This window comes from Terriglobales bacterium (assembly GCA_035573675.1).
Lineage (GTDB): Bacteria > Acidobacteriota > Terriglobia > Terriglobales > Acidobacteriaceae > DATMAB01.
In genome coordinates this window covers 1-230,686 of the sequence record DATMAB010000015.1, presented here as the reverse complement: position 1 = coordinate 230,686, position 230,686 = coordinate 1, and the positions used below count along the sequence as shown (strand labels likewise).

Below are 230,686 nucleotides of genomic sequence, written 5' to 3'. Positions count from 1 at the left end.
GACGCCCAGCTCGATCTGGCGAGGGCGCTGTTCAAGGCTCGAAAGTATGCCGATGCCCGAAAGGTATTGGTCGAAATCGAGGGCCTCACCGCGGAGGCCAACGCCGAGCGGCTGTTCTACCTGACCGAAATCCGCTCCGATCCCGAGGCGTACCTGCAGTACCTGGGAGAATTGCGCCGCACGGCTTCCGACAGTCCGTGGCTGCAACAGGCGCTGCTCTCCGCGGGGAACCGCCATCTATTGCAAAACAACATGGACGCCGCCGCACGCTTCTACTATGAAGGTTACCAGAGGCTTCCGGACGGGCCCAAGAGCTCTTACATGCTGTGGAAGTCGGCGTGGCTGAGCTACCGCCTGGACCGGCTGGAAGAGGCCGGCGCGCGATTGGAAGAACTGATCGGACGTTATCCGGAAGCGATGGAGGTTTCCGCAGCTCTGTACTGGCGCGGGCGGGTCCTGGAGAAGCAGAACAACCTTCCCAGGGCGCGAGCCTTTTATCAGAGGGTGTCCGATCGATACCGCTATTTCTACTATGCGGGGCTGGCGCGCGAGCGGTTGGTGGAGATCGGCATCGACGGCGCCGCGCCGCCCGACGCTCTGCTCAAGAAGATCGCCCGTCCCGAGCCGCCGGTGCGCATGGGGCGCTCCGCCATGCCGGCGGAGGAGGTCCGTGCGCACAAGGCCCGCCTGCTGCAGAACGGCGCGCTCGATGACTTTGCCATTCGCGAGCTGCAGGTGATGGCGGACGGCGGATCGGATTGGGCGGCCGGCGAAATCGTGCGGCTGTACCAGCTCATGGGGCGTCACTATCGAGCGCTGCAGGTGGCCAAGAAGTCGCTCCCGGGATATTTTTCGCGGGAGATCAGCGACCTGCCGCGCAATGTGTGGGAGGCGTTGTTCCCGCGGCTGTACTGGGAGGAGATCCAGCGTTTCGCGGAGGCGAACGGGCTCGATCCCTATCTGGTGGCTTCCATCATCCGGCAGGAGTCGGAGTTCCGCCCGGATGCGGTCTCGCGGGCCCGCGCCATCGGGCTGATGCAATTGCTGCCTTCCACGGGGAGGAAGGTGGCAAGGGAGCTCAAGCTCAGGCCCTACTCGACGGCAAAGTTGAGAGATCCCAAGGTCAACCTGCAACTGGGTACCAAGTACTTCCGCGACCGGCTGGAGGAGTTCGGGCGGGTCGAATACGCCCTGGCCAGTTACAACGCCGGCCCCGACCGGGTGACGCAATGGCTGGCCAACGGCCCCTATCGCGACGCAGCGGAGTTCGTAGAGTCCATCCCCTTCACCGAAACGCGTGAGTATGTGCAGGCCATCCAGCGCAACGTGAGCGTGTACCGGCGACTCTACGGCGATTCGGTCGCGGTGAATTCGGGAAAATAGAAGGGCTTCCGGAGAGCCGGAAGCCCCGCAAGGAAAACGCTGTACTGCAGAGTTACTTGCCGGTCGATGCTGGTGCGGCCAGCTCCCTGAGTTTCCGAGACTCCCTAGGGCCAGATGCCGCGCGTTCGAGTCGCCTCAGCGACGCGGTCAATGGCCAGGATGTAGGCGCCGGTGCGCATGTCCACGCTGAACTTGCGGGCCGTCTCGTACACATCGTGGAAGGCCCGGACCATGACTTTCTCGAGCCGGCGGTTGACCTTGATCTCGTCCCAGAAGAACTCCTGCAAGTCCTGGACCCATTCAAAGTAGCTGACGGTGACGCCGCCGGCGTTGGCCAGGATGTCCGGCAACACGTTGATCCCCTTTTTGAACAAGACAGCATCGGCTGCTGGAGTGGTTGGGCCGTTCGCGGCCTCGGCGATGATCCTGGCTTTCACACGATCGGCATTGGCCAGGGTGATCTGGTTCTCGAGGGCGGCGGGCACCAGGATGTCGCAGTCGATCTCGAGAATGGCCTCGTTGCTGATGGACTCGGTGCCGGGGTATCCGGCCACCGATCCGGTGCGGAGCTTGTGCTCCAGGACAGCGTTGACGTCGAGTCCGAGACGGCTGAGGATGCCGCCGCCGGAATCGCTGACGGCGATCACGGTGCAACCCGTGTCCGCAAGTAGGCGAGCTCCGATGCCGCCGGCGTTGCCGAAACCCTGAATGGCAGCGGTTGAGCGCTTGATGTCGATTCCGAGAGCTGCGCACGCGGCCTGAATGACGAACACGCAACCGCGGGCGGTGGCCTCATGACGCCCCTGGGAGCCCCCCAGGAACGTGGGCTTACCGGTGACTACGGCCGGCGAAGACTGGCGCTGGGTCATGCTGTAGGTATCCATGATCCAGGCCATGACCTGGGCGTCGGTGTAGACATCGGGCGCGGGGATGTCGCGATCAGGGCCGATGAGAGGTGAAATCTCGTAGGCGTAGCGGCGAGTCAGGCGCTCCAGCTCGTTGCGGGACATCTTTTTCGGGTCGCAGGCGATGCCGCCTTTTGCGCCGCCGAAAGGAATGTTGACGGTGGCGCACTTCCAGGTCATCCAGGAAGCCAACGCCGCCACTTCGTCGAAGGTGACGTTGGGGTGATAGCGGATGCCGCCCTTACAGGGACCACGGGCGGAGCTGTGCTGGACGCGGAACCCGTCGAAGACGCGGATGCTGCCGTCATCCATTTTGACAGGCAAGGAAAGGGAAAGGGCCCGGGCCGGGCGCCGCAAGACCTGGCGCAGGCCGGGATCGAGATTGAGCTTCTCGGCGGCAGTGTCGAACTGCCGCATGGCGATGTGCAGCGGATTCAGGTCTTCCTGCACGACCAGACGAGCGGGAGCAGCGGCCATGAGCGTTTCTCTCCGAATCGAGATGGTTAGGCTTCCTCCACGTCCATATCGAGGACGCGCACTTCCAACCCGCTTTTGGGCTCCGTGTGGGGATGGCCGCAAGCGGGACACGGACAATCGTCGGCGGTGGCTCGAAAGTCCTCGCCGCAGTTCTGGCAATGGCGGAGGACAGGAAGCAGTTCCAGGATGAGGCGCGCGCCGTCGGCCACCGTGCCGCGGGAGACTTCGTCGAAGGTCAGTTGCAGGCGCTCGAAGTCCAGGGCGCGGCGGCCTCCGATAGCCAGCCGCACCGACAGCACGCGGCGTACGGCGTGGCGGTAGGCCGCCTGGTCTACCAGGTCCACGACATGGTTGGCAACCTCACGCTCATCCATGACAACGAACATCCCGGGCAATGACAGCCCCCGAGGCCGTCGGCCCGCGTAGAGGGAAGCAAGGATACACCCGGCGCGGTCGCGACCGTCAAATTATCGGCATCGGTTGCGGGAAAAGAGAGAACCCTTAGGAGCGGCCGGCGACGGGCTTTCCCTCGATGTGGCCTTTGGAGAACAGGATGTGACCGACGAGAATCACCGCGCCGATGACGATGGCGGAATCGGCGACGTTGAAGGCCGGCCAGTGATAGGTGCCGACGTAAACGTCGAGGTAGTCCACTACGTGGCCGTCCACAAGCCGGTCCCAGAGGTTGCCCAGAGCGCCGCCCAACACTAGCGCCAGAGCGATGCCGGTGGCCGTGAGCGCGTGGCTGTTCTTCCACAACAGGCGCCAGACCACTGCCAGGGCGATGAGCGAGAAGAGAATCAGGGTGGAGGTAGCCCATTGCGAAGGGGAGTCAGAAAACAGGCCGAAGGCCGCGCCACGATTCTGGACATGGGTGAGTTGGAACAGTCCCGGAATGACCGGGACGCTTTCGTGCAACGGAATGTTGCGCAAAATCAACCACTTGGTGGCCTGGTCCAACAAGAACACACCCAAGGCTGCAAGCAGAAGGTAGCGGCGCATGACGTGGGCTGACTGCATGGGCAGATCACCTGCTTCTTCCAGCGGAGCGCAGGATCTCCTCCACCGCCGGGATGCAACGCTCGCACAGGGTGGGGAAGTCCGAATTGCCGCCGACCTCGGTAGAGTAGTTCCAGCAACGCTCGCACTTGTGTCCGTCAGCGCGGCGGACTTCGACGGTGAGTGGGGCGGCGCCGTTCTCGGCGACCGCGGGAACCAGCGTAACCCCGGAAGTGATGAACAGAGAGCGGAGGTCGCCGCGATAGCGCTCCAAGACAGGATAGACACTCTCCGGAGCGGACAGTTGTACGTGCGCCTCCAGGCTGCTGCCGATGGTCTTGGCATTGCGCGCGCTCTCCAGAGCCTTGAGCACCTCCTGGCGCACGTTCAGCAGCGTCTCCCAATCGGCGCGGAAGCCGTCGAATCCGGTGGCGGACTCCATGCCGGTGACGTCCCTGGTGGCAGGGAAGAGCGCGAGGTGCACGCTTTCGGGCCGGCCCTCCACCGGGGGCAGATATTGCCAGACCTCGTCCGCGGTGAAGCTCATCAGAGGCGCAAGCAGGCGGACCAGGGCTTCTCCGATGCGCCATACGGCGGTCTGCGCGGAACGCCGGGCTTTGGAGTCCGGGGCGAAGGTGTAGAGGCGGTCTTTCAGCACGTCGAAGTAGAAGGCGCTGAGGTCCACGATGCAGAAATCATGCATCTGGTGATAGGCGCGGTGGAAGACCATTTCGTCGTACCAGCGGCGCACACTCTCGGCGAGATCGGCGGTGCGCAGCAGCAAGTAGCGGTCGATGGCCTCCATTTCGGGGAAAGGAACGGCGTGGCGAGCAGGGTCGAAGCCATTCAGATTCCCCAGGACGAAGCGAAACGTGTTACGGATTTTGCGGTAGCTCTCGGCCACGCGCTGCATGAGCTCTTCGGAGCCGCGCACGTCCTCGCGGAAGTCCACCGAGGCCACCCACAGGCGCACGATCTCGCCGCCCAGACGGTCGGCGATGTCCACAGGGTCGACGACGTTGCCCAGGGACTTGGACATGGCGCGGCCCTGCGGGTCGAGCGTCCACCCGTGCGTGGCGACGCCCCGATACGGAGCACGCAATCGTGTGCCGACGGCGCACAGCAACGAGGAATGGAACCATCCGCGGTGCTGGTCGCCGGCTTCGACGTAGAGGTCGGCCGGCCAGGGCAGGCCCTCCTCGCGGCCGAGGACGGCCGCGTGGCTGCACCCGGATTCAAACCATACGTCGATGATGTCGGTCTCCTTGCGGAAGCTTGTCCCCTGGCAGCCCGGACACACAGTACCCTTGGGCAGGATGTCGGCGGCGGGATAGCGACACCAGGCGTCCACGCCTTCGCGCGCCACGAGATCCACGACCGCCCGGTCTACATCCGCTGAACGCAGCAGTTGCTGACAGTCTTCGCAGAAGAACACAGCGATGGGCACACCCCAGACCCGTTGCCGGGAGATGCACCAGTCGGGCCGCATGGCCACCATGTTGGAGATGCGCTCTTCGCCCCAGGCCGGGTCCCACTTGACCTTCTTGATCTCATCGAGCGCGCGCTGGCGCAGCGTGCGGCCCTCGAGGTCGGCTTCCATGGAAATGAACCACTGCTCGGTGGCCCGGAAAATGACCGGGTTGTGACAGCGCCAGCAGTGCGGATAGGAGTGCTCCAGCTTTTCGGAGGCCATCAGCGCGCCCTTGCTGCGCAGGAGTTCGACGATGTGTGGGTTGGCCTCGAAGACGGTCTTGCCGTCGTACTCGGGCAGACCGTTGCGCAGAATGCCGGCGGCATCCACGTTGCAGGTCTGGTCCAGTTTGTACTTCTGCCCGGTGTAGAAATCGTCTGCGCCGTGAGAGGGCGCAGTGTGCACGGCGCCCGTGCCTTGATCGGTCGTCACGTATTCGGCCAGCACTCCCAGCACGATGCGATCCAGGAAGGGATGCGCGAAGGTCGCGTGTTCCAGCTTCACTCCATCGAAGCGCGCGAGAACTTTGGCGTCCTTGAGAGCGCACGTCTCGATGGTGGCTGCCGCAAGGACGTCGGCAACGATGTAGACCTCGCCCGCGGACTGGATGGCGGCGTACTTCAGATACGGGTGAAAGGCCACGGCCATGGAGGCGGGGATCGTCCAGGGCGTAGTGGTCCAGATGATGGTGGAGACCTTCTTGCCGGCCAGGGCCGGATCCAGCCGCGCCGGATCACTGGTGAGTGCGTACTTCACCCAGATGCTTGGGTCGGTGCGGTTTTCGTACTCGACCTCGGCCTCCGCCAGCGCCGTCTTGTCGTGCAGGCACCAGTAGACGGGGCGCAATCCGCGGTAGACGGCGCCGCGCTCGAGAAAATCGAAAAACGTGCGCAGGACCACCGACTCATATTCCGGCGACATGGTGGAGTAGGGCCGGTCAAAGCGGCCAACCACTCCGATGCGCTGAAACTGGGTACGCTGAAGGTCCAGGTACTTTTGTGCATACTCGCGACAGGCGGCGCGGACCTCGAGAGGAGACATCTGCAGCTTGCGGCCGCCGAGGTCGTTATCCACCTTGATCTCAATGGGTAGACCGTGGCAATCCCAGCCGGGTACGTAGGGAGCATCGAGACCCGCCATATTGCGCGTCTTGACCACAAAATCCTTCAAGGTCTTGTTCAGGGCGGTGCCCAGGTGAATGGGCCCGTTGGCATAGGGAGGGCCGTCGTGCAGCACGTAGATGGGCGCACCCTTGCGGGCCTGGCGGATGCGGTCGTAGAGCCGCATCTCCTGCCACCGCCGGAGCATTTGCGGCTCCTTCTGAGGCAGGTTGGCCTTCATGGAGAAGTCCGTTTTCATCAGATTGAGCGTGGACTTCAGGTCGAAAGGCGCGGCCATCGGGGCTCCGGGCGTTCCCGGATTTCATTATAGGGAGAGGTTCGAGGGGCGTCTATTGATGGAAGTGTGTCTCAATCTGAGCAGTCACTTGCATCGTATTGAGGACATGCACCTTCGTGCACAAAGACAAATGCAACTTGCAGGCGGATTTGTACATCTCTTAGAGGAAGGAATTGAGGGGCAGAGTGCGTGAATGAGGCAGCGGGATCTCGAGGAAGCAACCTGGGCGCCAGCAGACATCTGAACACGCTCCTGGCCGAGCTGCGCGAGCCCTGGTGGCAGAGCCTGGGTCGCAACCTCGACGATCTGTTGTTCCCCCGCAAGCTTCCTCCGCTCGAGCTGACGTCACGGCCGGTACAGGTTGCATGGCTGGAGATCGACCAGCCCTGGTGGCGTTCCCTGGCAGGGGGGCTGCGGGACCTGTTCATTGCCGAAAAACAGGCGCCGCTGGAGCTCACGTCGCGGCCGGTGGCGGTTAAGTCGCTGGCCGACATCGAGCGTCCCTGGTGGCAATCGCTGGGCGGGAACCTGCGCGACCTGCTGTTTCCCGAAAGGCTTCCCCCGCTGGAGCTGACGGCCAAGCCGGTCCCAGTCAAGGAAATCTGGGGCGACTACAACTATCGGAGCCGGGGCGTGGCCGGCACGGTCGTGGTGCATGTGGCGATGCTGGCGTTACTCGGAGCCATTTCCTTCGTTGGAGCAAGGGCGGTGAAGCAAGCACAGCCGCACGCAACCGTGTCGCTGGTGTCGCCGGACGTTTCCGTTTACTTGCCGCTCTCAGCCAAAGCTCATGACACCATCGGGGGTGGCGGAGGGGGCGGGGACCGCGACAAGCTGCAGGCGCCCAAGGGCAAGCTGCCCAGGTCCGCCATGGAGCAGTTCGCGCCGCCGGCGGTGGTCGTCCGGAATGAAAATCCGAAGCTGCCCATGGAGCCAACGGTGGTGGTTCCACCGGAAGTTCCGCTGCCCAACGTGAACCTGCCGAACTATGGCGATCCGCTGAGCAAAGTCGCGGGGACGCTCTCGAACGGAACCGGGTCGGGCGGCGGCATCGGCGCCGGGTCGGGCGGTGGCATCGGCTCGGGTGACGGGCCGGGGTTCGGCCCCGGCAGCGGCGGCGGAACCGGTGGCGGCGTGTTTACGGTGGGTGGAGGGGTTTCCGCTCCGCGTCCGCTCTATACGCCCGACCCCGAGTACTCCGAGGAAGCACGGAAGGCCAAGCATCAGGGCACGGTGGTGCTGTGGCTGGTGGTCGGGCCGGATGGACGCGCGCACGACGTGCGCATCAAGCGCAGCCTGGGACTGGGCCTCGACGAACGCGCGATTGCGGCTGTGAGCCAGTGGAAGTTCGAACCCGCGCGGAAGAACGGCGTGCCCGTCGCGGTACGCATCAATGTGGAAGTAGATTTCAAGCTCTACTAGAGCCTTTTCCTAAAGCCCTCACTTCTCAAGGGAGATGTCGAGCCTAGCGGGGGCAGCATGCCCCGTAAGGAATCGGGCTGCCGTGCGGGCAGGTGCGCGGGTGCCCCAGGAATCCGCAAATCTTCTCCGTGGCCTGGGGCGAGAGGATGTGCTCGAACTTGCACGCCTGCTGCTCGATCTGGGTTTCGTCTTCCAGATGCAGGGTTTCTGTGAACAGGCGCTCGGCGAGACGATGCCGGCGGATGATGTCCTGGGCGCGCTGCCGGCCACGTTCGGTGAACTGAATGACGGCGCTGCCGTGTTGGGGAACGGAATCGGCGGGATGGATGGCGACGTGGCAGCGGTCAAGGGCGGCCCGGTGCTCATGAGGCTCCGAGGGATGCGCGTGCGCGGCCAGCAGCCCGGCTTGCGCCATGCGCTCGACGGCGAGGCCGATGGGCAGGGGACCCGAGAGTTGGATGCGGCCCAACTCTGCAAGCTCGTCGTTCTCCTCCAGCACCCACATCTCCTCCAGGATCTCGTCGAACAGTTCCTCGTCGGCCATGGTGTAGAGCTCCTGGGTAGCGATGCGGCCGTGATGGAGTTCGAGACGCCGGTCCGCCATTCGGGCGACGACGGGATCGTGCGTGACCATGACCAGGGTACGGCCCTGGCGGTGCAAGTCGCGCAGCAGGCCCATGACGATCTCCTCGTTAACGGCGTCGAGATTACCCGTGGGTTCGTCGGCCAGGATGATCTTGGGGTCATTGATAAGGGCGCGCGCGATGCACACCCGCTGCTGCTCGCCGCCGGAAAGTTGAGCGGGCAGATGCCGGGCGCGGTCGGCCAGCCCCACCCGTTCCAGCGCCTCCAGAGCTTCCTGCTCGTCGGTCATGCTGTGAAAGTACTGGGCAAGCATGACGTTCTCCAGCGCGGTCAAGTAGGGAATCAGGTGGTACTGCTGGAAGACGAAGCCGATGGTCTCCGCCCGGAAGCGGTCCAGCGCGGACCCGGAGAGTTCCACGATGTTCTGGCCCTCCACTTCGACGGTGCCGCTATCGGGCCGGTCGAGGCAGCCGATCAGATTCACCAGAGTGGACTTGCCCGAACCGGAGGGACCCATGACCGCCAGCCACTCGCCGGAGCTCACGGAGAGAGTGACGTCATCGAGGGCACGAATCTTGCCGGCGCTGGAATCGCTGCGCGCGACGTACGTGCGGCTGACGTGTTTGAGCTCGATCCCCATCACTCACCTTTCAGCATGACGGCCGGCTGTACGCTGCGCAGAACGGACAGGGGCAGTAGGGCAGCGAGCAAAGCCATAGCCAGGGATCCAGCCACAATGACGGGCAAGACGCCCAGCCGCGGCTCCACCGCAGCGTGGAAGCTGGCACGACCGATCCACGCCGCCAGGCCCACGCCGACCAGGTAACCGACGAGGGCCCCGAGCAACCCCAGCAACAGCGACTCCGCGGCGAAGATCGCGTTCACAGTCGATTGCGATGCGCCCAGGGCCTTCATCAGGGCGAAGTCCTTGCGCCGGTCGAAGACGGAGGCGGTGAGCGTTGCCAGGACGCCCAGAGCCGAAATCAGAATGATCAGGCACACGCAGGCCAGCAAGGCTGACTGCGTCTTGCCCAGGACTTGAGCTTCGGCTTCCACGATGCGCCTCAGGGGCCGGACGTCGGCTTCCGGAAGCGCCACCGCCAGCCTCGCCACAGCGTCGGAGACCTGCTGCGCGGTTCCGTTCGCCGCCACCTCGAGGACAGAGGGCCCTACTTCCGTCCAAGCGGAGAACCGATCCAGGGAAATGTAGATGCGGCTGTCTTCCGAGGACCCGGTGCGCACCGTACCCGCCGGATGCAGGCGCAGGTGCCGTCCCTGGAACGAAAGATCGAACGGGTGGCTCGTACCCAGGGCGTCGGCTGCCCGCACGCCAAGCAAGGCATCGTCCGCAGTTAAGGGCCAGGCGGTCACTTGCCACCAGGTGTTCATCCGGCGCGCGCGTTCGAGGTCAGTCCCGGCCACCACTACGGGTGCGCCGTCGGACGTCTTGGCCACCGCGTAGGCAAACGGCACCACCAGACCCTGATCGCCGAGCACGCCTTCGGCTCGCTGGAGGGCGTCAGGCGGGAGGCCTGAGCCAGAGCGCGGCACAATGACGATGTTCGCTCCGTAGCTGCGGAATTCACGTCGCAGCTTGGCGTCGGCGTCGGAGTAAAGATTCAGCATAGTGGTTGAGGCGGCGGCGGCTACGGCAAAGGCAGCCAACGCCGTCAGCGCCCGCTCGCGGCGCACCCAGGCGGCGCGCAGCAGCAGGCGGAGCAACATGCGGCGGCGAGTCACAGATCGCCTCGCAAGACCACGGCAGGGTCGAAACGCAGCGCCCGGCGGATGGCAGCAGCGCTGCCCGCCAAGGTAATCAAGACGGCCAGGAGGAGGACGGCAGGGAAGAGCAGCGGTTGCATCGAGATCTGCGAAGCGAACACCGCCACACCGATCTGCCTGGCCAGCGCCATGCCCAGCAGGAAACCCGCTGTCCCGCCGATCAGGGCAAGCAGGCAAGCTTCCGCAATGAAGAGAGCAGCCACAGAGGCGCTGCGTGCGCCCAGGGCGCGCATCAATCCGACTTCGCGCCGCCGCTCCAGCAGTGCGGTGGCCATAGCCGCGAAGACGGCCAGTGCGGAAGCCACGAGCGCCGCCAGCGCGACCAGCAGCATGAGGCTTCTGATCCGCTCGAGGACCTTGCCTTCGTTCTGCGCCACCTGTCGGATGGGCTCGGCATCGGACTGGCCGATCACTTCGCGCAGTTGATACGCGATGGAGAGGGCATAGGGCGTGCAATACCACCGGTCGCGGTCGGCGGGCGTCATGCTGGCAGGGTCGCGGCGGGCAAACGCGTCCTCCGGGCTGGTAAGGGCGCTCACAAACACGCGCCGCACGGCGCCGGGACGCCGGGCTATCTGCTGCGCCAGAGCCAACGGCGCCACCACCGTGTCTTCCTGGGCGTCGCCGGTGGAGAGAAGTCCGGCTACGCGCACGTCGCGGCCGTCGAGGCGAACCGTCGAGCCCGCATTCACCCGGAGAGCAGCGGCCAGCCGCTCGCCGACAAGGACGTCCTGAGAGTCATCTGCCGGCCAAAAGCCGCGCACACTCCACCAGGGGTGCGTGGTTCGCACTCCGGTCGTGAACTGGTCCTTGCCGTAGGTAAGGGTCTTGGAAAAATAGGTGCCGAGCAGCTCCACCTCGCGCGCTCCTGCAGCCGTCTCCAGGCGCGCCGTGACTGGCAGGAAGGGCGCAAATCCGAGGACGTTGTGTCGCCAGAAGATGCCTTTGATCTTGGGCAGGTCGGCTTCACTAAGATAAGCGCCTTCGCTCGCAGGCTTGAGGTTGACGCCGCCGACATCGACATCCAGCGTGTCCTCGTGCGGATACACGACCAGGTTTGCGCCGTACTGGCGAAGCTCGCGATTGATCTTGTCACCTACCGCGGTGGCCACGGCAATCATGGCGGTCATCACGGCCACGCCCAGCGTCACGGAGAGGCCGGCCAGCAGCTTGCGCCTGCGCTGACGGCGGAACGACTCGTACAGGAGGCGGGCGAACATGGCTATTTCTGGAAATGGCTCACACCCGTGGAAAGATCGGCACGGGCGATCACCACCTCCGTTTCCGTGACCCGGGCCTGCAAGGGGATGGGGTTGCATCCGCCGGGCATGCCCATCGATTGTGGATCAATGGGAGCGGCACAGTTCTTGCATTCGATGCCATGGGGGCCGCGCGTGAATCCCACCGGTCCGCAGATCTCACAAGCGTCCAACACAGTTGCGATTGTTCCATCCGGCTTCTGATACAGGAGAAAGCGAACGGTCGCGCCGTCGATCTCCGCCGCATAACGGTGCAGGTCGCCATCGTAGACCTCGGAAAGCGGAACCTTAATCTCGCCATTCACGAACTCCACAGGCTTTGCTGGAGAAAGGGACGTCGTGCTGCGGGCATAAATGAACTGCGCCGTCACCAGCACGATGAAAATGAACGCACTGGCATAGACGGAGCCCATCCAGAGTCGTTCGCGGCGGGCATTCCAGGCTGCCTTGCGCTGGGCTGCGCGGGATTCGGCGGGTACGGCTTCAGGGACGCGACGCCGGGCTTCAAACAGCACCATCATGGCCGCCAGCGCCAGAATGGTGATGAAGAAAAACAGGTCGTTGCGCACGATGGGGCCGATCACGGCCATGGATTCCTTCGACGCCGGAATCACACCGCTTTCGGAGAGCTCATGCAGGCCGGAGACGAGCAACTGCGCGGCGACGAAGCCCAGGATGACGCTGGTTACGCGGAAAAACTTGGGCAGATTGATGCGCACGCTGCCCTTGACGAACATCACGCCAAACATGACGGCGAGCGCAAGCCCCGCGATTGTACCCAACAAGCCTGCCAGTTCGTCGGTGTTGAGGTACATGGCGCCGAGGATCAGTACGGTCTCCACGCCTTCGCGCAACACCATGAGGAACACGAAAAAGAAAAGGCCAATCTGGGAACCGCGGCTGGCGAATGCGCCGACGCGGGTCTCGATCTGCTGGCGCAGGCCGTGGGCCGCCCGAGCCATGAAGACCACTACCGTGATGACAAAGAAGGCGGCGGCCAGCATCACCCAGCCTTCAAAGGACTCTTGGTTGATGCGCAGGCGGGTAATGACGAAAGCTGCGGCAACGCTACCCAGCACGGCCGCACCCAGGGCGGCGTACACGATGCGTCGCAGGTCCAGGCGGCCGACCTTGGCCAGATAGGCGAGGATGATGCCGACAATAAGCGCGGCTTCCACCCCCTCGCGCAGGGTCACAATGAACGATTGCAGCATGCGGTCAGCCCGCCATGTTGAAAATGAATTTCAATTTCAATTGACATGATACGCGGCCCGGGCGAAGACCGTCAATCGAAGCCGTCACACGGGAGTGTGTCAAAGCGATCGCAGAAAGCGCTTGGCCCGCGCCAGATGCGGGAATTGCCGCTCCTCGGCCTGGAATGCGGGGGGATGAACACAGCGCCGGCTGCCGCGCAGCCGCACCGGATGCCGCAGGTGCAGCATCTCGTGGAACAGCAGATACTCCACCGCGTAGCGGGGAACGCGCGGCGAATCGAAAATGCGGCTGATGACGATGGTGTTGTGCGCCGGGTCGTAGTGGCCCAGGCTGTTGCGGGCGCGACCCTGGCTCCAGGTGAGCCGCGGCTGCGCCAGCAAGCCGTGGAAGAAGCGGCCGTTCAGGTCGGCAAAGAGCGATTCGAGATCGTAATGATGTCCGCGTGCGCCGGCGATCCGCTTGGTGCCGCGCACCTGCCGCGTGCGGTGCGCCTGCTCGCTCACATCCCGCCGGCCCACGTACCGGCGGTATCGAGCGGAGCGCGCCGGATCCACCGGGCAGCGGTAGAGCTTGGCCAGCAGCAGGTGAGCGATGGCCTCTAGGACCGGGCGCGGCGCCGATCCCAGCAGGTCCGAGATGCGCACGCGTACGGATTCTCCGCGCAGCCGGATGGTATTGTTCAAGCCGGAAAAGGGGAAGAATTCGACGTGAAAATCCGGCATAGGAAATCGCGGGCAAAGCTCGTCGAACGCCTGCTCGAAGATTTCCTCCAGGTCCCTCTTCACGCCACCTCAGATTAACATCTCTCGCTGCCGTGGTTCGCCGGAGTCGGAACGTCACTCCCGCTTTCTTTTCTTGGCTTCGCGAATCGCCTCTTCCTGCTGCTCCAGGGTCAACAGGGAAGTCTCCAGGTTGGAATTCACCGTGTCGAGGACGTCCTCCAGGGCGTATTCATAGTGCTTCGCTTCCTTGGAGAGCACAGGGTCGCTGCGGGCGGCCTCTTGCATGGCCTCCAATCCCGCCTTGAATTGATTGGTAGCCTGGATGATCTCGCGCAAAGGCTTGCGAACATCCCCTTTGCGGGAATAGGCCTCGACGTTGGCCTCCAGCTCGGCCATCAGGGCGCCGAAGTCTCGCAGGCGCTCGCCGACCTCGAGGGCGCGATTCGGCGAATCCGACCCAGCTCTCGCCGCCTGCAGGCTCTGCCAGCGCTCACGGGCGAACTGCAACATCAGGCGCAGCCGTTTGGGAGGATCCTGCGCCAGCTCGCGCAACTGGTCGACCTCCGGATCGGTGAGCGGATCGCGCCGTCGCTGGGCCTCCAGATTGGCCAGAAGACAAACGACTACCAGCGGAATCGTCCTTTTCCAAAGCGTCATGATTTGTCTTTTTTCTTGGGGGCGAACATGGCCTCCAGCAGGTCGGTGCGGATCTTTTCCAGTTTGATCACGGCTTCTTCGGTGCGTTTGCGATCGTCAAAGGCCAGAGTGCGGCTGATGTCGGCGAGCCGGCGCGAAGCGCGGCGCAGTGCGATCTCCGTCTGCTTCATGCGGGAACGGGATTCGACGGCGGCGTTGCTGGCCTTCTCCGCCGCAGCCACGGCGTCCTCGACCGCCTCCTGTCCCTCCTCGATCTTACCCTCGGTGAAACGCGAATCCGCGGTCTCGATCTGGCGTTGGGCCACTTCGACATAGAGATCGGCACGCCGGCCGCCCTCAGCGGCCTCCGCCCGGCGCTTCAGTTCCTCGAGCGTGACGTCCTCGGCCGCGCAGACGGCGGCGATGAAACATATCATCCCTGCGAGTTGGTACAGCCGCCGCATGGCTCCTACTACTGCGGTTCGATCGCTTTCAGGCGATGACGCGCCTTCCACTCTTCCTCCGGATACTTCCCGGCTGCCATGGCCAGGAAGCGCCGGTAATTCTCCGCTGCCTGCTTATAGTCGCGCAAGCTGTCGAATGCCGTGGCCCGCAGAAACACGGTAGCGGCGGTGTCCGGGAGGTAGCGGACGCGCGCATCCAACACCTTCAGGACCAACGCATAGTTCTTGTTCAGGTTGGCCGTGACAGCGAGGTCTCCGTAGGCCTCAGCAAGGTCCGGCTTGAGACTCAGGGCCCGGACCAGTTCGGTCTCCGCTTCGGCATATTTTTGCTCGTGCCGCAGGATGACTCCCAGCGCATGGCGAAGCGCAGCATCGTTGGGCTGCTTCTGGACAAGCGCACGGTACAGACCCTCAGCGTCCGAGTACCTGCCGGCCTTGAGGTACAGATCCGCCAGTTCTCGTTGCACAGCGGGATCATCGGGCACCGCCTGCAGCATCTGTTGCAGCTCGGCCGCGGCATCATCCGTGCGCCCCTGCGCGACCAGGACGCGACTCAATTGCAGGCGAGCGGTTGCGTTGCCGGAATCCACGTTCAGATAGTGCCGAAGTGTCTGCTCCGCTTCCGGCAACCGTTGGCCGCGGATGTACACATTGATCAGGCCACCGAGGGCGTCACTCGATTTGGGATCCAGTTCCAAGGCTTTGCGGAACTCGAGTTCCGCAGCTGGCAGGTCTCCCTGCCGCTCCAAAGCCGCCGCAGCAGAGATCACCGGCTCCGGGTCCCGGGGGCGCAAGAGGGACGCCTCCCGATAGGCGGCCACAGCTTCGGCAGGTCGATCCTTCTCCAGAGCGCGGCCTAGGGACATCCAGGCGTGAGCCAGCGCTTCTGCTGATTGCGGAGCTTGCTTGAGTCGGGCAGCGGAGTGGAGGAAGATAGCGGCCTCCGGATTTCCTTCCGCAGCCAGCAACACGCCCAGGTTGAGATTGGATTCGGCAACCTCGGGTTGTGCGTCGACCGCCTTGCGGTAGGCGTCGATGGCCTCCTTGCGGCGATCGGTGGCCGTGTACACCAAACCGAGATCGAACCACACCCGGTAGTCCTTCGGACTGCTAGCGGCTTCCTCCAGCAGCAGGCGCTCGGCGGCAGGGAAGTCCTGCTTGTCGATGGCCGCTTCCGCTCGAAGTATCCGCTCGGAGACGTCGGCCACCTGCACGCGCTTTCGCGCCGTCTTCTGGCTGCTGGATTTCTTCGGCGTTTGGGCGGGGGCGAAAGTCGCGCCGCAAACGAGAAGCAGCACCAGCAACGCAGCGACGGCTCTACCGACGGCCATGGTCACGCCCATTCCCACCGATTCCTAAGATGCGCGCCAGCCAGCGTCCGGTGTGCGACTGCGGGTTTCTTGCCAGGCTTTCCGGAGGACCAACGGCCACGATTTCGCCACCCCGTTCACCACCCTCGGGCCCCAGGTCGATTATCCAGTCGGCCGTCTTGATGACGTCGAGATTGTGCTCGATCACCAGTACCGTCCCGCCCGCCTTGATGAGCCGCTGGAACGCCGCCAGCAGCTTGCTGATGTCGTCGAAGTGCAGACCGGTCGTCGGCTCGTCAAACATGTAGAGAACGTGGGGAGGCGCTTTCCCTTCCCGTTCACTGGAGGCCCGGCCGCGTTCCAGCTCTCCGGCGCGCGCTGAGGAACCCAGGCGGGCGGCCAGCTTCAGGCGCTGGGCTTCGCCGCCGGAAAGCGTAGTGGCCGACTGACCCAGGCGAAGATAGCTCAAGCCTACCTCGTCCAGCACACGCAGGCGCTCCACGATTCTGGGAACGCCGGCAAAAAACTGCATGGCCTCGCGCACGGTCAGTTCGAGCACGTCATGGATGTTCTTGCCGCGATAGCGGATGGCCAGGACCTCAGTCTTGTAACGGGTTCCCTTGCATTCCTCGCATACGAGCTCGACATCCGCCAGAAACTGCATCTCGACGGTGACCGTGCCATCCCCCTGGCAGGCCTCGCAGCGTCCGCCCGGGATGTTGAAGGAGAAATGTCCCGGTCCCAGGCCCCGCTTCTTGGAGTCCGGCAGGGAAGCGAACAACTCGCGGATGGGATCAAACGCTTTGAGGTAGGTGACAGGATTCGATCGCGGAGTGCGACCGATGGGCGACTGATCGACCAGAACCACCTCCTGGACATGATGTGCGCCCTCCAGGCGGTCGAACAGGCCCTGCGCGCCTGTCGCGCCGTTTGTCTGCCCCTTGGCCGCGGCCAGGGCCTGATAGAGGACGTCATAGACCAGCGTGGACTTGCCGGAGCCTGAAACTCCCGTAACCGCCACCATCAACCCCAGCGGGACGGCCACATCCAGATTCTTCAGATTGTGCGCTCGCGCCCCGAACAACTTGATCTGTCGCGTCCCCGGCTTGCGTCGCTGCGCCGGCGTAGGAATGTGTAACTCCCCCGCCAGGTACTTTCCGGTGAGCGAATTGCCGCAGCGAACGATCTGGTCGAAGGAGCCGGCCGCCACGACGCGGCCACCGTTCTCGCCGGGCCCGGGACCTAGGTCGAGAATCCGGTCAGCACTGCGCATGACCTCGGCGTCGTGCTCGACCACGAGGATGGTATTGCCCTGATCCCGAAGGTCCTGCAGGATGCCGACCAGCCGCGAGGTGTCCCGGCTGTGCAGCCCGATAGACGGTTCATCCAGCACATAGAGTGAACCGACCAGCCGCGAACCCAGCGACGTAGCCAGTTGAATGCGCTGCGCCTCGCCGCCAGACAGGGTGGAGGCCAGGCGGTCGAGCGTCAGGTACTCCAGGCCCACGTCATTCAGGAATTTCAGCCGCTCCCGCACTTCCTGCAGCACGCGTTCAGCGACTGCAGCTTCGGCAATGCCAAGCTCGAGTTCCCGGAAGAACCGCGCTGCTTCTTCCACCGTCATGCGGCAGATGTCACAGATGCTCTTGCCGGCAATGCGCACCTGGCGCGCCTCCACTCGCAACCGGGTTCCGTGGCACGCCGGGCAAACCGCGTAGCCGCGATAGCGGCTCAGGAACACGCGGACGTGCAACTTGTATTTCTTTCGTTCCAGGTAGGCGAAGAAGCCGCGCACGCCCGGGAACCTGCCTTCGCCGTCAAGCACCAACTGCTGGTCGTCGCGATGCAATTCGGACCAGGGCACGTCGAGGGGTAGATTGCGTGCCCGAGCGAAGCGCTTCAACTCGTTAAAGAACACTCGATACTTGGGCTTGGTCCATGGATCAATGGCGCCCTCGCCCAGACTCCTGGACTTGTCCGGAATCACCAGGTCAAGGTCAAAATCGATGGTGTTTCCGAAACCCTGGCAGCGCGGGCAGGCGCCGTACGGACTGTTGAAGGAAAACAGCCGCGGCTCGGGCTCCTCGTATCGCAGGTGGCAGCGCTTGCATTCGAAGCGCTGCGCAAAGCGCAAACGTTCCGGCGGTCGGCCGTCGGGAGCAGTCTCGAAAACGACCTCACCGGACTCACGGTAGCCGGTCTCAACCGCATCCACAACGCGTGCCCGGGCGTCAGCAGAGACCGAAAGCCGGTCGACCAGGACAAAAACAGGGGCGGAGAAGTCCACATCCAGCAGCGACTCGGGCGTCGAGAACTCGAACACCTGGCCATTCTGATACAGACGGTTGAATCCACGCTTGCGCAGCTCGAACAACCGACCCTTCAGGAGATCGCTGTCGGGCGCAACCGACGTGGCTTTCTTCCTTTTCCCACGCGTCTTCGGCTTCCCTGCAGCCTCTGCCGGAGGTGGGGATGCCATCCGCGGATGCAGCGGGAAAAGCGCCTGCAGCCGTGCTCCATCGCCCAGAGCGAGAACCGCATCGGCGACTTCATCGACCGTGTCACGCCGGACCTCCGAGCCGCATTCCATGCAATAGGTGCGGCCGATGCGCGCGAAGAGCAGGCGCAGGTAGTCGTAGATCTCCGTGGCCGTGGCGACGGTGGAGCGCGGGTTACGGGTAGTGTTCTTCTGGCGGATGGCGATCGCGGGAGCGATGCCGTCAATCAGGTCGGCGTCCGGCTTCTCGATGCGCTCCAGGAACTGGCGGGCATAGGCGGAAAGCGACTCTACGTAGCGCCGCTGTCCCTCGGCATAGATGGTGTCGAAGGCGAGCGACGACTTGCCCGACCCGCTCACCCCGGTCACTACGGTCAGGGTATTGTGGGGAATCTCGAAGTCGATGTTCTTGAGGTTGTGGACGCGGGCCCCGCGTACCACGATGCTTTCCGCTGCCATGGGTCGATTGCCGCAGCCACTGGCGCTCACCGCGAGAGGTGCGGAACCCCCGATTATAGTCCCGGCGTGCGGAACGCGCCCTGCGCTGAAAAATCCCGAATTTGACCGCAAGAACCGGATAGCAACGGAAACTTGACTGCGGCTAAAGTTGCAGCATGACAAACAGTACAATGCCCGTTCAGGAGACTTCAGGTTTGGCCGCTGGCAGCCCGGAACTCGACCGGTGGGAAGCTGTGCTGGCGCGCGATCCCAGCCGCGACGGAGAGTTTTACTTCGCAGTAAAGACCACGGGCGTCTATTGCCGGCCGTCGTGCGCCTCGCGCCGCCCGCGCCGCGAGAACGTGCTCTTCTTCCGCAAGCCGGAAGAAGCGGAGAGCGCCGGATTCCGGGCCTGCCTGCGTTGCCGGCCGCGCTCGGCTGGAAACCGCAGGCAAACCCTGGTGCAGCAGATCTGCCGCTACATCGAGAACCACCTGGACGAGCCCGTCACGCTGCGTACCCTGGGCGCGGTCTTCCGGCAGAGCCCGTTCCACTTGCAGCGCACGTTCAAGAATGCGCTGGGCATCTCGCCACGCGAATACGCGGACTCCTGCCGCATGGAGCGGTTCAAGCGGCAACTCCAGGCGGGGCGGTCGGTGACCCACGCCATGTATGAGGCGGGTTACGGTTCCACCAGCCGGCTCTACGAGCGCACGTCCTCGCAGCTCGGCATGACTCCGGACGCCTACCGGCGCGGCGCCATCGGCACGCCCATTCATTACACGTGTTCGGAATCGCCGTTGGGACGGATGCTGGTCGCCGCTACGCCCAAGGGTGTCTGTGCAGTCCGGTTCGGACACTCCGACGAAGAGCTGGAACAGGGGCTGCGTCGCGAGTACCCGTTCGCCGTGCGTAAGCGAGACGATGGCGCCCTCGCCGGCTACTGCAAGACCCTGGTGGACTATCTGCGCGGAGAAAAGCTCGACGCTACGCTGCCGCTGGATATCCAGGCCACGGCGTTCCAGCGCCGGGTGTGGCGTTACCTGCAGGCCATTCCACGCGGGGCCACCCGGTCGTACGGCCAGGTGGCTCGAGCCCTCGGGCAACCCTCTGCCGCACGGGCGGTGGCACGTGCTTGCGCCGCCAACCCGGTGGCCGTCGCTATCCCCTGTCACCGCGTTACTCGCGGCGACGGCGACCTGGGCGGGTACCGCTGGGGTGTGCGCAGGAAGCAGGCTTTGCTGGGTATGGAGAGCGGGGAGTCGGCGAAAACGCGCCGCGAGGTCGCGGCCCGCAACTAGTCGGGATCGTTCCGCTCGCTGCGGTAGCGAAACGCCACACCTACCAGCGCCAGCAGAATGCCTACCGGGGGGATGGCCAGCACTACGATTCCACGGCGCAGGGCCGCCTGACCGCGTCGGTCGGCGGCCTGCGCTCCGGTGGCGCACATCGAGCACTGGCCCCAAACCGAAGAGGCAGCCAGCAGGAACAGTGCCAGAAGGATGGGGCGAAACTTCATCTGGCTCCCAATTGCAGAATGCGGAAGGCATCCGCAAAGAAGACGAACATCAGCGTCAAGCACACCACCAGAGCTGCCATCAGCGTCACCTTCATGCGTACGATCTCGAACTTCAGGTGCATGAAGTAGGCAATGATGAGCGCCGCCTTGATCACGGAAAGCACCAGCAGCACGATCAGCATGTGCAGCGGGTCGAACACTTGCTTGTAGGCCAGGACGATCTCAATCCCGGTGATGGCCAGGAGCGCGCCCCACACCCAGAAGTACTGGGCCTTCCCGTGGTCGTGAGTCGCCGTTGCGTCGTGTGCCATGATTCCGCCTTCTCCGCTCACACCCTGGTAGACATTAGGTACACCAGGGGGAAGATGAACATCCAGACCAGGTCCACAAAGTGCCAGTACAGGCCGCTGACTTCGACATCGCGGGCATCATAGTTCTTGGGTTTGAACAACACCACCATGCCGGCGATGACCGCACAGGCCAGCAGGACGTGCGAACCATAGTGGAACACGCTGCTGGAAGGCGTCGCCAGCCAGGCGACCAGCCACAGTCCCACCAGCAGGGGAATGAACTTGCGTCCCATGGCGATCACGCCCAGATAGATGACGCCGATAGTGACGTGCAGCATGTGCATGCCGGTGAGCGCGAAAAACGTCCCGCCGAACTGGGGGACGTCCGCCGCCCAGGGGTTGCTGAAGGGCCGCATCCCTTCCTTGATCAGCCCTTCCCATTCAAAGGCATGCAGCACCACGAATGCAGCGCCGAAAAACATGGTGGCCAGGAGCCAGTTGAAGCGCCACGTGCGGTCGCCGCGCTGACTCGCCAGGACAGCCAGAACCATGGTCAGCGAACTGGAGAGCAGGCAAGCGGTCATGATGCTGGCGTTGGCGATGCTGTGGGCGCCGAACGGCGTGGGCCAGTTCGGGGTCGCGATGCGCCCGTAGCTGTAAGCGAACAGCAGCGCCCCGAACGTGAGCGAGTCGGAGAGCAGGAACAGCCACATGCCTACTTTCTTCGAGTAGGCTCCGAACAGCGGCGGTTCATACGCGTCGCTCATCGGGTGATGCACAGCAGCTTCAGCCATCGTGTGGTTCCTCGTGTCGTTTCTATTGCGCCAAATACACCAGGCCCAGGATGTACAGCCACAACAGATCCATGAAGTGCCAATACCAGGTGGCGATGTCCACGACAATACGCCGGGTTTCCGGCGGCCGGTGAAAGCGCGTCGCCAGCGCCGCGTAGCCCAGCGCCAGCACCCCTCCTACGAGGTGTGCGCCGTGGCTTCCGGTCAGCAGGTAAAAGAACGAACTGCTGGGATTCGAGGCGATGAAGATGCCCTGCGCCGCCAGTTGCTTCCACGCGATCCATTGGCCGGCGAGGAAGCCCAGACCCAAGATCAGCGTGATGCCCAGCCACAATCCGCCTGACTCCTGGGCAATGCCGGCCATCCGGCGCGCCTTCTCCGCCGTCACGCTGCTGGCCAGAAGGATGATCGTGTTCATCCAGAGGATGGGCGGCAGGGCAATGGCGCTCCAGTCATCTCCCAGGCCCTGTCGGACGATATAGGCGCTGGTAAAGGAGACGAACAGCATGAGCACCGGAGTCAATCCAACGGCCAGGCCGATGCGGTAGCGACGCAAGCGGTCGGCAGGCGTAAAGCCCGGACCAGGGCCTTCGCTCTTGCCGTCTCGTGGCGGGGCCGGCGGCGGCATTATGCCGCCCGTGCGCGGCTCGCGCTCTTCGACCGTGACGGGATGAGTCAGCGTGGCCATCAGGAATGCGCGGGTACCGTACTCTCCTCGTTTTGCATGACGTAATCCCTGGCAGCGCCGGGCACGGCGTATTCGTAGGGCCCGTGGCGCACCACCGGCACGCGGCCGCCAAAATTGTCATGCGGCGGCGGCGAAGGCACCGTCCACTCGAGCGTCGTAGCCTCCCACGGATTGGCCGTGGCCTTGGCGCCCTTGAACATGCTCCAAAAGAGATTGATGACAAAAATGATCTGCGCGCCGATGGTGATCAGCGCCGCGATGGTGATGAACTCCTGCAGGCTCATCAGCGGCTCCAGGAATTTCACCTCCGTGAGCTGCGAGTAGCGCCGCGGATGTCCGGCGATGCCCAGGTAGTGCATGGGCATGAAAATGGCATAGGTCCCGATGAAGGTCAGCCAGAAGTGTGCCTGTCCCAGGCGCTCGTTCATCATGCGCCCGAACATTTTCGGAAACCAATAGTAGGTGCCTGCGAAGATGCCGAAGATCGCAGCTACGCCCATGATGAGATGGAAGTGTGCCACCACGAAGTACGTGTCGTGCAAGTTGATGTCGAGCTGCGGCTGCGCCAGGAAGGGCCCGCTCAGCCCGCCGCTCACGAACAGGGAAACGAAGCCGATGGCGAACAGCATGGGCGTATAGAAGCGCACGCGTCCGCGCCAGATAGTGCCCAGCCAATTGAAGGTCTTGATGGCCGAAGGTACGCCGATGGCCATGGTCATCACCGAGAAGGCAAAGGCCGAATAGGGGCTCATGCCGCTCATGAACATGTGGTGCCCCCAAACCACAAAACCCAGAATGCCAATGGAAAGCATGGCGTAGACCATCGCCCGATATCCGAAGATCGGCTTGCGCGAGAAGGTTGACAGCACCTGCGAAGCCACGCCCATGCCGGGCAGGATGGCGATGTACACCTCCGGGTGTCCGAAGAACCAGAACAAGTGCTGCCAGAGCAGGGGAGAGCCGCCCTGATGCTTCACGGGCACGCCCGTCATGACCAGCCCGCCGGGCACAAAGAAGCTGGTGCCCACGTTGCGGTCGAGCAACAGCAGAATGCCGGCAGCGGCCAGTACGCCAAAGGCCAGCAGCCCGAGGATGGCGGTGATAAACCAGCTCCAGCAGGTGAGCGGCAGGCGCATCAGCGACATACCACGTGCCCGCAGGTCGAGCGTCGTCGTAATGAAATTCAGCGCGCCCATCAGCGAGGCCGCGCAAAATACTGCAATGCTGATGATCCAGAGGTCGGCGCCCAGGGTCTGGCCGGGCCCGGCGGAAGGTATGGCGCTCAGGGGAGCGTATCCTGTCCATCCGTGCAGCGGCGCTCCGCCCTCGACGAAGAAAGCGGCCAGCATGATCACAAACGAGAGGAACGTGGTCCAGAACGAGAGCATGTTCAGCACCGGGAAGGCCATATCCGGTGCGCCGATCTGGATGGGCAGCACGTAGTTGCCGAAGCCGCTCTGCGGAGCCGTGGTGAGCACGAAAAACACCATGATGGTGCCGTGCATGGTGAGCAGCGTGAGATAGGTTTCCGGTTTGATCTCACCCAGCAGGGGCAGGTGCGCCATGGGCCAGACCAGGTGGATGCGCATCAGCAGCGAAAGGAACATCCCCACGAAGACCGCCACCAGCGCCAGGAAGTAGTACTGGATCCCGATGACCTTGTGATCGAGACTGAAGATGTACTTGCGGATGAAGCCCGTGGGCGCGGCATGCGCGTGGACTGCCGCCTCGGCGTGCACTTCGCTCATCGACGTGGTTCTCCTGTGAAGTCCTTGCAGCGCTTTCTGGTCACTGTTGTTGCTTCTCTGCCTGGCGTTCCGCCATCCACTGGTTGAACTCCTGCTCGCTGACCACGCGCACCGTGCCCCGCATCTTGTAATGTCCCAACCCGCACAACTCAGCGCACGCAACTTCGAAGTCGCCGGTCTGGGTAGGGGTGAAATGCGTGTGGACCATGAGACCGGGGACGGCGTCCTGCTTCACGCGCATGGCCGGCACATTGAAGTTGTGGATGACGTCCTGCGCCCGCAAGGTAGCGTCCACTTCCTTGTTGACGGGAAGCATCAGCACGCCGGCGACGATGTCGTCCTTGCTGGCGGGGTCGGTGTCATCCAGGCCCAGGGCTCCCTCATTGCCCAGTGAGGCGTCGCTCTTCTGGTAATCCACGCGGCCGAACTTGCCGTCCGGCCCCGGATAGCGGAAGTACCAGGTGAATTGCACCGCCGTCACTTCCACCTGCATGGCGTTGGGCCCGGCGCCGTGAATGCGGTTGGCCGCCCACACGTTGTAACCCATCAGGTTCAGCCCGACGAACAGAACCGCCGTCAGCGCGGTCCAGGTCCACTCCAGGCCGATGTGTCCGTGCGAGTACGTGGCGGCCGGGGCGCCGCTGCGGTCGCGATATTTCCAGACGAACAGTCCCAACCCCAGTTGCGCGGCCAGAAACACCACGCCCATCAGCACCATGGTCAGCGCCATCTGCTTGTCGATGGCAGCGCCGTGCGCCGAGGCCAGCGGCAGCGGCGACCACTGCCCGGTGTAGAAAAAGTAGGTACTGACTAGGGTGATCAGCCAGATAACGACCAACAACGCCACGCCCATTCGGCAAGACCTCGGGTCAGGTTTGTTTGGCGGTTTGCAGAACCGTTCGCAGGCATTTTCTCCAATGAGAATGCCGCAAGCGAACGCGAAAGAATAGCATACGACGGAAAAGAAGCAATCGAAAACTCCGAGCCGTCAGCGCGAACCGTTGTGCGCCAGCTCCAGGAAGGCCTTGTGCACGCGCGGATCAGCAGAAAGCTCGGGATGGAAGGTCGCCGCCATCACCTTGCCCTGACGCACCAGGACAGGATCGCCGCTCTCGGTGGCCAGCACTTCGACTCCCGGACCCGCCGCTTCGATCCTGGGAGCGCGGATGAACACCATCTCCAGCGGCCCGCCGGCCAGTCGCGTCTCGCCGCAGCGGATGGAGCTCTCCAGTTGCCGACCATAGGCATTGCGGCGCACGCGGACGTCGAGTGCCCCCAAACTCGCTTGCGGCGGATTGAGCACTTCGCGCGCCAGCAGGATGGCGCCCGCACAGGTGCCGAACACGGGCTTCGTCCGGGCGAACGCGCGCAGTCGCTCGAAGAACCCGCCACGCTCGAGGAATTTGAGGAAGGTCGTGGACTCGCCACCGGGGATTACGAGCGCGTCCACCGCATCCAGGTGCTCGGCCTTTTTCACCAGGACGACTTCCGCGCCCAGTTCTTCGAGACGCTTGCGATGAGCGTCAAAATCGCCCTGAATGGCGAGAACTCCGGTCTTCATAGTGCTTCCGACTACCAGCCGCGCTTCTGCAACATGTCCGCTTCGGCGAGGCCGGCGACCGCCAGGCCGCGCATCGCGCCGATCAGGTCTTCGCTGACTTCGAGCAGTACGGCCGGATCCTGGTAATGCGTGGTCGCCCGCACGATGGCGCGCGCCCGGCGCATGGCATCTTCCGGATCGGCGAACTCGGTGGAATTCTTCATGAAGATGCCCGAGCCGACGAACACCGCCTCCGCGCCCAGCTGCATGACCAGGGCGGCGTCGGCCGGCGTAGCGATGCCGCCGGCGGAAAAGTTGGGCACCGGCAGCTTGCCCTCCTTAGCTACTAGGCGAACCAGCTCGACCGGCGCCTGCAGTTCTTTGGCGCGAGTGTACAGTTCGTCCTCGCGCAGGGTGGTGAGCGCGCGCATGTCTTTCATGATGGCGCGCATGTGCTTCACGGCGTGCACCACGTCGCCGGTGCCGGCTTCGCCCTTGGTGCGGATCATGGCCGCGCCTTCGCTGATGCGCCGCAACGCCTCGCCCAGGTTGCGCGCGCCGCAGACAAAGGGGACGCGGAAGGCATGCTTGTCCACATGATGCTCTTCGTCGGCCGGCGTCAACACTTCCGACTCGTCGATATAGTCCACGCCCAGCGCTTCCAGGATCTGTGCCTCGGCGAAATGCCCGATGCGGCACTTGGCCATTACCGGAATGGTGACCGCTTCCATGATCTCGCGGATCTTCCGCGGCGAGGCCATGCGCGCCACGCCGCCTTCGGCACGGATCTGCGCCGGCACTCGCTCCAGAGCCATCACCGCGACCGCTCCCGCGTCCTCAGCGATCTTGGCCTGCTCGGCGTTGGTCACGTCCATAATGACGCCGCCCTTGAGCATCTCCGCCAGGCCCGTCTTCAGGCGGAGGCCGCCCGTTCCATTGGCCTCTGACATATTCCCTCGCATTCCTGGCGCTCTGCTGCGCCGATTCCGGATGACTCCAACCTACATTTTACGCCGGAGCACGAACTGCTCCGGACCGAAGCCTTACACCATCGGCATGGTTTGCCGCTCGGCAGCCGGTCGGCGCAACTCCGCCGAACCAAGGCTGCGCGCCAGCCGACGCACCCCCTCTTCGATCTTCTCCACCGGCAGAGCGGAGTAGCACAACCGCAATTCCCGCCCCCCGCAGGGGTCGGGATAGAACAGCTCGCCGTTGGCGAACACCACGCCGCCGGCCATGGCCGCCCGCAGCAGCGACTTGCTCTCCAAGTGCTGCGCCAGACGGCACCACAGATACATCCCGCCGCCCGGCACGGAAAACTCCAGCGTTCGCGGCGGCAGTTCGCGACGCAGCGAGCCCACCAGAGCATCGCGGCGCTTCTTGTGTTCGCCGCGCACTTTTTTCACGTGATGGTCGAACAACCCGGTGCGGAGCATCTCCGCCACCACCAACTGTCCCAGGCCCTCGGTGAAATGGTCGAGGGTCAGCTTGATCTCGGCTAATTGGTCCACGATGCTCTCGCTGGCCACAATCCAACCCAGTCGCAGTCCCGGCGCCAGGACTTTCGAGAACGTGCTCAGGTAGATGATGATGTTGTGCTCGTCGAGTTCGCGAAGGCTCGGGGGCGGCGGTCCTTCGTAGCACAGCTCGCGATACGCGTCGTCCTCAATCACCGGCAAGCGATACCGTGCCGCCAGCTTCAGCAGATCGCGACGCTCGCGCAGCGCCAGCGTGCGGCCCGTCGGGTTCTGGAAGGTCGGGTTGATGTAGAACAGTTTCGGCCGATAGCGCAGGATCAGGTCTTCGAGTTCGTCGAAATCGTTCCGACTCACGTCCCAGCCCACCAGATTGGCTCCGGCTGAACGGAAGCTCCGGATGGCGCCCACGTAGCTGGGACGCTCCATCAACACCGTGTCGCCCGGGTCAAGCAGGCAGCGAGCCAGCAGATCCAGCGCCTGCTGGGAACCGGAAACCACCAGCACCTTGTCCGGCTTTACATCCATACGCGCGGCCAGGGCCCGGCGCAGCGCCGGCTGGCCCTCGGTGGCGGCCAGTCCCAGGATTCGTGGCCCCTCGCGTTTCATCACCTGCTGGGCGATGCGCTGATACTCGTCAAACGGGAAGCAGTCCACTGCGGGACACCCGGCGGCGAAGGAGATCAGTGCCGGATTCACCGAGTCGTGCAGCAGCTCGTGGAAGTCGCGATCGCTGGTGCGCTGTACGCGTGTGGAGACCTTGCCGCGCCAGGCGAAGGGCGCGTCATCGGCTTGCGGCGGAGCGCAAACGAACGTGCCGCGGCCCACGTGTCCGCGCACCAGGCCGCGTGACTCCAGTTCCCGGTACGCTGTGGTGACGGTGGTGCGGCTCATGCCCAGCTCTTCCGCCAGATCGCGCTCCGAGGGCAGCCGCGATCCCGGCGACAGCGTGCCTTCCTGGATGGCTGCTTCCAGGGCGGCCAGCAACCGCCCGTAGAGCGGACCCTCACCGTTCACGGGCTTGATCATCTTGCAGAGACTCACCGCTGTAGCCATAGCCAACTCGCAATTGGATATTCTGATTCTTTCTCTAAGCCAAGAAAATACGCCCGAACACTGTGAATGGTAGCACGCCACTACTCTATTGGAGCAGTCCAATCAGCGATTGGACCTTTCGAGGAGGACGATGGAATGAAACTGCCGGAGAAACCCGAGATCACCCTTGATCCGCAGGATTGGTCCCGTCTGCGCGACCTCGGGCACCGCATGATCGATGATGTGTTCCGCTACCTGGAGACCGTGCGCGATCGCGAGGTATGGAAGCCGATTCCCAGCCAGGTGCGTGACGAACTCGATAGCGGCCGGCCCCTGGAGCCGCGCGATCCGGAACAGGTGTACGCCGACTTCCAGCGGCTGATCCTTCCGTATCCCACCGGTAACATTCATCCCCGCTTCTGGGGTTGGGTCATCGGCAGCGGCACTCCCTTCGGCATGCTGGCCCAGTTGCTGGAAGGTGTGATGAACTGCAACGTGTTTGGCGCGGACCAGGTGGCGGTCGAGGTCGAACGCCAAGTGATCGGGTGGTTCAAGGAAGCGATGGGGTATTTGCCGGAAGCCAGTGGCATTCTCACCACCGGCGGCTCCGCCTCCAACCTCGTGGGGCTCACCGTGGCCCGCAACGCCAAGGCAGAAGCGGATATCGCTGCTGAAGGTATCCAGTCCCTCCCGCGGCGCATGGTCCTCTACGCCTCCGCGGAAACGCACAGTTCGGTACGCAAGTCCGTGGAGCTGCTTGGGCTTGGCTCACACGCCCTGCGCATGATTCCGGTGGACGCCGATTTCCGCATTCGCATCGAACTGCTGCGAGAGGCTATCCGCCAGGACAGGGAAGCGGGCCTCTTGCCATTTTGCGTCGTGGGCAACGCCGGCACGGTGAACACCGGCGCGTTCGATCCGCTGGAGGAGCTGGCGGACCTCTGTCGCGACGAAGACTTGTGGCTCCATGTCGACGGCGCATTGGGTGGGTTCGCGGTGCTCTCTGACCGCCTGAAGCCGCTGGTGCGGGGAATTGAGCGGGCCGATTCGCTCGCCCTCGACCTGCACAAGTGGCTACACGTGCAGTACGACGCCGGCTGCGTGCTCATCCGGCGTCCCCACGATCACCACGCCGCCTATACGCGGCCCGCCTCCTACCTGAACCGGGCCCAGCGGGGCTTGAGCGGCGGCCCGCTCTGGTTCAATGAGTATGGTTTCGAGCTGTCACGGGGATTCCGCGCGCTGCGCATCTGGATGGCGCTGCAGGAACACGGATTCCGCCGGTACGGCGAGTTGGTTGAGCAGAACGTGCGTCAGGCCGCGTATCTGGCCGGACTGGTCGCGGATTCGGAGAATCTGGAGCTGCTCGCTCCGGTTCCCCTCAACGTCGTGTGCTTCCGGCACACCGTCCCGGGGTGGGACGAGCCTGCTCTGGCGGCGTTTAACCAGGCCCTCCTCGCCGACCTGCAGGAAAACGGCGTGGCCGCGCCCTCTTCCACTGTGCTCAACGGGCGGTTCGCGCTGCGCGTGGCCATTTGCAACCATCGCAGCCGTTTCGAGGATTTCGTTCTGCTGGTGAAGGAGGTCCTCCGGCTGGGCCGGGAACGGATTCTGGAGGCCCAACCTGCCGGGGCCGCGCACTGAGGCGATTTTAGCTGGTCCGCAGTCCCCGCATGTGTTTGGCGAACATCTTGTGCGGGTCGATGGCGATGAAAGTTCCGCGGCTGCGCGCCAGTACCTCGCCTTTCTCGTTGCGGATCTCCGCCGCATTCAGGTGTCGCCGGCCGCGTACGCGAACTTCGTGCGCTTCCACCAGCAGCGGCTTTCGTAACGGCACGGGTTTCAAGTACTCCACTTTCATCTGCGAAGTCAGGGCGATGACCGACCGCAGCTTGTTTACCTTGCCCATGGCTTCATCGAGCACCGTGGCGATGATGCCGCCATGGGCGTGTCCCGGCGGTCCCTGGAAGCGCCGCGGCAGCCGGAACCTGGAAACGAAGCAGCGGCGATCCTCGTCATAGTAAAAGCGCAGATGCATGCCGTCAGGATTATCCCTTCCGCAGGCAAAGCAGTGGTTGCGCCGCAGCGGCAGTTGCGCGGTGGCGTGGCCGTGTACGTGCTTCTTCTTCGCCATGGTTCGAACTGTTCGATTCTAGAGGCGTCGAGGGGTTTCGCCAATCACGCCTGCACGGGCCGCAACCCTGCAAACTCCGCCACAGCTCGCTCGGTCAAGGTTTCGCGGTGATCCAGCACCTGCAAGCGGGGAAAAGCGCGCCCGAGTTCACCCGGTGTAAGCAGATGCTCGGGGTTGCGAGGGCCGCCCGCGAACCGCAGTTGCTCTCGCGTGTACGTCTTGTAGAGCAGAATGCCGCCCGGGCAGAGCGCATTTTCCAGGGCAGGAAAGAGGGCGCGCTCGAGGTAGAAGAAGACCAGAATCACGTGAAAGCGTGAGTTTCCAAGCTCGTATCGTCTGAGGTCCGCTGCCACCGCGTTCAGCATCAAGCCACGCTGTGCGGCTGCGGCCTGCGCCCTGGCGATTGCCACTTCGGACGAGTCCACCAGCGTGACCTGCCAGCCCTGCGATGCGACCCAAAGGGCGTGGCGGCCCAGACCGCCGGCCACATCCAGGGCCGATCCCGGGACAGGGAAGCGGGGCAGGATGTGCTCGTTCCAGGCGCGCAACAGGAAGTCGTCCGGCTGCGACGGGCCATGGGCGTCTTCGGAATACCGTTGGTCCCAGCCTCGGTCTTTGTCACTCATGTCTGTGATGGAGCCTTCCCATTCAATGGGGGACTTCGGCCTTTCAGCCCCGGTTACCGACAATACGCTGTAAGTCCCGTATTTTTAAAGCCTTTACCCTTGTAGGATAAGAAGCGTCTGTTTATCCTGATTCACTTTGTAGCATGCTGGGCCTGCCTCGGCTGGGCCTGGTTTCGAACCCTCAAGGAGGCTTAATGCCGGAGCTCAACACGCGGAGTTACCACGCCAACAACTTTGTGCGTGCGTTCCGCCGCTGGTTTGTGCCCTACGTGCAGTCGCGGGTGTATTCCGACCAGTTCCGCCCGTTGCTTTCCTATCTGTTCACCGAATGGAAATGCAACGTGGACTGCCACTACTGCTGGGCGTTCAACAACAAGGTCAAGGGCATGACGGAGGAGACCGCCATCCGTTCCATCGACTGGCTGAAGTCGGTGGGATGCCGGGTTATCGCCATCATGGGCGGCGAACCGCTGCTGCGCCGCGACATGATCCTGAAGGTGGTCGACTACGGCACCAAGAACGGGTTCTTCGTCTACCTGCCCACCAATGGCATCCTGATGAACGAGGATTTTGTGGACCGGGTGGGCGACGCCGGCGTGGCCGCCATCAATCTCGCCGTCGACGCGCTGGAGGAGAGGCCCGGGCTGCCCAAGAACTTCAAGCGTATCGAGAAGCAGTTCAAGTACCTGGTGAAGCAGCAGCGGCAGTACGGCTATATGATCGTCTTCAACACCAACATCTGCCGCAACAACATCGACGACGTGTACAAGCTAACCGAGATCGCGCACGACAACGGCATCTCCACCGACGTGCACATCAACGAGCCCCCTTATATCGAGCAGCCTCACTTCCAGCACCTGAATGACAACGTCACCTACATCCTGCGCGAGGACTGGCCTCGTGTGGACGCGCTGCTGGACTGGCTGATTGAGAAGAACGCCCAGGGCTACATCATGGTCAATTCCAAAGACCACCTGCGGAAGATGAAGGACTTCATGCGCGGCGTGACGTATCCCTGGAACTGCCGCGCGGGATGGAACTCGTGCGTCATCCGTACCGACGGGACCCTGGCTCCTTGCTTCCCCATGTATTCGGCCAAGACCGACTGGGGACAGATCTGGGACCACAAGTTCGATTTCCAGCAGTTGGAGGAGATGAAGAAAGTGTGCAACTCCCACTGTCTGTCGACCTGCCAGTACGTCCTCGGCTACTACTACAACAACAACAACGTGCTGCGCTGGATCATCAAGCAAGGGCTGCACGGCTGGTCGGGACGGCCATCCACCGACGCCTAGGAACTGCGTAGCGGAAGGGCCCCTCCGCTCGTGTGGAGGGGCCTTTTGTTTCTGTCCAGTTTTTATCCACCAGCGGCAAAAATTTGGTCTATAATCCCTCTCCCCGTTTCGCGTGGAGGGAGGAGAGATGCTGGCTTCCATCACGCCCGGCCCGGTGCGCCGGATCGCAATCGTGACCACGGACGAATCCGTGCTGCCGGACGTCGAGAAGTTTTTTGCCCCGGCCTTTGACACGCGCTTCCTCCAGTCGAAGGGGGAGATTCTGCCCCTGCTGCACCAGGTGCCCCTTGATGCGCTCATCGTAGACATCGACACGGCCGGCGAGGACACCGAGGACGGGCTGGCCGTGCTGCGCGACCTCCGCCGCATCAACCACGATTTCGTCCTCATTGCCCTTACCCGCACACGCAGCCGCCAGGTTCGCTTGAAGGCAGGGGAGGTCGGTGCGGACGAGTTCTTTGTCGCTCCGGTGGATTTCCAGGAGCTGCGGATTGTGCTGGAACGCGCCCTGGAGAGGCGCAGCATGGAGATCGAGAACCGGCGGCTGCGCGAGCAGGTCTCCCAAAAGTACTCCTTCTGTGAGCTGATCGGGGGCAGCGAGCCCATGCGCCGCGTCTATGACGCCATCCGGCGCGTCGCCCAAACCAATACCACAGTCATGATCCGAGGGGAGAGCGGCACGGGCAAGGAGCTGGTGGCTCGGGCCATCGTCCGCAGCAGCCCGCGGGCGGACAAGCCTTTCATCAGCGTGAATTGCGGGGCCATCCCGGAAACCTTGATCGAGGCGGAGTTGTTCGGACATGAAAAAGGGTCGTTCACGGGCGCGGTCGCCTCACGGCCCGGCCACATCGAAGCGGCCCACGGCGGCACGCTGTTCCTGGACGAGATTGGCACGCTTCCGCTGGCCCTGCAAAGCAAGCTACTGCGCGTACTCGAGGACAGGGCGGTGCAGCGCATCGGCGCCAAGGCGGCCAAAAAGATCGATTTCCGGCTGATTACGGCCACGAACGACGATCTGGAAGACGGCGTCCGCAAAGGACGGTTCCGCGAGGACCTTTACTACCGCGTTCACGTCATCCCCATCTTTCTGCCGCCGCTCCGCCAGAGACAGGGCGACATCGCCCTGCTTGTGGATCACTTCCTCCGGCTGTACTGCGCGGCGAACAATGTCCCTTTGAAGCGGGTGGATCCCGAAGTCCTCGAGGTCTTGGAAGAGAATCCCTGGCGCGGCAACGTGCGCGAGCTCGAAAACCTGATTCAAAGGCTTGTCCTTATGGTGGAACGGCCAGTGATTACCGTAAAAGACCTGCCCGGCCCCATCCTTTACGAAAGCACCGCCCGGCACGAGGATTTGCTCATCCCAGAGGAGGGAATCGACTTCGTGAAGGAGATGGAGCGCATCGAGGCGGCCTATCTCGAGACAGCCCTGCGCCGCGTGGGTGGCAAGAAGGTGGCTGCCGCTCAATTACTCCGTATCGACCCGCGCAAGATGGGCTATCTCTGCCGTAAATACAAGATTTAGCGACCAAATTCTTGACGGACGTAGGTCAAATTTTTGGTCCTCGCTGCCTTCTAGCTGCATGCAAGGGTTTGCATGGTTGTGCAAGTCACTGATTTTGCGGCTCTTGAGGAAATGTGACTTTGGTCACCAGCTTGCTCAATCCAGAGGCCAAGTGGGGAAGTTAGGACAAACTCAAACTAGACATTCAGGGGGATTTGAAATGAAGAAGAAATCGTTGATCAAGAGCCGCTCGGCTGCCAAGAAGGCCGTGATTGCCAAGCGAGGTACTGCCAAGAGGCTGGTCGGCAGGAAGGGCGGCTTCCAAGGCGCTGGTGGCCTTCAGGGTGGAGGCGGCCTGCAAGGAGGCGGTGGTCTCCAGGGTGGCGGCGGTCTCCAGGGCGGAGGCGGCCTGCAAGGCGGTGGTGGCCTTCAGGGCGGCGGCGGTCTCCAGGGTGGAGGCGGCTTCCAGGGAGGTGGCGGACTGCGGTAAGTCCGCTCCTGCACCGCAATTGAGTCTCAGCCAGGGCCGCGCGGCGCGTACGTCGCGCGGCCTTTTTTTATCTTACCAAACGCGAAACGAGACAAAGTTGCGCACCGGCTCCCAAATCAACCCCGCCAGGCTCCGACGTTCGCCGTAGATCTTTGCGGTTCCACTCATTCCGGGCCGCAGGCTGCGGTCGGGGTTATCCACGAGAACTTCGCACGCGTAGAGCTTCGCCGATCCGATGCCCTTGTAGATTGCTTCCGCAGACCCTCCCGGCGCGGTCTCAACTGAGACCGGCGCAATCGCTACCACCTTCCCGTGCCTGGAGACCATGGAAGATTCGAGCAGCAGGTCTGCATCCGCAAGCAGCTTGGCTTTGCGCAGTCGGAATTCCGGCACATAGGTGCGGGCACGCAGCGCCGTGATGTCCGCGATTTCGGCCAATTCGGTTCCGGCTTCCAGGTACGATCCCAGTCGATCGCGCACTCTCGGGGTAAGTATCGTGCCCGCGATGGGAGTCTTCAACTCGAGTTGCGCGTACTGGTCCTCCAGGTCGCGACTGCGCTCCTGAAGTCGCCGGCGTTCTTGATCCGCCACGCCGAAGGCCGCATACTGCAGGTAAGCCCCGGCGGCGCGGTTGGAGGCCAGCCGGTAGTCCGCCCGAGCGCGGGCGTTTTCCGTCTCCAGTTGAAGATTCTGCAGGCGGGCAAGTGTAGCCCCCGCGGCCACAGTCTGGCCTTCATCGGCTTGGACAGCGGCCACCCATCCCGGGACCACCACCCGCACAACGGCCCGCTCTCGTGGCTCGAGCACGAACCGCCCTTCGACCGATTCTCTCCAGAAGGGCGTAAACAGTACGACGGCGGAGACCAAGGCGGTCGCCCATCGCCGCCGGGGTGTAAACCAGAGGCGCACACGATCTTTCTTGTCCAGGTAGACGGCTTTCATAAGCCTCCCAAACGCGTGAATGCGTGACCGGAAGATGCGATATCCGACGGCCAGACCCACCAGGAATCCCCACTCCGGGCTGTAGCTGGTCGCGATTCGGCCTACCAGCCGGGTAACGAAAAGAAGAAGACTGTAGCTGTACACGCCGGACAACAAGCAATAAACCACGTATCCAAGCCGCCGCCGCCGGGGCACGAACGGAACTTCGACGGGCAGCCTCCAGATATTTTTCTTCACCCAGCTGGTAACGTAGGCCGTGGACTCCTCCTTGAGCATCGGCAGTTCCAGCAGCTCCGTCAGCACATAGTAGCCGTCGAGCTTGATCAGCGGGTTCCAATTGATCAGGATGACCGCCACACCGGTCACCAGCATCAGCATGTAGCAGACTTCTCGAACCGCACTGCCCGGCGGTGTGCCCCACCAGATGGGCGTCACAACGAAGAAGAGCAACAATTCCGACCAGACTCCCCAGACAATCGTATTCAGCCTCTGCCACTTGTTACCCAGGACGAAGATTTGCTGGGCCTCGGTATAAAAGGCCGGAGACAGGTAGATCAGGTTGAAGCCCATCTTGTACACGTGCCCGCCGTAGTGCACGCAGGCCAGCCCGTGGGCGCTCTCGTGGATGAACAGGACAAAGCAGGTCAGCAGCCAGAAGACCGCCCACTGCGACGGCGTATAGAGGGTGAAGGTGTAGAAGCGAAACGTGTCCGCCAGGAACCGGTCCCACTGGTCGGCCAGAATGTACACGGTGAAGCCCATGGCCAGAAAACTGGCCACGGTGAACCAGCGCGAGTAGATGAACTTGAGGTGGGGATAGATGGCGTGCAGATAGTTGTCAGGATTCCAGTAAATCAGGCGCAGGTCCGCGACATCCCCATACTTCGACTTCCGCTTGGCTTTTTTCAGCCTCTCCTCGGCCAGACGTTCCTGCAGGGCTACGTTCTGTTCGAGCGGCGTCTTGTACCAGAAGTCCTGCTCGTCCAGGACCTCCACGATCTCGCGCAGAACCTCTACGGAGTAATGCACGCCTGTCCGCTCAGCGTGCAGTTCGGAGATCTGCTCCAGCGTCCGCACTCCATCGAACAACTTGAGGAGCTCCCACTCCTCGGGCGTCCAGCGGTAAATCATGCCCGATTCCGGCAGCACACCGACCACGACCGGTGTGCCCCGCACCACATGCTCGCGGGCCAGCAGGTTGGGGCGTAGCTTGGGAAGGAACTCCCGGCTCAGCGCGGGGATGTCGGGTAGGGCGGTGTTGAAAGCCTCGGTGAGGTTCATGGCCCGGCATCGAAGAGCACGTTGACCGTCATTCCGGGCTTCAGCGCATCCACCGCGCCTTCCAGTTCTGCCAGCACTTCGATGGTGCCGCTGGAGGGATCGACGACCGGGCTCACCCGGAGCACGCGCGCCGTGTACTTCGACTCTGGCGAGTAGGCTGGTGTCACCGTCACTTCGGTGCCCGATCTCACCTTGCTGACGAACTGCTCCGGCAACGCGACCTTCACCCGCAAGGGGGCCACCGCAGTCACCCAGAACAGCCGGTCGCCGAGGGCGACCTTCTGGCCTACACGCACGTACCGGCGGGCCACCACGCCGTTGAAAGGAGCTACGATGCGTGTCTTTTCGAGTTCCAGTTCGATGGAACGCGCCTGCGCAGTCACGCTCTTCAAGGCCTCACGCTCGCGCTGCAACTCGAACTGATCGGCCACCAGCTTGAAGCGCGCATGGTCGAGGTCCTGCTTGGTGATGAGCTGCGCCTCCCACATCTTTTCGGCACGCTCGCGGTCGGCCTCCAGCACCTTGACCTCAGCCTCCCAGTTTTCCACGTTGGCCTGGATCTGGGCGATTCGCGCCCGGGCCATGTCCATGTCCGCCAGAAGTTGGCGGTCATCAAGCCGGCCCAGAACCTGGCCTGCCCGAACCGGGGTGCCCACATCGGCCAGAAGCTGCGCTACCACCCCTTCACGGCGGGCAGCAACGTCGACCTGGTTCTCCACCACCAGGGGTCCGGAGGCGACGAAGGTGGTCGCCGGTGGCGACGCTTGCGCCGGCACCGGAGCCGCGCTCGCCGGCTGGGCCGGAGAGGATCCCGCCGGTGTTGAGGGTTTCGACCCGCTGCTGCTGCAACCTGCGAGCACCAGCCCACATGCGACCAGCATCACAACTCCCGGGAGCACCCGCGATCCATTCTTGGATTCCTGCATTCCTGCTCCTACCATCCAACCCACGACCACAGTTTTGACCAGGCCCACATCGCCGGACGACGGAAGAACACGTAGCCGGCCTGCCGCCAGCCCACCCACACCTTGCCCCGGCCTTGCATACCGGGACGCAGCCTGCCGTCCGGGTTGGGCACATCGATGCGGGCATAGAACATCCGCCCTTCTTCCTTGGCCTCGCCTTGCGGGCTGACCACGGTTACGCGCCCGCTGAACGTGCTGGTGGGGAAACTGTCCAGCTTCAGCGAGGCGCGATGGCCGGCTTCGAGCAGGGCCACGTCGCGCTCGTCAATGGCGAGATCCACTGTGGCATGAGAGGCGTCCACCACTTCGGCGAATTCATCCCCTGGCTCCAGGTGCCGGCCGGTAAAGTTCTCCACGTAGGGCGTGGCCACCACGCCGTCGATGGGCGAGCGCAAATGCGTCCGCTCGAGACGCTCGCGGGCGCGAGCCACCTCGGAGGCCCAGAAATCCGCCTGGATTCGCTGGTTGCCGGCTTCCGTGCCGTCGTTGGCCGCCAGAGCGCGGTTCATCTCCGCTACGGCTGTCTGATACTTGGCTTCCGCGCCCGCCAGCGCCGAACGGTAGTTCCAGTCCTCCAGATCGGCCAGGATGGTGCCACGCGTGACTGCATCTCCTTCTCGCACGTACACCTTGCCGACCACGCCTTCGACCTCGGACTGGATCTTGGCCCGGCGCACCGGTGCGACGGTTGCGTTCCCATCCACCCGCATCGGAAGCGGCACCACAACGAGGAATGCCAGGACAGCTCCCGCCAGCATGAGTATCGCCTTGCGGCGACGCTGCTCCAGTGCCATAAACTTTCGCTTCTTCTCCAGCACCGGCTCCAGCACCCCGATGAAGGGGACTTCCTTGTACATCTGGGCGTTGCGCAGGGCGACCGTCGCCTGGCCCGCCAGCACCTTGATGATCTCCAGGTGCGCCGGCGTCAGGAAATCCGGGTCGCTGCTCTCGAACGAGAGAATGCCGACCCGGCCGGAATCGTCGGTGAGGGGAAGCGCATGGAATGCGCGCGCGCCCGTCTTGCGGAAATATTCCTGGAACTTGGCCCGGGTCTCCTCGCGCGGCTCATCGATTTCTTCCCCGTGTTGCCGCACGTAGATCTCCTCCTGCGTCGCCGACGCCCATTGCAGGATTTCGTTCAACGCGGCCACGTGGGGCAGGGAAAGATCGACGGTCTCCTCGGTCATGCCTGAGATGGCGCGCAGGCGCAGCTTCCCGTGCTCATCCAGCGCCAGAGCTGCGCGCTCGAACGGAATCACCGCTTGCGTGCCGTTGACGATGGTCTGCAGCACGCGGTCCAGGTTCAGCGTGGAGGTGATCTCCTGGCTTACCTGCACCAGCAGTTCCAGGATCTCGACCTTGCGCTCGGCCTGCAGCAGCTCGGCATTGTGCAGGGCGTTGGCCGCCGTCTCGCAGATCGTCGTGAGCAGGAACAGGTCGTCCTCGTCGAAGGGCGTCCCGTCGGTCTTGTTGACGGCTTCGGCCACGCCCACCACGGAATCCTGGTGAATGATGGGAGCCGCCACGATGGAAAACGCACCTTTGCCTTCCTCCACCCGGGCATTGCGTTTTCGCAATCGTTCATCGTCGGCGGAACTGATGCACACGCCTTCGCCGGAGTCGGCCACCTCGGCCACGATCCCTTCGCCCGTCGCCTGCCGGGCCTCCAGCTCGTAGGCGGCATCGTCACCGGCCCGGCTCATCAGGACCAGGGCTTCATCCTCGACCAGCCACAGGTTCACCGCCTGTACATTCATCACTTCCTGGAACTTGGACGTGATGACGGGAAGCAGTTCCTCCATCTCCAGCGTGGCATTGAAGACCTTTTCCAGGTCGTACATCTGGGTGATGCGGGTGATGGATTGCAACTGCGTGTTGCGCTCGTTCTCGTAAGCCACGCCGGCAGCCAGCCCGAGTGCCGCGAACTGTCCCAGTTCGACCAGCGCTCCTGCGGCCGCATCGCTGATGGGCTCCTCGAAACTCAGCACTTCCATGGCGCCCACGAGCCGTTCCTCGGCCACCAGGGGAATCGCCGCCAGGGAAACCACGGTGCGGCGCACGTTGAGGTGGGCATACGACTCGCGCGGCAGTTGGGAACCGGTGAAGAGCACTGCCTCGTTTCGTTCCGCCATCTGACCCAGGGTCCCCGCGCCGAACTCGATGGCGGCGTCCTCGTAGGCCACTTCGCCAACCGTGGCCTTCGGCGCCCACGCGCCATCCTCATCCAGGATGTAGATCACCACCGCCGCCCCGGGCACGACGTTGGCAGCCTGCTCGGCCAGCAGCCGGGCCCGCGGAGCGACCTCACTCGTGGCTAGTAAGGCAGTGGCCAGGTCGGCGTAGGGAATCGCGTAGCCGGACCGTTGCGTCGCCATAGCGCTCCAGGGTCAGGGCCGCGGACACTCCACGCCCGCGACCTGCGTGGTTGGAAACTGTTTCCTTGTAAACTGGCGGAGGTTTCCTTAACTTGAGCGCGCACTGTAGCAAACGCTCGGAAGCGTGTCAACGCGGCGCCCCGCTGCCTTTTCGCGCTCCCGGATGGTAAGCTAGGTCGCGGCTGTGCCACCGCCTTCAGATCGAGGGAGGATGAGGATTGGACATCAACGTTCGGAAGTTCGCCGATGTGTTCGTAGTGCAGCTCCGCGGTGACCTCAAGATCGGCGACGCCGTGGATGGCTTTCGCCAGACACTGGAAGACTTGCTGAACGGTGGCGACAGCCGCATCGTGGTCAACATCGCCCAGGTCCCCATGATCGACTCCAGTGGCATCGGTGTGCTGGTGCGCTCGCTCACCTCGGCCAAACAGCGCGGGGGGTCGCTCAAGCTCGTGAGCCCTTCCAAGCTCGCCATGCAGACCCTGAAGATCGTCGGCTTGCTCAACCTGTTCGAGATCTTCGATGACGAAGAAGCCGCCGTCCAATCCTACCGATAGGAAGCGTCGCGCGAAGCGCTCACCCGCCAAAACCAGGTTGCAGCGGAAGACCGGAGGCACTGGCCGGCGGCCGCTCATCAGCGTAGTCATCTTTGACCTCGACGACACGCTCTATGATTGCCTTGGGCAGCGCGTGCGCGCCGCCCATTACCAGGCCGCCCGCGCCATGGCCCGGGCGGGCGTGCCCGCTTCGGCGCGTGCCATTCATCGTGTGCGCCTGCGGGCGTTCGAGCGCGATCCCCGCCTGGAGCCCATCGACCGGGAAGTGTGCCGCCACTTCGGCATCCCTTTCAGCGCCCGGCTGCATCAGGTCGCGCGCCGGGCTTTCTTCCAGACACCGGTCCGTCGCCTGCATCTGTTTCCCGGGGTGCGAACCTTGCTGCGAACGCTCCACCGGCGCGGAGTCCGCATCTTCATTGCCAGCTACGGCCATCCACCCACGCAGCACGCCAAAGTGCGGTCTTTAGGGTTGGACCGCGAGCCCGCGGTCGAGCGCATCTTCTTCGCCGATACCAACAAGACCGTCACCAAGGAACAGTTGTTCAAACGGCTGCTGGAAACCGTGGAGCGCGATCCACGGCGTTTTCTGGTAGTGGGCGACCGGCCCTCGAGCGAGATCGGGGCAGGGAACCGCCATGGCATGCATACCGTCCGCGTGCGCCATGGAGAGTTCAGCAAGCTGGAACCGGAAGGCCCCGACGAGACGCCGGATTTCGAGCTTCGGCGCGTCACCGACATTCTGAAACTGCCCTTTCGTTTCGGGGCCTGAGGCGTCATCGGACCGCGCCAACGCTGCGCTATACTGAATCCGTAATGGCAGTGAGCGGCGAAAAGACCTTTTACCTCGAGACTTTCGGGTGTCAGATGAACGTCCACGACTCCGAAAAGGTCGTGGGCACTCTGTTGTCCCAGGGCTACCGCCAGGTAGAGAGCGTCGAGCAAGCGGGCCTGGTGCTGTACAACACCTGCTCCATCCGCGATAAGGCCGAGCAGAAGGTCTTCCATCGTCTGGCCGATTTCCGCCGCCTGGCGGCAGAGGGCAAGACCTTCGGCGTCCTGGGCTGCGTGGCGCAGCAGGAAGGCGAGAAGATCTTCGAGCGTGCTCCGCACGTGTCCCTGGTCGCCGGGTCCGCCTCCTACCCCAACCTGCCGCAAATGCTGGTGCAAATCGAGGCAGGGAAGCGGCGCGTCACCGGCCTCGACGACCGCCAAACCAGCGAAACCTTCGAGACCGAATTCACCGCGCGCTCCAATCCCCACCGCGGCTACATCACCATCATCGAGGGCTGTGACAAGTTCTGTGCCTTCTGCGTCGTGCCCTATACGCGGGGCAAGGAGCGCAGCCGGACCTCAGGATCTGTGTTGGCGGAAGCGCGCCGTATGGCGGACGCTGGATACACCGAGATCCAGTTGCTGGGGCAGAACGTCAATTCCTACCGCGATCCCTCCGGTCGGATGACCTTCGCAGAGCTGCTGGCTGCCGTGGGGGGAATTCCCGGCGTACGGCGCGTTCGCTTCACTACCTCGCACCCGCGCGATTTCACGCGCGATATCGTCGAGGCCATCGACTCCGTTCCCACGCTCTGCGATCACGTGCACCTGCCGGTGCAGAGCGGCTCCACGCGCTTGCTGCGCGCCATGCTGCGGCAGTACACCCGCGAGGAGTATCTGGAGCGCATCGCCTGGATGCGCGCCGCCCGGCGTCCGATCAGCATCACTACCGACGTCATCGTCGGCTTTCCGGGGGAGACCGAGCAGGACTTCGAGCAGACGCTCAGCCTCCTTGACCAGGTGGGCTACGACGGCGTGTTCTCCTTCAAGTACTCGCCCCGGCCCAACACCCCGGCTGTCTCCATGCCCGACTCCATCCCCGAGCCCGAGAAGGCGCGCCGGTTGGCCGTCCTGCAGGAGCATCAGAGGGCCATCCAGATACGCAATTATCAAAAGCACATCGGAGAGATCCTCGAAGTGATGGTTGAGGGTCACAACGAGAGCCGCGGGCAGATCATCGGCCGCAGCTCGCAGAATAAGACCGTGAATTTCACCACCACAGCGCCCATTCGTCCTGCCCCTGGGGCATATGTGAAGGCACGGGTGACTCAGAGTTTTCCTAACAGTCTGGCGGGAGAAATGGTAGTCTAGCGCCCCACGGAGGTCGGTTTTCAGCGGGAGGGAACATGGAAGTCGAAATGAAGATCCGGGGTTTGATGATGGATCCGGTCACCAACATGCCCATTGTGATCCTGAAGGATACCTCCGGCGACGCCGTGCTCCCCATCTGGGTCGGAATCTACGAGGCCAACGCCATCGCGCTTGAAATCGAGAAGGTCACCACGCCGCGGCCCATGACCCACGACCTGATCAAGAACGTCCTGGTGGGTTTGGACACCAGCGTCCGCAAAGTGGTAGTGAACGACCTGCGCGAAGACACCTTCTATGCCGTCATCTGGCTGGAGCATGAGGGGCGCATCATCAGCATTGACTCGCGGCCCTCGGATGCCCTGGCCCTGGCCCTGCGCCTGGACTGTCCGATTTACGTGGAAGAAGAAGTACTGCGCTCCTCCAAGCTGGCTAGCGCCGTCTCCGACAAGGTCTCCAGCGAAGAACTCCGTCGCTGGCTGGAAAACCTGAATGACGAGGACCTGGGCCGCTACAAGATGTGAGCGATCCCGCCGAACAGCTCCAGCGCATCTACCTCGCCGGCTTTGAGCTCGAGACCTTCGAGCGCTTTCCCAAGTGCGTCGGAGCGGTCCGCGATGGCTGCATCGCACTGCTTGAAGCCACGCCCGAAGGACTGCGTATGGTCGGAACCCCCGGCTGGCGCATGGGGGAGGTCCTGGGCGTCCTGGTCGAAAAGGGAGGCCGCCAGGTCTTCCAAGCCAAGGGTGAGACCCTAGAGGCCACGCCGGAGCGCCTCGAAACGCTGCGCCGCTTCCATAGCGATCTGACCGCACTACTCGAAGGCGCTTAGCCCTTTTAGCCTGCAACAGAGCGCCTGCGCGGCCCACTTTACATAATATCTGTTATCGGACGTTATCCTTGGTGCCGCTCACCGCTTTCGCCGCCCACCAATACCACCTTGGGATGAAAGAGCGTGCCCGCAACCCGGGTGGCGATGGCAATCAGCTCGCTCTGCCCCACGAAGACCTTGACCTGCCTGGCCCGGGACATCTCCGGCAGGTTCACGGCGTTCCCATGCCGGATTCGAGCCGCGCTCTCGCCGTTCGCCGTCACCGCGGGAAATTGAGGCAGAATGCGCCGTGGGTGGACCATCACCGTCTCCACTTCCCCGGTCGCAGCCGCCTCCTGGACCTGCTCCAGAGTCTGTGCGTCCTCAAGTCCGAACTCCCCCACCGAGGTCCGCCGCAACCTGGCCAGATGTCCTCCCACGCCCAGCGCGCGGCCCAGGTCATGGGCTACCGAGCGCAGATAGGTGCCGGACGTCACCCGCGCCCAGAATGAGACCCGGTCACCCTCCAGCCCCGTAATCTCGAATTCCCGGACCTCCACCGTGACCGGCTTCAGCTCCACCGGCTTCTGCTTCCGGGCTAGCTTATACGCGGGCACACCCGCCACCTTCTTCGCCGAAAACGGCGGCGGCACCTGCTCGATGAATCCCACGAACCGCCGCGCCGCCTCCTTCACCTCTTCGATGGTCCCGTACCACTCCGCCGCCGGCCCGCTCGGCGTTCCTTCGGCGTCATAGGTGTCGGTCGCGAACCCCAGCCGCACCTCGCCCTCGTACGTCTTCTCGCACCCCTGGTAGAACTGCGCCAGCCGGGTCATCCGTCCAATCAGCAACGGCAGCACGCCGGTTGCCATCGGATCGAGCGTGCCCAGGTGCCCCACAGAACGCTCTCCCAGGATGCGCCGCACCCGGGCCACCACGTCATGCGACGTCATCCCGCCCGGCTTGTCCACCACCAGCACGCCATTCATCTGTTCGGTCTGCTATGTTGAAGGAGGCATGCCGCTCGCCCCCAGCCCGCTCTCCCGCCGCGAACCGATTCCGTCATGATCCCGCTGCGCGACGACGCCCCCTGTTTCCGCACGCCGTTCATCACCTATCTGCTGCTGGCTCTGAACGTCCTGGTGTTCCTCTTCGAAATTTCTCTGGAGCCCGGTACGCGGATGAACTTCCTGTTTCAGTTCGGCGTTGTGCCTGCGCAGGTCACCGCGCCGCTGCGGGGCGCGCTGCAAGCCAGCGCCACCACGTCCCTGGTGCCCCTGGCCACCTCCATGTTCCTGCACGCCTCCTGGCTCCACCTGCTCTCCAACATGCTGGCGTTGTGGATCTTCGGCGACAACGTCGAGGACTACCTGGGCCACTTCTCTTTCCTGCTCTTCTACCTCGCCAGCGGGGTCGCCGCATCCCTGATCCACGTGTTCTTCAATCTTTCCTCAGACGTACCCAGCGTCGGCGCAAGCGGCGCCATTGCCGGCGTTATGGGCGCCTACTTTCTGCTGTTTCCTTCGTCGCGCGTGCTGACGCTGGTTCCCTTCTTCTTCGTGTTTTTCACCTGGCTGCCCGCGTGGCTGGTGCTGGGATACTGGTTCGTGGTGCAGTTCCTGAGCGGCGCGGCCACCTCCATCGCCTACTCCCATCAGACCGCCGGCGGCATCGCCTTCTGGGCTCACGTAGGCGGATTCCTCGCGGGCGTCACCCTCATCAAGCTCTTCGGACGCCGCCCGCCGCGCTATCGCCACCAGGGCTGGTAGCTAGCCGCCGGCCTCCTGCCACATGCGTTGCTTCAGCTGCTCGCGCAGTTCCTCCGGGGCGGCTGGATTGCACGCCACCAGGAACCACAGCGGGCGCGTAGGATCGGCGGCCAGCTTTTCCAGCGTCTTGGGATGGGTGTTCGGATGGCGCGCCACATTCTCCTTCACTGCGTCGTAGGAATGTTGCGCCAGCAGAGAAAGTACCGACGACGGCGTGTTGGGATGCTCGGCGATGGTCCGCAGCAGCAGGTAATCGTCGGCCGGAGTGTTCTGCGCCATCTCCGCCAGCTCGTCGGCCGTCGTGTTCGGATCCCGCGCCTTCTTCAGCTTGGCGTCCCAATCCGGATTGATGCGGTTCAGTTCCGCTGTGCGCGCTTCGATCAACTGGTCCAGCGCCAGCTTCTCCCGCGCCACGCGTTCCGAGATGCTGCCGAAGCGCAGGATGGAATCCAGTACCGAGCTCAGATGCTGGCGCTCTCCGAAGACGATTTGCGAAGTGCGCTTCTTGGGTTTGAAGTCGCTGGGCTCGTCGCTGCGTCGCATGGGGGCTCCCCGATTCTATCAGGGCGAGCTTCTACAGTGGGCCCGCCGAGGGTGCGACCACGATCTCCTCCACCGTGGTCTCGGCCGGCTGCGCCAGCGCTTCCACCAGTACGCGGGCTACGGTCGCCGCGGCGATCATGCGCTTGCGCGGAGCCGTGGGCCATAGCGTATCCCACAACGCCGTGTCCACCGGCCCCGGCATCAGCGAGATCACCCGGATGCCCCGGCCACGCACTTCTTCGCGCAGTGTGTCCGTGAACCCCAGCGCTCCGAACTTCGAGGCGGTGTACGCCGCCGACCCTGCGTACACCTTTCTCGCCGAAACCGACAGGTTGTTCACCACCGTAGCTCCGCGCTTCATCAGGGGCAGCAGCGCCTGCGTCCAGATCAGCAGCGCCGTCAAGTTGGTGTCGAGCACCTCGCGCCAGGTCTCGAGCGGCAGTTTGGCAATCGGCGTGATGCGGTGAGCGATTCCGGCGTTGTTGAACAGGATGTCCACCCGCCCATAGCGCTCCCGCACGACTCTGAACACGAACCGGGCGGATTCCGGCTTGCGCACGTCCGCACACACCGTCAATCCGCGGCCGCCATAACTGGCGACTCGATGTTCCGCCGCCTGCAGGGCCCGCGGATCGCGCCCTACCAGCACCACGATGGCGCCCTCGGCGGCCAGCGCTTCGGCCACCGCCAGCCCAATCCCGCGGCTCGCGCCGGTGACGATCGCCACCTGCTTGCGGAAGCGGCCCGCTGCCTTCCGCCGTCTCTTTTGCGCAGCTCGTTTCATGGGATTGATCTTGACCAGGGTAAGGCCCTATCCGCCGTTATTACCCCGTCCTCGTATCAGCGACAAGAACTCCTCGCGCGTCTCCTGCTCCTCGCGGAAGGCCCCCAGCATCGAAGAGGTCACCGCCGCGGAGTGCTGCTTCTCCACTCCCCGCATCATCATGCACAGGTGCCGCGCCTCGATCACCACTCCCACTCCCTGCGGCTCGATGGCCCTCTGGATGGTCTCCGCGATCTGCGTCGTGAGCCGCTCCTGCACTTGCAGCCGCCGCGCGTAGATATCCACCAGCCGCGGGATCTTGCTCAGCCCGATCACCTTCCCGTTGGGGATATACGCCACATGGACCTTGCCGAAGAAGGGCAGCAGATGATGTTCGCACAGGCTGAACATCTCGATGTCCTTGACGATCACCATTTCGTCGTAGGTCACGTTGAACAGCGCACCCTGCAGCAACTTCTCCGGGTCTTCGCTGTAACCGCGAGTCAGGAACTCCAGAGCCTTCCGCGTGCGCTCCGGCGTGCGATGCAGCCCCTCTCGTTCCGGGTCTTCGCCCAGGCGCACCAGCAGCTCGCGCACCAGCTCCTCTGGGCTCGCGCTCGTCAAGGTGACGGGTTCGGTGGTCCTCTTCATATCAGTTCCCTTCTGCGGTCGCCTACCGCATGGGTTCGGCGCCGCCGGCATACTCGAATGAGTTCAGCATAGTCTCTTCCACCCGCACTTTCTCCAGGTGCGCCATCGTGAGGCTCCGCTGCAGCCGCTGGAAGATCTCCATGCTCAGGTTCTCCGTGGTCGGCGCCTGCCGGCGGAACGGCTCCAGCAGATTCAGGTTCCGGTGGTCGAACGGCTCCAGCACTTCCCTGTGGACGGCCTCGTCCAGGTCCGCCAGATTGCAGACCATCCCGGTCTGCGCGTCCACCTCGCCGCTCACCGTGACCTCCAGCGTGTAGTTGTGCCCGTGGCCGTACGGGTTGTTGCACTTGCCGTAGACCGCGCGGTTCTCGGCCTCCGACATCGCGTCCGAATGCAGCCGGTGCGCCGCCGCGAACCGATAGCGCCGCGTCAAATGCGTCTTCATGGTTCACCGTAATAGTCGGCGAACAGGTCCGGGCTCTCGTACACCCGCACCCGGTGCAGGCGCGCGGCGCGCAGTTTCGGCTCCAGGCGCTGCCATATGTAGATGGCCAGGTTCTCCGTGGTCGGGATGCGCTGGCGGAACTCCGCCACTTCCTTGTTCAGGTTCCGGTGGTCCAATACCTCCAGCACCTCGCGGTTCATGACTTCCTTCAATTCCTTCAGATCGAGCACAAACCCGGTGCGTGGGCTCACCTCGCCCTTCACCGTGACTTCCAGCGTGTAGTTATGCCCGTGCCCGTTCGGGTTGTTGCACTTGCCGAACAATTGCTGGTTCTCCTCCGGGCTGAGTTCCGGATTGTGATAGAAGTGGGCCGCGGCAAATTCGGCCTTACGCGTCAGATAGACCATGTCGTTTATGTGCGACTCCGGGCTGCAAACCTTCTTCTCCCCCGGGAACGGAGTAATGGCGGCCCTTCCAGGTTACATTGCGGCGTAGCTTGTAATGGATGAACGAGTTGGCCAGAAGGAGCGCGAAAATCGGCAGTCCTGCCGCCGCGACCCCGTTGGCAAGCCAGGGGAAGTGCGCTCGCCGGATGCGCAGCGCAAAGTTAAGCCAGAGCGCCGCCGTCGCGGCCAGCGCCAGCCAACCCTCTGCGAACCGCGGTACGAGCCGGATGCTTGCCAGCGCGCCTCCCGCCAACGCCAGAAACTCCAAAGTCCGGGTCGCGGCCAGCCACAGCGGGTTCGGGAACAACGCTGCCAGGTTCTTGGTCCAGCCTTCCCACATCTGCCCCAATGTCCGATACATTCGCGTCCGCACCGCGTCGCCGCCATAGCGGAAGCGCAAGCGGAAACCGGCCTTCTTCACCGCTCGCGCCAGCGCCACATCTTCCAGCAGAGTGCCGGACACCGCCGTGTGCCCGCCCACCGCGTCATAGGCCTCGCGCGCGATCAGCAGGTACTGGCCGTTGGCCGCCGCGTCCTCGGATTTCGGGTCGCTGACCTCCTTCGGTCGATAAGTCGCGGCCAGTTCAGCGAACACCACCGGCATCAGCGCTCGCTCCCAGAATCCCTGCACCTCCTGTTCCGGAGAATAGGAGAGCAGGGCCGCTCCGTGCTCCTGCGCTTCGTGTAGGGCTCGCCTCAGCGAACCGGGCCGATGGACCGTGTCCGCATCCGTAAACAGCAGCCAGCGCCCCCGGGCCTGTCGCACCCCCGTGGCCAGGGCATTCGATTTCCCGCTCCAGCCGCTCGGCAACGGGTCCGCCTCCAGCAGGCGGACGTCGCCGAATCCGGCCGCAATCTCCCGTGTGCGATCGGTCGAGCCGTCGTCCACCACCAGGACCTCAAACTCCACTCCCTCCTGGCGGACCAACGACTCCAGGCACCTGCCCAGACACGCTTCTTCGTTGCGCGCCGGTACGATGACCGAGACCTCCGGCTGCGCTGGCTGGCGTTCCTCGGATTCCGCTGCTTTCATGAGCGCGAGGATTTATTATACGAACTAGGCGCTCCAGTCTCTTGCAGAGAACAAGAAGTGCCTGAAGCTGGCCAGCCGCCAGTCGGGAAGCGACGGGAAATCGATAGCCCCGCACGTCAGTGCCGGGCAGGCAGGGAAAGGACATCGAGTCCCGAAAGGGACGGCACTAGACAATGGCGCCCATCCGCACGACACCGGCCACCCTCCTTCTCACCGCCCTGGCTCTTGCGTTGCTCTTGCTCTCCCTCGGCTGCATGAAGGGCCCGCGCCCGGCCTTCATAGGAGAAAAAGCCCCGGATTTCACCGTGAACGACGGCGTGCGCTCGGTCTCCCTCAGCGCCTACCGCGGCAAGGTGGTGGTGCTGAACTTCTGGGCTACCTGGTGCCCGCCTTGCGTGGATGAGATGCCGTCGCTGGTCGCCCTGCAGCGCCGCCTGAAGGATCGCGTGGTCGTCCTCGCCGTCAGCGTGGATGTGGACGAAAACGCCTACAACAAGTTTCTCCGCGATTACAACATCGATTTATTGACCGTCCGCGACCCCGAACAGCACAGCGTGCGGCAGTACCGCACCACCGGCTTCCCTGAGACCTTCATCATCGACGAGCAGGGTGTAGTCCGCCGCAAGTTCGTCGGCCCCGTCGTCTGGACCAGCCCGGAGATTGTCAGCTACCTGGAAAAGCTCTCCGGCGCCGAGACCCGCACCGCCAGCCTTCCGAACTGAAGCGGGCGCCACGCCGCCTTGGTTCCCCATGCCTGCGCCGTGTTGTTTCGGCGCAGACGTGGGGAGGATCTGATCTCAGAGTGAAAGCCCCCGCAACCTCAGTGAATTCCCTATCACCGATACCGAGCTGAAGCTCATTGCCGCCGCCGCGAAGATGGGGCTCAGCAACCCCGCCGTCCCCAGCAGCGGATACAACACGCCCGCGGCAATGGGCACGCCCAGCGCGTTGTAGATGAAGGCGAAGAACAGGTTCTGCCGGATATTGCGCATGGTCCCACGACTCAGCCGGCGCGCCCGCACGATGCCCCGCAGATCGCCCCGCAGCAGCGTGATGCCTGCACTCTCCATGGCCACGTCCGTGCCCGTTCCCATGGCGATCCCCACCTGCGCCTGCGCCAGGGCCGGCGCATCATTGATGCCGTCGCCCGCCATGGCCACCACCCGCCCCTGCTGCTGCAGCTTCTTCACCACCTCGGATTTCATCTGCGGCAGCACTTCAGCCTCGAACTCCGTGATGCCGAGCCGCCGGGCGACAGCCTCTGCGGTAGTGTGGCTGTCTCCGGTCAGCATGACGACATGCACCCCGTCGCGCTGCAGCGCCTCGACGGCCGCTTTCGCGGATTCTTTCACCGGATCGGCCACGCTCACCAGGCCCGCCGGTCGCCGGTCCACGGCGACTAACATCACGGTCTGACCGTCTCGGCGCAGGGCTTCGGCGCGCTCCTCGAACCCACCGACTTCCACGCCCAGCTCCGCGAACAGCTTCGCGTTCCCCACCGCCACTTCCCTGCCGTCCACCTTCCCGGCAACGCCCTTGCCGGTCACCGACTTGAACTCGCGCGCTTCGGCGAGCCGAACTCTGCGCTCCTGTGCACCGGCCACCAGCGCCGCCGCCAGGGGATGTTCGCTGGCCCGCTCCAGGCTTGCCGCGAGTGCCAGGACCTCACTTTCACTGAATCCCGGCAGCGCCTCCAGCGCCATCAGCTTCGGCTTGCCTTCGGTCAGCGTGCCGGTCTTATCCACCACAAGCGTATTAACTTTCTCCAGGACTTCCAGCGCTTCCGCGTTCTTGATGAGCACGCCGGCGCGCGCGCCCCGTCCGGTTCCCACCATGATGGCCATGGGCGTGGCCAGTCCCAAGGCGCACGGACAGGCGATGATCAGCACCGCCACTGCGTTCACCAGCGCATGGGCCAGCCGCGGCTCCGGTCCGTAGAGCGACCACACCACGAAGGTCGCAATCGCCATCGCCACCACCGCCGGCACGAAGTATCCGGAAACTACGTCCGCCAGGCGCTGGATGGGCGCGCGGCTGCGCTGCGCCTCTGCCACCATGCGCACGATCTGCGCCAGCAATGTCTCCGCGCCCACCCGCTCCGCCTGTATCACCAGGCTGCCCGTGCCGTTCACCGTGGCTCCGGTCACCCGGTCTCCGGGTTTCTTCTCCACCGGCAAAGACTCGCCCGTGATCATCGACTCGTCCACACTGCTTGCTCCCTCCAGCACCACGCCATCCACGGGAATCTTTTCCCCCGGCCGGACCCGCAACCGGTCTCCGGGATGCACGCGGTCGAGCGAGACATCCTCTTCGCCGCCGTCCGCACGCAATCGCCGCGCCGTTTTCGGAGAAAGATCCAGCAGGGCGCGGATGGCGCTCGAGGTCTGGCTGCGTGCCTTCAGTTCCAGCACCTGCCCCAGCAGCACCAGCACCGTAATGGCGGCGGCGGCTTCGAAGTACACCGCGGGCTGTCCGTGATGCGAGAACGACTCCGGAATCAGTCCCGGCGCCAGCGTGGCCAGGGCGCTGTAGCCATACGCCGCCACCACGCCCAGGGCGATGAGCGTGAACATGTTGAGGTGACGGTGGACCAGCGACTGCCAGCCGCGCTCCAACAGCGGCCACCCGCACCACAGCACCACCGGCGTCGCCAGGACGAACTGCATCCACAGCAGCACGCGTCCTGAGATGGCGTGCGAGACCGGCTGCCCCGGCAGCAGCATGTCGGCCATCGCCAGCAACAGCAGCGGCGCCCCCAGCGCCACGCCCGTCCAGAAGCGGCGCGCCATGTCTTCCAGTTCGGGATTCTTCTCTTCCACCGCGGTGATGGTCCGCGGCTCCAATGCCATGCCGCAGATGGGACACGCTCCCGGCTCCGCGCGCACGATCTCCGGGTGCATCGGGCAGGTGTACTCCACCCGCGGCCCCGGCGGCGCCAGCGGCTCCAGTGCCATCCCGCACAGAGGGCAGGGCGTTCCCGCCTTCTCCCGCACTTCGGGATGCATGGGGCAGGTGTACAACTCTTCCTTGCCAGCGGTTGGTGCTGCCTTGGCCGGAGCTATCGACACCATCGCCGCGACAGGCATCGCTGACTTGGCGGTTTGCGAGAGATACCTCGCCGGATCAGCCTTGAACTTGTTGACGCAATGTGTGCTGCAGAAATAGTAAGTCTTGCCGTCGTGCTCAGCGGTCCCGGCGGGTTTGGCTGGGTCCACCGTCATCCCGCACACGGGATCGATCTCGCCACCTGCCGCCGCCTTGGGTGTCACGATCGAGAACGGCGACCCTCCATGTCCCGCAGGTCCATTGTGTTCGTGCTCCGCCATAAGCCCTCGCTTAGGGTTTGGTTTGTATCAGGGCACGGCCTCAGCCCCGGCTGCCAGGCACGAGTTCTCTCGACTCGCCGGGTCGGCCGCTCAACAGGGCTTCCCCACCCTTGATGCTCCCGCTGTTGGAGCATCAGGGCGGGAAAATCTGCGCCATGTTGCTGTAGCCTGTTCCGCCAAGCTTGCCCTATATTAGATGGCGGACGCGCAAACCAGACGCACACTCGCCGCGCCAGTCAACTCATGACCGCTGTCGACGTTGTTTTCCGCTACGGATTGCCCCCGACTGAAAGCGACCTGCGCGCGCTCGCCGCGGTGCGCGAGGTCTACGGCGTGCGGAGCATCGCACTCGACGAACATGCCCGCACCATCTGCGTCGAGTATGACGCCTCCCGCCTCAGCGCCGCCGATATCGCTTCCCTGCTCCGCCGCGCCGGCTTCGATCTTCAGGAGCAGGTCGCGCTCGTCTGAAGCTCGTGCCCAAGCACATCGGCATTGTCGCCTGTAGCGCGGAGGGCGCAGCGCTCTGCTACCGCACCCTCTGCACCGAGGCTCCGGCGCTCATGGGCACCCACCAGCATCCCGAAGTCAGCATGCACACCTTCCCGCTGGGCCGGTACATGGAATGCCTCTACCGTGACGATTGGGACTCGGTAGCCAACCTCATGGCCGAATCCGCGGGCAAGCTCGCTTCCATCGGCGCGGATTTCTGTATCTGCCCGGATAACACCATCCATCAAGTCTTCGCGCGCGCCACCGCGAACTCACCCATCCCCTGGCTGCATATCGCCGAAGTCGTCGCTGACGAGGCCGTGCGCCGCGGCTTCCGCCATCTGGGCGTGCTCGGCACCCGTTACCTGATGGAAGGACCCGTCTATCCCGAAAAGCTCGCGCCTCGCGGCCTGGCGCACACCATCCCCACGCCCGAGCAACGCTCCCGCATCAATGCCATTATTTTCGACGAACTGGTGAACGGACGCTTCCTGCCCGAATCGCGCCGCTACTTCGCGGACGTCATCGGCAGCCTTAAGCAGCAGGGCTGCGACGCTGTGGTCCTGGGCTGCACCGAGATCCCCCTCATCCTCTGCGACGCCGATTCTCCGCTGCCCACACTCGACTCCACCCGCCTGCTGGCCCGTGCCGCCCTGCGCAAGGCGCTCGAGTGAGCCTGTTATAATCGACGTTGCGCGCCCTTAGCTCAGTTGGATAGAGCGTCTGGCTACGAACCAGAAGGTCGGGAGTTCGAATCTCTCAGGGCGCGCCATTCTTATCCACGCATTTGTATCGACGCATTCTTACGCAGCTAGTTTCTTACCCACCCATTTTCAGGCAACCTATTGCTACGCGACCAGTTCGACGCAGCCATTTCTGGACACCGCCATTCAACTTGTCACGGGAGCCGTGCCTTGATGGCCTCCCAGACGTCGCGCAGGCGATTGAAGGCGCCTTCGGGATCGCGCCAGAGCAGATAGGCGCTGACGGTCAGAATGCCGACCGCAAGAATCGTACTCAGAGTACTTTGCGCGTTGCGGGCCACGGCTTCGCCGCGATTGTAGTCCGGGCAGGCGCTGGAAAAGCAAGAAACCGCAAGGTCACAGGCCCCGCGCTTGTGTCATGATCGAAAGCGACGAGAGAAGCAACACGCCAACACAACAGGAGCGCTCGATGATCGCCCGCATCTGGCACGGCTACACATCACCCGCAAACGCCGACGCCTACGAGAATCTTCTGAAGACGACGATCCTGCCCGGCATCCATCGCGTAGCTGGGTACCGCGGCGCCTACCTGCTGCGTCGGGAGGCCGGCGTGGAGGTGGAGTTCGTCACCGTAACCCTGTGGGATTCGATGGCAGCGATCCGGGCGTTCGCGGGAGCGGAGCACGACGTCGCCGTGATCCCCGAACCGGCCGCCAAGCTGCTGGCGCGCTACGACGCGCGCTCGGTGCACTACGAGGCGTCGTGGTGCCCGTGAGGGAATTGAATCAGTACCATCCTTCGGGACTCGGATCGCGACGGGTTGGGAACAGTCCTATTCTTCGATGGCCCTGCCCACGGTGCGCAGGTGCTTGCGCAGGGTGTAGGCAGGATCGGCGGCCCGCTTCGCCAAGTAGGCGTCCCATTGGAACTGACGGCGCAGGGTGACTCCGGTGGAAGCAAGGCGAGCCTGTTCGCGCTCCGTCTCGTAAATCTGGCGGGCGAGTCGCATCACGTCTTCGATGCGCGCGCCGGCGACGAACACCGCGCCGTCGGCATCGGCAAAGACCCAGTCGCCGTCTTCGACGCGGAGTGAGGTGGAGCGCGGACCGGGGCCGGCCACGAGTTCGGCTTCCGAGCGCACAGGCCCGGCGGGACAGGAGCCGTAACTGAACAGCGGCAGAGCGATGCGCACCAGGTCCGCAGTGTCGCGATGCGCCCCCCAAATGAAGATGCCGGAGAATCCCGCCGCCCTGGCCTCGAGAGCGGAGAGATCGCCGAGGCAGCCTTCGTCGAGGCGGCCGTCGTTGTCGACCACCAGCACATCGCCGGGCCGGCATCGGTCGCAAGCCTCCAGAAACACGTCTACGCTGCCGTAGTGCTTCACATACAGCGACGGGCCGGCGAGGGTGGAGCCGGGCAGGAGCGCACGCAGTCCCGCAGGCGCAACGCGAACATCGCCCAGCAGGCGAACGCAGGCATCGGCAACCAGCGGCGTGGTCAAGGAGCGGAATTCTTCTGCGGGATTCATGGCATCGTCTCTTCCACGACCTTTTGCAACTGGCTCGCAACCCGTATGGGGTCCGCGGAAAGTTCGACCGCAACCGAGAGATGGCCGCGCGGGAGCGCGCCCACGATCTGATAGAAATTGCCGTAGCCCACGATCAGGAAGCGCAGGCCGCCGCAATCGATATTGCCGCGCTGCGTGGCGAGCTTCAGCAGCGTGGGGTTGACGAGTAATTCCTCATAGCGGTCAGATTCACTGGAAGTGGCATCGGAAAGGCCCTCCCGCTCGCGCGACTGCAGAACGCCATCCCAGTAGACGGCTACATAGCGGACCTGCGGGGAAAGCGCCAGCACACGGCGGATCAGGGCCTCGATCATCGAAGCATGGGATGGTAGCAGGGGCGCGCGGGATGCGGCCAATTCGGGAATGGCCACCGAAAGGCGAATTCGTCGAGTTACCCCACGTCTGCGCGAAACAACATCGCGCAGACATGGGGCACCGTCCCACCCCTACGCGTGTGCTCGGTGTGTTCGGATCATGGCTGCCGTACGGCAATGATGAAATCGGCCAGAAGACCGTAGGCGGTAGCCTTGGGGCCGGGGTTCTCTTCGAACAGAGTCAGTGCGGGAAAGACGTCGGTGTAGAAAGTGATGGCGGAGGACGTGCCTTCGACGCGCGCGAGGGCGTCGGTCGGCGGCAGTTCCTCCGGCCGGACATAGGCGCGAAGGTGGCTCCCGGAGCGTTCTGCCGCGCATATCAGTTTGTATCTCCGTCCCGTGGCGAGCGCGGAGCGGACGGCGTCGCCGGTCAAAGCGCGGATGCCCTGGCGCTCCACCTGCTGCGGCTTGAGGGGATGCTTCATCAGCACGGTGACCAGCGCAGCGACTTTGACGGCGGCGTCCCAGCCGTCGATGTCAGCGGCGGGGTCGGTTTCGGCCACGCCAGCGGCCTGGGCGTCACGTAACGCGTCGGCAAAGCTCTTCCCTGCCTCCATGCCGCCGAGGATGACGTTGGTGGTGGAGTTGAGCACTCCGCGAAAGCCGATGACGTCGACAAGGGGGAGGGACTCGCGAAACATCGAAAAGATGGGCACACCGTCCATGACCGTGGATTCAAACAGGAAGCGGCGGCCCTGGCTGTCGGCCAGTCGCGAGAGTTCTTCGTAAGCGTGGACCACGGGTCCCTTGTTGGCGGTGATGGCATGGGCGCCGTGCTCCAGAGCAGCGCGCAGATGGGAAATGCCCGGCTCGCCGGTCTCGAAATCGAGCGAGGTGTTCTCGAACAGAACATCGGCCTGCGCGGCGCGCAACCATTCGCGAAGGCCGGCGGGGCGGGCGCACAGCGAAGGAGGCGGAACCACACCTTCAAGTAACACTTTAGGGTCAAGGCCGGCCGGCGAGGCGATCCAGCCCAGGCGGCGCGTAGCCACGCCGGTAATGCGCCACTCGATGCCGTATTCCGCGGCCAGGGCGGCGCGCTTCTCCAAGAGCAATTCGACCAGGGCACGGCCGACGTTGCCGAAACCCAACAAGCAGAGATTGAAGGTGCGTGACACGCCGTCGTCCTAGGGCGCCACGGGCCGGAAGACGAGCATCAGGACGAAGGCGACGGCGAAGAAGGGCGCGCCCTCGAGCGTGGTGGCCCCGAGGAAGCGCAGGACGAGGCCGAACAGGGCGACCGATTCGCACAAGGCGAAGGTAACAATATGCGCGGCGCGCCAGCGCACCAGCGCAGGTGTATCGTCCGGCTTCAGGCGGAGGATGTCGACAGCGGAATCGAGCATCCGCTTTCGAACAACGACGGCGACGCCAGAAAACAGCAAGGCCATGACGATGATCCCCTGGCGTATGGCGCGCACATCGCGTGCCGTCGGAGGCGCAAGCATCTCGGCCGTGACGAAATACAAAGGAATCGTAAGCAGCATGACGAGGTGGATGATGCGAATCTGACGGAGATTGATTTCCAGGCGGTCAGGCTGGCCATTCATACCGGGCCGACATTCTGCGCCGGCGGATTCCGGGCGTCAACCCGCTGCGTGTATCCTGCCGGCGACATGCGGCGCGTTCTGATCGCCACCTCGAATCCGGGCAAGCTGCGCGATTTCGCGGGCGCGGCCGCGACAGCGGGTGTTGAGGTCGTCGGGATTCCCCACTTCAGTTCCCTTTCCGCCGTCGCGGAAGATGGCGCGACGTTCGAAGCCAACGCGCGAAAAAAAGCCGAGCACTACAGCCGGTACCTTCCGGGAGAACTGGTGCTGGCCGATGATTCGGGGCTCGAAGTAGACGCGCTCGACGGCGCGCCGGGCGTGCGCTCGGCGCGCTATGCCGGCGAGACGGCGACCGACGACGAGAACAATGCGCGGCTGCTTCGCCAGCTAGAGGCCGTACCGGATGAACGTCGCACGGCCCGATTCGTGTGCGTGATTGCGGCGGCGCGCGCCGGGCAGACGCTGGCTACGTTCCGTGGCGAGGCTGCAGGTCGGATCCTGCGCGCGCCGCGCGGTAGTCAGGGATTCGGGTACGATCCGTTGTTCCTTTTCCCATCGTTGGGCAAGACGTTCGCTGAGCTTACTCCAGAGGAAAAGGCGAAGGTGAGCCACCGGGGAAGGGCGTTCCGTGAGTTCCTGCAGTGGTATGGGGGAGGGAGACGGTAAACGGGGCCAGACATGTTTCGTCCCTGCAGGACTCCGATCGTGCTTAATTTCACCCTACCCAGCACTGACGTGCTGGGCTTTCGAGTTTCCGTCGCTTCGCGACTGCGCCGTCACTTGAAGCACTTGGAGAGGGCCTGGCAGATGGTGACCAGCTTCTGCAGGTCGGCGGGGGAGAAGTCGGGGCCGGAGGCGGGGGCGGTCATGCCCTTGCGGCACACCTGGATGACGCCTACGGGACCGGCCTGGGACATCACCGGGACGGACATCAGCTTCTGGATAACATAGGCATGCTTGTCCACTTTTTCGCCCGGCGCAGGCTTGGGGCGGCTGCCGGTATCCACGGCTTCGAAGATGGAGGTGTGCTTGGCCTGGGCGAAGTTGTTGATGATCTCAGCGCGCTTGGTGTTGAAGGTGCGCGCGGCGACGGAGCCGGTGGTGTTCAGCGGGATGGTCCCGATGTTATGCAGCTTGGCGGGATAGACGAAGACCAGGCTGGATTTATCCACCCGCAGGATGCCGACTTCGTCGTCCTTGACGCCGAAGGTCTTGGCCAGCTCGGCGGCAATCTTTTCCCCGTTCTTGGGGGTCAGACCGTCCTTTTCACACTCGGTGGCCAGTTGCGCGAAGGCGATGACGGGTGTGGCCATGGAACCCTCCGTGGTCGGCTGGAATCGAGGCAGGCCATTATAGCCGTCGCGCGGGGAGGGACAAGGGGCGAGAGCGGCGGCAAGACGCCGGCGTTCCTGAGCGGCTCTCTTGCCGGGCGCAAACGCTTCCTTGACTTGGCTGCGCAGCGGCAAAGATAATCGAGAGTTGGGCGTGGCACCGCGCAACTGCAAGGAGACCCGCGACTGAATGGCGTCCACCGCCGCTCCCCCGGCTGATACCCCTCGCATCCCCGCCGGCGTGGCTCCCTTGCGCGCCGGGCAGGGCTACAGCTTCTGGCTGCGGCGCCTGCACTCGCTGAGCGGCATCTTCCCGGTGGGCTTCTACCTGGTGGAGCACATGGTGTCGAACGCCTTCGCCACCAACGGGCCGGCCGCGTATGGCAAGCAAGTGGCCTTCCTGGTGAGCGTGCCCTTCTTGGTGGTGGTGGAGGCGACGTTCATTTTCATCCCCATCCTGTTTCACGCGCTCTACGGTTTCTACATCTGGTTGCGCGGCGAACCCAACCTGAGCGATTACCCGTGGGTCGGCAACTGGATGTACACGCTGCAGCGCTGGACAGGGGGCATTGCCTTCGCCTACATCGTGTTCCACACCTGGGAAATGCGGTTCACGGGAGTGCATCTGCCGGAGAATCCGTACGCGGCCTTCGGGAAAGTGCAGGCGGCCTTCGAGAACCCCTGGGTGGTGGCGTTCTACGTGGTGGGGATCGTGGCGGCGGTGTGGCACTTCAGTTACGGCATATGGTTGTTTGCCGCCAAGTGGGGGATCACGGTCGGTGACCGCGCGCGACGACGTTTCGGCTACGTGTGCCTGATGATGGGTGTGACGTTCCTGGCTGTGTGGCTGCTGACGGTGCGCGCGTTCCTGCGACCGTGGCCGGCAGAAAAAACAGCGAGCTACCGGGTTGCCCAATCGCTGGCGGCGGAGAAGCGCTGAATGGCCCGCGCTCCCAGGATCATCGTGATCGGCGGCGGGCTGGCGGGCCTGGCGGCAGTGATCAAGATCGCCGAGCAGGGCGGCAACGTCGACCTGTTCTCCATCGTGCCTGTGAAGCGTTCGCACTCGGTGTGCGCGCAGGGCGGCATCAATGCGGCCAAGAACCTGAAGGGCGAAGGCGATTCCACCTGGAAGCACTTCGACGACACCATCTACGGCGGCGATTTTTTGGCCAACCAGCCCCCCGTGAAGGAAATGTGCGAGGCGGCGCCGGGCATCATCGACCTGCTGGATCGCATGGGGGTGCCGTTCAACCGCACGCCTGAAGGGCTGCTGGATTTCCGGCGCTTCGGGGGAACGCTGTATCACCGCACGGCGTTCGCCGGCGCCACCACCGGCCAGCAACTGCTCTACGCGCTCGACGAACAGGTGCGGCGGTTTGAGGCCGAAGGCAAAGTCCAGAAGTTCGAGCACTGGGAGTTCCTCTCCGCGGTGCTGGACGGCAACCGCGTGTGCCGGGGAATCTGCGCGATGGACCTGCGCAGCATGGAAGTGCGGACGTTTCCGGCCGACGCCATCATCGTGTGCACGGGCGGGATCGGGGCGATCTTCGGGAAGTCCACCAATTCGGTGGTCTGCACGGGCTCGGCGCAGGGCGCGCTCTACCAGCAGGGCTGCTACTACGCCAACGGCGAGTTCATCCAGGTACATCCCACGGCCATCCCCGGCGAGGACAAGCTGCGGCTGATGTCGGAATCGGCGCGCGGCGAGGGCGGACGGGTGTGGGTGCCGAAGAACCCCGGAGACAAGCGCGAGCCGCTCTCCATCCCGCAATCCGAGCGCTGGTACTTTCTGGAGGAGTGGTATCCGAAGTACGGGAACCTGGTGCCGCGCGACGTGGCGACGCGGGCCATCCACAAGGTGGTGTACGAGCATGGGCTGGGCATCGACGGCAAGCCCATGGTCTATCTCGACCTCACGCATATCGACGCCGCCATTTTGGACCGCAAGCTGGAAGGCATCCTGGAGATTTACGAGAAGTTCGTGGGGGACGATCCGCGCAAGGTGCCGATGAAGATATTTCCCGGCATGCACTACACCATGGGCGGACTCTGGGTGGACTTCAAGCAAGCCACGAACATTCCGGGGATCTACGCCGCCGGGGAATGCGAGTACCAGTATCACGGCGCCAACCGGCTGGGAGCGAATTCGCTGGTCTCCTGCATCTTCGGCGGATTCGTGGCCGGACCGGCAGCGCTGGCCTACGCCAAGTCGGTCGCCAAGTCAGCGGAGGCAGTGGATTCGGGCGTGTTCGAGAGCGAACGCAAACGGCAGGAGGAAATCAACGCCGGGCTGATGCGGTCGAGCGGGTCGGAGAATCCCTTCCGCTTGTGGCGTGAGCTGGGCGAGATGATGACGCGGAACTGCACGGTCATCCGCTACAACAAGGCGCTGGAGGAAACCGATGCCAAGCTGGTGGAACTGCTGGAGCGCTACCGGCGCATCAACCTGAGCGATCGCAACCAGTGGGCCAACACGACGGTGGCGTTCGCCCGCCAGCTCTACAACATGCTGCAGCTCTCGCGGGTGATCGCCCAGGGAGCGCGGATGAGGAACGAATCGCGCGGGGCGCATTACAAGCCGGACTTTCCCGAGCGCGACGACGCCAATTTCCTGAAGACAACCAAGGCGTACTTTGCGGCCGATGCCGACGAACCCCGGCTGGAGATGGAGCCGGTGGATACGTCGCTGCTTCCGCCGCGGCCGCGCCGGTACGATGTGGCGGCGTAGCCTGAGGACCTGACGACAAGCCGATGGCCGAGAAGACGGTCGTTCTCAAGATCAAGCGACAGGCCGATCCCGGGGCCAAGCCCTACTGGGAGGAGTTTGAGCTGGCCTGGAAGCCGGGTATGAACGTGATCTCCGCCATGATGGAAATCGCCGCCAACCCGGTGAACCGCCAGGGCAAGGCCACCGCGCCCATCACGTACGACTCGAACTGCCTGGAAGAAGTGTGCGGCTCGTGCGCCATGCGCATCAACGGCCGGGCGCAGATGGCGTGCTCGGCGCTGGTGGACAAGCTGGAACAGCCCATACGGCTGGAGCCATTGTCGAAGTTTCCCGTGGTGCGCGATCTGGCGGTGGACCGCAACGTCCTGTTCGAGAACCTGAAGCGCGTGAAGGCGTGGGTGCCGGTGGATGGCACATACGACCTGGGTTCCGGGCCGCGCGTGTATCCGCGTCAGCAGGAGGAGGCGTATCCGTACTCGCGCTGCATCTCCTGCTGCTGCTGCATGGAGGTGTGCCCGCAGTTCAACGAGCGAACCGGGTTCGTGGGCGCGGCGACCATCGGCCAGGTGGCGCTGTTCAACGAACATCCTACGGGCAAGGTGCTGGCGCCAGAGCGGCTGGCGGCGCTCATGGGCGACGGCGGCGTCGCTGACTGCGCCTACGCCCAGAACTGCGTCGAGGCCTGTCCCAAGGACATCCCGCTGACGCGCGCCATCTCCAGCGTGGCCGGTCAGGTGATGCGGCAGGCCATCCGCGACCTGTTCCGGAGCTAGCTGCTTGATGCGCGGTCCGAAGAATCCTCCCGAGCATTCGAACCGTCGAATCACGCCAGTCCCTATCGCCAGGAGTCCCTTGAGATGAGAGCGCATGTCCGTCTGTTCGTGTGGTTGCTGGTGACGTCGCCGGTGCTTGCGCAAACGGCCGCGAAACCTGCCGCCAAACCCGACCCGCGCGCCGTTCACAACTCGGCGCTGATCATCGATACGCACGCCGACACCACGCAATATTTCAACGACGACTTCGACATCACCAAGGGCGCTCTGGCCGAGGGCCGACACCTTGATCTGGAACTTGCGCGCAGAGGCAACCTGGGCGCGCAGTTCTTCTCCATCTGGGTGGACCCGGAAGCGCCGCGCTCGCAGGGACGTTTTGCGCTCCGCACGTTTGAGCAGATCGATTCCGTGTACCGCCAGGTGGCGCGGCATCCCGATCGCATGATGATGGCGTTCAGCCCGGCCGACATCCAGCGGGCCCATGCCGGACGAAAGCTGGCCGTGCTGATGGGCATCGAGGGCGGACACTCCATCGAGAACAACTTGGCGCTGCTCAGGGATTACTACCGGCTGGGAGTGCGCTACATGACCATCACCTGGTCGAACAGCACCGACTGGGCCGATTCCTCGGGCGACATCGACAAGGCCGGCGTACCGCACACCAAGAAGGGCCTGACCGAATTCGGCGAGGAAGTGATCCGTGAGATGAACCGGCTGGGTATGATGGTGGACATCTCGCACGTCTCCGACCGCACCTTCTACCGGACGCTGGTGATCAGCCGGGCGCCAGTGATCGCGTCGCATTCTTCGGCGCGGGCGCTGACCAACCACCGGCGCAACATGACCGACGACATGCTGCGCGCCGTGGCCCGCAACAACGGCGTCGTCATGGTGAACTTCTATTCCGGCTTCGTGGACGAGGACTACCGGCGCGAGGCCGCCCAGCTCAACGCCGAGGCCAACGCCGCAGAAGAAAAGCTGCGCGCCCAGCTCAAGGATGCCGACGCGGTGACTTATTACCGGGCGTTCAACAAACTGCACCGCGAGTTCGCGGCCCGCGTGCCGAGGCCGCCCCTGAAGTCACTGATCGACCACATCGACCACGTGGCCAAGATAGCGGGCATCGACCATGTGGGCCTGGGGTCGGACTTCGACGGCATCACTTCCCTGCCCCAGGGCATCGACTCGGTCGCTGACCTGCCGAAGATTACCGAGGCGCTGGCGGCCCGCGGCTACACGGCCGAGCAGCTTCACAAGATCCTGGGCGGCAACCTGATGCGCGTGTTCCGTGACGTGGAGCGCGTCAGCCACGACATGCAGGCAGAGGAGAAAGCCGACGCAGCGGCGGCCGCGACGAAGCGTTGAGGCGCGCCGCCGCACAAAGTAGAATCAGATGCTCTCTGGAGGTTGAATGTCCCGACTGATTGTTGCTGCACTTCTGTTCGTTTCCGTGATCGCCTGCGAGTCCGCACCACAAAAGCCGGCGACCGCCGCCCCGTCGACACCGGCCCCGGCCGCTGCCGAGGCCAAACCGAATATGGGTCCCGACCCCGCTACCCTGGTCGGGGCGACGGCCGTGATCGAAACCACGATGGGCAAGCTGACGTGCAAGCTGTTCGCCAAGGAAACGCCCAAGACGGTGGCCAATTTCGTCGGACTGGCCGAGGGCACGCGCGACTGGAAGCATCCGCTCACCAAGTCGCCGAAAGTCGGCGTGCCTCTGTACGACGGCACCATCTTCCATCGCGTGATCCCGGACTTCATGATCCAGGGCGGCGACCCGCTGGGCAACGGCTCGGGCGACCCGGGCTACAGCTTCGAGGATGAGATCGTACCCACGCTGAAGTTCGACCGCCCCGGACGGCTGGCCATGGCCAACTCCGGACCGGACACCAACGGCTCGCAATTCTTCATCACCGAGGTGCCGACGCCGCACCTGAACGGCAAGCACACCATTTTCGGGCAGTGTGACGCGGCCAGCGTCGCGCTGGTGCGCAAGATCGCCCGCGTGCCCCGCGACGAGCGCAACGACAAGCCCTTCAAGCCGGTGAAGATTGAGAAGATCACCATCATGCGCGCGGAAACGAAATAGCCACAGAGACACTGAGAACACTGAGAGAATGCAGAGAGTGTGGGAGATTCGGTGAGAGGCTGCCAGGTCTCGACTTTCTTATGATGAATACCTCTCTGTTGATGTGCCTCGGTAGCTGACAAAGGAGATTCATGGCCCGCACACCCGGAACCTACGCCGTGTTCGACACCACCGAGGGACGCATTGTCTGCCGCCTGTTCGAGAAAGAAGCGCCCAAGACTGTCGCCAACTTCACTGAGCTTGCCGAGGGCAAGCGCGAGTGGACACATCCCCGCACGCGGCAGAAGACGCGCGACCGGCTGTACGATGGAACCATCTTCCATCGGGTGATCCCCAAGTTCATGATCCAGGGCGGCGACCCGATGGGTACCGGCTACGGCGGCCCCGGCTATCAGTTCGAAGACGAGACTAAAGGCTCGCCCTACAAGTTCGACAAGCCGGGCAAGCTGGCCATGGCCAACGCCGGACCGAACACCAACGGTTCGCAGTTCTTTATCACGGTGGCGCCTACGGACTGGCTGACCGGAAACCACACGATTTTCGGAGAGGTGGTGGAGGGCCAAGAGGTCGTGGAGCGCATCGTGAACGTGCCGCGTGGCGCTAACGACAAGCCGAAGACGGACGTGGTGTTGAACACGGTGACGATCGAAAGAGTGTGACCCAGGTGGTGGGCAGGGATAGTCGCGCCACGCATGTCTTCCGGGTGTAGGATCCCCCGCTTCGCGCGGGATGCCAGATGAATTGAGGCTCACGGGCTGGCCCGGGCGCTACAATCGCCCTGAGCGTCACGAGAGCTTATGTTCCCGGCACTCGACAGTGATCTAAGCAAGATCGCGCTGTTGGGCGGCGTGGCGGGCGTGCTTTACCTTTTGGCGCGGCATCTTTCGCGAGCGCCCAATGCGACAGAGCTTCCCAACTCCCTCGGTCCCGAGCCGGTCGCTTTCCCGGAGGCGACGAAACCGGCTGTCCCGCTGGTGGGCTACGAACTTCCGTTTCCGCTGGACGTGCGCGAGCTGGAGGCCAAGTACGGCCCCGGTTTTGCCCGCCCCAACATCCTCAACTACTACTGCCGCGAGACGGACATGGTCGCGGGGCCGTCCGATCCGGAAGACTTCTACGACGAGTTTTTCGTCGAGATGGAGAACCCTGAGCACGAACATCGCTGGACGACGAGTTTCCACATCGCCACACCCAAGGGTCTGGAACGGGTGATGCAGGAAGATCGCAGCGAGTTCGTGTACGGCGACGGCGCCATCATCGTGCAGCGCTTCGACCTGGCGACGATTCTGCGGGCCGTGCTGGAGCGTTACGCGGAGCCCAACGATCCGCTGTTTCGGGCAGAAAAGGAAAAGGCCTGCCCTCCGGCCGACCTCGTTTGAGAACCCCCGCTAGACGCCGATCACCGTCACCAGTTCCTTCACCGCATCCGCGCTCTTCTTGAGTGCGGCGGCTTCCTCGGACGCCAGCTTGATCTCGATGACGTCCTCGATGCCGCGCGCGCCCAGTTTGCAAGGCACTCCGACGAACAGGCCGCTGATGCCGTACTCGCCTTCCAAATAGGCGGCGCAAGGCAGGATCTTCTTCTTGTCCTTGATGATAGCTTCAGCCATCTCGGTTACGGCCGCAGCGGGCGCATAGTAGGCGCTGCCCGTCTTGAGGTATTTGACAATCTCGGCGCCGCCGTCGCGAGTGCGCTGCACCAGTCGGTCGATTGTCGCCTTGTCCATCAGCTCAGGGATGGGGATCCCGGCCACAGTGGAGTAGCGTGGCAGCGGCACCATGGTGTCGCCGTGGCCCCCGAGCACAAATGCCGTCACGTTCTCCACGCTGACCTTGAGTTCTTCGGCAATGAAGGTGCGGAAGCGGGCGGAATCGAGCACGCCGGCCATGCCGATCACGCGGTTGCGGGAAAACCTGGAGAGCTTGTAAGCCGCCTGCGCCATGGCGTCCAGCGGGTTCGAGACCACGATGAGGATGCAGTCGGGCGAATTGGCCACCACTTTGCCCACTACGTCCTGCATGATCTTGTAGTTGGTGTTGAGCAAGTCGTCGCGGCTCATGCCGGGCTTCCGCGGGATGCCGGCGGTGATGACGACGATGTCCGAGTTGGCCGTATCGGCGTAGTCGTTGGTGCCCAGGACGCGCACGTCGCGCTTTTCGATGGGCATGGCCTCGAGCAGGTCGAGGCCCTTGCCCTGGGGCACGCCCTCAATGATGTCGATGAGCACCAGGTCAGCCAGTTCCTTGGCCGCCATCCAATGGGCTACGGTTGCGCCTACATTGCCGGAACCTACGATGGTTACTTTCTTGCGCATAGACCCTCTCTCTGATGTGTTACTTCATCCTGTCCGCGAACGGCCTAGTCAGCGGCCGTCGAAGCCTTCACCCGGTCCATGTTGGCGATGATGTGGCCGGCGAACTCGCTCGTCTTGACCTTGGTGGCGCCTTCCATCAGACGCTCAAAGTCATAAGTCACCAGCTTCTGCTGGATGGTGCGCTCCAGCGCATCTTCGATGAGCCGGGCGGCCTCCTTCCATCCCAGAAAGTCGAACATCATGACGCCGGAAAGGATGACCGAGCTGGGGTTGATGACGTCCTTGTCGGCGTACTTGGGTGCGGTGCCATGAGTCGCCTCGAAGAAGGCGTACTCGTCGCCGATGTTGGCCCCGGGAGCGATGCCCAGGCCGCCGATCTGCGCTGCGCAGGCGTCGGAGATGTAGTCGCCGTTCAGGTTGGGCGTGGCCAGCACCTGGTACTCGTCCGGCCGGGTGACGACCTGCTGGAAGATGGAGTCGGCGATGCGGTCGTTCACCATGATCTTCTTCTTCCACGCACCCTTGCCGTGCGTGGCATAGATGGCGTCGAGCACGCCGCGGACTTCAGCATACACCTGCTGGCGGAACGGCTCGGTCGCAAACTCCAGACCGGGCTCGACCATGCGGGCATTGTCCTCGATGGAGAGGTCCGGGTTCCTGTCCTTGTTGTCGAGGATCCAGCTTTCGCGTTCGGTGACGATGGCGTCACGGAATTCCTCCTGGGCCAGCTGGTATCCCCACTCCCGGAACGCGCCCTCGGTGAATTTTTGGATGTTACCCTTATGGACCAGCGTGACCACCTTGCGGCCGTTGGCCATGGCGTGCCGGATGGCCATGCGCACCAGGCGTTTGGTGCCGGTGACCGAGATGGGCTTGATACCGATGCCGGAATCTTCGCGGACCTTCTTCCCGGTTCCCTTCAGCATCTCGTTGTTGAGGAAGTCGATGAGCCTTTTCACCTCCGGTGTTCCCTGCTTCCACTCGATGCCGGCGTACACGTCCTCGGTGTTCTCGCGGAAGATGATGACGTTCATGCGCTCCGGATGTTTCACGGGCGACGGCACACCCTGGTAGTACTTCACGGGACGCACACAGGCGTAGAGGTCGAGGATCTGGCGCAGGGCCACGTTGAGCGAGCGGATGCCGCCGCCGATGGGCGTGGTGAGCGGGCCCTTGATGGCCACGCGGAATTCGCGCACAGCTTCCACGGTGTCGTCCGGCAGCCACGTCTGGAATTGGGTGAAGGCTTTTTCGCCGGCGAAGACCTCGTACCAGGCCACGCGGCGCTTGCCGCCGTACGCCTTTTCCACGGCAGCGTCGAAGACACGCCGAGAGGCCTTCCAGATGTCGCGGCCCGTGCCGTCACCCTCGATGAAGGGAAGGATGGGGTTGTCCGGAACGTGGAACCGCCCGTCGCGGTAGGTGATCTTCTGCCCGTCCGCCGGAACGGGGACGCCGTTATAAGCCTTCGCCATACGACCTCCGCCAAAAAGACAGGCAATTATAAAGGCAGGCCACAGCATGGCTGCTGTGCGCCACGTCACACGATGATGCGCTCGTACACCCGCCGCACGCCCTGGAAGGTGCGCTCCAGTTCGGCTTCCAGGCCGCCGACCAGCTCCCGCCCCAGCAGCCTGGCGGTGAGTCGCTCGGTGGTCTCCCGTGCCTGCTCGGAGGCGGGGAGCGATTTGCGGGCGCGCCCCTGCACCAGGCGGATGACGTGCTCCAGGGTGCGCAGCAACTCGCCGGCGAAATCCAGGGTGGCGCAGTCGTTATCGCTCAGCAGGCCGCGTGTGGCCAACTGGTGCAGCTTCAGGCGGATGTTTCCGCGCACGTCGTACGCCCGCCGTCGTACCACCAGGTAGGAAACAATGAAGTCGATATCGTAAAAACCGCCGGGAGCGGTCTTGAAGTTGCGCTCGCCCGCCTCGGTTTTTTCCAGGCGGCCACGCATGTCGCGCACCGCGGCGGGAAAATCGGGATGAGCGGCGAAGCGATCCAGTCCGCGTTCCACCGCCTGCCACGCGCTCTCCGCCAAATCCGGCGATCCGGCTACATGCCGCAACTTGGTATAGGTGAGCGCCTCCCAGGCCTGGGCGTCGAACGCGAAATACTCCCCGAGGAGCCTGGGCGTGTGGACGAGCTCGCCCTCGGCGCCCCGGGGACGCAAGCGCGGGTCAACGGCGAACACCGTGCCGTCTCGCGTGTAGGCCGAGAGCACCTCGACCATCTGCTCGGCGGCCCGGACGCCCTGGGCTTGCGGCAGGGATTCGTCGCGGACGAACAGCAGGTCGGCATCGGAGGCGATATCGAACTCGCAGCTCCCCAGGCGACCCAGCGCAAGCACGCTGAACCCCTGGGTCGCGCCGGCGATCCAAGCGGCAGCACGGATGGCGTCGTCGGCGATGGCGGTGGTCTCAGCCAGCGAGTCGTACACCGGCCGGTCTTCCACCAGGTCGCGCGCTCCGGCGGCAAAAGCGCGGTGCCGGTAGTGCTGGCGCAAGAGGGACAGCTTCTCGCTGTACGATGCCTCCGATTCGGCGATGTGCGCGAACACCGGGTCAGCGTCCGTTTCCGGCCGCTGCGCCTCCGGCGAGAATAGTTCGCTCTCCGCCCTGGCTTCAGGGCCCTCGCCAATCTCACGGATGGTGGCGATTTCCTCCGGATGGCGAATGAGGATGTCCGTCAGATAATCGCTCACGGCGAAGATGCGCAAGGCGCGCTCCACGGCCTGAGGATCGCGAGTAACCGCGGCGTAGCGCTCCGAGCTGGTGAACGACGCGCTCAGGAAGCGATGCAGGTTGCGGCGGGCGTGGGTGGCCAGCTCACGGCGCGCCGCAATCTCGTAGAGCGCCGGAGCGTCCACGGCCAGCCGGTGCAGGATCTGGTCGTAGGTGAGCTCGCGACCCAGCTCGGCCAGCGGCATGTGCAATCGGAAGCCGGCTTCCGGGCCTTCGCGCAGCTTCACTTGCTGCTGGCTATGGATGATGCGCTGGTAGATCTCCGCCACGGCTGCCATGCGCTGGCGGACGGTGGCAACAAAGTCTTCCGGCGAGACTTCGCCGTGCTCGGCGCCCATAACGGCACGCGCGATGACTCGCAGCTCGGCTTCCGACTCGGGCAGGCGGTGCGTCTGCTGCCCGCGGCGCAGTTGCAGCCGGTGCTCCACCCGGCGCAGGAATTCGTAGCCGCTGTTCAAATCGTGAAAGTCCTTGCCGGCGAGGTGTCCCTTGTCATGCAGCTTGTGCAGCGAGAACAGCGTGCCGCCGGAACGCAGCCAGGGTTCGGAGCCCCCGTAGACGCGCTGCAGGCATTGCACCAGGAACTCGATATCGCGGATGCCCCCACGCTCCAGCTTGACGTCCAAATGCAGCCGGCCGTGGCCACTGGCCGCAGTGACCCGGCGCCGGTGGGCGCTGATTTTTTCCCGTGTGTCGAGCGCGGTTTCGATGGCGGCGAAATTCAGTTCCTTGCGGTAAATGTGCGGCTGGATTCCGCGGATGAACTCGCGGGCCAGCGCCTGGTTCCCCGCCGAGTGACGCGCCTTGATCATGGCCTGCAGTTCCCAGTCATGGGCGCGCTCGCGGTAGTAACGCAGCGCGTGGGAGAGAGGGACGGCGGGTTCGCCCTCGCGTCCCTGTGGCCGCAGGCGCAAATCGATGCGGAACACGGCGCCTTCGCGCGTCACGCGTGAAAGCAGTGCGGTCGCGTCCTGGGCCAGGCGGATGAAGTACTCGCGGTTGGAGATGGGCCCGGGGTCAGCGGGTTCGCCGTCGCCATAGAGAAACAGCAGGTCGACGTCGGAACTGTAGTTCAATTCCATGCCGCCGAGCTTGCCGAGCGAGAGCACGGCGAAGGGCGGTTCTGCAATGCGGCCTTCGCGGTCGGCGGAGAGCGGCGGGCCGAAGCGCGCTCGCAGCGCGGCATCGCACTCCCGCACAGCTTCTTCGATCAGCACGTCCGCCAAAGCGGAAATCTCCGCCGTGGTCTCGGCCAGGGTCGCGATGCCCAGCACATCGCGCAGCATGATGCGGATGTACTCGCGCCGCTTGAATCGGGCCAGCAGCAGCGCGGCATCGCTCTCAAACGAACGCGAGCGGAAGCGCGCCAGGCTCTCCTCGTGGTCCTCGCGGGAGTGGGTGCGGTCCAGATGCCGCTCGCGCGCGAGCGCGTGGAACAGGTCGGGGTTCTGGAGGAGCGTCTCGCCCAGGTACAGGCTGTGGCTGAATACGGCGACAGCGTAGTGGACCAGGTAACGGTGCCGGTCCATGAGCCGAAGGACTTCCGCGTTGCCTGCGGAGCACAGGCGCTCGAACAGGTTGAGGGCGGAGTCAGGATCAGGCGAATCAGAAAGCAGTGTGGGCAGCGACTCGGCTACGCCTGCCGGTGCGTGTGCGCGAACACGCGCCAGGTTCTGCGCAGCGCGCTCCGGGTCCTGAAAGGCGATGTGGGACAGCGCGGCTGCTGGGTTCACCCTTCACCGCTCTCCACAGGAGTGATGACTGCGGCCAGCATAGCACGGTAGCCGTTAAGCTCGACCGGCCCGCAGTAGCATCACAGCGGCTCCAGATCGATGCGCACTGTCAGCAGGCTGGTGCCGAATCCGCGGACGGCCAGGCTGTTCAGCAAGGTGCTGGGACGCTGACGCGCGAGCCAGCGCTGGCGGGCACGAGGGTCATCCTCCGGAAGGAGGTGCGCCGTACCGCTCCGCCACCTCAGCCGCAGCCCGTGGCGCACCCGGACCCGTACGCGCGGGCTTGCGGCAATGTTCCGCACGTAGCCTGCCTCCATGCCATGCTCGGCGACGATCCAGAACTGGTCGCCGATGCGGCTGTCTCCCACCGGCGTGCGCCGCGGCTTGCCGCTACGGTGGCCGGTGGTTTCCAGTAGCGCATAACCAGGCGGCACCAAACCGATAGCGAACAGCAGCTTGATCGGCGGATTCAGCACGTACTTCTGCAGCGCATGCACAATGCGGCGTTTCATCCTTGTTCCCTAGAAAACGCGGCCTCGATCATACGCCGAACGCCCGGTGGCAAGGAGAAGGGCCCGGCTCATCACCGGGCCCTAAGGTTTTCTAACCACTAACCACTGGCGACTGGCCACTGGCCACTGGTTCTAGATGTCGTAGTACAGCGCGAACTCGTACGGATGCGGGCGCAGCCGGATGGCGTCCACTTCCTTGGCGCGTTTGTACTCGACGTAGGTCTGGATCAGCTCCTCGGTGAAGACGTCGCCCTTGAGCAGGAACTGATGGTCCTTTTCCAGGGCCTCGAGCGCGCCATCGAGCGAGCCGGGCATGGAGGGCACTTTGGCCAGCTCCTCCGGACCCAGGTCGTAGATGTCCTTGTCGAGGGGCTGGCCGGGATCGATCTTGTTCTCGACGCCGTCCAGGCCGGCCATCATCATGGCCGCGAAGGCCATGTAAGGATTGCAGCTCGGGTCGGGCGGCCGGAACTCCACGCGCTTGGCCTTGGGCGAGGCCGAGTACATGGGGATGCGGCAGGCCGCGGAGCGGTTGCGCCGCGAGTACGCCAGGTTCACCGGCGCCTCAAAGCCCGGCACCAGGCGTTTGTAGCTGTTGGTGGTGGGAGCGATGATGGCCGCCAGCGCCGGGCCGTGCTTGATCAGCCCGCCGATGTACCACAGCGCCGTCTGCGAAAGCCCGGCATAGCCGTCACCGGCGAACAGCGGCTTCCCGCCCTTCCACAGCGACTGGTGGGTGTGCATGCCGCTGCCGTTGTCGTTGAACAGCGGCTTGGGCATGAAGGTGACCGTCTTGCCGTACTGGTTGGCGACGTTCTTGACCACGTACTTGTAGACCATCATGTTGTCGGCCGAGCGCACCAGCGAGTTGAACTTCAGGTCGATCTCGGTCTGTCCCCCGGTTGCCACCTCATGGTGGTGGCACTCCACTTCCAGCCCGCACTTCTGCATGGTGAGCGCCATCTCGCTACGCAGGTCCTGATAGTGGTCGGTGGGCGGCACTGGGAAGTAGCCTTCCTTGAAACGCGGCCGGTAGCCCAGGTTGTTGGCCTCGCGGCCGGAGTTCCAGCGCCCTTCCTCGGCGTCGATGAAGTAGAAGCCGTGCTGTTCACGCTGGTCGAAGCGCACGTTGTCGAAGATGAAGAACTCGGCTTCCGCGCCGAAGTAAGCCGTGTCGGCCAGGCCGGTGGAGCTGAGGTACAGTTCCGCCTTCTTGGCGATGTAGCGCGGATCGCGGTCGTAGCGCTGCTTGGTCACCGGGTCGATGACGTCGCACACCATCACCAGGGTGGGCACGTCGGTGAAGGGATCCATCATGAACCAGGCGGGATCGGGAATGAGCAGCATGTCACTTTCATGAATGGCCGCCCAGCCGCGGATGCTGGAGCCGTCCATGCCGAACCCCTCTTCGAACGAGGACTCCGTCAACTGGTCGATGGGAAAGGAAACGTGGTGCCACAGGCCGGGGATGTCGGTAAATCGCAGGTCCAGCAGCTTGGCCCCGTTCTGCTTGGCAAATTCCAGGACTTCTTTGGGCGTCGCCATGTTTTCTCCTTAACGTCCGCTGACGCGGGCGGTTGGGGCGTCGGCGGCCAACACTCGGCTTCGGCCTGCTCGACGCTCGTGGGACTTGGGCATGGGAACCGGTTCCGGGCTCGGGCTGTTACACTTCTGTAGAGATGCGGCTGGCCGCGTCTCCCGGAGACATTGCGGGCAATGTCTCTACCAGAAGCGCCGCCCGATATTCTGAAGCTAGCGTTTGGTACAGGCTTTGTGAAATCGATTGTTTTTATGAGCCCGATAACTCGGGCTTATGAGCGCGTAAGTCTTCTGCATTCATAAACATGGACTGTGGAAGTTCTGATTCTGCTGAGGGCTGATGGCTGACGACTGACGGCTGCTCTTATGGACTACGACCAACTGGAAACCTTCCTCGAAGTCGCGCGGCTGAGCAGCTTCTCGCGCGCGGCGGAGAAACGCTTCCGCACCCAGCCGGCTATCTCCGCCCAGATCCGCGTGCTCGAGGAGGAAGTGGGCGCCAAGCTGCTCGACCGCTCCGGCGGCAAAGTGTCACTCACCGCCCCGGGCAAGGCTTTCCAGAAGTTTGCTGAGGAAGCGCTGGCCGCCCGCCGCCAAATCCTGACTTCGCTGGCCGAGATGGAGCGCGTCCCGCGCGGCGAGATCGTGGTGGGCGCCAACGAGGGCACCTGCCTCCACATCCTGCCGGAGGTCTTCGCCGAGTTCAAGAAGCAGTACCCCAGCGTCTCGGTGAGCATCCAGCGCTCGGAGCGGGCCCGCGTCCTGGAATCCATCATCGATAACTCGGTGGACTTCGGCGTGGTTTCCATGCCGGTGAACGACACGCGTCTTACGGTGGTGCCGATTCACCGCGATGAACTGGTGGCCATCGCAGCTCCGCAGCATCCCCTGGCCAAATTGGAGGCGGTCAGCGCAAGCGACGTCGTGCGCTACCCCCTGCTCCTCCCCAAAGTTGGGCGCACGCGGGACGCGCTGGAGGCTCTGTTCGACCAGCTCCGCCTCAAACCCAACATCTCCATGGAGCTGGATTCCAGCGAGCTGCTGAAGCGCTTCGCAGCCGCCGGCGTGGGCGTGGGATTCATCGCCCGTTCCAACGTGCTGGAAGACGTGCGTGCCGGAGCCCTGGTCGCCTTGCCCCTGGCCGACGCTCACATTCGCCGCGACCTGGCTCTGGTCTTCCGCAAAGACAAGGCCCTGAGCCGCGCCGCCCTGGCCTTTATCGATATTGCAGTGAAGCTGAAGCCGGCACAGACCCAGGCGGGCTGACCGAGCGTGGGCTCCTGATTTTCTCCGGATTCTTTTCGGGCGTGTTTGTGCTACATTCTCTCACTTTGTAATCCAGCCCGTTTCCGGAGGCAGCGCGCAGTGGGCAAGGACATGGTCCCCAAGCGGATCTTTCTTACCAAGGGAGTGGGAAAACACCGGGAACGGCTGACGTCGTTTGAGCTGGCGCTGCGCGATGCCGGCATCGCTTCGCAGAACCTGGTCCGCGTCTCCTCGATTTTTCCCCCGCATTGCAAGCTCATCTCCCGCACACAGGGGCTGAAGTACCTGAACCACGGCGAAGTGGTGTTCGCAGTCGTCGCGGAAAATTCCACCAAGGAACCGCACCGCCTGATGGCCGCCAGCATCGGCCTGGCCATCCCTGCCGACCGCTCCACCTACGGCTACCTGAGCGAGCACCACTCCTTCGGCGAGGATGACTTCACCGCCGGCGAGTACGCCGAAGAGCTGGCGGCCGAGATGCTCGCCACCACGCTCAACGTGGAGTTCGATCCCGACCGCTCCTGGGACGAGAAAAAAGAGATCTACCGCATCTCCAACAAGATCGTGCGCACCATGAACATCACGCAGTCCGCCGTGGGCGACAAGCGCGGCCTGTGGACCACGGTCATCGCCTCGGCCATCATGATCTTCGAGTGAGGTCGCGTGGCCTTCCATCGGCCGTAATCAGGACTACAATTCCACTGTGCTCCTCTATCTAGTCCAGCACGGTGCCTCCAAGCTGGAAGCGGAAGATCCGCAACGCCCGCTCAACGAGGAGGGCAGGCAGACGGTGGCGCGTTTGGCGGCCTGCCTCGCACGTCAGCGCATTCCGCTGGATGCCATCGAGCACAGCGACAAGTTGCGCGCCCGGCAGACGGCGGAGATTCTCAATGCGCAACTCCGTCCAGCGCAGGACGCGCGCCAGGTCTCCGGACTTGCGCCCAACGATAACGCGGCCCTCACCGCGGCGCGCTTGCAGAACGAAGCCTGCAACCTGATGCTGGTCGGCCACCTGCCGCACCTCAGCCGGCTTGCTTCTTCCCTGCTCGGCCTGCCCCTTGACCAACCGGCAGTCCGCTTCCAGATGGGAGGATGCGTTTGTCTGGAACGTGACGCGGACGGAAAGTGGGCCGTCCGCTGGATGCTGGTGCCGGAGATTCTGCCGTAGACGACTCGGCCAGTCTGCCTTGATACTCCGCCAGTTCGGAATCTTGAAACTCGAAACTGGAAACTACGCCTTTTTCTTTTTCCCCAGCCGCTCCAGCACAGCCGCCACGATGATGGGCAACCCGACGGTGGCGTCCACAAAGACCTCGCCGAATCGTCCGCCTTCGGCCGGCGGTACGAACTTGCCCCACGACACCGCCTCGCTGTACGGGCTGCCGGAAAGCCCGCCCCAATAGACCGGTTCCGGGCAGATGCGCACGCCGTAGTGATAGCGCTTGATGGGGACGTTCTCGCCGGCGCGGCGGTGCATCAGTTCGACGTAGGGTCCGAACTGTTGCGCCCAGTTGCGCGGCACTCCGCCGCCGATGGTAAAGATGCCCAGCTTCTTCTGCCCCAGCAGGGTTTCGGTGAAATGCTCCAGGTCGAGGAAGGAATCGAAGCGCAGCGCCGGCTTGCCGTCGCGCCGCCGGATGCGGTTGGCCAGCGCCACATCCAGCCCCAGCTCCGAATCCGTGAACGCCGGAACGAACACCGGCACCTTCTTCCGAAACGCCGACTTCAGGATGCCGCGTCCCTTGGCATGTTTGTCCAGATGCGCGCCGATCGCCTGGTTCAGCCTCCACGAGCACAGGATCTCCTTCGGGTTCCACTTCTCCAGGACTTCGAACACCAGGGCCTCGACATCGTCCAGATTCTTCTCCGGCTCCAGCGTGTCGTAGACGCGGTTGTAGCCGGCTTGGTACAGCTCCTCGTCACTCACCTCCGTGTTCCAGCGAAAGTGGGAACGCCCCGTGGCCTCGACCAGCCCATGCGCCATCAAGGCACCGGTGGAAACAATGGCATGCACGATGCCGTGGTCGATGAGGTCGCAGATCACCAGCCCCTGCTTGGCGACGGTCAGGGCACCGGCCAGCGTCATCACCACGAAGCAGTCCTTGTCGCGCGCCATGGCCTCGAGCACGTCTGCCGCCTCGCCCAACTGCCGGCCGGTGAAGGCGGTGTCCGCCATGCCGCGCAAGAGGTCGTCCACAGTGCGCGCCCTGGAAAGATCCAACGGATACACCGGAATCAGCCGGTCTTCCACCGGATCATGCAGCTTGCGTTCCACCCCGTGCCCCTGGTTGGGTTTCTTCTTCAATTCGTTCCTCTCTTGATCTCTGTAGTGCACTAACTTCCGGCAAGACGCGAAATCAGTCGCGACACCTGATACGCCACGGCCATGTCCGGCGCGGTGTAACTCACCACTCGTCCGCTCACCCGCTTCATGCCGGGGACCATCATGCAGGAATCCGCCTGGCGGGAGCTTGCCAGCTCGACTTCCAGCGTGACCGGCTGGCTGAGCCGTACGGGCGCAATCTGCGCACGGCGAGCCATGGCTGTCCTGATGCCCGCCGCGATGGCTTTTCGTGCTTCCTCGGGATGCATGGTGCGCGCCGCTGTCCTCCCGATACCCTCCTTCACGGCCAGCACCTCAACGCCCGGGATGAACTCCCGTGCCTGCTCGCTGAGTGCCTGGTCGCCGGAGACAAAAACCACCGGCACGCCGTAGTGTCCGGCCAGAGCAGCGTTCAGTCCGTATTCGCCGACCTCGCGTCCGTTCAGGCGCACATGCTTGAGCTGGTCGCTATAGGTGTGGTCGATCACCGCGTCCGCCGTCGAACCGCGCGCGTGATAACCGATGAAGATCGCGGCCGCAAATGAGTTGTCCAGGCCCTGCATCATGCCGAAGGGCTTGGGCGCCCCGGTGATCAAAGTAGCGCGACTGTCGACCTGGTCGGGCAGGAGATTGGTCTGGTCCCAATGCGAGTCGTTCACCACCACCTCAGTGGCTCCTGCTTCGAACGCTGCCGCGATGGCCGCGTTGGCTTCCGCAATCATCAGCCTCCTGCCCACAGCGTAGTCGCGCCCGGCAGGTGAAGTCTGGGTTTCATCCACTACGCCCGCAACCCCCTCCATGTCCACCGAGATGTAGACCTTGGGGCCGCGGTCTTTCTGTCCCGCCGCCACGGCGCACAACAGCAGCGCCACTCCGGGCAACGCCCAGCGCGTCTTCATGGAGTTCCGCCTCGCACAACGAACTCTGAAAGCTACAGCGTCCGGCCGCACCCGTCAACGCCCCAAGCGCCGCTCCTCGCACGTAGCCGTTCGCAGTTCGCAGATCAACTCATCCGATTGCCGATGCTATGCTATCGTCGCTTCGATGACAGAACGCTTCACTGTCGGACTTCTCCAGCTCTCCGCCGGCCCCGATCCGGAAAAGAACCTCGCTCATGCCCTGGACCGCCTCCGGGAAGCCGCCGGCCAGGGAGCCCAGGTCATTTGCCTGCCCGAGCTTTTCCGCACGCAGTATTTCTGCCAGCGCGAGGACGCCGCCTTGTTCGACCTCGCTGAGCCCGTGCCCGGCCCCACCACAGAAAAGCTTGCCGCCGCCGCCAAGCAAACAGGGACGGTGATCATAGGTTCGGTATTCGAACGACGCGCGCCCGGCGTCTATCACAACACTGCCGTTGTCTTCGACGCCGACGGCGCGCTGGTGGGCCTCTACCGCAAGATGCATATCCCCGACGACCCGCTCTACTACGAAAAGTTTTACTTCACGCCCGGCGACCTCGGCTTTCGCGCTTTCCCTACGCGCTACGGCAAGATCGGCACCCTGGTCTGCTGGGACCAGTGGTATCCGGAGGGCGCGCGGCTCACGGCGCTGCAGGGAGCGCATGTGCTCTTCTATCCCACCGCCATCGGCTGGCATCCAGTCGAAAAAGCGGAATCCGGCAAAGCGCAACACGACGCCTGGCGTACCATCCAGCGCGCTCACGCCATCGCCAACGGCGTCTACGTGGCGGCGGTAAACCGCGTAGGGCACGAGACCGGAAACGTCAACGGCAACGCAGCTCCCGGGCAGGGCCTCGAGTTTTGGGGCGGATCCTTTCTTGCCGACCCCTTCGGCCAAATCGTCGCCGAAGCTCCCGCCGACCGCGAAGCCATCCTCCTCGGCGAAGTGGACTTGAAGCAGCTCGAGGACGTGCGTCGCAACTGGCCCTTCCTGCGCGACCGTCGCATCGACACCTACGCTGGCATCTCGCAAAGGCTCATCGACTAGCAATGGCCGCCAGATTGCCCGCCGCTCTCGGCTACCGCATGCCCGCCGAGTGGGAGCCCCATGCCGCCACCTGGATCGCGTGGCCGCACCACACTCCCGACTGGCCGGGCAAGTTCGCCGCCATCCCCTGGGTCTACGCCGAAATCGTTCGCGCCCTGGCTTCCTCCGAGCGCGTCGAGATTCTGGTGAACAATGCTGCCTCGGAAACCAGCGCCCGCCGAATCCTGCGCGATGCGCATGTTCCCCTCCGCAACCTGCGCTTCCATCGCTGCCCGACAAATCGCGGCTGGACCCGTGATTGCGGCCCTATCTTTCTCACCCGTCGCAGCCCGCCCCGGCTTGCGCTCACCGACTGGCGCTTCAGCGCCTGGGCGAAGTATTCGAACTGGCAGCAGGACGACCGCGTTCCTTCGCGCATCGCCCGCCGCTTGCGCGTGCCTGCCTTCCGGCCGGTGACGCAAATCGGCGGCCGTACGCAACCCATCGTGCTCGAGGGCGGCTCCATCGACGTCAACGGCCGCGGCGCTCTGCTCACCACGGAAGAATGCCTGCTCAGCCCGGTACAGGCTCGCAACCCCGGCTTGTCGCGCGAACAAGTAGAACAGTTCCTGCGGGACTGGCTGGGTGTGCATAAGGTCCTCTGGCTTGGCCGCGGCATCGCCGGCGACGATACCCACGGCCACGTGGACGACATCGCCCGCTTCGTTGCGCCCCGCACCGTCCTCGCTGCCTGGGAACCCGATCCCGCCGATGTCAACCATCTCCCGCTGGCGGAGAACCTTCGCCGCCTCCGCCGCATGACCGACCAGCAGGGCCGTCCGCTGCAGGTCGTCAAGTTGCCCCTGCCTGCGCCCGTCGTCTTCCGCGGCCAGCGCTTGCCCGCCAGCTACGCCAACTTCTATATCGCCAATCGCGCCGTGCTCGTCCCTGTCTTTAACGATCCCAATGACCGCGTGGCGCTCGACCTTCTGGCCTCGCTCTTTCCCGGCCGCCGCATCGTCCCCATCTACTGCGGCGATTTCATCTGGGGACTTGGTGCTATTCACTGCATGACCCAGCAACAACCCTTGACCTGATGCAGTCATGTGGTCATCGGGTGATTCTGTCATCTCAACATCCAAGTTGTTCAGATGACGAGATGACCCGGTTCTGTTGACATCCTGTCTTGAAAGGGCGCGGCTTCAGCCGCGCCGTAAGCGCCCCTCCCCAAATGAATTGTCATCCCGAGGGCCCGCGAGGGAGCGACGCGGACCGAGCGGGCCCGAGGGACCTTGGTTTTCCGCCATTTCCTGCCCAAACCCCGGTTGCGGATGTGAACAGAGCCTCATGTGGTCATGTGGTCATCGGGTGATTCTGTCATCTCGACATCCAGGGTGTTCAGATGACGCGATGACCAGATGACTACATGACCAGATGCACGGAAGTCTGTTCCCTGCTATATCCTCTACCGTCATGCCCGCGCGCCGCACGGTTGCCGACGAACTCTTCATGGAGGAGGCGCTGCGCGAAGCCCTGCGTGCCCAGGCCCTGGGCGAGGTCCCAGTGGGCGCGGTGGTGGTCTGCGACGGCAAGGTGATCGGCCGGGGCTGCAACCGCAATCTCACCGATGCCGATCCCAGCGCCCATGCCGAGATCGTCGCCCTGCGCGACGCCGCCCGCCACCTCGGCAACTACCGCCTCGAGGATTGCGCGATGTTTGTTACAATCGAGCCGTGCCCGATGTGCGCGGGCGCGCTGGTGCTGGCCCGGCTGCAGCGCCTGGTCTACGGGGCCGACGATCCCAAGGCTGGCGCCGTGCGCTCGGTCACCACCGTCCTGAATCACCCCAAGCTCAACCACAAGATGGCGGTCGCTTCCGGGGTGCTCGAGGGACGCTGCGCCGCCCTCCTGAAGGCTTTTTTCGCCGGCCGCCGCCAGGAGCAGAAAACGGGCACAAAATGAAGCTCCTCCTTCGGGGATGACCACCCTGAGGGCAGGACAACAAAAATTCGACGGTCACTGGCCACGGACCCCGGCCACGGACCACTGCTTTTCACGCGGAGAGGTGCGTGAGTGGTTGAAACGATCCGCCTCGAAAGCGGACATACCCGAAAGGGTATCGAGAGTTCGAATCTCTCCCTCTCCGCCAGCTAGTTTCCTCCCTCTTCTCCGCGGTAAACGAAGTCCGCAAGCGCAACTTCCAGAAGGCTGGCAAGGGTGCTGGAGTTTCGGATTTCCACGAACGAAAAAACCCCGCCCCGACCTGACGCCGCACGGTGCGCAGAAGCTCCGCGCTTACACCACGAAGTACTTGGCCTCCGGATGGTGCACCACGATGGCTGACGTGCTTTGCTCCGGCTCGAGTTGGAAGCCGGAGGTCATCCGCACCCCGATGGTGTGCTCCGGGTCGAGCAGCTCGAAGATCTTGGTCTGGTCTTCCAGGTTCGGACACGCCGGGTAGCCGAACGAGTAGCGCGAGCCGCGATACTTCTGGTGGAACAGGTCGGTGATGCGCTCCGCGTCGTCCTTCCCGATGCCCAGCTCCGCCCGCATCTGCTTGTGCAGCAGCTCGGCCAGCGCTTCCGCCGTCTCCACGCTCAGACCGTGCAGGTAGAGATAGCGGGTGTACTCGCCGTGCTCGAACAGCCGGTGGCATTCCTCCGACGCACGCGCGCCGATCGTCACCACCGAGACACCGATGACATCTTTCCGCCCGGAATCCTGGGCTGCAAAGAAATCCGCAATCGACAACCGGCGGCCTTCTTTCTGCCTGGGGAAGGTGAAGCGCAACAGCTCCCTCCGCTCATCCTGCGGCTCATATAGAATCACGTCGTTTCCGTTGCTCTGGCACGGAAACCAGCCATACACGGCTTTGGGCTCGAACCAGCCGGCAGCCATCACTTCCTGCTGCAGCCTCTCCAGCGTGGGCCGGTATTTCGTTTCCACCAGCTTCTGATAGTCCGCAGCCGACGCCGTCTTCAGCTGCCACTGGTTCTTGAACAAAGCGGTTTCGTTGATGTAGCGGAAGACTTCACTCAGGTCAAAGTCCTTCCTCACTTTCCGGCCGAAGAACGCCGGCGCGGGGATCTCCACGTCCGCGCGCACGGCCTTCGAGCGTTCCGCCGGCGCCTCAGCCACCGCCACTGCAGCGCGCGCCGCCTCCTTGCGCGTGCGTCCCTCGGCCAGGCGTGCCTGCCGCGAGCCGTCGCTGGCCGTCAGGTCGTCCATCAGGCGCAGTCCGCCGAAGGCGTCCTCGCCGTAGAACACGCCGTTCGAATACTCCCGGCGCAGATCGTCTTCCACGTACTTGCGCGTCAGGGCCGCGCCCCCGCAGATCACCGGAAATTCCAGCTTCTGCCGCTCCAGGTCCTCCAGCACGTACTTCATCTCCACCGTGGACTTCACCAGCAGCCCGGAGAGCCCGATGGCGTCCGCCTGGTGCTCCAGTGCCGCCGCGATGATCGAGTCCGCCGGCTGCTTGATGCCCAGGTTCACCACCCGGTAGCCGTTGTTCGTCAGGATGATGTCCACCAGATTCTTGCCGATGTCATGGACGTCGCCCTTCACCGTCGCCAGCACGATGGTTCCCTTCTGCGACCCGGCGGCGCGCTCCATCTTCGGCTCCAGGTAGGCCACGGCCTGCTTCATCACCGAGGCCGAATCCAGCACCGAAGGCAGTTGCATCTTGCGCGCCCCGAACAGGTCGCCCACCGTGCGCATGGCGTCCAGCAGCACGTTGTTAATCAGGTCCAGCGGCGTGTATCTGCTCAGCGCTTCGTCCAGCACCTGTTCCAGCGTCTGGCGCGCCGCGCCCTCGCCGATCGCCTTCTCGCCATGGATGATGCAGTGCTTCAGCCGGTCTTCCACCTCGAGGTGCACCACGTCCACCGGCGCCACTTCCTGCGTCTTCTGATGCCCGGCGAAGTAAGCCAGGTAGTTGGCCAGCGGATCCCCCGCCGATGTGTCGTAGTAAATCAGCTTTCGCGCAATCTCCACTTCTGCTTCAGGGATCTTGTACAACGGGTAGATCTTGGAATAGTTAACGATCGCGATATCCAGTCCGTGGTTCACCGCCTCGTGCATGAACACGCTGTTCAACACCCGCCGCGCGTACACGTCCAGCCCGAACGAGATGTTGCTGACGCCCAGGATGGTCGTCACCTCGGGCAACTCGTGCTTGATGCGCCGCACCGCTTCCAGCGTCTCCCGCCCCGCCGTGCGGTACTCCTCCTGCCCCGTGGAAATCGGCAGCGTCAACGCGTCGAAAATCAGGTCCACCGGCCGGATGCCGTACTTCCCGGTCGCCAGCTCGAAGATGCGTCGCGCGATGGCGGTCTTCTTCTCCGCCGTCAGCGCCATGCCCTCTTCGTCGATGGTGAGCGCGATCACCGCCGCGCCGTAGCGCTTGGCCATGGGCAGCACCCGCGAAGTCCTCTTCTCTCCGTCCTCGAGGTTGATGGAATTGATGATCGCCTTCCCGGGAATGCGCTTCAGCGCCTGCTCGATGACATCGGCTTCGGTCGAGTCGACCAGCACGGGCGCGGGCACGCGGGTAGCGATCTTCTCCAGCACCCGCGTCATGTAGCCTTTTTCGTCCTCGCCCACGATGGCGCAGCAAAGGTCCAGCATGTGCGAGCCCTCGGCCACGAGCTTCTTGGCCAGCGCCAGGATGTCGTCATAGTGACCGCCGCGGACCAGGTTGCGGAATCTCTCCACCCGCGTAGTCGTGTTCATTTCCTCGGCCACGATCAGCGGTTTGGGTTCGAGGTCCAGCGGCACCGACGTGTACGCGCTCGACGCCGCCGCCGCGGGCCGCACCTCCCGCCTTGCCGGCTCCAGGTTCGCCACCGCTTCCGCCACCGCCCGGATGTGCCGCGGCGTTGTCCCGCAACAGCCTCCCACGATGCGCACGCCGTATTCCTTCACGAACAGGGTGTGGAACTCCGCCAGCTCTTCCGGCGTCAGCGAATAGACGGCTTTCCCGCCCACGTTCTGCGGCAGCCCCGCATTGGGCAGCACGGAAACCTGCCGCGTGGAGTTGTGGCAGAGGTAGCGCACCGCGTCGTTCATCTCGCGCGGCCCGGTGGCGCAGTTCATCCCGATCACGTCCACGTCAAAGGGTTCGAGCGCGGTCAGCGCTGCGCCGATCTCCGTCCCCAGCAGCATGGTGCCGGTCGCTTCGAGCGTCACCTGCACCGTCACCGGCAGGCGCTTTCCTGCCGCCCGCATGGCGTCGAACACGCCCGCCAGAGCCGCTTTGGCCTGCAACAGGTCCTGCGAGGTCTCGATCAGCAGCACGTCCACGCCGCCCTCAATCAGCCCCAGGGCCTGCTCGGTGTAGGCCGCGGCCATCTCGTCGAACCCGATGTGCCCCAGCGACGGCAGCTTGGTGGTCGGCCCTATCGACCCTGCCACGAACCGCGGCTTCCCGTTGGTGGAGAAGTCCCGTGCGACTTCTTTTGCGATCCGCGCCGCTGCCCGGTTGATCTCCCGCACCTGGTCCTCAAGCTGATACTCCGCCAGCACAATGCGCGTCGCCCCGAACGTGTCGGTTTCCACAACATCGGCTCCGGCCGTGAAGTACGCCGCATGGATGTCCTGGATGACGTCCGGGCGGCTCAGCACCAGCAGCTCGTTACAGCCCTCCTTGCCCTGGAAGTCGTCGGCCGTGAGCGCGCGCTCCTGGATCTGCGTGCCCATGGCGCCGTCATAGATCACCACGCGCTCGCGTACGGTTTGGAGAAAATCAGCCATCAGTCATCTATGAACTGCGAACTATGAACTGTGAACTTACAAACAATGCGCGCCCACAGGCACCTTACTGCCGCAGCGTTCGCCGGGAAGCGGAGAAGATTCGCACCAACTCGTTGGCCTCCTGCGTAATGTCCTCCATTCGCTTGGCTGGCACGATACCGCTCTCCGCCAGCAGCTCCAGCCAGTACACCGTCTCATCCGCCTCTTCGAGCACGACGCCCAGCTTGGCCACGAACTCTGCCCGGGAGCGCCCGCGTCCCGCCGACCGATGGTTCGCCCCGATCGAAGTGCCGGAACGCAGCAACTGTCGCCCGATCACGCGCGCTTCATCCGTCTTCGGCAGGCTGCGCACCAGCCTGATGATTCGCAACGCAAAGGCTTTGGTGCGCTGCCTCAACGCTTCATTTTTCGTTCATAGTTCACAGTTCATAGTTCACAGTTCGTAGTTCATAGTTCGCAAATAAAATGCCGCCCACACATCAGGGCGGCCACTCTCGAGACTTTTCTTTCGGAGTTCTCTCCGCACATCGAGCGCCTGCTGCGCTCAGGGCACCTTGGCAGTCTCGCGGCCAGGTTGCCGGACCCGCCTGCGCGGGTCGCTCCCTGATGCTGTCCAAGAAGTTAACACCCGGCCCCAAGCGCGGGCAAGCCGACGGGCGGCGAACGGCGCAGAATAAGGCGTGAACTGCGGTTACGAAGACTCGGCCTTCTCCGCCAGCGCCGGCATGGGCGCCAGCAGCTGCTCCTTGCGATAGACCAGAGTGGAAGCGTCGAAGCTCGCGATCTCGAACCCATGGCCGTGGGTGATGGCGTCCGTCGGGCACGCCTCCACGCAGTAGCCGCAAAAGATGCAGCGGTTGTAGTCAATGTTGTACACCGCGGCGTAGCGCTCGGCGCCGGAAATGCGGCGCTCGGCGGTGTTCTCCGCCGCCTCGATGTAGATGCAGTTCGAAGGACACGCCGCCGCGCACAGGAAACAGGCCACGCACTTCTCCAGGCCGTTCTCATCCCGCTGCAGCACGTGGACGCCACGGTAGCGTTCCTGGAACACCGCTCCCTTCAGCGGCCCGGGGCCGTCGGGGTAGTTCTCCACCACCGTGGGCTGGAACATCTCCTTGAGGGTGACCGACATGCCCTTGGCGATCCCCGCGATGTCCTTGATCACCGCCATGCCTGTCAGTATAACCGCCGGCCTCGCAATCCCCTGTCGAGGCGCCGCCCGCCACGGGGTACCCCCCACCCCCTATTTTCTGCAAAATCCTCCATGAGAAGGACTTAGCCGATTGGGGTCAGGCAAAATATTGATGTCAAAGAGCTTAGAGCCAAAATATTCAAAACAGATGACTTATCATTGTGATAAGTCTAACGTACATGCTATATCACACCTGTGAGGGTTGTCAAGAAAAAAAGCGAGCTGCTACCAACGTGGAACGAGGATCTTGTTTCATCCCACCATTCGTTGGCGCAAAGGAATCGCGCGCCCTCGCAGGGCGTAGCTGCGCGGGAAGCGCGGATCGACCCGTCGAGAAGAGCCAAACACAACTGCGTAGAGACGTTGCTTGCAACGTCTCAGAGACGCAGCAAGCTGCGTCTCTACGAACAGATTGAGGAAGTGGAGATGTCCTCGCCCTAATAGCGCTTCCGTCTTGGGCTCAGGGCAGCAGGAGCATAATCCTACGCAAGAGCTGCGACTCGGCCTCAATCCGTTCCGAAGGTGGAACGAGGCTTTGTCTCATGCCACCTTCGCTGCGCGAAGGAATCGCGCGCCCTGTCCCTCCAAACCCGGGAGGGACAAGGGTGGGGCAACCGCAGAGAGAATCACGACCGAAAGGATGAGCCAACCCGCCTGCCTCTCTGCTTCCACGCCTCACATTTCGACGCTTCGAACTTCTTACTTCTTTCTCATCCCCATGACCACGCCCATGATGAGGCCGGCCACGACGCCGACCACCAGCCCGAACTTCATGTTGCCCATGGACTGGCCCGCCGCCACGCCCACGATCAACCCCATCACCAACCCGATTCCCAGATGTTTGCCCATAATGCCTCCGTCTTTCAGTTCTCAGTTCTCAGTTGTCAGTTCTCAGTTCGCAGACCCCAGTTCTCAGTTCTCAGCTCAAAGCTTTTCAGTTCCCAGTTCATAGTTCGTAGTTCACAAATCTAACCCCAGGCTTTTCCACATCTCATCCACCCGCCGCTTGGTCTTCTCATCCATCACGATCTCGTCCGGCCAGGGCCGCGTGAAGCCTTCGGTGGGCCACTTGCGCGTGGCGTCGATGCCCATCTTGGAGCCGTAGTTGGGCAGGCGCGAAGCGTGGTCCAGCGAATCTACCGGTCCGAGGGTGAACTGGATGTCGCGCTCCGGGTCGATATGGTTCAGCGCCTTCAGCACCACCTCGCCCGGGTCCTGCACGTTCACGTCTTCGTCCACCACCACGATGACCTTGGTGAACATCGCCTGGCCCAGCGACCAGATGGCGTTCATCACCTTGCGCGCCTGCCCCGGGTACGACTTGCGGATGGACACGAGCATCAGGTTGTGGAAGATGCCTTCCACCGGCAGGTTGATGTCCACCAGCTCGGGGATGGTCAGCTTCATCAGCGGCAGGAAGATGCGCTCCACCGCCTTTCCCATCCAGGCGTCTTCCATCGGCGGTTTGCCCACGATGGTGGTGGCGTAAATCGGGTCCTTGCGGTGCGTGATGCAGGTAATGTGAAACACAGGATATTCATCTTCCAGCGAGTAAAAACCCGTGTGGTCGCCGAAGGGGCCTTCGGTGCGCAGTTCGTCGAGCTGGACGTAGCCTTCGAGCACGATCTCCGCCGTGGCCGGAACCTCCAGGTCCACGGTCTCGCACTTCACCAGCTCCACCGGCGCCTGCCGCAGGAACCCGGCGATGAGATATTCCTCGACGTCCGGCGGCGCCGGGACAATAGCAGAAAACGTGAGCGCCGGATCGGTGCCGATGGCCACCGCCACTTCCATCTTCCCCGCCGGGGCGCCGGCCAGCGGGACGGAGCCGCCGCCTGAGCGCGCCATGATGTCCACCGCAGCTGCGGCCTTGCCCGCTTCGCCGGCCGCGGCCGCCGCGCGCAGCATTTCCCGGTAGTGCTCGGCCCCGATCTTTTGCCGCTGCCAGTGCATGCCGGCGGTGCGCTCGTCGTAGACCTGCATGCGGTAGCAGCCCACGTTGCGCTTCCCTGTTTTCGGATCGCGCGTCACGACGCAGGGCAGCGTGATGAAGCGTCCGGCGTCCTTGGGCCAGCATTTGAGCACGGGAAACTCCAGCAGCGAGAAGCCGCTTTTCTTCACCACTTCCTTGCATGGTCCGCTGGAGATTGTTTTGGGGAAGAACTTGCCCATTTCCGCCAGCATGGGCAGCATCTTCACTTTGTCGAGCAGGCCTTGCGGCGACTTGACGTCGAGGAACGCGTGCAGGCGCGCCGCGATCTCGTCGAGCGACTCCACGCCCAGCGCCAGGTTCATGCGCCGCGCCGACCCGAACTGATTGATGAGCACCCGCGCGCCCGGATGTCCCTTGACGTTCTCGAACAGCAGCGCCGGCCCGCCCGCCTTCCCCGCCCGGCCGCCGTAGCCGGACTTCGACACGCGGTCGGTGATCTCGGTGATCTCCAGGATGGGATCGACTTCGGCGCGCACGCGCTTCAGATCTCCCGCGCGCTCCAACGCTGCCATCCATTCACGCAGATCGTTATAGGCCAACCCCGACCCTCTCACGGGAAAAGTGGACGGACGATTATAACGGCGCGCAGAGCACTGCGTTGTGCCTTCTCTTGCGCCGATGCTATGCTGGCTGGGCGAGCGGGAGTAGTTCAGCGGTAGAACGCCAGCAAGCTAAGGTGAAAAGCTGGGTTTCTTGCCCATTTTTGACTTAAGCCAGTTTGCGACGTCCCCAGGATCAAATCTGACCGCCGCGCCAATCTTGAAAGAGGGGATGCGGTTTGTCGCGGCAAGAGGGTAAACCGCGCTGCCGCTGAGACGGAGCAGGGCGGCTACTTCGCCCACTGTCATCGCCCGCTCGCGGGCTTCCAACTGCTCTATTAGTCCCACTGGCATATCCTAGTTTGGGATACTGTAGCACAGGTTGGTACGGTGAGTTAGCTTGAAGAACCAGAGCGAAACTCGCCGCTACAGCTTGCTGCTTCGGCGACTGAAGACCGCCCGTCAGCAAGCTGGCTTGACACAGGCGGCAGTGGCACGCGCCTTGCGAAAGCCGCAATCCTATGTTTCAAAATGCGAGTCAGGCGAGCGGCGGGTGGACGCTATCGAACTATCGGCGTTTGCGAACCTGTACGGCAGACCGGTGACGTTCTTTATTGAGTGACCATGACTGGCGAGATTAGAATTCATTCCTGGTTTTCCAGAATACTGGAAGCCCACGGCAGAGAAATTTCCCGATTGTTTCGCGGCAGCAGCAGAGTGCGAAAAGGCCCTCAATGCAATCCTCGCGGAGGCAGCGGCTGACAAGAAGCAATGGGTTCTCCGGTTGCTAACAAAGATGGTCGCTAATTCCTTTGGCGCCGTCGTAGTTCTTGTCGCCAATGGTTACGGTGGCGACGCATTGCGTGTCGCTCGTAGCATGTACGAAGGCGCGGTTATCGTCGGATATATCCAAAAACATCCAGAGGTGTTCGACACCTATTACGAGTTCCACTGGGTGTTGGCGAAGCGATCCGTTGACTGGATGACTGAACACGCCCCTGAAGAACTAAAGAAGCTGGACCCGAAGAAGGTGAAGGAGATTGAGGACAACTTCGCGCGAGTGAAGCCGAATTATCAAACGGAAAAAGGCAAGATTCGTGATTCTTGGTCAAAAACGCCGCTACGCAACATGGCGGAAGACATTGGCATGGCTGACCTGCATTCCTATTACGAGCAAGCGTCTTCCATGCACCACGCCAATGTTCAAGCCCTTTCGAGCCAACTTGAAGTCTCTGCTGACGAGACAATCGTTGACTTCGATGTTGCGCCATCAGACCACTGGGCCGGAGAAGCCCTCATGTTGGCAATGGGGAGTTTTGTGCAAGCACTAAAGGGTTACAACGCGCTATGCGGAAAGAAGTTCGACGCGCTTGTAGAAGATGTCGAGGGGAAATTCACTAACGCTTGGAAGAAACAACTAGCGCGCGAAGGGAAGGGTACTGGAGCGGGCGACGGGATTTGAACCCGCAACCCTCGGCTTGGGAAGCCGATGCGCTACCATTGCGCCACACCCGCTCGTCAGAGCAAGTATAACGCACTGTCCACACTGTCCAAAAAAGGCGCAAACGCGTCTAAACGTGTGTGCGCTGTGTTTTGTGTGTAAGCCGTAGAAGCTGGCGAAAGCCGCATTATTACTACACAAACGCGCTAATCTCTTTGAAGTGATAGCATTGCGGCAAGGGAGCGGAAGCAACGCCAGCTTCCCAAGCTGGATGTCGCGGGTTCGATCCCCGTCTCCCGCTCCAGGTGAACAGACGAGAGTGCCGCTGCAGCGCGGCAGCACGGTCCTCATTTTCCCGCTTTTGCGGGTCCTCACGGCATGACAACCGGAAATGAAGACGGAGGCGCGGGGGGGGGCCGCGCCTCCGAGGCGGCAAGGAAGCGTCCCGCGCTCAGCGCCAGAGCGGGCGGCCCTTCTTATCGCGGAAGAAGAAGACGTCGTTCTCGCGCTCGATGCCGCGGGCCAGGATGGCGGGCAAATCGCGGTACGTGGTCTTCACGCCAATGAGGATGATGCTGTCCCCCTGCTTCAGGTGGATGCCGTACTCCTCCAGCCACTTGAGAGGGGCAACGTGAACCTCGTACTTCTTGCCATCGACGTTGAACACCAGGTGCGTGCCCACAGTGCCGCTGATCGGGCACTCGTACTCCTTGATGGTTTCGACCGTGCCCTGCAGCCTGACCTCTTCCTTGAGGTTGTATTCGGGAACCGGTCCGGACGCTGGTTTCTGCGCAGCCACCGAGGCAGCCAGCAGCAGGATGGCGATGCCTGCGAGACATGTTTTGAGGACGGTTGTCATAACCTCACCTCCGAGCCCGGCCGGAAGCGGGACGCCCGGGGCGGGCTCTCATTGTTATTAAACCGCGACCAAGCAGAACTGGCGGTGATTGCCGTCACAAGAAGGGGTGATGGTGGGTACGATCTCGTACCTTTCTAGCCGCTGGCAATCGCAGATCAACTGGTCTATATTTCGCCGCAACATGTGGAGCACCGGTTCGCAGGCCCCAACCACCAGGACACCGATCCTGCCTCTGTTGGTAAGCGCAGGGGCGGTGGTGTGCATGGTTGCCGGGATCTGGCTGGGCGATTACGGCATCCGCCGCTTTGAGATCCGAGCGGGCTACTGGCTGGCCACCGCGGCTTACTACAGCGCAATTCCTACGCTAGCGGGAATCGTGGGTGCGGTGACGGGCGCGGTCCTGGGACACAGGGCCCGTCGAGGCTACCCAGGTTTCTTGTCTGCTGCAGCCGTGGTGCTGGCCTACATCGCCGCTGCGGGCTCGATCATGGTGATTGGGAAGGTCCTGGGCATGGATTGGCCGCCCCTGCGCTCGAGCAACGAAGAGCGGGCGGTTGCTGCCCTCAGAACACTGCCTTATTGGTTAGACCAATTCCAGCTCAAGGATCCGCAGCACCGCCTGCCGCGCACCCTAGCGGAATTGGAAGGAGAAGGATTGCCCGCTTTCTGGGCCACAGGCAATTTTTCGGGATACCTATTCACTTATGTACCCGGTCCGCAGGCCGAGGGCCGGGCGCGGTATGCGGTGCTCGCCCGGCCGCGAACATTCGGGAGCAGCGGGCGGGCGAACTTCTATAGCGACGAAACTGGTGTCGTGCGTTGGACCTTGGACGATCGGCCGGCCCGTGCAACAGATGAACCATACGGCGAACCATGACCGCAATGTCACTGCTCGATGCTGCAAGGCAATCCGCGCCTGAATTTGCAATTGGCACTCTGTGAAGTCCGGCTCGGTATAATTCTTCTATCTTGATCCGATTCTGCAGATTCCTTACTTCCCTTCTCATTTTCCTGCTGCCCGGGGCGGTGTGTGCACAGGCGCAGCAACAGGGCAAGACGCTGGTCATCCTGCCGTTCGAGAACGCGTCGGGCGCGCCGGGACTGGAGTGGATCGGGGAGGCGTTCCCGGAGGTGCTGGGGCAGCGGATGGGCTCGGCGACGCTCTATGTGGTGGGGCGCGATGACCGTCTGTATGCCTTCGACCGCATGGGGATCCCGGCGGCGGCGCGGCCCTCGCGGGCGACGGTCTACAAGATCGTGCAGGCCATGGATGTGGACTACGCCGTGCTCGGCCGCTACGCGTTCGACGGGCGGACGTTCACCGCCACGGCGCAACTGCTGGACGTGAAGTCCCTGCGGCTGGGCGCAGAAGCGAAGGAGTCCGGGCCACTGGTGAAGCTGCTGGACGTGCAGAGCGCGCTGGCCTGGGACCTGCTGCGGCAGATCACGCCCAACCTGTTGATGTCGCGCAACGACTTCGTGGCCCTGGCGCCACCGGTGCGGCTGGATGCGCTGGAGAATTACATCCGCGGAGTCATCGCGGCGGAGACCAAGGAGAAGATCCGCTACTTCCGGGAGGCGGTGCGGCGCAACCCGGCCTACTACGAAGCCATGCTGGCGCTGGGCAAGGTGCTCTACGAGACCGGCGACCATCAAGCTTCGGCGGGGTGGCTGGCGCGAATCCCGCGGAACGACGCGCTCGCCCGGGAAGCGCACTTCTATCTTGGGCTCGACTATTTTTACCTCGGGCACTTTGACCGCGCCCAGTATGCGCTGGAGTTTCTGGCCTCGCGGCTGCCGCTGACCGAGGTGCACAACAACCTGGGGGTGATGGCGGCGCGGCGCGGCGACGCCAAGGCGGCCGTGGAGCACTTCCGCAAGGCGGCGGAAGCCGATCCCCGGGATCCGGATTACCACTTCAACCTGGGAGTGGCGCTGGCGCGCGCGGGCGAACCGGAAGATGCCCAGCGCTCCCTGCGCCGGGCCCTGGAACTGGCGCCGGAAGACAGCGAAGTCCAGAGCGTGCTGGAAGGCCTGGCCAAACCGCAGGCGGGAGCGCGACAGCCGCTGGAGCGCATCAAGCTGAATTACGACGAGGCCTCCTACCGGCAGATGGCGCTGCAGATCCAGAACGTCAACGAGCAGCGGCTGGCTTCGATGGACGCGATGTCGCACGCGCGCTTCCACGTGGAGCGGGGGCAGTCGCTCTACGACCAGGGCTTCGTGCTGGATGCCGAAGGCGAGCTGCGGGAAGCCGTGGTGCTCGATCCGACCAACGCCGGGGCGCATGCCGGCCTGGCGGCCGTTTTGGAACGGCTGAATAACATCAGCGGGGCACGCGCCGAGGCGCGGGCGGCGCTGCGGCTGGCCGAGCGCGCCGACGCATTCCTGGTGCTGGCGCGCCTGGACCTGAGAGAGAATAGAGTGGAAGCCGCCGCAGAGAGCATCGCCAAGGCGCTCCAGATCGAACCGCAGAACGCCGAAGCGGCCGCCCTCCAGCGAACGGTGGCCGCACGACTGGCGGAGAAAGCGCCGCCGGGGCAGAAGCCATGACGTCTCGCAGGTTCGCATTCTTGGTTGGTCTCGTAGCCGCCCTGGTGATTCCGGCCATGGCGTCGGCCGACGTGCTGAAGATCGTGGTGGATGACATCATCCATCCCATCACCGAGGAATACATCGAGCGGGCGCTGGAGGAGGCCAAGGCCAGCAAGGCAGACGCGCTGCTGATCGAGCTGCGGACGCCCGGCGGCCTGGACACCTCGACGCGCAAGATCGTGGAACGGATGCTGGCCTCGCCGGTACCGGTGGTGGTTTACGTGACCCCGAGCGGGAGCCGGGCGGCGTCGGCCGGGTTCTTCATCCTGCAGGCGGCGGACGTGGCTGCCATGGCGCCGGGAACGAATACCGGCGCGGCCCATCCGGTGCTGATGGGCGGCAAGGACATCGACGAGAACCTGAAAAAGAAGATGGAAAACGACGCCGCCGCCTTCATGCGCTCCTACGTGAGCAAGCGAGGACGGAATGTGGAAGTGGCGGAGAGCGCGGTGCGGGAGTCCAAGTCGTTCACCGAACAGGAAGCGCTGAAGGAAGGCTTGATCGACTATGTGGCGGACAACGAGCAGAGCCTGCTCGAGCAACTGAGCGGGAAGCCGATCCGGCGCTTCGATGGCAGCACCATCACGCTGGAGCTGAAAGGCGATCCGGTGCGGCCGTTCGAGATGACGCTGCGGCAGAGGATCCTGGCCTACATCATGGATCCCAACGTGGCCTACCTGCTGTTCTCGCTGGGGATGCTGGCGCTGTACGCGGAGTTCAACAATCCGGGAGCCATCCTGCCGGGCGTGGTGGGTGTGATCTGCGTGCTGCTGGCGCTGTTCGCCTTCAACATCCTGCCCACACGTTACGCCGCCCTGCTGCTGATCGTGGCCGCATTCGTGCTGTTCGCGCTGGAAGCCAAGTTCACCAGCCACGGCGTGCTGGGTGCGGGCGGCGTGCTGTGCATGGTGCTGGGCGGGCTGATGCTGATCGATGCACCCATCCCGGAGATGCGGGTACGGTTATGGACCGCGCTCGCGGTGGCGGTCCCTATGGGCGTAATCTCCGTGTTTCTGATGACGCTCGCCTTCCGCGCCCAGATGGCCAAGACGGCCGTGGGACCGGAAACCCTGGTGGGAGCCGTAGGCATCGTGCGGACGCCTCTGGCGCCGAGCGGCAAAGTGTTTGTCCAAGGCGAGCTGTGGAACGCGGTTTCTTCGACGGCGGTAGCGGTGGGAGAAGCGGTGCGGGTCCGCAAGGTCGAAGGACTGGTGCTGGAAGTGGAGCCGGCACCGGGGGCGAGCGCATCGCAAGGCAGCCACGCATCCTCCGCCTGAACACCGGCAGGTTCGCGCGGTCACGGCCGGTTCCTATATCATCCGAACGCAATCCTCTTGGAGGTCTGTCATGGGTTCTCTCGGCATCCCGATCCTGATTCTGGTCGTGTACTTCATCACCTGCATCAAGATCCTGCGGGACTATGAACGGGGCGTGATCTTCCGCCTGGGCAAAGTGCTCAAACAGCCGAAAGGGCCGGGTCTGTTCTTCGTTTTCTGGCCCATCGACCAGATGGTGCGGGTGTCGCTTCGCCAGGAGGCGTTCGACGTTCCGCCGCAGGACATCATCACGCGCGACAACGTCACCCTGAAGGTGAACGCGGTGGTGTTCCTGAAGGTCGTGGACGCCAACAACGCCGTGCTCCAGGTCTCGAACTACCTCTACCAGACGTCGCAGTTCGCACAGACGACGCTGCGCTCCGTGCTCGGCGAAGTGGAACTGGACGAGCTGCTGGCCCACCGGGAAAAGCTCAACCTGCGCATCCAGTCGATCCTGGACCAGCACACCGCGCCCTGGGGCGTGAAGGTGGTCAACGTCGAGGTGAAGCAGGTGGACCTGCCGGAAACGATGCTGCGCGCCATGGCCAAGCAGGCGGAGGCGGAGCGCGAGAAACGGTCGAAGATCATCCATGCCGAAGGCGAGTATTCGGCCTCGCAGCGGCTGGCGGACGCCGCCAAAGTGCTGGCCACCGAGCCCATCACGCTGCAGCTCCGCTACCTGCAAACGCTGACCGAGATCGGCGTGGAGAAGAACACCACCATCGTCTTCCCGCTGCCGGTGGACATCGTCAGCGGGCTGACCAAGCTCATCGAAAAGGCGCAGAAAAGCTAGGCGAAGCCGGCAGGCTGTCCGGGCCAAGGGGATTACTTTCTAATAACTAACGAGGTTCCGCCCGCTCCAGACGGCGCGCGTTTGTCCTAAGATGGGGCGCATGGAACTGACCGAGAACTTGCTGACGGAAACCGAAGAAGTCCCGGAAACCACGCTCGGAACCGGACGTTTGCTGGGGATCTTTTTCGCCTTGGTGCTGGTGTGCGCGTTGTTCTTCGGCTTCGGCTACACGCTGGGACGGAGCACGGGCACAGCCCAGGCGGCGACGATTGATGCCTCGGCAGTGACGATACCGACAACGCCCGACGCCAACAGCGCCACCAAGCCTTCCGCAGCCAACGAGTGCACAGGAAGCGATTGCGGCGCGGCTCCGCAGGACCTGACCTTCTATAAGGCCGTGGAGCAGAAGGACGCGCAACCGGCGCTCGCCAAGCCTGAAGAAACGAAGCCCGCAGTGGAGACGCCCAAGTCTCCGACGGTCACGACACCCAAGATGCCCGCCGGTTTCGTGGTCCAGGTTGCCGCATTGACCAAGCGCGATGACGCCGATGCCATGGTGAAGGCGCTGCACCGCAAGAACTACCCGGTGTTCGTGATGAACGCGCCCGGCGACCGCTACTATCGCGTGCAGGTGGGTCCGTATCCCACGCGCAACGAGGCCACCATGATGCAGGACCGCCTGCGGCACGACGGGTACAAAGCAATCGTAAAGAAGTAGGCTGAGTCGAGTCGGACAACCCCTCCCAGTGCGGAGGGGTTTTTGTTTCTGGGTTCGAACGCGGGCAAGATGCCCGCGCGCCAGCCGGCGAGGACGCCGGCGCTACCATTACAGGTCGCTGTCGAAGCGCTGTTCGCGGAACGGGTCGCCGTACATGTGGTAGCCGTTCTGCTCCCAGAAGCCGGGCTGGTCGTGGTCGAGGAACTCCAGGCCGCGCACCCACTTCACCGATTTCCAGGCGTAGAGATGGGGCACGATGAGGCGCAGGGGATAGCCGTGCTCGGGCGTGAGCGGCCGACCGTCATGGTGGGTGGCAAACAGGACGCCCTCGCGGTCGAGGTCGGCGAGCGGAACATTGGCGGTATAGCCCTGCTCGGCGTGGACCAGGACGTAGGCGGCGCGAGGCTTGAGGCGCACCAGGTTGAGGACTTCTCGAAAGGCGACGCCCTCCCACACATTGTCAAAGCGGCTCCAGCGGGTCACACAGTGGAAGTCGCTGGTGGAGCGCGTGCGCGGCAGGCGGTTGAACTCCTCCCATGTCAGCCGGACTTCGCTCTCAACCAGCCCGCGCATGCAGAAGTCCCAGCGCGCCGCATCGAAGCGAGGGATGGAGCCGTAGTGCAGCACGGGCCACTTCAGGGTCAAGGCCTGGCCGGGCGGCAGGCGGCCTTCGTCGCGCATTTTCCGCTCCCGTTGCTTGCGCTCATCGCCTTCCAAAAGCATGGCTTCCCTCGCCTTCCAGTAGCGATGAGATGCGGCAGACGGGGAAGGGTTGCGACCGAGAAACGGGTAGACAAACTTTTTCGCAACCTTCGACATTGACATGCATCAATGTATGCTGTATAGATGGATGTCGATATGACGACCAAGACGACCAAGGTGGGAGAAGTGCTGGACGTGCTGGCCGACCCCACTCGGCGGAAAATCCTCAAGGCACTCAAGGAAAAGGGTTGCTGTTCGATCGGCAAGCCCTTTGGGATGTGCGCCTGCGACATCGAGCAGAAAGTAGGTCTTTCGCAGCCGACCGTGTCTCACCACATGTCGGTATTGCGCAAGGCGGGTCTGGTGGAAGCTGAAAAGTTCGGGCAGTGGATGTGGTACCGGCGCAACGAAAAAGCGCTCAAAGAATTTGCCGAGGCGCTGGCAGAAGAACTGTGAAAGGCCAGTGGCCAGCGGTCCGTGGCCAGTGGCCAGTGGTCAGTAAAAGGAGAACAACCATGGGTACGGTGAAAGACGTCAGCGGCGCGGCAACCGCCCAGGAGAGAGACCTCCTGGTAGAAGCAGTACGCGCACGCTATGGGAACATCGCGCGCGAAAAGAGCGGTTGTGGATGTTCGCCCACGGCCGAGCCGACGGCCATCGGATACTCGGCTGAGGATCTGGCAGCGGCGGGCAGCGCCAACCTGGGGCTGGGATGCGGCAACCCCTTGGCGCTGGCCGCGATCCAGCCGGGGATGACGGTGCTCGATCTGGGCAGCGGCGCCGGGTTCGATGCGTTTCTCTCGGCGAAGCAAGTGGGGCCGGGCGGGCGGGTCATCGGCGTGGACATGACCGACGACATGTTGAACCTGGCGCGGGAAAACGCCCGCCGCCTGGGCGCCGACAACGTGGAGTTTCGCAAAGGCTACATCGAGCGCTTGCCGGTGGAGGACGGCAGCGTCGATCTCGCCATCAGCAATTGCGTCATCAATCTGAGCACGGACAAGCCGGCTGTATTCCGCGAGTTGTACCGGGTCCTGAAGCCCGGAGGGCAGTTCGCTATTAGCGACATCGTGCTGCTGAGGCCGCTGCCCGAATCCATCGCCGCCGACATCAACGCCTACGTGGGCTGCATCGCCGGGGCAAGCCTGCTGGGAGATTATCTGAGCTTGGCCTTCCAAGCCGGCTTCCGCGAGCTTTCCCTGCCGCAAATCACCAGCGGGCAGGAGCTGCTCGGCGCCCTAGCACACGGAGCAGAAGCGATCGCAGTCGAGCAGCGTTTCGGACGCGCGGCTCTGCGGGAGGCTGCCTCCGCCGTGGTCTCGGCGAGAATGCACGGCCGCAAACTCAAGACAAGCTGACTTGGACCTCTCGAGGACTGGGAGTTTTGTTTGCACGCGTACATTGATGGTAGTCGATACACAAAGGAGATGAGCATGGAAAACAAGCTGCACGTTTCGCTGGACGTTGTAAACCTGGACAAGTCGGTGAGGTTCTACACGGCGCTGTTCGGCGCTCAGCCCACCAAGCTGAAGCCGGGGTACGCCAAGTTCGATCTGGCCGCACCGGCCGTCAACCTGACCATGCAGGAGAAAGAGCACTGTTGCCTGCAGGGCCTGAGCCACCTGGGCATCCGCGTGGATTCGACGGCGGAAGTACTGGAATACAAGCGCCGCCTCTCCGAGGCCGGGATCAAGACCACGGACGAGATGAACACGACGTGCTGCTACGCGGTGCAGGACAAGATCTGGGCGACGGATCCCTCCGGCTACCGCTGGGAGGTCTACGTCTTCAAGGGCGATGCGGAGGAGGCCAGCGATGCGAAGGACGTCGGCAAGGAGTTCCAGAAGGCGTGCTGCGTCTGAAGGAGCAGTGGCTAGTGGTCGGCGGTTCGTGGCTGAAAAGCAAAGGCCCGGAGCACCGGGCCTCTTACGTTAACAGCAGGCGCTAGCGGCGAACGGCGGCGGCGAACAGATCCGATTGAATCAGGGCCTGAAAGCGCTTGTCGTCGGTGTGGAAGCGCATGCGGACGTTGCCTCCGTCGGAGCTCACCTTGAGTTCGTCGAGGATCTCCTTGTCAGCGCCACTGGAGTTCATCTTGCGGTAGAGGACGCCCGCCTGGATGAGCGAGGAGAGGGTGGCGGCGGTGAAATTGTCGGAGGTGATGATGTCCAGATCGAAGTCGATGCCGCTGTCGAAGTCCATGCGGTAGCGGGAGCCTTGGAGGCGCTTTTTGACGGTCTCAAAATCGGCCAGCCGGGCCGCCTCGCCGAGCGACGACCGCAGCATGAACTGGGTGCCGGCCGGATCCAACACGCTCCACAGCGCACCGCTCTCCACCGCCGTCATCATGTCCGCGACCTGGGGATTGCTGTTCAGGCTCTCGCCTTCGCCGAAAAAGGTATCGAGCGCGGTGTGCACTGCGGATAACTCGCCAAAGACCATAGTGGAGTCATCGAGCAGCGCCATGCGCACCGCTTCGCCCATGGGATAGATGTCGGTGGCACGGTACTTCTGGGGTGTGATCTTCTGCCGGCGCATGCGCTGCTGCACCTGCTTCAAAGCGAACTGTCCCTGAGCGATGCCCAGCAGGCGTGTCCCCTTCTCCGGGACGCGGAAGCTGGCGAAGGTCAACTGGTCCAGATCGCGGTCAGGGTCGATGCCGACCTTGCGCAGGGTGGTCTCGAACTGCTTGAGTTCCTGCGGCAGGGCGCGCTCCTTGAGGGCCAGGGCTGAGGCCGAAGCGCCTACCTTGCGGTAGTCCACCGAGATGATCTGCTGCACTTGCGCGGGGATAACGCTGCGGGACGCTGTGCCCAGGGATGCCGCCCAGGCGGGCGCCGCGAGAACGATCAGAACGAGACCAGCAGCCAACTTTCGCATGATGCCCATTATAGAGGCGTTTCGGGGCACATACGGTTGCCCGCAGTGGTAATCATCGGTTCATGCTTGCCCAGTGTCCTTCGGGGTGCTGGGAAGCCATCCGCGAAGCGTCAGGAGCGCAGAGACGCCATCGCTTGCCGGGTCTCGGCAGTGAAGGCAGCGTCCTTCTCCGCCAGAGACTGCAAATTGATCTCCACGTTGGCCAGCGCGCCTTCAAGGGCGGCGCGAGCCAGCGCAGCGGCGGTGGTCAGGTCCGACGCCATGTTGGGATTGGTGATTGGGCCTAGTTCGGAGACGAGACCGGCCACTTCCCTTGCCCGGCGAGCGACTTCGAGTGGAACGTTGGTAGCGCCCTTGAGTGCCGGAACGATCAGCGCATCGCCGTTGGAAGCGGACTTGGCCGCCTGGTAAGCCTTCCTCACCTGGTTGTAGGAGTCGGCGTCGGCGTCGATGGCGGCTTTGAGTTCCTCGCGCAGGCGGCCGAGACGGGCGATGGCGTCGCTGAGGCGGGCCTCATGCTGCGCGTTGGCCTTCTTGCCGCGGGACATGGCGGCGACCATGTGGGCGAGGGCCGCGGCCATGGCTCCGGCCGCGGCGGCGGCGCTTCCCCCGCCGGGCGTAGCCGTGGGCGCGGCGAGTTGCTCGACGAAGGGCTCGACTCCGGCGCGCAGGCCTCCGACCGCCAGCTTGCCTCCCATCACTGCGTTCAAACGGTTTTCCAGGATGAGAAAGGAATCGAAGTTGCCGATCTGCAGGAACCATTCGGCGGCATTCTCCAGCGCCCGCTTGGGGATGAGGCCGACGATTTCGCTGGAGACCGGCAGGACGCCGTAACGAGCGGCTTCGCGGCGCACGAATTCGAATACGCGCGCAATGGGCGTCTGCTCGAAGTCGGTAAGGTTCATGGACACCTGGGCCAGGTTGCGTACCAGGAATCCCGCCGCCTTCACATAGCGCAGGCCGCCGCTGGAGAAGCGCACTGCCTTGGCAACTTTCTTCGCCACCTCGACGTCCGAAGTATTGAGGTAGATGTTGTAGGCAATGAGGAACTTGCGGGCTCCTACCACGGTGGCGCCGGCGGTGGGATGCAGGCGCGGCTCGCCGAAGTCGGGGCGGCGGGCGGGGTTGGTTGCAATCTCCTCGCGCACCCCTTCGAATTGCCCACGACGGATGTTCTCCAGATTGACGCGTTCAGGAGTAGTCGCGGCGGCTTCGTAGAGATACACAGGGATTTGATAACGCTTCCAGATTTCCTGGCCCACGTGGCGCGCGAGGGCAACGCAGTCCTCCAGGGACACACCCTCGATGGGGATGAACGGCACCACGTCCGCTGCGCCCAGGCGGGGATGCTCGCCGCGATGCTGGTTCAGGTCGATGAGTTCGGCCGCCTTGCCCACGCCGCGGATGGCGGCCTCCGCGATGGCATCGCGCTCGCCCACCAGGGTGATGACACAGCGGTTATGGTCGGCGTCCATCTCGCGATCGAGCAGGTAGACGCCGGGTGTTTTCATGGCTTCGACAATGGCATCCACCTTGGCCCGGTCGCGGCCTTCGGAGAAGTTGGGCACGCACTCGACCAGCGTCGACATGGACCCAAGCATAGCGGTGCAGGCAGGGCGCCGCAACCCCGGCCCTGGAGGGCTAGCGCGCGGCTTCGAGGTACAGGCGCGCGGCTACTTGAACCAAGAGTAGCCCAGGGTGAACTGGACGCTGTTGATACCCGGGTTGGGCGACTCCAGGCCGGCGTTGGAGATGTGGACGTAACGAGCGGCCACGCTCCAGGCGCGCTTTTCGCGGGTGAAGAACTGAAGGCCGAAGGCGGCCTGGGGGGTGAAGTTCACGGTGCTGGTGAACTCTGGGACCGAGGTGCGCGTGAACAGAAGGCCTCCACCGGCTTCGAAATAGGGGACGACGCGGCGCTTGCTGGTGAAGTTCCACTTGAAGAGGCCCGGCGTAAGGCCAAAGCCGTAGACAGTGGTGCGCTGGAACACCACGTAAGCGGGAATAAATTCACCCACAATTTCCAGATTGCCGCGCAGGAAGCCGGGGCCGCGTTGGCCGGTCATAACGCGGCCCACGCGGAAGCCGGCGTTGAAAAAGCCCGTATCCTCCACGCCGCCGGGGACGCTGGTGCCGCCCCCGACCCAGGGTCCGAGCTCCCAGGTGCCTTTGGTAGCCAGAGCCAAGGAAGCGTCTTGAGCGAGAGCGAGGGTACCGGCGAGCAGCAGGCAGAGGCAGATGAGTGGTTTCATGGGACGTTCCGGGATATAGTCGCAGTACTCTAGCAGCACACGGCGCAACAGGCGAGTGATTGTTGTGGTGCGGCGCGGGAAGCAGCGGCAGGAAAGTCAGCTCGCAACCTGTTCGAGCTGGGTTTCGTCCACGTCGAAGTTGGAGTAGACGTGCTGGACGTCGTCGTGCTCCTCCAGCGCTTCGACCAGACGGATCATCTGCTGGGCCGCGGCGCCCTCGAGCTTGACGTAGTTCTGCGGCAGCATGGCGATCTCCGACACGGCCACTTCGAGCCCCGCCTTTTTCACCGCTTCGAGCACGGCCTCGTAGCTTGCGGGGTCGGTAATCACTTCCCAGTTGGAGCCGTCGTCGCGCAGGTCTTCTCCGCCCGCTTCCAGGATGATGTTCATCAGCTCATCTTCCGAAGCCGCTGACTTGGGCACAACGATGTAGCCCTTCTTGTGGAACATCCAGGCCACGGAACCGGCTTCGCTCATGTTGCCGCCGTTCTTGCTGAAGACATGCCGGATCTCGCTTACCGTGCGGTTACGGTTGTCGGAAGAGATTTCCGCCAGGATGGCGACGCCGCCTGGGCCGTAGCCTTCGAGCTGGAACTCCTCATAGACGGCGCCGGGCAATTCGCCGGTGCCGCGCTGGATGGCGCGCTTGATGTTGTCCGCCGGCATGTTCTCCGCCTTGGCGGCGGCGATGGCGGTGCGCAGGCGCGGGTTCTTGTCCGGGTCGCCGCCCGACTTGGCCGCCATGGTGATCTCGCGAATCAGGCGGGTAAAGATCTTGCCGCGCCGGGCGTCCGCCGCGCTCTTCTTGTGCTTAATTGTGGCCCATTTGGAATGGCCGGACATGAGGACCTCGATCTTGAAGGACTGGACCAGCGCGGGAAGAATGGCAGACGCGCTGCTATCCGTGCAGACAAACTGCGATTATAACACGCGCGAAATGGCCGTCACCGCAGCGGTTGTCCTTGCCTGGCTCTTGACCGAAACGTATAGACCACAGCCAGCAGCGGCGGCGCCAGCAGCACTCCCCAGAAGGGAATCAGGATGCCCAGAACAATGGGCGCGAGAATCGAGGCCCAGATGGGCACCCTGGCCGTACGCTTGAGCAGGTAGGGCTGAAGCAGCAGGCCGTCTACGACGACGATACCGGCATAGAGAATCAGGACGTGGGCCGCCCCTTCCCAGCCGGAACTCCAGCCGGCCGCCAGCGCCGGGCCGATCAGTCCGAGTACCGGGCCGAGATGCGGAATGTACTGGAGTACTGCGGCCAGCACCGCCCACAGCGGCGCCCAAGGCACACCCAGAGCCAGGAGTCCGGCCAGCCACAGCAGGCCAACCAAGACCGCGTCCAGGGTCTGGGCTACGAACCAACGCCACAGGCCAGTGGCGGCAGTGCGCACGTGCTGTTCGAACTCGTTCACCGTGGTACTCCTTATTGTGCTCCGGTTGTAAACCCCTCGGAGCGTCAATCCGTCCAATAGCAGTGACGGAAGCATCGTGGCCATCTTGGAGAGGGCGCTGACAACGGCGGGGCTGGCGCGGGTGGCGCAAGGCATTGCGCCGGAGGAGTTCGACGCCATCGTCCGGCAGCATCAGCAGCGTATCTATCGCATCCTGCTCGCACTGCTGCGCGATCCGGACGAGGCCGACACCCTTACCCAGGAATGCTTCCTGCGTGCCTACCGCAAGCGAGGCAGCTTCCGCGGCGAGGCGGCAGTAGGGACATGGCTGGTGCGCATCGCCCTGAATCTGGCCCACGAGCAGCGCCGCAGTCCACGGGTGGCGTTCTGGCGGCGGTTGTTCCATCGCGACCGGGAAGAATTGCACAGGGTGGAACGAGCGGTAGCAGCCCACGAGCCATCGCCCGAGCAGCAAGCGTCGGCACGGCAGGAGGCGGCGGCCGTCTGGCAAGTGGTGGCAACGCTCTCCCCGCGGCAGCGGGCCATCTTCGTCCTTCGCTACGCGGAAGAGATGACGCTGAATGAGATCGCCCAGGCCATGGACCTCGAGGTCGGTACGGTCAAGGTGCATCTGTCGCGTGCGCTGGCCGCGGTGCGGCTGCGCCTGGGTGAAAGGAGGCAGACGTGAGGGAATCCGAACTATCCCACGATGAGCGCATGGCCACCGCGCTGGCGGCCTTTGCCGCATCGGTGCGTGAGCAGGGCGAGCGGCCGGAGGCGTATTGGTTCCGCCAGCGGGTCTGTATCGCGGACGGCATCGCACAGCACGAGCGCTCCTCTTCCCTGCGTTTGGCCTGGGCCGGAGCCCTGGCCGTGGTGACGCTGGCCGCGCTGATGGTCACCGGTTCGCAGCCGCCCATGCCGCGCGGAGTGGCATATGACCCCGACCACGACCTGCTGCTGCGCGTGGAGAATGCCACCCGACGTCCGGTGCCCAAGGCCCTGGACCCGGCACTGCTGCTGGCCCAGGAAATGGAACGATCGGCGCAGTCCCAGGATGCAAAACCGTAGTCAAACAGGAGAACAAACCATGAAACTCGCGTCAGTCCTGATCGGCCTCGCTCTAGCGGCACCCCTGATGGCCGCCCAACAAGGACCTTCCCCGGCTGCCAAACCGGCTCCGGCCGCGACTCCGGCCCCGGAGTGGCATCCGCGAGCGCGTACTCCGGCACCGCCGGAGCCGCCGGGTCAGCCGCATCCCCACGGTCTGGGCAAGTGGTGGAAGGACTCGAAGGTCGCCGCCGAGCTGCAGCTCAGCGAGGCGCAGATCAAGCAGATCGAGCAGACGTTCCTGGAGCACCGGCTGAAGCTGATCGACCTGCGGGCCAACCTGGAGCGCGAAGAGACCAAGCTCCAGCCCCTGATAGAGGCCGATCAGCCTGATGAGGCGCAGGTAGGCGCACAGGTCGATCGTCTGGTGGCCGCACGCGGCCAACTGGAAAAAGCCAATACCATGATGATGCTCGCCATCCGCAAGGTGCTGACGGTGGAGCAGTGGAAGAAGCTGCAATCCATCAAGGGCGAGCGCGACCGCGTGTTCTTCTTCCACGCCGCCCCGGCCCCAGCGGTCATGTCCCTGCCTCCGGGCGAGATGGAATTCGAGGAACCGCTCTAGACCTCACGAGGGCACGGCCCACCCGTGCCCTCATCCTCGCTCAGCCGCATTGGCCGCCGATGGTAGACTGAAACGTGGCAGCGGCCACCGAGGACAAGCGGCAATGAAGTTCGGCGTGGTGGTCTTCCCCGGCTCGAACTGCGAGCACGATGCCTGGTACGCCGTGGGGGCGGTCGCCCGGCAACCGGTCACCTACCTTTGGCACGACTCGGCCGATCTCGAGAACTGCGACGCCATCATCATCCCGGGCGGGTTCGCCTTCGGTGACTACCTGCGCACCGGGGCCATCGCAAGGTTCTCGCCGGTGATGGAGTCGGTGGCTCGCTTTGCCCGCGGCGGCGGCATCGTCCTGGGCATCTGCAACGGCTTCCAGATCCTGTGCGAAGCCGGCCTGCTACCGGGCGCACTGATGCGCAACGTAGGGTTGCGCTACATCTGCCGCCAGGTTCACCTGCGGGTGGAGAACGCGGACACGCCCTTCACCAATGCTTGCCGCAAGGGCGAGGTTTTGCAGATCCCCATCGGGCACATGGATGGGAACTACTTCTGCGATCCGCAGACGCTGGACGCCCTGCGGCGTGACGACCGCATCCTATTCCGTTACTCGACGCCGGAGGGCGAGGTCACGCCGGCCGCCAATCCCAACGGCTCGCTGGACAATATCGCCGGCATCTGCAGCGAGGGGCGCAACGTCTGCGGCATGATGCCCCACCCCGACCGCTCCAGCGAACTCCGGTTGGGTTCAGCCGACGGACTGAAGATCTTTCAGTCCATGGTCGCCGCCATGGCGACCAAGTAGCTACTTCGCGAACGCTTCCTTGTTCACCACGTACGGCATCCGGGTGACGTCGCCGCCATAGTTCCCTTCCAAGACGTCGATCAACCCTTGAATGCAGCGGCCGGCCATGCCCTTATCGGGGTCGGTGGAGAGCCGCGTGATGCGGGCGCCGGACGCGAAGTGGTGGAAGATGCGGCAGCGGTCCCAGATCTCGGGGTCGCGCAGGGGCGAATCCGGCGGCAGAGGCTCCTTCTCGAACACGTCAAGAGCCGCCCCGGCAATCCAACGCTCCTTGAGCGCGCGCGCCAGTGCCCTCTCATCTACCACCGGCCCACGCGAGGTATTCACCAGGTAGGCCGTCGGCTTCATCAGGCGCAACGTTCGCTCGTTTACCAGGTGATAGGTGGGCGTCTCGCTCTCCCCTTCCCGCAGCAGCGGCACGTGCAGGCTGATGTAATCGGCCTCGCGCAGCGCCTCCTCCAGCGTCACATACCTGATCCAGGTCTTCTCCTTCTGCAGGCCGCGCGCGTGCCGCAGATCCATCAACTCCTGGATGGATTCGACGAAGGCATGGTTCTGGTACACGGGGTCGTAGCACAGCATGTTCATGTCAAAACCGGAGGCCTTCTTGATCAGCGCCAGCCCGATGCGCCCCGTGCCGATGACGGCCAGCGTCTTGCCGGTCACTTCATCGCCGAGGAACGGCAGGAAGGGATGCCACGAGCGCCACTTGTTTTCGCGCACCAGGTGCTCGCTCACCCACAGCTTCCGCGCTACCGAGGCAAGGATGAAGAAAGCGAACTCGGCCGTGGCCTCGGTCAGTACATCCGCCGTGTGCGTAAAGGGGATCTTGTGGCGGTTGGCGGCGGCGCGGTCGATGTTGTCGAAGCCGACGGCGTCCTGCGCCACCACCTTGAGCGTGCCCGCACCCGCCGCGAACACTTCCGCATCAATCGGGTCGCGCAGCGTGGTGATGAGGCCGTCGATGCCGGAGCGCACTTTTTCCAGGATCAGCAATTTCGGCGGCGCCTCCGGGCTGGGATAGACCTCGAGCTGGTAGCCGCGCTGGCGCAGCAGGTTCTCGGCGTCCTCGCCGATGTGGCAGGTGGCAAACACACGGAAGCGGGGGTGGTCGCTCATGGTCCTCTGCAACGGGAGTTTTCTCTGCCGGGATGCAGAAGGCGGCCGGGGCTCACCGACGCGCCGGGCCGCTAGGGATGGGATTCTATCGTACCGCCGCCAGATGTTCCTCGCAGGCGTGCGCTCTCTTGATGCGCATGAGCTCGGCCGCCTTGTGGGCGATGTGCTCGGCGCTGACCTCGAACTCTTTGATCAGTTCCCAGGGAGCGCCCGATTCGCCGAAGCGGTCCTTCACCCCTATGGCTCCGGTGAGCACCGGCAGGCCATACAGGTCCGCGCGTTCCGTCAGGATGCCGCTGACCCGCCACGCCAGAGCGCCGATCTGGTGCTCTTCGGCGGTAAGGACAATCCCGGTCTCGCGCGCCGCGCGCACCAGGGCGGCTTCATCGATCGGCTTCAGCGTGTGCAGGTTGATCACCCGCGTCTCGTAGCCGAACTCCCGTTTGAGAATGTACGCGGCGCGCATGGCCTCCGGCACCATGGGTCCGCAGGCCACGATGGAAAGGTCCTCCTGCTCGTCGGGGTAGTCGCTCGCCAGAACGGTCTCGAAGGCGTCGGCAAACTGATTCGCCTCGCGCCGCAGCCGGATGACGTTGGCCTTGCCAAAGACGAAAGGAGTCTCCGGCCCGGTGACAATGGGCGTCGCCTCCCGCGCGAAGCGCAGGAACTTGGGCCCCACATGCTGCAGTAGCAGGTAGTTCGAGGCTTTCCTAGTCTCGACCGCGTCACACGGCACCACCACTACCATGTTGGGCATGCCGCACATGGCGAACAGGTCCTCCAAGGCCTGATGCGTCGCGCCGTCGGGTCCGACGGAGACGCCGCCGTGCGCTCCCGCGACGAACACATTGAAGTTGCCGTAGCAGACCGAGACGCGCAATTGATCCAGGTTTCTCGCCGCCGCGAACGTGCTGTAGGTGCCGAACACCGGCAGCTTCCCTTCCTTCGCTAGCCCCGCAGCGGCGGCGGTGGCAGATTGCTCCGCGATGCCCAGGCTGATCCAGCGCGCTTTGCGCTCCGGCTTGCCGGCGTAGAACTCGCTGATGGTGATGGACCCGGAGATGTCCAGGCCGAGGCAGACCACGCGCTCGTCGTCCCCGTTCTCTTGCAAGGACTGCCCGAAGCCCTTGCGCGTGGGCTCCATCTTCACGCGCATGGTCTGGCCCGCATTCCACCAGTAGTCGCGACTGAACTTGGGCAGCTTGGCGGCCAATTGCGCTTCGGCCTCAACCTGATATCGGCGGGCCTTCTCCAGCAGATCCTGGTGCGGGACCTTGTCCAGCAACCCCAATTCTGTCAGGCCCTGCAGCATCTCCTCATGGTTGGGAGCCTTGCCGTGCCATCCGGCGACGTTCTCCATGAAGCTGACGCCCTTCCCCTTGACGGTTTCAGCGATGATCAGAACCGGCTTGCCGCGACCTGCTTTGGCGGTCTCCAAAGCCTCAATGATCTCGCTCATATCGTGGCCGTTGATGCGCAGCACCTCCCAGCCAAAGGCGCGGTACTTGGCTTCCAGAGGCTCGATGTTCATCACCTCGGCTACCGGGCCGTCGATCTGCAGCCGGTTGCTGTCAACGATGCCAATCAGCTTTTCCAACTTGTAGTGAGCCGCTTCCATGACCGCTTCCCAGATGTTGCCTTCCTGCTGCTCGCCGTCTCCCATGATGCAGAAAGTGTTGTAATCCTTGCCCTTGAGCTTGCCCGCCAGAGCCACGCCTACGGCAACGCTCAGGCCCTGGCCGAGCGACCCGCTCGATACCTCCACGCCCGGCACCTTCAGCCAATGCGGGTGCCCCTGGTAAGGCGAGTACAGCTTGCGGAGCGTTACCACCTCCGCGGGAGGGTAAAAGCCAGCGAAGGCCAGGCCGAGATAAAGCGCCGGCGCCTTGTGCCCTGCGGACCAAATGATGCGGTCGCGGTCTTCCCATTCAGGATTCGCTGGATCGTGGTCCGCCACCTTGAGATAGAGGGCGGCCACGATGTCCAGGATGGAGAGGGTTCCACCAGCATGTCCGGAGCCGGCAGCGCACAGCACCACCAAGTCATAGCCACGCATCAGGTTGGCCAGCTCGGTCAGCTCTTCGATGGAATAGTCCCGGATGCGCTTCCCTGACTTCGAATCCACAAGTGCCATAGATCTCCCCCAGCAGGCAAACTTCACCCGCTGGCCAAGCCTAGGACGCCTGGTGCGGCAGGCGCGGTGAGCAAGGTCACAGAAGAGCGTGATGAGCCCGGGCGCGCCAATTTCGCTCTGTTCCAGGGCTGAGGAATCCGGGATCGGCGTCGGTTGGGTGGCCGCTTCAGACCTTCTTCTTTTTGGTCCAGTCTTCGATGCGGTCCAAGGCCTTTTCGAGGTTCTCGATGGAGTTGGCGATGCTCAAGCGAAGATAGCCTTCACCGAATTTGCCGAACGCGGTGCCCGAAAGAACGGCCACTCCGGCTTCTTCGAGCAACGCGTCCGCCAGTTTCTTGGAGGGCCAGCCTGTGCCGGTGATGTTGGGGAAGACGTAGAAGGCGCCGCGCGGCGTGCGACAGGTGAAGCCCGGGATGCGATTGAGGCGCTCCACAACGACATCGCGGCGGCGGCGGAACTCGTCGCACATCTTGCCCACCGAGCTTTGGTCTCCGCGCAGCGCTTCGATCCCCGCCACCTGCGTAAAGCTGGCAGTGCAGGAAGTGGCGTTGGTCTGCAGGCGAGCCACCTGGGTGGCCAGGTCGGCGCGCATCACACCATATCCCATACGCCAGCCGGTCATGGCGTAAGTCTTGGAGAAGCCGTCCAGCAGGATGACCCTGTCTTTCCACCCGTCGAGCGAAAGGATGGAATGGTGCTGACCGTCGAAGATCAAGCGGCTGTAGATTTCGTCAGAGAGCACCATGATGTCGCGGTCGCCGATGGCGCGGGCAAGGGCGCGCAGGTCGCCTTCCTCCAGCATGCCGCCGGTCGGGTTCTGCGGCGAGTTCAGGATGACCAGTCGGGTCCGGTCCGTGATGAGGGAAGCGAACTCGTCCACGTCCAGGCGGAAGTCCATCTCCTCACGCAGGCGGATGGGCACCGGCGTCGCGCCCAGGAACTCGATCATAGACTCGTAGATGGGGTAGCCCGGGTTGGGATAGATGACCTCATCTCCTTCTTCAACCAATGCCAGGATGCTGAAGAAAATAATGGGCTTGCCCCCGGGTACTACCACCACTTCGTCCGGCGAGACAGAGACGTGCCGGGTGCGGCTGACTTCTTCTGCGATGGCCTGGCGCAGTTCGGGCAGTCCGGCCGCGGGCCCGTAGTGGGTCCAGCCACTCTGCAGGGCATCCACACCCGCTTCGACGATGTTGACCGGCGTATCGAAGTCCGGCTCGCCGATCTCCAAGTGAATGACATCGCGACCCTTGGCCTCGAGCGCGCGGGCCCTCACCAGCACCTCGAAGGCCGTTTCGGTGCCCAACCGTGCCATACGACGGGCCAGGCGCAACTCGGTTTGCGTGGTGCGAGCCATGAGACTCGCCATTATAGCGCGCGGAACACCCCAAGGCCGGTGACCAATCGGGTCCGCCGGTATCGGGAATCGTGATATGCTCGCCCGCTCCGGGAACATAGCGGCGAGGAATTTGGCTTCATATCACAAAGTACTTGACAACAATCAAGGAAACCTTCATGCTCTCCAAACCGGAACCCGAGCCCATGGAGCAGGCGCCCGCCTATCGCAGTCCGCACGAGGAGCTGGCCTACATCCGGCGCACACTGGATGCCGCCGGCAGGCTCTCCAGCGTCTCCGGCCGCGGCCTGGTGATGATCGGGTTCCTGGGGCTGGGCGCCGTGGCCGTCAACGCCTTGGCGACCGGAGCACCCTGGCAGGCAGGCGCCGGCATGGAGGCGCTGGGCGTGTGGGCCGTGTGCCTGGTGGCCTCGTTCGCCGTGGGCGTCGCCAGCATGGATCACAAGGCCCGCCGCATGGGCCAGCGCCTGTGGACGCCGGTGCTGCAGAAGGCGCTCTGGAGCTACGCCTCGGCCATGGCGGTGGGAGCCATCCTGAGTTTCGCCGTAGTGCGCGCCGGAAGGCCGGCGCTGCTCCCTGCCCTGTGGATGGGCTGCTATGGCGCTGCCCTTACGTCCACGGGAGTGTTTTCCGTTTCCCCCGTACGCTGGATGGGCATCTCGTTCCTGATTCTTTCCCTGATTGCGGCGCTGGCTCCGACGTCGGCCGGACTGGCTCTGCTGGCGCTGGGTTTCGGCTGGCTGCACATCGGCTTCGGCGCCTACATCGCCCGGAGGCACGATGGCTAGGCGCAAGCACCCGCCCGTACCGGGCGCGCTCGACCAGTTGATCCACGAACGCCTGCGTTTGGGGATCGTGTGCACCCTGGCCGTGCAAGACTCGCTCTCCTTCACCGAGCTGCGCGACCTGCTGGAAACCACCGACGGCAACCTGAGCGTGCAGGCCCGCAAGCTGGAGGAGGCGGGTTACATCCGTTGCTCCAAGCGCTTCGAGGAACGCCGGCCGCGGACGACCTACCGCCTGACTCCCAGGGGCCGCGCCGCGCTCGAGGACTACCTGCAGACCTTGTCGGACATGTTGCCGCCGCTTGAGCAGGTGCGGCATTCCTCCGCCGCCCGCCGCTCCCCGCTGCGTCCCGTCCCCGCCGAAGGTTAACCGATGCCCGAGTGCACAAGCCCTTCCAGGTGCCGGCACACACTTTACGTCATAAAGTCTAGACCTCCATTTCCGGTGTCCAACTCTCCTGTTAGCCATGCAATCCGACGACAAGGAGCCGTTCTCCCATGTTCAAACGAATCGCCGCGCTGGTGTTCATCTTTGTTTGTACCTCTGTCGCCTGGGTCATCCTGGGCTCGACTATCTTCGCCCGCACATATGACACCTCCAGCCGCCTGAAGGGCGCCGTGGCCTCCACCTGGGGCGCGGCGCAGGAGCAGCGCCCGCCGACGGCCACGTATTTGCGCAGCGAGTCCCGCACTGATGTCTCGCTCGTGGATGGCAGGAAGGTAGAGCGCGAATACCAGACCCGCGTGCCCGTGCCGCTCGAACTGGTCAGCAGCCGCATCGACGTTGGCCTTGACCTCGAGCACCGGCAGAAAGGTCTGCTCTGGTACAGCACTTATCGCGTCGCCTACGCGGGAACCTATGGCTTCCGCAATCCCGGAAAAGACCCTCAGTCGGTCCGCTTCGCGCTCAAGTTCCCTGCCGCGCAGGCCATCTACGACGATCTGATCCTGGAAGTGGACGGCAAGGCGTATCCCGTGACCCAGGAAGAGGGGAGCGCGGTGGTAGAAGCTCCGGTCGAGGCCGGCAGGACCGCGCTGTTGCGCGTCGGCTACCGGTCGCAGGGGATGGACGCATGGCGTTATCGCCTGGGCGACGAAGTGGCCCAGGTGCGCGATTTCGAACTGCGCATGCGCACCAACTTCAAGGCCATCGACTTCCCCGAGAACACCCTCTCTCCCACCACCAAGCACGAGACTGCCGAGGGATGGGAACTGGCGTGGAACTACCGCAACCTGGTCTCCGGCTTCCAGATCGCCATGCCCATGCCGGAAAAGCTGCAACCCGGCCCGCTGGCCGGGCAGATCAGCATGTTCGCGCCCGTTTCCCTGTTCTTCTTTTTTTCCTGATGTTCATCATCACTACCCTGCGCTCCATCGACCTGCATCCTATGAACTACTTCTTCCTGGCGGCGGGGTTTTTCTCCTTTCACTTGCTGCTGGCTTACCTGGTGGACCACATTTCCATTCACCTGGCTTTCGTCATCTGCTCCGTGGTTTCCGTGTTCCTGGTGGTCAGCTACCTGCGGCTGGTCGTAGGACTCAGATTCGCCGCGGTCGAGGCCGGAGGCGCGCAACTCATCTACCTGGTACTGTTCTCCTACGCCTTCTTCTTCTAGGGCTTCACCGGGCTGACGGTGACCATCGGTTCCATCCTTACCCTCTTCGTGGTGATGCAGATGACCGGGCGCATCCGCTGGGAGGAACGCTTAGCGCGCCAGCCGGCGCGAGCGTAGGTCTTGTGCAACCCGATGGGCGAACAGGTATGATGGGCCGAGGGGACTTGCTGCGGCCGGGCGGTCGCGAACCGCCGCACTTTGTCTGACGTATCCTTCTGGGGCGAGGAAGGATGAGCCGCAACCTCGGACTGGCCGAACCCGCTGTGGTGGCGCTGGAGACGATGCGCTCCCACAAGCTCCGTTCCTTCTTGATGCTGCTGGGCATCATCCTCTCGGTCTCCACCCTCATCCTGGTGGTTTCGCTGATCGAGGGCACGAATCGCTACATTGCCGACCGAGTGGCCAATCTGGGCTCGAACGTCTTTCTGGTGAACCGCTTCGGCCTGATCACCAGCGCCGAAGAGTTCGTGAAAGCGCAGCGCCGCAACCGGGAGATCACCTGGGAAGATTACGAGGCGCTGCGTGACCACCTGAAGCTTCCTAAAGCCGTGGGCGTTGAAGTCCGCACCCAGGGCGTCGTGAAGGCGGGCGGCGAATCGCTCGAGGACATTGACATCCGCGGCGTCACCGCCAACATCGGCGAGATGGACGTGGAGGAACCCGCCACCGGACGCTACATCTCCGATGCCGACAACGACCACCGATCGCCCGTGACCTTCATCGGGTCGGAGGTAGCCCTGCGCCTCTTTCCCCATGTCGACCCCATCGGACGCACGCTCGATATCGACGGCCGCCCCTATGAGATCGTGGGCGTGGCCAAGCCCCTGGGCAGCGCGCTCGGCCAGTCCCAGGATGGCTTTGTCTACATTCCCATCCAGACGTGGCGCAAGGTATACGGCGCGCACCGCAGCCTTTCCATCAACGTGCAGGCCCGCGGCGCCGAGTGGATGGCGCGCACGCAGGACGAAGCGCGCGTGCTCATGCGCGCCCGCCGCCACCTGCGTCCGGACGAAGAGGACAATTTCGGCATCCTCGGCTCCGCCACGCTCATGGACCTGTGGCGGCAGCTCACCGGCGTCATCGCCACCAGCATGGTGGGTGTGGTGTCGGTCTTCCTGGTCATCGGCGGTGTGGTGATCATGAACGTGATGCTGGCCAGCGTGACCGAGCGCACGCGTGAGATCGGCATCCGCAAATCGCTGGGCGCACGGCGCAAGGACATCCTGCTGCAGTTCCTCGTGGAAGCCTCCGTCATGGCAGGCTTCGGCGGGTTGCTGGGCGTGACTGCGGCCTGGCTGCTGGCCCTGGTGGTCGGCGCGACTACGTCCATCCCCATGGCGGTACCGCTGGCGGCGGTGATCATTGCCCTCGGCGTTTCCACCGCCGTCGGTCTGTTCTTCGGCATTTATCCCGCGCATAAGGCCTCGAAGCTCGATCCCATCGAGGCCCTGCGCTTCGAGGTGTGACGTGCGCATCGCTCTGGGTGAGAACTCGCGCATGGCGCTGGACACGTTGCGCCAGCACAAGACCCGCTCCGCCCTCACCGTGCTGGGCGTCGTCATCGGCATCACCGCGCTGATCGCGGTCTCTTCCATCCTGGTGGGACTGGATCGGGACATCCGTGTTTTTCTCGATGACTTCGGCTCCGACACCCTGTTTGTCTTCAAGTTCAGCCCGGGATTCCGCGCCGGCCGACTGACCGCCGAAGAGCGCACCCGCAAGCCTTTGAGTTTGGAGGACGCCCTGGCCATCCGGGAGTCGTGCCCCGCGGTGAAGAATGTGGCGGTGCAGGTGCTGGCCCGCATCGGCGAGCGCGGCCCCGGCCGGCAGATCGCCCGCTACCGCGGCAAGGAGGTCTACGACGTCATCCACCGCGGCACGACGGTCTCCTACGAGCAGGTGTTCAACGCGCACGTGGAGAAGGGACGGTTCTTCACCGCCTCCGAGGACCTGCACAAGGCCGACGTGGTCGTCCTGGGTCACGACCTGGCGGAGGCGCTGTTCCCGACCGAGGATCCCGTCGACAAGACGCTGCTCATCTCCGGAATCTCCTATCGCGTAGTGGGCGTCATCCAGAAGCGCAAGGGACAATTCCTGCGTAACGACGCCGCCGACAAGGTGGCCCTGGTTCCCTACGGCACCTACCACAAGCACTTCCCTGCCGACGACGAGCACTTCATTGGCGTGCTGCCTTATGCCGGACAGAAGGCGGTAGCCGAAGACCAGGTGCGGGAACTGTTGCGTCGCCGCCGCCGCGTGCCTTTCGACCAGCCGGACAACTTCGGCATCTCGAGCGCGGAAGAGATTGCCACGCAGTTCCGCCAGATCACCGGGGTGGTGGCGCTGATTACCGCGGCGGTCAGCTCGATCGGCTTGCTCGTGGGTGGCGTGGGCGTGATGAACATCATGCTGATGTCGGTGACCGAGCGCACGCGCGAGATCGGCGTGCGCAAGGCCATCGGCGCCCGCCGGCGCGACATCATCTCCCAGTTCCTGACCGAAGCCATGACCCTGACCGGCGCCGGCGGCGTAATCGGCGTGCTGTTCGGACTCTCCATCAGCGGGCTCATCCACGCCTTCCTGCCCTCGCTACCTTCGGTAGTACCGCTGTGGGCGGTCGTGGCCGGCGTCGTCACTTCCATGAGCGTCGGCCTGTTCTTCGGGATCTACCCCGCCGTGCGGGCGGCGCGCCTGGACCCGGTGGTGGCGCTGCGCTACGAGTAATCCCGGCCATTACTTGGCGTGCCTCTCCAGGTAGTCCACGACCGCGGTCGCCATGGTCCGCGCGCCGATGGCCAGGCTGTCTTCGTCGATGTCGAAATCCGGGGTGTGGTGGGCAGCAGTGATGCCCTTGCTCTGGTTGCCGGCAGCCACGAAGAAAAAAAAGCCCGGGATAACTTTCTGGAATTCGGCGAAGTCTTCTGCGCCCATCTGCGGGGGCCGCGTCAGGACGTGCTCGGCGCCCGCGGCGCGCCGCAGCGCCGGCAGCATCTCTTCCACCAGCTTGGGGTCGTTATAAGTCACCGGGTTACCGAACTCGTATTCCAGTTCGAAGGTTGCGCCGTTGGCGCGGGTCACGCCCTCGAGCGTTTGGCGCATCAGGTCGGGGATGCGTTTGCGCACCTCCTCGTTCATGGTGCGCACGGTGCCTTCCAGCTCCACCTGGTTGGGGATGATGTTGTTGCGGTTGCCGCCCTGGATGCGACCCACGGAGATGACCAGCGGCTCCATGGTCGTAACGCGCCGGCTGCGGATGGTCTGCAGCGCCAGCACCGCTTCAGCGGCGGTGACGATGGGATCGATGCCGTCCTGCGGATAGGCGGCGTGCACTTGCTTGCCCCGGATGGTGATCTGAAAGCGGTCGGACGCCGCCAGCGCCGGCCCGAAGTTGTAGAACACCGAGCCCACTTCGTACTGCGACCAGAGATGCAATCCGAAGATGACCTCCGGGCGGGGATTCTCCAGCGCGCCCTCTTTGATCATGAGTGCGGCACCGCCTTCTTCCCCGGCGGGCGGGCCTTCCTCAGCGGGCTGGAAGATGAACTTGACCGTGCCGGGGATCTCGGCGCGCATCTCGGAAAGCACCGCCGCCACAGCCAGGCCGATGGCCACATGCCCGTCATGGCCGCAGGCATGCTTCACGCCCGGGTTCAGGGACTTGTAGGGAGTATCGTTGACTTCCTGCACGGGAAGCGCATCCATGTCGGCGCGCACCGCCACCACCGGCCCGGGGCGTCCGCCCTTCAGTAACGCCACAACGCCATAGCGGCCGACGCCGGTCTTCACTTCGTCCATGCCCAGCTCGCGCAGCCGCGCCGCCACTAGCTGCGACGTGCGCTCCTCCCGGTTGGAGAGTTCGGGATGCATGTGGAGGTCACGACGCGTCTCCACCGTCTTGTCGCGCAGGGCCTCTACAAGTTGGGCGATCCGCTGGTCGTGAGCGGCGGCACGGTTGACGGCTGGCTTGGAGCCTTTCGGGGCCGCTGCTTTCTGCGCCAGAGCCGGCAGCGTCATCAGCAGGAGCGGGAGAACAAGCAGGCGTTCGCGCACGGGAACTAATCTCCAGTCAAGGGGGATAAGAGAGTTGTTACCGTAACACCGGCGCTGGAGAATTTCTAGCACCGGCGCGTGATGGCGATGCCAGGGTGACGACGGTGGAACGAACCTGTAGCATGGCGTGGGCAGAAGACGCGCCAAGCGCGCTGCCCGCATCATGAGACTTTGGATATCGAGCCTGATCCTGATGACCGCCACCCACGTACCTCAGAGCCTGTCCGCGCAGCCCGCGGAGGCGCCCAAGCCGCCCGTGGCCGAGAAAGTCCCCAAAGTTGACGTCGTGCACGGCGACCAGCGAGTGGACGACTACTACTGGCTGCGCGAGAAGACCAACCCCGAGGTCCGTGCCTATGTCGAGGCCGAGAACGCCTACGCCGATGCCGTCCTCAAGCCCACCGCAGCCCTGCGGGAGAAGCTCTACAAGGAGATGGTCGGACGCATCCAGGAAACCGATGTCTCGGTTCCCTATCGCAAGGATGGCTACCTGTACTACACGCGTACCGAACAGGGAAAGCAGTACCCCATCTATTGCCGCAAGGGGGATCAGGACGCGCCCGAACAAGTGCTGCTGGATCTGAACGAGATGGCTCGGGGACATCAATATTTTGCGGTCAGCGCTTTTGAGGTCAGCGACGACGGCCGCTACCTGGCCTACTCGACGGACACTACGGGATTCCGCGTCTACACCTTGTACGTCAAGGACCTGGAGACCGACGCAATCATGCCGGAGCACCGGGACGATGTGGATACGGTCGCCTGGGCCGCAGACAATCGCACCCTTTTCTACACCACCAAAGACAGCGCCAAGCGTCCCTACCGCCTGTGGCGGCAGCGGCTGGGTGCGAACCAGGATGAGCTGCTTTACGAGGAAACCGACGAGCGCTTCAATGTGTCCGTCAACCGAACGCGTTCACGCCGCTATGTGTTCCTGACCAGCGCCAGCCTGACGGCCACCGAAGTGCGCTGGCTCCCCGCCAATCAGCCCGGCGGAGCCTGGCGTCTGGTGGCGGAGCGCCGGCCCGGCGTCGAGTACTACCTGGATCATCGGGGCGACCGGTTTTACATCCGCACGAACGACCGCGGCAGGAACTTCCGGCTGGCGGCCGCGCCCGTTGACGATCCGAGGCCGGAGAACTGGCAGGAAATCGTTCCCCATCGCCCGGACGTGATGCTTGATGGCATGCACTTCTTCCGCGACTTCTACGTGCTCGAAGAACGCGAAGGCGGGCTGCCGCAGCTCCGGGTGACTGACCTGCGCAGCGGCGAGACGCAACGGGTCGCTTTTCCGGAACCGGCCTATGAGATTTCCACCGAGAACAACGCTGAGTTCGAAGCCACCGCCTTCCGATATCTCTATGAGTCGCTGGTCACACCCAAGTCGGTCTTCGATTATGTGGTGAAGAAGCGCGAGTCGAAGCTGCTGAAGCGGACGCCGGTGCTGGGCGGCTATGACCCGGCGAACTATACTTCCGAACGCATCTATGCGACGGCTACGGACGGGACACGCATCCCCATCTCGCTGGTGTATCGGAAGGGGTCAAAGCGCGACGGCAAGCAGCCTGCGTATCTGCTCGGGTACGGCGCTTACGGCTGGGCGTACCCGGTCACGTTCAACTCCAATCGCGTCAGTCTGCTGGACCGGGGCGTGCTGGTCGCCATCGCGCACATCCGTGGCGGGGGTGAGATGGGCAAGGCGTGGCACGACCAGGGCCGCATGTTGCAGAAGCGCAACACGTTCACCGACTTCATCTCCGCCGCCGAGCACCTGGTGCGCGAGAAGTACACTTCGTCCGACCGGCTGGTGATCGAAGGCACCAGCGCCGGCGGCCTGCTGATGGGCGCCGTAACCAACATGCGCCCCGACCTGTTCAAAGCCGTGATCGCACGCGTGCCCTTTGTGGACGCCATCAATACCATGCTCGACTCCAGTCTCCCGCTCACCGTGCCGGAGTTCGAGGAGTGGGGCAACCCCGCCAAACCGGACGAGTACGCTTACATGAAGAGCTACTGCCCGTACACCAATCTGGCCGCGAAGGACTACCCGGCCATGTTCGTGCGCTCCTCCTTCAATGACAGCCAGGTGATGTATTGGGAGCCTACTAAGTGCGTGGCGAAGATGCGCTCGCTGCGCACCGACAAGAACCCGCTCCTGCTGCATACGCTGATCGAAGCCGGACACGGCGGCGCTTCCGGCCGCTACGACTACCTGCGCGAGTTGACCTATGAGTACAGTTTTCTGCTCTGGCAGGTGGGGATTCCCGAGTAGAAAGAATCTCCCAAGACAGAAGGCCATCCGCCCAGGTACGGGCGGATGGCCTGCAGGAACCGTTCCGGCCGCGGGTTGGCGCGCGGCGGAACGGCAAGCTTCAACGGTTGCCGCTGGTGGCAGCCGCCATGGGGCGTCCCATCAGCCGCTCCAGCAACCCGCGGCGCTGCGGCTCGCGGGACTGCTGTGCCGCCTTCGAGCTCAGGTCGTATCCGGTCAGGCGCGAGGCCAGGCCCAGGAACGATTTGGCAATCTCGGAGGAGTTCTGCTGGCTGACCGGAATGCCGCTCTCGATGGAGCCTGAAACCGTCTGGTACTGGTTCTGCAGCTTCCACAAGATGCGGCAGCGGGTGGCGGTTTCCACGTCCTCGTCGGTGACGCCGGGAACCTTGTGATAGCGGTTCAGCACCAGGCGCACCTTCTCCGCGCCGGCGGTCTCGCTCAGGAAGGCCTGCATCTGCGATGCGCTCCACAGAGAGGCCATGTCCAACTGGCTGACCATGAGCACGTGATCGGAGAAGTTGCAGACCGCGCGCATCGCCAGGTCCATGCGGGACGACAGGTCGATCACCGTGTAGCTGTAATGCGTCACCATCAGGTCCAGCAGGCGGGCCAGTTCCTCGGCCGAAGGTTCAGCGTATGGCTTGCTCGGAGCCGCCAGCAGGCGCACCCCGCTGTGGCACTCGGTCATAAAGCCTTCCAGCAGCGCCTGGTCGATGCGATGCAGGTTTTTCAGCGCGTCGACGATGGTGAAGCTGGGCTTCACGCTCAGGTGAAGCGCGGCGTGGCCCATTCCGGCCAGATCCACCAGGGCGACGCGGCCATGGGCCGAGCCCAGGGCCAGCGCGGTGTTCACCGCCACCGTGGTGGCGCCCGATCCGCCCTTGGCGTTCACGACCGTAACCACCTTGCCGCGTGTGCTCGAATCGCGGCCGTTGCGGCTCGCCGAGAGCCGGCTGTAGGCCTCCAGCAAGTGCGCCGTGCTGATGGGCCGCTCCAGGTACTCGATGGCGCCGGCTCGCATCGCAGTCACGATCACCTGGGGCTTGTCCATGCGGCCGATGGCGAATACCGCCGTCTCCGGCAGCTCGCGCTTCACCAGTTCGATGGCGCGCAGTGCCGGCATCGGGTCGCCGCCGGGAATGTCCATGAGAATCACATCGGGGTTCGCCAGCGCGAGCTGGCGCATCGTCGAATCACTGGAGGCCGCGGGGTAGTTCTCTCCGCGCAGCACAGTGCGGAACATGCCGGCCGCGTTCGCCTGTTCCTGCAACAGGGTGCGCTGCTCGCTGTCCGAAGCCAGGATGCCAACCGTCAAGGTCTTCATTATCCGGGTCCCTCCTCGAACCCTTCGCAACGCAGAGTAGGGCCACCCGAGAATTCACTCAAGATAACCGGGGTAATGCGGGTAACGAAACTTTGGTGACCGCTGTAAGTCGCTGGTGCGGCAAGCGTTAGAGGCTCAGGACGATAGGGCGTTGCGACTCTCTCTTGCGCCAAAGGATTTCAGCCGCCGGTAGGTACAGCCTGAGCCAGGCTGGCTGAAGTCCCGCGGCGGACCAGGAGAATGGCCGCCAGAATCAGCGTTCCCGAGAGCAAGATCCTTCCGCTCAGGGTTTCGCCGGCCAGCCACCACCCCAGCAACACCGCTACTACCGGGTTGGTATAGGTGTGGGTAGCGATTAGCGTGGGAGAGACGTGGTCGAGCAACCAGTTGTAGGCGGTGAAGGCGACCAGCGAACCCAACACAATCAGGTAAAGCAGGCTCAGCGCCGAACGCGATGGGATGGCCCCGAGGTCCAGGTTACGATGCTCGCCCGTCGCGAAGCCGGCCAGCCAGAGCAACGCGGCGCCCGAGATCATCGCCATGGCCGAGGTCAGAACGGGACTCCGCGGCAGGGCCGCCCGGCGCGAATAGACCACGCCTACTGCCCAGGAGAACGCACTTAGGAGAATGACCAGAGCGCCGGACACGTAGCCGGGCCGGGCTGCGAATCCGTTTCCTTGCACCAACAGAGCTACGCCTGCCACGCCCAGGACGAAACCGACCCAGGTGATGGCCCCTGGGCGGCGGCCGCCCAAGAGCAGCGGCGTGAGCAAAGCGATGAACACCGGCTCAATCGCTATCAGCACCGCGGCCAGCCCCGAAGGGACTACTTGTTCGGCCCAGTGCAGCCCACCATGGCTGATGAGGAAGTAGAGCGCCCCAAGAATCAGCGCGGAACGCCACTCCTGCAGGGTGGGCCGCTCCCCTCGCGCGCGCATCCCCAAATAGAGAATGATGCCCGCCACCAGATGTCGGGTGCCGGCAGTCAACAGCGGCGGAATGGTCTCCACCGCATAGCGGATGGCGAGATAGGTGGAACCCCATACGAGATGGATGGCCAGCAGCGAACCCGCGAACAGGAGCGGGGAGGGCCGCCCCGCCGTCTTGCCCAGAGAAGCCGAATGCGTGTTTTTAGCCACCGCCATGTATAACCGTCCAACTTCTGATTGCTGGTTATTAAGTCTGGGTCTTACCGTAACCTGTCAATGCCACGTTACAGGTTATAATGGATGTATGGCTCAACCGGAGGGATTCACTTTTGAGCTGACCGGTGGGGCGCTCTGCCTCGACTTCGTCAATACGCTCAACCATCGTGGCGAACCCGGGCGCGAAGAGGAGCTCCTTCCCAGCTACCGCCGCCTGCTGGCGTGGAGCCGCCAGGCGCGTGCTCTTCCCCGGCCTGAAGTGGCCCGGCTGGCACGGCTGGCGCGCGTCCACGCAGGACGGGCATCGTCGGCCCTGCGGCTAGCCACTCGTCTGCGCGAGGCGCTGTACCGCATCTTTTCGGCCGTGGCTGCGGGCCGGGCCCCCGCTGAGGCCGACCTGCGTCTGCTGAACGCCATGGCTGCCGAGGCGCTCTCACGCCAGTGGATCGTGCACCGCGAGCGCGGGTTCGTGTGGGAGTGGCGGCAGGCGGGCAGCGATCTGCGCCGCCCCCTGTGGCCGGTGGTGCGGTCGGCGGTGGAATTGCTGACGTCTGACGAGCGTCACCGTGTGCGCGAGTGCGCGTCCGCCACGTGTTCCTGGCTGTTTCTGGATCATAGCCGCAACCACAGCCGCCGCTGGTGCGACATGAAGGTGTGCGGCAACCGGGCCAAAGCTCGACGCTTCTACCGACGGGCCCGTTCGACTTACCGCAGCCGAAAGCGGGCTGCGCGCACTGCCTGAAAGGACGTTCGGGCAAAACCTCAGCTTCCCGCTCTGCCGTCCCAAGGAACTGTTTTTTCAAAGCGGCAGCGTGGGCGCACAATAGATGTCCCCGACCGAAGGAGGCAGATGCCCATGCCCGTCGCAAGCTCGTCTGATGTCGGCACCCTCGACGCCATCCTGCAGGCAATGTATGAAGTCATCTCCGGGCCGGCCGGAGAGCCGCGCGACTGGGACCGGTTCCGTTCGCTGTTCCTACCGGGGGCGCGCCTGATGCCGGTCGTCTCGCCGGCGGGGGAGCTGCCGCGCGTCCGGCTGCTGAGCCCGGACGACTACATTCGCCGGGTCGAGCCCATCTTCGCCCGCGAGGATTTCTGGGAGCGGGAGTCCAGCCGGGAGGTCGCGACCTTCGGACGGGTGGCGCACGTCCTGAGCCATTACGAGTCGCTCCGCAACCCCCAGGGCGAGCCCTTCGAGCGCGGCACCAACAGCGTGCAACTGTTCTGCGACGGGCAACGTTGGTGGATCGTGAGCGCCATTTGGAACACCGCGCGTAGCGAGTAGCTGACCTGGCGATGTGACACTTCGTATGGCCCCTGGGCCTTGGGACAATTCTCCAGGGTTGTGGTGGAGGCCCCGGGCAGATTCGAACTGCCGACACGCGGTTTAGGAAACCGCTGCTCTATCCAATCTGAGCTACGGGGCCTCAATCACTTACGAGCAAACTGACGGAGGTATCCACAAAAGCCTCCACAAAGCTCTACTGAACTCGCCTGGGTACTTCGGGTTGGGACTGCTTCCCCTCCCCACCTTCTGCGAGGCCCAGAGTTGCCAGGAGTTCGGGGTTGGCCTGCGCGATGGCCTCCACTGCTTGCAGTTTAGCCTTCTCCCGGGCGTTCGTATAGTAGGCCGTCATCTGCTCGTCCATGTGGCCGGCCAGGGCCTTGGTGACTGACAGCGGGATGTTCTGCTCCGCCGCGACCGTGATCGCCAGGTGCCGAAGCTGGTAGAACTGGAGCCCCTTCAGGGAGCTCACCACCTTCCGCATATCGGCCTCGCACTTCCGGCAGGCATCCACTGGGGGCTGGAGGAGCGCACAGGATGGACAGCGCACCGCCTCTGTGAGGCTTTTCCAGGCCGTGCGCCAGGTCTTTTGATGCTGTGTTGGGTCGAATGCGGCTCCTTTGCCAGCGCTGGCGTGCAGCGGATCGGATTGCCGCGTGTGGCGTGCGAGCTCAGTCGGCAATAGGTAGTGTTCCGGCGCATTGGCTCCGAGGTTCCGGGCTCGCTCCAGGAGGCGCTTCACCGCGTACAAGGCAACGGAGTTGAGCGGGATCTCGCGTTCGCCAGCATCCGTCTTGGTCGTGACCCGGCGAATGCTGATATAGGGCGGGTCCTCCTCCAGGTGGAGCGCACCCAGGGTCAGGCCGACGATTTCACAAGGGCGGCACGAAGAATTCGCGGCCAGCAAGGCGGTGAGCATTGCTACATCCCATCGCTTCTGCAAGCGCGCCCTCGCGACAAGCTCGTTGAACTGCTCGTTCGTGGGCGGGCGCCGGGGGCTCTTCCTGCTTACCGGCAGGGGCCGATAATAACGCTTCAGCGGCTCCCAGAGGTCCGCAGCCTTCAGGACGCAGCCGAGTACTAGAATCTCGTGGTTTATCGTCCGGCTGTGGCGACCTTCCTCGCGACGACGGCGTTGATAGGCGCGAAGGTCAAGGTACCCAAGACTCTGGAGTTTCCGGTGACCGAGATGGCGCGTCACCGCCCGCAGGTTGGTCTTGTAGCTGCGCAAGGTGTTCGCCGAGACATCGACCTTATCCAGCCAGTGGTCCACGGCCTGGGTGACGGTCATTCTGCCCATCAGGGTCGGGGTTTGATTTCCCTTCTCGAATCGCTTCTTCTCGTCCCTCGCGTCCTGCCGTTTACTCTTGCCCGTGCTCTTCTCCCGCCAGCGTCCTTCCCGATCCTTGTAGCGGAAGCAGAAGATGCCATTGCGCAGGTACAAGCCGTCCCTGCCCCTAGCCATGCCGCCCTCCCTCCTGAATCAATGTCGCCGCTTCGGCCGCGAAGTCCGCGCCACCACTTCCTTGGCCCGGCGTGCCCGTAGCTTCTTGCCGACCTCATGCCACCAGCGGCGCTTGGCCGCGCTCTTTGCGGGACCCGAGCACTTTGCCGAACAGTACCGTTGCCCCTTCTTGCGCCTGAAGAAATAGGGTGCCGGGCATTCTGGATTTGCACAGTGCATCGCTGTCGGCGCGAGTCTCGTGAAGTGGAAGAACACACGCTCCGCCTGCGCGAGCTCGGGTGCCGTTGCTGGTAGTGGAATCGAGTCAAAGCCGAACGCCTCGTGCAGGTCCTTGCGGCGTTGCCGCTCGGCTTCTACGTCGCGGAGTCGGATTCCTTCCTGCTCTCCAGCCTGCTCCTGGGCCAGCCGCCGCCAGTACTCGTAGGTGGCGCGCAGGCGGAAGATCAGCCACTCCCGCCGCCGAATATCGGGCTCATCCCATGCCTGCCGCAAGAGATTTCTGGCCTGCCCGATCTGGGCGGCGGTGAGGGGCCACAGCCTGCCCCGGCGCGGCGATGACCCCGCAAAGAGCATCGAGTGACGCTTCATGAACCGATTGCACGCGGCCACGGAGACGAGGTTAGGCCGCGATCCAGCGAGGTTGGCCCACTCGGCCAGAATGCGCGCCGCGCGCCGCGAGAATTCGTTTGCTAGAACCTGTTGCTTCATGGGTCGACTGAACTATTGCTAGACAATGAACCTCCCTTATGGCCAGCAGATGGCATGCTACCATTAAGAAGCAGAAAGGTGCAAGGGTTTTCCTGCTGCTCCCTGCTACACAGGGAACTGTATCGCTAATCGCTACTCTGCCTGTGGAAAACTTCTGTGGTAATTGTTCAGGCGAACGGAGGAGGTCTAATGACGAGTCCCACCCTGATTTCCCTGCAAGAAGGCGCTGCGACGCTCGGCGTCTCACCCTTTACCTTGCGGCGACTGGCTGCCCGTGGCGAGGTGAAGCTCATCAATATCGGCGGTCGTCGCCTGATCTCGACGGCGGAATGCGCGCGCATCGCGCGCGAGGGTGCTGGCCGTCCGAGGCCCAGAAAGCGGGGCGACTGCCAGTCGTGACGGCGGATGCCGAGAAACCGGCAGCGACCTCGCAGTGTAGCGTTCAGCGCCACACTGACAGATTCAAGTTCTCCGGGTATTGTTCCAGCACGATGGCCAACTATTCCGGTAGCGGCGACTAGGGGGGGGAATGGCACCGAACGTAGAGAAAGCGCTGGCGCGTGAGGAGCCTTTACTCGACTACCGCTCGGCGGCGCGGCTCCTGGGGGTTACGGTCGGGACGCTACAACACTGGATTTCTGGCGGCAAGTATGCGATCCCGCACATCCGGTGCGGGCGCCGTTTCATTCGATTCCGCCGTGCCGCGCTCGAAGAGTGGTTGAGGGCGCGGGAGCGCTAGGGATGGGCTTCTTCGAGACCCGCGACATCCTCATGGCCGCCTTCTTGCGCGTTCGCGGCCGGCGCCTCGTAGAACTGCGGCCGGGCGCGGATGCGCGGGCTGTGTTCGTGTTTGTCGACGAGCCGGGGATTGCCGCCGACGCCCAGGCGTTTCTTGCCGACGACCTGGTGCCGGTCCGGAGTCTCGCCCGCAACATGGCCCAGTTACGGAGCCGCTGCCGCGATCTGCGGCGCGGCCAGATGGAGGGTAATGGACAATACGCAGGATCGCGTTCCTTCTAGCGCGCAGCCCTGGCAGCGGGGGCGGTGCTGATGGCGCGCCACTGGATGCCGATGTACTGGGGCGACTACTTGGGCGACACGGCCCACCTTACCCAGGGACAACACGGTGCCTATCTTCTTCTGATCGCCCACTACTGGCGCAAGGGCAGCCTCCCTGCCTCGCCGGAGCAATGCTACAGCATTGCTAAAGCTTTGGATGAGCAAGGCAGGAGCAACGTGGATGCCGTGCTCGCCGAGTTCTTCCGTCGCGAAGGCGACTGCTACCGTCATGGCCGGATTGACCTGGAACTCGCGAAGGCAGCCGAAAGCCATGAGCGGCGGGTACTTGCCGGTCAGAAGAGATGGCAGAACGCCAAAGCGATGAATGAGCAATGCTCAAGCATTGCACCTAGCAATGCTCCTGCATTGCATGAGCAACCACAACCACATCCACAACCACATCCAGAATCAAAACCAAGAGTCAAAACCAAAGTCACCGGCAACGCTTTCGCGTTGCCCTCTTGGGTTCCTGCTGATGCTTGGCAAGCCTTCCAGGAGATGCGGTCGAGAATCCGGAAGCCGCTGACAGATCGTGGCCGGCAGTTGGTTGTTCGGGAACTTGAAAGGCTCAAGGCTCAAGGGCACGGCCCTGGTTCCGTGCTGGAGCAGTCTGTCCTTAACGGCTGGTCGGGCGTGTTCCCGATCAAGGGCCGTAATGACGAAGGCCCCGTGTATCCGCTTGCGAGCGAAGAGCGCAAGCGCGCCCTGGCGAGGCGTAGCGAGCCAACCGGCCCCACGGCGGACGAAATCCTGCGGAAGCAGCTTGGATTAAGCGAGGAGAGGCAACTGAATGGCCCAAGCTCCTGATGTTCGCGTAAGGCTGAGCGCCGAGGGCGTGCAAGAAGTTGTCAACGCTTTCAAGCGCGTGCAGGCCGAGGCAGAAAAGACAGGAAAGGCTGGCGGTGCGGCTGGGCGTGGGCTGAGCTTCCTCACCGGCCAGGTGTCGAGCCTGGCTCGTGCTCTCCCTGCGCTCACCGTGGGCGCTGTGGTTGCCGGCTTCACGGCCATGACCAAGCGCGCGCTGGAGACTGCCGACACCCTGGGCAAGCTGGAACAGAAAACCGGGATCTCCGTCGAGACCCTGAGCACGCTGGCCTTCGGCGCGCGCACGGCGGACGTCGAGCAGGAGCAGCTTCAAAAGGGCCTGATCCAGTTCGTCAAGACGCTCGACGACTACAACCAGGGTGTTAAGACCGCGCGCGATGCGACGCGGCAGTTGTTCGGCAACGCCGATGCGCTCAAGGGGCTCAGCGAAACGGACGCGTTGCAGAAGGTAATCAACGGCCTGGCCAAGCTGGAGCCAGGAGCGAAGCGCACCGGCCTGGCGCTCGAATTCTTCAAGAAGTCTGGTGCGGAACTGCTGCCCCTCATCGACGACCTCGGTACGGGCGGATTCGACGAACTGGCCAAGAAGGCCGAACGCCTGGGCGTGAAGATCGACCGCGACCTGGTGCAAGCCGCCCAGCGCGCCAACGATGCAGTTCGGGACCTCAAGACCAAGGCGGACGGACTCGCACTCCGCTTTGCGGCTGGCCTCGCTCCAGGGCTCGCCGACGCGGCCGAGTTTATCACTGAGGAGCTTGGCGCTGCGGGCAACGAAGGCTTCAAGCGGATGGGCGAGTCGGCGGGCACCTTCGTGAAGCTGGTTGTCGCCGGCTTCTCCCTCATCGGCCAGACCCTGGCCTTCGTGCTCGCTGAGGGCGAGGAACTATGGGAGCACTTCGGCGATACCGCCAAGGACCAGCTACGCGGTATCGCAGTGTTGGCGAAGGGCGCATTCAGCCGCGCGGTTACCGGCAGTGAGTTCACGCTCCTTAGCGATGATGACCTGAAGCAGTTCGAGGCAGGAGGCAACAAGTTCCTCAACCGTCTCCAGGCATTCATCGAGAAGATGGGAAAGACCATCGACAAGGTGTTTACGCTCCCGAGCGCAGGCACTGGCGGCCGGGGCAAGGGCGACGATGATCGCAGCAAAGACCTGGAGCAGTCGGACAAGGAAGCCAAGGCGCGCCTAGCGCTCGAAGAGTCCCTGCTCGACAACGCCCTCAAGCTCCAGAAGGCCCACCTTGCCCTCCAAGAGCAGCAGGAGCGCGACGCCTTTGAGAAGAACGAGCGCAGCCTGCGTGAGCACTTCGAGGAGCGCAAGCGCATCACGCGGGAGGCAGCAGAGGCGGAGGTCGCGGCGCTGCGGGAGCGCCTGGACGTGCTGGAGCGCCTGCCGCTACAGCAGGGCGAGACCAAGGACGCACGGACCCAAAAGACCCAGGACCTGCGCACGCAGATCGCAGTTCGCCAGCTCGAGTTGACCAAGGAATTGGGCAGCCTCACAGCCGAGCAGCGGAAGGCCACGGAGGACAACGCCAAGGCACTGCTCGACTTCGACCGCCAGCTGCTCGAAGCGAAAGGGCAGCGCTTCGCGGCCGAACGCGCGGCGCTCGATGAGCAGATCGCCAAGCTTGATGAGCTACTGGTCAAGGAAGGCGTGGCGGAGGAAGAGCGCAAGCGCCGGCTGGCCGAAGCGCGGTCTGTTGGCGAGCAGAAGATAAACTTCGCCGAGATTCAGGCCGAGGCCGAGAAGGCCCTGGCCGCGCTCGATGCGGAGATCCAGGCCATCCGGGACAAGGTCGCCACGGGGGTCCTGACGCAGTTTCAGGGCGAGCAGCAGATTCTCCAAGTCGAACGCGAACGCCTGCCCGTGCTGGAGGAGATCGGCGTAAGAATTCGGGGCGCGGCTATCACCGACGAGCAGATCGCGGCGGCCGAACGGTACAACCAGGCTCTCGGCCAGGTGCGCGTTTCGACGGATGCGGCCGGTCAGGCCCAGGCTAATTTCACCGCCCAACTGGAACAGGCCGTCCAGGCTGACATCGCGAGCTTCTTTAGCCAGGGCATCCAGAACGCGGAGAGCTTTGGCGACGCGATGCGGGGCCTGGCTCTCTCGGTCGTCCAGTCCATTCAGCAGATCATCTCGCAGATGATCGCTTGGATCATCACCACGAAGCTCCTGGGCGGACTGCTCAAGAGCCTGGGGGGCATCTTCGGCGGTTTCGGCCTTGCGGGCGGCGGTCAGGTTCCCGGCAAGGCCACAGGCGGCTTGATTCGCGGTCCCGGCAGCAGCACCAGCGATTCGATTCCCATTCGTGTCTCGCGCGGCGAGTTCATCGTTCGCGCGGCGGTCGTCAAGCAGCCGGGGATGCTGGAGTTCCTGCGCGACCTGAACCAGGCCGGCTTGCCGGCATTGAGGCGGCGCACCATGCGTGGTTTTGCCGAAGGCGGCTTGGTGGAGGTCACACCGGGAGCAGCGGGACCGACTGGCCGCGCGGACCTGACGGTTGATCTGGACGACGCGCTGGTACTGAAGCGCCTGGAGGCAAGCCCGATGTTCGCCCGCGTGGTAGTGCGGACGCTGGAGCGGAACCGGAAGGCTGCGAATGGCGCTCTGGGCCTCGGGGTGAAGTCACTGTGAGCGGCCGCGATTTCATTCCCGGAGCGTGCGTGGGGTGTGGCAAAGGGATTCTCTTCGATCCCGAGCTTGTACCCAGCCTCCGCATCTCGCGGCAGGGCGGGCGCTGGTGGGCAGACCCAAACGGAGTTCGCGAGCCGATCTGTCTCGAATGTGCCAGGGCGACCAACGCGGTACTGCGCCACAGGGGCAAGCCCGAGATGGTCGTCGTGCCCTGGGCGTACTACTGGCCGGACCCGAGCGAAGCGGCGGAGAAGTTGGGCCGGAAATTGGTGCGGGAGTTGATGACGCCTCCCATCCGGGCACTGCTTCAATTCGCAGCGAAGCTCGTGGGACCGTCGCGCTGGCGGGCGGCCGTGGAAGCGGTAGTGCGCCAGCATCCGGATGTTCAGGCGAAGCTGACAGCCCTTTCCGGCAACGGCCTTGATGCAGACCACGTTCTCGCCGGGATATTTGCCGAAGTGCACGACGCAGCAACCGCGCCCTGCCAGCCCGGGGGTGAGCTTACCCCACTCGACACCGGCAGCAATGGGGGCCAGCTTAGCGCACGTTTGCCCACAGGGGCGCAACGTTGCCGCAGGTTGGCCCACAGGGGCACCCAAGGCCAAGCGGCGGGAATTAGGGCCGTTGCCCAGTGCGCACAGGCCAACCCAAACCAACACTCGGAGGACTGATGGGGATCTTCAATATCTTGAACGCTCCGTGGGCTATTGTGCCGGAGAAGCTGGTGGAGGTGGGAGAAATCTACCTCGGACATCTGCGGGGCGAAGTCGAGCGTCCGCCAGAGGGTCAACCTCGCCGGGGTTCGCGCGGCCCCGAAGTGAGGGATGGCGTGGCCCGATTGCCCGTGCAGGGGATCGTCGTAAAGCGCCCCACGATTCTGGGCCTTTTCTTCGCGGAAACGGTCACCAGGCAACTGGCAGCCGACCTCAAGGCCGCGTTGTCGGACCCTCAGGTGCATAGCATCGTGCTGGACGTGGATTCGCCGGGCGGAACTGTGGACGGCGTCGAGGCGCTGGCGAGTCTCATCTACGAGGCGCGGGGCAAGAAGCCCATTGCGGCGCTGGCGGACGGCATGATGGCCAGCGCCGCCTACTGGATCGGATCGGCGGCCGACAAGGTGTACATCACCGGCGACACGACGGCCGTGGGCAGCATCGGCGTCGTTGCCACGCACGTGGATTACTCCAAGGCCGAGGAGCGGCGCGGCATCAAGGTCACGGAGATCACGGCGGGCAAGTACAAGCGCATTGCCAGCGAGCACGCGCCTCTCACCGAGGTAGGGCGCGCGTCCATCCAGGAGCAGGTGGACCACGTCTACCGCGTGTTCGTGGATGCCGTCGCGCGGAATCGCAAGACGGACAGCGAGACCGTCCTGGGAGACATGGCCGAGGGCCGGCTTTTTCTGGGCAAGCACGCCATCGCAGCGGGACTCGTGGACGGTGTCTCCACCTTGGACGCGCTGGTGGACCAACTGAACCAGCAGCACCGGGACGGGGCCAATTCGGCATCCCAAGCCGTGGCTCCCAAGAAGCCTGTGGTCACAGCAGTCCCAGTGCGTGGGGCACCGGCGAAGCGGGCGAGTAGCGCAGTTTCTCGGCCTCGGCCAGCTGCGCCCACCAAGCCAGCGGTCGCGCCGAGCGAAGGCAGCGTCTCCGCCGAAGTTTCGAGGGCGTTGCGCGCACACGCAGACTGGGCCGACTTCTCCTTCGTGGGCACGGGCGCCGGCCTGCTGGCAGAACTCCGCAAGCCCGCCACTGCGGGGCAGTACTGGCCTCATAGCGGCGAACAGATGTGCCTGATTATGCAGGTTCTCAAGCCGGAGCTTGAGGCCAAGGGCTGGCTGGTGCGTGTGAATGCCGACCGCCAGCAGCTGACGGTGATGCGCGAGGCGGCTGCCGCACAGGAGCGGCAGCGAGCGTTGGAGCGCCGGCTCTACATTCGATTTAGATACGAGCCTGCGACGCGGGCGAAGTTCAAGAATGATTTCACCAGGTTTGCGGCCTTCGAGCGGGGACAGGCCGATCCGAATCTGTCGGCGGAGGAGAAGAAGCGGTTGCGCTGGTCCGGGGACCCCGAACTCCAGCGACGTTTCAGCTTCGACTTCAATGCCTGGAATGCGTATGAAGCCGCGATGGCTGACCCGAACACGCCGCTCGAAGCAAAGGCCCGTATGCGCTGGATGAGAGACCCTGAGGTCCAGGAGAAGTACCAGACCGTCGAGCAATTCATTCAGGCTGAACGCTCGTGGGCCGCGCTGTCCCAGGATGAGAGGCTTCAAGTCCGCTGGGCCACGGAGCCCGGCCTGGCGCAGAGCTTCAACTTCGATTTCAACAATTTTGTTGCCTACGAGAAGCTTATGGGCGATCCCAAAGTGCCTGCGGAGCAAAAGTGGGAGCGGCAGTGGGCACGACTGTCCAATGAGGATCGGCGGCGCTTTGGAAGCGACTTCGGCGAGTTCACGCTCTACCAGCGGGCGCTGGCAGGGCAGGACTTGGCGGAATGACTTTGGCACGAGCCGTGGTAAACGACGACGGAATCGTGCCAGGAGCACCCGGTTGGCATCCTTCCAATCGGGCCGGCGTTACCGTCGAGCGTCGGGGAAATGGCTCGGGCCGCCACGTGCACGAGCCTGACTTGCGACACCCGCTGATGGGGATGGCTGCCCATCGGCGAGACGGAAGCTACCGAGGCGGCCGGTGTGCCGCCCACGGTTTCCCTCGCATGGCGGGGCTGGGGCCTATCTGCCGGGCTCCAGTCTCGCCGCGTGAGGCGCACCTGCAAGACCTCACGGCACGCCGAGAGGACTTCAACGAGGAGAAAAATTCAATGTCCGAAATCGAAAAGCTCAAGAAAGAGATCACGAAAGCCGACCAGCTTCTCGCTGACCTCCAAAGGCGTGAGGCGGAGGCTCATACACGATCCAGCGCTGCCCAGTCTAGGCGACAGGAGTTGGCTTCCGACGCTCTACTGGCGGGCCTGCCAGTTCCGGAAAAGGAGTGCGACAGGCTCGATGCGGAAGCGCAGAAGGCCAGCCGGGAAGCGGCCGACTATGGCGCGGCCGCGCCTCGTGTGGCAAAGAAGCTCGCCGACTTGCGGCGAGATCTTGCGATTGCCGAAGCCGGGGCACTGAAAGCTCAGGTCCAAGAACTCATCAGCCAGAGGAAGCGCCCGCTTTCACAGATCGACTCGGCAGTTCGTACGCTCACTAAGGCCGTCGAGGAGATCGACGCCGTTGATTCTTCCATCGCTGACCTAGTCACCAAGCTCGACAGTGCGAGATTCACACCGCTCATTGGATCTCTGAGGCGAGGCAGTCGCTCCACGGTTCGCCAATTCGTCGAGAACGCATTTACGGGGAAGCTGCAAGACGAACTGGCTGCGACACAAGCGCGGTTCTCGGAGGCGGTCATCACTTCCATCTCGGGCCTTCCAATTGGAGAGGTCACTGATGGCTTGAAGCGTTACAAGGCGGTCGGCTCCATCACCGGCCTGCGCTGCCAAGCCCTTAAGCCGGGCGATGAAATTCTCGCGGAGGCGAGCGAGGTCGCCGAACTCGTTGAGCGTGGAGTGTTGATTGCAGTGGCTGGCGCCTGACGCATCCGCGATGGCTGTCCGGCCCGACGCAGGGGGCAGGGTAACCGTAGGTACTTCCACGACCCCTCCCCCTGCGGGTGACGGCGGCCCCAGGCTCTCGCTAGAGTAAAGGCCCTGAATTTCAGGTTTCCTTTCCTTTTGCGAGCGCCCAAGTCGAGGCTTTTGAGGCGGTTGCAACCAGAAACGCTTCTCAGAAAAGGAAACCCGCTACCCGATGGCCCTAGTTGGTGTTGAGAAGATTGCGAAGGCGCTAAACGTCACCCGCAGGCGCGTCAACCAGTTGGTCCACGAGGGCATGCCGCGCGCCGAGCGGGGAAAATACGAGCTCGGCGCGTGCATGGCCTGGTACATCCGCTACATGCAGTCCGCCTTTGAGCGCCGGGAGATGTTCTCTGACGACGGCTCCAGCGCCGACGTGCGCCGACAGCGGGCTCGCATGCTGAAGGCCAGCGCGGACCTGGCCGAGATGGAACTGGCCGAGAAGCGCGGCGAGCTCGTGCCCGTGGAAGCATTCAAGCGGGTCATGGGAAACATGATCGCGGTCGTTCGATCTCAACTGTTGGGCCTACCAGGGCGCGTCGCTCACCAACTCGAAGGCGAGCCGCGGCACGTGATCCGCAAGCGGCTCACGGACCAAGTGCACGTGGCACTCACCGCGCTCTCGATTCCTGAAACCTACCTCCAACCCGGCCATTGCCTGCACTGCGGCCAGGCCGTGCCAGAACTAAAATTCAGCGAGGGCGTGAGCGGTGCGGTCGAGCCCTCGGACGATTCTAAGGAGGACGCATGACCGTCAGATTCGCCGACTTCTTGGCCAGAATACTCGAACGCCTGAATCACGAGCGTCCCGCCGACAACAACCACTCCTGGACGACCTGCCCACACTGCTCAGCGGTGATTGAGTTCGTGATGGCGGACCTGATCGAGACCAGCGGGTTCCGGCCGTCCGACGAAGTGGACGCCATTCTGGCGACGGGCGTGGTGCCGCAACTGAGCCCCGCCGAGATCCCCGTCTTCAGTGAGAGGGTTTCGGAAGCGATTGTGAACGACGTGGAGCGCTTCGCGGCCACGGAAGTCACGATCCCCTGCACGGCCTGCGGACAGACGTTTACGCGCGCGCTGGGCGAGCTTCGGCGGCCCACTCTGGCCTAGGTGCCTGGATGGCATTCTGGCTCGTAGCGATCCTGTTCGTCGCGACCACGGCGGTTTCCGCGCTGCTCTCCAGGCAGCGAGACGTGGAGCCTTCGGCTGCCGGCGAGTTCCAAGTCCCGGTCGCCGAGGAAGGCAAGACGCTGCCGGTGATCTTCGGCACCTGCATAGTGCGCGACCCAAACGTCGTGTGGTGGGGCGACCTGGCGAAGAATGCCGTCAAGAGCAAGGTCGCTGGCTGGCATCGCATCTTCACCCTCAGCCTCCTCTTTGAGCGCAGCCGAGTCCTGGGCTATCAGTACTTCATCGGCATGCAGATGGCGCTTTGCCACGGCGTAGTGGATCAACTAATCTCGATTCGCGCCGGCGACAATGACAAGCCCATCCCCGGAGTAGCCAACATTCTGCCCGGCCCCACGGGTGAGGCCGTGGTGGACATCAGTTCCAACGCGGCGCGAGACATGTTCGGCGGCACCATCCGCGACAACCCAACGGGAGAGGGCGGACTCAAGGGCCGCCTGCGCTTCTACAGCGGCAAGGAAGGCCAGCCTAGCAATGCCTACCTGGCCAGCCAGATCGGCCAGGCCACGGCTCCGGCGTATAGCGGCGTGTGCCAGGTGGTCCTGGAGCGTTCGTCCATCACGAAGGGTTGGCCCTTCTATGTGGGGACGAACCCAGTGATCAAGAAGTGGGCCTTCGTGCTGCGGCGCTGCCCGAACAACCTGGGGCTCACGGCGGGCCACAATATCATCGGCGGATGGGACGCCAATCCGGCCGAGATCGCCTACGAAATCATGACCAACCCCGTGTGGGGCCTGGGCATTCCGTCCGCGCGCTTCAACCTCACCAGCTGGCGCGCCGCAGGGGAGACGCTGTGGACCGAAGGCATGGGCATGAGCATCAAGGTCGACGAACCAACCAGCGGCGACCAGCTGCTCGGGGAGATCGCACGCCACGTGGATGGCGTGTTCTATACCGACCCGGCCACGGGCTTGTGGGAGTTCAAGCTGGCCCGCGCCGACTATGATCCGAACACGCTCCTGGAGATCACCCAGGACGACGTGCTCGAAGCCCCCGAGCTAACGCGCGGCTCCTGGGAAGAGACGCTGAACGAGATCAAGATCAAGTTCACCAACCGCACCACCTTCAAGGACGACATGGTGCAGGCCCAGGAGACGGCGAACCATGCCGTGCGCGGCGAGATTGCGAGTGACACTATCTCGTTTAAAGGCTTCACTAGCGCAGCCATCGCGCAGAAGGTCGCGGTCCGCGAGCTCAAGATTCATAGTTACCCGCTGGCCAAGGCGCGCATCGTGGCTAACCGCAAGGCGTGGAACCTGAGAATCGGCAGCGTGTTCAAGCTTACGTTCGCACCCTACGGCATCACCGGCATGGTGCTGCGCGTGGGCACGATCAATTACGGCGACCTGGCTAACCCGAGGATCGAGGTAGAGGCCGTGGAGGACATCTTCAACGTGGCCTTCACCGCGTACGATCCGCCCGCAGATAGCGGCTGGGTGGACCCCGTCAGCGATCCTCTGCCTCCGCTGGCGCAAGTTCTCGAAGAGATGCCCTATCACCTTACGGACGAGGCCGAGCGCAAGCTGATTGTTGCTGCCGTGCGCGCGGAGGACCAGAGCGACGGCTACCAGGTGTGGTCGGACGAGGGTCAGGGCTACTACCACAGCAACGACGAGGGCCCTTGTCCCAGCGCTACGCTGCGCGACCCTTACCCGCGCACGACACTAGCCTTGGACACCGTGGGCTTCGTGATTCAAGGAGGGCGCGACCTGCCGGGTCTAGAGAACACGGACGCTGCCGGCCGGGTGCGCGGTGAGAATCTACTGCTCATCGGCGAGGAGTGGATGAGTTGGACTACGGCCGCCGACAACGGCGACGGCACCTGGACCGTCGCGGGGATCGTGCGCGGCATCTTCGATACCATCCCAACCGATCATGCGGCTGGCGAGCGCGTGTGGTTCATCAGCGACGGCGGCAGTCTGGCGCGCCCGGACCCTTACCCCATCGACCTGGCGGTCAGCGCGAAGTGTCTACCGTACAGCCACAGGGGCGTCGTTCCTATCGAGAACGTGTCGCCCGTGACAAAGACGATGGCCAGCAGGGCGCAGAAGCCCTACCCGCCCGGCAAGGCCCAGGTCAACGGCCTGTACTGGCCCACGGACGTAGTGGGAGATGCAGCGTTTACCTGGGCGCACCGCATCCGCACGGCGCAGCCAAATGTGGTGCAGCAGGATGCCGCCAGCGTGGCGGGCACGATTGAGGGCACGTACACCGTTGAGGTCCTGCTGGACGGCGTGGTGCAGGGTAGCCGCACACAGACCGGACTCACGGGGACGTCCTTCACGTACACGCTGGCCCAGTACCTTGCCGACGCACCATCGGGCAAGGCCGTGCAGTTCAGGATCACCCCGATCAACGGATTACTACAGGGCACGGTGCGGACCACGGACGCCTTTTGGTTCGGCGGTTTCGGGTTGAACTTCGGCCGCAACTTCGGCGGCATGAACAAGGGGGCCTGAAGCGCTTGACTTTCGGCCGGCAGGAGAGGGAACGTCCCCGTCACCATGCTGGTGCTCAACATCCTGATCGTGTTCGTGGGGCTCGCGGCAATGGTTTGGCTGCTGGGCGCCATCATGTCGGAGATCTGACGGTCCTCGCATGCCCGAGCCGCCCATCCCGCCAGGCTTCACCTACCCGCCCCTGGGCATCCTAGATGCGTTCGCGTGCGTGATAGTCCTGGCCGTGGCCATCTATTTCTGGCGCGCTGCGCGCCGGGAGATCACTCGCTACAGACGCATCACTTGGCGTTAGGCACGAGCCGGACACGGGTTCTAAGGGTTCCGGGCCAGCCCAGCAGCACGCGCCGTTTATAGACCCTGTGCCCAGTGAGCACACCGTATCGTCCTGCACGATGCCGACAGCCAAAGGCGTCTTGCCCACGGCGGAGAAACCATGCAGCCCAACCGAGGTTGACACGACCGTACTCGCTACCAGACACTCACAATAAGCGAAAGGGGCCTGGGGTCGCAAAACGCGTGGTCTTGGACACCGCGCGCCCCATTTCAAACCACGGGCCCCTGCGTTTCAACCCGAGGGCGGCCCCCATTTGTGGAGGTGGAAGCCTCACTTGGGTGCCCTCATAATCCCGCATAGAAGCGACTCGCACAAGGTCACAAGAAGATTTACCCGGTCACAAAAAAATATACCCCCTCCTACCCAACGCCCCGGGACGCCCCAAAAAACAGGGTCAAAACGCGCTACAATGCGCCCCATCAGCACCCTGCTACCCGGGGATATTTGACGATGAGAGAGCTCGCGCTTGCCATTTTGCTGGCCTTTGTCTGCGGATCAGGGCCCGCTCGCGCCCAGAGCGATACGGTATCCCTACTGGCCGGGACGCGCCTGCGGGCGAAACTCGAATCGAGTGTCAGCACCAAGACTGCGCGTGTGGGAGACGGAGTCGAGGTCATCTTGCTCCAGCCTGTAGAGCGAGGCAGCAATGTGCTCGTGCCAACGGGCAGCCGCTTGACAGGCCGTGTCGAGGATGTGCGGGCTGCTGATCGTAAGCAGAGAATCTCGGCGCGGCTCCGGCTGGCGTTCTATCGCATGACCTTCCCGGACGGGCGTGCCCTTGAGGCCCCAGCTTCGCTTCAAAGCCTGGGGATGTCGCAAGACGTGGACGCCGAGGGCGTTGCGACGCAGCCTGGCATATCTAAGGGTGAAACCGCAGGCGTCGTAGTCACCGGGGCGGGCGTAGGCGCGGGCATTGGCGCTGCCGCTGGCGGGGCGAAAGGTGCTGGGATCGGCGCCGGTATCGGCGGAGCTATCGCGGTGCTGGGCGCATTGGCCGAGGCCAGCGCGCGCTGGGATGATTTCGAGCTTAAGAAGGGGCGCAAGCTTTGGTTGCGGCTCGACCAGGACGTCACGCTCAGCGAGGTTTCCGCTACCCAACCTTCCCTGCCGGCCTCACATTTCGAGCCCGCGAAGCCGTCAGCATCGGCTACCGAGGAGCCTGCGCCAACCAGCCCCCAACCCCACGAAGGCAAGGCGGACGTTGCGACCGAGGCGGGGTCGCGCATCTTTCTTACGGACCGCAAGACATGGGAAAGCCTCGGCGGTTTCGAGCGCTTTCGTAACACAGCCACGTCCGCGAGTAGCGGAACCCATCTGCCGAAGCCGGAAATCCTCAAGACCCTGCACGAACGCTGCCCTGGGTTCGTCGTTACTGTGCACGCAGAGAAAGCCGACTACATCGTGCTGCTGGACCACTCCCATTGGGGTTCGCCGCCTTATAGCGTCTCTGTGTTCACTCCGGCCGGCGACGCAATCTATAGCGGTGGGACCCAGTTGCTCAAGAACGCGATCAAGGATGCGTGCGCAGCAATCTGGGCTCATAAGTAGAGGGGATGAAATCGTTTCCCATCCCCAGCCGCCCATCTGGCTAACGTTCGGGAGAGTGCAAGATGTCCTACTCGTTGGATGAAATTCAAACCCTTATCTTCGGTGGCCAGCTACTACTTCTGGCCGCGAGCGTGCACTATGCAAAGCGGTACGTGGAAAGCACGGAAAGAATCAAGGAGGCCGCGATACAGCAATCCAAGGTTTCCGCAGACCAAGTCGAAAGTATGTCGCGCCCTGTGCTGGTGATGAAGGCCGAAGGCACTACAGTGCAACTAGTAAATGTTGGGACCGGACCCGCTTTGAACGTCGAATGGTGGCCGTGGCCGGAGCAACATCCGGAAGGCAGGGCGCTTCCAGCACGAAACGCTCCAAGCGGTAGACATCCATACATCGAGTCGCACACGGCCAGAGAGACAGGCGTGAATCAAGCGACGCTGATGGCTCAGAAGGCCAAGATCATCGTTTGGTACAAGTTGTTCTGGGAGGGAGTACCGGAGTGACTGCTACATTCGCCAGGACACGATGGTTGGCATGTGGACGAGTGCACAGGTTGTAGAGGAACTACGTCCGGCGAGCATGTTGGCGGAACCCATTATTCGCGCCAGTAGCACTAGCCCCTAATCTGTTGCAGCCGGCACAACCCAGGTGCCCGGCGCCTTCGCGGGTACATCGCGCGGCTTCTTGTCGGCCGCGGTGGGCGGCGGCTCCCCGTTCATCCCGTAGACCTTCGGCGGTCCTGCCTCCAGACACCCCAGGGCATTGCGCTTGGCTTCCATGCCGATCTGCGAGTACCACTCCCACATCTGCCGCGTGTTGTGCCCGCTGATGCTCATCCCCACCTGCACGGGCACACCGGCCTCGGCCATGCGCGTGATGGACGTATGCCGCAGATCGTGCGGGCGGAAGGACGGCAGGCCGGCCGCTTCCTTAATCTCGCGGAAGGCGCCGCGCAAACCCCAGCGGCTCATCGGTCGCGTGGGATCGTAGCGGTTGCGTGCCTCGCGGTAGGGGAACACGTAGTGCTGCGGCTCCCGAGCGCCCAGGCTTGCCGCCCTCTCCAGGAGCTTCTCGACCGCCAACGTGGCCACGCCGTTCAGCGGTATGCGACGAACGCGGAACTGATTCTTGGCGCTCTCCTCTCGCACGGAGATTGTGCGGTTGACGAGGTCCACGTCTGCAATCCGCAACCCACGGACCTCGCATCCCGATGCCGTGGTGTTAACCATCAACAGGCCAGCGTAGTAGGCCTCAGCCCACTCCGGCCGCCCACTGGCGACTGCGAACAAGCGCTGCTCCTGTTCGGCGGTTAGGGCGCGCGGCGGCTGGAACTTGGGCAGCCGCAGGGGCTCGTACCCCGGCTCGACGGCGGCCCACAGCCCGCCACGCCGGAGAATCTGCCCGAGCATGCTGAGTTCATGGTTGATGCGCGAGGCTCCGGCCTTCTGCTTGAACGGCGGCACGCCTTCCAGGCGCGCGTGTTGGTACTCGCGCAGGTGTGCCGCATGAATGGCCCGGAGCCGCATGTCGCCGAAGAAGCCATTGAGGGGGACGAGGTACTCCTTGTAGTCCGAAAGCGTCCGCGCCTTCAGGTGAGGGCGACGTGATTCCAGCCAGATCGCTGCTGCTTCGCGGAAGGTCCTGCTTGCAAACTCGGGGTCGTAGCTCATGCCGGCCCGGCTCTCCTGTGTTCGAGAATGCGCTGCTTTGGAGCAACAAACGGGGACCCGATTGCGGTAAAGAGTGAAGGGACCGCGCCCGCGCAGGGCGTTGTACCGCGCGGGCGCGGCAGGTGGGAGGAATCATGCCTAGTGGCCCGTTTCCAGGAAGTAGTCGATGCGGGCCGCAGCGACCTTGGCGTTTTTTCCCATGTCCCGAAGGCTGCCTCGCACTCGCTCATATCGCCTGTTACCCAGCCGCCACGAGCCTTCACGCCTATATTGCCGTCGAAATCGGCGCGGCCACTTGAACGGGAGGAACAGGCTGTCGGCCTTCCTGGTGGTGATTCCCAGCAATCGCTGCGCGGTCAACAGTTCGCCGCTCACCGCGAGCAGCTTGGGCTGTAGCCTTCGCCAACATGGATCTCGCCTGGCCGCGCGGACGACCAGCCCCGCGACGTCGTGGTCATCTGTATCCGCGTCGAACGCGCGGGGGTTGCGCAGGATCGTCTGCTTCACGCGAAGCAACAGGCGGGTGCGCGTGTTCATTCTCGGCATGCTAGTGGCTCCTTCTCGCCGGCCTGACCCGGCGTGCAATGGTGTGGGCTGGGATGCCGCCCCGGATGGGAGGACTCGCCAGGGCCGATTTTCAATTCTGCGGCGAGGGGTGATAGCTTGCCGTGCAGCCATCGTTGCCTCCTTGTAGGCGACGCTGGTTAGCGCCGTGCCCGGTGTTCATCCACCGGCGCGGCGCGCTGGTGCGGAATTCACTGCGTCCGAAGCTGTGTACCTCGGCGGCCTGTGGAACTCCAAGAGCTTTCTTGGCGGCCAGGCCAGGACCTATCCACAAAACTCTCCACAAATCGCGCTCATTCTCGGCGCACTTTGCACTAAATTGCGGCAGTAGTCATGTGCGAGCAGGGATAGCGGAAGAGGCGCGCCGACCCGCATGAACATTGGCTCGTCTCGCACTTCGTGACCCGTGTTGCTACTCCGTGCTAACGTCACAAAGCGCATTAGGAAACCGCTGCTCTATCCAATCTGAGCTACGGGGCCGTTCGCCTGACCTCATTCTCTCACGTCGACTGATCGAAATGAGGCACCGGAATGCGTTCGGCAGTCCAAGCTGCGGACGACTGTCCGAGCTTCGGAAGCCAGTGCGGAAGGGCATATCCCAGGCAGCCGCTAATCCCTTCGTACTCAGCGCGGTAAGCATCCCGGCCTGACGACAACCTTGGCACTTGATGTGCTCTCCATGGGTGCCGGGGAGTGGCCTGATGACCAGACCGTCTGCCGACGCGACGACCTTGCCAACCGAGCTGCCGCTACCGCAGCCCCGGGCCTCGCAGGCTGGTTCTGCGCCCGGACGAAGCAGCGACCTGCGCCACCAGCTGCGCAAGAAGTTCAAATCACTTGGCCGCCGTGAGCTGCAGCTGTGGAGCACCGCCCTGCTCATCCTGTGGCTCCTGACGGGCGGGTACCTGCTGCCGATCGTGCTGGGGATGATGCGCGACCTCCGCGACCTGCGCCTGCCCGACTGGGAGGCGCTGCAGGTGCTGGCGGGTTTCGTGATGCTGATGGTGCTGTTCACTCTGCACGTGGCGCAGCATCGGCGCACGCTGAACGCTGCGCGCGAGATGCTGCTGACGCAACTGATCCGCGCCGAGGCGGCGGAACAGGAATCCGTGCTCGACCCGCTGACGGGCGTGTACAACCGCCGGTACCTGGACCGCGCGCTGGTCAAGGAGATGCGGCGGGCGGAGCGCCTGGCTTCCTGCGTGTCGCTGCTCATGATCGATCTGGATGACTTCAAGTCTGTCAACACGCGCTTCGGGCATCAGGCCGGTGACCAGTTCCTTCGCGAGGCCTCCGCGCTGCTGGAGGCTGTATTTCGCGAGTCGGATACGCTCGTGCGTTATGGCGGGGATGAGTTCCTGGTGATCCTTCCCGACACCAGCCGCGGGGCTGCGGAACGCGCGGTCGAGCGCTTGCAGGAGCGAGCCCGCGACTGGAACGAGAACCGGCGCAGCCACGGAATCCGCCTGGGATTCAGTTGTGGGCTGGCGGAGTGCCGGCCCGGCGATTCCACCGACGATGCCCTGGCGCGGGCAGATGCGGAAATGTACCGAAACAAGGCAGCGCGCCGGAACCTGCAGTCCACCAGCCCTCACGAGGACACGCATGCGAGCCAACACGCTGTTGTTTTCCCAAGACCCTGAAGTCGTGCGCGTGCTGTCGCGCGCGCTCAGCGACCTGAGTATCGGAGTGGAAATCTGCCCGGACGTGGAAAACGTGATCCAGCGCCTGGAGAGCCAGAAGTTCGATGCCGTGATCGTGGACTCCGACGAAGGCTGCAACGCCTGGGGTCTGCTGGCGGGGATGCGCAAGTCGCGCCTGAATCGCCGCTCGGTCGGCGTCGCCCTGGCCCGCGATCAGGAGAGCTTCCGCACGGCGTTCGACATGGGCGCCAACCTGGTGATCGACAAGCCCATCCAGGGCGAGCGCGCGGCGCGCAACCTGCGGGCGGCCCAGGCCGTCATCCTGCGCGAACTCCGCCGGTGCACGCGTTACAAGGTGGAAATCTCAGCCACGGTGGAAAACGGCGCCGGCATTGTGCCCGCCACCGTCATCGATATCAGCGAAGGCGGCGTAGGATTGCGCACGCGAAAGCCGCTGGTCGCGGGGGAAAGCGTCCAGATTCGCTTCACGCTGCCGGAGACCGAGATGCCCTTTGACGCTCGCGTCGAAATCGTCTGGAGCAAAGAGGATGGCAGGGCGGGCACGCGCTTCCTGACCTTCGCACCACTCTCCAAGCTGGCTTTGCAGCGCTGGCTGCAAATGCGCGGCGAAGATGAGCTGCCGGCTGGGCAATCCATCTAGTTGACACAATAACGAGTCGAGTCGCGAGAGCCTTCCTTGCTCATCCGGGGTTGCCCGCTTCTCTTGCTCAGATCCCGGTCATTCGCTGCAGGTGTTCAGGATACCGGTCGCCCTGCACCGTGATCTTGGAGACGGCGCTGTCGATTTCACGAAGATCGTAGGGTGTCAGTTCGACGGCAGCGGCCCCGATGTTTTCCTCGAGACGATGCAGTTTGGTTGTGCCCGGGATGGGAACAATCCAGGGCTTCTGCGCCAGCAGTCAGGCAAGCGCGCCTCACCCACGAGTTCTTCGTTGATGAACGGGCCATACACCTCCGCAGTATCGAAGAGCGTAACGCCCCGATCCACGGCCGTCCGCAGAAGGGCGATCATCTCCTGCCTGTCGGGGGCGACACCGTACGAGACGCTCATCCCCATACAGCCCAGGCCCAGAGCTGAGACTTCCAAGCGGCTTGTTCCAAGTGTGCGCTTTTGCATGACTCGTCTTTCCACAATTGGCTACATACGCTGATTAGAGCCGGCCGGCGCGTGCTCGGATGTGCAAAAAAGCCGACAATTCGAGGAAACGCGTTACCGCGTGACAAGCGTTCCCTCAACAGACATGGCACGGCCTCCCAAGAAGGAGGCCGCATTCGAGCACAACGTTTCTCATGCCCGCGGTGAGAGCGGGCCGGCGTCTAGTAACCGTGCGCGGACGGGACATTGGCCGCAGCCCGAACGTTCAGGAAGTCGTCCGTCGGGGCCTCGGTCAGTAACACCTCGAGCGCGGCATACTCTCCCATGGTCTGGGCGGCGTGGGTCAGTGCGGAAGTCTTTCCCAGGAAGATCATCTTGCGGCACACGGCTTCGGCGAGCGAGCCGCGCCCGGGATTGACTGCCAACTCCAGCATCAGCTCCTCGGTGAGACCGTGACGCTGGATCTGTTCGGCCACTTCATCGCACCCGTAGGGATCCCCGCTCGCAACAAACTGCTCGTACATCTGGCGCTTACCCTCCTCGCCGATCGCCAGCAGCGATTGAGCGGCCGCCTCGCGCACCTCCCAAGAGGAGTCGGAGAGTCTCTGGGCGAGATCGGGAATCTGACGCGCGCGATGAGGGCTGCAGCAGGCGCGTACGGCCTCAAGGCGTACGGCTGCGTTCGGATCATGAAGGCGCGCGGCCAAAACCGCATCGACCGGGTGGCTGCAGAATTGTCCCACGACGCTCGCCGCCAGGCCGCGCAACTCCGGTGATGAGTCGAACGCGAACCTCTCGATGACAAGGTCACAAAGCTCTCCCAAGTCCGTTCTCAGGGCGATGGCTTCGGGGCCAGCCTGCCGACAGATCGCCGCGACGGCCTCGAGCGCGGCTACCTGCAGTCGCCGGTCAGAATCCTTCAGGTGCGGCAGGAAGTGAGAAAGGTCTTCCAGTCGGAAGCGCTGGAGGGCAGCCTTGACGGCAAGTAGCGGCAGATCGTGCTTCGCCGCTCTGCCGTTTGCCGCTGCTTCCAGGAGGATGGGGAGAGCCTTCGGGTGACGGCTCCGCCCCAGAGCGTCCAGCGCCGCGATGCGCACGTCCGGCGCAGGATCTTCCAGCGCCGCCTTGGCAAACACCAGCGCCCATTCCGGCTGAAGCATCCCCAGGTTGGCGACCGCCACGGCGCGCGGCACAGAGAAAATGCGGGCACGCCAGAAAGACTTGCGATAGGCGGAGTCGCCGGCCGGCAGGTCCGCTTGCTCCCGGCAGGCAGCGACAATCTGCCTGGCGCGCCTGCGGCCGAAGGCAACTCTGGCCCAGGATTCCACAAAGCCCAGGGCGAAGAGCAGCTCAGACGCATCCTGGCAGCCATGTCGAGCGGCCTTGAGCAGGAGTTCCTCGAGCGCCTTTACCTGGTCCTTCGAGTTCAGGCGGCTCCAGACGGCAAGCGCCTCCGCCTGCGGAACCCGACCCTCGGCCACTGCGCACAGCAAAGGGAGATGCGCTTCCGCAAGGGACTCCTTGATTTGGAAAAAGCGCCAGCGCTTCAGCCGGCGCGAAAACAGGAAGACGCCGATGAGCAGATTCAGAGCCGCGGTCGTCGCCAGGGCCCACTTGACCACCGGCAGTAGGGTTTCAACGGACAGCCACATAGCATCCTCCATCATCCTCAATAGGTCCGGTACGTAATGTCTTTACCACCCTGGCTCAACGCCGATTGCTCCGTGAACTTCACCCCGGCCTTGACCACTTCACGGCTGGACTCGTCCGCCGAACCTGCAGTCTTGCCCGCCTGGGAGAGCTCGCTCTCTACGTCGGCAATCAGCGTCTGCAGTCGCGCGGATTCGGTCTGAATGAGTTCCACCTTCTCCGTAAGACCACGCCCTTCGGCGCTGGCCAGCACCGGGACGCTTTCTTCTACAGCGCGCCGCGCCGCTCCCAGCAGGTACTGCAGCGAACGAAAGTGCGGCTGCCACAAGTAGGCGGAGTCCTTGCGGCGGCGAAACTGCTCCAATTCCATCGTCATTCGCCAGAACACGGCCGTGGAACGCACCAGGAAGGCGGCCAATTCGCCACGGAAGCTCTGCTCGCAGGCATATTCGGCGCGAAAGGCCTGGGCTTCGGCCGAAGTGAGGAACACCGTACCTTCATGCAGGGGAACGCGCAGGGCGAGATCCGAATCAACGCTTCGCACGTGAGTGCGGATGGAGAGCACGAAATCGTTGAGCAGGTCTTCCTCCGCCTTTTCAATCTTGCTGGACACGCCGAACTCCCTTGAGACGCCGACCGCGTCTGCTGCGGGGGCCGCAGGGAAAGAAATGGGGGGATGGCTGGGAGGAACTGGCGGCATCTCCGGCCGAGCACTTGACGATGCGGCTGGCTGGGTTGGCGCGGTCGTACCGAGTTCCCGTTTCTCGAGCACCGATTGGGCGAGGGCACAATCGCGCCCCAGCCTCTCGCTGGCTTTGGCCATCTCCTCCAAATCGCTCTCGCCACTGATGCGCCCCAAGGCCTCCTCGGCCTGCGTGCGCAGGCGGTCGGCCAATTCCTTCATCCTCTCCGCTGCCTCCAGCAGGAGCGCATCGAAGCGTGCGCCAAACAGAACATTGTGGACGGCGACGGTAGCCAGCACCCGCGGATGCAGGCTGGAGGCACCAAACGTCTTTTTGAAATCACGCACGCGGCTGAGCAGGCCGGATTTGGTCAGAGCGTCGAAGTCCGGCAGCATCTCCAGTTCGTGCCGAAACGTCTCGAACCGCTGCAAGCGCTTGATCTGTGCGTCGGGCAAAGGCGGCAGGGGAAGTCCAGCCAAGAGTCGGTCGAGCTGCTTTTCAAATCTGTGCATGGCCTCGCTGGACGTACGCGACTCTTGTGGCGTGAGCCGGCGAAAGAGAAAGGTCGCCAGCAGGTCCGCCTTATCGCGATCCCGCTCATGACACCCCGGGCAACCGGCAAGGTAGCGAAGCAGCGCGCCAGCCTCCTCCGGCGTGCCGTCTGCCTTCAACGCCTCGCGCATCATCGATGGAGTGACTGCCAGGTTCAGCAGGCCTATCCAGGATGATGCGACACCGGAGCCTGCCGCCGGGTCTTGTATTTCCATGCGGGGCAGTGGGCTGCCTATAGCGCGCTCCAGCACGCGGGTGAAGAAAGCGCAAGCGGCAGACTGCGCTTCCGCCTCGGAGGTGCCGGTTAGGCCTCCGCCGTTCATAACGGCCGCCTCCCTCGCTTGGATTGGCATATTCCCCACATCGGCCTCCACGACGATTCGCTACTGCTGGGGGCTGGACTGCGGCCGCCCACCCTCGGGAGAAGCAGCGTCAGACGAAGTCGCGACTTCCGAGCCCTCCGAACCGGCCAGCAGCTTCTCCGCCTCGCGCCGCGCTACGGTCATAATCTCCAGGTGATCGCGCGAGTTCTGCAGCGCTTCGGCATACATGTTGCGGCGGAACTCGTCGGTTTCGTTGTCGTAGCGCTGTTGCAGGCGCTCCATCTTGGCCCGCAACGAGGCCTCATCGCGCCTGAGTGTATCCACGCGCGCGCGGTTCTCGTCGGCCAGGGAGCACGGGTTCGATCCGCCCTCCAGCAGCTCGGGCCGCAGGCTGCCCAAAGCCGCCGGTTGCTGCGCACCGGGAGTCGCCGTTTCCGTGACTCCCCGCGGCAAATCTTCGTTGGCGAACACACGAGCCGCCTTGCGTGCCGGCTTCTGCCGTGCGATCTCGCCCAGTGAAAGGGACTCCGATTGCGCCACGCACGTGCCGGAAAGCATCGCAAACGCGGCCAAGGCCCAACATGCAATGGTGAGTTGTCGTTTCATGGGGACTCGTTCCTCCTAGTAGAGCTCTCGAAAGCTGATGACTTGCGGTGGCTGCGGCGGCAAAGGCTGTTTGAGCGAGCAGGCATCGAAGGTGATGTTGGCGCTGCCGCCCAGTACGCTGTCGACCAGCGATTCCTCTCCCGCCAGAACCTGGCCGTAGATGTTGGTCGATTGCGAGCCGCCGCCTGAGAACTTGATGACTCCTTTGACGATGACGAGCCCGTAGAACTGAAGGCCGCCGCTGATGTTCAAGTCGCCATCGACCAGCAGCACCCCGTTGCCCTGGGTATTGCCGGTGATCTGCAGGTTCCCTGGGATGTAAGTGATCTGGGGCGCCATATTGGACGGACCAGCCGGGTTCTCCGGCGGATTGGGCGGAAAATAGGGCGGCACTCCGAAGACTTGGCCGCTCTTGGTCCCGCAATTCAGCGGCGAACCGCTGCAGACGTAGTTGTAGGGCGTGTTGCGCACGTCGACCGCGGCCGCCATGCTCCTGTACATGTCGATAAGCGCGGGAATGTCATAGGGCCAGGCCTGGTTCTCTTTCACCGGCGGATTCTGGCCGGAGATCAAGTTCTGGGAGGAATTCGTCTTGTCCACCGTGCTGCTGGAAAAGATGGCGTACTTGCTGGTATCGCAGGTCTGCCCGTCGCGGCTGGTGCAGGTGGTATTACCCTGCTTGTCCGTGGTGCACGAACAACTGCAGTAATCGTAAGAGTTCACCGTCAACTGCCCGTTGAGCGTGACGTGGTCCTGGGAATCGATGGCCGCGCTGCCGATAAACGGGGGGATGGCCGCAACCTCCATCTGGGTCATCCGCCGGCTGCCCGTGGCGGTCACCGCCAGCGAGGTGAGGATGTAGACCGGCTTGAAGATCCGGCTGGTTCCGGCCGGTGGCTGATCGCAGGCAAGGTAGTCCGGCGGCGGCAGCATCTCGTTCATTCCGCTGTAGCAGGCTTGCCGGTTCAGCGTGGCCGCGCCGGAGCCGCCATTGACATAGAAAGGAGCAAGCGTCGAATTCGACTTCAGCGTGATCCGGACCCACTTGTACTCGAGCGCCGCCGGAGTTCCGGTAAACGGGGCGTCGCTGGAGAGGAAGGCGTACACGCCGGGAACCGATGAAGCCTGCGTGCAGGTGGTGTTGGAGGCGAAGCCGAGCCCGGGAAAATTCTCGCGACACAGTTCGTTGTCGAAGTAGCGGTTGTTGGGGTCGGTGGGCGCGACCACATCGCTGCCGCCGGCCGGATTCAGGACGTAGACCACCGAACCCGGACCGCCGGGCAGCGCAGTAGGACCAAGAATAAAGTGGGGCGCCGGGTTGCCCGGGGTGAGCCTTTCGCGCACCTCTTCCAGGCCGGCCACCGAGGCAAAGTGAGCCTTCACGCGGTTGCGGTGGTTATCGTTGAGCTGGGTTTCCCACGTGCCGGCTTCGAGCAGCGCGATGGCCATCGCCGACACCAGCAAGAGGGCGAAGATGGTGAGCAGCATCGCCATGCCGGACTGCCTCTCAACCGCCCGGTTTCCGGTTTTGGACCTATGTTCCATATCGGTTCGAAGTGCAAGTGCAACGCCAAAATGGGAACTGGTTCAAAAAGGGACGTAAGTGCTTGGCGGTGCGGGGATTTCATCGGACGAGCGTTTCCGTCGCGAGGACTGCGGGTTCGGCGGGCTGGACGAGAAGTCCGATTCACGGACGGCGCTCACCCCTGCATGAGCCGACGGCGGCGCAAGCGCCGGCAAAGGCCCATGCCTTCGGACGCAACGGTGGGCGGCTAGTTGGCACTGAGGTCGAAATTGAAATCCGTGCGGTGGAACGGGCCGGCGGGCACGATCAGGGTTCGAACCCAGCTCCTGCCGGCGTACACGATCGAGGCGGTGTATTCGCCGGGAGGCAGCGCTCGGAACAGGAAGGCGCCGCTGGAGTCGCTGGTGCTCTCACGGCCCAGCGGTTCCAAGCGAACGACGACGCCCCGGACCGGAACCACCCGCGCCGCGGCCGGGTCGTAGAGGGTGATTCGACCGGCGACGGTACGGATGGCGGCGAGCGTGAACTCCACCTGCGCCGGCTCCTCCGCCTGCGCGACGACGCGCACAGGTCTTACGCCCTCCAGCAGGTATCCGGGTGGCACGGATTCAGTATTGATGGCGAGTTCGTAGGGTCCCGGTTGCAGTCCCTGCAGGCGGAACTTCCCTTCGCCGTCGGTCTGTACCGACCTGCGATTCCCGTCGCCGGACACGGCCACGGCAACGCGGGCAATGGCTGTACCCGCATCATCGTGAACCAGGCCCACGATGGACACGGGGGCTGCCGCAACCCCGAAATCCACCCGGGTGTTGATGTCCGTTTCGACATGCGAGTCCGTCGTGAAAAGGGACTCCGACTCACGCTGAGGAACCACTTCCACCGTGTGGCGGCCCGGTGTCACACGGGAGAAAACATAACGCCCGTTGCGATCGGTGCGGGCCACCGTGACGCCATCGAGTACAACCTCGATGCCGGCCAGCCCGTGTTCATCCGCGCCTAGTTCGCCCCCCAGGTCGTCGTCGCGAAAGACGACGCCGGAGATGGTCCCGGTTCGGCCCGGCAGCAGGAAGCGCGGCACGCCGTTGAAATGGTGGCGCAAGGAGAACGCCACCAGCGGCTGGTAGCCCGAGCCAGCCGTGGAAAGCGGGCTGCGGAGCAAAGACATGGACACGAAGACATCGAGCGAAGCACTAAGCTTGCGAGAGTACGTCCAGGAGTGCAGGGCCGACTGGTAAGCTCCGCCAACCGATTGGGTGTTGTTGAAGAGGAAGCTGTAGTTGAGCTGTTGCCGGCTGGTGCCCCGCCCCATCCAGGCCACAGTGCCTCCCGCCTGCAGGCGTACCGGACTGAGGTGGAAGTTGACCCCCTGGACATACCCCAGTCCCGCCAGGGCTGGATTCTCCTCCAGCAGCCGTCCCAGTTCCTCGGGCGAGGTGGCAGCCAGGCCGAGTTGCGTCACCGCCTGGGCCAGCCCGGGCAACTCGCGGAAAATCACATCCACAGTCGGAGCCTGGGTCTGGCGATCCACGAAGGCGGAGACGTGCAGCCGGTCCCAACTGGCCCGCACGGTCTGGCGAAGCTGATGCCCGCCGAGGTCGCTGCCGGAATGCCGGGAGAACCGGTACTGAAAACTCGTGCCGAAGCGGTGCCCATCGAAACCGACGCCGAGGGGAAAGCTGAAGCTTTCGCTGCCGGGCCGCGGCGGCTGCTGCGGCTGATAGCGCGCATACGCAGCTCCGCCGAGTACCGACCAGTTGCGCGTCGGCTGGTAGCGCATCTCTATCTGGGAGTGCAGGTTGGTCTGCTCGTAATTGGCGATCGAATAGCGGTTTCCGGTGAAGCGCACGCTGCTCTTCAGCTTGTCGGTCACCTGCCGCGCCCAGCTCACGTCGGAGTAGAAACCGTGGAAATTGTTGGCCGCGAGCGAGGCAAACCCGCGCGGTTGGTAGCGCAACCGGGCGAAGAACTGTTCGTCGGCACGCCTCAGGCGGAACAGCAGCGATCCGCCGATGCGGCCATGACTGAGGCCGGCTTCTGCTTCCAGTTCCAGGGCATCACTCGGCTTGTATTCGTACACCAGTGACGCGACCGGCCCGGGTGTGCCGCTGCTGACTGTTCCGGCCCGTCCTCGGTGGGAAAAATGAAAGACGTTGAAGGTGAGGGCGGCGCTCTCGGCCAGCGGACGGCGGAGTCGAACGCCCAGCACGCCTTCCCGCACCGCAGGGAGGAACAGATCCTGAAACTCGGCGATGGACGTGTAGCCGGCATGCAGAGTGACCTCGCCTTGCCGCAGATGAACGCCGCGCACCGTGGAGCCGTTGAGGGTCATCATCGAGCTCTGGATGGTCTGGTCGCCGAGGGTGATCTCGCGGCGCGGAGTCTGGATCTGAAAAAACGCTGACGGCAGGCTGAGGCGCGAGCGCCCGGGCACTCCGGTAAACAGGTTGGCGGTGGCCACGTGCAGGCGCAGGGTGCGGTCGCCTTCCTGCCGGGTGAGGTTGAAGACGTTCTGCAGCTGGGCGGGGCCCGAGGCATAGCGCAGTTCGTAGCTGCCGTAGGAATCGCCCCGTGGCAACGGCATCTCGAACCCTTTAGGCCGGGAGGGCGGCGGCTCGGGGACGCGCACCGAGTACGCTCGGGTCCCTTCCTTCAGGACGACGACCACGCTGGTGGTACCCGGCACCTTGCCGCGCACGAGCAGCGTTTCGTCTTCCACCCGTGCCTCCGCACAGGCCGAATTCAGAGAATACGCCGCTACTGCTCCCGGCACCTGCACCTGGACGGTCTTCTGATAGCCCACCGTGAGTTCTTCGGCGAACGCCGGCAGGGCAAGCATCAGGACGACGATGGACGACGCGCGTTTCATCGGACGGTGAATTCGGCCACGTTGGTGATGGTTTGGCCTTCGAACTGAAACGAGGCAAAGGCGCGATAGCGTCCGGGTTTCAGCTCCGCCGGATACTCGGCCTGAAACTCAAGTTGCTGCCCAGGCAGGAGGCGATGCGAACGAAATGCCGCCTTGCCCACCAGTTGTCCGGACTGGCTGAGGATGGCCACGACGCCCTGCGGCGAAACCGGTTCGGCGCCAGCATTGGTCAGCCGTTGCGAGAACCCGGTGTTCGCCGTCGCCGACTGCGGTGTGACGGCGATCGGTGCGGCCTCGATCCGCACCTGATCCGAGAGGGTGAAGGTCAGCAGCGTTCCGAGCGATGCCGATAAACCGACCTTGCCCGGCTCCTTGAATTCGCTCTGGCTTTGAAAGAGGATCACAACGGCGCGCACGGGTGAATCCGGCGGCACCGTGAGCGTCACGCGCACGGTGGCCGTCTCACCCGGAAGCACGGTCACCGCCTTGCGGGAGAACACCGCGGTCGCGGCGATGCCGCGTGGCGTTTCCCCAGCGGCTACGAAGACCCGCTTGCCGTCGCGCACCACCACGTCGCGGGCGGCCATCTCAAACCGCAGTTCCCGGGGAGTGTCGTTGTGCAGGTTCAGAAGCTGACTTGTGCTCTGCCCCGGCTTGCCCCGAAGCTCCACAACCGCAGGCGACAGCGTGATGGAGTGCCGTACCGGCGATACGTCGTGCACCATCGGAGGTCTGCCCAGGGGCGGAGATGATCGCGGGATGTCGGGCTCAGCCGCTGCCAGGTGAAGTTCCTGGCCGGTGGCTTCCGGCGCCCATAACAGAACGGCCGCGACCAGCAGTGCGAGCGCGATCCCCCAGGCCATGGTGTCATCCGATTTCGCTTTCAGCGCCTTCATGATGTGTTCTCCTCCCGCGGCGTGCCCCTCAATCGGCAACGGCCACCCAGCCGATGGCGTTGGAGATTGTTCCAGCCGGAGCATCCTTGGGAATCTCCAACTCCAACCGATGCATGGAAACCGTGCCCAGCGGAACCTGCGCTTGGATCACTTGCGGAGTGGTGGTTAGCTCCACATCGTCGACCTTGAACCGCTGCCGCGAGTCCGCATGCAGCAGGAATGCGCTCAACGTGACGGTTCGCTGTGAGCCGCCTCCCGCCGAGTCCAGCTGAACCGCAAACCTGGTTGTGATGTGCATGGCGGAAGAAGTCCGCCGCACGCTCACGCCGCTGGTTCGCGCTCCGGTGGCATAGGACACGCGGCCGAAATCAAGATCGGCCTGTCCCGGGCCGGTGCTTCGCAACGCTGCGCCGCCTGCGGAGAGCGGGAAGCTGATACGGATTGCGCCCGGCAAAACCGCTCGGCCAGGGCTCTCGGCGGCAGGAGGTCCAGAGGCCAGTCCCTGCTTCCCGAGCGTACAGGCGAAGGCCAGCAATCCCAGGGCAATCACGGGGCCGCTTTTCATGGCTGGGCCTCCCAACATCGTTCCCCGGGGCCCGAGCGCCTATCGGCCTCGAGCCCGGGGAAGGAAGCCTCCGCCGAACCCCTAGTTCGAGGTGGCGACGAAGCTGATGGTCTTGTTCACGGCGCCCGCAGCGTCCGAGTGCTCGATGATCAGCTCGAACGTGTGCGAATCGTTGGCGTCGTAGTTACCGGTAGCGGTGATGGTCTTGGCGGAGCCGTCGGAAATATCCACGTTGTCGATTTCCCAGGCGTAGACGGCGTCGGCGGCGCTCAGAGTAGCCTCCAGCGTGTAGTCGCTGCTGCTCAGGTTGGCCTTCTCCACCCGGACCAGGAACGGGGTGCTCAGCGTCCAGTCAGTCACTCCGTTCACCGATTTGGTGACCCCGGCCGGGACGCTGCCGCCATAGGCCTTCACGTTGCCGAAGGCCATGGTGGCCGCGTTGCTGCCTGATCCGGTCAGGCTGATGCCGCTGCCCGAGGATACGAAGGTCAGGCTGATGGAACTCTCCACCGTGGCCGATACCGTCATGGTGCCGGAGCTGGTGTCGGCGGCTGCCAGTCCCGCGGTCAGGACCAGCACTGCGAACATGCTTGCGATTGAAGTCAGGCGTTTCACTTTGGGTCTCCTTGTTGACTGTCGGTCTCGTTTCGCAGGAGTCCCTGATCGCGGGTGGCAACAGAGCTCGCTGCTCGCTCCCTGTGACTGCAATCTCTGCACCAAATCGGAACTACTTTCCCGTACTTGTGCCTAATTGGTTCTGCCGTATCAGTTTGGGAATACCGGGGCCGGTGGCGAATCGGTCTCCCGGCTGACCGCCATCTCTGAGCCTCGGACAAATCCATCCCGATGCAGGACGGAACTAGGAAGGCGGGGGCGGGCCGTAGCGGCAGTAAAGCCGCGAAGCTGCCTGCCCGGCCACGTCGCCGGCTCAGCCGAGCACGCACTGTCCGCTTTTTCCAGAAGATGGACGGCCCGTCTTGCTGCTGGACGAACGCTCTACCTGCCTGAGGAGAACGCAAACCCCAAAACCTTATCCTGCAACAACTTCAACTCGCCCGCCATGTGGCATCGCAAATGCTTTTCGCCAATTCCGAGAGAGCGGGACCGCAGGACCGGTGGTTCTGATGTCCCGGAATGAAGACGTGGATTTCGGCCAGCGCGCGCCCGGGCAGTGCCCGTTACACCGCTCCACGGGAGCCGGCGGAGCGCCCGCTAGCGGGCTGGATCCATAAAACCCCGCCCAGGCCGCAGCCTTAGCGGCCTGGGTATTTTTCAGAGGTGGAAGGCACCCCGCGTCTGGATCGGCTAGACACATGTCTACGGCAAGAGAAGCAGTACGGCATCAGGCAGAGGAAGGCACGTACCGGCGGTTATTCGAGAGGAATCTGACTGCCCTGTTTCGCACCACGCTCGACGGCCGCCCCCTCGATTGCAATGACGCCTTCGCGCGCTTGTATGGCTACGAATCGCGGGAGGAAGTGCTGCAGAGTTCGTGTGAGAGCTTCTACTGCAAGCCGGAGGATCGCCAGGCGTACGTTGCGCGGCTGCAGCGGGACGGTGTGGTCCACAACTACGAGTTGTGCTGCCGGCGCAGGGACGGGACGCCGATCTGGGTGCTTTCCAATGCCATCCTGGTTTGCGGAACGAACGGCGAGCCGGATGTCATCGAAGGCACCGACGTCGACATCACCGAGCGCAAGCGCGCCGAGGGCCGGCTGCAGGAGAGCGAGCGGCTGTTCCGCACGCTGGCCGAGGCGGCACCGGTGGCCATCGGCATTCTCGACGAAGGCCGCCTGGTCTACGTGAACGCCGCGGCGGAGGAACTCTTCGGCCGCTCGCGGGAAGAACTGGTGTCCGCAGACCTTTGGCCGCTCATCCACCCGGAGAGCGTACCCCTGATGCAGCAGCGCGCCGCGGCGCGACTTCGCGGCGAGCCGGTTCCCTCACGCTACCAGGTTCGCATTCTCCGCAAGGACGGAACTGCGCGGTGGCTGGATGTGGGCGCAGCCAGGAGCGAATTCGCCGGCCGGCCCTGCATCGTGCTGGCCGGCTATGACATCACGGACCACCGGCAGGCGGAGGCAAGCCTGCGCCAGAACCACGAACTGCTGCACGCTGTGGCCGAGGGCACCAGTGATGCCGTATTCGTGAAGGACCTGGAAGGCCGCTACCTGATGATCAACTCCGCGGGCGCCGCGGCGCTGGGACACACCATCCAGGAGGTTCTAGGCTGGACCGACTTCGAGTTGCAGCCGCGTGATGTGGCCGAAATATTCCGTGCGGGCGACTTGGCGGCGCTCAACACCGAGGGGGCTGTGACCCACGAAGAGCGGGCGGTCTCGCCCACCGGGGTGCGCTATTTCCTCGCTACCAAGGCCCCGTACCGGGATGCAGAAGGCGCCCTAAAGGGCGTCATCGGAATCTCTCACGACATTACCGAACGCAAGCGCGCCGAAGAAGAACTGCGCATCCGCACCACAGCCCTGGAAGCGGCGGCCAACGCCATCATCATCACCGATCGCCAAGCCAACATCGTCTGGGCCAATCCGGCCTTCACCGAGCTCACCGGGTATTCGCTCGAGGAAGCCGTAGGCCTCAACCCGCGATTCCTGCAGTCAGGGCGCCACGGAAAGGGCTTCTATCAGGAGGTGTGGCAAACCATCCTTTCCGGCCGCACCTGGAAGGGCGAGATCTACAACCGTCGCAAGGATGGTTCCATCTACGTCGAGGAAATGACCATCACACCGGTGGCACAAGGCGGCGAAGTCACGCATTTCGTAGCCATCAAGCAGGACGTAACGGAGCGCCGGCAGGCGGAGGAGGCGCTGCGGCGGAGCGAAGAGCGCTATCGCCTGGTCACGCGGGCGACCAGGGACGCCGTCTGGGATTGGAACGTGTGGACGGGCGAGTTGGTCTGGAACGACGCCGTTGAGACCCTGTTCGGACAGCGGCCCCCCACTGCGGACGAGGATGGTTATGCCTGGTGGCTGGAGCGTGTGCACCCGGAGGATCGGGAGCGCACTTCCACAGCCCTGCAGTCAGCCCTGAAGGGAAACGATTCGGTCATCGACCTCGAATACCGCTTCCGCCGGGGCGACGGATCCTATGCAACCGTCATCGACCAGGGATACATCATCCGCACCGAGAAAGGCGAGCCCCTGCGCATGATCGGCGCCATGGCGGACATTACCGCGCGGCGGCAGGCCGAGGAGAACCTGCGCCAGTCCGAAGAGAAGTTCTCCAAGGCCTTCCATTCCAGCCCTACGCCCATGACAATCAGTTCGCTGCACGATGGCCGTTATCTCGATGTGAACCAGGCCTTTCTCCAGATGACGGGCTATTCCCGCGGCGAACTGATCGGCCACAGCGCCCTGGAATTGGGCATGTGGTGCGACCCGGCCGACCGCGGGCGCTGGATTGCGAGCCTGCAGAGCGCTGGAGGAGTCATCGACCATGACTTCGCATTCCGGCATAAGAACGGAGAGCGGCGCATCGGAGTGGTTTCAGCCCACATCATTCAGGCCGAAGGAGAGACCTGCGTGCTCTCCGTCGCCCGGGATCTCACCGAACAAAGACGCGCCCAGGAAGCCTTGCGTCGCAGTGAACTTCGTTTCCGCCAGTTGTTTGAGTCCAGCTTGATCGGGTTGCACATCGCCCATCTCGACGGGCGCGTCCTTTTGGCCAACGACGCCTGGCTGAAAATGACCGGCTACACTCGTGAGGATGTGGCCGCCGGGCGTGTGAACTGGCGGACGATGACGCCGGCCGAGCACAGGGAAAGTGACGAGAAGGCGGCGGAGCAACTCCGGGCGAAGAGGTTTGCCGCTCCCTGGGAAAAGGAATACGTGCGCAAAGATGGAACTCGGGTGCCGGTGCTTATCGGAGTTTCCATGCTCGCGGGCTCGACCGACGAAGCGATGGCCTTCATCCTGGACGTCAGCGAGCGCAAGCGTGCCGAAGAAGAGCGCGAGCGGCTGTACCTCGCTCTGCAGCGCGCGGCCACGGAATGGCGTGACACGTTTGACGCCTTGCAGTCGCCCGTGCTTCTCCTGGACGGCGCCCATCGCATTCTCCGCATCAACCGCGCCGGGCAGCAGCTTGCCGGCCGGCCCTATCTGGACCTGCCCGGACTGGACATCCGCGAGTTGTCCGGCCAGCCGTGGCAGGCGGCCGCTGAGCTGGCTGGCCGGCTCTGTGAGGCGGACGAAGTGTTGAGCCTCGATATTCATGACGAACTGGCGGATCGCTCGTGGCAGATCGAGGCTTTCCCCCTGTCCGCGCCGGAAACCGAAGGCCGCACCATCCTGGTATTGCGCGATACCACCGAGCTGGTGAAGCTGCAGGAAACGCTCCTCCGGGCCGAGAGCCTTTCCACCCTCGGATCCCTGGTAGCCGGCGTGGCCCACGAGGTGCGCAACCCGCTGTTCGGCATCTCTTCCACCCTGGATGCATTCGAGGTGCGGCTGGGAACGCAGCCCGGCCATGAGCGCTACATCCGCGCCCTGCGGCGCGAGACCGACCGGATGGCGGAACTGATGAAGCAGTTGCTTGAACTGGGCAAGCCCAGCAGCCCCGATCGCATCCTTATCGACCTGCGTGAGATCCTGCAGCAGGCGGTCCAAACCTCCGCTCCCCTGGCGCGGCACATGGGCGTGAACGTTGTGCTGCGGTCCCACACGCCGGCCGATGTGCTGGCCGAGCGCCTGCGCCTGATCCAGGTCTTTCAGAACCTGTTGGAGAACTCGATCCAGCACTCCTCCGCCGGGCAGACCGTCGAAGTGGAGTGGGAAACGACCGAGGAAGCGGGAGGGCCGTCGATCGAGTGCCGTATTCTCGACTCCGGTTCAGGTATCGCCGCCGAGGACCTGGAGCACATCTTTGAGCCCTTCTTTTCCCGGCGCTCCGGCGGGACCGGCCTCGGATTGTCCATTGTGCAGCGCATTGTCGAGGAGCACGGGGGTACAATCACTATCCTGAACCGGCCCCAGGGGGGCACGGAGGCGCGGGTCTCGTTGCCGCGCGCCGCCGCGCCGGCAGTACATCTTGCGGACGCGGAGACCATCCCCGTCCAGTAGGAGCGGCCGTGGCCAAGTACAAGATTCTGGTGGTCGACGACGACGAAGCCATTCGCTTTGCCGTCCAGGACTATCTCGAAGCCCACGGCTTCGATGTGGCCGATGCCGGTAATTGCCGCGCGGCGGAAGACCAGTTCCGCGGCCTGCGCCCCGACGCCGCCCTGCTGGACTACTCCTTGCCGGACGGAACTGCGCTCGACCTCCTGCCCCGCCTGCGCGCCATCGACTCCAACGTTCCTCTGATCGTGCTGACGGCGCACGGCTCTATCGACCTGGCCGTCCGCGCCATCAAGGAAGGCGCCGAGCAGTTCCTCACCAAGCCGGTCGAGCTTCCCGCGGTGTTGCTGGTTCTGCAGCGGGCGCTGGAGAACCAGCGCAATCGCCAGCGGCAGATTGCGGGCAAGACCCGCCAGGCCCGCGAGGCCATCGACCCCTTCCTCGGCTCCAGTGCCGCCATCCGCCAGCTTGCCGATTCCGCCAGCAGGATCGCAGCCAGCGAAAGCCCGGTGCTCATCCGCGGCGAGACCGGCACCGGCAAGGGCGTGCTGGCGCGCTGGCTGCACACCAACGGGCCACGCTCGGAAGAGCCTTTCGTGGACCTGAACTGCGCCGGCCTGAACCGCGACTTCCTGGAAACCGAACTCTTCGGCCACGAAAAGGGAGCGTTTACCGGCGCCGTGAGCGCCAAGCAGGGCCTTCTGGAAGTGGCACACCGCGGCACCATCTTCCTGGATGAGATCGGCGACGTGGACTTGCAGGTGCAGCCCAAGCTCCTGAAGGTGCTGGAGGAGAAGTCGTTCCGCCGCCTGGGCGAGGTGCGGGACCGCCGCGTGGATATCCGCCTGATTGCCGCCACGCACCAGGACTTGGCCGCCCTCGGCAAGCAGGGCCGTTTCCGCAGCGACCTTTATTTTCGCATCAGCACCGTTCCGCTCTACGTGCCGGCGCTCCGCGAGCGGAAGGAAGACATCCCCGCACTGGCTGAACACCTGTTGCAGCGTCTGGCGGCGGACCTCGGGCGATCCGGACTGGGTTTGGCCGACGATGCCATCGAAGGCCTGCAGTCCTACTCCTGGCCGGGCAACATCCGCGAGCTGCGCAACGTGCTGGAACGAGCCGCGCTGCTCAGCGGCCAGCCTGAAATTCGGCGCCGCGACCTTCATTTCGACTCCCAGGCTGCGGCCGCCGCCAGCGGAGACGAATCTGCACTGACCCTGCTGGAACTGGAGAAGCTCCACATCGCCAGGATCCTCCAGCAGGAGCAGGGACGGGTGGAGCAGGCCGCCCGCCGGCTCGGCATTCCCCGCAGCACGCTCTACGAGCGCATCAAGAAGCACGGCCTGGCCCCGTCCAAGTCCTAGAGAGCTTCCAGCCGCCAGACAACGGATCCCGTTGGCCTGAATTGCGCTGGCCCTATCCCATTGATATCGCTCCACGTAACCCGGCATCCCGGCGCCGTCGCGTTGGCCCTTGGCTTGCTCTCCTCAGGGCGGGCCGCACCCGTAGCCACGCCGGCCCGAGAACGGAGCACCTTTCGGCTTATGCCGCAGCAAATCCTTCTGGTGGAAGACGAGGAGACCATCCTCAACTCCATGGCAGACTTTCTGGAAGCCCACGGCTACGTGGTGGACCGCGCCCAGGAGCTGGCCGCGGCCCAGGCCCTGCTCGCCAACTATCGCTACGACCTCGTGATTACCGATCTGCGCCTCAGCTCCGTGAACCGCGCTGAGGGCCTGAGCCTGATCGAGGAGATTTACGAGCGCTATCCCTGGACCAAGGTCATCCTGCAGACGGCTTATCGCTCCCCGGAAGTGGACGCCGAATGCCGCCTGAACCGGGTGCACGCCGTGCTGGACAAACCGCAACCCCTGCCTGAACTGCTGAAGGTCGTACGTAAGGTCCTGGGTGGTGAGAAATGAAAACCGGATGTCTTCTCCCTGCCGTCCTCGAACCGGGTGGGCTTTCCACCCGTCTGCAGCCCATCTTCGAAGTCTCCTCCCGTGGCCAGCGGCTGCACGCCGTCGAAGCCCTGACGCGTGGGCCTAAAGGGACCATCCTCGAGCCGGCCGGAGTCCTCTTTGAGTACGTTCGCCGCAAGCGGCAGGAGGCGGCCGTCGACCGCGCCTGCGTGCGCACCATCCTCGACGCCGTCCGCGATCTGCCGCCGGATGTGGATGTCTCCCTCAACGTTCATGCCTCCACCTTGGGTAGCGAACGCGATTTCGCCGGCTTCCTGCTGGAGACCGCCGCCACGAATTCTGTGGCCCCCTCGCGCCTCATTCTTGAGGTCGTGGAACAAACCCCTTCCTGGGACCGGCCGAACCTGATCTCCTGCCTCAACCTGCTGCGTGAGAACGAAGTCCGCATCGCCCTGGACGACCTGGGCAGCGGCCACTCGCACTATCGCATGCTGCTGGACTGCAAGCCCGACTACGTGAAGGTGGACTCGTCGATCGTTGTCGGTTGTGTCTCCGATCCCTACCGACGCGCTGTTCTGGATTCCATCCTGCATCTGGGCCGCGAGTTCGGGGCCCAGCCCGTCATCGAAGGCGTGGACCGCTACGCCGATTTGGAAGTCCTGCTGGCCATGGGCTTCACCCTGATTCAGTGTTACCTGCTGGCTGCCCCCATGACCGTCGATGAACTCCAGGCTTGCGAGTGGTTCGCCGGCCGCTCCGGCTACGTCCGGCCCAGCTTGCTCCTCAGGGAGATGGCGGCCAGCCGGAAAATGCCCGCCTCGGCGAATCCCCTGGCGCCGGCCCTGCTGCAGTTGGAGTTCGGCGGCTAAGCCTGCGCTACTTCATTCCTCACGGCGTAGCGCACCAGGTCGCTCAGAGAGCGGAAGTGCCGCTTGCTCATGATGTGGGTGCGATGGCTCTCCGCCGTCCGCCCGCTGATTCCCAGCCGCTCCGCCACCCCTTTATGGCTGCTTCCCTCACGGACAAGGCTGCATCACCCGTAGTCTGCTGAACTAGCCCTGGGTGCCTGAATCCCGAATTTTATAGATTGTCCTCCAACTGCTAGTTGTGAAAGAATTTATCGGTTGAAGAACCCGATTGCCCTGTCGCACGCGCCGAATCCACCGGTTGTTCCGATACCGAAACAGAATGGGGCCCTAGTAAGAAAACCGTAGGACGCCGTGCGAATCTGGTGGTAGCGGCCGGGCGCCCTTGCCGGTGGATTCGTCATGCGCACACTGTCTTCACGCTCGCTTGCGCTGCGCTACGGCATTGCCGTATTGTCCACGGCCCTGGCCCTGGTCCTCACCTTCCTGATACCCGGTATCAGGGAAGACCCGTTCTTCAGCTTCTTCACCGTAGCGGTTGCGGTCAGCGCCTGGTTCGGTGGCTGGCCGGGTGGAATGCTTGCCACCCTGCTCAGTAGTGTCGCCACCGCTTATCTCTTCCTCCGGCCCGCTCAATCTCTATCCATCGAGAGCGAAGGCGCCATCCGCTTGCTTGCCTTCGACCTGGCCGCCCTCCTGCTTACCGCACTCGTGGTCTCGTTCCGCTCCACCAAGAAGGCTCTTTCCGGCGCCGAGGAGCGTTATCGCCTGCTCTTCGAGCAAAGCCCGCAGCCCATGTGGGTGTATGACGCGGAAACCTTGCGCTTCCTGGCCGTCAACGATGCCGCTGTGGCCCGCTACGGCTACTCACGGGATGAATTCCAGTGCATGACCATCAAGGACATTCGTCCTTTCGAGGACGTACCCAGGCTCATCGAGAGCGCCCAACTCGCGGAGCATCAGGACGCTCTCGAGGCCGGCGAGTGGCGTCATCGCAAGAAGGACGGAACGGTCTTCGATGTACTGATCAGCTCCCACAGGATTGCCTGGGAGGGCCGGCCTGCGCGCCTGGTGCTGGCCGCCGACATTACCGAGCGCAAACGGGTTGAGGACGCCCTGCGCGAGAGCGAAGCCAAGTTCCGTGCCGTGTCCGAAACCGCTCCCACCGCCATTCTCATCCACGACGGCGCCCGCATCCTTTATGCCAATCCGGCGGCCGAGCAGATCACCGGCTACCGCTGGCCGCAGGATTCCCGCATCGACTTCTGGCAAGTGGTCCATCCCGACTTCCGTGCCCAGGTGCGGGAGCGCGCGCAGGCGCGCCTGCGCGGGGAGCATCCGCCTGGGCAATACCAGTTCAAGATCGTCCGTCAGGACGGCGAGGAACGCTGGCTCGACCTGAGCGCCACCCAGATTGACTTCGAGGGGCGTCCCGCCCTGCTTTGCGTCGGCTATGACATCACCGAAGCCAGGCAGACCGCCGAAGCCCTGGCCCGCTCTGAGACCAACTACCGCTCGCTGGTCGAGAACGCTCCCTACGCCATCTATACCTCCAGCATCAGCGAGGACCGCTTCACCTCGGTCAATCAGGCGCTGGTAAAAATGCTCGGCTACGGGTCGCGGGAGGAAGTCCTGGCCCTGCGCCTTTCCACCGATGTCTACTGGGACCCGGCCGATCGTCGCCAGGTGATCGGCCGGGCGCTTCTGACAGACACCTTCACCGGCTACGAGCTGGACTTCAAGCGCAAGGACGGCTCCCGGGTCAGCGTGCGTTTGGGCGGGAGGACGTTGAAGGACGCTCAGGGGAAGGCGTACGGCTTCGAGGGCATCCTGGAGGACATCACCGAGCGTCGCCAGCTTGAGCAGCAGCTCTATCAGGCGCAGAAGATGGAGGCCATCGGAGTGTTCGCGGGCGGCCTGGCCCATGACTTCAACAATCTCCTCATGATCACGCAAAGCTACGCCACCATGCTGCGGGAGAGCCTTCCCGAGGGCGACCGCCTTCACCGGCATGCGGAAGCCATCCTGAAGGCGGCGGAACGCGGCGCCCGTCTCACGCGGCAGCTCCTCGCCTTCAGCCGCCGCCAGGTGCTCGCGCCCCGCGTGCTGAACGTCAACGAGCTGCTGGCCGAACTCGGCGAGATGCTCCCCCGCCTGATCGGCGAAGACATCAAGGTGCGCATGGTCCTGCAACCCGGGATCGGACGCGTGCGCGTCGATCCCGGCCAATTGGAGCAGGTGGTCATGAATCTGGCCACCAATGCCCGCGACGCCATGCCCAAGGGCGGTACGTTAACCATCGAGACCGCAGAAGTCGAACTGGATCAGGGTTACGTTCAGAACCACGTCGGGAGCCGCCCGGGACGCCACGTGATGGTGGCCCTGAGCGACACGGGCGTGGGCATGGACGCTGAAACCCGCTCTCACATCTTCGAGCCTTTCTTCACCACCAAGGAGGCCGGCCGCGGCACCGGCCTGGGTCTTTCCAGCGTCTACGGCATTGTGAAGCAGAGTGGAGGCTCCATTTGGGTGTACAGTGAGCCCGGACGGGGCTCGACCTTCAAGATCTATCTGCCGCTTGCGGAAGGCGTGCAGGAAGATGCCGCCGCAGTCGCGGCCCCGCCTCCGCCCGCCACCGGCCGCGAGCTGACCGTGCTGCTGGTGGAAGATGAGGAGGCCGTGCGCGAGGCCACGACGGACTACCTCCAGGTACGCGGCTTTCGCGTCCTGGCCGCTCTCAGTGGCGCCGAAGCACTCCAGCTCGCCGAGCAAACCCCGACGCCTATCCACGCTCTGGTCACCGATATCGTCATGCCCGGCATGACCGGCCCCGAGCTGGCTCACCGGTTCGCCGAACTGCGGCCCGAGGTCCGCGTGGTCTTCACTTCCGGATATACCGGCGATACCGTGCTTTCTCAGGGCATGCTGAAGCCCGGCTCCGTCCTGCTGCAGAAGCCTTTTCCCCTGGAAGAATTGGTGCGCACACTGAGGAGATTGACCGCGCTGGACGGCAACTCCTCACCGTAATCCCTTCGTTGCAGTAAAGGCTGTTCCCCTGCCTCTATTTGCCGCGACGGAACCGTGGCGTATCTCATCTAAATAAGTAGGAGGTAGAACCGGGAGGCAAGCGATGAAGTACCTGCGCAGTGCGTTGGCGCTTTTGGCGCTGTGCTCCGCGATGGCTCTGGCCCAGGGCCCCCGGGAGCAGGACTGGAAAGCTTTGGGCACCCTGAAGAATGCGCGTTTCGTTTATGTGACCAGCTACGATGGGCCGCAGTTCTCGCCTAACCTGTTCCCCGAGGACCGGGCGGCCATCGCGCGCGTCCAAGAAGAGGTCCGGAGGTGGCCCGGCTACACCCTGGTCTACCGGCCCTGGCAGGCCGACATGATCCTGGCCGTCCAGGCCCGGCCTTCGGAAGACGTTTTGGCGGTCTACGCCCGCGGCATGTGGCCGGGCGGGACTTATCTGTGGCGTGCCTCGCGAGAGAATGGATTCTCAGCGGAACACTCCGCTCTGCTCAGCGCGCTGAAAGCGGACCTGGATCGTACCAAGGCTGAAGATGTGCGTTAAGCTCAGGGTATTATGAAGAGGGCGCTGCACAGAGCGATTCTCCTCGCTGCCTTGCTGGCAGCGCTTGCCGCACCCGTCGTCGGTCAGAACGAAAGGGAGTTCGACGCCTTTTACGCCTCCTTCAAGCAAGCGGTCGCCCAAAAGGACGAAGCCGCCCTTCGGGAGATGATGGCGCCGCGTTTCGCTTTCATCCGCGGCACCAACGTAGCGCCCGACATCGTCTTCCAGGGACTGGCCGCCGACAACGGCCGCCAATGGCTGAACCTGCAGCAGGCCGTGCAAGGCCAGCCCATCGTCTATCGTGGCAAGCAGGGCCGCCTGTTCCGCGTCTTACCCTGTACCCCCACCGACGTCATCTACAACTGCGCCGTCGTCTTCTTGCAGGATGCGGAAGGCCGCTGGCGGTGGAAGGGCATGATCATGCCCACCCGGTAGGCGTGCCGCTCGGGCTCGCCCCGGAAGCCTGAAGCCGATTCGGGTTTGACTCGCCTTCCACGCGCAGATAACATTGGCGGTTCTGTCGCGGACTCCCTCACGATGCTAGGCCAGACCGTCTCTCATTACCGCATCACGGAAAAGCTCGGGGGCGGCGGCATGGGAGTGGTCTTTCGCGCTGAAGACACGCGCCTGAACCGCAGCGTGGCGCTCAAGTTCCTCCCGCAGGAGTACTCGGGCGATGAGTCAGCCGTGGAGCGCTTCCGGCGCGAAGCCCGCGCCGCCTCCGCCCTGAACCACCCCAACATCTGCACCATCTACGATGTCGATGAGTTCTCCGGCCAGCCCTTCATCGCCATGGAACTGCTGGAGGGCGAAACCCTGCGGCACCGCATCGCTTCCATGGGCGCCTTCCCGGTGGACACGCTGGTCGAGCTGGCCCATCAGATGGCCGATGCCCTCGACGCCGCCCACAGCAAGGGCATCGTGCATCGCGACATCAAGCCCGCCAACATCTTCCTCACCCGTCGCGGACAGGTAAAGATCCTCGACTTCGGTTTGGCCAAGCTTTTGCCCATGCGCCAGAAGGTCGGGGAGGCCGTCGCGGTGATGGCGGAAACTGCCGGTGGTCTGGCGGGCTCCGACACGCTCACCAGTCCCGGCTCCACCGTCGGCACCGTGGCTTACATGTCGCCGGAACAGGCTCGCGGCGAAGAGCTCGACGCCCGCACCGACCTCTTCTCCTTCGGCGCCGTGCTGTACGAAATGGCCACCGGCGAGCTTCCCTTCCCGGGCAATACCTCGGCCGTGATCTTCGACGGCATCCTCAATGTCATCCCCAAGTCGCCGCTGCGGCTGAATCCCGAACTCCCCACCGAGATGGTCCGCATCATCGGCAAGGCGCTGGAGAAGGACAAGCGCATGCGGTACCAGAGTGCGGCCGAAACGCGCGCCGACCTGGAACGCGTGAAGCGCGACCTCGATTCCGGCCGCAAGCGCGCGGTCGAGGGCCGGCCCGCGGCGGTCCCGGACGCGGAAAAGTCCGTCGCCGTCCTCTACTTCGAGAATCTGAGCGACTCCCGCGAAGACGAATATTTTCGCGACGGCATGACCGAGGACATCATCACCGAGCTGGCCAACATCAAGGGCCTGCGCGTATTCCCGCGCGCGGCCGTGCTGGCTTATCGCGATAAGGCCGGCAGCGCGCAACAGATCGGCCAGGAGCTCAACGCCGCCTACGTCCTCATGGGCAGCCTGCGCCGCGCCGGCAACCGCCTGCGCATCACGGCGCAGCTTGCCCAGACGGCGAGCGGCCACACCCTGTGGGCCAAGCGTTACGACCGCGAGATGTCCGACGTCTTCGAGGTTCAGGACGAGATTGCCCGCAACATCGCTCAGGCGCTGCGCGTCGCCCTCTCCCCGCAGGAAGAGCAGCAGATCGCGCAGAAACCCACCGAGAACGCTCAGGCCTACGACTTCTATCTGCGCGGGCGCAGCTATACCCGGCAAATGAACCTGGAATTCGCCATCGAGATGTACGAGCGCGCTATCGCCCTCGATCCCACCTTCGCCATGGCGTACGCCGGCCTGGGCCTGGTGTGCGGCATTTACTACGAGTTCCGGGAGCAGAATCCGCGCTGGATCGAGCGCGGGCTGGCGGCCTGCGACCGCGGCATGGCTCTGCAGCCCGATTTGCCCGAGGTCTTGGCGGCTCGCGGCCGCGTCGCCTTCGCGCAGAAGAAGTATGACGAGGCCATCCGCTACGCCCAGGAGGCCATCGCGCGCAAGCCCAACTGCGAAGGCGCGTACGACGTGCTGGGACGCTCGTTGTTTAACTCAGACAGGTTTGAGGAAGCGGCCGACATCGCCGAGCAAGCCGTTCAGGCCAGCGGCGATGACTACAACGTCTACGTCCCCTTTGAGCTTTCACTCGAACGGCTGGGCCGCAAGGCCGTAGCCCACCAATTCGCGCTGCGGCACATCCGCGCTCTGGAGCAGCAGCTCGAACTGGTGCCGGAAGATGTCCGCGCGCGCATGCTGCTGGCCAACCGCTACGCCGGCCAAGGCAACATCGACGACGCCATCCGCGAATTGCAGATCGCGGTTACGATGCGCCCCAAGGACTCCAACATCCTCTATAACGCCGCCTGCACCTACGGCATCCTGGGGAAGAAACCTGAAGCTCTCGCCACCCTCAGGCGCGCCAAGGAGGCCGGCTACAGCAATCTCGACTGGATCGCGCGCGACCCCGACTTCAACTGCCTGCATGGCGACCCGGAGTTCGAGCGCCTGGTGAAAGAACGATAGGAAGCACCGCATCCTAAGCGCTGGGATTTGCCGCAGGTCGCACGGGCCGGCTAGCGCTCCATCATCGCCCCCACGACCGCCAGCATCGCGTACACCACGACTCCCGCAGCTCCTGCGATCCCCGCGACCAGGCACCAGGTACGGGCGCTGCGCGAACTGGCCTGTGCGCCGGCCAAATCTCCGGCCTGCAACTTCGTGTTGACCTGCGCCGCGTAGATGATGGCCGGTATGCCCAGCGGCAGGCAGCAGCACACGGTGACCAGAATCGCCGGGACCAGATAGTTTTCCACTTTCGCCGCCGTTGTCCCCGCCGCCGCGGGTGGCGCTGCCGGCGTAGTGGGCGTCGCGGTGGCCCGCAGAGGAGTTCCGCACTGGCCGCAGACAGTGGCCAGAGTGTCGTTCTGGGTGCCGCACTGCTGGCAGTAGATGACGGCCATCTTCTTCGCCTCGAGATCCGGAGAATTGGCCCGCAAACATAAACCGCGCCCGGCGGTTTGCAAAGCACTTTTTCAAACCTCCCGCCAGCAAAAAGGCCGCCGAAGCCTCGGCGGCCCTGAAGTGGAGATTCCGCTTCCTAATTGCCGGGTGTGGCCTGGGCGGTCTGCACCGGATTGCCGTCGAGGTCGCGCACTTCCACCGTGCCCAGCCCCAGCTTCTCGATCTCCGGCTGGATCTTCGAGCGGTCGCCCACGCTCACCACGATCATGTGTTCCGGAGTCAGATACTTCTGCGCCACGCGGCGAACGTCCGCCGCAGTGACCTCATCCACCGCCTTGGGCAGCTCGCTGTAGTAGGTGAGCGGCAGGTCATACACGTACATGTCGCGCACCGTATTCACCGCCTGCAGCGTGGTTTCGAACAGGCCGGGCAGCGAACGGGAGATGAAGTCCTTCGCGATGCGCAGCTCCTCCGCCGTGAGGTCGGTGTTCCGCATGCGCTCGATCTCCTTGAAGATCTCTCCTATCGCCGGAGCCGTCACGTCGGTCCGGATGCTGCTGCCGGCAAAGAACGGACCAGGCCCGCGGCGATAGACAAAAGCCGAAAAGGCGCCGTACGTGTAACCATGCTGCTCCCTAAGGTTCAGGTTGATGCGGCTGGAGAACAGGCCTCCCAGCGTGGTGTTCATGACCTCCAGTGGCACGTAGTCCGGCGAGGAACGCGGAACACCGACCTGCCCGACGCGCACATAGGTCTGCGGCGCGCCGGGCTTGTCCACGATCACCACCCGTCGTGCGCCCGCGATGGGCGCTTCCGGAGGTGTCGCCTTCTCTCCCTGCCCGCTCCAGTCCCCGAAGTACTTTGTCGCCAGGCTGCGCAGTTCCGCCTCGCTCAAAGCTCCTGCTACCACCAGCGCGCTGTTGCCCGGCACATATCGTTGTTTCCAGAAACCGGCCAGATCCTCGCGGGTGATGGCCTTATTGGACGTCTCCGTGCCCAGGTCGATCGTGCCGTAGGGATGTCCGGAGCCGTACAGCTCGCGGTAGAACGTGCGGATGCCGAGCTGGGTCGGATTGTCCCGCTGCTGCAGCAGCGTGGTCAGACGTTCCTTGCGGACCCGCTCGATCTCCGCCGGTGTGAACGCCGGATGCAGGGCCACATCGGAAAGGATCTCGAACAACGCCTCGGCATTGCGCGTGAGACTCCGCATGGTCACTGAGGCGTAGTCGGCGGTCGAGGTGGCGGCCAGCGTGGCGCCGATCTTGTCCACGTCCTGCGCCAGCTGCAAAGTCGCGCGCTTTTCGGTGCCTTCGTCCAGCATGTCGGCGGTGAACGAGGCCGTTCCCGGACGGCCCTTCGGATTCGCCTCGCTGCCCGCCAGCACCGCCAGGTTGACCGAGATAACGGGCAGGTTGTGCCGCTCGAGCAGGTACACGTTCAGGCCGTTGGGCAACTGGAACTTCACCGGGGCCGGCAGGCTCAGTTTGGAAACCGGGCCGGGTTTCGGCGGTTGCGCGCGCCAGGTCTCGTCTGGCATGGTGCCCGCCATCTCCTGCTTCTTCTGCTCGGCTTCGGATGCCGTCTTGCGCGGTACATCGTCGATGACCTTCTCGCCCGGCACTCCGTACACCACCACGCGGGCGTTTCTCGTCAATTGCTCCCGCACGTACTTGCGCACGGACTCCGGCGTCGCCTGGTCGTAGCGGGCCAGATCTTTGGGCAGGTAGCCGGGATCGCCGAGATAGTGGTTGTACTGGTTCAGGCGGTCGGCTACGCCGCCGAAACCTCCCAGCGTCTCCAGCCCGCGGATGATGGTGGACTGAATCACGTTGCGCGCCGCTTCGATTTCGGCCGCAGTCGGTCCCTGCTCCCGCAACTTCTCGACTTCCTCGGTGATTGCCGCCTCCAGCTGCTCCGGCTTGACGCCCGGTTTCGCCGTAGCCTCGATCGCGAATACCGAGCCCAGGATCAGCGAGTTCTGTGTGACGTTCACGCTCTGCGCGATCTGGTCTTCATAGACCAGCCGCTTGTACAGGCGGCTCGACTTCCCCTGGCCCAGGATGCGGGCGGCCAGATCGAACTCGGCGTCGCCCGGCTTGTAGACGGGCGAAGTGATCCACGCCAGGTACACCTTGGGCAACTCCACCCGGTCGGTCACGACCTTGCGGCGCTCGGAGGTGATGGGCGGCGTCTTCACGTTTAGCGGCTCGACCGGTGGCCCGGCTGGGATGCTGCCGAAATATTTCTCCACCAGCGCCTTGGCCTGCGCCTTGTCGAAATCGCCTACGATGGCCAGGCTGGCATTGTTAGGCGCGTAGTACTGCTTGAAGAAGTCGCGCACGTCGTCCAGATGGGCCGCTTCCAGGTCGGCGTGCGAGCCGATCACGTACGCGTAATAAGGATGGCCCTTGGGAAACAGTTGCTGGTACACCGCCTCTTCCACCAGCCCGTACGGCGGGTTCTCCACACCCTGGCGCCGCTCGTTGCGGACCACGTCGATCTGGTTGGTCAGCTTGGCCTGGTCGAGCGTGTCCAGCAGATATCCCATGCGGTCGCTTTCCAGCCACAGCGCCAGCTCGAGCTGGTTCGAGGGCAGGGTTTCGAAGTAGTTGGTGCGGTCGAAGTCGGTGGTGCCGTTGATGTCGCTGGCGCCGGCGCCCTCCAGGAACTTGAAGTGCTGGTCGTCGCCGATGTGGCGCGAGCCCTGGAACATCATGTGCTCGAACAGGTGGGCGAAACCGGTGCGGCCCGGCTTCTCATGCGAGGGACCCACGTGATACCACAGATTCACTGCCACCATGGGCAGGCGATGATCCTCGGAAAGAATCACTTCCAGGCCATTCTTCAACTTGTACTTTTCGAAGGCTATGGTCGCGGAAGTAGGTGCGGCGCCGCCAGCCGCGTTCTTCGCGGCCTGGGCGGATGCCAGCGTGGCGGTCAGGACAAACACCATGGCGAGGGCAGGAAAGCCAATCCTGTAGAGCATGGGAAATCTCCTTCTGGAGTGAGGGGCTGGGGACAAGGATTCAGCCAGTTGGACGCGCTGGGTGGCAAAAGGCAATCATACAGGAATACGCGGGTGGGCGGCAGTCAGTTCCCCCGGCGGGCCCGGAGTTCCGCCACGATCTCCTCTGCGGCTTGTCGGGCGCGCTCCAGTTGGTTGGGCTCGAAGGAAATGGCGCCGACCCGCGCGTGGCCTCCGCCTCCGTAGCGTTCGCAAATGGCCGCCAGGTTGACCGCTACTGCCTCCGGCGCCCAGGGGTTCGAACCCACGGATATCTTGGTGCGAAAACTGCTCTTGCTCAACCCCACGCTGTACGTGCTCTCCGGGTGGAGATAGTAGGGGATAAACTTGCTGTAACCCTCCAGGTCGTGGTCGGTCACGTCGAAGAACACGGTGCCGTTCTTGCTCTCAGAACGCTGCCGGATGATCTCAATCGACCGCTGGTGGCGCTCCAGCAGCGGCGGCAGCAGCGAGGCCACGAAGGGCTGCTCCAGGATTTCGCTCAGCGGTTTTTCGGCCAGCAGGGGGATCAGTCGCGGCAAAAGCGTCGGATCCTGCGTGGCCTCGATGACCATGGTAAGCCGCGTGGCGGGCTCGCGCATCTCCACTGCGCTGCGCGCGTCGGGGTACTGCGCGCCGTCGATGATGTCGGCCCACCGGATCAGCTCCGCCACCGGCCGCGGATCGAACCCGTAGTGCTTCTGGGTGATGTCGGCGATGAACTTGGTGCACGACTTGTATTCGGGATCGAAGAAGCGCCGGCCATCCTGATGCTGGCGGAAATGCTCTGCGTCCTCCTTGGTCAGGAACGCGCTCTGATGATGATCGAACCACCAGGTGATGCGCGGCGACGTGGAGTACTTGAAATCGACGATCGCGTTTTCGTCGCCGGTAAAGAGCGTTTCATCAAACAGGGAGCCGGCGCGATGCACCAGGCCGGTGTACTGGAACTCGGCCTCCGCGTGCTGGCGCTCGCGATAGAAGCGCGAGAACAGCGCCGCTGAGGCGGCGCCGTCGAAACACTTGTCGTGGAAAAAAACGCGGACTCGCAAGCTCCTGTCTCACCCTACAGGCCCCGCGCCCCAACTCACCACGCATCCAGGCGTCGGGCAAAAAGCAGATAGGATGGCCAGCTTCCGGGACTTCTGTCAAGCGCTCCCATCCCGACCGCCGCCTTCCCTCAAAGCAAAAAGGCGGGAACCGCCGCTGTTCCCGCCTCCCATCCCGCGCAGAAAACCGCTAGCCCGCCTGCTTCTCTGCCAGGTCGCCGATGAACGGCAGTTTCCACTTCTGGCCCTGGTAGGCCTTGATCATGAGCACGATCCACAGGACGAACACCCCGAGTCCGGCCAGCGGCCACAGCAGGATCGTCACCAGGCCGACGCCCGGAATCGCCCCCAGAATGCCCAGCACGATGTTGATCCCGATCCAGGCCGCCAGGAAGAACAGACATTGAAAGGCATGGAAGCGGATGAACTTGTTCTTGTTGTACGGTTCGATGAGCAGCCACACGATGGCGATCACGCCGAACAAATAGCCCAGCAACGCCGCCACGTTGTCGGAAAGACCGCCGCCGGCCGTGGCTGCCCCGCCCCCGGCCGGCGGAGCGCCGGCCGCCTTGCCGCAGGACGGGCACGTGGTCTGCTGCTCGGTCATCATTGCACCACACGACGCGCAGTAACGAGCCATGGAATCCTCCCCCGGATTGAAACGGAAGCCTGAAACGCGTTCCTGCCGCTCCCCCCTCGAGCGCAGGAACCGATACGAGCTGCGCGCGGAAACTATCAGAATCCCGCCGACAAAGCAAAGAAAATTTGCGCGCTAAAACGGCCGGCGCTCGGACCGCTTCCGGCAGTCCTCGCAGATGCCATAGATCTGGAACGTGTGCCGCGTGGTCTCGTAGTGGTACTTGCGGCCGATCTCCTGCTCCAGCCGCTCCACCTCGGGAAAGAAGAACTCCACCGAGCTGCCGCACTCGGTGCAGATCATGTGGTGATGGCTGCGGCGATTGAACTGGTGCTCGTAGCGCGCGATGCCGTCGTGGAACGCCACTTCGCTGGCCAGCCCGCATTCCATCAGCAGCTTGAGCGTACGGTAGACGGTGGTGAACCCGATGCCCGGGTCCTTCTTCCGCACCATGCGGTGCAGCTCGTCGGTGGAGAGATGTTCCCGGCTTTCCAGGAAGGTATGCAGGATGGTGTCGCGCTGCTCGGTGTGCTTGTGCCCCACCTTCTTCAAGTGGCGATGGAAGATGTCCGTGGCCTCGCGCAGAGCGTCGCGCGAGATGCTCGGCTGGTCGTCAACGCGCTTGGGCAGTTCGCTGGTCCGGCTTCTCATGGCTCACCGAAATGAGGAGGAAGCGCTCCGCCTCTGGCCCCGCGGACCAGCGCGTCAAGGCTCCTCCCCGCGCGGCCAAGAGCATAACACTGGCCGCGGGATAGCTTTGGCACAATTGTACCGGCCCGGAGCCCTCCAGCGCGCCCAGCAGCAGGAACGGTTTGGCCAGCGCGTCCGCGACCTCGGCATTCCGCAGCAGCACGGTGGCGCTGCGCTTCCCTTCCAGCGCTCGCCCCGTCCGGGGATCGAGGATATGGGAGCGCCGCCCTTGCAGCTTCTCATACGTCCCGGAAGTCCCCAGCGCTTCGCCGTCCCTCAGCTCGATGAACGCCACCGGAGTGCGGCCGTCCCGCGGATCCCGTACCAAAACCGGCCAGCCGTCGCGGCAATCATCGTCACACTCGCCGGTCCCGCGCGCCGGGCTTCCCACCGCCACGATGGAGCTGCCGCCCAGATTCACGAGAGCGGCCCGTATGCCGTGTTGCCGCAAGACCTCAGCGGCGCGCTGCGCGGCATATCCTTTGGCAATGCCACCCAGGTCCACCTCCATGCCGGACTCGGCGAATTGCACTCTCCGCCCCTGGACATCGAGCCGCACCTTCCGCCAACCGACCCGGCGGCTCGCCTCTCGAACGTGCGTGTCGCCTCCGTTCCCCCGCGGAAGGAATCCATAAGCGCGTACCAGCGGTCCCACGGTGGGGTCGAATCTTCCGTCGGTTGCCTCCGCGATCCGCAAGGCGACCAACAGGCGCTCGAACAGCTCCTCTCCCGCCGGCGCCCACGGACGATCCCTGCCCTCTGCGGCCGCCGCCGTGTTCAGGCGCATCAGCTCCGAATCAGGCTTCCAGTTCGAAAGGGCATGGTCGAGGCGCGTCACTTCGGCGAACGCCGCTTCGATGGCCGCATCCGTGCGCCGGCCATCTCCGTCCACGGGATAGGCCGTGATCTCGCACAGCGTGCCCATGCGATAGCGGATCTGCTTGACCGGCGACGCTTTCTCCGCCGCCATCGCATGCAGCGTCAGCGCCAGCAGTCCGGCTGCGGCCATGACCCTCGAACTCACCGTTGCCTCACTCCTTTTCCCGCGGATAGAAGAGCTCGGTCAGCAGCAGCGTCCGCTTCACGCCGCGCGCGATGGCGTGGGAGGAAAGCGTCGCCCCGGTGTAATTGACGATGTCGCGATTCACCTGGATGGGGTCGCCGCTCTTCTTCCCCCGGAACTGCCGCAGGAAACGCTGCTCGCGCACCTCCCAGCCCCGCGATTCGCGGAACTCCATCACCGCGCAGTCTGTGATCTCGCCCTTGGCGCTTACGCCCACCATGAACGTGATGAACTCGTGCTTCCCGATCTCGTTCATGATCAGGGCATAGCCGTCCACTTTGCCCTTCGTCTTCCCGATGAAGAAAAGGAATTGCTTCTCCGGGAACCGCAGGCCGCTCTTCTCCTGGAGCTGGATGCGCTGCGCTTCACTGAGCATGCGTGTTTCTCTCTCGATGCTCTCAGACTTCGGCAGGACGATCTTCAGCGCCTGCGGCTCGGTCAAATACACCTCGGCGCCCGCCGGCGCGGACGCCAGCAGCAGATTAAGGAAAACCACGCATGCTACGACCCTGCGCATCCGTCTCAGCTTAGACGAAGCGGCGCCGGTACGCACCGGCCCGGCGCCCCCCGCTCTCAAAACGCGAACGACATCCCCAGAATCAGGCCGTTGGTGGAATCTTCATCCACCGCCGGAAAGATCAGCCGGTCTCCGTTGAGGCGGCGATTGTGTTCGAACGCCGCCTGCAAGGCGAACTGCAGGTTCGGCCTGTAGCTCACTCCTAACGTGAAGCGGTCCTGTTCCAGGTCCTGCTGGGACTTGGAGGTCACCACGCCCCCCACTACTTCGATGTCGCTGGTGGCCCGGTTCAGCCACACGCGCTCGTACCGAAAGATGGGAATGATCTGCGGATCCTCGAACGACCGCCCCAGGAACGTCTTCTTCAGCCACTTGGGCCGGGCGTGGTACTTGAAGTCGGTCCAGAAGCCCAGCCGCGTGCGAGACAGGTTGGCCAGCTCGAGTTCCACCTCCGTCTTGGTCAGGCCTCCGCCTCCCGAGGTGGCCAGGCTCTCGTTGGCTGAGTTGAACGCCGCCACCGCGAACCCGTCCAGCACCCGGTCCAGCCGCCCCATGCTGGTGTAGACAAACTCGGCTTCCGTCTCAAATCCCTTCCAGCGCCACTTGTGATCGTAGGCCAGCGAGGTCACCGGCTCGCGGAAGCTGAGGAAGCTGGGCGCATACTTGCCGTGATACCCAGAGAGCGCGAACTCGCCGTGCAGCGACGGACTGTAGGCGGCTCGCCACGCTACCGCGGTGGCAGACCGTGTGCCGTCGAAGAAACCGGAGGTCAGGCCGAGCTCTCCCTTCAGTGCCAGCACCGCCTCGCCGGGAATGCCGGCTTCGGTTTCAATCTCCTGTTCGAAGTTGAAATCCAGTGCGGCCCCGTTCAGAACGTAGACTTGGTAATCGAGCTTCCCGGTTGCGCCCGCATTGAAGCTTCCCACCAGCCCCGCGCCCAGGTCCCGCCAGGCCGATTTCACCGGCAGTACCGGCGCGTCGCGATCGGTCAGCGTGCGCCGCGGCACATCCCAGTAGTCGTCGTCATGCAGCAGGTTGAAGCGGCCCACCGGCGGCAGCACCACCCCGGCGCGCAGCCCGTGGTTCTCGGCAAAGTTGTACTGGCCCCACGCCTGTTCGATGGCGAGTTCGCCGCGGCCTTCCGTCTCCTGCTCGAGTTCCAGCTTCCCCGGTTCGAACGTGCCGCTCTTCTCCACCTCGATCCCGAACAGCCGCTCGAATTCGATCTCGCTGTACACCCGTAGCCGCGGCGCCACCCGGGCGTCAGTCGTGACAACAAAGCGCCGGAAGGTGAAGCCGCCGGCGGAGCCTCCCGGAATGTTGTTGCCGCCCGGCACATCATTGGTCTCGAAGCGAACTGACCCATAGCCTCCGATGCGCACACGATCGCCCAGCGCGATGCCCTGGCCGCGCCAATCCACATAACGCGACGCCTGGACTCCGGTCGCGGAGGGCGCCGCCTGCTCGCCGCCCGCTTGCGTGGCCATGGCAGGCTCCGTCGCCGGCCGCTCCACTTCCGTTGCAACTGAGGTCGCAGGCTGTGCACTCTGCGCTCGCAGGGCCTGCAGTTCTTCGAGCAGTGTTGCCTGCGCTTTCTTCAGGCTTTCGATTTGCTGCTGTTGTTCCTCCAATAGTTTCTGGAGTCCATCCAATCGGTCAGCCGTCGGTTGTTCCTGGGCTTGGGAGAAACCGCCTACTGTTATCGAAAGCAACAGCAAAAGCAGACAGGACGTACCCTTTTTCATTACGCGCTCCTTAACCTGGAATGTGCTACTGCCGAGACGAATCCCCTCGGAGGTTTTCGATGACCGAAGCGGCGGGATTTGGTAGGATGGCCGCGGGAAATGACGCGGGGTGTCCCACTCCGTGATCCCATCGGGCCCCGCCTATAGCCGTAGGCGGGGCCTCTAGTGTTCCGTCGTCATCCCTCCCCGTTTCCGTTCCTGGCTCCATTGCGCCAGCGTCCCTGGCCATAAAGCACCAGCCCGCTGACCAGCATGATCAGCCACCCGATCGAGACCGCATCCACCACCATGCGGCCCGGCCCGCCCAGGAGGCGGCCCGAATGCAGATCGGTTACGACGATGTCGGCCCGCACTTCGCTTCCGTCCTGCGGGCGATAGTCGGCGGGCAACCAGGCGCGGCTCACCATCTTGCCGTCCAGCCCGAACCCTTCCGTGTGCTGCATCAGGAAGCCGGTCACCAGCAGCAAGGTCAGGTTGAGCGTAAGCACCAGCCCGCCCACCGCATGCAACCGGCGCACCCAGCGCCGCCGCCCCGCGTGAGGTTCGCGCTCACCTCGTTCAGCGGGCCGCAGGGTCACCAGCGCCGTTCCCTTCTTTGCCTTCGCGGCTTCCCCTACCGGCGTGGGTCGCGCGCTCATGCTTCCCTCCTCTCCCGTGCCTGAGGAGAAAACCGCGACCGTACCCGACCTCTGGCCACGAAGCCGCAACTGAAAATGAAATTCATTTTCATTTAGGTCCCCACCATGCTACGGCTCGACCCCGCAAGCTGTCAATGAAAATGAAATGCAATTTCATTTTCATTTCTCCTCGCGGGCGCCCGCTCCTTCCCCATCCCCTCCGCTAGAATCGTGTTCGCATGCCCGCGCTCGCCGCCCCACCTTCTCCTCCCCGCCCCGTTCGCCGCTTTTTCCGCGCCGCCGGTTATCTGCTCTTGGCGATGGTCGTGGTTGTGGGCGGGGCGGCCGCATGGTTCTGCTACGCCGCCATCTCTTCCCTGCCCCAACTCGAAGGCGCCATCCGCGTGCCCGGCCTCGGCGCGCCGGTTACCGTGCTGCGCGACGCGCAGGGTGTCCCCCACATCCGCGCCTCGAACCTTGAAGACCTGTTTTTCGCGCAGGGCTACGTCACGGCCCAGGACCGGCTCTGGCAATTGGACCTGGCTCGGCGCTTCGCTGCCGGCGAGCTGGCGGAGATACTGGGCGAGCGGGCGCTACCCCAGGACCGCGAGCAACGTATCCTCCAGATCCGCCATGCGGCCGCTCTGGCCGCGGCCCGCCTGGGCCCGGAAGAACGTGCTCACCTCGAAGCCTATGCCCGCGGCGTGAACGCGCTCATCGCATCACAGCAGGACCGGCTGCCCATCGAGTTCCGCTTGCTCGGCTATTGGCCGCGCCCCTGGACGGTGGAAGACTCCCTGCTCGTCGGCGCCAACATGGTCAAGCTGCTCAATCACTACCAGTTCGAAACCGAGCTGGCGCGGGAGAGGGTAGTCGCCCGTGCCGGCCCCCAACTGGCCGCCGACCTCTATCCCAGCTCCTCCTGGCGCGACCGTGTTCCCGGCGTCCTGCCCCCGACCACCGGGGTCGTCCCCAAGGACGTGCAGCAATACGAAGATGAAGAAGAAGCCGATCCCGATGACATGGAAGACGGTCGCCGCGTGACTCACGCTTGGCCCCTTGCCGAACCGGCGCCGCCACCCGGCTCCAACAACTGGGCCGTCTCCGGAGCCCATACCGTATCCGGCTTGCCTTTGCTCGCCAATGACATGCACCTGCCGCACCGTATCCCGGACATCTGGTATGAAGCGCACTTGCAAGCCGGCGACTTCGACGTAGCCGGCGTCACCTTGCCGGGGCTGCCTTATGTGATCGTGGGTCATAACGCCCGCATCGCCTGGGGCTTCACCAATCTCGGCCCCGACGTGGAAGACATCTTTATTGAGACCTTCAACGACCGCGGTGAATACCTGACGCCGGAAGGATGGAAGGCTCCCGAGCGCCGCCGCGAAGTCATCCACGTCAAGGGCAAGCCGGACGTCGTGCTCGACGTGCTGCTCACGCGGCACGGCCCGGTGGTCACGGAACTCGTGCCGGGTGAGACCCGCAAGCTGGCCCTGCAATGGTCGCTTTACGATCCTGAAACCTTCCGGTTGCCATTCTTTAGCGTTAACCGCGCGCGCAACTGGGAGGAATTCCGCAAAGCTTTTTCGCGCTTCGGCGCGCCGGCGCAGAACGTGGTCTATGCCGACGTGGACGGCCACATCGGCTACCAGGCGACCGGCCGCATTCCCATCCGGCGCTCGGGCGACGGCGCCGTGCCCGTCTCCGGTGCGACCCGCGACCACGACTGGATCGGCTACGTCCCCTACGAGGAGTTGCCGCGCGTCTTCGATCCTCCCACCGGCATTCTGGCCACGGCCAACGGGCGCGTGACCCCGGACCGATACCCGCACCTTCTGGCCCTGCAGTGGGCTTCGCCCTATCGCACCGAGCGCATCTATCGCGTCCTTGAATCCGGCCGCCGCTTCGCCGGTGCCGACATGCTGGCGCTGCAGACCGATGTGCTTTCGGAGTGGGATCTGTTCTGCGCCCAGCGATTCGCCGAAGCCGTGGCTCGCTCTCCCAAGCCGTCTGCCCGCACCCAACAGGCGGCGGAACTGCTGCGCGCCTGGGACGGCCGCGTCACGCGCGACAGTGCGGCCGCCACCCTGGTGGAACGCGCCCGCCGGCAATTGACGCGGCGGCTGTACGGTCCCAAGCTCGGTCCCGTGCAGGACGACTACCGCTGGTTCATGTCTGCGGTTGCTCTGGAGAACATCCTGCGCGAGCAGCCCGCCCGCTGGCTCCCGCCGAACTACCCCAACTATGACGCGCTGCTGGTGGCCGCGCTGGAAGCCGCACTGAGCGAACCGGAAGCGCCCCGCGACCCCGCCACCTGGCGCTGGGGATCGCAATCGAAGGTCGAAGTGAGCCATCCGCTCTTCGGCTTGCTGCCGATCCTGCGCCGCTGGACCGGGACCGGAGAGCACGAGCAATCGGGTAACGGATCGACGGTCAAGCAGGTCGGCCGCTCCTTTGGCCCTTCGCAACGCTTGACCGTCGACCTGTCCGACCTCGACGCCTCCACCCTCAACATCGTCGGCGGGCAGTCAGGACAGATTTTCAGCCGCTATTACCTGGATCAGTGGGAGGCCTGGCTGGAGGGCCGCACCTACACGCTTCCCTTCACTGCTTCCGCCGTAGAGGAAGCTGCGCGTCACCGGCTCGTCCTGGGGCCGGCGCCGTAGCTGCAGCCTAGTCGATGCTCTTGACGTCGGCGATGTGGCCTACGAAGTCGACCTGCCGGCTCTGCAAGGCGCTGGTGGACGTATCGTAGATGCGCAGTTCGCCGCCTTCCGCCACGTAGACCACGTCGCGGCCGGGAATGGCCGCCAGGCCGGTCACATCACCGTCTGCCACGCTCACCACGACCGAGTTGTTCGAAGTATTGACGATGGAAAGACATCCTTCGGAAAGGTTGCGGCAGGTGCGCGAAGCGATGAACAGCTTGTTGTTGGTTCCCATTTCCATGGCGTGGTGGAAGCCGTCGACGATGTCCACGCCGCCCGCGGGCGTTGCCAGAGTGAGGGCGGGCACATTCAGCGCCGTCAGCTTGCCGCACGCGGAAAACGTCGTGCCCGCATTGCAGAGGGCGCCCGGCTCCGTTCCCGCCACCCACAACTGACTTCCGCTCAGCAGCCCGATGGTCGCCGCCGGCACCGGAACCGGCGTGCCCAGGGTCAACGTACCCATGTCCAGGGCCACGATGCTGGCTTGCGTGCCGCCGCACTCCGGCCCGCAGTTCAGGACCCAGGCGGTGGCGTTGTCGTTGGAGAACACCGCCCAGGTCGGCCGGTCGAATCCCGCCACGGTCGTAATGGCGTTGCTGTTCGTGGCATCGATGACGGAGACCGTGTCCAGCCCGTCGCTGAACACCAGCACGCGGTTGCCGTTACCGCTCACCACGAGCCGTCGGGCGGCTGGAATCGTTACGGACGTGCTGGTGGCCGTGTTGTCCGCTGCGATGGTCAGAATCACGACCGCGGCCGCGTTCCGCACTGCCGCATACAACTTATTTCCGTCCGGCGAGAAGGCCATGCTTTCGCTGAAGGCCCCCAGACTCACGGTGCCCAGCCGGAATTCCTCGGCGTTGTTGATGATGCTCAGGGTATTGTCGAAGCTGTTGAAAATGGCCGAGAACCGCTTGTCCGGAGAGACAACGATCATGGACGGGTTCGTGCCCGCCGGGACCGTGAACGTCGAAACGGTGTCGTTGTCGCCGTTCATGATGTTGACGACGCTGGAAAATTGGTTGGCCACCAACGCCCGGTTGCTGAGTTGGCTGGTGGTCGGCTCCTGCGAAGGCGGAGTCCCCGCCCCACAGGCCGCGAACAGGATGCTCAGGAGCAAAACGGGGACAAAACTGACGGCACGCTTCAAAAGTCGGGCTCCGTGCGATGAAGGCCAGATGATTTGCGCTGTCAAAGCGGCGATTATAGCAGAGCAGCGCCCGAGGGCAGCCGTTGGCTGCGCCGCCTTTGTCGCAGCCAGCCACGTTCCGGTATTCTGCCCACCATGGCCGCGGCATTCCTGGAACGCCTGCAGAAAGGTCCCATCCTCGGCGACGGCGCCATGGGCACCCTCCTCTATGCCCGCGGTGTGTTCATCAACCGCTGTTACGACGAGCTGAATCTCTCCCAACCGGACCTGATCCGCGAGGTCCATCGCGACTACCTGGCCTCCGGCGCAGAGATCATCGAAACCAACACCTTCGGGGCGAACTCCTTTCGCCTGACGCGCTACGGGCTGGGCGACCGCGTGCGCGAAATCAATCTGGCGGGCGCGCGCCTGGCCCGCGAGATCGCCGACAGCGACGCGGCCCGCAAGGCCACGCGGCCCTTCGTCGCCGGCTCCGTCGGACCGCTGGGCGTGCGCATCGAGCCCCTGGGTCCCACCTCCTTCGACGAGGCCCGCGCCGCCTTTCGCGAGCAGATCGCGGCGCTGGTGGAAGGCGGCGTAGACCTGCTCATGCTCGAGACCTTCGGCTACCTGGAAGAACTGCATCAGGCCATTCGGGCCGCGCGCGACGTGGACGCTTCGGTTCCCGTGGTCGCGCAGGTCACCATCGACGAAGAGGGCAACTGCCTGGATGGCGCCAGCCCGGAGAGCTTCGCCGCCAAGCTCACCGAGTGGGGCGTGGACGTGGCGGGTTGCAATTGCAGCGTCGGCCCGGTCGCCATGCTGGGCGCGCTGGAGCGGGTGCGCCAGGTCACCAGCCTGCCGCTGGCCGCGCAACCCAACGCCGGCATGCCGCGTGCCGTCGAAGGCCGCAACATCTACCTGTGCTCGCCCGAGTACATGGCCAGCTACACCCGCAAGTTCCTGCGTGCCGGCGTGCAACTGGTGGGCGGATGCTGCGGGACCACGCCCGACCACATCCGCGCCATGCGCTCCGTGCTGCGCGCGGGCGAAGCCAAGGCGGCTTCGTTCCCGGTGGCGCGCGCCGCCCGCACGGAAGCCACCGTCGAAGCACCGCCGCTCGCCGAGCGTTCCAGCCTGGGTCGCAAGCTGGAAACCGGTGAATTCGTCACCTTCGTCGAAATCGTCCCGCCCAAGGGCTCTAATCCGGAAAAGGAGGTTGCCGGCGCGCGGCTCCTGAAGGCCGCGGGTGTGGACGCCATCAACATCCCCGACAGCCCGCGCGCTTCGGCTCGCATGAGCGCCCAGTCGCTGGCCATCCTGATCCAGCAGCAGGTCGGAATCGAAGCCGTGCTGCACTACACCTGCCGCGACCGCAACGTGCTCAGCATCCAGTCGGACCTGCTGGGCGCCTCGGCCATCGGCATCCGCAACCTGATCTGCATCACCGGCGACCCGCCCAAGCTGGGCAATTACCCGGATGCCACCGCGGTCTTTGACGTGGACGCCATTGGCCTGGTGAACATCGTGCACAATCTGAACTGCGGGTTGGATATCGGCGCCAACCCCGTGGGCAGCGCCACTTCGTTCGTAATCGGCTGCGGCGCCAATCCCGGCGCTCCCAACCTGGAAGAAGAGGTCCGCCGCTTCCAGTACAAGGTGGAAGCCGGAGCCCAGTTCTGCGTCACCCAACCGGTGTTCGACGTCACGCTGCTGGAAGAGTTCCTGCGACGCGTCGAGCACTGCCGCATCCCCATCATCGCCGGCATCTGGCCGCTGGTGAGCGTGCGCAACGCCGAGTTCATGAAGATCGAGCTGCGCATCACCGTGCCCGACGCCATCTTCGAGCGCATGGGGCGCGCGTCCAATGCCGAATCGGCTCGCGCCGAGGGCATCGAGATCGCGCGCGAGATGCTGCAGGCCGTGCGACCCATGGTGCAAGGTGCGCAAGTCAGCGCTCCGCTGGGACGCTACCACGCCGCCGTGGACGTGCTGGAAGTCCTGGGCCGGCCGCGGCCGGCCACCGTCTGAGACGATTCCCGTCTCACCGCCTGAGATTGGCGCTACAATGGGCGCATTCGGAGAGATTCCCTTGCCGAAATTCGAAGACAGCCTCGCGCGCCTGGAAAAGATCGTGGACGAACTCGAGAAGGGCGACGTCCCGCTCGAAAAAGCGCTGGCGCTCTTCGAAGAGGGCGTGACTCTTTCCGGGGCTTGCCGCAAGGAACTGGAAGCCGCCGAAGGCAGGATCGAGATCCTGCTGAAGCAGAACGGCAGGCTGCAGGCCGAGCCTTTTCTGGACGAATCCGAAAAGCCCGCGGGCAAGGGCTCGCGCAAATAGAGGGCCAGGTGAATGGCGCCGCCATCGTCGTGGCACAATGCGACCCCCGGGCCGCCGAGCAGATCGCAATCCGCCTCTACGCCTGCTTCGACGCCGTCGCGATTGCGCGCAACGCGGACGAATTGCGGCAACTGATCCTCAAGCGGCGCGCCGTGGCCGCCATCGTCGATCTGGAGATGCTCACCCTGGGCGAATTGGTCGCGTTGCGGCAGGAGTTTCCTTCGGTCGCCTTCGTTTGCACGCATCGCGTGGCGGATGAAGAGATGTGGACAGCAGCCCTCGATGCCGGCGCCTGCGATTGCTGCCTGACCCACGATCTCGACGGCATCGTGGCCGCCCTGCGGCAGGGCCCGCCGCAGGCGGCTCACTCGGCGGCCTGAGGACCGCCATCACCCGCAGCCAGCGTTCGCCCGGCTGCGAACTCCTCTTCGGCCTCTTTCTGCCTGCCTTGCGCCAGAAGCGCCTTGCCCAGGGCTTCATGCAGATCCTTGCCGCTGGGATAACGCTCCAAGGCCTGCCGCAGGGCAGCTTCAGCAGCACGCGGGCGATTCGCCGCCAGTCGCACCAGCCCCAGGATGTAGAACTGGGCCGCGTTTTGGGGAGCGAGCTCGATGGCGCGGCCGAGCAGGACTTCCGCTTCCGCATAGCGCCCCAACTCATACGCCAGCACGCCGGCGTTGTAATGGACCTCCCACCAGTTGGGCGCGAGATGAACCACGCGGCTGTACACCGCCAGGGCATCGGCTTTGCGATTCGCCGCCAGCAGCTCGCGCGCGAACAGGTTCAGCGCGGTGGCATTATTCGGAGCGACCTCACTGGCCCAGCCATACAGGACCAGAGGATTGCGCCAGAAACGGACATGGATGCTGGTGCTGGCCATCAGCGTGAGGACCACCACGGCAATCGCGATTCGGGCGGGCGGGGAGAACGCCTCCGGCTTCTCGCGGTGCCAACCGATCCGGCGCACGGCGAGCGCAACCAGCACCGAGAACCCCAGAACCGGCAGGTAGAGATACCGGTCGTGCGCCAGTTCCTTCCACTGAAAGACGCGAAGGTCGAGCGTGGGCAGCAGCGGGAGCAGCGTGAGGGCGGAGAAGAACGCGATGGCCGGCGACTTCTCCTTTCGTGCCCACAACCACAGTGCGGTGACCAGGATGCCCAGAAAGACGAGCGGCACTACAAATTCGGCTGCGCGTGCGCTCCGCACGTAGGGCGTGTCATAGAACAGGCTGACGCGGAAAGGGGCGGCCAACTGGCGCGCATAGAACCCGAGCAGCGACGGCGCGGTCAGCAGCACGGTGGAGAGCGGCAGTTCGGTCGGGCGCCCGCTGAGCGCTCCGAGCACCATCACCCGGACCAGCAAATAGGCGACGGTGATGACGAAGAATAACGCCACCGCCCGGGTAGCGGCACGCCGGCGTTCAGGCTCACGCTTTCTCTCGAACGCCAGAGAGTGGACCATGACTACGGCGGCGAAAACGATGGCCGTCTCCTTGCTGAGCAAGGCCGCAACCAGCAGCAGCGCGGCGCTGGCCAGCCATGACCCGCGGCGCGTTTCCACGTATTCCAGATAGGCCAGCAGCCCGCCCAGCAGGAACACCGACATCAGGGGATCGGCGATGCCCGAGATCCAGACCACACTCTCGATGCGGCTGGGATGGATCCCGAAAATCAGCGCCGCCAGCGCCGCAATCGAGCGCGCGCGGGTCAGTCGCAGCACCAGCGCATAGGCCAGTGCGACCGCCAGCAAATGGCATATCAGGTTGGCGGCGTGCCAGCCGGCGACATTCGTTCCCCACAGTTGGTAGTTCACTACCAGCCAGGTCTTGAACAGCGGCCGGTAAAAGCCTCCCTTTGCGCCCACCTCCGACCACAGGGATTTCACGAAGAAGCCCGGCAGGCTATTCCAGGTGCGGAGCTCCGGGTTTTCAAGAACCTGGGGGATGTCGTCATAGACGAAGGGATAGCGCAACGCCGGCAAGAACAAGATGGCCGTCGCCATAAGCACGACCAGAAGCGGCCAGTGGAAGCGTCTCACCGGCCATGGCATGGAAGCTTTCCCGTTTGCATTCGACGTTCGCACAGCTTCGCGTGCATCCACAGGCAGCTCCAAAAGGCCCTCGAAGGCAACTGTTATACTCGGCTTTTCAGTCATGTTGCCTGAAACTCTGGAACAGGGGCGGCAGCGCATCGATGCAGCCCTGGAGCGTCTGCTGCCGGCGGCGGAAACCCCTCCGGCTTCCATCCATCGCGCCATGCGGCACAGCGTGTTCGCCGGGGGCAAGCGGCTGCGCCCCATCCTGGCGATGGAGGCGGCGCAGCTCATCTGCGGTTCCCTGCCCGCAGGCATCGAAGACCTGGGCTCGGCGCTGGAGATGCTGCATACCTACTCGCTGGTGCACGACGATCTTCCGGCGCTGGACAACGACGACCTGCGGCGCGGGCGTCCGACGTGCCACAAGGCGTTCGGTGAAGCCACCGCCATCCTGGCCGGCGACGCCCTGCAGACCACCGCCTACCAGGTGCTGGCGCGCCTGGCGTGCCCGGCGGACCGGCGGGTGCGCATCATCGAAGAAATCGCGGTCGCCACCGGCACGGTGAACGGCATGATCGGCGGCCAGGTGATGGATCTCGAAGCCGAGCGCACGCGGCCCGACGCCCGGACGCTGGAGACCATTCACCGCTCGAAGACCGGCGCGCTCATCACCGCCAGCATCGTCACGGGCGGGCTTTTCGCCGGGGCCAGCGACGCCCAGGTGGCGCGCCTGCGCGAGTTCGGGCGTTCCATCGGCCTGGCCTTCCAGATCGCCGACGACGTGCTCGACGTCACGCAATCGTCCGAGCAACTGGGCAAGACCGCGGGCAAGGACACCGCCACCGAGAAGGCCACCTATCCCGGCCTGTACGGCGTGGAGCTGTCGGTCGAGATGGCCCGGCGCCTGGTGGACGAGGCCTGCGGGGCGCTGGACTCCTTCGGCGACCGCGCCGCCACCCTGAAAGCGCTGGCCCGGTTCCTGGTGGAACGCAAGAAATAGGTGGCGTCCCACCCCCACCCTCCCCCCCCTCCCCTATTTTTTGCAAGTTCGTCCAAGCAAAAGGGTTAGCGGAAGTGGGTCGGGCAAAATCTTGATTTCAAAGAGCTTAAAGGCAAATTCGTCCAAACAAAGGAGTTATTTCCGGTTGGCAATCAAGCCGATTTAAGTATAACATGGCATAGCAGATTGTCAAGGGGAAAATAGAGCGATAAGCGATAGGCAATTAGCGATAAGCAATCAGCAGTCAGCACTCGGCAAGCGCACCAGCGAGCAGCGGCCGGGAGCCGGTCGCAGGCGATAGCCACCCCACGCCTGGCGGAAAGGCCTGCCGCAGACATGGGCACCGTCCAGTCATCCGCCAGAGTGTTAGGCGGACTGGCGGCTGGCGGTCCGAAGGTCTTCGGCGACCGAGCGACACTCCTGTCGCAGCAGCTCGAACAGTTGCCGCATGTGCTCGGGGCGGGTGCGGAAGTTCACCGGGTTGATGCGGAACCACGGTCTTCCCTTCATCTCGGTGGTCGAGATCCAGAACTTTCCGCCGCGCTCGATGCGGCTGGCGACCTGGGCGTGGAGCTGCTTCGCTTCCGAGTCCGGGACGTTCTTGTAGCGCAGGCAAATGGCCGACATGATGGGCCGGTTGGCAGGCTCGAACTCGGGATCGCGCTCGACCAGCCGGTAGAGTTCCTGGGCGCGGTTCACATTGGCGTCGATCCAGTTGCCGATCTCGCGCGCGCCGTAGCGCTTGAAGCTCATCCACACCTTCAGGCTGCGGAAGCGGCGCGACTGCTCGAAGCCGTGCACGTAGTACTGATAGCGCTCGTTGGCGCGGTCGAACTCGTCGGTGAGGTAGGCGGGCTTCATGCCGAACGAGGCGGTGAGGCGGCGCTCATCCTTCACCAGCACCGCGCCGGCATCGAGCGGGGCATAAAACCACTTGTGTGGATCCATGGTGACCGAATCCGCCAGTTCGAGCCCGCGGTCGCGCATGGGCCACTGATGCGACAGCAGCATGCCGCCGCCGTAGGCGGCATCGGCGTGCAGCCACATGCCTTCGCGGTCGGCGATGCGGCGCAGCTCGGTGAGCGAATCGACGGCGCCGGTGTTGGTGGTGCCGAAGATGCCGACGATGCACATAGGGCGCACGCCCTGGCGCTTGTCTTCGGCGATGGCGGCTTCCAGCGCGTCGAGGCGCAGCCGGAACTCATCGTCGGTGGGCAGCGCACGCAGGGCTCTTCGACCCAGGCCGATGGCGTCCACGGCCTTATCCACGGAAACGTGCCGCTCCTCGGAGGTGTACACCGCCCAGCGGCCGTCGACGCCCTCCTGCTGCGCGCGGTCGCCCGAGACGAAGTCGCGGGCCAGCTTCAAGCCGATGAAGTTGGCCAGGGTGCCGCCGCTGGTCAGATTGCCTCCCGCATGTTCGCCGTAGCCGACAAGGTCGGTAAGCCAATGCACCGTGCGGCGTTCCATGGCAACTCCCGAAGGCCCGATGCTGTACGCCCCGATGTTCTGATTAAGCGCCGAGCAGATGAAGTCGCCCAGGATGCCCATCAGGTTGGGAGAGGGCGTGATGAGGCCGAGGTAGCCGGGGTGGCCGACGTGGGTGCAATAGGGGAGCACTTTCTCCTCCACCTGTCGCAGGACCTCGCGCGAAGGCGTGGGATCCTCGGGCAGAGGCTCGGCGAAAAGCGCGTTCACAGCGGACGGCTCGACATCCGGGAACAGCGGCCGGTCCTCGATGTGCTCGAAGTACTCGGAGAGCCGGTCCACGACTTCGTGCCCCAACTGGCGGAATTCGTTGGCATCCATGGCGTTTCCTCGCAGTCTGAGATTCTAACGGCAGCCCGGGGGATTCTTCTTGTCTGGTAGAATTTCGCGCGATGGCGGAAGCCGCGCTCGACATCCTGGCCATCGCCGCGCACCGCGACGACGTGGAGCAGACCTGCGGCGGCACGCTGCTGAAGATGGCCCAGCGCGGTCGCCGCACCGGCATCCTCGACCTGACCCAGGGCGAGCTGGGCACGCGCGGCACCGCCGAAGATCGCGCCGCGGAAGCCGCCGAAGCCGCCCGCATCCTGAAAGTGGCGTGGCGGCGTGCGCTCGACATCCCCGACGGCCGGGTCGAGAACACATGGGAGAACCGGCTGAAGGTCGCCTACGTGCTGCGCGAGATGCGCCCGCGCGTGGTCATCCTTCCCTACTGGTATGGCCGCCATCCCGATCACTACAACGCGGCCACGCTCGGCTACGAGGCCTGCTTCCTGGCGGGTCTGGAGAAGCTCGACGTCGGCTCCCTCCCCCGGCACCGTCCCTACAAGATCATCTACGCCACGCTCTACCACGAGGTGCGGCCGACCTTCGTGGTGGATATCACCGAGCAGTTCGAGACGCGCCTGGAGTCCATCCTGGCGTACAAGTCGCAGTTCAGCGACCAGCACGCGGGCAAAGACATCTTCCCCGCCGCCGCCGAGATCCGCGAGATGGTCACCAGCATGGCGCGCTTCTACGGTATGCTCGCGGGCGTGAAATACGCCGAGCCCTTCCTGCAGAAGGAAGTAGGATTGGTGGATGATTTGTTGGCACTGCCGGTGAAGTCGATTTAGCCACGCGTGGCTCCCGACCTACGGGACCTTGATTGCTTCCGCCGTCTGCAACCGCGAGCGGTGAATCAGATTCTTCGGCTCGATCTCAGCCACGGCGTCGGCGTGCACGATGTAGGCGCCGCGGGGGAGGGTCGAGCCGAACTCGATGGCTAGGTTCTCCGTCTGCTGCTTCAGCTTGAAGTGCTGGTAGCCGAGCGCGAAGGCCTTGCCGACCTCGTTGACCGCCACCACGATCACCGTGAGGTCGAAGTCGTCATCGGTGGCGTTCGAGACCTCGACAGTCCCGGAAATCTCGTCTCCTCTCAATCGCGGCGGCTGCTTCCAGCCTATTTTCAGCGGAGCGACCACACGCAACACGAACCAGCGCGCGAGCGTGTTGGGCCGGGGGGAAGAGTCGGTCACCGAAATCCGAAAACGGAATTCACCCACGGCGGCCGGTGTTCCGGAAAGAATGCCTGATGACGACAGCCCAACGCCTGGCGGCAGCGTGCCCTCCTCGAGCTTCCAAGTGCGGGGCTCTGTGCCGCCTTGCGCCTTCAATTCAAAGACGTAGGTGGCAGTCACGGCTCCGCGGGGGAGCGTCTCGGTGAGGATGGTGAGCGGGGGCGGTTGCGGAGCGGGCGTCTGCTGGGCCGAGGCGATCGCGGGCAGCAGGAGCAGGCTCAAGCACAGCCAAAACGGCTTGTGGCACGAACGCAAGATCATTTGTGTGGCAGCCATGTGCCGCCCGCTCCGCGGGCTGGCTGCGATAATCCAACGTTGCCCAGCCCTTACGGGCTGGGCTAGTCTCTACCGCACGCTTCGCGCGCTGTGCCGCGGTGTTAAGCTACCGCGTTTGTCACCCGGAAGTCATGATGCCGACGCCTGCGGCGCGCTCGCCGCCCTGGGCTACTCTCTTCCGCGCCTCCGGCGCTCGCTCGGAGCTTGCCTTCCGGTAGCATCCGCGAGGGAAAAGCAAACCCAAGGTCCCTCGACTCGGGTTTCCCGCGCACGATCACCCTCACCGCGCGCAGCGCTGTGAGGGTGCGGCGTAAGCAGCGCGGGATCCCTCCCTCGCTCGGGATGACAGCTTTGAGAGGGAACCATGAAGGGAGATGCTCTGTGTCTCTGTGGCTAAGTCTTCACAGCCACCGACACGCCATCCCGTATCGGCAAGATGGTGGTGAACAGTTCCGGCGCGCCATAGAGCAGGCGGTTGAACTCGACGATGGCCCGCGTCTCGGCTTCCTTGTCCGAGGGTGGTTGGCCTGTAACCGCTGAGGCCACCCGGCCGCTCCACAGCACATTGTCAGTCACGAACAGGCCGCCCTTCTTCAGCCGCGGCACTGCCAGGCGGAAGACGCGCGGGTAGTCGACTTTATCCACGTCGTTGAAGATCACATCGAAGGATTCCGGCTTGTGCTCGGAGAGCAGTTCCAGGGCATCGCCGACGCGGACCTCGACCTGCCCGGCGACGCCGGCGCGCTCGAAGTAGCGGCGCGCCTGCTCGGCGTTCCTGGGGTCGCCGTCGGTATAAGTCACGCGGCCGCCCTCGCCTACGCCGCGCGCCCACCAGATGGTCGAATAACCGATGGCCGAGCCCATCTCGAACACGGTCTTCGCGCCGGAGATGCGCGCCAGTTGGTAGAACAGGCGGCCGACCGCCGGGCCGACGATAGGAATATTGCGGCGCGCGGCCTGGGCTTCCATCTCAGCGAGCACTTCGTCGCGCTGCGGGAGCAGGGAGTAAAGATAGTCTTCGACCTCGGGCTGGGTGATGCCGCCCATGCGCCAGTAGGCGCGTGCCGGTTCAGATGTCATTGCCGTGATCCTCAGCGGCCGGGGCCGCATGATTGTTTGACGAAAAGCAACCCCAAAGTCCCTCGACTCGGGTCTCCCGCGCACGACCGTCCTCGCCGCGCTTCGCGTGGCGCGGACGTGGCGTGAGCGCGCGGGTCCCTCCCTCGCTCGGGATGACAGCAGAAACCAGGGGTCGAGGCATGTTGCAGCGACGTCATGACAGCGTCTGTCCCGGGTGCATCTCGATGACTTCGATGCCCAGGTCGGCGACCAGCTTCTTGAGGTCGCGCGGCTTGCCGGTGAGCACCGGAAAAGTGTCGAAGTGCATGGGGATGATGACCTGCGGGCGCAGCAGTTTGGCGGCATAGGCTGCCTCGCGTGGGGACATAGTGAACAGGTCGCCGATAGGCAGCATGGCGATCTCCGGCCCGTAGAGTTCATGGATGATGTGCATGTCGCCGAAGACGTTGGTATCGCCGGCATGATAGAGCTTCAGGCCGTTCGAAAAGGTGAGCACGTAGCCGCAGGCCTCACCGCCGTAGATGACCTTGCCGTCGTCCTCGATGCCGCAGGAGTGGTCGGCGTGCACCATGGTGACGCGCACGTCCGCCACCGTCTGCGAGCCGCCCTTGTTCATGGGCGAGATCTGCTTGACGCCTTTCGACTGCATCCAGAGACAGAGCTCATAGACGCCCACCACCACCGGGTCCGAGCGTTTGGCGATCTCCACCGCATCGCCGATGTGGTCGCCGTGGCCGTGCGTGCACAAGAGCGCGTCCACCTTGCCGACGTCCTGCTGCTCGACCGGGCAGGCGGGATTGCCCATCACCCAGGGATCGATGAGCAGGACTCTTCCCTCCGGCGTCTGGACGCGGAAGGTGGAGTGGCCCAGCCAGGTGAGCTTGACGCCGCGCAGATTCATTGCCTTCATACCTCGGGGGCTAAAGCCCGGGTTCTTGCGATGGTCCGCGGCACGGCTGAAGCCGTGCCCTGATTACGAATCCTTCACCCGCTCCGGCGAGCAACGACTAGCCGCTGGCGGTCCAGGCGCGCCATCCGCCGATGAGCGAGATGACGTTGCGGTAGCCCATCTTCTGCAGGTTGAGCGCGGCCAGAGCGGAGCGGTTGCCGCCGGCGCAGTAGAGCACGATCTTGCGGTCGCGGTCCAGGGTGACCTGGTCGATGTCGCGCTCCACGATGCCGCGCGGCAAGGCCACCGCTCCCGGGATCATGCCCTTGGCCTGTTCCTCGCGCTCGCGCACGTCGATGAGCGTGAAGTCCTCCTTGGCCGCGAGCATGCGGCGCAGCTCGGCGGAGTCGATCTCGCGGATCTCCTTCTTGGCTTCGTCGCACAAAGCACGAAATTCCGGCAGCATCATTCCCTCCCGCGCGAACATTCTAGTCGCTGGCTTTCGCGGGCGGCAAACCGTTGCGGGCAGCGCAAGACCGGTGCGATGATTGCGCACCATGGAGCCGCAGTTGCAGGTGCTGTTCACGCGCCAGCAGATTGCCGGCCGCGTGGCCGAACTCGGCGCCGAGATCACGCGCGACCTGGCGGGCGAGCCCGTGGTGCTGGTGGGCGTGCTCAAGGGCGCCTGCGTCTTCCTGGCCGACCTGGCGCGGGCGCTGCCGGTCCACGCCACGTTCGACTTTCTGGCCGCCGCCGCCTACGGCGATTCCACGGACCACAGCGGCGAAGTCCGCCTGCTCAAGGACGTGGACCAGTCGCTGGAAGGCAAGAACGTGCTGCTGGTCGACGACATCCTCGACACCGGCCTGACGCTGCACTACCTGCGAGCCCTGCTGGCCGCGCACCAGCCGCGCTCGCTGCGGGTGGTGACGCTGCTGGACAAGCCGGCCCGCCGCCGCCGTCCTTTTACGGCTGATTACGTGGGCTTCACCATCGCCGACAACTTCGTGGTGGGATACGGCATGGACCTCGGCGGCCGCTATCGCAATCTGCCCGACATCTGCATCCTGAGCGGCGTGTAGAATGAGCGCCATGTGGGGCGCTGCCGCGGCCCAAACCAACCCGCTTCCCTTCAAGGATGCGCGCGAGCTGGCGCGCTTGTTCGACCACACGCTCGTGCTGCGCGCCGAAGCCACGCGCGAGCAGATCGTGCAGTTATGCGAGGAAGCGGCCGAGCACGGCTTCGCAAGCGTTTTCGTGCCGCCGGCATACGTGGCAGAGGCGGTCTCCATTCTGCATGCGACGCCGGTTCGCGTGGGCACGACCGTCGGCTTCCCCTTCGGCTATGAGGCGACCACCGTCAAGCGCTTCCAGGCTGCGGAAGCCCTGCGTCTCGGCGCCGACGAACTGGACATGGTGATGAACATCGGCGCGCTCAAGAGCGGAGACCTGGCACTGGTGGAGCGCGACATTCGGTCCGTGGTCGATCTTGGCCACAGCGCGGACGCGCTGGTGAAAGTGATCCTCGAGACCAACCTGCTGACCGAGGAAGAAAAGATTGCTGCGGCCCAGCGCGCCGTCGCCGCGGGGGCCGACTTCGTCAAGACCTGCACCGGGCTCTCCGGCGGAGCGACCGCGGAGGACGTCGCGCTGCTGCGCCGCGTGGTGGGCCGGCGCGCGGGCGTGAAGGCTTCGGGTGGCATCCGCACGGTGGCCGACGTGGCCCGCATGGTGGAGGCGGGCGCGGACCGCATCGGTACCAGCTCCGCGGTGGCCATCCTGCGCGAATTTCTTTGCGGCAACGCCTCCTCCTGAACGAAAAGTCGTCCTCCCGCACTGCCGGAGCCTTCCCCAGGCGCCGCGCATCTACTGTTATCATTGGTCTTTCGCCATGAATCCCGTTTCCACTCCGGCCGCCGAGGCCCCGCGCAAGCTGGAATCGTTCCTGCTCGACGTCTCGGACGCCATGAACACCACGCTCGACCTGGATACGCTGCTCAAGCGCATCGCCGAGCTGGTGCGCCAGGTGATCGACTTCGAGCACTTCGGCATCCTGCTGGTGCAGGAGAAGACCCAGGAGTTGCGCCTCCGCTTCCACATCGGCCATGACGTGGGCCGCATCGAGAAGCTGCGCCTGCGCGTGGGCGTGGGCGTGACCGGCAAGGCGGTGGAACGCCGCGAAGCCATCCTGGTGGACGACGTCGACCAGGTGGACTTCTACCTGGAGGGGCATGAAGGCGTGCGCTCCGAGCTGGCCGTCCCGCTCATCGCCAAGGACAAAGTCATCGGCGTCGTCGACCTGCAGTCCAGCCGTCCCCACGCCTTCACCGAGGAACACAAGCGGATGCTGGTGCTGCTGGCCTCGCGCATCGCCGCCGGCATCGAAAACGCCCGCCTGTACACCCGCGTGGCCCGGCAGGCACGCACCCTCGAACTGCTCAATGAGATCAGCCGCGAGCTCACCGGCATCCTGCATCTGGATACCCTGATGCAGCGCATCGCCGACCACTGCCGGCGCGTGGTCGAGTACCACATGTTCAGCATCCTGCTGGCGGACGAGGCCGGCACCAAGCTGCGACACCGTTTTTCGGTGCGCTTCAACGAGAAAGTGCAGATCAAGACCGAGATCGCGTTCGGCGATGGGCTGGTGGGCTACTCCGCCCAGCACAAGCAGGCGGTGGTGGTGCCCGACGTCAAGAAGGACCCCCGTTACATCGAAATCAATCCGGAAACCCGGAGCGAGCTGGTGGTGCCGCTTATCCACCAGGACAAGGTCATCGGCGTGCTCGACCTCGAGCACACCAAGCGCGGCTACTACAACGAGACCCACGCCCGCACCATGACCACCCTGGCGGCGCAACTGGCCATCGCCATCCAGAACGCGCGCCTGTACGAGCGCGTGCAGAAGGAAGAGCAGCGGCTGGAGCGCGATCTGGCCACGGCGCGCGAACTGCAGTTCCGCTTGCTCCCGGCCGGCTGTCCGGCGCTGAAGAATGCCGAAATCGCCGCCCGCTACGAACCCGCTCACGCCATCGGCGGCGACCTGTACGACTTCCTGGACTATTCCCTCGACCGCGTCGGCATCGCCATCGGCGACGTCAGCGGCAAGGGGGCCAGCGCCGCACTGTACGCCGCGCTGGTCAGCGGCCTGCTCCGCTCCACCGCAGCCTCGGAACCGGCGGCGGCCGAGATGCTCTCCGCCGTCAACCTCTCGCTGCGCGAACGCGGCATCGACGCCCAGTTCGTCTCCCTCATCTACGGCATCTGGGACGACCACGAGCGCGTGCTGCAGGTGGCCAACTCCGGCCTGCCGCGTCCCATCCATTGCCGCGACGGCCAGACCATGACGGTGCAGGCCACCGGCCTGCCCCTGGGCCTGTTCGACGACGCCGAGTTCGAGGAGGTCACGCTGCAGACCGAGCCCGGCGACGTCATCATCTTCTACAGCGACGGCGTCACCGATGCGCGCAACCAGTACGGCGGGCTGTTCGGCCGCGAGCGACTGGAGAAGGTGGTGGCGGCGTCCTGCCACGGCTCAGCGGGAGACATCGTGCAGGCCATCTTCGACGCCACCTGCGAAGAGTGCCTCGACATGCCGCAGTTCGACGACAAGACCGTGGTGGCCATCAAGGTGCGGTAGCCACTCTGCGCTTCGTGCGGTTCTGGTTGACGCTTGGCGCCGCGTCAATTACACAATTACCGAATTTCCAAATCTCTCAATGCTTTCTTCGCGTCCACTCGCCTTCCCGCGCCGCCGCTCAGACCTCTGTTGCGAGCGCGTCCCGCTCGCGCGTCTTGCGGCGAAGTTCGGAACGCCCCTGTACGTGTATTCAGCGAACGCTGTGCGCGCACGCTACCGTGCTTTCGACCGCGCTTTCGGCAGTGTGCCGCACACCGTCTGTTATTCGGTTAAGGCCAACCCCAGCCTGGCCCTGCTTCGGATGCTGGCCGGGATGGGCGCGGGCTTCGACGTAGTCTCAGGCGGCGAGCTGGAGCGCGTACTGCGCGCCGATCGCCGTGCCGCCCGGCGTGTGGTCTTCTCCGGCGTGGGCAAAACGGCGGCAGAGATGGACGCCGCCCTGCGCGCCGGCATCCTGCTGTTCAACGTGGAAAGCGCGTCCGAACTGGAGCTGCTCGCCCAACGCGCGGCACGCCTCCCCATTCGTGCTCCCGTGGCGCTGCGCGTGAATCCCGATGTGCCTGCGGCCACGCACCCCTACATCTCGACCGGCTTGCGGCAGCACAAGTTCGGTGTGCCCATCGGGGAAGCTGAGCGCCTCTACCGCCGGGCGGGCCGGGAAAAGTGGCTCGAGGTCGTGGGCGTGAGCGTGCACATCGGATCGCAGATCACCAGCGTGGCGCCGTTCCGCTCCGCCATGGCTCGCGTGGCAGCCCTGGCGCGCCGGCTCAAGTCGGAAGGATTTCGCATCCACTACCTTGATGCCGGCGGTGGCCTCGGCATCGCGTACGAACGCGGCGGTGCCACCGACTTCGCCGCCTACGCCCGCGCCGTCATGGCCCCACTCAAGGGGCTGGACGCGCATCTGCTGCTCGAGCCCGGGCGCGCACTCGTGGGACCGGCGGGAGCGCTCCTTGCCCGCGTGCTCTATGTGAAGCGCAACGGTCGCAAGCGATTTCTTATCCTCGATGCGGCCATGAACGACCTGCTGCGCCCCGCGCTCTACGACGCTTACCACGCCGTCGTGCCGGTTTCGTCCGCCGCCGGCCGCAGGCTGCGCGTGCATGACGTGGTCGGCCCGATCTGCGAGTCGAGCGACTTCCTGGCCCACGATCGCAGGCTGCCGGAGATGGCCGAGGGCGATCTGGTAGCCATCCTCGACACCGGCGCCTACGGCATGTCGCTGGCCTCGAACTACAATTCCCGCCCGCGCGCGGCAGAGGTGCTGGTGGAAGGACGCACGGCGCGCCTGATCCGCCGCCGGGAAACCTCGGCCGACCTCATGCGCCTGGAAGATTCTGCCCGCTAGTTCGGCCGGTTCAGCGCGTTCAGAAGGTCCTGCGCCAGCTTTGGGTCCAGCGACTTCAGGGTCTCGTACTCGCGCATCGCCTCGCGTCTCCTGCCCATGACGCGGTAGGCATGTCCCAGCCCGAAGTGCGCCATGGCGTGCTTGGGAGCCAGACTGAGTGCCTGGTCGAAGGCCGATACCGCGTCGGCAGGACGACGCAAGAGAAAGTAAGTGTGTCCCAGTTCGTAAAACCCCTCGGCCTTCTGGGGTTCCAGCCGGACGACTTCCTGAAACTCGGCCAGCGCCTTGTCCGGTTGTTTCATCGCCAGATAGGCCTTGCCCAGCTTCATGTGTCCGTCGGCGTAATCGGGCTTGAGCCGGACGGCGTCCTGTAACGCGGAAACGGCCTTCGGGTAGTCCTGGAGTCCGATGTAAGCCTCTCCCAGCACCTGGGAGGTGTAATAGTCCGGCTTGATGCGTTGCGCTTCCAGCAGTTCCGGCACGGCCTGGGCATACTCCTTGCGCTCGTGAAACACGATACCGAGTGACTGGTGGGCGCGTGCCAGGACTTCCGGCTTCGGTCGCATGGCAACAACACGGCGATAGGCGGCCACGGCTTCGTCCGCACGCTCCCACGCCCAATAGGCGTCGCCGATCTGGAGCAGCGCCTCGGTGTCGCTTGGGTTCAAGCGCTGGTGCAGGCGCTGAGCGTTGCGAAGACCTTCCATGGCTCCTTCTTCGTCGCAGTCGTCCGTCATGGCGCACACGAGCCTCTCTGTCTGCGCATTGGTTGCCAGGATGGCCGCCGGTCCACCGGGACGGTGGATGTCGTCCAGGAGCAACTTGGCGGTGTTCTTATCCACCTTGAGGAGCCGGTTGTACACCTGCATCGCCTCAGGCTTCCTGCTCATCATGGCGTAAGCAGTCCCCAGCTCTCGAAGGGCGTACTTGTCGTCCGGCTTGAGGCGCACGACTTCCTGGTAAGCCGCGGCTGCCTGGGGGAAACTCAGGGACTTGCTGTACGCCAGGCCCAGGGCGCCGTGGTAATCGGGATTGTCCGGTTTCAGACGGATGGCTTGCTGGAATGCCGTCACCGCGTCCGGATATCTCCGCAGCTTCAGGTATGCATCCCCGGTGTCATAGATGGCGCGTGCGTCCCCGGGAGTGAGGCGAAGGCATTCGCGATAGGCTGCCAGCGCCTTCTCGGGATCCTTCAGTCCGTACAGGTAGGTCGCGCCGATCCAGTAGTGATAATTCCCATGTTTCGGATTCAGACGGACCGCTTCCTGCAGAGTGGTCAGGGCGTCCGGGTATTGTCCGGCCATGTGCAGAGCCCAGCCTAGACCAAATCTTGTGTCCCAGTCGTTGGGCATGAGACGGACTGCTTCCCGGAACGCCGCGACCGCGTTGTCATACTGCTTCAGGTCCATGTAGGCCATGCCCGTATTCTTGAAGATCACGACTGCGAGTTGCGGATTGGGCCGGAGAGCAAGCGCCCTTTTGTAGGCTTCGACCGCACGGGCGTAGTCCTTGGCCCGGTAATACTTCAGACCCTCGGCTGCCCCAGCTTCCGCGCTGGCACCCGGCGGCCCCGGCTGCGCCCTCCGCGAGGGCGGCGCCTGGGCAGTCCGCGACGTTTGCGCGTTGAGGAAACCGGTTGGAAAACCGAGCACAACGACGATGAGCGCCGGTATCGACCGGCGCCGGGAGAATCGGGGTTGTCGCATCACATCCACCTCGAGGGTCACCGTGGACGCGTCAAGCGGAGGGCAATTCTATCCTGCATCATTCATCGTGAATAGAGCCCGAAGCAACAACGACGACCTCTACAAGGTGCGCGCTTCGGCTGGAGGCTGATGGCTGACCGCTGACGGCTGCCTTACAACGATTCCAGAAAGTTCGTCACCACGCGCGCCACCGGCTCTGCGCGCTGCAGGTGCAGGAAGTGCCCGAAGTCGAGCAGCCGGACGTGGGTCACGCGCGGCAGCACGCTCATCGCAACGCGCACGTCGGCATCGCTCATGCTGCCACCCAAGGCGGGATTCGCCTGCAGCAGCAGCACCGGACACTTGATCTGGCGGAACATGGCCTCTGCGTCCCAGCCGTCGGTGGCGCGACCCTCGAGCAGCGCCGTGAACACTTCCGGATCCATCTGGCTGTAGGTCTGCGCCAGGAAGCGGAACAGGGCCGCGTCCATCCCGGGGAACTGTCCCCAGCGCACCGACTCATTCTTGCCCGGCAGCGTCACCCGGATGTCGGCCAGCGCTTCCGCCAGGTCATCCAACAGCCGGCCGGACTGTGCCAGGTCGCGAATGGCTGCATACAGCGCGAGCAGATGCTCGTTTTGCGCCAGGCTCTGCGCGGTGAGCACGTTGTCTCCCAAAATGAGCCCCCGCACCTGCTGGCCCAGGCTGGAAGCCAGCCACATGCCCACGATCCCGCCCAGCGAGTGCCCGAAGATCACGGCCGGTTCCTTGACGATGTTCTGCAGAAACGCGACCGCATCCACCACATAGCCGGCGCCGCGGTACGCTCCGGGAGTGCGGCCGGAGCGCCCGTGCCCACGGAAGTCCGGGGCGTAGATGTGCCAGCGTGCGGTCAGGGCCGGGAGCATGGGAACGAATGCCTGCCATCGGTGCCCGATGCCGTGCAGCAGCACCAGCGGCGGCCCGGAGTCCGGACCTTCCGCATAGTTCAACTTCACCGGCCCGGTATCGAACATCCGTTCCTTGAACATTCCTCCGCCCTGCGCGAGGAGTCTAACGGCGCTGGAACACGACGCGGCCGCCCACGATGGTGATTTCCGCTCTTACGTCCTTAATCTTCTCCGGAGCGATGGAAAAGATGTCGTCGCTCAGCACCACCAGATCGGCCAGCTTGCCGGGCGTGATGGAACCCTTCTCCTGTTCCTGGAACTCGGCGTAGGCGGAGCCCAAGGTGTAGGCCTCCACCGCTTCGGCGACCGAGATCTTCTGCTCCGGCACCCAGCCCTGGGGGTTCTTGCCGTCGAGGGTGGCGCGGGTGACGGCGGCGTAGATGCCCTGCATGGGGTCGAGCGGCGCCACCGGCCAATCCGTGCCGAAGGCCAGCCGCACGCCGTCGTCCAGGAAGGTGCGGAAGGCGTAGGTGGTCTTGATGCGCTCCGGCCCGATGCGCTTCTCCGCCCAACGCCCGTCGTCGATGGCATGGTAGGGCTGCATGGAAGCGATGACGTGCAGGTCACGGAAGCGCACGAAGTCCTTGGGCGCCACGTGCTGCGCGTGCTCGATGCGCAGGCGGCGGTCGCGCTCGCCGTTGCCTTTTACCACATCGCCGAACAGGTCAAGCACCGTGGAGATGGCCCGATCCCCGATGGCGTGGATGCAGAGCTGCAATCCGGCGGCATCCGCCTGCATCATCCTCCCGCGCATGCGGGTGATGGGGTGCATGTCGGCGGAGAGCAACCCGCTCGTCTGGGGCGCGTCGTTGTACGGCTCGAAAAAATAGGCGGTCGTGGAACCCAGAGACCCATCCGCGTAAGCCTTGAGCGCACCCACGCGCAGATACGCCGAACCGAAACCGTGCCGCAGGCCGACTTTGGCCAGCCGCTCCCAGCTTTCCAGCGGAGGCGCGGCATAGACGCGCAACGTGAGTTCGCCCTTTTCCGCCAGTTCTCCGTAGATGGCGATGTTCTGGTATCCGGGGCCGGGTCCTTCGCCTTCCGCGCTGCCGAGCGACGGCGTCATCTCCTGGATGCTGGTCACGCCCAGCGAAGCGGCATGCTCGAGCGCGCGGCGGATAGCCGACTCCATCTGCTCCCGGCTGGGCGGCGGGATCACCCGCGTCACCAGGTCCATGGCCGCGTCCTTCAGCGCTCCGGTCGGCCTTCCCTTGGCATCGCGGACGATTGTTCCGCCCGGAGGATCGGGCGTCTTCTCCGTGATCCCGGCCAGGCGCAGTGCCGCCGAGTTGGCCAGCGCCATGTGCCCGTCGTAGCGGTCCACGAACACCGGCGTGGTGGGTGAGACCGGATCGATCATGTCGCGGGTGGGCAGCTCGGCCGGCGTCCAGTTCTCGTGGTCCCAGTTGCCGCCCAGCACCCATTCGCCGGGGCGCGCCTTGGCCACCGCTCCGGCGATTCGCCGCACAAACTCCTTGGTGTCCGCGGCGTCCTTCAGGTTCACCTGGTCCAGAAGCTGCCCGCCGCTCAGGAAGTGCACGTGCGAGTCGTTGAAGCCGGGGACGACGCGACGCCCGCCGGCATCGAGTACGCGGGTCTTGGGCCCGCGCCAGGCCTCCACCTCGGCCCGCGACCCCACCGCCACGATGCGCTCGCCCAGCACCGCCACCGCCTCCGCTTCCGGGCGCGACTTGTCTACCGTCCACACCTTGGCGTTGGTAAGGATCAGATCCGCCTGCGGCCCCTGCGCCCAGCTCATGGCCGCCATCATCGACCAAGCAAACATGTGAACCAACACTTTAGAGTTCATGTGTATTCAGCTTGATTTTAAGTGACCTATTTTTCTACCAAGTTAGGCCGAGACTGAAGTGCGAAGTTCGCAGTTCACAGCTCGCCGTTCTTATCTTTCTCCCCACTTCAGCTTCGCCCGCAACACGTCGAAGAAGGTGCGGCTGGAAAGTCGCAGCAGCAACACCTGCTGGTCCGACTTGCGGCATACGATGTGGTCTCCGTCCTGCACCGGCATGCCCACCTGCCCATCGACGCTCAGAAAGGCTTCTTCCTGCGTGCTTTTGACTCCGATGGTGATGGCGGAGGTGTCGCGCACGACGAGTGGCCGGTTGGTCAGCGCGTGCGAAGAAACCGGCGTGATGACCAGCGCGTCCACGTTGGGCAGCAGGATGGGCCCGCCCGCAGCCAGGGAGTACGCCGTCGACCCGGTGGGAGTCGAAACGATGATGCCGTCGGCCTTGTAGGTGGAAACGAAAGCGCCGTCGATCTCCACTTCGAAATCCACCAGCCGGGCGAGCGCGCTCTTGGCCACCACGATGTCGTTCAGGGCGTCGTACTCGGCGTGGCAGGAGCCGCCGCGCACCAACTGGCAGTGCACCATGGCCCGTGCCTCGACCGCGCTGCGCTGCTCGTGCACCGCCTCCAGCGTGGGATACAGGTCGGGCAGCGGGATCTCGGTCAGGAATCCGAGCGCGCCCAGGTTCACCCCCAGGATGGGAATGCGCGCTTTGGCCAGGGCCCGGGCCGCTGCCAGCATGGTGCCATCCCCGCCCAGAACCACCACGAACTCCGGCTTGCGGCCGGCCAGCTCCTCTCGTACCACCGCCTCGTCGGCGGCGGCGTACTCCGCCGTTTCCCTGTCCACTACCACGCGATAGCCCCGCGCCCGCAACCACTCCACCAGTTGCGAGGCCACGCGTTCCACGCCGTGCTTGTAGGGCTTGGAGATGATGCCGACGGTCTTCATGGCTCGTCGAAAACGGCGTACAGCAGGAATTCCCGATTGCCCTCCGCCCCGCGGATGGGCGACTCGATGGCGTCGGTCCGCTTCGCCCCCACCTCCAACACCTTGCGCCGGACTTTCTCCACCGCCTCCGCCTGCGCTTCCGGATCGCGCACGATGCCGCCCTTGCCTACTTTTTCGCGCCCGGCCTCGAACTGGGGCTTCACCAGCACGATCAGTTCACGCGGAACCTCGCCTCGCGCCTGCCGGAAGGCCGCACGCACCACCGCCGGGAGCACGAGTGTAGCAGAGATGAACGACACGTCCACCGTCACCAGCGTGGGCGTCCTCGGAAGGTCCTCGGCTTTCAGGTAGCGCGCGTTGGTGCGTTCCAGCAATCGCACTCGCGGATCCCGGCGCAGCCGGTAGTCCATCTGGCCGTAGCCGGTATCGATGGCGGTAACCGCAGCGGCTCCATGCCGCAGCAGACAATCGGTAAAACCCCCGGTGGAGGCGCCCACGTCCACGCACTCGCGCCCGCGCACATCGATCTTCCAATGATCGAGCGCATGCTCCAGCTTCACTCCGCCACGGCTCACGTAGCGGAGGTCCTCGCCCAGCAGCCGGATAGCGGCGCTGGCGTCCACACTTGCTCCAGCTTTTTCCGCTTTCTGCTCGTTGACCAGCACCTTGCCGGCCAGGATCATCGCCTGCGCCCGCTCGCGCGAAGGCGCCAGTCCCCGTTCCACCAGCAGCTTGTCCAGGCGGATCTTCACGCAGCACTCGGATGTGTGCAAACCGGAGAAGAGAATGATGCTATCGGCACTTAGCGATTCTAGCGCGTCGCTTTTCCACATCCTTATGCACAAGCATGTTGAAAAGCTCAACGGCAGATGTGCGTCTTCGCAGGAGAGAATCCCCGGTTCCTCTCTCTGGCCCTTGCTTTGCTACACTCCCCTCATGTCCGCGCCGCACGAAGTCGTGCTCTATTCCCGCAAGGGATGCCACCTCTGCGAGGTGGTGAAGGAATCGCTGGCCAAGCTGCAGCGCCGCGGCAGCTTCACCTGGCGCGAGATCGACGTCGATTCCGACTCCGACCTTCGCCGCCGCTTCACCGACGAAGTGCCCGTGGTCTTCATCAATGGCCGCAAGGCTTTCAAGTACCGCATGGACGAGCGCGACTTCCTGCGCCGCCTCGAGCGCTGAGTTGCGCTTCCGGTAGAATCTCTTTCCCATGGCTCGCAGCGAGCTTTATGCCGATCCCGCCGGGGTCTTCCTGCATGACGCCGTCCTCGCGGCGTGCCGCCGCCATGCCCGCAGCATCGCTCTGGTGGATACCTCGTGCGCCCGCCGCGTCACCTACGCCGAGTACGGAGAACTGGTCGAGCGCCTGGCGCGAGGCCTGGCGGCCGCGGGACTCCGCCCGGGCGAGACCGTCGCCCTCTATTTGCCCAATTCCTGGGAGTTTTGCGCCGCCTTTCACGCCATCGAGCTCGCCGGCGCGACGCCCACACCGCTCAATCCCAGCTATCGCGAGCGCGAAGTCCGCTACCAGTTGGAAAATTCCGGCGCGGGTCTGCTCATCTCCGACGGTGCCCTGCTGGCCGGCATGGATCTCTCCGGCCTGCCCGGCCTGCGCGACGTTTTCTATACCCGCCAGGCGGCCCCGGGTGCACGCCCTTTTGCCGATCTCCTGAAGCCCGTCACTGCCACGCTGCCCTCGCCGAATGTTGCGCCGGAAGAGGCGCTGGCCGCGCTGCCTTACTCCAGCGGCACCACCGGCTTGCCCAAGGGCGTGATGCTCTCCCACGGCAACCTGGTGACCAACGTCTACCAGTTCCTGGCCCCCGGTGAAGCGGCCACCTTCACCTCGGACGACGTGATGCTCTGCTTCCTCCCCCTCTACCACATCTACGGCCTCAACGTGATTTTCAATCCCGCCCTCATGGTCGGCGCCAGGCTCGTGCTGATGCCCCGCTTCGATCCGGAAGCCGTCGTGCGCTACATCGCCGAGGAGAACATCTCCTACCTCTTCACCGTGCCTCCGGTGCTCAACCTGCTCTGCCAGACGGCCGAGCAAGGACGATTCCCCAAGCAGCACCGGGTGCGGGCTGCCAAGTGCGGCGCCGCGCCGCTGGCCGCCGACCTGCCCCGTCGCTTCACTTCGCTCACCGGCATCCGCGTGCGCCAGGGATACGGCATGACCGAAGCCTCGCCCGTCACCCATATGGGTTTCCTCGAAGAGCCCCGCTATCGGCCGGACTCCATCGGCCATGCTCTGGCGCGGACCGAATGCCTCCTGGTGGATGAAAGCGGCGCCGATCTCCCCGCCGGCGAAGTGGGCGAGTTAGTGATGCGCGGGCCACAGTTCATGCTGGGTTACTGGCGCGCGCCGGAGGCCACTGCGCAGGTGCTGCGCGAGGGATGGTACTGGTCGGGCGACGTCGCCTTGCGCGACCGCGAAGACTTCTTCTTCATCGTCGACCGCCGCAAGGAACTCATCAAGTACAAGGGCTTCCCAGTGGCTCCCGCCGAGGTCGAAGCCGTCCTGCTCGAGCATCCGGCGGTGCGTGACTGCGGCGTAGTCGGCCGGCCCGACCCCGTCGCCGGCGAGATCCCGTGCGCCTTCGTCATTCTGCGCGAAGGCCACACCGCCGACGGCAGGATGCAGGCCGAACTCTGCGGCTGGGTGGCCGAGCGCCTTACCGGCTACAAGCAGCCGCGCGAGGTGCGTTTCGTCTCCGCCATCCCCCGCAACCCTTCGGGCAAGATCCTCCGCCGCGAACTGCGCAGCCTGCTGTAAGAAGCGTTTGGCGCGGCACCCTGCCCTCGTCGCCGGTCGGCTATGATGGGCTTCTTGTGTCCCTGCCCCTCATCCAGGTCGAAGACCTCCGCCATGTCTATCGGCGCGGCTCGGGCTCCCGTCCGGCTCTGGATGGCCTGAGCTTCCACGTCCTTCCCGGCGAGATCTTCGGACTCCTTGGACCCAACGGCGCCGGCAAGACCACCGTCGTCCGCATCCTCACCACCATCCTGCGACCCACTTCCGGCCGGGCGACAGTCGCGGGCTACGACGTGGTCGCGAAGCCGCTGGAGGCCCGCCGCCGGCTGACCGCTGTCCTGCAGGAGAGCGCCGTCGAGACCCTGCTCTCGGTGCGCGACAACCTGCTCATCTACGGACGTCTGCACGGCCTCTCCGGAAACGAGAACGAATCGCACATGAAGCAGGTGGTCGAACTGCTCGAGCTGGGCGGAACGCTTTCCCAGCGTGCGGCCACGCTTTCCGGCGGATACAAGCGGCGCCTGCAGGTGGCCAAGGCCCTGATGCTGGAAACTCCCGTGCTCTTCCTCGACGAAGCCACCACCGGCATGGACCCGCTCATCAAGCGGCGCGTGGTCGAAGCCATCCGCCAGCGCGCCCGCCGCGGCTCCTGCGTCCTGCTGACCACGCAACTGCTCGACGAAGCCGAATCGCTCTGCGACCGCATGGTGCTGCTCGACCGCGGCCGCTCCATCGCCGAAGGACGCCTGCGCGAGCTGCGCGCCCTCTCGCGCAAGATGTTCCGCATCCACCTGAGCTTTGCCGAGCCCACGCTCGACGCCGCCGGCGCTCTCCGGGAGCTCGCGCCCCGCAGCCTGGAAGAGCGCGACGGCGACGTGGTCATGACCGTCGAAGGCAGCGAGGACGAGTGGATCCGCAAGATGGCCCGCATCTCCGAGCGCTGGCCGCTCGCCCACCTGGAGATCCGCGGCGCCAACCTGGAGCAGATCTTCTTCGAGCTCTATGGAACCCGGCCGGCGGCGCCGCAGGAAGAGGTGACGGAATGAAGTTCGTCCTCGCCAACGCCTACCGCGAGTCGCGCATCCGCCTTACCAATCCCATCCTCCCGCTGTGGGATGTGCTGGTGCCCGCCGTCTACCTGGTCATCTTCGGCTCCAGCCTCGACCGCTGGCTGGGCTCAGGCTCGACCGGAACCGACTATCCGACGTTCTTCCTGGCCGCCGTGCTGGCCATGGTCACCTTCAGCGTGGCCATGAACTCCTCCTACGCCTTCTTCGAAGACATGCAGTCCGGCGTCTTTCACGAGATGCTCACCTATCCCTTCGCCCGCTGCGACCTGCTGCTCGGCAAGCTGCTTTCCAACGAAGCCTTCAGCGTCCTGGGAGCCCTGTTGTGCATCGCCATCGGCCGCACCGTGCTCGAGATTCCGCTGCACGCCCGCGCCCTGCCCGGGCTGCTGCTGTGGACCGTGGTGGGTATGGCCGGCTGGTATTTCCTCTTTTCCTGGATCTCGGTGCGGGTGCGCAGCTTCAACGGCTACCACACCACCACGTCGGCCATGTACCTGTTGCTCATGTTCATCAGCAACCTCTTCTATCCCGCCGACCGCCTGCCCCGTTGGGTCGAGTGGCTGGCCTGGCTGAATCCCATCACCTGGCAGGTGGACCTGCTGCGCTACCACACCTACGGCGCGGGCACACCCCGCCTGCTGCAGCTCGAAGCCGCCGCTTTCTCAGCTTTCGTCCTGCTGACGTTCTGGATGGCTGCCCGCGCCCTGAACAATCCCGTCGAATAGAACGCACGAGGGGCGCTTGGCAGATTTCGTATTCGTATCGGGGCACGGCTTCAGCCGTGCCGAAGAGCCCGCTCAAACTCGGTGGGCTTTAGCCCCTGAGGTCAAGGACCCCAAGTCCAGTCCGAAGCACTGGCTGGGCTGACTAGGCCGGCTTCCTTCGCGACATGCGCCGCCGCTCGCGCGTCAGCTCCACTACCTTCGCCCGCAGCGCCTGCTTCCCCCAGAGCAGGATGCGGCGGTAGGAATAGATGTACGGCCGCGCATCCTCCAGCCGCGGCAGCAGGCTCTCGCGATAGCGCGCCAGGAACCGCTCGTACGCCTCCAGCCCCAACCGCTCCTTGTACGGCACCAGCAGCGTGCCCTTCACCCACTCCACCACGTCCTCGCGTGAAGCCAGTTCGTGGTCGTAGAAGCGCACCTCGATTCGCTGCTCGCGCAAGCCCGCGTTCTCCAGGATGGCCTTGTACTCCGGCGGCTCCAGCACGTATTCGCGATGCACGTAACCGCCCAGCTCCCGCTGGAATTCCTGCGCCACTTCCGCCGCCACCAGGTGGGAGGGATGGCGGTACATGTCCGGCATCTGCACCGCCAGTTGCCCGCCCGGCGCGAGCGCCCGCGCCAGCCGCCTGAACAGCGCCGGATGGTCCGGTACCCAGTGCAGCGCGGAATTCGAGAACACCAGGTCGTAAGCGTCCTCTTCCGCGAACTCGGCGATCTCGCCCTGCCGGAACGCCAGCCCGCCGCCCGCCAGCTTCGTGGCTTTTTCCAGCATGGCCGCCGAACGATCGATGCCGATGGTCTTCGCTGCCCGCAATCGTTCGTGCAGCACCCGCGTCAGGTCGCCCGTGCCGCAACCCAGGTCCACCACCCGCATGCCCGCGCGCGGCACCACCATCTCCATCAGGTCGTAGAAGGGCTGGCTGCGCTCGGCGCGAAAGCGCTCGTATTGGGCCGGATCCCAGCCGTCGTGGGGCATGGCTTGTCTGGAAGGAGAAGCGGACCGATTCTAGCGGAATTGCCGGTCCACCGTGATTGCGTAATTTTGTAAGTGGGAAAACTCCCGCTTTCGCGCAGGTGCCGCGGACGGTTCTTCCGGTGGAAGAGCCGGGCTGCAGCCCGGCGCCCCAACGCCCGCCACCGCGCGCTTTAGCCTGGCAAGCATCTCAAAAGAGGGCCTCCTTCTGATCACTGGCCACCGACCACTCACCACCGGTACACTCTTCCCGCGTGACACCCCGCACGCCTTCCCCTCCCCGCTGGTTGCATCCCGTCCTTTTCGCCCTCGCCCTATCCCTGGGTCTCCTCCGCACGCTCGCCTATCGTGACCTGCAGGGCGGCGACAGCATTTCCTACCTCGATATCGCCACTTTCTACGCCCGCGGCGACTTTGCCCAGGCCGTCAACGTCTTCTGGAGCCCCCTCTATTCCTGGCTCCTGGCCGGCTGGCTCGCGGTCCTCCGGCCCCAGCCGGACTGGGAGTTCACCGCCGTCAGCTCCCTCGGCTTCGTCATCTATCTGGCGGTGATTCCCTGCTTTGTGTTTTTCTGGCGCGCACTGGATGCGTGGCGGAACGCCGAGGCCAATGGTTCCGATTCAATCGGGTTGCCCCCGACGGCCTGGTGGCTCCTCGGCTCCGCGCTTTTTTTGTGGGCTACGCTCGACCTCGGCCGCCTGACCTTCAATCCCGCCGACTTGTTGCTCAGCGGCTGTGTCTATCTCGCTGCCGGAGTGCTCGTTCGCCTGCGCGCCGGCGATCTTGCCCGCCCCAACTTCCTGCTGCTCGGACTGGCGCTCGGCCTCGGTTATCTCGCAAAGACCGCCTTGCTCCCGCTCTCGGCGGTGTTCCCTCTCGTGGCGGTTCGGCTGGTAGGAACTTCACGTGCCGCCTTGCGCCGCTTCCTCCCGGCCATCGCCTGCTGGCTGGTGATTGCGCTCCCCTGGATCGCCGCCATCTCCCTCCATCAGTACCGCCTGACCATCGGCGAGAGCGGGCCTATCAACTACGCCTGGCACGTCAACCGCGCCCCTATGTTCTATTGGCAGGGTTCCCCGCCCGGCTCGGGCAAGCCCGAACATCCACCGCGGCAGGTCTTTGCCCGCCCAGCGATGTACGAGTTCGCCGAACCCGTCCCCGGCACCTTTCCTGTCTGGTTCGACCCCTCCTACTGGAACCAGGGCCTGAAAGCGCGCTTCGATCGGGCACAGCAATGGGACACGTTGCGCACCACGCTGCCCCAGCTCCTGAACGTCCTTCGCACACGCCCGGACCTTCTTCTCGCTTGCCTGGTGCTCTTGCTTGCCGGCGGTGCCCACGGCTTCCGGCGACTTGCGCGTGGATGGTTTCTCCTCTTCCCCGCCGCTGCCGCCCTGGCCATGTACAGCCTGGTGCACCTCGAGCGCCGCTACGTCGCCGCCTTCGTCGTGCTCATCTGGGCTGCTGTCTTTTCGTGCCTGCGCTTTCCCGCCGCTGAAAAACTGGCGCGTGCCTCGACCGCCCTGGCCGTGCTCATCCTGGCGGCGACGCTCGCTCCGCTCGCCGCCAACCTCCCCGCCGAACTGCGCGATATCCGCGAGCGTCCTGAGCGCGTCCACTGGCGCGTCGCCCAGGAGCTCGAGCGCCGCGGCGCCCGCCCCGGCGACCGCATCCTGATGCTCGGCGGCGCGCTCTGGAACGCTCCCCTGGCGCGTCTCGCCCGCGTTCAGATCGCCGCCGAGATCCCCTGGACCGAAGCCCCTGCCTTCTGGTCGGCCGGCTCCCCGACGCAAGCCGCCGTCATGGACGCCGCCTCCGCTTTCGGCATCCGCCTCTTGGTCGCCGACTGCGGCCAGTGCTCCCCGCCCCCGGCGTGCACCCGCATCCCCAACACTTCCCGCCTCGCCTCCGCCGACCAGCGCAGCTTCTACGTCTGCGACCTCGACGCCTTCCGCCGCTGACGGCTACCTGGGTACTGGGCGCTCCCGGCGGTGCCCCACGTTCGCGCCACGCTTTTCCGCGCCTACGTGGGAGAAACTCTCGCGTACACTACTCTCCCGCATGACCTCCGCTCCATCGCCGCACCGTTCGCTCCGCCTCGCCCTGTTCTCCCTCGCCCTCCTCCTCGGCCTTCTGCGTGCCCTCGCTTCCCGCGACATCGGCGGCGGCGACACGCTCTCCTACCTGGACATCGCCGACCTGTATTCGCGCGGCGAGTTCTCTGTTGCCGTCAGTTCCTTCTGGAGCCCGCTCTACTCCTGGCTGCTCGCCTCGTCCCTGCGGGTCGTTCGCCCGGGGCCGGAGACCGAGTACGCCCTCAACGCCGCCTGGATTTTCGTGCTCTACCTGTTCTGGCTGCTGTGCTTCCTCTACTTCTGGCGCGCCGCCGACGCCTGGCGCGCCGCGCGCGCCAACGGAGACACCGGGCTTTCCCCTTTCGCCTGGCTGCTCCTCGGTTACGACCTTTTCCTCTGGTCGGCCCTCGAGCTGCGCGCCAATGCCGTCAACAATCCCGACCAGTTGATGAACGGATTCGTTCTGCTGGCGGCCGCGCTGCTCCTGCGCATGCACAGCGGACGTCGCGAACCCTGGCGGTTCGTTGCGTTTGGTGCGCTGCTCGCGCTCGGCTATCTCGCCAAGGCCGCGCTCTTCCCGGTTGCCTTGATCCTCCTGGCTGCGCTCTGGTGGGTGCCGCAATCTCCACTCAAACCCTGGCGCGGACTCGCTCTCGCCCTCGCCGCCTTCCTGCTGTTCGCCGGCCCCTGGATCGTCATTCTTTCCGTCCGCAGCGGACGGCTTACCTTCAGCGAGACCGGCCGGCTGAACTACGCCTTCCACGTCAACCAGGTGCCCTACACCAACTGGCAGGGAGAGCCTCCGGGTACCGGCTCGCCCGCGCACGTTTCCCGCCGCCTCTCTGACCGGCCGGCCGTCTTTGAGTTTGCCGATCCCGGACGCGGCACCTATCCGCTCTGGTTCGATCCCGTGCGCTGGAACCAGGGCGTGGAGCCGCATTTCGACCTGCGACAGCAACTGCGCACACTCGCCTTCAACGCCTGGCTTTACCTGTTGCTATTTGCCAGCCGCGCCGACCTGCTGGTGGTGTGGCCCTTGCTGGCCTGGATGGGCATTCGTCGCGGCCTGCTGCAGCGATTGCGCCAGGGGTGGTTCTTGTGGCTGCCCGCGCTGGCCGCCATGGCCATGCACGCGGTGGTGCACTTCGAGTCTCGCCATGTCGCCGTGTATCTGGTTCTCTTGTGGACCGCCGCCTTCGCCGCCCTGCGCTTCTCTTCCTACCCCCACGTTCGTCGCTTGGCGACGGCCGGCATCATCGCCCTCGCCCTGTCCACCGCCATCTCGCTGGGACGCGAGTTCCCCGAAGAGATTCGCCGCATCCGTGAGCGCCCCGATCGCGTGTACTGGGAAGTGGCCCAGGAACTCGTGCGGCTGGGGGCGGAACCCGGCGACCGCATCGCCCTCTTCGGCGATGCGCTTTGGAATTCCAGCGCCGCCCGCCTGGCCCGCGTGCAGGTTGCAGCCGAGATGCCCGCCGACCAGCTCGGCGCTTACTGGTCCGCCGCCCCGGAGCGGCGTACCGGGATCCGTGACCGCCTGGCTTCCGCGGGCATCGCCTACGTCATCGCTGAATGCGGCGACGACTGCACCCTGCCCTGCACCCGTTTCCCCAACACCTCCACCCGTCCCATCCGCGGCCCGCGCACCCTCGCCGTCTGCCGCCTCGCGGACCTGCCGTAGCTCTCCATTTTCCCGGCCATGGACTCTTGCGGTGTGCGGTGTGCGGTGTGCGGCGTGTGCTCTGGACTTACGCCTTGCGGGTTGCCGTTCGTAATTCTTAGTTCGTAGTTCGCAGTTCGTAGTTCTTAGTTCGCCTTCGCCGACCCTAGATCGCGGATGTCAACGGGAGCGCCGCAGAACCGCGACGACCGTTACTGCGCCTTCTTCTCTTCCGGTTTCTTCTCTTCCGGCTTGGCGTAGATGGAGTGCTGTTCCTGCGGAGGATTCATCTCGAAGGTGAATTCGTGACGGGGCTGGTTGATGTCGAAGTCTTCCCCGTAGGTCTGGAAGCCGCTGGCCAGCACCTGGATCCTCAGCTTGCCGTAGGGCGCTCCGGGGAAGCTGGCCTTCCCCTCCTTGTCGGTCTTCACCTGGAAGCCGCCACGTTCCTGCTTGCCCTTCTTGTCCACCAGATGCAGGATCACGCTGGCGTTGCGAATGGGCTTCCCGTTCTCTTTCTTCACCACCCGGAAGGTGAGGTCGGAGTATTTCTTTTCTGCCGCCACGGGCGCCGCCAGCGCCGCAGCCAGTGCGATCATCACCAGGTTTGCGATTCGCTTCCCGCCCAGCATACCCTTCCGATCCTCCTAGCCCGCGGGGACCATTGTAGCGCCCGGAGTTCCCGGCGTCAGCCGCCGCCACCACCGGCACCGCTTGACAAATAGGCCGTCTATCCGTAATACTTAGCACTCGCTGGCACAGAGTGCTAGCACCCGCCAACCCCTTGTAATCAGAGAGTTACGGAAACCGACAGGTTCGGCGGAACAGAGCACCGGGGTTCCAAGCGGGATGGGCGCGGAGGCGGTTTCCACAATCTGCGCTCGCTGAGGGTTCGGGTTTAATTCTTCACATCGAAAGGAGAAGCAAAGCACATGTCAACCAAGCTGACTCCCCTGCATGACCGCATCCTGGTCCGCCGGGTGGAGGAACAGGAAACGGTGCGTGGCGGCATCATCATCCCCGACACGGCCAAGGAGAAACCGCAGGAGGGCGAGGTCATCGCCGTGGGCAAGGGCAAGTCGAACGAAGAGGGCAAGGTGTTCCCGCTGGACGTGAAGCCGGGCGACCGGGTCCTGTTCGGCAAGTACGCCGGCACGGAGATCAAGATCGACGGCGAAGAGTTCGTCATCATGCGCGAGGAGGAAGTGCTGGGCATCCTCCACGGCGCCGGCAAGCAGAAGGAAAAAGAGCTGGCCGGAGCGCGCAAGTAACGCAGCTACTAGCCACCAGCTTCTAGCCAGGAGCTAGCAGCTAGAAGCTATCGGCCGGCTCCCAACGAATTCGAAGAAGACCGAAACACCACAAACTTCAGAGGAGAGTTCAAAGATGGCAAAGCAGATCGTACACGGAGAGGAGTCGCGGCAGGCGATCCTGCGGGGCGTCACCACCCTGGCGCAAGCGGTCAAGGTGACGCTGGGCCCGAAGGGTCGCAACGTGATTCTGGAAAAGAAGTTCGGTTCGCCGACCATCACCAAGGACGGCGTGACCGTGGCGAAAGAGATTGAGCTGAAGGACACGCTGGAGAACATGGGCGCGCAGATGGTGCGCGAGGTGGCGTCGAAGACCAGTGACGTGGCCGGCGACGGCACCACCACCGCCACCGTGCTGGCCGAGTCCATCTTCCGCGAGGGCGCGAAGACGGTGGCGGCGGGCGCCAACCCCATGGCGCTGAAGCGCGGCATCGAGAAGGCCATCGAAGCGGTCTGCGGCAAGCTGGACAAAGATGGCGAGCGCGTGAACGGCGAGCTGGACAAGTTCTCCAAGCCGGTCACGGGCGAGATGATCGCCCAGGTGGGCACCATCTCCGCCAACAACGACGAGACCATCGGCAAGATCATCGCCGAGGCCATGAAGAAGGTGGGCAAGGACGGCGTCATCACGGTGGAAGAGTCCAAGACCATGGAGACGCAGCTCGAAGTAGTCGAGGGCATGCAGTTCGACCGCGGCTACCTCTCCCCCTACTTCGTCACCGATCCGGAGCGCATGGAAGCGGTGCTCGAGGACTGCTACATCCTCATCCACGAGAAGAAGATCTCGTCGATGAAGGACCTGCTGCCGCTGCTGGAGCAGATCGCGAAGTCGGGCAAGCCGCTGCTGATCATCGCCGAGGACGTGGAGGGCGAGGCTCTGGCGACCCTGGTGGTCAACAAGCTGCGCGGGACGCTGGCCGCGGTAGCCGTGAAGGCTCCGGGCTTCGGCGACCGGCGCAAGGCCATGCTGCAGGATATCGCCATCCTGACCGGCGGCAAGGCCATCACCGAGGACCTGGGCATCAAGCTGGAGAACGTGCAGATGTCCGACCTGGGGCGGGCGAAGAAAGTCACCGTCGACAAGGACAACACCACCATCGTCGAGGGCAAGGGCAAGAGCGCCGAGATCGAGGGGCGGGTGAAGGAGATCCGCTCGCAGATCGAGAAGACCACCAGCGACTACGACCGCGAGAAGCTGCAGGAGCGGCTGGCGAAGCTGGTGGGCGGCGTGGCCGTGATCAAGGTGGGCGCGGCGACCGAGACCGAGATGAAAGAGAAGAAGGCCCGGGTCGAGGACGCCATGCACGCCACCCGTGCGGCCGTGGAAGAGGGCATCGTGCCCGGTGGCGGCGTGGCCCTGCTGCGCTGCGTCCCGGCCATCGACAAGCTGAAGCTGGACGGAGACGAGCGCGTGGGCGCGAACATCGTGAAGCGCGCGCTCGAGGAGCCTCTGCGGCAGATCGTGCAGAACGCCGGCGAAGAGGGCGCCATCGTGGTGGGCAAGGTGCGCGAGAACTCCAACCCCAACTACGGCTTCAACGCCCAGACCGGCGAGTTCGAGGACCTGGTGAAGGCCGGCGTCATCGACCCCACCAAGGTCACCCGGACCGCTCTGCAGAACGCGGGCTCCATCGCCGCGCTCATGCTGACCACCGAAGCTTTGGTGGCCGAGATCCCCGAGGAGAAGAAGACGCCCGCGGGTCCCGGCGGCCACGGCGGCATGGGAGATATGTACTAAACCAGTGGCCAGTGGCCAGTGGTCAGTGGCCAGTAAGACCCAGGGCCCCGCAGAAATGCGGGGCCTTTTTTGTTCCTTTTCACCACGGAGGCAAGGAGACGCGGAGGAAGAACCCAAGGCGCGAGTGCTTAGCAGTCAGCCCGTCAGTAATCAGCAGTCAGCTAGAACCAAGGCCTCGCAGCGATGCGGAGCCTTTTTGTCTTGATCTGTTCGGCTGTGGTGCAAGAACTCAAGGCTAGGCCTGCTTCCTTTTGACAAACTCAACAAAGGCTGCAACAGACCATATCTCACGGCGTTGGGCCTCTCTATAGGTTTCGTGGAAAGCCAAAGGTATGACCAACTGGACAGAGTGGACTCTCATTTCTGTTGTTTGATCGCTTGAGATTCCCGGTTCAAGAGTGCAGAGGTGCTTCGTCTGGATTCGTCGCGCCTCGGTGAGGATCTGGCGCCAGCGTTCCTTAAGGGACGATTTGGCGCCTAGCATCACGAGCAGGTCTGCACTAAACTTCTCGTCGTGGTACTCCTTGGAACCCGGAAACAGAAAGTCTGGTTTGTTCTTCCCTTCGGTCTGCGCCTGCGATTGGTATCGGATCTTGTGTTGATCAAACAAAGCCGCAAGATTGTTCTGGAGCGAGTAGCCCATCCGAGACTTACGCCGATTCTGCACCGACAACGAAAAAGCTATGAACTCGTCAACTGTCTCGAATCCCTGCCTTACTTTAGTCTCCACCACCGACCGCTCAAGAGCTCTAAACAGTTGCTCTTCTCGCTGTAACCATGCGACGAGCGTGGCATCGGGATCCGCCGGATTGACCGTGCCCACCTGTTCTCGGGCAAATTCCGACATGTGGCGTGTAATAGGAAACTTCCCATCAAAGCGCTTCAGGACTAACTCGGAATCATCAGCAGCTGCCGGGATGAGGTCGCCAAAGCCTAGTTCCTCCAAGATCGTGGTTCCAACGAGACCGAGGTCGGTCGCGTTGAGGGATTCCTGCGAGAAAACTTCAAAGTTTGCAGGGTTCAAATTCGTGACACCAAACAGGCGCTCCGCCGATCGCAACCAAGCGGAATCACGCCGGAAGACCAATGCGTGTAAGCCCTGGGATGGGGCCTTTGTGCGGATTAGTACAAGAACGTCGCCTTCATCCGCCGCGGTCAGAAAGTCGCCCGAGTAATAGAGGCGCCACTCTGTACGGGTAGGGTGCCGTTGCCGAGCGTCATAAAAAGTGAAATCACCGTTCTCCCTCAAGGGTTCGGCATCGTCGGAAAAGAAATGCCACCAAATTGGGCCCTTCACTGTCTCCGCTGTGTCAAAGAATTCCCTGAGTGCCTGTACACCATTGATTTCATGCTGATTGGAGCCTCGTTGAGGCAGGTCCACGTTAACCAATTCCTTATAGGCTGCAGCGGCGATCAGGCTTCCCAAGTTCATATGGCAGCTCTCTGCGAGGAGTGTCTGCTGTTTCCGATCCGAGCCTCAAGCCTCGCAACCTCGCGGTTGAAGTCCCTCTCGAGGCGACACTCCCAAAGGACAAAGGTCCTCCACCCCATTCTCTTCAAACTTGCGCGTTTCCTGCGGTCGTTGGTTCTGTTCCCCAGAAGTTTTGCGCGCCAGAAGGCAGGCCGAGTCTTCGGATAGACCGACAGCTTGCAGCCGTGGAAATGCCAAAAGCATCCGTTGATGAAAACTGCGGCCTTATATTTCGGGATAACGACGTCCGGTTTGCCAGGTAGGTCTGGTCGGTTCGTTTGGAAGCGATATCCGTCTCTGAGCAGCCGTCGTCTTACTAGGATCTCCAACTTGGTGTCCCGGCCCTTGATCCGGGACATAACTTCACTTCGCTTGCGCCTTGTGAATACGTCCATACGGATCAGGATCGGGAAACAAGCGTTTCGAGTATATGCGGCCCCTCAACGCCCTTACTACTTCACGCGCAATTGCGTGAACCATCGGTACCACGACCGAATTGCCAAACTGTTTGTAGGCCTGCGTATCAGACACTGGAATTCTGAACTTGCGCGGGAAACCCATTAGGGCGGCGCACTCACGCGGCGTCAGGCGCCGAGGATTCTGTCCGGGCCCGCGTGGAATCAGAATTTCCGAGCCATCCTTGTAGTACCTAGCACTGAGCGTGCGACAGATTCCCTCCAAATCGACTAAACCGAAACCGAAGCCATTCCCGGCGGCACGGTGCTTCTCGGCGTACCGTTGCAAGTAAGACCACAAGTGGTCGGACAGCACGTATTTCGGATCGGTCTTCTCTTGGAGCACACTTCTGAACTGCTGTTGTCTCGGCCTGACGATCGGCCACGAAAATCGCCTCGGCTCACGAAACCCGACAATGAAGATGCGCTCCCGATGCTGAGGCACAAAATACTTTGCGTCTAGGACTTTGAAATGAACGTCGTAGCCGAGTTCGTCGGCCAGCGTTCGATATATCACGCTGAACGTCTTACCTCTATCGTGGCCAATGAGGTTCTTGACGTTCTCAAGAACGAATGCCTTGGGCTGTTTGTCGCGGATGATTCGAGCTACGTCAAAAAAAAGTGTTCCCTGTGTGACATCCTCGAATCCATGAGGCCGACCCAAGCTCTTCTTTTTGGAGACACCCGAAATTGAAAACGGTTGGCAGGGAAATCCTGCCAAGGTTATGTCGTGGGTGGGAATCTCGCTCGAAGGAATTTTGGTGATATCGCCGGCGGGAGTTTCCCCAAAATTCTCGCGGTACGTTTCTTGAGCGTACTTGTCCCACTCGGAGGAGAAAACACATCGGCAACAGCCGAGACGTTCGAAGGCGAGTCTCATGCCACCGATTCCTGCAAAGAGATCGATGAATTTGAAGGTCGTTCGCCTCACGTTCGCCTCTATTAGAGCCGCGATTTCCCCCGAGGGCAAGGGGGTTAGGAAGTCGTTACGAGGCGAGATCGGATGACCATCCCGGCTGAGATCGAGCTGCCTCGGGCCCATGCAGGTCAACGCCGTGGACCTAGCGCGCGGGAGCCCTCCTGCGCTCAGGATGACGGCGTGGGTAGGGGAGTGCCTCCCAACGCGGGCCTAAAGGCCTGCTTCACCCATAGTACAGAGCGATTTTACTTGCTGAGAGTGTATCTCTATGCTAATCTCATTACAGGCGAACAAATAGCGAATACACGAAACGGGGTACCGGATGGCGAAGAGAACCAGGACGTTGAATGCGTATGCCAACTACAAGCGGCTGAAGGCGGCGGAGGAGAGGATGTCGATGGCGCTGGCGAGGCCGATGGTCGTGGACATCCCGCTGCGGCGCGAGGAGGAGACCAGGCCGGCACCGGTGGCGCGGTGCGTGGAGAAGCGCACGGACGGGCGGGAGTGCGGGCGGCCGGCGGAGGAAGGCAGCACGCGCTGCGGGATGCATCGGCAGTGGTACCAGACGGCGGCCGCGGCCATGGGGTTTCCCTTCCCCGGAGACGCGATCGGGATGCACGACATGCTGGCGCGGCTGTTCACGCTGGTGGCGCAAGGGACGTTCCCGCCGGAGCATGCCAAAGTGCTGCTCGACATCTGCCGGCTGATGCAGAAGAACCTGCGGGAGTATGAGGGCCTCAGGGAGTGGGAGGAAAGGAATGGATGAAGCGCCTTGCGCTGTGGGCCCCGCAGGCCGCATGACGCCAGCCACCGATTCATCGGTGGGTAGGGTCGGGAAAGAGAGACCAGCCCCGGAGCGCCGCGGCCTCCCTGCGTGCTACCCGGTCGGCCGGGCTGAAGATGACAAGGTGATGAAAGCCCTGTTTCGGCACGGCTGAAGCCGTGCCCTGATACGACGCAAGGACGCTGGAAGCAGTTACTACAATCGCCTCCGTGGCTCGGTGTCTCCGTGGTGAGACTAGCCTTGCAATGCGACGCTGCGCAGGCGGGCGGCGGCGGTTTCTGAAGTGACCGGCGTGAAGTAGGTCTCCTTGAAGGTGTAGGACTGGGATTTCTTGCCCACGATGGGCAGGATCTCGATGTGCCAGTGGTAGTCCTCGTCGATGGACTTCCAGTAATCGAGGATGCCGGCCTTGTGCTGGACGTTGGGGGCGGTGTGCAGCACGAGGTGGAAGTCCTCGGTGATGGCGCGGATGCGCTCCAGGGTGCGGCGCAGGAGGCCGGCGAGCTCGTGCAGGGCGGAGCCGCGGTCGAGCGTGGCCAGGCTGAAGGACGACTCGTGCACCAGCGGCAGGATCCAGGTCTCGTAGGGGACGCGGGGAGCGTAGGGGCAGGTGGCGATGTAGTCGCCGCGCACCTCGACCACGCGGGTGGCCTGCTGGCGCTCCTGATTGAGGATGTCGCAGAAGACGCAGCGCTCCTTCTGCTGGAAGTAGTCGCGGCCGCTGCGCAGTTCGTAGAGCACGCGCCGCGGGATGAACGTAGTGGCGGTGAGCTGGGAGTGGGGATGGTCGAATTCCTGGCCGGCGGGCGCGCCGTGGTTCTTGAAGATGGTGACGTACTTGAAGCGGCGGTCGCGCTTGAGGTCGAGGATGCGCTGCGCGGAAAGGCGCAGGAACTGGCCGATCTCGGCGTCCGACGCCACCCAGAGATGGCGGTCGTGGCGCGGATTCTCGACCAGGACTTCGTGCGCGCCCACGGTCTGCATGTGATCGTAGAGGCCCTCGCCGCGACGGCCGGGGTCGCCCTCGATGTGGTAGAGCGGCCAGGGATGCACGACGGCGCGCGCCGACCAGGGGCCGCCGTCGAGTCCGGGCATGGAGCCGACCACCTGAGCGTGGGCGGAGGTCTCCGGGCAGAGCAGGCAGACCTCGGACTTGGAGCGGAAGTCGCTGGCGTCGTCACCGGTCAACACCCAGGAGCGCGTGATGGGATCTTTGCGGAGTTCCATGACTGCAGTGGCCAGTGGTCAGGGGTCGGTGGTCAGTAGAAAACACCAGGCGCGGCGGGAAGTCAATGGGAGGAGCGCACTTCTGGCTGCCAGCTCAGGGCGAGGAACCTCCCACGTTAGCGCCGAAAGGCAGGGCGCAAACGAGGGGCACCTGGCTACCAGCTAGGAGCAAGAGGCCAGTAGCTGAGTGCTAGAATTTGCGGCATGTCTGAAGCACGCAGCGCGTCGCTGACTCCGCTGATGCGGCAGTACGCCGCCATCAAGAAGGAGCATCCGACGGCGCTGTTGTTCTTCCGCCTGGGCGACTTCTACGAACTTTTCTACGACGACGCGGTCACCGCCGCGCGCGAGCTGCAGATCACGCTCACCGCCCGGCACAAGGAGCGCGGCACGCCGGTGCCCATGTGCGGCGTGCCGTATCACAGCGCGGAGGGGTACATTGCGCGGCTGATCCGCAAGGGATACAAGGTCGCGGTGTGCGACCAAGTGGAAGACCCGCGGCTGGCCAGGAAGCTGGTGCGCCGGGAAGTGACGCGGGTGATCACGCCGGGGACGGCGGCGGATGCGTCGCTGGATTCGGGAGAGAACAATTTCCTGGCGGCGGTGGCCCAGACGGGCGAGGCCGCCGGCTTTGCCGCGCTCGACCTTTCGACCGGGGAGTTCCGCGCCACTGAGTTCCGCGGCGCGGACGCCGTGCGTCGCGTGGCGGAAGAGCTGGCGCAACTCAGGCCGCGGGAGGTGCTCTACGCTTCTTCCCTGCCCTTGTTTGAAAGAAGCAGTCAGCGCTCAGCAATCAGCAATCAGGAAGATGGAGCGCGCGGGCAAGATGCCCGCGGCGAGTCGCCGGCGCTACCAAGCGGCGCCGCAATCGCTGACAGTCTGGAGGGAAGTCGGTTCACGGAAACGCCGTTGGACGACTGGGTGTTCGCGCCAGACTACGCCATTCCGCTGGTGGAGAACCATTTCGGAGTGCTGTCGCTCGAAGGCTATGGGTTGGCCGGGCGGCCGGCGGCTGCGGCCGCGGCGGGCGCGGTGCTGCACTACGTGCGGCAGACGCAGCGCGGCACGCTCGAGCACGTGGATCGCATCGGGTTTTACGAGCGCCGCGAGTACCTGGTGCTGGACGCGGTGACGGTCAGGAACCTGGAACTGGTGGAGCCACTCTTCGCCGGCACGGGCGACGAGGTCACCCTGCTGAAGACCCTCGATGAGACCGTGACGGCCATGGGCAAGCGGCTGCTGCGGGCGTGGATGCTGCGACCGTCGGTCGATGTCACCGAGATTACGCGGCGGCTGGACGCGGTGGAAGCGCTGGCGCAAGCGACGGTGGCCCGCGCCGAGCTGCGGAGGGCGATGGAGGGCATCCTCGATCTTGAGCGATTGCTGAGCCGAGTGACGCTCGAGGCGGCGAACCCACGCGACGTGCTGGCGCTGGGCGTGTCGCTGGGGAAGCTGCCGGGAGTGCGGCGGGCACTGGAGAAGTTCCCGGTTCCCGGTTCTCAGTTCTCCGAAAAGTCAAAAGCAGAGACGGCGGAGCCGGGCCGGTTGACTGCGCTTCGGGAGCAGATGGACGAACTGGCCGACGTGCGCGAGCGGATCGAGAAGACCATCGTCCCGGAGCCTCCGCTGACCTTCGCCGAGGGCGGGGTGATCGCGGCGGGCGTGGACGCAGCGCTCGACGGGCTGCGCGACCTGAGCCGCAACAGCAAGCAGCACGTAGCCCGCATCGAGGAGCGCGAGCGGCAGCGGACGGGCATCGGCTCGCTCAAGGTCAAGTTCAATTCCATCTTCGGCTATTACATCGAGGTGTCGAAGCCGAACCTGCACCTGGTGCCCGCCGAATACGAGCGCAAGCAGACGCTGGTGAACGCCGAACGCTTCACCACGCCGGAACTGAAGGAATACGAGGCCAGGATCCTGGACGCGCAGGAGAAGATGGTGGAGATCGAGCGGCGCATCTTCGCGGAGCTGCGCGCGGCCATCGCGGGCGAGGCGCGGCGGATCCGGCAGACGGCGCTGGCGGTGGCCGAGGCGGACGTGCTGGCGAACTTCGCACACGTGGCCGCCACACGCGGCTACACGCGGCCGCGTTTCGATGACTCCGGCGATATCGAGATCGTCGCCGGGCGGCATGCGGTGATCGAGCGGCTGGATGCAGCCGACCGCTTCGTGCCCAACGATCTTTACCTCAACTCGACGACGCAGACGATCGTGATCGTCACCGGGCCCAACATGGGGGGCAAGTCCACCTACCTGCGGCAGGCGGCGCTGATCGTCATCCTGGCGCAGATGGGGTCGTTCGTGCCGGCGCAGTCGGCGCGGCTGAGCGTGGTGGACCGCATCTTCACGCGCATCGGGGCGAGCGACAACCTGGCGCGCGGGCGCTCGACCTTCATGGTCGAAATGACCGAGACCGCGGCCATCCTGAACACGGCCACGCCGCGCTCGCTGGTGCTGCTGGATGAGATCGGGCGCGGGACGGCGACCTACGACGGGCTGGCCATCGCCTGGGCGGCGGTCGAGTACCTGCACGCCCGCACCCGCGCCAAGACGCTGTTCGCCACCCACTATTTCGAGCTCACGGAGCTGGCAGAGCATCTTTCGGGCGTGAAGAACTATCACGTCTCGGTGAAAGAGAGCGCGGGCGGGATCGTCTTCCTGAGAAAAGTGGAAGCGGGCGCGGCCGACCGCAGCTACGGGATCGAGGTCGCCAAGCTGGCCGGGCTGCCGCAAGAGGTGGTGGCGCGGGCGCGCGAAGTCCTCGCTGAGCATGAGGATGCCGAGCAGCGTGTGAGCGACCACCTGACCGCCGCCGGCGAAGGCGAGAACGCGGCGGCGCGGCAGCTCACTATCTTCACGCCGCTTTCGGACAAAGTGGTGGAGCGGTTGCGGCAGGCGGAACTCGACCGGCTTACGCCTATCGAAGCGCTGAAGTTGCTGTACGAGCTAAAGAAGGAGATTGAGTAAACCCGCAATTAGCAATTAGCAGGTAGCATTTAGCCCCTGTGCCTCCCAATCGTCGCACGGCTAAGTGCTGACGGCTAATTGCCAAGTGCCGATTCTCATCGTGCCCACCCAAAGCGCCCACGACCTCCGCGAACAAGTCGGGCAGTTGCTCATTTGCGGTTTTGAGGGCACGGAGTGCGATGCGCGAGTGCGCCGGCTGCTGACGGACTTGCGGCCGGGCGGGATCATCCTGTTCACCCGCAACATCGCGGATGCGAGACAGACGCATCGGCTGCTCAAGGATTGCGAGGCAACGGTCGGCAGCCCGCTGTTCCGCTGCGTCGATCTGGAAGGCGGAACCGTGGACCGGCTGCGAGAGGTGATTGCGCCCGCGCCCCCGGCGGCGGAAGTGGCGGCGACGGGCGACCGGGAACTGTTCCGCCGCCATGGCCAGCTACTGGGAGAAGAAGCGCGCGCGCTGGGATTCAATGTGGACTTTGCGCCGGTTCTGGACCTGCGGCTTTCCCCGTCGCAGGCGGTCTTGGGAACACGAACGGCATCGGCGGAGCCCGCCAAGGTCGTCGCCTATGCGCGCGAGTTCCTGCGCGGATTGGACGAGGCGAGAGTGCTGGGCTGCGGCAAGCACTTTCCCGGTTTGGGCGCAGGCAGTCTTGATTCGCACTTTGAGTTGCCGGTGATCGAAAAATCGTGGCGCAAGCTGTGGGCGGAAGACCTGGTGCCGTACCGCCAACTCAAGAGCGTGCTGCCGTTCGTAATGGTCGCGCATGCGGCGTTTCCCGCGGTCACAGGGGATCGGGCGCCGGCCTCGCTCTCGCGGAAGTGGATCGAGGGCGTCCTGCGGAAGAAGGTTGGGTATCGCGGCTTGGTTGTTTCCGACGATTTGGAGATGGGCGGAGCGCAGACGGCTGGGTCGCTCGAGGAGGTAGCCGTGGCCACCTTACGCGCGGGCGCCGACATGTTCCTCGTCTGCCGCAAAGAGGAACTGGTGCGGCGGGCGTGGGAGGCGGTGGTGAAAGAGGCGGAGCGCGATTCGCGCTTCGCGCGACGGATCGAGCAGGCGGCAGCGCGGGTGCAGGCGCGAAAGCGGCGGGCACCGGAGCTGGGCGGGTCTGCTCCAGACGGGAAGAAAGTGGAAAGACTGCGGAGGGCGGTGGCAGGGTTACGGGCGCAGGTTCATAAGGAGCTGGCTCTGTGAATGAAGCCTTACCTCAGCGGCTAAAGCCGCACTCATCCGGGCAATCTCTCGGCACGACTGAAGTCGTGCCCCTCCGAAGGAGAGCGGGAGAAGCAGCACCATGATCGTTGCGGGCGTGATGAGCGGGACGTCGGCGGACGGGATCGACGTGGCGCTGGTGCGCCTGACCGGACGCGGGTGGAAAACGCGTTTCTCGCTGGTGAAGCACGCCCGCTATCCCTATCCCCAGGCGGTGCGGGGGGCGGTGCTTGCAGCCATGAATGCACGCGCCGCCGCCGTAGCCGATCTGGCGCAGCTGAACTTCCTGCTGGGTGAGCTCTATGCCGAGGCCGTGCTGAAAACTGCGCGGCGCGCCGGATTGCAGCGCGTCGAGCTGGTGGGATGCCACGGGCAAACCCTCTACCACCAGGGCGTGCCGAGGCCTTTCCTCGGCCACGACATCGCAGCGACCTGGCAAACCGGCGAGGGCGCGGTGATCGCCGCGCGGGTCGGCGCGCCGGTGGTCTCAGACTTCCGCCCGGCAGACATGGCGGCAGGAGGCCAGGGCGCGCCGCTGGTTCCCTTCCTCGACTACCTGGTGTACCGCGACCAACGCGTGGGGCGGATTGTGCAGAATCTCGGCGGTATCGCCAACCTGACGGCGATTCCGGCCGGGGCAGCACCTGAGCACGTGGTGGCCTTCGACACCGGCCCGGGAAGCATGGTGATCGATGGCGTGATGCAGCGGCTCTACGGCCGGGCGTACGACCATCGTGGCGGTGTCGCAGCCCGCGGCCGCGTCCGCGAGGACGCGCTCCAGACGGTGCTGGCGCGTCGGTTCTTTCGCCAGCGGCCTCCGAAAACGGCGGGGCGGGAGCAGTTCGGGCGCGAGTTTGTGAGCGACTTCCTGCGCCTGTGCCGCGGCGCGAAAAAGGATGATATCGTGGCCACGGCGACGGCGCTGACGGCGCGCTCCGTAGCTCAAGCGCTGCGACGATTTGTGCTGACCGCTGAGACACGGAGGCCTGGAGGAAGTTCTCAGTTCTCGGTTCTAAATTCTCAGAGACAGACACCAATACCTCACCGCGGCGCGTTCCGTGAACTTGTGGCATCCGGCGGGGGCACAAAGAATCGGACGCTGATGCAGATGTTGGCACAGGAGTTAGAGCCCCTGGGCCTGCGCCTGCGACGTTCCGATGAATTCGGCGTGCCGGCCGAGGCGAAGGAAGCCATCGCCTTCGCAGTACTCGCTTACCAGACCTGCATGAGCCAGCCGGGCAATCTGCCGGCGGCGACGGGAGCGAGGCAGGCGGCGGTGCTGGGGAAAGTGAGCTACTAGCAGGAGGGGCCGCTGGCTTCTGGTCTTTTGGCTTTGGCTAACTCAGATGGACCGCAAACCAGAACCGAGATCCTTCGCTCCGGTTTCCCATGCCGAAAAAACCGCATGGGAGCCCTCCTGCGCTCAGGATGACGGCAGCTTGAGAAGGTGGTGGCTGCAAGCGTCATCCACGCTGCTCGTCGTTTTTGCGCTCCTGCCGGCGTTGTCCTGTTCTCACAAGCCCGCCGCCAACACGCTGGTGATGATCATCGAGAGCGCGCCGCAGAACCTGGATCCGCGGGTGGGGACGGACGCGCAGTCGGAGCGCATCGGGGCGTTGATCTTCGACGCGCTGCTGGAGCGCGACGAACACTTCCGCGTGCAGCCGCACCTGGCCGAGCGCTGGGAGGTGGCCGATCCGCTGACCTACGTTTTCCATCTGCGGCGCGGCGTACGCTTTCACGACGGGCGCCCCCTGACCTCGCGCGACGTCAAGTGGACCTTCGACTCGGTGCGCGACGGTACGCTGCGCACGCCCAAAGCCTCGACCTACCGGCTGATCGAGCGCATTGAGACACCGGATGAGGCCACCGTCATCTTCCATCTGCGAGAACCCTATGCGCCGCTTTTGTGGAACCTTTCCGGCGGCGCCATTGGCATTGTCCCGTATGGCAGCGGAGCGGAGCTGAAGAGCCATCCGGTGGGCAGCGGGCCGTTCCGCTTCGTGAGGCTGGCGCAGGACAAGGAAGTGGTGATCGAACGCAACGATGCCTACTGGGGCGAGAAGCCGAAGATCGAACGGGTGCGCTTTGCCGTAGTCCCGGACACGACTACCCGTGTGCTGGAGCTGGAAAAAGGCTCGGCCGACGTGGCCATCAACGCGCTCACCGCGGACATGGTGGAAGCGTTGCGCCGCAAAGGACGCCTGTCCATCACCGAGGGGCCGGGAACGATCTACGCCTACATCGCACTGAACCTGGAAGATCCGGTCCTCAAAGACGTGCGGGTGCGACGGGCGCTGGCGCATGCCATCGACCGGCGTCCCATCCTCCACTACCTGTGGCGGGACCTGGCGCGTCCGGCGGAGAGCCTGCTGCCGCCGGAGCACTGGGCGTTTTCCAGCGAGGGCGCGCGCTACGACTACGACCCGGAACGCGCCCGCCGGCTGCTCGACGAAGCCGGCTATCCGGCACGCAGCAACGGGTTGCGGCTGCGCCTGACCATGAAGACCTCGACGGAAGAATCCACGCGGCTGCTGGCGGCGGTGCTGCAGCAGCAGTTGCGCGCGGTGGGGATCGAGCTGGAGATCCGCAGTTTCGAGTTCGCGACTTTTTTCAGCGACGTGACCCGCGGCGCTTTTCAGATGATCTCGCTGCGCTGGATCGGAGGCAATGAAGACCCGGACATCTTCGAGCACGTTTTCCACTCGGCGAGCTTCCCTCCCAAGCGGGCGAACCGCGGGCACTACGCCAACCCGCAGGTGGATGCGCTCATCGACGCAGCCCGCCGCACCACGGATACGGAAGAGCGCCGGCGGCTCTACGCCGAGCTGCAGCGCCTCCTGGCCGAGGACCTGCCCTATATCCATCTCTGGTACCTCGACAACGTGCTGGTGCACTCCGCGAGGGTGAAGGGGGCACAGGTGGCGTCTTCGGGGAACTACGACTTTTTGAAGACGGTAGAGCTGCAGTAACACAGTTTCGAGCTTCCAGGTTCAAGTTTCCGGTGAAAGCGAAGCTCGGGCTCATCCGCAGAGAGATGCTGCGCAGGGTGAAGCGGCGGGCGGAAGGCGGGCGCTGAGGGCGTGGTACCATCGTGCGGCGCATGCGCATTCTGTTCATCGGCGACATCTTCGGGCGGCCGGGGCGGGGCATCGTGCGCGACCACCTGGCCGACCAGGTGGCGCAGCGCAAGGTCGACCTGGTGATCGCCAACGCGGAAAACGCGGCCGCGGGCTTCGGCGTGACCCCTTCGATCGCCGAAGAGCTGCTGGCGCTGGGCATCGACGTGCTCACCACCGGCAACCACGTCTGGGACAAGCGCGAGATCGTGGAATACCTGCAGTCGGCCGATGGCAACGCCACCAGCGCGGCCCGCCGCGTGCTGCGTCCGGCGAACTATCCCGCCGGCACGCCCGGATTCGGCATCTACGAGGGCGCGACCAAGGGCGGCGTCGCCTACGCCGTCCTGAACCTGCAGGGCCGGGTGTTCATGGTGGACAACGACGACCCATTCCGCGTCGCCGACCAGTTGCTGAAGAGCGTCCGGGCCAAGGTGGTGGTGGTGGACATGCACGCGGAAGCCACGTCGGAAAAAATCGCCATGGGCTGGTACCTGGACGGGCGCGTGACCGCGGTCATCGGTACACACACCCACGTGCCCACAGCGGATGAGCGCGTGCTCCCGCGCGGCACCGCCTACCTGACCGACGTGGGGATGACCGGCCCTTACGACAGCGTGATCGGCGTGGAGAAACAGCAGGTGCTGCAGCGCTTCCTCACCAGCATGCCGGCGCGCTTTGAGCCGGCGCGCGGCGACGTGCGCCTGTGCGCTGCGCTCATCGAGTGCGACCCGGCGAGCGGACGGGCGAGCGCGATCGAACGAGTGGTCTTGAGAGGGGAGAAGTAAAAAGCAAAGTTTCAAGTTTCCACTTTCCAGAAATGCGGGCAGCACTGCTCATCATCTCGTTCTTGGCCGCGACGCTTGGCGCGCAGGCGGGAGAGCCCTGCGACGCAGCCTGCAAACAGGCGAAGAAAGACGCTCGCCAGGCGGAAAAGAGTTTTCGCAAAGGGCAAGGACTGGCGGAAAAGGGCCAGACCAGGCAAGCGCTTGCGGCGTTGGATGAAGCAGCACGGCTTCAGCCTTCCAACGCCGCCTACGTCACGGCGCGTGAGGTGGTGCGGCTGGCGCTGGCGCAGGAGCACATCGCGCGCGGCCAGGAACGGCTGGAGGCGGGCGAGTTGCAGGAGGCCATCACGGAATTCCGCACCGCTCTCGAACTCGACCCCGGCAACGAGGTGGCGCGCGCCCGGCTGCGCCAGGCGGAGCTTGCGGGAGCCGGCGCCGAAGCCGGCGATCCCACCGCCGCTCTGCTGCGCAAGTATTCGGCGCTCAAGATCGTTTCCGACTCGCGGGCCGTCACCCTGCAGCCGCGCCCGGGACGGCGCGACTTCCACTTCCGCGGGACGGCGCGCAACCTGCTGAACCGGGTGGGCGCCGAATTCGGCCTCACCGTGGCGCTGGATGACTCCGTGCCCTCCACCGTGGTGCGCTTCGACCTGGAGCAGGCGGATTTCGCCGCCGCCATCGACCTGGCCTGCCGCGTGACCCGGACGTTCTGGGTGCCGCTGGCCGCCGGCCAGATCCTGATGGCGCGCGACACGCCGGAGAACCGGCGGCAGTTCCAGCCCGTGGTGCTGCGCACCTTCGAGCTGCCCGATGCGACGACCCCGGGGGAATTGAACGAGCTGGTCACCGTGCTGCGCTCGGTGCTGGAGATCCGCGCCGTCTCGGTGAACGCGTCCGCCGGCCTGATCACGGTGCGCGCGCCGCAGTCGCAGGTGGAGGCGGCTACGCGCTTTCTCGAAGATCTGCTCGCCGGACCGGCGCAGGTCATGCTGGATGTGAAAGTCTTCGAAATCGACCGCAGGGTGACCCGCGAGCTGGGCCTGGACCTGCCGCTGCAGTTCCGCATCTTCAACGTGCCCACTGAAGCCCGGCAACTGCTGCAAGCGGCGGGCGGGCAGAGCCTGATCGATCAGCTCATCGCCTCCGGCGGCCTGAACCAGGTGGACCCGGCGGCGGTGGCGGCGGTACTGGCCCAGTTGCGGGGAGGCACGGTGCTGACCCAGAGTTTCGCGGCCTTCGGCGGCGGCATCACGCTCACCGGCATCACCTTTCCACAGGCGACCCTCAACGTGCTGTTCAACGAATCCAACGTGCGCATGCTGGAGCACGCCAGCCTGCGCACCGCCCACGGCAAGGAGACGGTGCTGCGCATCGGCCAGCGCTTCCCCATCCTGACCGCCAGCTTCAGCCCCATCCTCAACAGTCCGGCGCTCGCCCGGGTCATCCAGAACCAGAGCTTCCAGCCGGCCTTCCCCTCGTTCAACTACGAAGACCTTGGACTCAACATCAAGGCCACGCCCTTCGTGCTGGGCAAGGAGGACGTGACCCTGAAGCTGGAGGTGGAACTCAAAGCACTGAGCGGCCAGTCGCTGAACAGCGTCCCCATCCTGAGCAACCGGCTGTACACCGGCAGCGTCACCGTGCGGCGGGGCGAGACGGCCGTCGTATCGGGCATCGTGAGCCAATCGGAGCAGAAAGCGTTCAGCCGCCTGCCCGGGCTGGGCCACTTGCCATTCATCGGGCGCCCGTTCGTCAACGAGAACCTGGAGAAGACGGATAACCAGTTCCTCGTACTGGTGACCCCTTACATCGTCCGGTTGCCGCAGGCGGAGATGGTAGCGGCACCGTAAGAGCGGGTATCAGGTCTCAGGTCTCGGGAAACGCGAAGTTGCGGCGTTCCATGTCTGCGCGTTGTAGTGCGCAAACGTGGCGGTCAGAAGGGCATGCCACTCCCATCGCGGCGCCACCGAGTCCAGGCTACTTGGGCTCGACCAACCGGTTGTATCTCTTCAGGATTTCGCGCAGGCGGTCGTGAGGCAGGGCGATCACGGTGCGGCCATCCACGCCGGTCATGGTCTCCGCAGCCACCATGGCGTTGACGATGGCTTCCTCGGTAGCTTCGACCGTAGCCGCAAACAGCCCGCCCATGCTGTCGTTGGGAAGCATGGTGAGGGCGCGCGTACCCTTGGCTTCCGCGGCTCCGGGGTTGGCGGTCGAGAAGGCGATGAAGATATCGCCGGAGCCGTTACCGCTGACCGAGCCCATGCGCCCCAGGGCGAGCGAGACGCGGCGAGCCAGGCGCTTCAACTGGTGCGGCAGCAGCGGCGCGTCCGTGGCCACCACCACGATGATCGAGCCGGTTTCCTGCGGGTACACCAGTTGCTCGCGGATCTCGCGGCCCACAGGCACACCGGCGATCCTCAGTTGGTCGCGCAGCCCGTAGTTGCACTGCACTAGCACACCCACCGTGTATCCGCCGGCTTTTTCGCTCAGCTTGCGCGAGGAGGTGCCGATGCCACCCTTGAACTCGTGGCAAATCATGCCCGTGCCGCCGCCCACATTGCCCTCGGCTACCGGTCCGGGACGCGCCCCGTCCAAAGCTTCAAAAGCATTTGCAGCTTTCACGTGGAAGCCATTGATGTCATTGAGATAGCCGTCCCAGGTTTCGGCCACAACCGGCAACGACCACCAGAAGCCCTCGGTGTCCTTGCGGCCGAGCTTTACGCGGTAGGCGACCACGGCGTCACGCACCACGCCCACGCTGTGGGTGTTGGTGATCATCACCGGGCCTTCCAGAAAGCCTGATTCCTCCAGCCACGTCGTGCCGGTCATCTCGCCGTTGCCGTTGAGCGAGAACCAGGCGCCGAAAACCGGATCGGAGTTGGCGCGTCCGCGCGGCAGGATGGCGGTGACGCCGGTGCGCACCGGGCCCTTCCCCGTTTCGAGCTTCCCTTCTCCGCGGATGATGGTGCTGTGCCCGACCTCGACGCCGGCCACGTCGGTGATGGCGTTCAGCGGGCCGGGTGTGCCGTCGAACGGAACGCCAAGGTCGCGGGCGCGGGGCTTGGATTGCGCGAGCACGGAAGTTGCCAGCAGCAGCACGACGATAACACGACGCATGGGAGCAAAGGCCTCCTGAGGAAGGCACATTGTAAAGGAATCGACGGTGCAGTCGGATACCTGGCAATCGTCGACTTCAGGACGAAGACGAAATATCTGCGCGGCTGTGGGCGTCTTACAAGCGGGAGTACGTACTTGGAAACCCAGTTCAATGTTTGGTTGACTTGTTTTCAGCTCCGAGCTTTGGCCCTCCCTGGAAGGCATCTAGTCGAACGCAGCACAACTCCACCAAAGATTTGGCAGGTGTCTCGTACGAAACGATTCCCCACAAACCCTGTAGCGGAACTGTGTGCATATGATCTGCTGGGGCCTGCACAACCCATGCGGCACGGCCAGCCTTAGAGACTATGAGGTTCAAGAGCTGACGCACTGTTTTCCCTTGAGCGCGCAGAGGTCCGACCTTTTCCTGCTTGCTCCCGGTCGCGAAGCTGCCTGCGAAACCGCCTATCTTCGGATTAATAGCCACCTCGAGCTCCATACGCAAGAGGTTGCTGAGTTCCTGAACAGTCGCAGGCTGAGCGTCGAACTTCGCGATTCTAGTATTTAGGAGGTTCTCCTTGCCCCGCGGTCACGACCTCTTTCCCTTCTGTACCCGAAAGCTGGAACCGGCCCAAGGACTCCGAATACCGCACCGCTCCAAAGTCGGACGCCAGGCTGCGGGTCGCCGCCACCTCCCAGTAGCTCGCAAACGTCAGCCCGCTATCCCGTCGCTCTGCCGCCGACAGGCTCGCCCCGTGGTCGTACCGCGCCACCAGCGAGCGCTCCCCCGCACCGTAGCTGTACGTCAGACGCTGGCCCTCCGGCGTCACCACCACCGTCAGCCGGTTCAGCGCGTCGTACTCGAACCGGGCCACAGACGTG

206 protein-coding genes, 4 tRNA genes, 1 pseudogene and 1 riboswitch (1 of these 212 cut by a window edge) are annotated in these 230,686 nt (G+C 64.2%); of the genes and pseudogenes, 101 read left to right on the top strand and 110 right to left on the bottom strand.

Annotated features, from left to right (window positions below; translation table 11 throughout):
* A protein-coding gene (locus VNK82_06545) for a transglycosylase SLT domain-containing protein (GenBank protein ID HXE90607.1) crosses the window boundary here: on the top strand, positions 1–1,383 show its 3' portion. It extends 897 nt beyond the left edge of the window; the window shows 1,383 of its 2,280 coding nt (coding positions 898–2,280); its start codon lies off the left edge, out of view; the stop codon is at positions 1,381–1,383.
* Positions 1,384–1,487: 104 nt separating this feature from the next.
* On the opposite strand, the gene VNK82_06540 is transcribed toward VNK82_06545, so the two are convergent.
* From VNK82_06540 to ileS, 4 genes are all read right to left on the bottom strand, one after another.
* Positions 1,488–2,765 (bottom strand): Glu/Leu/Phe/Val dehydrogenase, encoded by a 1,278-nt coding sequence (locus VNK82_06540; protein HXE90606.1) that lies wholly within the window; start codon positions 2,763–2,765, stop codon positions 1,488–1,490.
* Between the two features lie 26 nt (positions 2,766–2,791).
* On the bottom strand, positions 2,792–3,139 hold the full coding sequence (locus VNK82_06535) for a hydrogenase maturation nickel metallochaperone HypA (protein HXE90605.1): 348 nt from the start codon (positions 3,137–3,139) through the stop codon (positions 2,792–2,794).
* Positions 3,140–3,266: 127 nt separating this feature from the next.
* On the bottom strand, positions 3,267–3,785 hold the full coding sequence (lspA, locus tag VNK82_06530) for a signal peptidase II (protein HXE90604.1): 519 nt from the start codon (positions 3,783–3,785) through the stop codon (positions 3,267–3,269).
* Positions 3,786–3,792: 7 nt separating this feature from the next.
* Entirely contained in the window at positions 3,793–6,633 is a 2,841-nt protein-coding gene (gene ileS, locus VNK82_06525) for an isoleucine--tRNA ligase (protein ID HXE90603.1), read from the bottom strand.
* A 189-nt stretch (positions 6,634–6,822) separates the two neighbouring features.
* Between ileS and VNK82_06520 the strand changes: the two genes are divergently transcribed.
* The gene (locus tag VNK82_06520) at positions 6,823–8,055 is read left to right on the top strand and encodes an energy transducer TonB (protein ID HXE90602.1); all 1,233 of its coding nucleotides are present in this window, start codon (positions 6,823–6,825) and stop codon (positions 8,053–8,055) included.
* Between the two features lie 43 nt (positions 8,056–8,098).
* Here the strand turns inward: VNK82_06520 and VNK82_06515 are convergent, their stop codons facing one another.
* The 9 genes from VNK82_06515 to uvrA form a co-directional block, all read right to left on the bottom strand.
* Entirely contained in the window at positions 8,099–9,280 is a 1,182-nt protein-coding gene (locus tag VNK82_06515; GenBank protein HXE90601.1) for an ATP-binding cassette domain-containing protein, read from the bottom strand.
* On the bottom strand, positions 9,280–10,380 hold the full coding sequence (locus VNK82_06510) for an FtsX-like permease family protein (GenBank protein ID HXE90600.1): 1,101 nt from the start codon (positions 10,378–10,380) through the stop codon (positions 9,280–9,282). The genes VNK82_06515 and VNK82_06510 overlap by 1 nt, the downstream gene beginning before the upstream one ends.
* Positions 10,377–11,642, bottom strand: a complete 1,266-nt coding sequence (locus VNK82_06505) for an ABC transporter permease (GenBank protein HXE90599.1) — start codon at positions 11,640–11,642, stop codon at positions 10,377–10,379. The genes VNK82_06510 and VNK82_06505 overlap by 4 nt, the downstream gene beginning before the upstream one ends.
* A 2-nt stretch (positions 11,643–11,644) precedes the next feature.
* A complete protein-coding gene (locus VNK82_06500) occupies positions 11,645–12,895 on the bottom strand; it encodes a Fe-S-containing protein (GenBank protein ID HXE90598.1) in 1,251 nt (416 codons plus the stop codon).
* 99 nt (positions 12,896–12,994) lie between these two features.
* Positions 12,995–13,681, bottom strand: a complete 687-nt coding sequence (locus tag VNK82_06495; protein ID HXE90597.1) for a hypothetical protein — start codon at positions 13,679–13,681, stop codon at positions 12,995–12,997.
* 51 nt (positions 13,682–13,732) lie between these two features.
* On the bottom strand, positions 13,733–14,275 hold the full coding sequence (locus VNK82_06490; GenBank protein HXE90596.1) for a hypothetical protein: 543 nt from the start codon (positions 14,273–14,275) through the stop codon (positions 13,733–13,735).
* The gene (locus VNK82_06485) at positions 14,272–14,691 is read right to left on the bottom strand and encodes a hypothetical protein (protein HXE90595.1); all 420 of its coding nucleotides are present in this window, start codon (positions 14,689–14,691) and stop codon (positions 14,272–14,274) included. The genes VNK82_06490 and VNK82_06485 overlap by 4 nt, the downstream gene beginning before the upstream one ends.
* Positions 14,692–14,726: 35 nt before the next feature.
* On the bottom strand, positions 14,727–16,049 hold the full coding sequence (locus tag VNK82_06480) for a tetratricopeptide repeat protein (GenBank protein ID HXE90594.1): 1,323 nt from the start codon (positions 16,047–16,049) through the stop codon (positions 14,727–14,729).
* Positions 16,036–18,984: an excinuclease ABC subunit UvrA gene (gene uvrA / locus VNK82_06475; GenBank protein ID HXE90593.1), complete on the bottom strand. Its 2,949-nt coding sequence runs from the start codon at positions 18,982–18,984 to the stop codon at positions 16,036–16,038. The genes VNK82_06480 and uvrA overlap by 14 nt, the downstream gene beginning before the upstream one ends.
* Positions 18,985–19,178: 194 nt before the next feature.
* Here uvrA and ada point away from each other — a divergent pair, with 194 nt between their 5' ends.
* Positions 19,179–20,264, top strand: coding sequence for a bifunctional DNA-binding transcriptional regulator/O6-methylguanine-DNA methyltransferase Ada (gene ada / locus VNK82_06470; GenBank protein ID HXE90592.1), 1,086 nt, complete (start codon positions 19,179–19,181; stop codon positions 20,262–20,264).
* Here the strand turns inward: ada and VNK82_06465 are convergent.
* The 9 genes from VNK82_06465 to VNK82_06425 form a co-directional block, all read right to left on the bottom strand.
* A complete protein-coding gene (locus tag VNK82_06465; protein ID HXE90591.1) occupies positions 20,261–20,482 on the bottom strand; it encodes a hypothetical protein in 222 nt (73 codons plus the stop codon). The two genes, ada and VNK82_06465, sit on opposite strands and share 4 nt — an antisense overlap.
* Complete coding sequence (locus VNK82_06460) at positions 20,479–20,793, bottom strand: cytochrome C oxidase subunit IV family protein (GenBank protein HXE90590.1); 315 nt, start codon at positions 20,791–20,793, stop codon at positions 20,479–20,481. Before VNK82_06460 ends, VNK82_06465 begins: the two co-directional genes overlap by 4 nt.
* A gap of 17 nt (positions 20,794–20,810) precedes the next feature.
* Complete coding sequence (locus VNK82_06455) at positions 20,811–21,566, bottom strand: cytochrome c oxidase subunit 3 (protein ID HXE90589.1); 756 nt, start codon at positions 21,564–21,566, stop codon at positions 20,811–20,813.
* Positions 21,567–21,588: 22 nt separating this feature from the next.
* Positions 21,589–22,254, bottom strand: coding sequence for a cytochrome c oxidase subunit 3 (locus VNK82_06450; protein HXE90588.1), 666 nt, complete (start codon positions 22,252–22,254; stop codon positions 21,589–21,591).
* Positions 22,254–24,002 carry a cbb3-type cytochrome c oxidase subunit I gene (locus VNK82_06445; GenBank protein ID HXE90587.1) on the bottom strand — a complete coding sequence of 583 codons (1,749 nt, stop codon included), beginning with the start codon at positions 24,000–24,002 and terminating at the stop codon, positions 22,254–22,256. Before VNK82_06445 ends, VNK82_06450 begins: the two co-directional genes overlap by 1 nt.
* A gap of 40 nt (positions 24,003–24,042) precedes the next feature.
* The gene (coxB, locus tag VNK82_06440; GenBank protein ID HXE90586.1) at positions 24,043–24,843 is read right to left on the bottom strand and encodes a cytochrome c oxidase subunit II; all 801 of its coding nucleotides are present in this window, start codon (positions 24,841–24,843) and stop codon (positions 24,043–24,045) included.
* Positions 24,844–24,990: 147 nt separating this feature from the next.
* Positions 24,991–25,563, bottom strand: a complete 573-nt coding sequence (pdxT, locus tag VNK82_06435) for a pyridoxal 5'-phosphate synthase glutaminase subunit PdxT (GenBank protein HXE90585.1) — start codon at positions 25,561–25,563, stop codon at positions 24,991–24,993.
* A gap of 11 nt (positions 25,564–25,574) precedes the next feature.
* Positions 25,575–26,492 carry a pyridoxal 5'-phosphate synthase lyase subunit PdxS gene (gene pdxS, locus VNK82_06430; GenBank protein ID HXE90584.1) on the bottom strand — a complete coding sequence of 306 codons (918 nt, stop codon included), beginning with the start codon at positions 26,490–26,492 and terminating at the stop codon, positions 25,575–25,577.
* Between the two features lie 93 nt (positions 26,493–26,585).
* Positions 26,586–28,061 carry a PLP-dependent aminotransferase family protein gene (locus VNK82_06425; protein HXE90583.1) on the bottom strand — a complete coding sequence of 492 codons (1,476 nt, stop codon included), beginning with the start codon at positions 28,059–28,061 and terminating at the stop codon, positions 26,586–26,588.
* 147 nt (positions 28,062–28,208) lie between these two features.
* On the opposite strand from VNK82_06425, the gene VNK82_06420 reads away from it, so the two are divergent.
* Positions 28,209–29,696 carry an aminotransferase class V-fold PLP-dependent enzyme gene (locus tag VNK82_06420; GenBank protein ID HXE90582.1) on the top strand — a complete coding sequence of 496 codons (1,488 nt, stop codon included), beginning with the start codon at positions 28,209–28,211 and terminating at the stop codon, positions 29,694–29,696.
* Between the two features lie 7 nt (positions 29,697–29,703).
* Here the strand turns inward: VNK82_06420 and VNK82_06415 are convergent, their stop codons facing one another.
* Positions 29,704–30,186, bottom strand: coding sequence for a PaaI family thioesterase (locus tag VNK82_06415; protein ID HXE90581.1), 483 nt, complete (start codon positions 30,184–30,186; stop codon positions 29,704–29,706).
* A 44-nt stretch (positions 30,187–30,230) separates the two neighbouring features.
* The gene (locus VNK82_06410) at positions 30,231–30,812 is read right to left on the bottom strand and encodes a class I SAM-dependent methyltransferase (GenBank protein HXE90580.1); all 582 of its coding nucleotides are present in this window, start codon (positions 30,810–30,812) and stop codon (positions 30,231–30,233) included.
* Between the two features lie 194 nt (positions 30,813–31,006).
* On the opposite strand from VNK82_06410, the gene VNK82_06405 reads away from it, so the two are divergent.
* Positions 31,007–32,107: a radical SAM protein gene (locus VNK82_06405; protein ID HXE90579.1), complete on the top strand. Its 1,101-nt coding sequence runs from the start codon at positions 31,007–31,009 to the stop codon at positions 32,105–32,107.
* 127 nt (positions 32,108–32,234) lie between these two features.
* Positions 32,235–33,629 (top strand): sigma-54 dependent transcriptional regulator, encoded by a 1,395-nt coding sequence (locus tag VNK82_06400; GenBank protein HXE90578.1) that lies wholly within the window; start codon positions 32,235–32,237, stop codon positions 33,627–33,629.
* Between the two features lie 184 nt (positions 33,630–33,813).
* Here the strand turns inward: VNK82_06400 and VNK82_06395 are convergent, their stop codons facing one another.
* From VNK82_06395 to VNK82_06380, 4 genes are all read right to left on the bottom strand, one after another.
* Positions 33,814–34,023, bottom strand: a complete 210-nt coding sequence (locus VNK82_06395) for a hypothetical protein (protein HXE90577.1) — start codon at positions 34,021–34,023, stop codon at positions 33,814–33,816.
* 147 nt (positions 34,024–34,170) lie between these two features.
* Positions 34,171–36,321 carry an HlyD family efflux transporter periplasmic adaptor subunit gene (locus VNK82_06390; protein ID HXE90576.1) on the bottom strand — a complete coding sequence of 717 codons (2,151 nt, stop codon included), beginning with the start codon at positions 36,319–36,321 and terminating at the stop codon, positions 34,171–34,173.
* Positions 36,318–37,247, bottom strand: a complete 930-nt coding sequence (locus VNK82_06385) for an efflux RND transporter periplasmic adaptor subunit (GenBank protein HXE90575.1) — start codon at positions 37,245–37,247, stop codon at positions 36,318–36,320. Before VNK82_06385 ends, VNK82_06390 begins: the two co-directional genes overlap by 4 nt.
* Positions 37,248–37,255: 8 nt before the next feature.
* A complete protein-coding gene (locus VNK82_06380) occupies positions 37,256–39,661 on the bottom strand; it encodes an efflux RND transporter periplasmic adaptor subunit (protein HXE90574.1) in 2,406 nt (801 codons plus the stop codon).
* A 218-nt stretch (positions 39,662–39,879) separates the two neighbouring features.
* Here VNK82_06380 and VNK82_06375 point away from each other — a divergent pair, with 218 nt between their 5' ends.
* Genes VNK82_06375 through VNK82_06355 form a run of 5 tightly spaced genes read left to right on the top strand, consistent with a single transcriptional unit; the run spans position 39,880 to position 43,189 of the window.
* Entirely contained in the window at positions 39,880–40,218 is a 339-nt protein-coding gene (locus tag VNK82_06375; GenBank protein HXE90573.1) for an STAS domain-containing protein, read from the top strand.
* Positions 40,219–40,255: 37 nt separating this feature from the next.
* Entirely contained in the window at positions 40,256–40,987 is a 732-nt protein-coding gene (locus VNK82_06370) for an HAD family hydrolase (protein HXE90572.1), read from the top strand.
* Positions 40,988–41,031: 44 nt separating this feature from the next.
* A complete protein-coding gene (gene miaB / locus VNK82_06365; GenBank protein HXE90571.1) occupies positions 41,032–42,360 on the top strand; it encodes a tRNA (N6-isopentenyl adenosine(37)-C2)-methylthiotransferase MiaB in 1,329 nt (442 codons plus the stop codon).
* A gap of 35 nt (positions 42,361–42,395) precedes the next feature.
* Positions 42,396–42,881, top strand: coding sequence for a bifunctional nuclease family protein (locus VNK82_06360; GenBank protein HXE90570.1), 486 nt, complete (start codon positions 42,396–42,398; stop codon positions 42,879–42,881).
* A complete protein-coding gene (locus tag VNK82_06355) occupies positions 42,878–43,189 on the top strand; it encodes a hypothetical protein (GenBank protein HXE90569.1) in 312 nt (103 codons plus the stop codon). Before VNK82_06360 ends, VNK82_06355 begins: the two co-directional genes overlap by 4 nt.
* A gap of 62 nt (positions 43,190–43,251) precedes the next feature.
* On the opposite strand, the gene truB is transcribed toward VNK82_06355, so the two are convergent.
* The gene (gene truB / locus VNK82_06350; protein HXE90568.1) at positions 43,252–44,157 is read right to left on the bottom strand and encodes a tRNA pseudouridine(55) synthase TruB; all 906 of its coding nucleotides are present in this window, start codon (positions 44,155–44,157) and stop codon (positions 43,252–43,254) included.
* Positions 44,158–44,232: 75 nt separating this feature from the next.
* Between truB and VNK82_06345 the strand changes: the two genes are divergently transcribed.
* Positions 44,233–44,937 carry a rhomboid family intramembrane serine protease gene (locus VNK82_06345; protein HXE90567.1) on the top strand — a complete coding sequence of 235 codons (705 nt, stop codon included), beginning with the start codon at positions 44,233–44,235 and terminating at the stop codon, positions 44,935–44,937.
* On the opposite strand, the gene VNK82_06340 is transcribed toward VNK82_06345, so the two are convergent.
* From VNK82_06340 to VNK82_06315, 6 genes are read right to left on the bottom strand one after another with little or no spacing between them, the layout of a single operon-like run.
* A complete protein-coding gene (locus VNK82_06340; protein ID HXE90566.1) occupies positions 44,938–45,480 on the bottom strand; it encodes a hypothetical protein in 543 nt (180 codons plus the stop codon).
* 31 nt (positions 45,481–45,511) lie between these two features.
* Positions 45,512–46,264 (bottom strand): SDR family NAD(P)-dependent oxidoreductase, encoded by a 753-nt coding sequence (locus tag VNK82_06335; protein HXE90565.1) that lies wholly within the window; start codon positions 46,262–46,264, stop codon positions 45,512–45,514.
* Positions 46,265–46,291: 27 nt separating this feature from the next.
* On the bottom strand, positions 46,292–46,894 hold the full coding sequence (gene folE / locus VNK82_06330) for a GTP cyclohydrolase I FolE (GenBank protein ID HXE90564.1): 603 nt from the start codon (positions 46,892–46,894) through the stop codon (positions 46,292–46,294).
* A 22-nt stretch (positions 46,895–46,916) separates the two neighbouring features.
* A complete protein-coding gene (locus VNK82_06325; GenBank protein ID HXE90563.1) occupies positions 46,917–47,339 on the bottom strand; it encodes a 6-carboxytetrahydropterin synthase in 423 nt (140 codons plus the stop codon).
* Complete coding sequence (locus tag VNK82_06320) at positions 47,336–47,746, bottom strand: 6-carboxytetrahydropterin synthase (protein HXE90562.1); 411 nt, start codon at positions 47,744–47,746, stop codon at positions 47,336–47,338. Before VNK82_06320 ends, VNK82_06325 begins: the two co-directional genes overlap by 4 nt.
* Complete coding sequence (locus VNK82_06315) at positions 47,727–48,818, bottom strand: glycosyltransferase family 2 protein (GenBank protein HXE90561.1); 1,092 nt, start codon at positions 48,816–48,818, stop codon at positions 47,727–47,729. Before VNK82_06315 ends, VNK82_06320 begins: the two co-directional genes overlap by 20 nt.
* Before the next feature lie 173 nt (positions 48,819–48,991).
* Between VNK82_06315 and VNK82_06310 the strand changes: the two genes are divergently transcribed.
* The gene (locus tag VNK82_06310; GenBank protein HXE90560.1) at positions 48,992–49,540 is read left to right on the top strand and encodes a TlpA disulfide reductase family protein; all 549 of its coding nucleotides are present in this window, start codon (positions 48,992–48,994) and stop codon (positions 49,538–49,540) included.
* 75 nt (positions 49,541–49,615) lie between these two features.
* Here VNK82_06310 and VNK82_06305 read toward each other — a convergent pair whose 3' ends face one another.
* The gene (locus tag VNK82_06305) at positions 49,616–52,144 is read right to left on the bottom strand and encodes a heavy metal translocating P-type ATPase (GenBank protein HXE90559.1); all 2,529 of its coding nucleotides are present in this window, start codon (positions 52,142–52,144) and stop codon (positions 49,616–49,618) included.
* 243 nt (positions 52,145–52,387) lie between these two features.
* Here VNK82_06305 and VNK82_06300 point away from each other — a divergent pair, with 243 nt between their 5' ends.
* From VNK82_06300 to VNK82_06290, 3 genes are all read left to right on the top strand, one after another.
* Positions 52,388–52,615: a hypothetical protein gene (locus VNK82_06300; GenBank protein HXE90558.1), complete on the top strand. Its 228-nt coding sequence runs from the start codon at positions 52,388–52,390 to the stop codon at positions 52,613–52,615.
* 5 nt (positions 52,616–52,620) lie between these two features.
* Positions 52,621–53,310: an amino acid racemase gene (locus VNK82_06295; protein HXE90557.1), complete on the top strand. Its 690-nt coding sequence runs from the start codon at positions 52,621–52,623 to the stop codon at positions 53,308–53,310.
* Positions 53,311–53,331: 21 nt separating this feature from the next.
* Positions 53,332–53,408, top strand: a tRNA-Arg gene (locus VNK82_06290).
* Between the two features lie 126 nt (positions 53,409–53,534).
* Here the strand turns inward: VNK82_06290 and VNK82_06285 are convergent.
* A complete protein-coding gene (locus VNK82_06285) occupies positions 53,535–53,681 on the bottom strand; it encodes a hypothetical protein (protein HXE90556.1) in 147 nt (48 codons plus the stop codon).
* A gap of 77 nt (positions 53,682–53,758) precedes the next feature.
* On the opposite strand from VNK82_06285, the gene VNK82_06280 reads away from it, so the two are divergent.
* Positions 53,759–54,115, top strand: a complete 357-nt coding sequence (locus tag VNK82_06280) for an antibiotic biosynthesis monooxygenase (GenBank protein ID HXE90555.1) — start codon at positions 53,759–53,761, stop codon at positions 54,113–54,115.
* 57 nt (positions 54,116–54,172) lie between these two features.
* On the opposite strand, the gene VNK82_06275 is transcribed toward VNK82_06280, so the two are convergent.
* The 4 genes from VNK82_06275 to VNK82_06260 form a co-directional block, all read right to left on the bottom strand.
* The gene (locus VNK82_06275; GenBank protein ID HXE90554.1) at positions 54,173–54,868 is read right to left on the bottom strand and encodes an RraA family protein; all 696 of its coding nucleotides are present in this window, start codon (positions 54,866–54,868) and stop codon (positions 54,173–54,175) included.
* Complete coding sequence (locus tag VNK82_06270) at positions 54,865–55,221, bottom strand: hypothetical protein (GenBank protein HXE90553.1); 357 nt, start codon at positions 55,219–55,221, stop codon at positions 54,865–54,867. Before VNK82_06270 ends, VNK82_06275 begins: the two co-directional genes overlap by 4 nt.
* Before the next feature lie 158 nt (positions 55,222–55,379).
* Complete coding sequence (locus VNK82_06265) at positions 55,380–56,399, bottom strand: hypothetical protein (protein ID HXE90552.1); 1,020 nt, start codon at positions 56,397–56,399, stop codon at positions 55,380–55,382.
* 9 nt (positions 56,400–56,408) lie between these two features.
* Positions 56,409–56,831 (bottom strand): hypothetical protein, encoded by a 423-nt coding sequence (locus tag VNK82_06260; GenBank protein HXE90551.1) that lies wholly within the window; start codon positions 56,829–56,831, stop codon positions 56,409–56,411.
* A gap of 66 nt (positions 56,832–56,897) precedes the next feature.
* Here VNK82_06260 and VNK82_06255 point away from each other — a divergent pair, with 66 nt between their 5' ends.
* Positions 56,898–57,497, top strand: a complete 600-nt coding sequence (locus tag VNK82_06255; GenBank protein ID HXE90550.1) for an XTP/dITP diphosphatase — start codon at positions 56,898–56,900, stop codon at positions 57,495–57,497.
* 110 nt (positions 57,498–57,607) lie between these two features.
* Here VNK82_06255 and VNK82_06250 read toward each other — a convergent pair whose 3' ends face one another.
* Entirely contained in the window at positions 57,608–58,144 is a 537-nt protein-coding gene (locus VNK82_06250; GenBank protein HXE90549.1) for a GAF domain-containing protein, read from the bottom strand.
* A gap of 208 nt (positions 58,145–58,352) precedes the next feature.
* On the opposite strand from VNK82_06250, the gene VNK82_06245 reads away from it, so the two are divergent.
* The 7 genes from VNK82_06245 (at position 58,353) to VNK82_06215 (ending at position 65,137) form a co-directional block, all read left to right on the top strand.
* A complete protein-coding gene (locus tag VNK82_06245) occupies positions 58,353–59,102 on the top strand; it encodes a hypothetical protein (protein HXE90548.1) in 750 nt (249 codons plus the stop codon).
* Entirely contained in the window at positions 59,103–60,893 is a 1,791-nt protein-coding gene (gene sdhA, locus VNK82_06240) for a succinate dehydrogenase flavoprotein subunit (protein ID HXE90547.1), read from the top strand.
* Between the two features lie 23 nt (positions 60,894–60,916).
* On the top strand, positions 60,917–61,666 hold the full coding sequence (gene sdhB, locus VNK82_06235) for a succinate dehydrogenase iron-sulfur subunit (GenBank protein HXE90546.1): 750 nt from the start codon (positions 60,917–60,919) through the stop codon (positions 61,664–61,666).
* Between the two features lie 84 nt (positions 61,667–61,750).
* On the top strand, positions 61,751–63,031 hold the full coding sequence (locus VNK82_06230; GenBank protein HXE90545.1) for a dipeptidase: 1,281 nt from the start codon (positions 61,751–61,753) through the stop codon (positions 63,029–63,031).
* 46 nt (positions 63,032–63,077) lie between these two features.
* Complete coding sequence (locus VNK82_06225) at positions 63,078–63,758, top strand: peptidylprolyl isomerase (GenBank protein ID HXE90544.1); 681 nt, start codon at positions 63,078–63,080, stop codon at positions 63,756–63,758.
* Positions 63,759–63,889: 131 nt separating this feature from the next.
* Complete coding sequence (locus VNK82_06220; GenBank protein HXE90543.1) at positions 63,890–64,417, top strand: peptidylprolyl isomerase; 528 nt, start codon at positions 63,890–63,892, stop codon at positions 64,415–64,417.
* Positions 64,418–64,555: 138 nt separating this feature from the next.
* Entirely contained in the window at positions 64,556–65,137 is a 582-nt protein-coding gene (locus tag VNK82_06215; GenBank protein HXE90542.1) for a hypothetical protein, read from the top strand.
* 9 nt (positions 65,138–65,146) lie between these two features.
* On the opposite strand, the gene mdh is transcribed toward VNK82_06215, so the two are convergent.
* The 5 genes from mdh to glnA form a co-directional block, all read right to left on the bottom strand.
* A complete protein-coding gene (mdh, locus tag VNK82_06210; protein HXE90541.1) occupies positions 65,147–66,073 on the bottom strand; it encodes a malate dehydrogenase in 927 nt (308 codons plus the stop codon).
* Between the two features lie 44 nt (positions 66,074–66,117).
* The gene (locus tag VNK82_06205) at positions 66,118–67,548 is read right to left on the bottom strand and encodes an NADP-dependent isocitrate dehydrogenase (GenBank protein ID HXE90540.1); all 1,431 of its coding nucleotides are present in this window, start codon (positions 67,546–67,548) and stop codon (positions 66,118–66,120) included.
* Positions 67,549–67,613: 65 nt separating this feature from the next.
* Entirely contained in the window at positions 67,614–70,547 is a 2,934-nt protein-coding gene (locus VNK82_06200) for a hypothetical protein (protein HXE90539.1), read from the bottom strand.
* 80 nt (positions 70,548–70,627) lie between these two features.
* Entirely contained in the window at positions 70,628–71,059 is a 432-nt protein-coding gene (locus tag VNK82_06195; protein HXE90538.1) for a nitroreductase/quinone reductase family protein, read from the bottom strand.
* Positions 71,060–71,191: 132 nt separating this feature from the next.
* Positions 71,192–72,604: a type I glutamate--ammonia ligase gene (gene glnA / locus VNK82_06190; protein ID HXE90537.1), complete on the bottom strand. Its 1,413-nt coding sequence runs from the start codon at positions 72,602–72,604 to the stop codon at positions 71,192–71,194.
* A gap of 360 nt (positions 72,605–72,964) precedes the next feature.
* On the opposite strand from glnA, the gene VNK82_06185 reads away from it, so the two are divergent.
* From VNK82_06185 to sixA, 3 genes are all read left to right on the top strand, one after another.
* Positions 72,965–73,864 (top strand): LysR family transcriptional regulator, encoded by a 900-nt coding sequence (locus VNK82_06185; GenBank protein ID HXE90536.1) that lies wholly within the window; start codon positions 72,965–72,967, stop codon positions 73,862–73,864.
* A 111-nt stretch (positions 73,865–73,975) separates the two neighbouring features.
* Complete coding sequence (locus VNK82_06180; protein ID HXE90535.1) at positions 73,976–74,521, top strand: arginine decarboxylase, pyruvoyl-dependent; 546 nt, start codon at positions 73,976–73,978, stop codon at positions 74,519–74,521.
* A gap of 46 nt (positions 74,522–74,567) precedes the next feature.
* Positions 74,568–75,032: a phosphohistidine phosphatase SixA gene (sixA, locus tag VNK82_06175; GenBank protein HXE90534.1), complete on the top strand. Its 465-nt coding sequence runs from the start codon at positions 74,568–74,570 to the stop codon at positions 75,030–75,032.
* Positions 75,033–75,095: 63 nt separating this feature from the next.
* Here sixA and VNK82_06170 read toward each other — a convergent pair whose 3' ends face one another.
* Complete coding sequence (locus VNK82_06170) at positions 75,096–76,169, bottom strand: deoxyhypusine synthase family protein (protein HXE90533.1); 1,074 nt, start codon at positions 76,167–76,169, stop codon at positions 75,096–75,098.
* A 29-nt stretch (positions 76,170–76,198) separates the two neighbouring features.
* Positions 76,199–77,086: a M55 family metallopeptidase gene (locus VNK82_06165; GenBank protein HXE90532.1), complete on the bottom strand. Its 888-nt coding sequence runs from the start codon at positions 77,084–77,086 to the stop codon at positions 76,199–76,201.
* A gap of 145 nt (positions 77,087–77,231) precedes the next feature.
* On the opposite strand from VNK82_06165, the gene VNK82_06160 reads away from it, so the two are divergent.
* From VNK82_06160 to VNK82_06145, 4 genes are all read left to right on the top strand, one after another.
* On the top strand, positions 77,232–78,131 hold the full coding sequence (locus VNK82_06160; protein ID HXE90531.1) for a carbon-nitrogen hydrolase: 900 nt from the start codon (positions 77,232–77,234) through the stop codon (positions 78,129–78,131).
* A 2-nt stretch (positions 78,132–78,133) separates the two neighbouring features.
* The gene (locus VNK82_06155) at positions 78,134–79,207 is read left to right on the top strand and encodes an agmatine deiminase family protein (protein HXE90530.1); all 1,074 of its coding nucleotides are present in this window, start codon (positions 78,134–78,136) and stop codon (positions 79,205–79,207) included.
* 376 nt (positions 79,208–79,583) lie between these two features.
* Positions 79,584–80,072, top strand: coding sequence for a tRNA adenosine(34) deaminase TadA (gene tadA, locus VNK82_06150; GenBank protein ID HXE90529.1), 489 nt, complete (start codon positions 79,584–79,586; stop codon positions 80,070–80,072).
* A gap of 97 nt (positions 80,073–80,169) precedes the next feature.
* Positions 80,170–80,259 (top strand) — tRNA-Ser (locus VNK82_06145).
* Positions 80,260–80,405: 146 nt separating this feature from the next.
* On the opposite strand, the gene metH is transcribed toward VNK82_06145, so the two are convergent.
* The 5 genes from metH to VNK82_06120 form a co-directional block, all read right to left on the bottom strand.
* Positions 80,406–83,864, bottom strand: a complete 3,459-nt coding sequence (metH, locus tag VNK82_06140) for a methionine synthase (GenBank protein ID HXE90528.1) — start codon at positions 83,862–83,864, stop codon at positions 80,406–80,408.
* Between the two features lie 64 nt (positions 83,865–83,928).
* Positions 83,929–84,261 (bottom strand): four helix bundle protein, encoded by a 333-nt coding sequence (locus VNK82_06135; protein ID HXE90527.1) that lies wholly within the window; start codon positions 84,259–84,261, stop codon positions 83,929–83,931.
* Positions 84,262–84,357: 96 nt separating this feature from the next.
* A riboswitch (SAM-I-IV-variant riboswitch) is annotated at positions 84,358–84,479 on the bottom strand.
* A gap of 76 nt (positions 84,480–84,555) precedes the next feature.
* Positions 84,556–85,035 carry an NADH-quinone oxidoreductase subunit NuoI gene (gene nuoI / locus VNK82_06130; protein ID HXE90526.1) on the bottom strand — a complete coding sequence of 160 codons (480 nt, stop codon included), beginning with the start codon at positions 85,033–85,035 and terminating at the stop codon, positions 84,556–84,558.
* 720 nt (positions 85,036–85,755) lie between these two features.
* Positions 85,756–85,905 (bottom strand): hypothetical protein, encoded by a 150-nt coding sequence (locus VNK82_06125; protein HXE90525.1) that lies wholly within the window; start codon positions 85,903–85,905, stop codon positions 85,756–85,758.
* Between the two features lie 111 nt (positions 85,906–86,016).
* Complete coding sequence (locus tag VNK82_06120) at positions 86,017–87,588, bottom strand: UbiD family decarboxylase (GenBank protein HXE90524.1); 1,572 nt, start codon at positions 87,586–87,588, stop codon at positions 86,017–86,019.
* A 400-nt stretch (positions 87,589–87,988) separates the two neighbouring features.
* Here VNK82_06120 and VNK82_06115 point away from each other — a divergent pair, with 400 nt between their 5' ends.
* Together VNK82_06115 and VNK82_06110 are read left to right on the top strand one after the other, a co-directional pair.
* Positions 87,989–88,210, top strand: coding sequence for a helix-turn-helix transcriptional regulator (locus VNK82_06115; protein ID HXE90523.1), 222 nt, complete (start codon positions 87,989–87,991; stop codon positions 88,208–88,210).
* Between the two features lie 162 nt (positions 88,211–88,372).
* Positions 88,373–89,050: a DUF5677 domain-containing protein gene (locus tag VNK82_06110; GenBank protein ID HXE90522.1), complete on the top strand. Its 678-nt coding sequence runs from the start codon at positions 88,373–88,375 to the stop codon at positions 89,048–89,050.
* Here the strand turns inward: VNK82_06110 and VNK82_06105 are convergent.
* A tRNA-Gly gene (locus VNK82_06105) sits at positions 89,029–89,103 on the bottom strand. The two genes, VNK82_06110 and VNK82_06105, sit on opposite strands and share 22 nt — an antisense overlap.
* 377 nt (positions 89,104–89,480) lie before the next feature.
* Positions 89,481–89,888: a hypothetical protein gene (locus tag VNK82_06100; GenBank protein ID HXE90521.1), complete on the bottom strand. Its 408-nt coding sequence runs from the start codon at positions 89,886–89,888 to the stop codon at positions 89,481–89,483.
* A gap of 109 nt (positions 89,889–89,997) precedes the next feature.
* Here VNK82_06100 and VNK82_06095 point away from each other — a divergent pair, with 109 nt between their 5' ends.
* The 5 genes from VNK82_06095 (at position 89,998) to VNK82_06075 (ending at position 95,310) form a co-directional block, all read left to right on the top strand.
* Positions 89,998–90,765 (top strand): hypothetical protein, encoded by a 768-nt coding sequence (locus VNK82_06095; protein HXE90520.1) that lies wholly within the window; start codon positions 89,998–90,000, stop codon positions 90,763–90,765.
* Positions 90,766–90,857: 92 nt separating this feature from the next.
* A complete protein-coding gene (locus tag VNK82_06090; GenBank protein HXE90519.1) occupies positions 90,858–92,441 on the top strand; it encodes a tetratricopeptide repeat protein in 1,584 nt (527 codons plus the stop codon).
* Between the two features lie 20 nt (positions 92,442–92,461).
* Positions 92,462–93,760 (top strand): nodulation protein NfeD, encoded by a 1,299-nt coding sequence (locus tag VNK82_06085; protein ID HXE90518.1) that lies wholly within the window; start codon positions 92,462–92,464, stop codon positions 93,758–93,760.
* 70 nt (positions 93,761–93,830) lie between these two features.
* Entirely contained in the window at positions 93,831–94,592 is a 762-nt protein-coding gene (locus VNK82_06080; GenBank protein ID HXE90517.1) for a slipin family protein, read from the top strand.
* A 100-nt stretch (positions 94,593–94,692) separates the two neighbouring features.
* On the top strand, positions 94,693–95,310 hold the full coding sequence (locus VNK82_06075) for an SPOR domain-containing protein (protein ID HXE90516.1): 618 nt from the start codon (positions 94,693–94,695) through the stop codon (positions 95,308–95,310).
* 108 nt (positions 95,311–95,418) lie between these two features.
* Here the strand turns inward: VNK82_06075 and VNK82_06070 are convergent, their stop codons facing one another.
* On the bottom strand, positions 95,419–96,033 hold the full coding sequence (locus tag VNK82_06070) for a sulfite oxidase-like oxidoreductase (protein ID HXE90515.1): 615 nt from the start codon (positions 96,031–96,033) through the stop codon (positions 95,419–95,421).
* Between the two features lie 135 nt (positions 96,034–96,168).
* Here VNK82_06070 and VNK82_06065 point away from each other — a divergent pair, with 135 nt between their 5' ends.
* From VNK82_06065 to VNK82_06055, 3 genes are all read left to right on the top strand, one after another.
* Positions 96,169–96,468 (top strand): metalloregulator ArsR/SmtB family transcription factor, encoded by a 300-nt coding sequence (locus tag VNK82_06065; protein HXE90514.1) that lies wholly within the window; start codon positions 96,169–96,171, stop codon positions 96,466–96,468.
* Between the two features lie 59 nt (positions 96,469–96,527).
* Positions 96,528–97,370 carry an arsenite methyltransferase gene (gene arsM / locus VNK82_06060; GenBank protein ID HXE90513.1) on the top strand — a complete coding sequence of 281 codons (843 nt, stop codon included), beginning with the start codon at positions 96,528–96,530 and terminating at the stop codon, positions 97,368–97,370.
* A gap of 75 nt (positions 97,371–97,445) precedes the next feature.
* Positions 97,446–97,874: an ArsI/CadI family heavy metal resistance metalloenzyme gene (locus tag VNK82_06055; protein HXE90512.1), complete on the top strand. Its 429-nt coding sequence runs from the start codon at positions 97,446–97,448 to the stop codon at positions 97,872–97,874.
* 82 nt (positions 97,875–97,956) lie between these two features.
* Here the strand turns inward: VNK82_06055 and VNK82_06050 are convergent, their stop codons facing one another.
* The 5 genes from VNK82_06050 to VNK82_06030 form a co-directional block, all read right to left on the bottom strand.
* Complete coding sequence (locus tag VNK82_06050; GenBank protein HXE90511.1) at positions 97,957–98,892, bottom strand: hypothetical protein; 936 nt, start codon at positions 98,890–98,892, stop codon at positions 97,957–97,959.
* A gap of 110 nt (positions 98,893–99,002) precedes the next feature.
* Positions 99,003–100,481, bottom strand: a complete 1,479-nt coding sequence (ftcD, locus tag VNK82_06045; GenBank protein HXE90510.1) for a glutamate formimidoyltransferase — start codon at positions 100,479–100,481, stop codon at positions 99,003–99,005.
* A gap of 84 nt (positions 100,482–100,565) precedes the next feature.
* Positions 100,566–101,144 (bottom strand): acyloxyacyl hydrolase, encoded by a 579-nt coding sequence (locus VNK82_06040; protein ID HXE90509.1) that lies wholly within the window; start codon positions 101,142–101,144, stop codon positions 100,566–100,568.
* A gap of 96 nt (positions 101,145–101,240) precedes the next feature.
* A complete protein-coding gene (locus VNK82_06035; GenBank protein HXE90508.1) occupies positions 101,241–101,987 on the bottom strand; it encodes a YebC/PmpR family DNA-binding transcriptional regulator in 747 nt (248 codons plus the stop codon).
* 101 nt (positions 101,988–102,088) lie between these two features.
* The gene (locus VNK82_06030) at positions 102,089–102,637 is read right to left on the bottom strand and encodes an AI-2E family transporter (GenBank protein ID HXE90507.1); all 549 of its coding nucleotides are present in this window, start codon (positions 102,635–102,637) and stop codon (positions 102,089–102,091) included.
* Position 102,638: 1 nt separating this feature from the next.
* Between VNK82_06030 and VNK82_06025 the strand changes: the two genes are divergently transcribed.
* From VNK82_06025 to purQ, 4 genes are all read left to right on the top strand, one after another.
* Positions 102,639–103,229 carry a sigma-70 family RNA polymerase sigma factor gene (locus VNK82_06025; protein ID HXE90506.1) on the top strand — a complete coding sequence of 197 codons (591 nt, stop codon included), beginning with the start codon at positions 102,639–102,641 and terminating at the stop codon, positions 103,227–103,229.
* The gene (locus VNK82_06020; protein ID HXE90505.1) at positions 103,226–103,612 is read left to right on the top strand and encodes a hypothetical protein; all 387 of its coding nucleotides are present in this window, start codon (positions 103,226–103,228) and stop codon (positions 103,610–103,612) included. Before VNK82_06025 ends, VNK82_06020 begins: the two co-directional genes overlap by 4 nt.
* Positions 103,613–103,631: 19 nt before the next feature.
* Entirely contained in the window at positions 103,632–104,216 is a 585-nt protein-coding gene (locus VNK82_06015; protein HXE90504.1) for a Spy/CpxP family protein refolding chaperone, read from the top strand.
* Positions 104,217–104,319: 103 nt separating this feature from the next.
* Positions 104,320–105,015, top strand: a complete 696-nt coding sequence (purQ, locus tag VNK82_06010) for a phosphoribosylformylglycinamidine synthase subunit PurQ (protein HXE90503.1) — start codon at positions 104,320–104,322, stop codon at positions 105,013–105,015.
* Here the strand turns inward: purQ and VNK82_06005 are convergent, their stop codons facing one another.
* The 3 genes from VNK82_06005 to VNK82_05995 form a co-directional block, all read right to left on the bottom strand.
* Positions 105,016–106,134, bottom strand: coding sequence for a D-glycerate dehydrogenase (locus VNK82_06005; protein HXE90502.1), 1,119 nt, complete (start codon positions 106,132–106,134; stop codon positions 105,016–105,018).
* A gap of 85 nt (positions 106,135–106,219) precedes the next feature.
* Complete coding sequence (locus tag VNK82_06000) at positions 106,220–108,268, bottom strand: transketolase (GenBank protein ID HXE90501.1); 2,049 nt, start codon at positions 108,266–108,268, stop codon at positions 106,220–106,222.
* 166 nt (positions 108,269–108,434) lie between these two features.
* Positions 108,435–109,628, bottom strand: coding sequence for a pyridoxal phosphate-dependent aminotransferase (locus VNK82_05995; GenBank protein HXE90500.1), 1,194 nt, complete (start codon positions 109,626–109,628; stop codon positions 108,435–108,437).
* 134 nt (positions 109,629–109,762) lie between these two features.
* On the opposite strand from VNK82_05995, the gene VNK82_05990 reads away from it, so the two are divergent.
* The 6 genes from VNK82_05990 (at position 109,763) to VNK82_05965 (ending at position 114,753) form a co-directional block, all read left to right on the top strand.
* Positions 109,763–110,416 carry a hypothetical protein gene (locus VNK82_05990; GenBank protein ID HXE90499.1) on the top strand — a complete coding sequence of 218 codons (654 nt, stop codon included), beginning with the start codon at positions 109,763–109,765 and terminating at the stop codon, positions 110,414–110,416.
* Positions 110,409–110,783, top strand: coding sequence for a transcriptional regulator (locus VNK82_05985; GenBank protein HXE90498.1), 375 nt, complete (start codon positions 110,409–110,411; stop codon positions 110,781–110,783). The genes VNK82_05990 and VNK82_05985 overlap by 8 nt, the downstream gene beginning before the upstream one ends.
* Positions 110,784–110,911: 128 nt before the next feature.
* A complete protein-coding gene (locus tag VNK82_05980) occupies positions 110,912–111,760 on the top strand; it encodes a hypothetical protein (GenBank protein ID HXE90497.1) in 849 nt (282 codons plus the stop codon).
* On the top strand, positions 111,760–112,029 hold the full coding sequence (locus tag VNK82_05975) for an inner membrane CreD family protein (GenBank protein ID HXE90496.1): 270 nt from the start codon (positions 111,760–111,762) through the stop codon (positions 112,027–112,029). Before VNK82_05980 ends, VNK82_05975 begins: the two co-directional genes overlap by 1 nt.
* A 230-nt stretch (positions 112,030–112,259) precedes the next feature.
* Positions 112,260–113,495, top strand: a complete 1,236-nt coding sequence (locus VNK82_05970) for an ABC transporter permease (GenBank protein ID HXE90495.1) — start codon at positions 112,260–112,262, stop codon at positions 113,493–113,495.
* Position 113,496: 1 nt separating this feature from the next.
* Complete coding sequence (locus VNK82_05965) at positions 113,497–114,753, top strand: ABC transporter permease (protein ID HXE90494.1); 1,257 nt, start codon at positions 113,497–113,499, stop codon at positions 114,751–114,753.
* 9 nt (positions 114,754–114,762) lie between these two features.
* Here the strand turns inward: VNK82_05965 and VNK82_05960 are convergent, their stop codons facing one another.
* Positions 114,763–116,079 (bottom strand): amidohydrolase, encoded by a 1,317-nt coding sequence (locus tag VNK82_05960; protein HXE90493.1) that lies wholly within the window; start codon positions 116,077–116,079, stop codon positions 114,763–114,765.
* Positions 116,080–116,272: 193 nt separating this feature from the next.
* Between VNK82_05960 and VNK82_05955 the strand changes: the two genes are divergently transcribed.
* On the top strand, positions 116,273–118,351 hold the full coding sequence (locus tag VNK82_05955) for a S9 family peptidase (protein ID HXE90492.1): 2,079 nt from the start codon (positions 116,273–116,275) through the stop codon (positions 118,349–118,351).
* 100 nt (positions 118,352–118,451) lie between these two features.
* On the opposite strand, the gene VNK82_05950 is transcribed toward VNK82_05955, so the two are convergent.
* Together VNK82_05950 and VNK82_05945 are read right to left on the bottom strand one after the other, a co-directional pair.
* Positions 118,452–119,678: an AAA family ATPase gene (locus VNK82_05950; GenBank protein HXE90491.1), complete on the bottom strand. Its 1,227-nt coding sequence runs from the start codon at positions 119,676–119,678 to the stop codon at positions 118,452–118,454.
* A gap of 179 nt (positions 119,679–119,857) precedes the next feature.
* A complete protein-coding gene (locus VNK82_05945; protein ID HXE90490.1) occupies positions 119,858–120,823 on the bottom strand; it encodes an EamA family transporter in 966 nt (321 codons plus the stop codon).
* A gap of 88 nt (positions 120,824–120,911) precedes the next feature.
* Here VNK82_05945 and VNK82_05940 point away from each other — a divergent pair, with 88 nt between their 5' ends.
* A complete protein-coding gene (locus tag VNK82_05940; GenBank protein HXE90489.1) occupies positions 120,912–121,565 on the top strand; it encodes an ABATE domain-containing protein in 654 nt (217 codons plus the stop codon).
* Positions 121,566–121,679: 114 nt separating this feature from the next.
* Positions 121,680–122,108 carry a hypothetical protein gene (locus VNK82_05935; protein ID HXE90488.1) on the top strand — a complete coding sequence of 143 codons (429 nt, stop codon included), beginning with the start codon at positions 121,680–121,682 and terminating at the stop codon, positions 122,106–122,108.
* A 64-nt stretch (positions 122,109–122,172) separates the two neighbouring features.
* On the opposite strand, the gene VNK82_05930 is transcribed toward VNK82_05935, so the two are convergent.
* The 3 genes from VNK82_05930 to VNK82_05920 all read right to left on the bottom strand — a co-directional run bounded on the left by VNK82_05930 (position 122,173) and on the right by VNK82_05920 (position 124,281).
* Positions 122,173–122,250 (bottom strand) — tRNA-Arg (locus VNK82_05930).
* A 54-nt stretch (positions 122,251–122,304) separates the two neighbouring features.
* Positions 122,305–123,552, bottom strand: a complete 1,248-nt coding sequence (locus VNK82_05925) for a tyrosine-type recombinase/integrase (protein ID HXE90487.1) — start codon at positions 123,550–123,552, stop codon at positions 122,305–122,307.
* Positions 123,553–123,591: 39 nt separating this feature from the next.
* Positions 123,592–124,281 (bottom strand): hypothetical protein, encoded by a 690-nt coding sequence (locus tag VNK82_05920; GenBank protein HXE90486.1) that lies wholly within the window; start codon positions 124,279–124,281, stop codon positions 123,592–123,594.
* 189 nt (positions 124,282–124,470) lie between these two features.
* Between VNK82_05920 and VNK82_05915 the strand changes: the two genes are divergently transcribed.
* The 11 genes from VNK82_05915 (at position 124,471) to VNK82_05865 (ending at position 138,471) form a co-directional block, all read left to right on the top strand.
* Positions 124,471–124,680 (top strand): hypothetical protein, encoded by a 210-nt coding sequence (locus VNK82_05915; protein HXE90485.1) that lies wholly within the window; start codon positions 124,471–124,473, stop codon positions 124,678–124,680.
* Positions 124,681–125,022: 342 nt separating this feature from the next.
* Positions 125,023–125,301 (top strand): hypothetical protein, encoded by a 279-nt coding sequence (locus tag VNK82_05910; GenBank protein HXE90484.1) that lies wholly within the window; start codon positions 125,023–125,025, stop codon positions 125,299–125,301.
* 30 nt (positions 125,302–125,331) lie between these two features.
* The gene (locus VNK82_05905; protein ID HXE90483.1) at positions 125,332–126,147 is read left to right on the top strand and encodes a DUF1376 domain-containing protein; all 816 of its coding nucleotides are present in this window, start codon (positions 125,332–125,334) and stop codon (positions 126,145–126,147) included.
* Positions 126,148–126,346: 199 nt separating this feature from the next.
* A complete protein-coding gene (locus tag VNK82_05900) occupies positions 126,347–128,806 on the top strand; it encodes a hypothetical protein (GenBank protein HXE90482.1) in 2,460 nt (819 codons plus the stop codon).
* 670 nt (positions 128,807–129,476) lie between these two features.
* A complete protein-coding gene (gene sppA / locus VNK82_05895; GenBank protein HXE90481.1) occupies positions 129,477–131,309 on the top strand; it encodes a signal peptide peptidase SppA in 1,833 nt (610 codons plus the stop codon).
* 323 nt (positions 131,310–131,632) lie between these two features.
* Entirely contained in the window at positions 131,633–132,400 is a 768-nt protein-coding gene (locus VNK82_05890; protein HXE90480.1) for a hypothetical protein, read from the top strand.
* A 214-nt stretch (positions 132,401–132,614) separates the two neighbouring features.
* Positions 132,615–133,190 carry a hypothetical protein gene (locus VNK82_05885; protein ID HXE90479.1) on the top strand — a complete coding sequence of 192 codons (576 nt, stop codon included), beginning with the start codon at positions 132,615–132,617 and terminating at the stop codon, positions 133,188–133,190.
* Positions 133,187–133,552, top strand: coding sequence for a hypothetical protein (locus VNK82_05880; GenBank protein HXE90478.1), 366 nt, complete (start codon positions 133,187–133,189; stop codon positions 133,550–133,552). Before VNK82_05885 ends, VNK82_05880 begins: the two co-directional genes overlap by 4 nt.
* A gap of 8 nt (positions 133,553–133,560) precedes the next feature.
* A complete protein-coding gene (locus VNK82_05875) occupies positions 133,561–136,089 on the top strand; it encodes a phage tail protein (GenBank protein HXE90477.1) in 2,529 nt (842 codons plus the stop codon).
* Positions 136,090–136,873: 784 nt separating this feature from the next.
* On the top strand, positions 136,874–137,971 hold the full coding sequence (locus VNK82_05870) for a hypothetical protein (protein HXE90476.1): 1,098 nt from the start codon (positions 136,874–136,876) through the stop codon (positions 137,969–137,971).
* A gap of 62 nt (positions 137,972–138,033) precedes the next feature.
* The gene (locus VNK82_05865; GenBank protein HXE90475.1) at positions 138,034–138,471 is read left to right on the top strand and encodes a hypothetical protein; all 438 of its coding nucleotides are present in this window, start codon (positions 138,034–138,036) and stop codon (positions 138,469–138,471) included.
* Positions 138,472–138,588: 117 nt separating this feature from the next.
* Here the strand turns inward: VNK82_05865 and VNK82_05860 are convergent, their stop codons facing one another.
* Both VNK82_05860 and VNK82_05855 read right to left on the bottom strand, forming a co-directional pair.
* Positions 138,589–139,638 (bottom strand): tyrosine-type recombinase/integrase, encoded by a 1,050-nt coding sequence (locus VNK82_05860; protein ID HXE90474.1) that lies wholly within the window; start codon positions 139,636–139,638, stop codon positions 138,589–138,591.
* A 138-nt stretch (positions 139,639–139,776) separates the two neighbouring features.
* Entirely contained in the window at positions 139,777–140,175 is a 399-nt protein-coding gene (locus tag VNK82_05855; GenBank protein HXE90473.1) for a hypothetical protein, read from the bottom strand.
* 728 nt (positions 140,176–140,903) lie between these two features.
* On the opposite strand from VNK82_05855, the gene VNK82_05850 reads away from it, so the two are divergent.
* Both VNK82_05850 and VNK82_05845 read left to right on the top strand, forming a co-directional pair.
* Positions 140,904–141,845, top strand: a complete 942-nt coding sequence (locus VNK82_05850; GenBank protein ID HXE90472.1) for a GGDEF domain-containing protein — start codon at positions 140,904–140,906, stop codon at positions 141,843–141,845.
* Entirely contained in the window at positions 141,808–142,506 is a 699-nt protein-coding gene (locus VNK82_05845) for a PilZ domain-containing protein (protein ID HXE90471.1), read from the top strand. Before VNK82_05850 ends, VNK82_05845 begins: the two co-directional genes overlap by 38 nt.
* A gap of 677 nt (positions 142,507–143,183) precedes the next feature.
* On the opposite strand, the gene VNK82_05840 is transcribed toward VNK82_05845, so the two are convergent.
* The 8 genes from VNK82_05840 to VNK82_05805 form a co-directional block, all read right to left on the bottom strand.
* Positions 143,184–144,629: a HEAT repeat domain-containing protein gene (locus VNK82_05840; GenBank protein HXE90470.1), complete on the bottom strand. Its 1,446-nt coding sequence runs from the start codon at positions 144,627–144,629 to the stop codon at positions 143,184–143,186.
* Positions 144,630–144,631: 2 nt separating this feature from the next.
* Positions 144,632–146,221 carry a hypothetical protein gene (locus VNK82_05835; GenBank protein ID HXE90469.1) on the bottom strand — a complete coding sequence of 530 codons (1,590 nt, stop codon included), beginning with the start codon at positions 146,219–146,221 and terminating at the stop codon, positions 144,632–144,634.
* 9 nt (positions 146,222–146,230) lie between these two features.
* The gene (locus VNK82_05830) at positions 146,231–146,776 is read right to left on the bottom strand and encodes a hypothetical protein (protein ID HXE90468.1); all 546 of its coding nucleotides are present in this window, start codon (positions 146,774–146,776) and stop codon (positions 146,231–146,233) included.
* Between the two features lie 15 nt (positions 146,777–146,791).
* Positions 146,792–148,270 (bottom strand): hypothetical protein, encoded by a 1,479-nt coding sequence (locus VNK82_05825; protein HXE90467.1) that lies wholly within the window; start codon positions 148,268–148,270, stop codon positions 146,792–146,794.
* A 278-nt stretch (positions 148,271–148,548) separates the two neighbouring features.
* Entirely contained in the window at positions 148,549–151,167 is a 2,619-nt protein-coding gene (locus VNK82_05820; GenBank protein ID HXE90466.1) for a carboxypeptidase regulatory-like domain-containing protein, read from the bottom strand.
* A complete protein-coding gene (locus VNK82_05815; protein ID HXE90465.1) occupies positions 151,164–152,147 on the bottom strand; it encodes a hypothetical protein in 984 nt (327 codons plus the stop codon). Before VNK82_05815 ends, VNK82_05820 begins: the two co-directional genes overlap by 4 nt.
* On the bottom strand, positions 152,092–152,628 hold the full coding sequence (locus tag VNK82_05810) for a hypothetical protein (GenBank protein ID HXE90464.1): 537 nt from the start codon (positions 152,626–152,628) through the stop codon (positions 152,092–152,094). The genes VNK82_05815 and VNK82_05810 overlap by 56 nt, the downstream gene beginning before the upstream one ends.
* A gap of 81 nt (positions 152,629–152,709) precedes the next feature.
* Positions 152,710–153,216, bottom strand: a complete 507-nt coding sequence (locus tag VNK82_05805) for a hypothetical protein (GenBank protein ID HXE90463.1) — start codon at positions 153,214–153,216, stop codon at positions 152,710–152,712.
* Positions 153,217–153,941: 725 nt separating this feature from the next.
* On the opposite strand from VNK82_05805, the gene VNK82_05800 reads away from it, so the two are divergent.
* The 4 genes from VNK82_05800 (at position 153,942) to VNK82_05785 (ending at position 160,491) form a co-directional block, all read left to right on the top strand.
* Positions 153,942–157,703 carry a PAS domain S-box protein gene (locus VNK82_05800; GenBank protein HXE90462.1) on the top strand — a complete coding sequence of 1,254 codons (3,762 nt, stop codon included), beginning with the start codon at positions 153,942–153,944 and terminating at the stop codon, positions 157,701–157,703.
* Between the two features lie 8 nt (positions 157,704–157,711).
* A complete protein-coding gene (locus tag VNK82_05795) occupies positions 157,712–159,064 on the top strand; it encodes a sigma-54 dependent transcriptional regulator (protein ID HXE90461.1) in 1,353 nt (450 codons plus the stop codon).
* A 180-nt stretch (positions 159,065–159,244) separates the two neighbouring features.
* Positions 159,245–159,622, top strand: a complete 378-nt coding sequence (locus tag VNK82_05790) for a response regulator (protein ID HXE90460.1) — start codon at positions 159,245–159,247, stop codon at positions 159,620–159,622.
* Positions 159,619–160,491 (top strand): EAL domain-containing protein, encoded by an 873-nt coding sequence (locus VNK82_05785; protein ID HXE90459.1) that lies wholly within the window; start codon positions 159,619–159,621, stop codon positions 160,489–160,491. The genes VNK82_05790 and VNK82_05785 overlap by 4 nt, the downstream gene beginning before the upstream one ends.
* Here the strand turns inward: VNK82_05785 and VNK82_05780 are convergent.
* Positions 160,488–160,634 (bottom strand): annotated as a pseudogene (locus tag VNK82_05780) (LuxR C-terminal-related transcriptional regulator). The gene VNK82_05785 and the pseudogene VNK82_05780 sit on opposite strands and share 4 nt — an antisense overlap.
* 256 nt (positions 160,635–160,890) lie before the next feature.
* Between VNK82_05780 and VNK82_05775 the strand changes: the two are divergent.
* From VNK82_05775 to VNK82_05760, 4 genes are all read left to right on the top strand, one after another.
* Positions 160,891–163,515, top strand: coding sequence for a PAS domain S-box protein (locus tag VNK82_05775; GenBank protein HXE90458.1), 2,625 nt, complete (start codon positions 160,891–160,893; stop codon positions 163,513–163,515).
* A gap of 103 nt (positions 163,516–163,618) precedes the next feature.
* Positions 163,619–164,059, top strand: a complete 441-nt coding sequence (locus VNK82_05770) for a hypothetical protein (protein HXE90457.1) — start codon at positions 163,619–163,621, stop codon at positions 164,057–164,059.
* A gap of 12 nt (positions 164,060–164,071) precedes the next feature.
* Positions 164,072–164,494, top strand: coding sequence for a hypothetical protein (locus VNK82_05765; protein ID HXE90456.1), 423 nt, complete (start codon positions 164,072–164,074; stop codon positions 164,492–164,494).
* A gap of 102 nt (positions 164,495–164,596) precedes the next feature.
* Positions 164,597–166,801, top strand: coding sequence for a protein kinase (locus tag VNK82_05760; GenBank protein ID HXE90455.1), 2,205 nt, complete (start codon positions 164,597–164,599; stop codon positions 166,799–166,801).
* Between the two features lie 50 nt (positions 166,802–166,851).
* Here the strand turns inward: VNK82_05760 and VNK82_05755 are convergent, their stop codons facing one another.
* The 9 genes from VNK82_05755 to VNK82_05715 all read right to left on the bottom strand — a co-directional run bounded on the left by VNK82_05755 (position 166,852) and on the right by VNK82_05715 (position 176,582).
* A complete protein-coding gene (locus tag VNK82_05755) occupies positions 166,852–167,238 on the bottom strand; it encodes a CD225/dispanin family protein (GenBank protein ID HXE90454.1) in 387 nt (128 codons plus the stop codon).
* 137 nt (positions 167,239–167,375) lie between these two features.
* Positions 167,376–170,225: a pitrilysin family protein gene (locus VNK82_05750; protein HXE90453.1), complete on the bottom strand. Its 2,850-nt coding sequence runs from the start codon at positions 170,223–170,225 to the stop codon at positions 167,376–167,378.
* Between the two features lie 104 nt (positions 170,226–170,329).
* Positions 170,330–171,295 carry a hypothetical protein gene (locus VNK82_05745; protein HXE90452.1) on the bottom strand — a complete coding sequence of 322 codons (966 nt, stop codon included), beginning with the start codon at positions 171,293–171,295 and terminating at the stop codon, positions 170,330–170,332.
* Between the two features lie 187 nt (positions 171,296–171,482).
* Positions 171,483–171,932: a DUF4870 domain-containing protein gene (locus VNK82_05740; protein ID HXE90451.1), complete on the bottom strand. Its 450-nt coding sequence runs from the start codon at positions 171,930–171,932 to the stop codon at positions 171,483–171,485.
* A 132-nt stretch (positions 171,933–172,064) separates the two neighbouring features.
* The gene (locus tag VNK82_05735) at positions 172,065–172,580 is read right to left on the bottom strand and encodes a Fur family transcriptional regulator (GenBank protein ID HXE90450.1); all 516 of its coding nucleotides are present in this window, start codon (positions 172,578–172,580) and stop codon (positions 172,065–172,067) included.
* A complete protein-coding gene (locus tag VNK82_05730) occupies positions 172,543–173,643 on the bottom strand; it encodes an FAD:protein FMN transferase (protein HXE90449.1) in 1,101 nt (366 codons plus the stop codon). The genes VNK82_05735 and VNK82_05730 overlap by 38 nt, the downstream gene beginning before the upstream one ends.
* A gap of 7 nt (positions 173,644–173,650) precedes the next feature.
* A complete protein-coding gene (locus VNK82_05725) occupies positions 173,651–174,199 on the bottom strand; it encodes an FMN-binding protein (GenBank protein HXE90448.1) in 549 nt (182 codons plus the stop codon).
* Between the two features lie 56 nt (positions 174,200–174,255).
* Complete coding sequence (locus VNK82_05720; protein ID HXE90447.1) at positions 174,256–175,851, bottom strand: hypothetical protein; 1,596 nt, start codon at positions 175,849–175,851, stop codon at positions 174,256–174,258.
* 269 nt (positions 175,852–176,120) lie between these two features.
* Positions 176,121–176,582 (bottom strand): PepSY domain-containing protein, encoded by a 462-nt coding sequence (locus VNK82_05715; protein HXE90446.1) that lies wholly within the window; start codon positions 176,580–176,582, stop codon positions 176,121–176,123.
* Positions 176,583–176,800: 218 nt separating this feature from the next.
* Between VNK82_05715 and VNK82_05710 the strand changes: the two genes are divergently transcribed.
* Positions 176,801–179,230 carry a penicillin acylase family protein gene (locus tag VNK82_05710; GenBank protein ID HXE90445.1) on the top strand — a complete coding sequence of 810 codons (2,430 nt, stop codon included), beginning with the start codon at positions 176,801–176,803 and terminating at the stop codon, positions 179,228–179,230.
* A gap of 7 nt (positions 179,231–179,237) precedes the next feature.
* Here the strand turns inward: VNK82_05710 and VNK82_05705 are convergent, their stop codons facing one another.
* Positions 179,238–180,422 carry a YncE family protein gene (locus VNK82_05705; GenBank protein HXE90444.1) on the bottom strand — a complete coding sequence of 395 codons (1,185 nt, stop codon included), beginning with the start codon at positions 180,420–180,422 and terminating at the stop codon, positions 179,238–179,240.
* A gap of 135 nt (positions 180,423–180,557) precedes the next feature.
* Here VNK82_05705 and VNK82_05700 point away from each other — a divergent pair, with 135 nt between their 5' ends.
* The 3 genes from VNK82_05700 to VNK82_05690 all read left to right on the top strand — a co-directional run bounded on the left by VNK82_05700 (position 180,558) and on the right by VNK82_05690 (position 183,122).
* A complete protein-coding gene (locus VNK82_05700; GenBank protein ID HXE90443.1) occupies positions 180,558–182,432 on the top strand; it encodes a bifunctional homocysteine S-methyltransferase/methylenetetrahydrofolate reductase in 1,875 nt (624 codons plus the stop codon).
* A 61-nt stretch (positions 182,433–182,493) separates the two neighbouring features.
* Positions 182,494–182,742: an exodeoxyribonuclease VII small subunit gene (gene xseB, locus VNK82_05695; GenBank protein ID HXE90442.1), complete on the top strand. Its 249-nt coding sequence runs from the start codon at positions 182,494–182,496 to the stop codon at positions 182,740–182,742.
* Between the two features lie 8 nt (positions 182,743–182,750).
* Positions 182,751–183,122 (top strand): hypothetical protein, encoded by a 372-nt coding sequence (locus tag VNK82_05690; protein ID HXE90441.1) that lies wholly within the window; start codon positions 182,751–182,753, stop codon positions 183,120–183,122.
* On the opposite strand, the gene VNK82_05685 is transcribed toward VNK82_05690, so the two are convergent.
* Positions 183,107–184,744: a tetratricopeptide repeat protein gene (locus tag VNK82_05685; GenBank protein ID HXE90440.1), complete on the bottom strand. Its 1,638-nt coding sequence runs from the start codon at positions 184,742–184,744 to the stop codon at positions 183,107–183,109. The genes VNK82_05690 and VNK82_05685 overlap by 16 nt on opposite strands.
* A gap of 151 nt (positions 184,745–184,895) precedes the next feature.
* On the opposite strand from VNK82_05685, the gene VNK82_05680 reads away from it, so the two are divergent.
* Positions 184,896–185,777, top strand: a complete 882-nt coding sequence (locus tag VNK82_05680) for a farnesyl diphosphate synthase (GenBank protein HXE90439.1) — start codon at positions 184,896–184,898, stop codon at positions 185,775–185,777.
* Positions 185,778–186,143: 366 nt separating this feature from the next.
* On the opposite strand, the gene VNK82_05675 is transcribed toward VNK82_05680, so the two are convergent.
* Positions 186,144–187,586 (bottom strand): pyridoxal-dependent decarboxylase, encoded by a 1,443-nt coding sequence (locus tag VNK82_05675; GenBank protein ID HXE90438.1) that lies wholly within the window; start codon positions 187,584–187,586, stop codon positions 186,144–186,146.
* Between the two features lie 71 nt (positions 187,587–187,657).
* Here VNK82_05675 and bshB1 point away from each other — a divergent pair, with 71 nt between their 5' ends.
* Positions 187,658–188,380, top strand: a complete 723-nt coding sequence (bshB1, locus tag VNK82_05670) for a bacillithiol biosynthesis deacetylase BshB1 (protein ID HXE90437.1) — start codon at positions 187,658–187,660, stop codon at positions 188,378–188,380.
* 18 nt (positions 188,381–188,398) lie between these two features.
* Here the strand turns inward: bshB1 and VNK82_05665 are convergent, their stop codons facing one another.
* The 4 genes from VNK82_05665 to VNK82_05650 all read right to left on the bottom strand — a co-directional run bounded on the left by VNK82_05665 (position 188,399) and on the right by VNK82_05650 (position 191,538).
* Positions 188,399–189,100 carry an Ig domain-containing protein gene (locus VNK82_05665; protein ID HXE90436.1) on the bottom strand — a complete coding sequence of 234 codons (702 nt, stop codon included), beginning with the start codon at positions 189,098–189,100 and terminating at the stop codon, positions 188,399–188,401.
* Between the two features lie 393 nt (positions 189,101–189,493).
* The gene (locus VNK82_05660; protein ID HXE90435.1) at positions 189,494–190,180 is read right to left on the bottom strand and encodes an O-methyltransferase; all 687 of its coding nucleotides are present in this window, start codon (positions 190,178–190,180) and stop codon (positions 189,494–189,496) included.
* Positions 190,181–190,373: 193 nt separating this feature from the next.
* Positions 190,374–191,081, bottom strand: coding sequence for a metal-dependent hydrolase (locus tag VNK82_05655; GenBank protein ID HXE90434.1), 708 nt, complete (start codon positions 191,079–191,081; stop codon positions 190,374–190,376).
* Between the two features lie 106 nt (positions 191,082–191,187).
* Positions 191,188–191,538, bottom strand: a complete 351-nt coding sequence (locus tag VNK82_05650; protein HXE90433.1) for a rhodanese-like domain-containing protein — start codon at positions 191,536–191,538, stop codon at positions 191,188–191,190.
* Between the two features lie 88 nt (positions 191,539–191,626).
* Between VNK82_05650 and hpt the strand changes: the two genes are divergently transcribed.
* The 4 genes from hpt to lysA all read left to right on the top strand — a co-directional run bounded on the left by hpt (position 191,627) and on the right by lysA (position 196,057).
* The gene (gene hpt / locus VNK82_05645) at positions 191,627–192,151 is read left to right on the top strand and encodes a hypoxanthine phosphoribosyltransferase (protein HXE90432.1); all 525 of its coding nucleotides are present in this window, start codon (positions 191,627–191,629) and stop codon (positions 192,149–192,151) included.
* Between the two features lies 1 nt (position 192,152).
* Positions 192,153–192,884, top strand: a complete 732-nt coding sequence (gene deoC, locus VNK82_05640) for a deoxyribose-phosphate aldolase (GenBank protein ID HXE90431.1) — start codon at positions 192,153–192,155, stop codon at positions 192,882–192,884.
* A gap of 76 nt (positions 192,885–192,960) precedes the next feature.
* Complete coding sequence (locus VNK82_05635) at positions 192,961–194,709, top strand: GAF domain-containing protein (GenBank protein HXE90430.1); 1,749 nt, start codon at positions 192,961–192,963, stop codon at positions 194,707–194,709.
* A gap of 79 nt (positions 194,710–194,788) precedes the next feature.
* Complete coding sequence (gene lysA / locus VNK82_05630; protein ID HXE90429.1) at positions 194,789–196,057, top strand: diaminopimelate decarboxylase; 1,269 nt, start codon at positions 194,789–194,791, stop codon at positions 196,055–196,057.
* Here the strand turns inward: lysA and VNK82_05625 are convergent.
* The 5 genes from VNK82_05625 to VNK82_05605 form a co-directional block, all read right to left on the bottom strand.
* A complete protein-coding gene (locus VNK82_05625) occupies positions 196,054–197,784 on the bottom strand; it encodes a tetratricopeptide repeat protein (protein HXE90428.1) in 1,731 nt (576 codons plus the stop codon). The two genes, lysA and VNK82_05625, sit on opposite strands and share 4 nt — an antisense overlap.
* A 131-nt stretch (positions 197,785–197,915) precedes the next feature.
* Complete coding sequence (locus VNK82_05620) at positions 197,916–198,773, bottom strand: alpha/beta hydrolase (GenBank protein HXE90427.1); 858 nt, start codon at positions 198,771–198,773, stop codon at positions 197,916–197,918.
* Between the two features lie 22 nt (positions 198,774–198,795).
* A complete protein-coding gene (locus VNK82_05615; protein HXE90426.1) occupies positions 198,796–200,454 on the bottom strand; it encodes an amidohydrolase in 1,659 nt (552 codons plus the stop codon).
* Positions 200,455–200,595: 141 nt separating this feature from the next.
* A complete protein-coding gene (locus VNK82_05610; GenBank protein ID HXE90425.1) occupies positions 200,596–201,453 on the bottom strand; it encodes an NAD(+)/NADH kinase in 858 nt (285 codons plus the stop codon).
* Complete coding sequence (locus tag VNK82_05605; GenBank protein ID HXE90424.1) at positions 201,450–202,205, bottom strand: TlyA family RNA methyltransferase; 756 nt, start codon at positions 202,203–202,205, stop codon at positions 201,450–201,452. The genes VNK82_05610 and VNK82_05605 overlap by 4 nt, the downstream gene beginning before the upstream one ends.
* A gap of 184 nt (positions 202,206–202,389) precedes the next feature.
* Here VNK82_05605 and VNK82_05600 point away from each other — a divergent pair, with 184 nt between their 5' ends.
* The 4 genes from VNK82_05600 to VNK82_05585 are packed head-to-tail and all read left to right on the top strand — an operon-like array spanning position 202,390 to position 206,006.
* Positions 202,390–202,635 (top strand): glutaredoxin family protein, encoded by a 246-nt coding sequence (locus VNK82_05600; GenBank protein HXE90423.1) that lies wholly within the window; start codon positions 202,390–202,392, stop codon positions 202,633–202,635.
* 28 nt (positions 202,636–202,663) lie between these two features.
* The gene (locus VNK82_05595; protein ID HXE90422.1) at positions 202,664–204,232 is read left to right on the top strand and encodes an AMP-binding protein; all 1,569 of its coding nucleotides are present in this window, start codon (positions 202,664–202,666) and stop codon (positions 204,230–204,232) included.
* Between the two features lie 56 nt (positions 204,233–204,288).
* Positions 204,289–205,257 (top strand): ABC transporter ATP-binding protein, encoded by a 969-nt coding sequence (locus tag VNK82_05590; protein HXE90421.1) that lies wholly within the window; start codon positions 204,289–204,291, stop codon positions 205,255–205,257.
* Positions 205,254–206,006: an ABC transporter permease gene (locus tag VNK82_05585; GenBank protein ID HXE90420.1), complete on the top strand. Its 753-nt coding sequence runs from the start codon at positions 205,254–205,256 to the stop codon at positions 206,004–206,006. The genes VNK82_05590 and VNK82_05585 overlap by 4 nt, the downstream gene beginning before the upstream one ends.
* A gap of 142 nt (positions 206,007–206,148) precedes the next feature.
* On the opposite strand, the gene VNK82_05580 is transcribed toward VNK82_05585, so the two are convergent.
* Positions 206,149–206,982 carry a methyltransferase domain-containing protein gene (locus VNK82_05580; GenBank protein HXE90419.1) on the bottom strand — a complete coding sequence of 278 codons (834 nt, stop codon included), beginning with the start codon at positions 206,980–206,982 and terminating at the stop codon, positions 206,149–206,151.
* Positions 206,983–207,233: 251 nt separating this feature from the next.
* Here VNK82_05580 and VNK82_05575 point away from each other — a divergent pair, with 251 nt between their 5' ends.
* Both VNK82_05575 and VNK82_05570 read left to right on the top strand, forming a co-directional pair.
* Positions 207,234–208,940, top strand: coding sequence for a hypothetical protein (locus VNK82_05575; protein HXE90418.1), 1,707 nt, complete (start codon positions 207,234–207,236; stop codon positions 208,938–208,940).
* A gap of 100 nt (positions 208,941–209,040) precedes the next feature.
* The gene (locus tag VNK82_05570) at positions 209,041–210,735 is read left to right on the top strand and encodes a hypothetical protein (protein ID HXE90417.1); all 1,695 of its coding nucleotides are present in this window, start codon (positions 209,041–209,043) and stop codon (positions 210,733–210,735) included.
* A gap of 191 nt (positions 210,736–210,926) precedes the next feature.
* Here VNK82_05570 and VNK82_05565 read toward each other — a convergent pair whose 3' ends face one another.
* Positions 210,927–211,346, bottom strand: a complete 420-nt coding sequence (locus VNK82_05565; GenBank protein ID HXE90416.1) for a carboxypeptidase-like regulatory domain-containing protein — start codon at positions 211,344–211,346, stop codon at positions 210,927–210,929.
* Between the two features lie 300 nt (positions 211,347–211,646).
* On the opposite strand from VNK82_05565, the gene groES reads away from it, so the two are divergent.
* A complete protein-coding gene (groES, locus tag VNK82_05560) occupies positions 211,647–211,985 on the top strand; it encodes a co-chaperone GroES (protein HXE90415.1) in 339 nt (112 codons plus the stop codon).
* Between the two features lie 115 nt (positions 211,986–212,100).
* A complete protein-coding gene (groL, locus tag VNK82_05555; GenBank protein ID HXE90414.1) occupies positions 212,101–213,762 on the top strand; it encodes a chaperonin GroEL in 1,662 nt (553 codons plus the stop codon).
* Positions 213,763–213,997: 235 nt separating this feature from the next.
* Here groL and VNK82_05550 read toward each other — a convergent pair whose 3' ends face one another.
* Positions 213,998–215,194 carry a type II restriction endonuclease gene (locus VNK82_05550; protein ID HXE90413.1) on the bottom strand — a complete coding sequence of 399 codons (1,197 nt, stop codon included), beginning with the start codon at positions 215,192–215,194 and terminating at the stop codon, positions 213,998–214,000.
* A gap of 402 nt (positions 215,195–215,596) precedes the next feature.
* A complete protein-coding gene (gene dcm, locus VNK82_05545) occupies positions 215,597–216,619 on the bottom strand; it encodes a DNA (cytosine-5-)-methyltransferase (GenBank protein HXE90412.1) in 1,023 nt (340 codons plus the stop codon).
* A gap of 310 nt (positions 216,620–216,929) precedes the next feature.
* Here dcm and VNK82_05540 point away from each other — a divergent pair, with 310 nt between their 5' ends.
* Positions 216,930–217,373 carry a hypothetical protein gene (locus VNK82_05540; protein HXE90411.1) on the top strand — a complete coding sequence of 148 codons (444 nt, stop codon included), beginning with the start codon at positions 216,930–216,932 and terminating at the stop codon, positions 217,371–217,373.
* Positions 217,374–217,625: 252 nt separating this feature from the next.
* On the opposite strand, the gene VNK82_05535 is transcribed toward VNK82_05540, so the two are convergent.
* Positions 217,626–218,618 (bottom strand): DUF4931 domain-containing protein, encoded by a 993-nt coding sequence (locus tag VNK82_05535; GenBank protein HXE90410.1) that lies wholly within the window; start codon positions 218,616–218,618, stop codon positions 217,626–217,628.
* Between the two features lie 204 nt (positions 218,619–218,822).
* Between VNK82_05535 and mutS the strand changes: the two genes are divergently transcribed.
* From mutS to VNK82_05505, 6 genes are all read left to right on the top strand, one after another.
* Positions 218,823–221,585, top strand: a complete 2,763-nt coding sequence (mutS, locus tag VNK82_05530; protein ID HXE90409.1) for a DNA mismatch repair protein MutS — start codon at positions 218,823–218,825, stop codon at positions 221,583–221,585.
* Between the two features lie 100 nt (positions 221,586–221,685).
* Positions 221,686–222,780, top strand: coding sequence for a beta-N-acetylhexosaminidase (gene nagZ, locus VNK82_05525; GenBank protein HXE90408.1), 1,095 nt, complete (start codon positions 221,686–221,688; stop codon positions 222,778–222,780).
* A 100-nt stretch (positions 222,781–222,880) separates the two neighbouring features.
* Positions 222,881–224,098, top strand: coding sequence for an anhydro-N-acetylmuramic acid kinase (locus tag VNK82_05520; protein ID HXE90407.1), 1,218 nt, complete (start codon positions 222,881–222,883; stop codon positions 224,096–224,098).
* 202 nt (positions 224,099–224,300) lie between these two features.
* A complete protein-coding gene (locus VNK82_05515) occupies positions 224,301–225,770 on the top strand; it encodes an ABC transporter substrate-binding protein (GenBank protein HXE90406.1) in 1,470 nt (489 codons plus the stop codon).
* A 131-nt stretch (positions 225,771–225,901) separates the two neighbouring features.
* A complete protein-coding gene (locus VNK82_05510; protein ID HXE90405.1) occupies positions 225,902–226,705 on the top strand; it encodes a TIGR00282 family metallophosphoesterase in 804 nt (267 codons plus the stop codon).
* Between the two features lie 32 nt (positions 226,706–226,737).
* On the top strand, positions 226,738–228,555 hold the full coding sequence (locus tag VNK82_05505; GenBank protein ID HXE90404.1) for a tetratricopeptide repeat protein: 1,818 nt from the start codon (positions 226,738–226,740) through the stop codon (positions 228,553–228,555).
* 127 nt (positions 228,556–228,682) lie between these two features.
* Here VNK82_05505 and VNK82_05500 read toward each other — a convergent pair whose 3' ends face one another.
* Positions 228,683–229,825, bottom strand: coding sequence for a P1 family peptidase (locus tag VNK82_05500; GenBank protein ID HXE90403.1), 1,143 nt, complete (start codon positions 229,823–229,825; stop codon positions 228,683–228,685).
* Positions 229,826–230,361: 536 nt separating this feature from the next.
* Positions 230,362–230,686 (bottom strand): RHS repeat domain-containing protein (locus VNK82_05495; GenBank protein ID HXE90402.1); only part of this gene is annotated, 325 nt, incomplete at its 5' end.

What these genes read in the sequence shown, in the direction of transcription:
- VNK82_06540 (HXE90606.1), bottom strand. Translation starts at nt 2,765, where the DNA reads ATGGCCGCTGCTCCCGCTCGTCTGGTCGTGCAGGAAGACCTGAATCCG.
- VNK82_06535 (HXE90605.1), bottom strand. Translation starts at nt 3,139, where the DNA reads ATGGATGAGCGTGAGGTTGCCAACCATGTCGTGGACCTGGTAGACCAG.
- lspA (HXE90604.1), bottom strand. Translation starts at nt 3,785, where the DNA reads ATGCAGTCAGCCCACGTCATGCGCCGCTACCTTCTGCTTGCAGCCTTG.
- ileS (HXE90603.1), bottom strand. Translation starts at nt 6,633, where the DNA reads ATGGCCGCGCCTTTCGACCTGAAGTCCACGCTCAATCTGATGAAAACG.
- VNK82_06515 (HXE90601.1), bottom strand. Translation starts at nt 9,280, where the DNA reads ATGGGGATCGAGCTCAAACACGTCAGCCGCACGTACGTCGCGCGCAGC.
- VNK82_06505 (HXE90599.1), bottom strand. Translation starts at nt 11,642, where the DNA reads ATGTTCGCCCGCCTCCTGTACGAGTCGTTCCGCCGTCAGCGCAGGCGC.
- VNK82_06500 (HXE90598.1), bottom strand. Translation starts at nt 12,895, where the DNA reads ATGCTGCAATCGTTCATTGTGACCCTGCGCGAGGGGGTGGAAGCCGCG.
- VNK82_06490 (HXE90596.1), bottom strand. Translation starts at nt 14,275, where the DNA reads ATGACGCTTTGGAAAAGGACGATTCCGCTGGTAGTCGTTTGTCTTCTG.
- VNK82_06485 (HXE90595.1), bottom strand. Translation starts at nt 14,691, where the DNA reads ATGATATGTTTCATCGCCGCCGTCTGCGCGGCCGAGGACGTCACGCTC.
- VNK82_06480 (HXE90594.1), bottom strand. Translation starts at nt 16,049, where the DNA reads ATGGCCGTCGGTAGAGCCGTCGCTGCGTTGCTGGTGCTGCTTCTCGTT.
- uvrA (HXE90593.1), bottom strand. Translation starts at nt 18,984, where the DNA reads ATGGCAGCGGAAAGCATCGTGGTACGCGGGGCCCGCGTCCACAACCTC.
- VNK82_06465 (HXE90591.1), bottom strand. Translation starts at nt 20,482, where the DNA reads ATGAAGTTTCGCCCCATCCTTCTGGCACTGTTCCTGCTGGCTGCCTCT.
- VNK82_06460 (HXE90590.1), bottom strand. Translation starts at nt 20,793, where the DNA reads ATGGCACACGACGCAACGGCGACTCACGACCACGGGAAGGCCCAGTAC.
- VNK82_06455 (HXE90589.1), bottom strand. Translation starts at nt 21,566, where the DNA reads ATGGCTGAAGCTGCTGTGCATCACCCGATGAGCGACGCGTATGAACCG.
- VNK82_06450 (HXE90588.1), bottom strand. Translation starts at nt 22,254, where the DNA reads ATGGCCACGCTGACTCATCCCGTCACGGTCGAAGAGCGCGAGCCGCGC.
- VNK82_06445 (HXE90587.1), bottom strand. Translation starts at nt 24,002, where the DNA reads ATGAGCGAAGTGCACGCCGAGGCGGCAGTCCACGCGCATGCCGCGCCC.
- pdxT (HXE90585.1), bottom strand. Translation starts at nt 25,563, where the DNA reads ATGAAGACCGGAGTTCTCGCCATTCAGGGCGATTTTGACGCTCATCGC.
- pdxS (HXE90584.1), bottom strand. Translation starts at nt 26,492, where the DNA reads ATGTCAGAGGCCAATGGAACGGGCGGCCTCCGCCTGAAGACGGGCCTG.
- VNK82_06420 (HXE90582.1), top strand. Translation starts at nt 28,209, where the DNA reads ATGAAACTGCCGGAGAAACCCGAGATCACCCTTGATCCGCAGGATTGG.
- VNK82_06415 (HXE90581.1), bottom strand. Translation starts at nt 30,186, where the DNA reads ATGGCGAAGAAGAAGCACGTACACGGCCACGCCACCGCGCAACTGCCG.
- VNK82_06410 (HXE90580.1), bottom strand. Translation starts at nt 30,812, where the DNA reads ATGAGTGACAAAGACCGAGGCTGGGACCAACGGTATTCCGAAGACGCC.
- VNK82_06405 (HXE90579.1), top strand. Translation starts at nt 31,007, where the DNA reads ATGCCGGAGCTCAACACGCGGAGTTACCACGCCAACAACTTTGTGCGT.
- VNK82_06400 (HXE90578.1), top strand. Translation starts at nt 32,235, where the DNA reads ATGCTGGCTTCCATCACGCCCGGCCCGGTGCGCCGGATCGCAATCGTG.
- VNK82_06390 (HXE90576.1), bottom strand. Translation starts at nt 36,321, where the DNA reads ATGAACCTCACCGAGGCTTTCAACACCGCCCTACCCGACATCCCCGCG.
- VNK82_06385 (HXE90575.1), bottom strand. Translation starts at nt 37,247, where the DNA reads ATGCAGGAATCCAAGAATGGATCGCGGGTGCTCCCGGGAGTTGTGATG.
- VNK82_06380 (HXE90574.1), bottom strand. Translation starts at nt 39,661, where the DNA reads ATGGCGACGCAACGGTCCGGCTACGCGATTCCCTACGCCGACCTGGCC.
- miaB (HXE90571.1), top strand. Translation starts at nt 41,032, where the DNA reads ATGGCAGTGAGCGGCGAAAAGACCTTTTACCTCGAGACTTTCGGGTGT.
- VNK82_06360 (HXE90570.1), top strand. Translation starts at nt 42,396, where the DNA reads ATGGAAGTCGAAATGAAGATCCGGGGTTTGATGATGGATCCGGTCACC.
- truB (HXE90568.1), bottom strand. Translation starts at nt 44,157, where the DNA reads ATGAATGGCGTGCTGGTGGTGGACAAGCCGGGCGGGATGACGTCGCAT.
- VNK82_06345 (HXE90567.1), top strand. Translation starts at nt 44,233, where the DNA reads ATGATCCCGCTGCGCGACGACGCCCCCTGTTTCCGCACGCCGTTCATC.
- VNK82_06340 (HXE90566.1), bottom strand. Translation starts at nt 45,480, where the DNA reads ATGCGACGCAGCGACGAGCCCAGCGACTTCAAACCCAAGAAGCGCACT.
- VNK82_06335 (HXE90565.1), bottom strand. Translation starts at nt 46,264, where the DNA reads ATGAAACGAGCTGCGCAAAAGAGACGGCGGAAGGCAGCGGGCCGCTTC.
- folE (HXE90564.1), bottom strand. Translation starts at nt 46,894, where the DNA reads ATGAAGAGGACCACCGAACCCGTCACCTTGACGAGCGCGAGCCCAGAG.
- VNK82_06325 (HXE90563.1), bottom strand. Translation starts at nt 47,339, where the DNA reads ATGAAGACGCATTTGACGCGGCGCTATCGGTTCGCGGCGGCGCACCGG.
- VNK82_06320 (HXE90562.1), bottom strand. Translation starts at nt 47,746, where the DNA reads ATGGTCTATCTGACGCGTAAGGCCGAATTTGCCGCGGCCCACTTCTAT.
- VNK82_06315 (HXE90561.1), bottom strand. Translation starts at nt 48,818, where the DNA reads ATGAAAGCAGCGGAATCCGAGGAACGCCAGCCAGCGCAGCCGGAGGTC.
- VNK82_06310 (HXE90560.1), top strand. Translation starts at nt 48,992, where the DNA reads ATGGCGCCCATCCGCACGACACCGGCCACCCTCCTTCTCACCGCCCTG.
- VNK82_06305 (HXE90559.1), bottom strand. Translation starts at nt 52,144, where the DNA reads ATGGCGGAGCACGAACACAATGGACCTGCGGGACATGGAGGGTCGCCG.
- VNK82_06300 (HXE90558.1), top strand. Translation starts at nt 52,388, where the DNA reads ATGACCGCTGTCGACGTTGTTTTCCGCTACGGATTGCCCCCGACTGAA.
- VNK82_06280 (HXE90555.1), top strand. Translation starts at nt 53,759, where the DNA reads ATGATCGAAAGCGACGAGAGAAGCAACACGCCAACACAACAGGAGCGC.
- VNK82_06275 (HXE90554.1), bottom strand. Translation starts at nt 54,868, where the DNA reads ATGAATCCCGCAGAAGAATTCCGCTCCTTGACCACGCCGCTGGTTGCC.
- VNK82_06270 (HXE90553.1), bottom strand. Translation starts at nt 55,221, where the DNA reads ATGATCGAGGCCCTGATCCGCCGTGTGCTGGCGCTTTCCCCGCAGGTC.
- VNK82_06260 (HXE90551.1), bottom strand. Translation starts at nt 56,831, where the DNA reads ATGAATGGCCAGCCTGACCGCCTGGAAATCAATCTCCGTCAGATTCGC.
- VNK82_06255 (HXE90550.1), top strand. Translation starts at nt 56,898, where the DNA reads ATGCGGCGCGTTCTGATCGCCACCTCGAATCCGGGCAAGCTGCGCGAT.
- VNK82_06250 (HXE90549.1), bottom strand. Translation starts at nt 58,144, where the DNA reads ATGGCCACACCCGTCATCGCCTTCGCGCAACTGGCCACCGAGTGTGAA.
- VNK82_06245 (HXE90548.1), top strand. Translation starts at nt 58,353, where the DNA reads ATGGCGTCCACCGCCGCTCCCCCGGCTGATACCCCTCGCATCCCCGCC.
- sdhA (HXE90547.1), top strand. Translation starts at nt 59,103, where the DNA reads ATGGCCCGCGCTCCCAGGATCATCGTGATCGGCGGCGGGCTGGCGGGC.
- sdhB (HXE90546.1), top strand. Translation starts at nt 60,917, where the DNA reads ATGGCCGAGAAGACGGTCGTTCTCAAGATCAAGCGACAGGCCGATCCC.
- VNK82_06230 (HXE90545.1), top strand. Translation starts at nt 61,751, where the DNA reads ATGAGAGCGCATGTCCGTCTGTTCGTGTGGTTGCTGGTGACGTCGCCG.
- VNK82_06225 (HXE90544.1), top strand. Translation starts at nt 63,078, where the DNA reads ATGTCCCGACTGATTGTTGCTGCACTTCTGTTCGTTTCCGTGATCGCC.
- VNK82_06220 (HXE90543.1), top strand. Translation starts at nt 63,890, where the DNA reads ATGGCCCGCACACCCGGAACCTACGCCGTGTTCGACACCACCGAGGGA.
- VNK82_06215 (HXE90542.1), top strand. Translation starts at nt 64,556, where the DNA reads ATGTTCCCGGCACTCGACAGTGATCTAAGCAAGATCGCGCTGTTGGGC.
- mdh (HXE90541.1), bottom strand. Translation starts at nt 66,073, where the DNA reads ATGCGCAAGAAAGTAACCATCGTAGGTTCCGGCAATGTAGGCGCAACC.
- VNK82_06205 (HXE90540.1), bottom strand. Translation starts at nt 67,548, where the DNA reads ATGGCGAAGGCTTATAACGGCGTCCCCGTTCCGGCGGACGGGCAGAAG.
- VNK82_06195 (HXE90538.1), bottom strand. Translation starts at nt 71,059, where the DNA reads ATGAAACGCCGCATTGTGCATGCGCTGCAGAAGTACGTGCTGAATCCG.
- glnA (HXE90537.1), bottom strand. Translation starts at nt 72,604, where the DNA reads ATGGCGACGCCCAAAGAAGTCCTGGAATTTGCCAAGCAGAACGGGGCC.
- VNK82_06185 (HXE90536.1), top strand. Translation starts at nt 72,965, where the DNA reads ATGGACTACGACCAACTGGAAACCTTCCTCGAAGTCGCGCGGCTGAGC.
- VNK82_06180 (HXE90535.1), top strand. Translation starts at nt 73,976, where the DNA reads ATGGTCCCCAAGCGGATCTTTCTTACCAAGGGAGTGGGAAAACACCGG.
- VNK82_06165 (HXE90532.1), bottom strand. Translation starts at nt 77,086, where the DNA reads ATGAAGACGCGCTGGGCGTTGCCCGGAGTGGCGCTGCTGTTGTGCGCC.
- VNK82_06160 (HXE90531.1), top strand. Translation starts at nt 77,232, where the DNA reads ATGACAGAACGCTTCACTGTCGGACTTCTCCAGCTCTCCGCCGGCCCC.
- VNK82_06155 (HXE90530.1), top strand. Translation starts at nt 78,134, where the DNA reads ATGGCCGCCAGATTGCCCGCCGCTCTCGGCTACCGCATGCCCGCCGAG.
- tadA (HXE90529.1), top strand. Translation starts at nt 79,584, where the DNA reads ATGCCCGCGCGCCGCACGGTTGCCGACGAACTCTTCATGGAGGAGGCG.
- metH (HXE90528.1), bottom strand. Translation starts at nt 83,864, where the DNA reads ATGGCTGATTTTCTCCAAACCGTACGCGAGCGCGTGGTGATCTATGAC.
- nuoI (HXE90526.1), bottom strand. Translation starts at nt 85,035, where the DNA reads ATGGCGGTGATCAAGGACATCGCGGGGATCGCCAAGGGCATGTCGGTC.
- VNK82_06125 (HXE90525.1), bottom strand. Translation starts at nt 85,905, where the DNA reads ATGGGCAAACATCTGGGAATCGGGTTGGTGATGGGGTTGATCGTGGGC.
- VNK82_06100 (HXE90521.1), bottom strand. Translation starts at nt 89,888, where the DNA reads ATGACAACCGTCCTCAAAACATGTCTCGCAGGCATCGCCATCCTGCTG.
- VNK82_06095 (HXE90520.1), top strand. Translation starts at nt 89,998, where the DNA reads ATGGTGGGTACGATCTCGTACCTTTCTAGCCGCTGGCAATCGCAGATC.
- VNK82_06080 (HXE90517.1), top strand. Translation starts at nt 93,831, where the DNA reads ATGGGTTCTCTCGGCATCCCGATCCTGATTCTGGTCGTGTACTTCATC.
- VNK82_06075 (HXE90516.1), top strand. Translation starts at nt 94,693, where the DNA reads ATGGAACTGACCGAGAACTTGCTGACGGAAACCGAAGAAGTCCCGGAA.
- VNK82_06070 (HXE90515.1), bottom strand. Translation starts at nt 96,033, where the DNA reads ATGCTTTTGGAAGGCGATGAGCGCAAGCAACGGGAGCGGAAAATGCGC.
- VNK82_06065 (HXE90514.1), top strand. Translation starts at nt 96,169, where the DNA reads ATGACGACCAAGACGACCAAGGTGGGAGAAGTGCTGGACGTGCTGGCC.
- arsM (HXE90513.1), top strand. Translation starts at nt 96,528, where the DNA reads ATGGGTACGGTGAAAGACGTCAGCGGCGCGGCAACCGCCCAGGAGAGA.
- VNK82_06055 (HXE90512.1), top strand. Translation starts at nt 97,446, where the DNA reads ATGGAAAACAAGCTGCACGTTTCGCTGGACGTTGTAAACCTGGACAAG.
- VNK82_06050 (HXE90511.1), bottom strand. Translation starts at nt 98,892, where the DNA reads ATGCGAAAGTTGGCTGCTGGTCTCGTTCTGATCGTTCTCGCGGCGCCC.
- ftcD (HXE90510.1), bottom strand. Translation starts at nt 100,481, where the DNA reads ATGTCGACGCTGGTCGAGTGCGTGCCCAACTTCTCCGAAGGCCGCGAC.
- VNK82_06040 (HXE90509.1), bottom strand. Translation starts at nt 101,144, where the DNA reads ATGAAACCACTCATCTGCCTCTGCCTGCTGCTCGCCGGTACCCTCGCT.
- VNK82_06035 (HXE90508.1), bottom strand. Translation starts at nt 101,987, where the DNA reads ATGTCCGGCCATTCCAAATGGGCCACAATTAAGCACAAGAAGAGCGCG.
- VNK82_06030 (HXE90507.1), bottom strand. Translation starts at nt 102,637, where the DNA reads ATGCTTCCGTCACTGCTATTGGACGGATTGACGCTCCGAGGGGTTTAC.
- VNK82_06015 (HXE90504.1), top strand. Translation starts at nt 103,632, where the DNA reads ATGAAACTCGCGTCAGTCCTGATCGGCCTCGCTCTAGCGGCACCCCTG.
- purQ (HXE90503.1), top strand. Translation starts at nt 104,320, where the DNA reads ATGAAGTTCGGCGTGGTGGTCTTCCCCGGCTCGAACTGCGAGCACGAT.
- VNK82_06005 (HXE90502.1), bottom strand. Translation starts at nt 106,134, where the DNA reads ATGAGCGACCACCCCCGCTTCCGTGTGTTTGCCACCTGCCACATCGGC.
- VNK82_06000 (HXE90501.1), bottom strand. Translation starts at nt 108,268, where the DNA reads ATGGCACTTGTGGATTCGAAGTCAGGGAAGCGCATCCGGGACTATTCC.
- VNK82_05995 (HXE90500.1), bottom strand. Translation starts at nt 109,628, where the DNA reads ATGGCTCGCACCACGCAAACCGAGTTGCGCCTGGCCCGTCGTATGGCA.
- VNK82_05985 (HXE90498.1), top strand. Translation starts at nt 110,409, where the DNA reads ATGGCTAGGCGCAAGCACCCGCCCGTACCGGGCGCGCTCGACCAGTTG.
- VNK82_05980 (HXE90497.1), top strand. Translation starts at nt 110,912, where the DNA reads ATGTTCAAACGAATCGCCGCGCTGGTGTTCATCTTTGTTTGTACCTCT.
- VNK82_05975 (HXE90496.1), top strand. Translation starts at nt 111,760, where the DNA reads ATGTTCATCATCACTACCCTGCGCTCCATCGACCTGCATCCTATGAAC.
- VNK82_05970 (HXE90495.1), top strand. Translation starts at nt 112,260, where the DNA reads ATGAGCCGCAACCTCGGACTGGCCGAACCCGCTGTGGTGGCGCTGGAG.
- VNK82_05955 (HXE90492.1), top strand. Translation starts at nt 116,273, where the DNA reads ATGACCGCCACCCACGTACCTCAGAGCCTGTCCGCGCAGCCCGCGGAG.
- VNK82_05950 (HXE90491.1), bottom strand. Translation starts at nt 119,678, where the DNA reads ATGAAGACCTTGACGGTTGGCATCCTGGCTTCGGACAGCGAGCAGCGC.
- VNK82_05945 (HXE90490.1), bottom strand. Translation starts at nt 120,823, where the DNA reads ATGGCGGTGGCTAAAAACACGCATTCGGCTTCTCTGGGCAAGACGGCG.
- VNK82_05940 (HXE90489.1), top strand. Translation starts at nt 120,912, where the DNA reads ATGGCTCAACCGGAGGGATTCACTTTTGAGCTGACCGGTGGGGCGCTC.
- VNK82_05935 (HXE90488.1), top strand. Translation starts at nt 121,680, where the DNA reads ATGCCCGTCGCAAGCTCGTCTGATGTCGGCACCCTCGACGCCATCCTG.
- VNK82_05920 (HXE90486.1), bottom strand. Translation starts at nt 124,281, where the DNA reads ATGAAGCAACAGGTTCTAGCAAACGAATTCTCGCGGCGCGCGGCGCGC.
- VNK82_05915 (HXE90485.1), top strand. Translation starts at nt 124,471, where the DNA reads ATGACGAGTCCCACCCTGATTTCCCTGCAAGAAGGCGCTGCGACGCTC.
- VNK82_05910 (HXE90484.1), top strand. Translation starts at nt 125,023, where the DNA reads ATGGGCTTCTTCGAGACCCGCGACATCCTCATGGCCGCCTTCTTGCGC.
- VNK82_05905 (HXE90483.1), top strand. Translation starts at nt 125,332, where the DNA reads ATGGCGCGCCACTGGATGCCGATGTACTGGGGCGACTACTTGGGCGAC.
- VNK82_05900 (HXE90482.1), top strand. Translation starts at nt 126,347, where the DNA reads ATGACCAAGCGCGCGCTGGAGACTGCCGACACCCTGGGCAAGCTGGAA.
- sppA (HXE90481.1), top strand. Translation starts at nt 129,477, where the DNA reads ATGGGGATCTTCAATATCTTGAACGCTCCGTGGGCTATTGTGCCGGAG.
- VNK82_05890 (HXE90480.1), top strand. Translation starts at nt 131,633, where the DNA reads ATGTCCGAAATCGAAAAGCTCAAGAAAGAGATCACGAAAGCCGACCAG.
- VNK82_05885 (HXE90479.1), top strand. Translation starts at nt 132,615, where the DNA reads ATGGCCCTAGTTGGTGTTGAGAAGATTGCGAAGGCGCTAAACGTCACC.
- VNK82_05880 (HXE90478.1), top strand. Translation starts at nt 133,187, where the DNA reads ATGACCGTCAGATTCGCCGACTTCTTGGCCAGAATACTCGAACGCCTG.
- VNK82_05875 (HXE90477.1), top strand. Translation starts at nt 133,561, where the DNA reads ATGGCATTCTGGCTCGTAGCGATCCTGTTCGTCGCGACCACGGCGGTT.
- VNK82_05870 (HXE90476.1), top strand. Translation starts at nt 136,874, where the DNA reads ATGAGAGAGCTCGCGCTTGCCATTTTGCTGGCCTTTGTCTGCGGATCA.
- VNK82_05865 (HXE90475.1), top strand. Translation starts at nt 138,034, where the DNA reads ATGTCCTACTCGTTGGATGAAATTCAAACCCTTATCTTCGGTGGCCAG.
- VNK82_05860 (HXE90474.1), bottom strand. Translation starts at nt 139,638, where the DNA reads ATGAGCTACGACCCCGAGTTTGCAAGCAGGACCTTCCGCGAAGCAGCA.
- VNK82_05855 (HXE90473.1), bottom strand. Translation starts at nt 140,175, where the DNA reads ATGAACACGCGCACCCGCCTGTTGCTTCGCGTGAAGCAGACGATCCTG.
- VNK82_05850 (HXE90472.1), top strand. Translation starts at nt 140,904, where the DNA reads ATGACCAGACCGTCTGCCGACGCGACGACCTTGCCAACCGAGCTGCCG.
- VNK82_05845 (HXE90471.1), top strand. Translation starts at nt 141,808, where the DNA reads ATGCGAGCCAACACGCTGTTGTTTTCCCAAGACCCTGAAGTCGTGCGC.
- VNK82_05840 (HXE90470.1), bottom strand. Translation starts at nt 144,629, where the DNA reads ATGATGGAGGATGCTATGTGGCTGTCCGTTGAAACCCTACTGCCGGTG.
- VNK82_05830 (HXE90468.1), bottom strand. Translation starts at nt 146,776, where the DNA reads ATGAAACGACAACTCACCATTGCATGTTGGGCCTTGGCCGCGTTTGCG.
- VNK82_05825 (HXE90467.1), bottom strand. Translation starts at nt 148,270, where the DNA reads ATGGCGATGCTGCTCACCATCTTCGCCCTCTTGCTGGTGTCGGCGATG.
- VNK82_05820 (HXE90466.1), bottom strand. Translation starts at nt 151,167, where the DNA reads ATGAAACGCGCGTCGTCCATCGTCGTCCTGATGCTTGCCCTGCCGGCG.
- VNK82_05815 (HXE90465.1), bottom strand. Translation starts at nt 152,147, where the DNA reads ATGCTCCGGCTGGAACAATCTCCAACGCCATCGGCTGGGTGGCCGTTG.
- VNK82_05810 (HXE90464.1), bottom strand. Translation starts at nt 152,628, where the DNA reads ATGAAAAGCGGCCCCGTGATTGCCCTGGGATTGCTGGCCTTCGCCTGT.
- VNK82_05805 (HXE90463.1), bottom strand. Translation starts at nt 153,216, where the DNA reads ATGTTCGCAGTGCTGGTCCTGACCGCGGGACTGGCAGCCGCCGACACC.
- VNK82_05800 (HXE90462.1), top strand. Translation starts at nt 153,942, where the DNA reads ATGTCTACGGCAAGAGAAGCAGTACGGCATCAGGCAGAGGAAGGCACG.
- VNK82_05790 (HXE90460.1), top strand. Translation starts at nt 159,245, where the DNA reads ATGCCGCAGCAAATCCTTCTGGTGGAAGACGAGGAGACCATCCTCAAC.
- VNK82_05785 (HXE90459.1), top strand. Translation starts at nt 159,619, where the DNA reads ATGAAAACCGGATGTCTTCTCCCTGCCGTCCTCGAACCGGGTGGGCTT.
- VNK82_05775 (HXE90458.1), top strand. Translation starts at nt 160,891, where the DNA reads ATGCGCACACTGTCTTCACGCTCGCTTGCGCTGCGCTACGGCATTGCC.
- VNK82_05770 (HXE90457.1), top strand. Translation starts at nt 163,619, where the DNA reads ATGAAGTACCTGCGCAGTGCGTTGGCGCTTTTGGCGCTGTGCTCCGCG.
- VNK82_05765 (HXE90456.1), top strand. Translation starts at nt 164,072, where the DNA reads ATGAAGAGGGCGCTGCACAGAGCGATTCTCCTCGCTGCCTTGCTGGCA.
- VNK82_05760 (HXE90455.1), top strand. Translation starts at nt 164,597, where the DNA reads ATGCTAGGCCAGACCGTCTCTCATTACCGCATCACGGAAAAGCTCGGG.
- VNK82_05755 (HXE90454.1), bottom strand. Translation starts at nt 167,238, where the DNA reads ATGGCCGTCATCTACTGCCAGCAGTGCGGCACCCAGAACGACACTCTG.
- VNK82_05750 (HXE90453.1), bottom strand. Translation starts at nt 170,225, where the DNA reads ATGCTCTACAGGATTGGCTTTCCTGCCCTCGCCATGGTGTTTGTCCTG.
- VNK82_05740 (HXE90451.1), bottom strand. Translation starts at nt 171,932, where the DNA reads ATGGCTCGTTACTGCGCGTCGTGTGGTGCAATGATGACCGAGCAGCAG.
- VNK82_05735 (HXE90450.1), bottom strand. Translation starts at nt 172,580, where the DNA reads ATGAGAAGCCGGACCAGCGAACTGCCCAAGCGCGTTGACGACCAGCCG.
- VNK82_05725 (HXE90448.1), bottom strand. Translation starts at nt 174,199, where the DNA reads ATGCGCAGGGTCGTAGCATGCGTGGTTTTCCTTAATCTGCTGCTGGCG.
- VNK82_05715 (HXE90446.1), bottom strand. Translation starts at nt 176,582, where the DNA reads ATGAGCGCGCGACCCACGCCGGTAGGGGAAGCCGCGAAGGCAAAGAAG.
- VNK82_05710 (HXE90445.1), top strand. Translation starts at nt 176,801, where the DNA reads ATGCCCGCGCTCGCCGCCCCACCTTCTCCTCCCCGCCCCGTTCGCCGC.
- VNK82_05700 (HXE90443.1), top strand. Translation starts at nt 180,558, where the DNA reads ATGGCCGCGGCATTCCTGGAACGCCTGCAGAAAGGTCCCATCCTCGGC.
- VNK82_05685 (HXE90440.1), bottom strand. Translation starts at nt 184,744, where the DNA reads ATGGCGACGGCCATCTTGTTCTTGCCGGCGTTGCGCTATCCCTTCGTC.
- VNK82_05680 (HXE90439.1), top strand. Translation starts at nt 184,896, where the DNA reads ATGTTGCCTGAAACTCTGGAACAGGGGCGGCAGCGCATCGATGCAGCC.
- VNK82_05675 (HXE90438.1), bottom strand. Translation starts at nt 187,586, where the DNA reads ATGGATGCCAACGAATTCCGCCAGTTGGGGCACGAAGTCGTGGACCGG.
- bshB1 (HXE90437.1), top strand. Translation starts at nt 187,658, where the DNA reads ATGGCGGAAGCCGCGCTCGACATCCTGGCCATCGCCGCGCACCGCGAC.
- VNK82_05665 (HXE90436.1), bottom strand. Translation starts at nt 189,100, where the DNA reads ATGGCTGCCACACAAATGATCTTGCGTTCGTGCCACAAGCCGTTTTGG.
- VNK82_05660 (HXE90435.1), bottom strand. Translation starts at nt 190,180, where the DNA reads ATGACATCTGAACCGGCACGCGCCTACTGGCGCATGGGCGGCATCACC.
- VNK82_05655 (HXE90434.1), bottom strand. Translation starts at nt 191,081, where the DNA reads ATGAATCTGCGCGGCGTCAAGCTCACCTGGCTGGGCCACTCCACCTTC.
- VNK82_05650 (HXE90433.1), bottom strand. Translation starts at nt 191,538, where the DNA reads ATGATGCTGCCGGAATTTCGTGCTTTGTGCGACGAAGCCAAGAAGGAG.
- hpt (HXE90432.1), top strand. Translation starts at nt 191,627, where the DNA reads ATGGAGCCGCAGTTGCAGGTGCTGTTCACGCGCCAGCAGATTGCCGGC.
- deoC (HXE90431.1), top strand. Translation starts at nt 192,153, where the DNA reads ATGAGCGCCATGTGGGGCGCTGCCGCGGCCCAAACCAACCCGCTTCCC.
- VNK82_05635 (HXE90430.1), top strand. Translation starts at nt 192,961, where the DNA reads ATGAATCCCGTTTCCACTCCGGCCGCCGAGGCCCCGCGCAAGCTGGAA.
- lysA (HXE90429.1), top strand. Translation starts at nt 194,789, where the DNA reads ATGCTTTCTTCGCGTCCACTCGCCTTCCCGCGCCGCCGCTCAGACCTC.
- VNK82_05620 (HXE90427.1), bottom strand. Translation starts at nt 198,773, where the DNA reads ATGTTCAAGGAACGGATGTTCGATACCGGGCCGGTGAAGTTGAACTAT.
- VNK82_05615 (HXE90426.1), bottom strand. Translation starts at nt 200,454, where the DNA reads ATGAGCTGGGCGCAGGGGCCGCAGGCGGATCTGATCCTTACCAACGCC.
- VNK82_05610 (HXE90425.1), bottom strand. Translation starts at nt 201,453, where the DNA reads ATGAAGACCGTCGGCATCATCTCCAAGCCCTACAAGCACGGCGTGGAA.
- VNK82_05600 (HXE90423.1), top strand. Translation starts at nt 202,390, where the DNA reads ATGTCCGCGCCGCACGAAGTCGTGCTCTATTCCCGCAAGGGATGCCAC.
- VNK82_05595 (HXE90422.1), top strand. Translation starts at nt 202,664, where the DNA reads ATGGCTCGCAGCGAGCTTTATGCCGATCCCGCCGGGGTCTTCCTGCAT.
- VNK82_05585 (HXE90420.1), top strand. Translation starts at nt 205,254, where the DNA reads ATGAAGTTCGTCCTCGCCAACGCCTACCGCGAGTCGCGCATCCGCCTT.
- VNK82_05580 (HXE90419.1), bottom strand. Translation starts at nt 206,982, where the DNA reads ATGCCCCACGACGGCTGGGATCCGGCCCAATACGAGCGCTTTCGCGCC.
- VNK82_05570 (HXE90417.1), top strand. Translation starts at nt 209,041, where the DNA reads ATGACCTCCGCTCCATCGCCGCACCGTTCGCTCCGCCTCGCCCTGTTC.
- VNK82_05565 (HXE90416.1), bottom strand. Translation starts at nt 211,346, where the DNA reads ATGCTGGGCGGGAAGCGAATCGCAAACCTGGTGATGATCGCACTGGCT.
- groES (HXE90415.1), top strand. Translation starts at nt 211,647, where the DNA reads ATGTCAACCAAGCTGACTCCCCTGCATGACCGCATCCTGGTCCGCCGG.
- groL (HXE90414.1), top strand. Translation starts at nt 212,101, where the DNA reads ATGGCAAAGCAGATCGTACACGGAGAGGAGTCGCGGCAGGCGATCCTG.
- VNK82_05550 (HXE90413.1), bottom strand. Translation starts at nt 215,194, where the DNA reads ATGAACTTGGGAAGCCTGATCGCCGCTGCAGCCTATAAGGAATTGGTT.
- VNK82_05540 (HXE90411.1), top strand. Translation starts at nt 216,930, where the DNA reads ATGGCGAAGAGAACCAGGACGTTGAATGCGTATGCCAACTACAAGCGG.
- VNK82_05535 (HXE90410.1), bottom strand. Translation starts at nt 218,618, where the DNA reads ATGGAACTCCGCAAAGATCCCATCACGCGCTCCTGGGTGTTGACCGGT.
- mutS (HXE90409.1), top strand. Translation starts at nt 218,823, where the DNA reads ATGTCTGAAGCACGCAGCGCGTCGCTGACTCCGCTGATGCGGCAGTAC.
- VNK82_05520 (HXE90407.1), top strand. Translation starts at nt 222,881, where the DNA reads ATGATCGTTGCGGGCGTGATGAGCGGGACGTCGGCGGACGGGATCGAC.
- VNK82_05510 (HXE90405.1), top strand. Translation starts at nt 225,902, where the DNA reads ATGCGCATTCTGTTCATCGGCGACATCTTCGGGCGGCCGGGGCGGGGC.
- VNK82_05505 (HXE90404.1), top strand. Translation starts at nt 226,738, where the DNA reads ATGCGGGCAGCACTGCTCATCATCTCGTTCTTGGCCGCGACGCTTGGC.
- VNK82_05500 (HXE90403.1), bottom strand. Translation starts at nt 229,825, where the DNA reads ATGCGTCGTGTTATCGTCGTGCTGCTGCTGGCAACTTCCGTGCTCGCG.